The sequence below is a fragment of the Streptomyces sp. SCL15-4 genome, assembly GCF_033366695.1.
GTDB lineage: Bacteria > Actinomycetota > Actinomycetes > Streptomycetales > Streptomycetaceae > Streptomyces.
Window position 1 is genome coordinate 7,166,394 of the sequence record NZ_JAOBTQ010000001.1, and the last position, 223,705, is coordinate 7,390,098.

Sequence of the window (223,705 nt, forward strand, 5' to 3'; positions counted from 1 at the left end):
CGCGGTCAAGGTGCTCACCCACGACGCCTCCGAGTACGCCGAGTACCTGGTCGTGCCGAAGGTGGACGCGCTGCAGGCCGCCTACGAGCAGGTGTCCCCGGCCGCCGTGCTGGTCCCGTCCTCCGCCGAGGGCAAGGAGATCGCCGCCCGCCTGGCGCTGCGCATCGGCTCGGGCATCATCACCGACGCCGTCGACCTGGAGGCCGGCGAGGAGGGCCCGGTGGCCACCCAGTCGGTGTTCGCCGCGTCCTTCACCACCAAGTCCCGTGCCGTCAAGGGCACTCCGGTCATCACGGTCAAGCCGAACTCGGCCGCCGTCGAGGCCGCCCCGGCCGCGGGAGACGTCGAGGCCCTGTCGGTGACCTTCTCCGACAAGGCGACCGGCACGAAGATCACCGGCCGCACGCCGCGTGAGTCGACGGGCCGTCCGGAGCTGACCGAGGCCGCGATCGTGGTCTCCGGCGGCCGGGGTGTCAACGGCGCGGAGAACTTCGGGATCATCGAGGCGCTGGCCGACGAGCTGGGCGCGGCCGTGGGTGCCTCGCGTGCCGCCGTCGACGCCGGCTGGTACCCGCACACCAACCAGGTCGGCCAGACCGGCAAGTCGGTCTCGCCGCAGCTGTACATCGCCAACGGCATCTCCGGCGCCATCCAGCACCGCGCCGGTATGCAGACCTCCAAGACGATCGTGGCCGTCAACAAGGACGCGGAGGCCCCGATCTTCGAGCTGGTCGACTACGGCGTGGTCGGCGACCTGTTCGACGTGGTGCCGCAGCTGACCGAGGAGATCAAGACCCGCAAGGGCTGATCCCCGCGCCCGCGCCGTACGAGGCCCCCGTGACCGCTCAGACGGTCACGGGGGCCTCGCCGTGTCCGGCGGCCGGTGACGCGGGTGCTGTACTGGGCAAGGCGGCCGGCGCCCGCGGCAACCGTGGAGCCGCGGGCGCGCGGTGCGGTGTTGACCAGCGGGAAGGTTGCCGGATAGCTTCACTATACGGATTGTTGATTCCATGAAGCGGAAAGTTGGAGGGTGTGGGATGGGTCAGCAGGAGAAGGTGGCGACCAGCCTCGCGGGTGCCGTCAGCGAGGAGATCAGCGCCTCCCTCGCATCGGTCGACGCGCGGCTGGAGCGCTACTACCCCGGGGACCCGGGCACCCGGCAGCCCGTCCACACCGTCTACGTGCCCGGCGACGCCTTCGCCGCGGACACCATCCGCTCCTGGGGCGAGCGGGCCCTCGCGGCGCTCGACGAACACGCTCCGGACGCCGCCTCCTTCGCGGCCGTCCTCGGCCTGTCGGACGAGCTGGCCGAGCCGGTCTACTCCCGGGTCCGGGCCAAGCTGGAGCGCGAGCCGGTCGAGGACCTCCGCGTCGACTTCGAGGACGGCTACGGCCCCCGTCCCGACGCGGAGGAGGACGCGACGGCCGCCCGTGCCGCCCGGCTGATCGCCGAGGCGTACCGGGACGGCACGGCCGCGCCGTACATGGGCATCCGCATGAAGTGCATGGAGGCCGCCGTACGGGATCGCGGCATCCGCACCCTCGACGTCTTCCTCACCGCTCTGATGGAGGCCGGCGGGCTGCCCGGTGGCCTGGTCCTGACCCTGCCCAAGGTGACCTACCCCGAGCAGGTCGGCGCCTTCGCGCGGCTGCTGGAGGCCTTCGAGAAGGCGCACGGGCTGGACGCCGGCCGGCTGGGCTTCGAGATCCAGATCGAGACCAGCCAGTCCATCCTGGCCACCGACGGCACCGCCACGGTCGCCCGCATGATCCAGGCCGCCGGGGGCCGCGCCACCGGGCTGCACTACGGCACCTTCGACTACAGCGCCTGCCTCGGTGTCTCCGCCGCCTACCAGGCCAGCGACCACCCCGCCGCCGACCACGCCAAGGCGGTCATGCAGGTCGCGGCGGCCGGCACCGGCGTCCGCGTCTCGGACGGCTCCACGAACGTCCTGCCGGTCGGCCCGACGGCGAAGGTCCACGACGCCTGGCGCCTCCACTACGGCCTGACCCGGCGGGCGCTGGCCCGCGCCTACTACCAGGGCTGGGACATGCACCCCGGCCACATCCCCACCCGCTACGCCGCCGTCTTCGCGTTCTACCGCGAGGGCTTCGAGCAGGCCGCGGCCCGCCTCACCCGGTACGCCAACCGCGCCGGCGGCGACGTCATGGACGAGCCCGCCACCGCCAAGGCCCTCAGCGGCTACCTGCTGCGCGGCCTGGACTGCGGCGCCCTGGACATCGCCGAGGTGGCCCGCCTCACCGGCCTGACCCGGGCCGACCTGGAATCCTTCGCGTCCCCTCGCCGCGGCGACCTGACGGCGTCCGCGCAGTAGCCATCGATCCGTCGGCCCCCGGTGTCTCCGGGCGCGGGGGGCCGAGGGCCGAGGGCCGGGAGCGAGAGGGCGAGCGTCCGTACGCCCCCGCGTTCAGTCCGTCGGCGGCAGTTCGCCCGAGCCGCGGGTGATCAGGCGGGTCGGGAGTTCCATGCGCTCCGGGGCGACGGGGGTGCCGTCCAGCCGGCGGAAGAGGCGTTCGGCGGCCGTGCGGCCGAGGGCCGCCGCATCCTGGGCGACGACCGTGACGCCGGGCCGGAGCAGATCGGCCAGCTCGAAGTCGTCGAAGCCGACCAGCGCGACCCGGCGGGAGAGCTCGGCCAGCACCCGGACCACGGTGACCGTCACCCGGTTGTTGCCGGCGAAGACCGCGGTCACCGGATCGGGACCGGCCAGCATCTCCTCCGCCGCCCGGCGCACCCGCTCCGGGTCGGTCGCGCCGAGGGACATCCAGCGCTCCTCGACGGGTATCCCGGCGTCCTCCATGGCCGCCCGGTAACCGCGCAGCCGCTCACCGGCCGTGTGGATCCGCGGCATGTCGCCGATGAACCCGATCCGCCGGTGGCCGTGTGCGACGAGGTGGGCGACGCCGTCGCGGGCACCGCCGTAGTTGTCGGACAGGACCACGTCGGCGTCGATCCGGCCGGCCGGGCGGTCCACGAACACGGTCGCCACGCCCGCCCTGATCTCCGGCTCCAGATACCGGTGGTCGTCCCCGGCCGGGATCACCACCAGCCCGTCCACCCGGCGCGCGCACAGCGCGAGCGCCAGCTCCTGCTCCCGCTCGGGATCCTCCGCGCTGGAGCCGTTGATCAGCAGCGCGCCGTGGGCGCGGGCCACCTCCTCGACCGCGCGGCTGAGCGGTCCGTAGAACGGGTCCGCGAGGTCCTCCAGCACCAGCCCGATGCTCGCGGTCCGGCCCTTGCGCAGCACCCGCGCGCTGTCGTTGCGGCGGAAGCCGAGCGCGTCGATCGCCTCCTGCACCCGGCGCTCGGTGTCCGGGGTGACCCCGGGCTCGCCGTTGACCACGCGGGAGACCGTCTTCAGGCCGACCCCGGCGCGGGCCGCCACGTCCTTCATCGTCGGGCGGTTGCCGTACCGGCTCCCGGGAAGGCGGTCCGCGCTGCGGGTGGTCTCGGGCACGTGCGCTGTCCTGTCTGTCGTCCGGCTGTCGTCACCCTGCTCCACGGTGGTGCCGCATCCGTGGGCTTGTATGAGGATGTGGCGTCGAGCATAGAGCCTGGACAACGTTGTCAGGTGCGAGAGAGACTGTCCACCGCTGTCTCCGGCCTGCGCCCCCACCGCTTGACCGGCCTGCTCTCTTTGGTTCTCAAGCTTTCAACGGGGAGATCTGACTCTCATGCACACCGACCTCGTGGCGGCCCTGGACATCGGCGGCACCAAGATCGCCGGCGCGCTGGTGGACGGCGCCGGACGGCTCCTGGTCCGCGCCCAGCGCCCCACGCCCGCCCGGCAGGACGGCGAAACGGTCATGCGCGCCGTCGAGGAGGTCCTCGGCGAGCTGACCGGATCGCCGCTGTGGGAGCGCGCCGGTGCGGTCGGCATCGGCAGCGCCGGCCCGGTGGACGCCTCGGCGGGCACCGTGAGCCCGGTGAACGTGCCCGGCTGGCGGGAGTACCCGCTGGTCGACCGGGTGCGGGCGGCCACCGGGGGCCTGCCGGTGGAGCTGATCGGCGACGGCGTCGCGATCACGGCGGCCGAGCACTGGCAGGGCGCCGCGCGGGGCCACGACAACGCGCTGTGCATGGTGGTGTCCACCGGCGTCGGCGGCGGCCTGGTGCTCGGCGGACGGCTCCACCCGGGCCCCACGGGCAACGCCGGCCACATCGGCCACATCAGCGTCGACCTCGACGGCGACCCCTGCCCGTGCGGCGCGCGCGGCTGTGTGGAGCGCATCGCCAGCGGGCCCAACATCGCCCGCCGGGCCGTGGAGCAGGGCTGGCGCCCGGGCCCCGACGGCGACACCTCGGCCGCCGCGGTGGCCGCCGCCGCCCGCGCGGGCGACCCGGTCGCCGTCGCCTCCTTCGAGCGCGCGGCGCAGGCGCTGGCCGCCGGGATCGCGGCCACCGCGACCCTGGTCGAGATCGACATCGCGGTGATCGGCGGCGGGGTCGGCAAGGCGGGCGAGATCCTGTTCACCCCGCTGCGCAAGGCCCTCACCGACTACGCGACCCTCTCCTTCGTGCGGCGGCTGACCGTCGTACCGGCCCGGATGGGCACCGACGCCGGCCTGGTCGGCGCCGCCGCGGCGGCCCTGGCCCGCACCCCGGACGCGACCGCGGCGAGCCGCTAGCCACCGCGGTGACCGCGTGATCCGGCCGGCCGGCGGCCGGAACGGAGCGGCGCCTGGCGCTCAGCAGTTCAGGCGCGCGTTCGCCCAGTCCGCGTGGTCGGAGTCGACGCCGTCGCCGCCGTCGGTGACGACGAGCCGGATCACCTGGGCGCCGCTGATGTCGGCGGTGAGCTGCTGGGCGGGCATGGCGTTGGTGAGGACGCCGGTGCCCGCCGCCTTCGTGTCGTCCGCCAGGATCTCGAAGGCGACGGTGCCCTTGGCGTCCTTCTCGTCGTCCACGCCGACGGACGCGGTGACCTGCTCGCAGGCCCCGCCGGTGTAGAAGGCGATGTCGCCGAGCGCGTGGACGCCGAGCCCCTTGGCATAGACCGTGCCACCGATGGTGAGCGGCCGGCCGTCGCCCGCGGCGCTCTCGCCGTTGCTGGTGTCGCGCTCCACCGGCCCCCAGCCGTTGACGGCCGACAGCCACGGCAGATCGCCGAGGTACGACGTCCCGGACGGCGGCGGTACGACCACGGACGCGGTCAGCGGCACCTGAACGGTCTCCGCCGTGCCGGACGGCGAGCGGTAACCCGCCCGCAGCGTCAGGCCGTAGGAGCCCGGCGGGGTGCCGGCCGGGGCGGTCACCCGCCAGCCGGTGCGCAGCGTCCCGCCGGTGGTGAGGACGGCGGCCGAGGCCGGTGAGGTGGCCCGTACGCGCCAGCCGGCCGGGCCGGTCAGCGCGACGGACACCTGGCGTGCGGGCGTGCCTCCGAGGTCGGTGACGGTGCTGGTCAGAGTGGCGGGGGTGGCCGCCGTGAGCAGCAGGCCGCCGTCCAGGCCGAGTTCGACGGCGGGCGGGTGCGCGGCCCAGCGCGGGTCGGCCGCGACGCGGAGCAGGACCGTGCCGTGGGCCGGGACGGTGGCGGCGAGGGTGCCGGCGGTGTTGTACGTGCGGTGCTGCCAGAGGTCGCGCACCGAGTAACCGCGGGCGCCGGGCAGGCCGGCCGCGCGCGCGTCGGTGGCGATCCGCTGGGCGGTGCCCGACTCGTTGAAGAGGGCCACCGCGCGGCTGCCGTCCGCCATCTCCTTGGCGATCACCCAGCGGCCGCCCGCGGAGGAGACCACCGAGCCCTGCCGGCCGAGCGGGTCCTGGTCGACGGCGACGACCTCCTTGTTGCCCAGGATGTCGTAGGTCGACCGGGAGGCCTTGCGCAGGTCGGTGCCGATGAGCAGCGGCGCGGCCATGACCGACCAGAGCGAGAAGTGCGAGCGGTACTCGGTGTCCGTCATGCCGCCGTTGCCGACCTCCAGCATGTCGGGGTCGTTCCAGTGGCCCGGGCCGGCGTACGGGGCGAGGGGGAGGTTCTGCTTCAGGATCGACAGCATCGAGGACCAGTTGTCGCTGATGTCCCCGGTGGTCCGCCACAGGTGCCCGACGTCCGCGGCCCACTCCCAGGGCTTGTTCTCGCCCCATTCGCAGATGCTGTAGACGATCGGCCGGCCGGTCGCCCTGAGCGCGTCCCGCATGGTCCGGTAGCGCTGCCTGGCGTCCACTCCCTGGTTGTTGCAGTTGTCGTACTTCAGGTAGTCCACGCCCCAGTCGGCGAACTGCCGGGCGTCGTCGTACTCGTGGCCGAGAGCGCCCGGAAAGCCGGTGTTGCTGCAGGTCTTGGTGCCGGCGCTGGTGTAGATGCCGAGTTTGAGCCCTTTGGCGTGGACATAGTCCGCGACCGCCTTGATGCCGTCCGGAAAGCGCACGGGGTCGGGTACCAGCCGGCCGTTGGCGTCGCGCTCCGGCAGGGCCCAGCAGTCGTCCAGGTTGACGTACCGGTAGCCGGCGTCCTTCAGGCCCTTCTCCACGAAGAGGTCCGCGATGCCCTGGACCATGGTCGCGTCGAAGTCCGCGCCGCACTGCGTGGAGTTCCAGTTGTTGAAGCCCATCGGCGGCGTGAGGGCGAGGCCGTCGGCCGGGGCGGGCGGATCGGCCGGCGGGGCGGCCGCGGCCGGCGCGGCGAAGCCCGCCGCGCACAGCAGTCCGGCGGCGAGTGCTCCGGCGACTCTGCGGTGGATGGTGCGGGTGTGCGGGTGACGCATCCTGGATGCTCCTCCGACTCGCGAACGCGGATGACGGCATGTACGCGTCATCAATGTGCGCTTACGGTAGGACGTGTCTGAGTCTGTTGGAAAGACGGCGTTCAAGCCGGTCCGCTCGTTCGGATCTGTTCGCTCGGAGGCGGCGGTCCGGCGGGAAATGGCGCTCCGGTCCGCGTGACCTCCGGCCCGCCCGCGCAGTTGATCAGCGCATGAAGAAGCGCAGCATGCTCGCCATCGCCACCCTCGCCGCCGGATTCGTCGTGGCCGCCGTCACTCCGTCCCACGCGGCGCCCGACCGGCCGCTCGACGTCTCGGACACGGTGGACGAGGTCGGTGACCTCATCGCCCAGAACAGCCTGGAGACCGACAACGTCCTCGACCGCGACTGACCCGCGGCGAAGGGCTGTGTGCCGGTGTCCCCGCCACGGGGGACACCGGCACTTGCGTGTGCGCGCGGACAGGCGCCCTCAACGGCGGCGGGTTTCCATGGCAGGGTGGAGCGGGCAGTCCTCAGGGGGCCAACAGAAGAGGGGGAGTCCGTGACCGTCGTCTGGATCAACGGCGCGTTCGGTGCGGGGAAGACCACGACCGCACGTGAACTGATCGAACTGATCCCGAACAGCGCGCTCTTCGACCCCGAGATCATCGGCGGGGCACTCACGCACCTGCTGCCACCCAAGCGCCTCGCCGAGGCCGGCGACTTCCAGGACCTGCCGATCTGGCGCCGGCTCGTGGTCGACACGGCCGCCGCGATGCTCGCCGAGCTGGGCGGCACCCTCGTGGTACCGATGACCCTGCTCCGCCAGGAGTACCGCGACGAGATCTTCGGCGGCCTCGCCGCTCGCCGCATCCGGGTGCACCATCTGCTCCTCGCTCCCACCGAAACGATCCTGCGGGAGCGGATAGCCGGCCGGGAGACGCCGCCCGAGGCGGCACCCGACGGCGAGATACGCGTACGGCAGTGGTCCTACGACCACATCGAGCCCTACCGCGCCGCCCTCGCCGCCTGGCTCACCGCCGACGCCCACCCGCTGGACACCAGCGCCCTCACCCCGTACGAGACCGCCGTCCGCATCGCCGAGGCCGTCGGCAACGGCGCCGTACCCGCCTGTGACATCGTGCAGACGCCCGAGCCGACCGCCGAGACGCTCGCCGCCGGGGTGCTGCTCTTCGACGAGCACGACCGGGTGCTGCTCGTCGACCCCACCTACAAGCCCGGCTGGGAGTTCCCGGGCGGTGTGGTGGAACGGGGCGAGGCACCGGCCCGCGCCGGGATGCGCGAGGTCGCCGAGGAGACCGGGATACAGCTGCGGGAGGTTCCCCGGCTGCTGGTCGTGGACTGGGAACGGCCCACTCCGCCCGGCTACGGCGGGCTGCGGCTGCTCTTCGACGGCGGCCGGCTGGCACCCGGCGAGGCGTCCCGGGTGCTGCTGCCCGGACCGGAGCTGCGCGCCTGGCGGTTCGCCACCGAGCAGGAGGCCGCCGGGATGCTGCCGCCGGTCCGCTACGAGCGGCTGCGCTGGGCGCTGCGCGCCCGGGAGCGGGGCAGCGCGCTCTATCTGGAGGCGGGGGTGCCGGTCGGCTGACCCCGCCACGGCGCTACCCGAGCGAGCGGAGCACGGCACCGGCGCCGGACAGCACCGGATCGCCGTGCCCGAAGCACGCGACCTCCGCGCCGAGATCCGCCAACCGGCCGATGGAGGCGAGAAGTTGCTCCCGGTCCAGGTTCAGCACGCCGGGGATCGGCGTGCCGTCCGGTGCCGCCGCCACCGTGTCCCCGGTGAACAGCACCCCGTGCGCGGGCAGGAACACCGCGATGCTGCCGTCGGTGTGCCCCGGGATGTGCACCACCCGGGCGCCGCCGCCGAAGCCGAGCACGTCCCCGTCGGACAGTTCGGTGAGCGAGGCGGGCGGCCGCGGGGGACCCGGGGGCAACTGCGCGAGGGCCGCCGCGTGCAGTGGCCGCTCCCACTCCTCGGTCCGCGGCGGCGGGCCCGGCCGCTCTCCGCGGACGAACGGGGCGTCCAGGCGGTGCGCCAGCACCTCGGCCCCGCTCAGCGCGGCGAACTCGGCCGCCCCGCCGACGTGGTCCTCGTGGAAGTGGGTGAGTACGACGCGCCGTACGTCCCGGGGCGTGTGCCCGAGCGCGGTGACCGCGTCGGCGATCGGCCGGCCGGCGCCGATCGGGCCCGCGTCGATGAGGGTCAACTCCTCGTCGTCACGCCAGAGATAGGCCTGGCCGACGGGGAAGCGGAGCAGGTGCAGCCGGGGCAGCAGTTCGATGACGTCCATGCGCCGACCGTAGAGAGGGCCCCCGCCCGTGGGCGAGGGCCCTCTGCCGTGGGCAGAAAGGGTCAGCCAGCCGCGTAATTGCGCAGGAACAGCGCCTCGGCGACGGACAGCCGCTCCAACTCCTCGGGCGACACGCTCTCGTTGACCGCGTGGATCTGCGCCTCCGGCTCGCTCAGCCCGATGAGCAGGATCTCCGCCTGCGGGTACAGCCCGGCGAGGGTGTTGCACAGCGGGATGGAGCCGCCCTGACCGGCGTAACTCATGGTCTCGCCCGGGTAGGCCACCGCCATCGCCTCGGCCATCGCCTGGTAGGCGGGGCTGGAGGTGTCGGCGCGGAACGGCTGGCCCTGGCCGATCTGCTCGGTGGTGACCCGGGCACCCCACGGCGTGTGCGCCTCTATGTGCGCCTGGAGCAGCTTGGCGGCCTCCGCCGCGTCCGTGCCCGGCGGCACCCGAAGGCTCACCAGGGCACCGGCACTGGACTGCACCGACGGGGTGGCGCCGACGACCGGCGGGCAGTCGATGCCGAGCACGGTGACCGCCGGACGGGCCCAGATGCGGTCGGCGACCGAGCCGTCGCCGATCAGCCCGACGCCGTCCAGCACCTTGGCGTCCGCGCGGAACTGCTCCTCGGTGTACTCCAGGCCGTCCCAGGCCGCCGTGGCGTCCAGGCCGTCGACGGCGGTGGAGCCGTCCTCGGCGCGCAGCGAGTCCAGCACCCGGATCAGCGCGGCCAGCGCGTCCGGGGCGGCGCCGCCGAACTGGCCCGAGTGCAGATTGCCGGCCAGGGTGTCGATCCGCACCCTCACCAGGGTCATACCGCGCAATGTGGTGGTCACCGTCGGCAGGCCGACCCGAAAGTTGCCCGCGTCGCCGATGACGATCGCGTCCGCCGCCAGCAGCTCGGGGTGCTGCTCGGCGTACCGCTCCAGGCCGCCCGTGCCCTGCTCCTCCGAGCCCTCCACGATCACCTTCACGTGCACCGGCACCCCGCCGTTCGCCTTCAGGGCGCGCAGGGCGAGCAGGTGCAGGACGAAGCCGCCCTTGCAGTCGGCGGTCCCGCGGCCGTACCAGCGGCCGTCGCGCTCGGTCAGCTCGAACGGAGGGGTCGTCCAGCCGGCCTCGTCCAGCGGGGGCTGGACGTCGTAGTGCGCGTAGAGCAGGACCGTCTTGGCGCCCTCCGGGCCCGGCAGGTAGCCGTACACCGACTGCGTGCCGTCCGGGGTGTCCAGCAGCGCCACATCCGTGAATCCCTCGCCCCGCAGCGCGTCGGCGACCCAGCCCGCGGCGGCCTCGCTCTCGCTCTTCGGGAACTGCGAGAAGTCCGCCACCGACCTGAAGGCGACCAGTTCGGCCAGCTCCGCCTTCGCCCGGGGCAGCAGCGAGGCGACGGTCTCGGCGACCGGATTCGACGGCATGGGCACGCTCCTCGTGGGTGCGACGTTGTACGGGGTGAGTACACCGATCCTCCCACAGCGGATCGCGCGGACGGCCGCCGTAGGATGCGACAGGACACTTGGCAGCGGCTTGAGCGGAGCGGTAGACCATCGTGAGCGGCGAGAACTCTTCAGCGGACGACGTGCGACGGGTGTGGGACGTCGTCGTGGTGGGCGCGGGCCCGGCGGGCGCCTCGGCGGCCTACGCGGCGGCGGTCACGGGACGGCGCGTGCTGTTGCTGGAGAAGGCCGAGCTGCCGCGGTACAAAACGTGCGGCGGCGGCATCATCGGCCCCTCGCGCGACGCCCTGCCGCCCGGCTTCGACCTGCCCTTCAGGGACCGGGTGCACGCCGTCACGTTCTCCCACAACGGCCGCTTCACCCGCACCCGCCGCTCCAAGCAGATGCTGTTCGGCCTGATCAACCGTCCCGAGTTCGACCGGCAACTGGTCGAGCACGCGCTGAAGGCGGGCGCCGAACTGCGGACGGGCGTCACCGTCCAACGGGTCGAGCAGCACGGCTCGGCGGTGCCGGACCGGCGCACGGTCGCCGTCGTCCTCCAGGGCGGGGAGACGGTGCTGGCCCGCGCGGTCGTCGGCGCCGACGGCAGCGCCAGCCGGATAGGAGCCCACGTCGGAGTGAAGCTCGACCAGGTCGACCTCGGCCTGGAGGCGGAGATCCCGGTGCCGGAGACCGTCGCCGAGGACTGGAAGGGACGGGTCCTCATCGACTGGGGGCCGCTGCCGGGCAGTTACGGCTGGGTGTTCCCGAAGGGGGACACGCTGACCGTCGGCGTGATCTCCGCGCGCGGTGAAGGCGCCGCCACCAAGCGGTACTTGGAGGACTTCATCGCCCGGCTGGGCCTCGCCGGGTTCGAGCCGTCCCTCTCCTCCGGCCACCTGACCCGCTGCCGCGCCGAGGACTCGCCGCTGTCCCGGGGCCGGGTGCTGGTCTGCGGGGACGCGGCCGGACTGCTGGAGCCCTGGACCCGTGAGGGCATCTCCTTCGCGCTGCGCTCGGGCCGGCTGGCGGGGGAGTGGGCGGTGCGCATCGCCGAGGCGCACGATGCGGTGGACACCCGCCGCCAGGCCCTGAACTACGCGTTCGCGATCAAGGCGGGGCTCGGCGTCGAGATGAGCGTCGGCAAGCGGCTGCTGACCGTGTTCGAGCGGCGCCCGGGCCTGTTCCACGCGGCGCTCACCGGGTTCCGCCCGGCCTGGCGGGCGTTCCGGGACATCACCCAGGGCGCGACCACCTTGGCCGAGATCGTCCGCTCCCGCCCGATCGCCCAGCGCGCCCTGACGGCCCTCGACCGCCGGGCGGCGGTCTCGGCGGAGGCTCCCGCTCAGGAGCCTGCCGCTGCCGACGGGGAGCCGGTCGGTTCCTGACGGGGCGGGCGGAGGGCCGGACGGGAGCGCCTTGGCCGTGGAGGACTCCGGTCCGGTCCGTACCCCCCTGGATGTACGGCGGACCACTCCGCTCGGCTGACGTGGCCGGTCCCGCGCGTACATCGCCCGCCAGCGGGTGGCCGGCCCGCTCGCCGCCACGACCCGTGGGAGCCGGACGGCGGCGCGGCTCGGCGCGCGCGGCCGGGCCCGACCGGTCGTGCCGGCCTACGCATCAGGGCTGGGACGGGGCGGCCACCGGAAGCGCAGCAGCACGCTCACCACCCGGGCCAGGAACACGACCGGCGCGACCACCGCGCCCAGCCGCAGCAGCACCTTCGACAGCGGACCGGGCAGATCGAAGAGCAGCGCCGGCCCGGCCACGGCCCCGAACAGCACCGCCGCCGCGAACAGGGCGCTGACCAGCGCGTAACCGATCTCGACCGTCATCGCGTCCCGTTCCGCCTGGCTGCGGCGGCCCCCCTGTGCCTCCATCCCGTCAGCTTCGCAGAGGTGCGCCCGGCGGGGCAACGACCCCCGCCGGGCGCACCTGTGGAGGCGGTCCCCCTAGTCGCGGACCGGGACCCGGTCCGCGTCCGCCTCCGTCACGGTGGACCTGGCGACCACGACGGAGTGGGCCGGCCGGGGCCGGCGCAGTCCGCTGAGCGAGAGCAGCAGCCCCACGACGGCGACGATCGTGACCACGACCAGTCCGGGCCGGTAGCTGTCCAGGACGGCCTGCGGAGTGGCCTTCTCGGGGGCGTGCGCGGTCACCACCGCCGTCACCACGGCCAGGAAGAGCGCGCCGCCCACCTGCACCGAGGTGTTCAGCAGACCCGAGACCATGCCCTGCTCGTGCTCGTCCACGCCGTTGGTGGCCTGGACGTTGAGGGACGGGTAGGACAGGGCGAAGCCCGCGCCGACCAGCAGCATGGTCGGCAGGATCACGGACGCGTAGACCGGGTTCAGGTCGATGCGCAGGAACAGCGCGTAGCCGGCCGTCATCATGACGAAGCCCAGCACGATCAGCCGTCCCGTGCCGAACCGGTCGATGACGGTGCCGACCTTGGTCGCGGAGAGCGCCACCAGCGCGCCCGCCGGGAGGAACGCCAGCGCCGTGTGCATGGCGGACCAGCCCAGCACCTGCTGCATATAGAGGGTGACCAGGAACTGGAAGCCCGTGTAGCTGCCGACGAAGGTCAGCGCGCCGAGCTGGGCCCGCACCTGCGGGCCCGAGCGCAGCACTCCGAGCCGGATCAGCGGGCTGGGGCTGCGCCGCTCGACGAGGACGAACACCACCAGCATGACGGCCACGGCGGCGAAGGACAGGATCGTGCGGGCCGAGGTCCATCCGGCCTCGGGTGCCTGGACGACGGTGAAGACGAGCAGCAGCATCGAGGCGGTGCCGAGGACGGCGCCCGGGACGTCGTAGCCGCCGTGGCCGCGCTCGCGCTCGCTGCGCGGCAGCAGCTTCATGCCCACGAACAGGGCGACCAGCGCGACCGGCGCCGGCAGCAGCATCGTGAACCGCCAGCTGGCCTCGGTGAGCAGGCCGGAGAAGACCAGGCCCAGGGAGTAGCCGGTGGCGGCGCAGGTGGTGTAGATCGACAGGGCCCGGTTGCGCAGCGGGCCCTCCGGGAACGTGGTGGTGATGATCGACAGGCCGGCCGGTGCCGTGAAGGCCGCGCTGAGGCCCTTGACGAAGCGGCTCGCGATCAGCAGCGGGCCCGAGTCCACGAGACCGCCGAGCAGCGAGGCGAGCGCGAAGACGGCGAGCGCCACCAGGAACACCTGGCGCCGGCCGAGCAGGTCGGCGGTCCGGCCGCCGAGGAGGAGCAGGCCGCCGTAGCCCAGGATGTAGCCGCTGACGATCCACTGAAGGGTCGACGTGGACAGATGGAGATCCGAGCCTATGGACGGGAGGGCGACGCCGACCATCGACACGTCGAGCGCGTCCAGGAACATCGCGGCGCACAGCACCAGAAGGGTGCCCCACAGCCGGGGAGTCCAGCGCACGGCCGGGGACGGGGCCGCGAAGGTGGTGAGCGGAGAGGTCATGGCGACGAGATTACATGCACGCGCATCAGATGCAAGCTCATTTAATTACAGTGCAACGAACATGGATTTCTGCTACCGTGCGGGCATGGCGGCGAAGAATGCCGAGCAGGGGCTCGTGGAGCAGTGGCGGGAGATTCTGACGCTGCACGCCCGCACCCAGTGCGAACTGGACCGGGTGCTGCACGGGCACGGGCTGTGCGCCAGCGACTTCGAGGTCCTCGACCTGCTGGCCGAGGGCATGGCCCCGGACGGCGGCTGTGCCTACCGGGTGCAGGAGATCTCCGACCGGGTCCATCTCAGTCAGAGCGCGCTGTCCCGGCTCATCGCCCGGCTGGAGAAGGACGGCCTCGTGGCGCGCGGCATGTGCGCGGAGGACCGGCGCGCGGTGCGGGTCTCCCTCACGGCGAAGGGGCGCGCGCTGCACGGTGAGGTACGGCCCGTGCAGCGCCAGGTGCTGGCCCGGATGCTGGCCGGCACGGGCTGACCGGACCTCAGACCCCGGACCGCTCCCGCCACAGGGCCGCGAGCGCCGGGTCACCGGTCACCCTCGGGACGTCCGTCCGGTTCCACAGCGCCAGGTACAACCGGTCGGCCGGGCCCGACAGTTCGGCTTCCACCTCACCTTCCGCCGCGCGCACCGTCACCGGCGGCGCCGCCGTGAGCCGTACGGTCCACACGGCGTCCGCACCCGCGTCCACCGCACGCACCCGCAGCACGCGCGGCTCCTCGCTGCGCAGGCGGCTGCGGTCGCGGGCGTGGAAGCCGCGCAGCAGTTCGTCGATGCCGTCCGCCGCGAAGTCCGTGGCGATCGGGGACGGCTCACCGCCGCGCGCTCGTTCGGCGTCGTAGCGGTGCACGGTCGTCTCGTGCGCCTGCCGACGGGTCCAGAACGCGAGCGGCGACGAGACGGGCGCCGGGTGGAAGGTCCAGCACTCCAGCTCGGCGGGCGCGGCGGCCAGCGTGTCCACCAGCAGGCGGTGACCGTCCCGGTACCAGGTCAGCAGCTCGTCGTCGGCCGCCTCCGGCGGATCGGCCAGCGGCCGGGGCGCGGTGGCCCGGTCGGCGACCATGGCGGCGGCCCAGCGGTGTACCGCTCCGGTGTGCCGCAGCAGGTCGCGCACCTGCCACTCGGGGCACGTCGGCACCTTGGCGTCGGGACCCGCGGCAGCGGCGGCCGCGGCCAGCAACCGGCCCTCGCGGTCCAGGGTTTCGAGAAAGTCGGTGATCTTCATGGGGCCAGTCTGCCGGATGTCAGAAGGCGCGGGCCGAGACATGGGCGACCACCCCCGTGCGCTTGTTCTGTGCGAGATGCCGGGCGAGCGTGCCGGTGCCGCCGGGGCACTGGGCGCGCGGGCCGGATGTCTTTCGTAAGGTCATGAGGCGACGATGCTCATGGCGGCACCCGCTCATCCGGGCGGCGGTCCTCTTGCACTCGAACGTGTGACGGGGCGAACGGTGCCGTGCCGGCCGGCGCCAACACCGACGGACGGGCAACCACGGGAGGGCGCTCGTACGATCCCACCGCCGCACGCTCGTTGATCCCGGCCCGGCCGTGCGGCGTGTGTGATCGGCTTGCGGTGTGGAGTCCATCATCGCCAGTGCCATAGCCGTCCTCGGCACGCTGCTCGGGTCGGCGCTGACTCTCGCGTTCCAGCGGCGCACCACCGACCGGAACCATGAGTTCACCCGGCGCGAGAAGCTCCGGCAGGAGCGGCTCGACGCCTACGCGGCCTACGCCGGCGCGTTGATCAACTACCGCCGCTGCCTGATCCATTTGTGGTTCTGCACCTACGAGCAGCCGCCTCCCGAGGACCCCGGCGCGGTGCGCCTGCGCGCCCACGACCTGCGCTCCCAGGCCCAGGAAGCCCTGTTCCGCGCGCAGATGCTCTCGGACGACGACGGCCTCGCCCAGGCCGCGGAAGACGTGCTGGAGGAGCTGGTGAAGCTGCCCAGGGCGGGCAGCAGGACCGAACTGGACGAGCTGAGAGTGCGGACCCGCGACCTCGTCAGCGCGCTGGTCCGGATGGCGAAGCGGGGTCTGTGAAGGAGCGGCGCGTCGCCACGCCGAGGACGGTGGCGACCGCGGCCAGCGCGGCCACGCTGGTGAGCGCGGTGGACAGGGAGAACCAGTCGGCCATGAAGCCGATCGCGGGCGGTCCGAGGAGCATGCCGCCGTAGCCGAGGGTGGAGGCGAGGGCGACACCGGACGGGCCGGCCAGCGCGCCCGCCTGGTCCAGTGCGACGGGGAAGAGGTTGGCGAGGCCGAGACCGGTGACCGCGAAACCCGCCAGCGCCGCCCACACCGAGGGCGCGAGCGCACCGAGCAGCATGCCGGCCGCCGCGACGCTGCCGCCGGCGATCACGGTCCGGGCCCGGCCGAGCCGGGCCAGCAGCGCCGTCCCGGACAGCCGGCCGATGGTCATGGCGAGCGCGAAGCACGCATAGCCCGTGGCCGCGGTGCCGGCGGAGGCCGCGAGGTCCTGCTGGAGGTGGAGCGCCCCCCAGTCGGCCATCGCGCCCTCCCCGTACGCCGTGCACATCGCGACGAGCCCGAAGACGACGACGAGACCGCGCCGGGACTTCCCGCCCGGCTGCGCCGCCGGCGTCCCTGAGTGCTCCGGCGGCGCCGGCGGCTCGCACCGCAGCAGGGTGCGCCCGGCGACGGCCGTCACGAGCAGCCCGACCACGGTGAGGCCCAGCAGGTGGCGAGTGGGGGAGAAGTGCTCGGCCACCAGTCCGCCGAGACCCGCGCCGACCATTCCGCCCAGGCTGAAGGCCGCGTGGAAACTCGGCATGATCGGCCTGCGCAGCGCGGCGACCAGATCGACGGCGGCGCTGTTGAACGCCACGTTCACGCCGCCGTAGCCCGCGCCGAACAGCAGCAGCACGGCCCCCAGCGCGGGCGCCGAATGGGTGAGCGGGGGCAGCGCCACGCTGAGCGCGAGCACCACCATGCAGACCACGGTCACCGGATGGCTGCCGTAGCGACGGCACAGCCGGCCGGTCAGCGTCATGGTGAGCACGGCACCGGCGGACACCCCGAGCAGAGCGAGCCCGAGGGCGCCGGCGGAGGCGTGCGTCTGGTGCTTGATGTCGGGGATGCGGACGACCCAGCCCGCGAAGATGAAACCGTCCAGTGCGAAGAATGCGGTGATCGCCGCGCGCAGTGCCGTGAGGCTGCGGCCCGGCACGACGCTGTGCACTCGGGTTTTGTTTACTATCGGCACAAACTCCAGCGTACGGGTGGCGACGGGGTCGGGCAAGGGAGACTCCGGTGGCGGTGCCCGGACGGCCGGCCGTCGGCCGCGGCCCTCAGGCGGCCGTGATGACGAACCGGCGTCCGGGGCTTCGCCCTTTCGAGGCGCCCCGTGCCGGCCGGTTCCGCCGCGTCGGCCGGCTCCCTTTCCCGTGTGCCCCCTGCCACGGGACCGGACCGGCTCCCTCACCGCGCGCGCCCACCTGCGCTTTCACCGCCCCGCGCGGCGCCGGAACGGGCAACTCGCGGTAGGCGCGAGTCTGTTCGACGGCAGAGCGGACGTGCGCATTCCCGAACGCGCGGGGGATACGGGTCGGTTAATGCTCGCTCACCAACTGGTTGCGGAGGGGTGAGCGCGCCATGATGGGCCCATGACGTTGGCCTCGCGCGCGCTCGCGCAACTGGCGACCTGGCCGGATCTGAGACAGACCGTCCCCAGCTGTGGCCTGGGTCAGGCGGTGAGTTCCGCCCACGGCGAGATCGTCCACTTCCACTCCGAGCGTGATGTCGATCTGCTGCTCACCGACCGGGCCGTCAGGCGCTTCACCAAGGACCTCAAGAACTCGGGCGCGATCAGGATCGTGCGCGGCTCGCCGTGGGTGACGCTGCGCCTGGACGCCGCGAGCGACGTCGACCTGCTGCTGACGCTGGTGAGCGTGGCGCTCCAGGCCCCGCAGACGTGGCCGGACCCGGCCGGCCGGCCGGCGGCGGGCTGCAACGACCAGCGGGGCGCGGGATTCGTGAAGGCCGACCTCGGCCGCATCTGAGGCGGCCGGTCCGGCGGGCCGGCGCCCGGTGGGCGCCGACGCGGCTCGTCAGCGGTGCGGCTGGTGGTGCTCGCCTGCGCGCCTCACACCGCCAGCACCCGCACGCCCGCCTCCTCCAGCCGCCGTACCGTCTCCCGCTCCACCGCCGTGTCCGTCACCAGCGTGTCCACCAGCTCGGCCCCGCAGATCCGGGCGAACGCGCGGCGGCCCAGCTTGCTGGAGTCGGCGGCGACCACCACCCGCTCGGCGCGCTCGCACAGCAGGCGGTTGATGGCGGCCTCCGCCTCGTCGTGCGCCGACGCCCCGTGCGTGACGTCGAAGCCCACGACTCCGAGCACGGCCACGTCCAGCGTGATCTGGCCCAGCACCCCGTCCGCGAGCGGACCGATGAGTTCGTACGACTGCGCGCGCGCCACCCCGCCCGTCACCACGATCTTGAACTGGGGCCGCACGGCAAGCTCGTTGGCGATGTTGAGGGCGTTGGTGACGACGGTCAGCGCCGGCGAGCCGGTGGCCAGATCGCCGCGCACGGCCAGCGCGCGGGCCACCTCCGTGGTGGTCGTACCGCCGGTCAGCCCCACCGCCTCGCCCGGCGCCAGGAGTTCGGCCACCGCCTTGGCGATGCGCTGCTTCTCCGAGGCGCGCCGGGCCGTCTTGTAGCGCAACGGGAGTTCGTACGACACCCCGTGCACCACCGCTCCGCCCCGGGTGCGGACCAGCATCTGCTGCTCGGCGAGCTGGTCGAAGTCCCGGCGGATCGTCGCCGCCGACACCGCCAGCTCGGCCGCCGCCTCCTCGACCTCCAGCCGGCCGCGCTCCACGAGCAGTTCCAGCAGCGCCTTCCAGCGGGCGTCCCGGGACATCCGCGGCCTCCCATCCCATCCTCCGGACGATCTCCCGGCGACCCTAGCGCACCCGACTTCCCACCCGAATGCTTGATTGTGATCGAAATCTCGCTATACCTTGCAAGAACAATCAGCAAGGGGAGGGTGTGGGCCATGACCCATGTCGAGAACGAGCTGAACAGCCAGCCGGAGTGCTGGATACGGGCGGCCGAGCAGGCCGAGCGGCACCGGGACGCGCTGCCGCGGACGGGGGAGCGGGTCGCCGTCGTCGGGTGCGGGACCTCGTACTTCATGGCCCAGGCGGTGGCCGCGCTGCGCGAGGGCGCGGGACAGGGCGAGACCGACGCGTTCGCCGCCTCCGAGTTCCCGCACGGGCGGTCCTACGACCGGGTTCTCGCCCTCACCCGGTCCGGCACCACCACCGAGGTACTGGATCTGCTGCGCGAGGCGGCGGGGCGGACCCGCACCACCGCCGTCACCGCCGACCCGGACACCCCGGTCGGAACGGCCGCGGACGACCTCGTCGTGCTGGACTTCGCCGACGAACGCTCCGTCGTCCAGACCCGGTTCGCCACCACCGCGCTCACCCTGCTGCGCGCCCACCTCGGCCTGCACACCGACGCCGTCGTGGCCGACGCCCGCACCGCCCTCGCCGCTCCGCTGCCCGAAGGCCTCGCAGAGTGCGCGCAGTTCACCTTCCTGGGGCGCGGCTGGACCGTCGGACTCGCCAACGAGGCCGGGCTGAAGATGCGCGAGGCCTCCTTGTCCTGGACCGAGTCCTACCCGGCGATGGAGTACCGGCACGGCCCGATCAGCGTGACCACCGAGGGCACCGCCACCTGGATGCTCGGCACGGCACCCGAGGGCCTCGCCGCACAGGTGCGCGCCACCGGCGGGACGTGGATCGAGAGCGGACTGGACCCGCTCGCCGAACTCGTCCGCGTCCAGCGGCTCGCGGTCGCGGTCGCCGCCGCCCGCGAACTCGACCCCGACCGGCCGCGCCATCTCACCCGCTCGGTGATCCTCGCCCCCTGAACACCGGCCCCGCCCAGGAAGGACACCCCGTGCCCCTCGTGCCCACCGGCGAGCTGGTCACCCGGGCCGCCGCCGCCCGCCGCGCCGTCGCCGCGTTCAACGTCATCACCCTGGAACACATCGAGGCCGTCATCGCCGGCGCCGAGTCGGCCGGTTCACCCGTGGTGCTCCAAGTCAGCGAGAACGCCGTCAAGTTCCGCTACGGACGGCTCCTGCCACTGGCCCGCGCCGCCGTCACCGCCGCCGAACGGGCGGCCGTCCCCGTCGGACTGCACCTGGACCACGTGCAGAGCGACGACCTGCTGCGCCAGGCGCCCGACGCCGGATTCGGCTCGGTCATGTACGACGCGGCCCGCCTGCCGTACGCCGACAACCTCGCCGCGACCCGCGCCGCCGCCGACTGGGCGCACGCCCAAGGGCTGTGGATCGAGGCCGAGTTGGGACAGATCGGAGGCAAGGACGGCCTGCCCCCGCTGGACGCGCACGCGCCCGGCGCGCGCACCGAACCGGGCCGGGCGCGGGACTTCGTCGCCTCCACCGGCGTCGACGCCCTGGCCGTCGCCATCGGCAGCGCGCACGCCATGACCCGCCGCACCGCCGTACTCGACCACGCCCTGCTGGAACGGCTGTCCGCCGCGCTGAGCGTGCCGCTCGTCCTGCACGGCTCCTCCGGCGTGCCGGACGGCGCACTGGTCGCGGCGGTCGGCGGCGGCATCGCCAAGGTCAACGTCGGCACGGCGCTCAACGCGGCCATGACCGGCGCCATCCGGGACTTCCTCGCCGCCCGGCCCGAGGCCGTCGACTCGCGCGCGTACCTCGGCGTGGGGCGGGAGGCGATGGCCCGCGAGGTACGGCGGATCATCGGGGTGCTGCCCACGGCCGGCGGCTGACCGGCACCGGGAGCGGGATGCGCCAGCCGCGCGGCCGGTCCGGCTCCGCGGCTCCCGGCGGACCGGCTAGTCCTTCCTGACCGCCCGCAGCACCACGAACTTCGGGTCCGACGCCACCGTTTCGCTGTTCCCGAACAACCGCTTCAGCTTCACGTGATAGCCGAGGTGCCGGTTGCCGATCACCCACAGCTCGCCGCCCGGCCGCAGCGCGCGCTTCGCCCCGGTGAACATCCGCCAGGCCGTCGCGTCCGTGGTCGCCTGGTGGGAGTGGAAGGGCGGGTTGTTCAGCACCAGGTCCACACTGCCGGAGGCGACCCCGGCCAGCCCGTCCCCGACCCGGAACTCGGCGTGCCCCGGCACCCCGTTCGCCTTGTACGTCGCCTCCGCCGAGGCCACCGCCTGGAAGGACTCGTCCACGAACAGGACCTCGGCCGTCGGATCGGCCAGCGCCACCGCCGTCCCCACCACGCCGTTGCCGCAGCCGAGGTCCACCACGCGCCGCGCGCCCGGGTCCGGCAGGTGCCGCAGCAGGAAACGGGTGCCGACGTCCAGCCGGTCGGCGCAGAAGACGCCCGCGTGGTTGACCACCGGCCGCCCCGACACCGCGCCGACGCCGTCCGGCAGGGCGTAGCCGTACGGCCACGGGTTCGCGGGCCGCTCCAGGGCCGGGTCGGGGGTGCAGAAGATCAGCCGGGCCTTCTGCCGGGCCAGTGAGGTCCGGGTCGGCCCGAGGATCCGCTCGAACAGCCGCAGCGTCGAGGTGTGGATCTCCTTCACCATGCCGGTGCCGACCACGACCGTGCCCGCGTGCACGGCGGGCGCCAGCCGCAGCAACTGGTCCTCCAGCAGCGCCAGGCTCTTGGGCACCCGCACCAGCAGCACGTCCACCCGCTCCGGAGGCGGGTCCTGGGTGGTGAGCAGCCCCACGCCGCCCGGCTCCACACCGGCCCGCGCCAGGTTCGCCCGGGTCGCCTCCTGGCCGAGGAAGGAGTCGGTGATCTGCGTCGGCCGGTGCCGGGCCAGCGCGGTGACCAGCGCGCCCCAGCGGTCCCCGACCACCACGACCGTGCCGGTGAGCGGCACCTCCTCCTCGGCGAGATGGCGCAGCAGGTACGCGTCGGAGGCGTCCCAGGCACGCAGCCGGTCGCGAGGGTCCTCGGGGAAGCGGGTCAGCTCGACCTCGCCCCACGGTGTCGTCATACGGTCGCTCATCGTGCGTCCAGGCTAGCCGAGCCGCAGCTCAGGGCCCGTGGGGCAGGATGGGGGCATGGAGGACGAGCTCTTCCCCAGGGAGCGCGCGCGGGTCGCGCCGGGCGCCGTGCACGTCCCGGACTGGCTGGACCCCGCGCGGCAGCGCGCCCTGCTCGCCGCCTGCCGGGAGTGGGCCCGGCCTCCCGCCGGCCTGCGCACGGTCCGCACGCCCGGCGGCGGCACGATGACCGCGCGCCAGGTCTGCCTGGGCTGGCACTGGTACCCGTACGCCTACACCCGCTACACCCGCACCGCCGTGGACGGCGACGGCGCCCCCGTCAAACCGTTCCCGGACTGGCTCGGCGAACTGGGCCGGCGCGCGGTGACCGACGCCCTCGGCCCGGACGCCGTACCGGCCGCGCCGTACGACATCGCGCTGATCAACTTCTACGACGCCGACGCCCGCATGGGCATGCACCGCGACGCCGACGAGGAGGCCGACGCGCCGGTGGTCTCCCTCAGCCTCGGCGACACCTGCGTGTTCCGCTTCGGCAACACCGCCACGCGCGGCAAGCCGTACACCGACGTCGAGCTGCGCGGCGGCGACCTGTTCGTCTTCGGCGGCCCCTCCCGGCTCGCCTACCACGGCGTGCCGCGCGTCCGCCCGGGCACCGCACCGGACTGGCTGGGCCTGGCCGGGCGGCTGAACATCACCCTGCGGGTGAGCGGCCGGTAGCCGACGCGACCGGTCACCCCGGGCGCCGGCCATGGGAGACTCGCCCTCATGAACGGCAAGGCGGATCCCCGGACAACGGGGGAGAGGACCACCTCGAGGGCGCGGCTGGACCGGGGGCGCGGTGCCCTCGGACCCGCGCTGGAGCTGGTGCACACCGGACGGGCGCCGACCCGGGCCGTGCTCACCGCCGAACTCGGCGTCACCCGGGCGACGGCGGGCGCGGTGGCCGCCGAACTGGAGGCACTGGGCCTGATCCGCGTGGACGCCCGGCCCGGCTCCGCGGCCGGCTCCCAGGGCCGCCCCTCGCACCGGCTGGAGGTCGCCGAGGACGGGCCGGTGGTCCTCGCGGCGCAGATCCACGCCGACGGCTTCCGGGCCGCGCTGGTCGGGCTCGGCGGCCGGATCGTGGCGACCGCGCCCGGCTGCGAGACCGTCGAGGCCGACCCCGCCAAGGTGCTCGGCAGCGTCGTGGAGGCGGGCGCCGAGCTGCTGCGCGCGACCGGCCGACGCTGTGTCGGCGCCGGGCTCGCCGTGCCGTCCGCCGTCGCCGAACCCGACGGCCTGGCCCTCAATCCGCTGCACGTGGCCTGGCCCGTCGGCGCGCCCGTCCGGCGGACCTTCGCGGAGTGCGTGCGCGCCGCCGGCATCACCGGGCCCGCGTTCACGGGCAACGACGTCAACCTCGTCGCGCTCGCCGAGCACCGGCACGGCGCCGGCCGGGGCGCGCGGGACCTGCTGTGCGTGGCCACCGGCCACCGCGGGGTCGGCGGCGCGCTCGTCCTGGACGGCCGGCTGCACACCGGCAGTTCGGGGCTCGCGCTGGAGGTCGGCCATCTCACGGTCAACCCCGAGGGCCGCCCCTGCCACTGCGGCAGCCGCGGCTGCCTGGACGTGGAGGCGGACCCGCTGGCCCTGCTGGTGGAGGCCGGCCGCGAGCCCGGACCCGAGGTGTCGCTGCTGCGGCAGGCCGACGACCTGCTGCGCACCCAGTACGACGATCCGGCCGTCCGCAGGGCGGCCGAAGCCCTCGTCGACCGCCTCGGCCTCGGACTGGCCGGCCTGGTCAACATCCTGAACCCGGACCGCATCATCCTCGGCGGTCTGCACCGCACCCTGCTGGCGGCCGACCCGGGCCGGCTGCGCGCGGTGGTCGCGGACCGCAGCCTGTGGGGTCAGAGCGGCGGCGTCCCCATCCTGCCGTGCACCCTGGACCACAGCAGCCTGGTCGGCGCCGGGGAACTGGCCTGGCAGCCGGTCCTGGACGACCCGCTGACGGCACTGGCCGCGGGCACGGAGTGACCCGGAGAGCGCCGGGCCGTCAGTACGTCACCGTGATCCGGCGCGCCGGGCCGTCCACACGGACCTGCCCGCCGCAGGGGATCACCAGCTGCGGATCGGTGTGTCCGAGATCCACGTCGAAGACGGCCATGGTGTGCGGGGCATACACCTCCAGCGCGCGGAGCACCGCCTCACGCTGCTCGGTGACATAGCGCCGCTTGGCGTCCGCGTCGTTGGGCTGCTCGAAGGTCCAGGCCTTGGCGCGGGCCATCAGCAGCGCGGGGAAGCGCTCCAGCAGGCCGCGCTCCCCCATGTTGCGCAGGATCCGGAAGACCTCGGTGGCACTCGGCAGCTCCTCCGAGGTCTCCAGGAACAGCACGTCGCCGTCGTAGGCCGCCGGATCGCGTGCGATCTCGCGGTCGGCCATCAGCAGCCAGGACAGGATCTCCAGGTTGCCGCCCCAGGCGCGCCCTTCCACGACCCGGTCGGGCCGGTGCCAGATCCAGCCGCCGGCCGGCTCCGAGTCGGGTTCGGCGTCGAAGGTGGCGGGGTCGGCCCAGTCGCGGTCGGTGTCGCGGTAGCGCTCGGCCGGGCGCAGTTCGTACGGGCCCGAGGTGAACAGGGCCGCGCGCAGCGAGTCGGCGGTCATCGGGTGCAGCGCGTACGGGCGGCCCAGCTCGGTCATCACGGCGGCGCCGTGATAGCCGACGATGCCCAGATTGCGCAGGAACAGCAGCAGATTGGTGTTGTCGCTGAAGCCGAAGAACGGCTTGGGGTGGGCGCGGATCAGCTCGCGGTCCAGGTGGGACAGCACGGTGATCTGGTCGTCGCCGCCGATGCTGGCCATCACCGCCTTGACCGTCGGATCGGCGAAGGCGGCGTGGATGTCGGCGGCGCGGTCCCGCGGACTGGCGCCCATGGTGCGGGTGGTGGGATATTCCACCGGTTCCAGGCCGAAGTCCTCCCGCAGCCGCTTGAGCCCCAGCTCGAACGGAAGCGGCAGGATGCCCGCCAGACCGGAACCGGGCGAGAGGACCGCGATACGGTCGCCGGGCACGGGCTTGGGCGGATACACAGGTGTGATCATGCCGGTCAGGCTAGAGGCCCGCTCCCGGCCGATCATCCGTATTTCCCGCCCGGCCCGCTCACTTCCAGTCGGCGCCGAACGCCCGCCCGGGGTGCTCCCCGAGCATCCGCTCCACCAGCTCCGCGCCCACCGCCGCCGCCAGCCGCCGCCGCACCCGGCGCAGCAGATACGGCATCCCGGGCCCGCCGTCGACCGAACGCGCCCCGGCGGTCACCGTGTCCCCGCCGAGCAGCAGCCGGTCCCCGAACCCCGCCTCGGCCAGGGCCCGGACCGCCTCCGGCATCCGCCAGTCGGTGGCGTGGTGGGCGCGGGACGGACCGTCGAAGGCCAGCCAGCAGCCCGCCGCCGCGGCCTCCCGGTGCACCGCCCAATCGGGAAAGCGGTTCAGATGCCCGAGGATCACCCGCTCGCCCGGCACCTCCAGCGCACCGCACAGCAGGTCGAGCACGTCCAGCGCGCCGGTGCCCAGCTCCAGGTGCACGGCGATGGGCGCACCGGTGACGTGGTGTGCCTCGGCCGCCGCCGTCATGGTCCGGCGGGCGTGCGCGTCGAGCCCGTGGAACCCGCCCGCCACCTTGATCAGTCCCGCACGCACCCCGGTCGTCCCGATGCCCTCGGTCAGCTCCGACACGAACAGCCCGGCCAGCCGGCCGCCGCTCAGCCCGTCGAGCGCCTCGGGAGCGTAGTGCGCCGCCTGGTGCAGTCCGGTGGCGCAGACGATCCGCACCCCGGTCGCCCGGGACAGCGCCGGCAGGTCCGCCGCCCGCCGTCCCATGCCGTACGGCGTCCACTGCGCCACGGCCGCTCCGCCCGCCGCCCGGAACGCCGCCAGCTCGGCCCGCGCGGCGGACACGTCGTCCAGCTCCTGTCCCGGCAACCGCGGGCTGCGCAGGAAGAGATGGTCGTGCGCGTCACACACGCCCAGCTCGCCGGGCGGGATGTCACCGAGGACCGTACGGACGCGCCTCACCACTGCCGGCCACGCGGAAGCCGGTCGCGGCCGGGCGCGGACAGGTGCAGCACCTCGAAGAGATCCCCGTCGGCCTCGGGGGCGTCGTGCCGCCAGAGGGAGAAGTGCACGACCTCCCAGGCGCGCGTGTCCACGGCCGCCGCCGCGAGCACCGCGCCGTCCGCCGCCGCCAGCCTCCCGGTCTCGGCCACCGCGTCCGCCATGAAGGACGCCAGCTCCACGCCCTCCGGCACCGGCCGGCGCCGCCGGACGGCGTACGCCGGCACGGACGCGGTCGCCGTGCCCTCCTCGAAGGCCAGACCGGTCCACTGCCGTACCTCCGGCCGCCCGAAGTCGTCGACGGGCCCCTGGAAGGCCCCGTCCCACAGGAACCTGTTCATGCCCTCCAAGGTGTTCCACAGGTAGAACGGCCCGTACTGGTTCACCGGCGAGCCGTTCACTCCGCGCTCGCGCATCACATACGTCTTGATGCCCAGGCCGTCCCAGTCGTCCAGCACATGCCCGACACGGGCGACCCGGGACCGGACGATCCCCATGTCGTAGCCGGCGGGCAGGGTGAACTCGTACTGCATCGCGTGCATGCCGTGCTCTTTCTCAGGCGGGGTAGTCGGACACGTGCGCGTGCCACTCGGTGGTCGTGCCGTCCTCGGCGGCCTCCACGACCGCGAGGTGGGTCATGAAGGTGTGCGGCCCGGCACCGTGCCAGTGCCACTCGCCCGGCTCGATCCACACCGTGTCGCCCGCGCGGATCTCCTCGACCTCGCCGCCCTCGCGCCGCACCAGCCCCTCGCCCTCCAGGACGTGCAGCACCTGCCCGTGCGGATGTGTGTGCCAGGCCGTGTGCGCACCGGGCGCGAAGTGCACGCTGTAGATGCGAAGCCGGGAGGCGGCGGGGGCGGCTGTCTCGTCCAGCCAGACGGTGCCGGTGAAGTTCTCCGCCGGGCCCTGCCGCGTGCCGGGCCGCCGTCGGGTGATGTGCACGTGACTCAGTTCTCCTGTCCGGGAGTCGGGGAGGTTCCGGGAGTTCCGGGGTGCCGCGGGGCGAGCAGCGCGAGCAGACCTCGGACACCGGCGTCGAAGGCGGCGGGGGAGCCGGAGGCGCGGGCGAGCACATAGCCGCCCTGCACGGTCGCGAGGACGGCCGCGCCGACCTCCGCGCCGTCCAGCTCCGGCGCGAACTGGCCCTGCCGCTTGCCCTCTTCGACGATCTCCGCGATCCGCTCCCGGATCGCGGAGATCGTCTCGTCGACCGGCGCGCGCAGCTCGTCGTTCGCGATCACGTCCGGGTCCATGGTCAGCCGGCCGACCGGGCAGCCGCGCAGCACATCACGCTCGCGCAGCAGATACGCCTCGATCCGCTCGTACGGTGTGCCCGGACCGCCGAGCACGGCCTCGGCGGTCGCCCGCAACTCCGCGGCGGTGCGCCGGATCGCGGCGAGGGCCAGGTCCGGCTTGCCCTTGAAGTGGTGGTACATGCTGCCCTGGCCGGCGCTCGCGCGCTCCAGGATCGCCTTGGGGCTGGTGCCCACGTAGCCGCGCTCCCACAGCAGCTCGCGGGTGGACTCGATCAGTCGTTCCGAGGTGCTCATGCGAGCACTTTACATACTAGTAGTTACAGAGCGCCAGTCCGTTCCCGGAGGAAGACGGCCCGACGTGCGCACCTTGGCGCACCGGGACGGCGGACCCGGCCCGTCGGACCTGTTCCTCCGGTCGGTCCCGGCGACGACCGCGGCCGGCCGGGTCACGTTGCGACCGTCCGTCCTTCAGGAGCGGTCCGGCCGCATCGGCCCGGCGGGAGGGGCCTGACCGCGGCTGGGCACGGTGGGGCCCCGGGTGCCTTTGGCGGCGGGGTACTTCCGCTCACGGGGGAGGTCTGGGTGTCTCGGCTTCGGGGAGCTTCGGGGTGTTTCGGTACGCGGGGGCGGTCGGGTGGCGGGGGAGGCTCTGGGCGCCTTGGGCCCGGGTTGTTTTCGTTCGGGAGGGCCGTCGGGTGGCGAGGGAGGCCTGGGCGCCGTGGTCCTGGGGCACTCGCACTCGCACTGCACTCGCGGGAGCGGTCGGGTGGCGGCGGAGTTCCAGGCGTCTGGAGCCCGGGGCACTCTCACTAGCGGGGTCGGCCGGGTGGCGGCGGCAATTCCGGGCGTCTTGGGCGTGGGGCATGGCCGCGGGGGACGGCCGGGTGGCGGCAGGGGAGGGCTCTGGGCGTCTTGACCCCCGGGGGATCGCCACGTAGTCCCACGCGCGGGCCGGCCCGGGGCGCGGCGGGGGCCCGGGGGTTGTTGGGCCCCGAGGTGCCGCCGGGTCATCGTCCGCCGTAGTCCGCCGCCCCGGCCGGGGCCGCGCTGCCGACGGCCACCGCGCTTCCCGCCGCCGTACCCGCGGTCACGGGCGCGCCGGCCGCGGCCACCGTCTCCATCGGGACGGAGGAGCCGCTTCCCACCGCCACCCCGGCCGCCGCCGGCGCCGAGACCGTCGCCGGGCACGGCGTCGGGGCGGGCCGGGACGTGCTCCGTGGCGACCCTGCCGGATGGCCGCGCACCGCCGCCGGGGCCGGCAGCGTGAACCACACGACCTTGCCGTTCTCGCCGTCCGGCCGCGCCCCCCAGCTCTCGCTCACCGCGGCCACCATCGCCAGCCCCCGACCGCAGGTGGCCAGCAACGGGGTGGTGTCCGCCGGGTCCGTGGCGTCGGCCGGTACCGGAAGGCGCGGATCATGGTCGCGCACCGAGACCGTGAGCCGGTCCGGCAGCAACTCCAGTTCCACGGTGCACGACTTGTCGGGCCTGGCATGCCGGTGGACGTTGCTCAGCAGCTCCGTCACACCGAGCGCGGCTCGGTCGATCAACGGGTCGAGATGCCAGTAACGCAACTGCGCAGATACGATTCTGCGGACCTGGCCGATCCGCGACGGCAGGGCTTGGAGCTCCACCGTGCAGTGCCTGCTTGGGTGACTGATCACGGCTGCGACTCCCCGATGTGAGGTCCGGAGGAACCGGAGGAACACGGAGAACAACGGATCCAGCAGGGAGCTTGCGTCCAAACGTCCGCCTGCTGTCGTGGCCGGCGGGCTGGTTCGCAGCGTTATCGCCGGTAAACCCAGAGTGACGTGAGACCAGCGTGACGCAGCGCATGCGCTCCCGCAACTCGCCGCGACCACGCGTCGTATCCGGCGCGCGGCCGCGTTCACTCGTGCGGCCGGGCGTGCTCAGCCGCCGCGTCCCGCCGCCCGGCGGACCGCTTCGACGAACCGCCGGGCCGCGGGCGGACCGGGCCGGCCCGGCGCGGGGTCGTGCTCGCCCAGCGTCAGCAGATACCGCGTGCCGTTCAGGTCGGCCAGCGCCCGGTCGTCCGGGACGAACCACGGCTTGGAGGCGCGCACCGTCTGCACCGGCGCGCTGTCTATCTCGCTGCCGTAGCTGGTGAGCAACTGGAGCCTGCCGTCGCTGATCCGGACCTGTCCGGCCCGGGTGAGCGAACGCAGCCCCTTGCCGATCCGCACGCCTGTGGCCCTGAACTCCGGCTCGGCCATGTCGGCCCCCCTCGCGCTCTTTTTCGTGGTCGCCTGGTTCCCTGATGCGTCGGTTCCTCGTGCGCCCCCGTCCGGGACGAGCCGTCCCGTCGCGTGCAGTCTGCCTCGGCGTGGCCTGGAGCACCAGCCCGCGCGGGGCGCGTACGGGAGCCACCCGGAGCACTGCGCCTCTTGCGCCCCGACCGGCTCGCACGCCTGTGCCCCAGCCTGTCTTTGGGTGGCCCAAAGATGCGTTTATCCAGATGGGAAGGCCTGTGAAAGGTGCCTATGCTCGATCTGCCGGCCCGCGCGAGGCGCCGTCGGCGACGAGTGTGAGGAGCCCCGCCGTGAGCATCCCGTCCCGGACCAGAACCGGCGCGACCCTTGACGTCGACCGCAGCGACCCCGCCTACCGCCACTGGCTCAAGGAGGCCGTTCGCAAGGTCCAGGCCGACGCCAACCGCTCTGCCGACACGCACCTGCTGCGCTTCCCGCTGCCCGAGAGGTGGGGCATCGACCTCTATCTCAAGGACGAGTCCACCCATCCCACCGGCAGCCTCAAGCACCGGCTGGCCCGTTCGCTGTTCCTCTACGGCCTGTGCAACGGCTGGATCCGCCCGGGCCGTCCGGTGATCGAGGCGTCCAGCGGCTCCACGGCGGTGTCGGAGGCCTACTTCGCGAAGCTGATCGGCGTGCCCTTCATCGCCGTCATGCCGCATACGACCAGTGCCGAGAAGTGCCGGCTCATCGAGTTCCACGGCGGGCGGTGCCACTTCGTGGACGACTCCCGGAAGATGTACGAGGAGTCGGCCCGTCTGGCGGCGGAGACCGGCGGCCACTACATGGACCAGTTCACCTACGCCGAGCGGGCCACGGACTGGCGCGGCAACAACAACATCGCCGAATCCATCTTCCGCCAGCTGCGGTTGGAGCGGTTCCCGGAGCCGGCCTGGATCGTGGCCACGGCGGGCACCGGCGGCACCTCCGCGACGCTCGCCCGCTACGTCCACTACATGCAGTACGACACCCGGATCTGTGTCGCCGACCCGGACAACTCCTGTTTCTTCGAGGGCTGGACCACCGGCGACCCGGACGTCACCTGTGACTGCGGCTCCCGGATCGAGGGCATCGGCCGGCCGCGCGTGGAGCCCAGCTTCGTGCCCGGCGCGATCGACCGGATGATGAAGGTGCCGGACGCGGCGAGCGTCGCCGCCGTCCGCGCGCTGGAGGGCGCCATCGGCCGCAAGGCGGGCGGCTCCACGGGCACCGGGCTGTGGAGCGCGCTGAAGATCGTCGCCGAGATGGTGGCCGAGGGCCGTACCGGCAGTGTCGTCACCCTGCTGTGCGACCCGGGGGACCGGTACCTCGACAAGTACTACTCGGACGCGTGGCTCGCGGCGCAGGGGCTGGACATCGCGCCGTACACGGCGGCGATCGACGCGTTCCTGACCACCGGGGCGTGGCCGGCCTGACGGCGGGTGCGCCGCCCGGCGGGCCGGCGGCGCGTCGACAGCCGCCGGTCCAGGGCGAGGAGGAAGCGGAACGGCGCGGTCCCGTCGGCGGCGAAGGTCCACCGGACGCGGGTGCCGGTGCACCGGGGGAGCCGGCCGCCACTCCTCGACCAGGGTCCGGGCGCCCGGCGCGCCGGTGACCTCGACGCGGTAGGCGTACACCTCGGGCTCCTAGGCCACGAGCACCGCCTCCTCGAACCGTCCCGCTCCTGAGCCGCATCCCCCGGCCGGCGCCGCCGCCGGTGACCCGGGCGAGCGTCACCGCGGAGAACCACCGCGGCCAGCCGGGCACGTCCCGGCGAGCGCGTGGAAGACCCGCTCCACAGAGACGCGGACGTCCCGCTCGAACACCAGCCGTACCGGCGCGGTTCCCGGCGAAGACGTCACCCGCCGGGCGCGGACGACGAGCCATGGGCGCGACCCCTCTCGTGCCGCCCCGTGGAGCGCTCGGCCGTGCGGGGTCTCCGGTGCGCGGGTCTCAGGCCTGTGCGGTCTCGTCCTCCGGCTCGCCCGCCACGACCACCCGCAGATGCTCGGAGATCTCCGCGCGTGCCTCGGCGGGCAGGCCCGCGTCCGTGACCAGCGTGTCCACCTGGTCCAGCGCGGCGAAGGAACTCAGGCCCACCGTGCCCCACTTGGTGTGGTCGGCGACCACCACGACCCGGCGCGCGGAGTGCACCAGGCGCCGGTTGGTCTCGGCCTCCGCGAGGTTCGGCGTGGACAGGCCGGCTTCCACCGATATGCCGTGCACCCCGAGGAAGAGCAGATCGAAGTGGAGCGCGGCGATCGCCTGGTCGGCCACCGGACCCACCAGCGAGTCCGACGGCGTGCGCACCCCGCCGGTCAGCACCACCGTGGCCGCCCCCTGGCGCTGCCCCGAGGTGCGCTGCGCCGCGTGGAAGACATCCGCGACCCGCACCGAGTTCGTCACCACGGTCAGGTCGGGCACCTCCAGCAGATGCCGGGCGAGCGCGTACGTCGTCGTACCGCCGGACAGGGCGATCGCCGCCCCCGGGCCGACCAGCCGGGCCGCGGCGCGCGCGATGTCCTCCTTGGCGGTCGGTTCCAGCCCCGACTTCGCCTCGAACCCCGGTTCGTGCGTACTCGCCTCGACCACCGGCACCGCGCCGCCGTGCACCTTCTCCAGCACGCCCTGACGGGCGAGCGCGTCGAGGTCGCGGCGCACGGTCATGTCCGAGACGCCGAGCTTGCGGGTCAGCTCGTTGACCCGCACTCCGCCCCGGCGCCGGACCTCGTCCAGGATCAGGGCGCGGCGCTGCTCCGCGAGGAGGTTCTGATTCTCGCTCACGTACGCTCCGGTCCTTTCTCCGCCAACCGTCCGACCCGTCCGGCACACCGGCTGCGACCTGGACTTCCGTCCGTCCGGGCCGCGCGCGGGCGTTCCATCCTTTCACGGGGCGCCTCCGCTCGCGCCACCACCTCCGGGGCGTCCGTCGTGACCCGGTTCGGGGAGATTCCGTGACGAGAGGTGTACACGGCGGCCGGACCGGCCATCCTGGAGCCCGCACGACACAGACGTCAGGGCGTCACGGGGGATGTGCGAGATGACGGAAAGCGCGCAGGAGCGGGTCGCGAAGCGGTACGACGGCCCGTCGCCGGACCGGTACGACGACCGGGCCCCGGGTGATCCCCTTTTAGGGGACCGCGGGAGCGATCAGGCGGGCGGCGCGGCCGGGCGGGCCGCGCCGCCGGAGACCGATCTGGAACTGCTGGTGCACGGTGTCGGCGGCACCACACCGGAGAAGATGCTCGGCGATCCGCGCACGGTCCGGGTCTCGGGCGACGACACGGCCGCCGTCTTCCGGCGCACCGAGGACGCCTGGACCGAACCGGCCGACGGGACCGCGCCGGCCGGGCGGGAACCGGGCGGCGGGCCGGTGCGGGAGGCGTACGTCTGGTGCAACCTCACCTCCGGCGACGGCAGCCGCGCCCTGTGGCTGTTGCTGCTGCCGTTCATGGTCGTCAACCTCGCCCACTGGATGCGCCCCGCCGCACCCGGCCGGCCGCGCACCGTCCGGCTCTACGGCCTGCTGGTACGGCTGGCCGCGCTCACCCTGACCGTGCTGCTGGTCGCCGCCGTCTGCGAGGTCGCGCTGGACCTGGTGGCCTGGCAGTGCGCGAACGCCCCCGCGTGCGTACGCCGCCACTCCTGGCTGGGCTTCCTGGCCCCGGCGGCCCCCGGCGCGCCCGCCGGGGCCGGCGGCTGGTGGAGCGCGCCGGGCCGCCGACTGGCCGTCGCCGCCCTGCTGCCGACCGCGCTGACCGGCCTGCTCTGGTACCTCTCGCACCGCACCTGGAGCGCCTACGAGTCCCAGCGGCCGCTGACCCCGGACGCCGCCGCGCAGACCACCGGCGCCACCGGAGCGGGCACCCGCGCCGCCGGACCCGGCGCCGGCACCCAGGAGCCGGATCCCGACGACAGCGCGCTGGCCCGGCCCGGTTTCTGGTACGGGCGCCGTCTGGTCGCGCGGCTGCGTGCGGCGCACACCGCGGCCGGGCTGCTCACCGTGGCCGCCGCCGTCACCGTCCCGGCCGCCCGCTTCGACCACCGGCCCGGCGGCCCCGCCGTCCTGGACTTCCTCGGCTGGGCCGTGCCCGCGGCCCTGCTCGCCGCGGCGGTCGCGGTGGCCTGGGTGGTCTGCCGCCGGGGCCGCAGCGAGCGCCGCCTCGACCGGCGTCTGGACCGGCACCTGGTCCGCGGCCTGCCGCTCGGCGCGCTCACCCTGCTCCTGCTCGCCCTGCTGTACACCGGCTGGTCCCGGCCCGGCTGGCAGTCCACCGGGCGGCTGCCCGGCGCCTGGGCCTTCGGCGGCCTGATGCTGGCCCAGGGCCTGTTCGTCGTCGCCCTCGCGGTCGTGGCCCGGGACCTGTACCGGCGCCGTCCCGACCCGCGCACCGGGATGCGGGGCCTCGGCGGGCCCGCCGTCGCGCTGCTCGCCTGCGCCCTGGCCGGAGTGATCTCCGGCGGGGTCGCCCAGCGCGTCGCCGACTGGCTGGACGGCACCCGGTCCCTGCTCGCCGGCCCGCCCGCCCTGCTGACCTGGCAGGCGTCCGTCATCCCGCCGCTCATCGCGGTGCTGCTGCTCCTGGCCGCCGCCCTCGCGGTGCGCACCGCCCGGCTCGCCCGCGCCGAACGCGCCCGGGTGCGCCGCGAGTACGCCGGGGAACCCGAGGACCCGTCCCGCACCCGCGCCATCGCGCACGCCCGCGCCATGGCCACCCTCACCGACCGCGTCCCGCTCGTCGTCGCCGTCCTCACCGCCACCACCCTGCTGCTGGGCACGGTCGCGCTGGCCGGGGCCGCGGCCACCGGCAAGACGCCCGACGGCGCGGCCCGTCACACGCCCCACCTCCTCCAGGCCGTGGCCGAGACCTCCCAGGCGCTCGGCTCCTGGCTGGTCGGACTCGGCTTCGTGCTCTTCGTGACCTGGGGCAGGCGCGCCTACAAGGACGCCTCGGCCCGGCGGACCATCGGCATCCTCTGGGACGTCGGCACCTTCTGGCCGCGCGCCGCCCACCCCTTCGCCCCGCCCTGCTACGCCGAGCGCGCGGTACCGGACCTCACCTGGCGCATGGTCACCTGGACCCGCCGCACCGGGGGCCGGCTGGTGCTGTCCGGCCACTCCCAGGGCAGCGTCCTCGCCGCCGCGGCGGCCTGGCAACTCCCGCCCTCCGTGCGCACCCGGGTCGCGCTGCTCACCTACGGCTCCCCGCTGGAGCGCCTGTACGGCCGCTGGTTCCCGGCCCACTTCGGCCCGCCGGCGCTCGCCGCCCTGCACCGCGACATCGCCTGCTGGCGCAACCTCTACCGCCGCACCGATCCCATCGGCGGCCCGGTCCGGATCCCCGGCGACACGGTCCCGGAAGTCGACCACGAGCCCCTCCCGGACCCCCGCGTCTACGGCCGCACCCCCGACGACCCGCTCCCGGCCCCGATCCTCGGCCACTCCGACTACCCGTCGGACCCCGTCTTCGCCCGCGAACGCGCCACCCTCCTCACCCGCCTCCTCCCCGGCCTCCCGGCCCAGCGCTAATCAAGTTTGATCAGTGACGGAAGGACGTGTACGCTCCCGGCGGTGTAGCTAGTCAAAGTTGATTAGTCGAGTGTTCCGCCACCGCCGAAGGAGCCCGCATGACCTTCCTGCCCGACACCGGATACACCCCGACCGCCGAGGACCGCGCGAGCCTGGACGCCTGGTTCGCGGAGTACGACGCGGCGAGCGGCCGGCGCGACGTGCCGCGCATGGCGGACATGGCGGTGTTCCCGCTCAACCTGGTCAGCGACGACGCCGCGGGCGACGGCCGGTCGGCGCAGTGGGACCGGGACCGCTTCCTCGCCACCATGACCCACGTGATGGGCGAAGGCGACCAGGACATCACCTTCGAGTCCACCCGGACCCCGGTGTTCCTGTCTGCCTCGATGGCCGTCGTCTTCACCGACTCGACCATGACCGCCGACGGCCACTCCCAGCGCCTGAGGTACGCCGACATCCTGCTCAGGCGGGACGGCAGGTGGGCCTTCCAGACCATGATCCAGCCCGGCTGGGGAGACAACCTGTAACCCGGCGGTCCACGACCGGCCGGAAGCCCGTACGCGGCTCAGGGCAGCTCGGGCAGGTCCTCCGCGTACAGCAGGGTCAGGTCGTCGGTGGTCGGGTCGGGGAACTGGGCGACGCGGCTCGCGTGCCGCTCCACCATCGCCTCGAACGTCTGCCGGGCGGTACGGCCGTTGCCGAACGCCGGTCCCTTCGGAAGCGCCGCGAAGTACGTCAGCAGCGCCTCCGAAGCGCCCGGCGCCAGCCGGTACTCGTGCTCGTCCGCCTGCTGCCGCACGATCCGCAGCAGTTCCTCGGGGCCGTAGTCGCCGAAGGTGATGGTGCGGGAGAAGCGGGAGGCCACACCCGGGTTGACGGAGAGGAAGCGCTCCATCTCCGCGGTGTACCCGGCGACGATCACCACCACCTCGTCCCGGTGGTCCTCCATCAGCTTCACCAGCGTGTCGATGGCCTCCTTGCCGAAGTCCCGTCCGGCGTCCTGCGGGGACAGCGCGTACGCCTCGTCGATGAACAGCACGCCGCCGCGCGCCCGTTCGAAGGCCTCCTGGGTGCGCAGCGCCGTGGAGCCGATGTGCTCGCCGACCAGGTCGACCCGGGACACCTCCACCAGGTGGCCCTTCTCCAGCACGTCCAGCGCGGCGAGGATCCCGCCGTACAGCCGGGCGACCGTCGTCTTGCCGGTGCCGGGGGAGCCGGTGAAGACCAGATGCCGCTTGACCGAGGCCGCCTTCAGGCCCGCCCGCTGCCGGCGCTGGCCCACCTCGATCATGTCGGTCAGCGCCCGCACCTCCCGCTTGACGCTCTCCAGCCCCACCAGCGCGTCGAGTTCCCCGAGCACGTCCTTCGGCGTCCGCCGCGATCCGTCCGCCTCCCCGGCGGGGCCGGACGGTGCCGGCTCCGCCGCGCCCTGCCCGGGCAGGGCGCCGAGCAGGCCGGGGGACTGCGGCACCGTCCGTACGGCCGGCTCCGGGGCGGGCGCCCGGGAGGCGGCACTCTCGTCGCTGGTGCAGTCCTCCACGACCGGCCCCGTCCCGGCGCCCGCGTCCGGGCCGGCGTCGGCGAACTCGTACCCGCCGCGCGCGCACCGTTCCGTACGGCACTTGCGCAGCGTCGTGCGGCTGCCGTCGATCACATGGAAGCCGTAGCCCCCGCTGCCGGTGACCCGGCAGTTCAGGAAGCTGCCCCGGCCGCCCGCGGAGACGTAGAAACCGGCCTCGGCGGCCGAGGCGACCGTGCAGCGCTCGACGACCGGGTCGGCGCCCTTGGTGACGATCACTCCCGTCTGGGTGTCCTCCAGGGTGCAGTTGTTCAGCGTGCCGCCGCTGCCGTGGTCGCGGAACCAGGCGCCGGTCGCCGCCTGCCGGACCCGGCAGTCGTCCAGCTGCGCGATCGCCCCGTCGCTCACCGACACGGCCGTGTTGCGCACCTGGGTCAGATCGCTGTCGACGACGTCCGCGCGGGAGCCGCGGTCCAGGACGAACAGCGCGTCCGGCACGTCGTGCACCCGGCAGGAGTCGAGCACCGCGGTGGCCCCGTCGCTCACCCACACCGCCGGATAGTCGCCGGTGCTGTCGGAGATCTCGCACTGGTTGGCGTCCACCCGGGTCCCGGGGTCCCACACCGACAGGCCGTTGCGCCCGAACCGGCGCACCGTCGTGCGGGTCAGCGTGAGCACCGAGCGGGAGCGCAGGTCGACCGCGTTCTCCGGGATGTCGTGCAGCCGGCAGTCGGCGAGCGTGAGCACCGCGTCGGTGTCCAGGGTGATGCCGTCCGCGGTGGTGCGGTGCACCTCGCAGTCGGTCAGCTGCGCGGTGGCCCGCCCGGTGATCTGCACCCCGGCGCCGCGCACCTCGTAGATCTCGCAGCCCACCGCCTCCAGCGCGGTGTTCTCCCCGGTCACGGTGAGCCCGGTGCCCGAGGCGTGGTGCACCCGGCAGCGCTCCAGCCGCGGCCGGGCCCCGCCGCGGACCGCCACGCCCGCCTGTCCGGCCGCGACGACCTCGCAGTCCTCGAACACCCCGCCGCCGTCGTCGAGTACGGCGATGCCGACGCCGGCCGGATTGTCCACCGTGCACCGGCGCACGGTCGGACGGGCGCCGCCGCGCACCTCGATGCCGACGGCGGACCGGGTGACGATCCGCACGTCCGTCAGCTCGGGCGTGCCCTCCTCGACCAGCAGCGCGGGCGCCGCCGCGTCCTGGCCCTCCACGTGCACGTCCCGCACCACCGCCGAGGCCCGCACGGTGAGCGGCACCCCGTCCGCGGGCGCGATCCGCACCGGACCGGCCGAGCCCTCGGACCCGCGCAGCGTCACCGCCCGGTGCACGACGAGGTTCTCCCGGTAGGTGCCGGGGGCGATGGTGAGGACGTCGCCGTCGGCGGCGGCCTCCAGGGCGGCGGCGAGCGACGCGTACTCACCCGTGCGGCGCCGCCACCGCGATGTACCGGTGTGCGTCACCTGGACCGTGCCCTGTGCCATGGCGTTGCTGTGTCCCCACCTCGTCGTCCTGATGGCTCGCTGCCCGTCGGGGCGCTGCCGCCGGTGCCGGGCCGCGACCGGGCCCGCCCGCCCGCGTGAGCGCGCTCCCCGGCCCCCGCCCGCCCCGGAGGTCACGCACCCACGGGGTGTCGCCGACAGCGCTTCGGCCGGTCCACCGTAGCGCGTGCGTGCGCGGCCGGTTGACCAGAGCCGTGGGGCCGTCAGCTGCCGGTGCCCGCCTTGCCCCAGTCCGGGCCGGCCCGGTCCCACGCCTGGTCCCAGCGCGCGTACCGGCGGCGGACCAGGCGCCATACGGTCACGCGCCGGGCGGTCTCGGCCAGGGCCGCGGTCAGCAGGGCCGCGCCGAGCCCCGCGAGCGCGGCGTGCGTCGTCGCCGTGGCGGAGTCCAGCGGGCGGCCCGTCGCCCGGCCGTGCGGATCGGTCCAGAGCCCGAAGCGGTCGCCGCGGTGCGGGGACTTCAGGTCCGCGAGGACCGGACCGTGCCGCCGGCTGCCGTCCGGACCGGTCCAGTACGCCAGGACCCGGCTGCGGCTCTGCCGCGCGGAGGCCGGCTCGGGGTCGGCCTCCGGCAGGGCGCCGCCCAGTTCGCGCACCACGGTGGCCGTGACGAGATGGCGCGCGTGCTGCTGCTGCCTCGCGGAGCGCTGGAGCGCGTCCTCGGCGGCGGTCCCGACCAGCCACCCCGTCACGGGCGCGGCCACGGCCATCAGCAGCAGCGCGACGAGCGCCGCCCACGCCTCGGCCAGATCGGTCGCCCGGCGCAGCGGATTGCGCCGCCAGCGCCACAGTCCGGTGAGTGCCCGCATGTCCCCCCTTCCGGTCCGTCACCACTCCCGGCGCCGGTGCCCGCCCCGGTCCCGACCGGGAGGGAGCGGCATCATCCGTGCCGGGACATCCGACGTACGCGGTCTCTCACGAATTCCCCACGCTCCCTCAACGACCGGCACACGGCCCCCGGTTCCCGGTCCGCGCCGATCACCGCCGGTCGAGCACGCGCACCGGGTCGCCCACGCCGACCGTGCCGGGGCCGAGGGGCACGAGGTTCAGCCCGAACAGCACCTTCCCGCCCGTCCTGCGGTGGCGTGCCAGGGTGTGCAGGGGCTCCCGGCCGCGTGCGGCGGTGTCCTGGTCGGTGGTGGTCACCACGCACCGCGCGCTCGGCTTGGCGACCCGGAAGACCACATCGCCGACGGAGATCCGGCGCCAGCCGTCCTCGGCCCAGGGCTCGGTGCCGGCGACGACGAGATTGGGCCGGAACCGGTCCATGGGCAGCGGGCCCTCGTGGGCGTGCGGCCCCTCGGCTATCAGGGAGTTCAGCGCGTCGAGCGAGGCCGACGTGGTGACCAGCAGGGGGAAGCCGTCGGCGAAGCTCACCGTCTCGCCGGGCAGGGCGTGGTCCGGGGCGACCGCGCGGCGCACGGCCGGGTCGTCCATGTGGACCAGGCGCACGTCGGTCCCCAGATAGGCGCTGCACCAGGCGTGCGCGGCGGCGGCGGCCGGGACCGCCTCCACCTTCGTGCGGAACACGTCCACCGGAATGGTCCCGGCCGGCTTGGGCACCTCGACCGTCAGCGGCGCCCGGCCGGGCGCGGACAGACGAACGCCGCCGCCGGCCAGAGGCTCGGCGGCGGCCAGCGCCAGGCGCGGCGACTCGCGCTGTGTGACGACCTTTCCCCCGTCGTCGATCAACGTCCAGCGCCGGTCACCGGCCAGGCCCCAGGGCTCCACCACGGCCGACCGGGGCGCGACGCCCCGGAACGCCTTGACCGGATGGACGTGGATCGACTGCACTACGGCGTTTCCCATGCCGTCCATCGTGCCAGGCGGCACCGACAGCCGGGTGTGCCGTCAGTAGCCGCGGTACTGCTGGTTGTTGTACGGATCCTGGTAGGGCGCCTGCGCGGGGCGCGGCGCGGCCGGGCGCATGGCCTCGTACCCGTTGCCGCCCTGCGCCATCGGCCGCTGCTGCTGCGGGGCCTGCGGGCCTGGATAGCCGCGCGGGGCGCTCGCCTGCTGCGGGATGTACGCCGTGGGCGCCTGCTGCAGCGGTGCGGGCTGCTGCGTCTGCGGATAGCCGTAGACCGGGGGCTGCGCGGACGGGGCCGCCGGGAGGGCGGGCAGGGCCGAGGGCAGTGCGGGCAGGCTGTTGCCCGTGTCGTAGGCGGCGGGGACCCTGATCGGGGCGATCTGCGGAGTGCCACGCTCGGCGACGAGCGAGTCGTAGATCGGGGTCTCCTTGAAGGAGGCGGAGTAGTAGCCGCCACCATAAGTGGAGCGGGGGGAGGTCATGGCACATAAGTTAAGCCCACGATGTGCTGGTTGGGGAGACCGATAAGAGGGTTGTTTTCCGTGTCGTCGGGAGTCTGCCATCCCCAATACGAGCGAACATGGCAAAAAGGGACACCAATCGACGTTTGGATCGTGTAAAGGCCGAGTTCCTTCGGTGTTACCGGCGGTTGACCGGCGATCTTCCTGTGCCGTTCCGGGGCGCGCGCCGCGGCCCGGAATAGGTTGTGCGGTAGGGATCGCACGGGCCGAAAAGATCCGGACCGACGGGCGAAACGCGCCGAGCCGACACGAGATGGGGGCGGACATGTCAATGCCGAAAGGGTCGAACACGCAGGTGCCGACCGCGGCGCTACGCGTCGAACTGGGCTGGCGCTCCGGCCCCGGGGTGCCGGACGCCGATGCCTCGGCGCTGCTGCTCACCTCCGGAAAGGTCCGCTCCGACGCGGACTTCGTCTTCTACAACCAGCCCGCCCACCCCTCCGGCGCGGTGCGCCACGAGGGCAAGCGGACGACCGGCGGACGGGTCGCCGACACCCTGCTGGCCGACCTCGGGCGCGTGGAGGACGGCATCGAGCGGATCGTCCTCGCCGCCTCCGCCGACGGCGGCACGTTCGGGCAGGTCCCGGACCTCTACATCGAGGTGACCGACGCCGCCTCGGGCCGGGTGGTCGCCCGCTTCGACAGCCCCGGCGCGACGGTGGAGACGGCCTTCGTGCTCGGCGAGTTCTACCGCCGCCAGGGCGGCTGGAAGTTCCGCGCCGTCGGCCAGGGCTACGACAGCGGACTCGAAGGACTGGCCGGGGACTTCGGCATCACCGTGGACGAACCCCAGCGCCCCGCACCCCCCGCCGCGGCCCCCGTCACCCCGCCACCCCCTCCCGTCACGGCCCCCGTCACCCCGCCGTCGCCTCCCGCCGCGGTCCAACCACCGCCGCCCGCCGCCCAGCCGGTCCGGCTGTCCAAGGTGACGCTCACCAAGGCGGCCCCCTCCGTCTCGCTCGCCAAGCAGGGCGGCACCTCCGGCGCCATGCGGGTCAACCTCAACTGGCAGATGAACAAGCAGCCCACGGGCTGGCTCAGCCGGCTGGGCGGCCAGGGCGGCGTCGACCTCGACCTCTGCGCGCTGTACGAACTCGCCGACGGCCGCAAGGGAGTCGTCCAGGCCCTCGGCAACGCCTTCGGCGAACTGCACCGGCCGCCGTACATCCATCTCGACGGCGACGACCGCACCGGAGCCGTCTCCCGCGGCGAGAACCTCACCATCAACCTCGACCACACACACGACTTCCGGCGCATCCTCGTCTTCGTCACCGTCTACGAAGGTGCCCGCTCCTTCGCCGACCTGCACGCCACCGTCACCCTCCAGCCGCAGCACGGCGCCCCCATCGAGTTCTCGCTCGACGAGTGCACCGTCGCCTCCCCGGTGTGCGCGCTGGCCCTGATCACCAACACCGGCGGCGACCTCATCGTCCGGCGCGAGGCGCGGTACCTGGTGCCGGAGCGCGGATCGAGCCCGCAGCGGGCCATAGACCGCGCCTACGGCTGGGGCATGAACTGGACGCCCGGCCGCAAGTGACCCGCGCGCGCCTCCGGCCCGGTTCAGCCCTCCTCGGCAACCGCGTCCGGGCGCGCGTAGGTACGGCCCTTCCAGGCGGCCCCGCGCCCGCGGTAGTGCTGCACGGCCGAATCGACCGTCATCAGCAGGTACAGCGACGCGGTGAACGGCAGCAGCGGCGCGAGCCACAGCGGCTGCCCGTAGTAGCGCAGCATCGGCAGGTACGTCCCCGCCATCACCGCCCACGCCGCCGCACCGACGAGCGCGACCGCCGGGTCGCCGCCGGCCGCGCCCACGACCACGGCGGCCGGCGGCACCAGATACACCAGCGCCAGCCCGGCGACCGTACCGAGGAGCAGCAGCGGATGGTGCCGCAGCTGGGCGTAGGCGCTGCGCGAGACCATCCGCCACAGGTCGCGCAGCCGCGGATAGGGCCGCACGCTGTCCACCCGCTCGGCCAGCCCCAGCCAGACACGGCCGCCCGCGCCCTTCACCGCGCGGGCCAGCGCCACGTCGTCGATCACGGCGTGCCGGATGGCGTCCGGGATGCGCGCCTGCTGCGCCATGTCCGCGCGCAGCAGGACGCACCCGCCCGCCGCCGCGGCCGTACGCGAGCCCTTCCGGCCGATCCACCGGAAGGGATACAGCTGCGCGAAGAAGTACACGAAGGCCGGCACCACCAGCCGCTCCCACAGGCTCGCCACCCGCAGCCGCGCCATCTGCGACACGACGTCGAAGCCGCCCGCCCCCGCCGCCGCCACCAGCTCCCGCAGGCTGTCCGGCGCGTGCGCGATGTCCGCGTCCGTCAGCAGCAGGTACTCCGGGTCACGCGCGCGTGCCAGCCCGATGCCGTACCGCACCGCCCACAGCTTGCCCGTCCAGCCCGCCGGCGGCTCACCGGGCGAGCCCACCGTCAGCGGCAGCCCGCCGTGCCGCCGGGACAGCTCGCGGGCCAGCTCCCCGGTGCCGTCCGTACTGCCGTCGTCCACCAGGAAGACCTCGGCCCGCCCCGGATAGTCCTGCGCCAGCAGCGACGGCAGGCTCTCCGGCAGCACGGCGGCCTCGTCCCGGGCCGGTACGACCACACAGACCGACGGCCACACCTCCGGCTCCCGGCGAGGTGGCAGCCGGACGTCCGTGCGCCAGAAGAAGCCCTGGCCGAGCAGCAGCCAGGCCCAGGCGGCCAGTGATACGACGGTGATCCACAAGTACGCGTCCACGGCGGCAGTCTGCCCCACCGGCACGGGCCCGTGAGAGGGCATCGTCTATCGTGGCCGGGTGAAGATCGCGCTCATGGACTCCGGAATCGGCCTGCTCCCCGCCGCCGCCGCGGTACGCCGGCTGCGCCCCGACGCGGATCTGGTGCTGTCCTGGGACCCGGACGGCATGCCCTGGGGACCGCGCACTCCCGAAGACATCACCGAGCGGGCCATCGCCGTCGCCGGGGCCGCCGCCGCGCACGATCCCGATGTCCTGATCGTCGCGTGCAACACCGCCTCCGTGCACTCCCTGCCGGCGATGCGGGCCCGCTTCGAGCCGCGGCTGCCGATCATCGGCACCGTACCGGCGATCAAGCCGGCCGCCGCGAGCGGCGGACCCGTCGCGATCTGGGCGACCCCGGCCACCACGGGCAGCGCCTACCAGCGCGGCCTGATCGAGCGGTTCGCCGACGGCGTGGCCGTCACCGAGGTGGCCTGTCCCGGCCTCGCGGACGCCGTGCACCACGCCGACGACCAGGCGATCGACGCCGCCATCGCCTCGGCCGCCTCCCGCACGCCGGACGACGTGACCACGCTCGTCCTGGGCTGCACCAACTACGAGCTGGTCGCGGAGCGGATCCGCGCGGCCGTCCAGCGGCCCGACCGCCCGCCGCTCGTGCTGCACGGCACCGCCGGGGCGGTGGCCGCCCAGGCCCTGCGCCGCATCGGAGTGGAACCGGCCCCGCACGCCGTCGCCGACACCACCCTCACCGTGCTGCTGAGCGGCCGCGAGGCGACGCTCCCGGACACCGCGCTGTCCTACGACGAAGGCCGCTTCCTGCGCTCCGTCAGCCCGGTGCGCTGACCGGCGCGGCGGCCGTCCGCCGCGCGCCGCCCGGGCCGGTCACCGTGCGCCACGCCCTCCCCGGGCGGCGAAACCCGGGTAACCTCATACGCATGAGGGACCATCCCGACCCCGACGGAAAGCTCCCCCCGGTCTGGAAGGGACGCGCCACCAACCGGGTCCAGTGGCTGCTCGCGCTCGTCGGCGCCGCCTGCATGGCGCTCGGCATCGAGCTGGCCGTCGACTCGGCCTGGACGTCCGGCATCGCCCCGCTGGTGATGTCCGTCGTCGGCTGCATCGCGGCCGGCCTGCTGGTGCTCTTCGGCACCCTCGCCTTCGTACACGTCGACCTCAAGCTCGACCGTGAGTGCCTCGAGGTGCGCTGCGGCCACATCGGGCTGCCGCGCCGCCGCATCCCGCTCTCCCACGTGGCCGGCGCCGACTTCACCGCCCTCGTCACCCCGCGGCAGTGGGGCGGCTGGGGTTACCGGTGGCGTCCCGAGAAGGGCACCGCCGTCGTCGTACGCCGCGGCGAGGGCATCGTGCTGCGCCTGTGGGACGGCCACACGTTCACCATCACCGTGGACAACGCGGAGTCCGCGGTCCGGCTCATCAGGGACCGCCTCCGCACGATCCGGCCGGGAACGGCGGGCTGAGCCGGCACGCGCGCTTGCGTGCCGGGCGGGAGCGATGGCCTGGTGCGCCGGCGGGCCTCCTGCGCGTCTCACGGTGACCACGGCCGGGCCGTCGCCCAGCCCGCCAGGAGGCCGGCGCCCGCCGTCACCGGCGTGAAGCTCAGCGCGTTGCTCACCGAGGCGAGCGCGGCCAGCGCCGTCAGGGCGGCGCCCGCGGTGAGCGCGACCGGCGTGGGCCGCGCGGTGCGCCACAGCGCGTACAGGACCCAGCAGAACACCGCGGCCAGCAGCAACACGCCGACCAAGCCCTGTTCGGCCGCCTGTTGCAGCGGGGCCGAGTGCGGTCTGCCGTCGGCCGGCGCCGCCGGTGCGCCGAGGCCGCCCAGTTCGCCGAACCGGCCGGGCCCGACGCCGAGGCCGCGGTGGTGGCCCGCCAGCCGCAGCGCGTCCTGCCACTGCGGCACCCGGTGCGCGGGGAACCAGCCGCCGAACGCCCCGGCGAGCCCGCCCGGCAGCGCGCCCGCCGCGACCGCCCAGATCACGGCTGTCACCAGGACCGCCGCCCCCGCGAGCCCCGCCAGCCACCTGCCCCGGCCGTGCGCCGAGCCCGCGGCCAGCGAGCACAGCAGGACGGCCCCGCCGGCCACGCAGCCGGCCGCCGATCCCAGCAGCAGCCCGGCCGGCACGATGGCGCAGGCCAGCGCCGCCAGCCCGATCCGCAGCGCCGGTACGCCCGTCGCCCACGCGGCACAGCACGCGGCCCCGGCGGCCAGCGCCAGCAGCGCGGCCGTGCCGCCGGCGGACCCGAGCGGGCCGGCGTACCAGGGACCGGGAGAGAGCCGAGGCAGCGTCACCGCCAGGACCAGTCCCGCCGCCGCGCCGGCGCACGGCGCGGCCACCGGCAGCAGCGCGCCGGACACCCGGCCCCCGGCATACCCCGCGGCCAGCGCGAGCACCGCGAGCAGCATGCCCTCCGGCCGTCCGCCATGGACCGCCGCGGTGATCAGCGACCACCCGGCGCAGGCCCCCAACAGGATCATGCCCGCCCCGTCGGAAACGTTTCTTCGCGCGCAATAGGCATCCGCACCGCACGTACCGGTCGCGGACTGCGTCCCCGTCGACCCCACCCGTCGCCCCTCGTACCCGGTCCCCCGGCCTTGGCAGGCCCCGGCCGCGGGCCGGTGTCCGGCCGGGCCGCCGAGGCTGGCCACACCGTAACGGCTCAGGACCGGTTCGGGGACGGGATACGAAGGAACGGCACGATTCCGCTGGTCCGGCACCCGCACCGGCCGGACCCGGCGGGCACGCGACCGGCCGGGACGGCGCGCGGCGCGGTTATCCGGCGGGGCGTCGGGGCGGCGATGCGGTCCGGTGCACGGTCCGGGCGCCGGCTCACCGACGGTTGTCGCTGGTGAGCGGCCGGCCGCGGGCGCGGGCCGCCGCTGTCGGCGGTCCCGCCGGCCGCCGTACACTCACCCGGGTGACCGTCACCGCAACCTCCGTGGACCAGCCGGACCAGCTCCGTCCGCGCCCCGCGCCCTCCGGGCGCCGTGGCCGATTGCTGCGCCTGGTCCCGGCCGTCGCCGCCGTGCTCTGCGGAGTGCTGCTCTACGTCAGCTTCCCGCCGCGGACCCTGTGGTGGCTCGCCCTGCCCGCGTTCGCCGGTTTCGGCTGGCTGCTGCGCGGCCGGAGCTGGAAGGCCGCGCTCGGTCTCGGCTATCTGTTCGGACTCGGCTTCCTGCTGCCGTTGCTGGTGTGGACGAGCGTGGAGGTCGGGCCCCTGCCCTGGCTGGCCCTGGTCGCCGCCGAAGCGGTCTTCGTCGCCCTGGTCGGTGTCGGCGTCGCCGCCGTCTCCAGGCTGCCGGCCTGGCCGGTGTGGGCGGCCGCACTGTGGACGGCGGGCGAGGCGGCCCGCGCGCGCGTGCCCTTCGGCGGCTTTCCCTGGGGCAAGATCGCGTTCGGTCAGGCGGACGGTGTCTTCCTGCCGCTCGCCGCGGTGGGCGGCACACCCGTCCTCGGCTTCGCGGTCGTCCTGTGCGGCTTCGGCCTGTACGAGGCCGGGCGGCTGATCGCCGAGCGGCGCCGCACCCGGACCGTACGGCGCGCCGCCGCGACCGCCGCGCTGCTGAGCGTCGCCGTACCGGTGGCGGGCGCCGTCGCGGCCCGCGCGCTGGTGAGCGACCGGGCGGAGAACGGCACCGCGACCGTGGCGCTCGTCCAGGGCAACGTGCCGCGGGCCGGCCTGGAGTTCAACGCCCAGCGGCGGGCCGTGCTGGACTACCACGCGCGCGAGACGCACAAGCTCGCCGCCGACGTCCGGGCGGGCAAGGCCGCCCGCCCGGACTATGTGCTGTGGCCGGAGAACTCCTCCGACATCGACCCCTTCGAGTACCCGGACGCCGCCGCCGTCATCGAGCAGGCGGCCAAGGACATCGGCGTGCCCGTCTCCGTCGGCGGTGTGGTGGAGCGGGACGGCAAGCTGTTCAACGAGCAGATCCTCTGGGACCCGGCCAAGGGTCCGACGCAGACCTACGACAAGCGGCAGATCCAGCCCTTCGGCGAGTTCCTCCCGCTGCGCTCGCTCGTCGGCGCGATCAACAAGAGCTGGACCGAGATGGCCCGCCAGGACTTCACCCCGGGCACCGAGCCGGGCGTGTTCGACCTCGCCGGCAGGAAAGTGGGCCTGGCCACCTGCTACGAGGCCGCCTTCGACTGGGCCGTGCGCGACACGGTGACGCACGGCGCGGAGATGATCTCGGTGCCGAGCAACAACGCCACCTTCGACCGCAGCGAGATGACCTACCAGCAGCTCGCCATGTCCCGCGTCCGCGCCGTCGAGCACAGCCGCACCGTGACCGTGCCGGTGACCAGCGGGGTCAGCGCGGTGATCCTGCCGGACGGCCGGATCACCCGCAAGACCGGCATGTTCGTGCCCGCCTACCTGGTGCAGAAGGTGCCGCTGCGCACCTCCACGACACCCGCCACCGAGCTGGGCATCCTCCCGGAACTGGCGCTGGTGCTGGTCGCCGCGGGCGGGATCGGCTGGGCGATCGGCTCCGGCCTGCGCGCCCGGCGCATCGGCGACGCGTAGCCGCGCGCCTAGCCGCGCGCCCGGTCGTGCGGCCGGCTGCGAGCGCCCGGCAGGCCGGCGTGCGAGCGCCGGTGCGGTCGGTGTGCGAGCGGTGTGCGCCCGCCCGTGCGGCGGCGGGGTGCCTTCGCGCGGGCAGGCGGCGCGGTACGACCGTCGTACGACCCGGGAACCGGCCGGTGTGCCCGGTGCCGGCGGCTAGGGTCGGATCCATGGCTATCCCCGATTTCCTCCGCACGCTCAGGGCCTCCGCCGGGCAGCAGCTGATCTGGCTGCCCGGAATCAGCGCGATCGTCTTCGACGACGACGGCCGGGTGCTGCTCGGCCGGCGGACGGACACGCGCAAGTGGTCGGTGATCGGCGGCATTCCCGAGCCGGGCGAGCAGCCCGCGGCCTGCGCGGTACGCGAGGTCTTCGAGGAGACGGCGGTGCGCTGCGTGGCCGAGCGGGTGGTCCTGGTCCAGGCGCTGCCGCCGGTCACCTATCCCAACGGCGACATCTGCCAGTACATGGACATCACCCTGCGCTGCCGGGCGGTGGGCGGCGAGGCCCGGGTCAACGACGACGAGTCGCTGGAGGTCGGCTGGTTCGCGGTGGACGCGCTGCCCGAGCTGAACGAGTTCGGCCTCTTCCGGATCAAGCAGGCCATGTCCGATGCACCCACATGGTTCGACCCTATGACTGTCGGCTGAAGTATGGGTGGTGACCATATGTGGTGAGGGTGGGCTTCCACTTAGGGTCGGCCCATGACCTCGCCGACCCCTCTGCCCGCCGCCTTCCCGCCTGGTTCCGCCCGCACGCCCGGCTCCGCTCTCGGAGCCGGATCCGCGTCCGTGCCGGGGTCCGCCCCGGTGTCCGGACCCGGCCCCCGGCCCCAGCCCCTCGCCCTCGACCTCGGCGGCCGGACCGCGCTCGTCACCGGGGCCGCCGGCGGCATCGGCCGCGCCTGCGCGCTGCGGCTGGCCGCCGCCGGGGCCGAGGTGCGCGCCGTCGACCGGGACGCGGAAGGCCTGGACGAGCTGGTCCGGGAGGCGGAGCGGACCGGCGACCTGGCGGGCGCCGTCGTACCGCGGGTCGTGGACCTCACCGACCTGGACGCCGCCGAACGCGCCGCCGCCGGCACGGACGTCCTGGTCAACAACGCGGGACTGCAACTGGTACGGCCCATCGAGGAGTTCCCGCCCGAGGTGTTCCACACGGTGCTGACCGTGATGCTGGAGGCACCCTTCCGCCTGATCCGCGGCGCCCTCCCGCACATGTACGCGCAAGGCTGGGGACGGATCGTGAACGTGTCCTCCGTCCATGGGCTGCGCGCCTCGGCCTACAAGGCTGCCTATGTGGCCGCCAAACATGGTCTCGAAGGACTGTCCAAGACGGCCGCGCTGGAGGGCGCCGCCCACGGAGTGACCTCGAACTGTGTGAACCCGGCCTATGTGCGCACCCCGCTGGTCGAGAAGCAGATCGCCGACCAGGCGCGGGCCCACGGCATCCCCGAGGAACGCGTGGTGTCCGAGGTGCTGCTGAAGGACAGCGCGCTGCGGCGGCTCATCGAACCCGAGGAGGTGGCCGAGGCCGTGGCCTATCTGTGCAGCCCGCAGGCGTCCTTCGTCACCGGTACCTCGCTCGTCCTGGACGGCGGGTGGACGGCCCACTGACCGGCCCGGCACCACCGCTCCGGGAGTTTTCCACAGGCCTGCCGGGCCGGTGGCCGATACGGAATCCTGTGACCATGTCCCGCGATCACCTCCAGCCGGCGCCCGCCGGCAGCGCCGAGGTCCCGTACCTCGACCTGCTGGCCCGCGACGCCTCCGTAGAGGCATTCGAGCAGCCCGTCCTGCGCGCCCGGGCCGCCGCCGAGCCGGCCGCCCGGATCGCCGCGCTGGAAGAGGCCAGACTGCTCGCCCTGCGCGTGCGCGCCGAGCTGGAGGGACGGCGACGGCGCGAGGCGGAACTCTCGGCGCTCTTCGAGACCGCCCACGACCTCGCCGGACTGCGTGACGTGGACGCCGTGCTCCAGGCGATCGTGCAGCGCGCCCGCTCCCTGCTCGGCACGGACGTCGCCTACCTCAGCCTCAACGACCCGGCCCGCGGCGACACCTACATGCGGGTCACGGAGGGCTCCGTCTCCGCCCGTTTCCAGCAACTGCGCCTCGGCATGGGCGAAGGGCTCGGCGGACTCGTCGCCCAGACCGCGCGGCCGTACGTCACCGACGACTACTTCGAGGACGGCCGCTTCCAGCACACACACGCCATCGACGCCGGCGTCCGCGACGAGGGCCTGGTCGCCATCCTCGGCGTGCCCCTGATGCTCGGCCCGCACGTGATCGGCGTCCTGTTCGCGGCGGACCGGCGGGCGCGGGTCTTCGAACGCGGGCAGATCGCCCTGCTCGGCTCCTTCGCCGCCCTCGCCGCGGCGGCCATCGACACCGCCAACCTGCTCACCGAGACCCGCTCCGCCCTGGCCGGCCTGGAGCGCGCCAACGAGATCATCCGGGACCGCAGCGCCGTCATCGAGCGGGCCTCGGAGGTCCACGACCGGCTCGCCGAACTCGTCCTGCGCGGCGGCGGGGTGCACGACGTGGCCGCCGCCGTCTCCCAGGTCCTGGACGGCACCGTGACGTTCACCGAGGCCGCGGCGGCACCGGCCGAGGCGCTGGAGGCGTCCCGCGCCGAGGGACACGCCGTACGGCACGGCAAGGACTGGATCGCCGCCGTGGCCGCGGGCGGCGAACTCCTCGGCGCCCTGGTGCTGCGCGGCCACCCCGGCCTGGACCCGGTCGACCAGCGCACCCTGGAGCGGGCGGCGATGGTCACCTCCCTGCTGCTGCTCGCCCGCCGCTCCGCCGCCGAGGCCGAACAGCGGGTGCGCGGCGAGCTGCTGGACGACCTGCTCGACGCGCGCGACCGGGACCCGCGGCTGCTGCGCGAACGCGCCGGCCGTCTCCGGGCCGACCTGGACGCCACCCATGTCGTCCTCGCCGCCCGCCTCGACGGCCCGGCGGCCGACGCCGACGAGGAGGCCGCGGCCCGCCGCCGCCTGTGGTCCGCCGCCTCCCACCTCGCCGCCACCCGGCAGGGCCTGGCCGCGGCCCGCGACGGCGGCACCGTCCTGCTGCTGCCGCTCGACGCCGGGGACACCGCCACCGAGATGGCCCGCCGCACCGCCCGCCACCTGGGCACGGCCGTCCACCAGCCGGTCACCGTCGGCGCCTCCGCACCCGTCACCGACCTCGCCCGGCACCCGGAGACCGTCACCGCCGCCTACGCCGAGGGCCGCCGCTGCCTGGACGCGCTGCGCCTGCTGGGCCGGGCCGGGGACGGCGCGGCGGCCGAGGACTTCGGCTTCCTCGGCCTGCTCCTCGCGGGCGAACGGGACATCGCCGGCTTCGTCGAGCGGACCATCGGCCCGGTGGTGTCGTACGACGAACGGCGCGGCACGGAACTGGTGCGCACCCTCGATGCCTACTTCGAGGGCGGGACGAGCCCGGCGCGCACCAAGGACGCGCTGCACGTCCACGTGAACACGGTGGCCCAGCGGCTGGAGCGGGTGGGCCGCCTGCTGGGCGCGGACTGGCAGACACCGGCCCGCGCCCTGGAGATCCAACTGGCTCTGAGACTGCACCGGTTGGCGACGGCGGCACGCCACTGACCGGCCCCCGTACGGAGAGGCCGGCCGGCGTGCGCGTGGACCGTGTGTCGCGGGTCAGCGCGTCCGGGCCCGGGCGGCCGGACGCGCGCCGGAGGGCTCGCCGTCCTCGTCCGCGATCCGGCCCAGATCCCGGTGCCGCGTCTCGCGCGCGAGCCCTACGGCGACCAGGGTCAGCACCGCGGCGGCGATCACGTACAGCGCGATCGGGGTGGAGCTGTCGTAGTCGGAGAGCAGCGCGGTGGCGATGAGCGGGGCGGGCGCGCCGGCCGCCACGGAGGCGAACTGGGCGCCGATGGACGCACCCGAGTACCGCATGCGGGTCGCGAACATCTCGGCGAAGAACGCGGCCTGCGGTGCGTACATGGCGCCGTGCAGCACCAGCCCGACGGTCACGGCCAGGATCAGGTATCCGAACGAGCCGGTGTCCACGAGCGCGAAGAACGGGAACATCCACAGCCCGACACCGGCCGCGCCCAGCAGGTACACCGGCCGCCGCCCGACCCGGTCGGACAGCGCGCCCCAGGCCGGGATGACGGCGAAGTGCACGGCGGAGCCGATGAGCACGGCGTTGAGCGCGGTCTGCTTGGAGACGCCGGCCGAGGTGGTGGCGTAGACGAGGATGAACGCGGTGATGACGTAGTAGCTGATGTTCTCCGCCATCCGCGCGCCCATCGCCACCAGTACGTCCCGCCAGTGGTGGCGCAGCACGGAGACCAGCGGCGGCTGCTCGTCCGCCTGGGCCCGCCGCGCCTCGGCCCGCTCCAGGGCCTCCTTGAAGACCGGGGATTCGTCGACGGAGAGCCGGATCCACAGACCGACGAGCACGAGCACCCCGGAGAGCAGGAACGGGATCCGCCAGCCCCAGCTGCCGAAGGCGTCGTCGGACAGTACGGCGGTGAGCAGCGACAGCACACCGGTCGCGAGCAACTGCCCGGCCGGCGCGCCGGTCTGCGGCCACGAGGCCCAGAAGCCGCGCCGCCGCGCGTCGCCGTGCTCCGACACCAGCAGGACGGCTCCGCCCCACTCGCCGCCGAGCGCGAACCCCTGCACCAGCCGCAGCGCGGTGAGCAGCACCGGCGCGGCGCTGCCGACGGTGGCGTGCGTGGGCAGCAGCCCGATCGCGAACGTCGCACCGCCCATCAGCACCAGGCTGAGCACCAGCAGCTTCTTCCGCCCCAGCCGGTCACCGTAGTGCCCGAACACCAGCGCTCCCAGCGGCCGGGCGGCGAATCCGACGGCATACGTCAGAAACGACAGCAGCGTCCCGACGAGAGGATCGGAGCCCGGAAAGAACAACTTGTTGAACACCAGCGCGGCGGCGGAGCCGTACAGGAAGAAGTCGTACCACTCGATGGTGGTCCCGATGAGGCTGGCGGCGACGATCCTCGGGAGGCTGGCGGGGGGTGGGGGAGCGGTGGTTCCGGATGCCATGTGCGCCACTTCCTCGTGTGCGGTGGGGACGGGTACCTGTCGGCACACGGTAGGAAGACGCAGGTCAGGGGCACATGTGGTGGGGCACCATAGTTCGGGGAGCGGGTATGCGTGCGGCCACCATGCCGGGGCGGGGAGGGGCGGTTCGAGGGCTCGGAAGCGGGCGAGACCAGCACAGCTCCGAAATCCACCCCGCTCGCGGCGGCGCGGCCGCTCGCTCGGATTCGTTCTCACGGGCGGCAACACCAACGACTGCACTCGGTTCGAGCAGGTCATGACCGAGATCCGCGACGTCGTCGAACGCTGCTTCAACCGCCTCGAGCAATGGCGCGGCCCGGCCACCCGCTACGACAAGACCCGCGAGTCCAAGACGATCTCTAGTCCCGGATCCCCAGGTCTTCCCTCATCAGTGTCCGCATCGCTACCAGCCGGGGCTCCGCCTGCTTTACCTCGACGAGTAGGTGCTCTGCACTCTCGCCGTCACGCGCGAGGCCGCGGTCGATGCGCTTGGCCGCCGCGTCGATCTCGGCGAGCACCTTGTTGAGTTCTCGCGAGGACTCCATGATCCGCAAGGGGACGATCATTTGGGCTGCCGCGTAGCGGTCGCGGTACTCCCTGCGGGAATCCTCAAGACGGGTGCGGTCCTCCTCGGCATAGACGCCGTCACGGATGCGGTGCAGGGCGTCCTTGAGGAGCGTGTGAAATTGCTCAGAGGCACGGTTCATGGCCGTGTATGCCTCTCGCCGCTCCTCGAAGGACCTTCTCCGGTCGGCGATTTCGGCCTCGGCGGCGCGTTCGCGGGCGTTGAGGCGTTGCGGGAGTACCGAGCCGAGAAGCGCTCCACCGAGGCCAGCCGCCGCAGTGATCGCGGTCGCTATCGCGTCTGACATGCCCGGACCCTATCGCCATCCGCACTGACGCGGCTTCGTCGAGCCGTTCACGGCAGGGACGGCAGTGGCGTTCACCGGGTTGCGGGTTGATCAACGCGGCCGGGCTTCGTACCCTCGCTCGGTGGGACCTGACGACCTTCCGGCCCTTGAACTCGCCTTCCCGGGTCCGGAACGTGACCGTGGTGTGGCGGCGATCCTGAGCGGTCAGAAGACCGCGCTCACGGGTCTCCTGGAGATCTACGAGCACGCGGGAGAGGCGGTACCGATGTCCGGTCAGCGATTCTCGGTGCTGGATTCCGAAGGCCGTCCGGCCGTCACGATCGAGCTCGTCGACGTGCGCGTCGTACCCATGAAGGAGATCGACGACGACTTCGCGCGAGCCGAGGGGCGCGGCTACTGTGACGTGGCCGAGTGGCGGGCGGCCCACGAAGAGTTCTTCCGGAGCGATGGCGTGAGCGAGTACCTGGGACGCACCCCGGTCATCGATGACGACACTCTTGTCGTTGCGGAACGCCTCCGAGTGGTCGAGCCCTACGACTCGGATGGTCCGTGACCCGCGTCCGACTCGACGGGGGTCCGGGAGGATCGATCGGACAGGCCCAGGTGGGCTGCCCGGGGTCGCCGCGGGTGACGCGGCGCAGGACCGAACTCGGCGGAATCCCGCGGCCGGTCCAGCGCACGGTGGTGCCCGTCCCGGCCGTGCTGCGATTTTCGGCACTTTACAGGGCCGCCGGCCCGGCGGGTGCTCTCCGTCCGATACCGCCGGGCCCGGGTTTTCTTGGGGGTTGCGGTGGGGCAACCGCGGGGGCGCAACTGTTGTCGGTTGCGGGGCAGCGGCTGCGGTCAGGCTGTGGTGCAGGTCCTGCCGCTGAGGGTGAAGGCGGTCGGGGCAGTGTTCGTGGCGCCCCTGTTGGCGATGAAACCGAGAGTGACGGAACCGCCGGCGGTGATGGTGTCGGTGTAGGAGGCGGGGATCACGCTCACGGAGCCGCCTGTCTGGGCGGGGGTTCCGCCCCACATGTTGTTGATGGTCTGGCCGTTGGCGAAGGTGAAGTCGAGCTTCCAGTTGCTGACGGCGGCGGCGCCGGTGTTGCGGATGGTGATCTCGCTCTGGAAGCCGCTTCCCCAGTCCCCCACCAAGCGGTAGCCGACGGAGCAGGTGCCCGCCGGGGTGCCGGTGGTGGTAACGGTAACGGTGGCCGAGCGGGTGGAGCGGTTGCCGGCCGCGTCCTTGGCGTAGACGGCGAAGGTGTAGGCCGTGTTGCCGGACAGCCCTGTGACCGTGGCCCGGTTGGACGCCGAGTCGGCCACCCGCGTCTCGGTGCCGCCGGTGACAAGGACGACGTCGTAGCCGGTGACACCCACGTTGTCCGTGGAGGCCGCCCAGCTCAAGGTCGCGGAGGTGGCCGTCACCTCGGAGGCGGTGGGAGTCCCCGGAGCGGTGGGCGCAGCGGTGTCACCGCCGGGATCACCGGGGGCCTGGCTGAGCAGGTGCGCCTTGAACCCCTCACCGTAGGTGCTGGTCGGTGTGCCGTTCCAGTCCTCGATGAGCACATTGCCACCGCTGCAACCCCAAGGGTTCCAGGTCCAGGCCGTGTACCCGACCTTGTTGGCGTCCGCCCAGGCCATCACCTGGTCGATGTAGTCATGGGCGCAGGTGTTCTGACCGATCTCGCCGGCCTGGACCGGCACCTGGGCGGCGACCGCTCCGATGCTGCCGTCCCAGCACGCGGTGGTCACGCAGCCGTTGAAGTTGTAGGAGTGCCATGAGGCCATCAGATTGCCGGTGGGGTCGGCCGGTTTGAATTCCAGCCACCGGCTCAGGTTGTTCGTCCACTCCAGACCGCCGGCCATGATCACGTTGGTGGCACCGGTGGCGCGTACCGCGTTGACGAGGGTCTGCATGCCCGCGACCGGGTAGGTGATCCCGGCGCAGGTGCCGCCGTCACGCAGACAGGTCCATGCGGCCGTGGCGTCGGACCAGTTGTTGGCCGCGTCCGGGTACGGCTCGTTGAACAGGTCGAAGACGACCGCTCCGTTCCCCTTGAACATCGTGGCCACCTCGGACCAGAACGTGGGGGCGTAGCGCGCGTCCGGCATCGGCTTCTGACAGGTGGCCGCGACGTCCGGGCAGCCTCCGCCGGGTCCGGCGTACTCGCCCCAAGTCCAGTGCAGGTCGAGGATCACGTTGATGCCGTTGGCCACCAGGAGGTCCGCGTAGGTCTTGACCGCCTGCTGGTACGCCGCCGCGCTGGGCGCTGTCGGAGGTAAGTTCCCGGTGCCCAGCCAGCACTCCTCGTTCAGCGGGATCCGGACAGTGTTGATCTTCCATGCCTTCATCGCGTCGACGGCCGCCTGGTCCGTCGGCCCGTCGAATATCTCCTTGCCCTGGACACAGCCGAACTCCCCGCCGGACCGGTTGACGCCCAGCGGGCGGAACGTGGAATTGGACCCGGTGACCAGGCGGTTGCCCGACACGTGCAGGGCCGGCGCCGCGGCGAGTGCCGATGCCCTGCCGTCTGCGGCGGACCGACCGGCCGCCGGCGAGGCGACCGCCGAGGCCGGGCCGGCGCATACGGCCACCGAACCCGCCATAAGCACTCCGACAACGCCGAAAGCCCGAAGGGCTCTTCGCATGCTCATCGCACTCTCCCTCAACGCACGTATATGACCGATCACTCCCTATGGGACCGTCCGGCGAGAGACCGGCCGCAGAGCGGGTGCCACAGTGGGCAATGCGCCTCTGCCTGGCTGGATGACCTTCGATACCGCGCATGACGCTGCGTCTATGGGAGCGCTCCCATGGACAGTGAGCGTAGACGCGCCGGGCAACCGGACGGAAGCTCCCTGCAGGACTTGTTTCCGATGTCGAACCCTGAGGCTTGCGAAGCGGGCAGAGGAGGGTGGTCGACGAGAGGGGGATGGGGGTGATTCATGCGCGCGACAAAAGTCCGAATGGCTCAGCCTCTGTACAAGTCCAGAGCGGTCGGCGGCTTCTGGACACCACAGGCCCCCGGCACTGCCGTCCGGGTGGAGCTGCCTGGGGCTCGTCCAGCACCTCGCGCTCGATGTCGAGCGGTTCTGGTTCCGTGCCGTCGTCACCGGCGATCCCGCCGTCATCGAAGCCCTCGATGACATCGACGAGGCCTGGCAGGTGGCCCCCGACGTATCGCATACCGAGGTGCTCGACCGATATCGCGCGGAGGCGGACCTCACAAACACCGCCGTCGCCGCTGCCGGCGCGGACACCCCTCTGGCCTGGTGGCCCCTCCACCTCTTCGGCGAACCGCACTTGCACACCGTTCGGGACGTCCTGCTGCACGTCATCGCCGAGACCGCATGCCACGCCGGACGTCTCGACGCCGCACGAGAACGTATCGACGGCCGACACTTGATGGTTCTGACCCGAACCCGACCGCGGCCCCGTGAAAGGGACGACCGCGCGGGTGGCGAAGCCGGCGTATTCCGTTCCGTCGCGGTGGTCCTTGCCGGGGCTGGAGGCCGCCCGGCCGAGAACCTTGTGGCCGCCGTCGGGGATGCGTCCGAGTTTCCTGACGTCGATGTGGACCGGCTCACCGGGCCGGTCGCGTGCGTAGCGGCGTACGGGTGCCGATCCCGACCCGTGGCACGGATTCCGGACCCTGGTCGAGTGGATCTGTGACTCCCCGCGCGCAGCCGGGGCTTCGCCGACGCTTTCATGACGGCGTGCCCCGAGGCCGAGGACTCCGCCGCCGACGGTGAGGACCCTGTGCGCGGTCGGCGAACCGGCCCGCCGCGCCTAGGAGACCGGCCGGCTGCACCCCGGCTTCGTCGTGGACGACCTGATCCTCATGCTCATGGCCCACCGGGGCTCCGAGAACGCCGCACCAGAGACGGGAGCGCCTGCACCGCTGCCGTCGGCACCCCGCCTACGACTCACGCACTCGCCCGGCTCGCTGTGCATCCGTCACCCGTCCGACCTGCTCGGCGCCGACGTGCGTGCCGTGTGCCCGGCGCCGATGCGCTGGGTGAGGAAGAGGGCCGCGCGGTCCAGTGCCTCGTCGGCCTCGTCCAGCATGCCGGCGAACGCCTGGAACACGTGCGGTACGTCGGCGGTGATGTCCAGGATGACGTCCACCCCGGCCGCCCTGGCGCGCGCGGCAAGGCGCGTGGAGTCGTCCAGGAGGATCTCGTTCGTGCCCGCCTGGACCAGCATCGGCGGGAATCCGGTCAGGTCGGCGAGGACGGCGGGGCTGAGCAGGGGCTGGTGGGGATCGGCTCCGGCGAGGTAGAGGGCCCCGGTGCGTTCGACGTCCTTCCGGGTGAAGATCGGGTCGACGCCTTCCTTGGTGGTCATGCTCTCGCCCGTGCGGGTGGCGTCGAGGCCCGGGGAGAACGCCACGATGGCGGCGGGCAGTGGGAGGCCCGCGTCCCGGGCGGCGAGGCAGGTGGTGACGGTGAGGCCGCCGCCGGCGGATTCGCCGGCGAAAGCGATGGTCGAGGGGTCGGTGCCGCTGTCGAGCAGGGCGCGGTAGGCGCTCAGGGAGTCTTCGATCGCGGCGGGAAAAGGGTGCTCGGGGGCGAGCCGGTAGTCCGGCGAGTACGCGCTGAAGCCGGTCTTGGCCACGAGGTGTCCCGTGAGCGATAGGGCGGTCTCGGGGGAGCCGTACACCCAGCCGCCGCCGTGGAAGTACAGGATCGTTCCGGTGCCTGCCCCGTTGTCCGGCTCGACTTGTAGGGCGGGTCGGTTTCCGAGCGTCGTCGGTGTGGTGCGTATGCCGCCGGGCACGATCATCTGGGCCATCAGTGCCTTGAACCCGGCGCGGAGTGCCTCGACCGACCGGGGGCCCTCGGGTCGTTGCTGTCGCAGCATCGCGTCGATCCGGGCCCGTTGTTCCTTGCTCATGGGTGTGCTCCCGCCCTAGGTGGATTCCAGTACACTATATGCCGTGGAATCTAAATTTGGCGATGGCGTGATCGACCTTCCCGGCTTCTTCTCCGATCTGGTCCGATGCGAGACGCGTCTCTACAACGCCCTCAACGACCGTCTCCGCGAGCGGCACGCCATCGTGACCTCGCAGTTCGAGGCCCTGCGCTACCTGCGTGACCATCCCGGATCCCGCGTGGCGGACCTCGCCGCCGAGTTCGCCATCGGCGTCGGCGCGGCCAGCAAGAGCGTCGACCGTCTGGAGAAGCAGGGATGGCTCGTCCGGCAGCCGAACCCCTCCGACCGCCGGTCGTCACTGCTGGCCCTCACCGACGACGGCTCGCAGCTCGTCGACGCGGCCGAGCAGACCTTCGGCGGCGTACTCGCCGAGTTGCTCGGAGACACGCTCCGCGGCCCCTCCGCTGCGGCCGTCGTCCACGTCGTCGCGACGCTGCGCTCCGTGCTCGAACGCGGCCAGATCGGCACACCGACAGGCTGACGGACACCGCCCCGCCCGGGGCGGGCGGCGGCACCCCGCCCGCCCGCGGGTACGACGAACCGCCTTCCCGTCGCCGGCCTTCCGGTCAGCGGAAGGCACCCTGTTCGCCGGCCCGTGACCGCAGCACTCTGGAAATCCACGGCGCCCACTCCGGCCCTCGGGGTAATGGCGCCCGAAACCCACGACCCCGCTCCGCAATCCGTCGATGCGTCGGGTTCGCCCGCACGCCAGGGAGATGACGATGACGACGACGTCATTCGCGCGCAACCAGTGGTACGTGGCCGCCTACGGCAGCGAGATCGGGCGGCAGCTGTTCACCCGGACCGTCTGCGGCGAGCCGATCCTTCTGTGGCGTACGGAAGCGGGCGAGGTCACCGCCATGGCCGACCGCTGCGTACACCGCCGTTTCCCGCTCTCCGAGAAGCCGAGCCGGCTGGACGGCGACACGGTCGTCTGCGGCTACCACGGCTTCACCTACGGAGCCGACGGCGTGTGCGTGCGGGTGCCCGGCCAGAAGCGTGTGCCGCGCACCGCCCGGCTCGCCTCCTACCCCGTCAAGGAGCAGGACTCCTTCGTGTGGGTGTGGATCGGCGACAAGGAAAAGGCCGACGAGGCACTCGTCCCCCGCGCCCCCTGGCTGGACTCGCCCGACTACACCACCGTCAGCGGCATGGAACCGCTGGCGGCCCGTCACGGCCTCCTCGTCGACAACCTGCTCGACCTGTCCCACGAGACGTACCTGCACGGCGGCTACATCGGCACCCCCGAGGTCGCCGAGACCCCCATCACCACCGAGGTCGACGAGAAGGCGGGCGTCGTGCGCGTCAGCCGCCACATGGACGACGCGGACTGCCCGCCGTTCTACGCCAGGTCCACCGGCATCAGCGGCCGTATCACGCGCTGGCAGGACATCGAGTACCACGCTCCCTGCCTGTACCTGCTGCACTCGCGCATCGCTCCCGTCGGCGCACCCGGCCCGGGCGCGGACGGCGGCGACCCGGCCGCCTTCCACGTCGAGGTCGTCTACGCCATCACCCCCGAAACCGAGTCCACCACCCACGACTTCTGGGCCGTGGCCCGCGACTTCGCCCTGGACGACCAGGGGGTCTCCGACTTCCTGTACGAGAACAACCGCACCGTCGTCCTCCAGGACGTCGTCGCCCTGAACAAGCTGGAGCGGGTCGTCGCCTCCGAGCCGGCCGGGACGCAGGAACTCAGTGTCAGCATCGACACCGGTGGCCTGGCCGCCCGCCGCATCCTCAAGCGGCTCGCCGAGGCCGGCGCGACCGAGTCCGCGGCGGCCGTCCGATGAGTCCGCGGCCCACGACGCCGCCCGCCCGCCCGGGCGGGCACCCGGAACACGGGCCCGCCCCCGCCCCGTCCACCGCACCCGAGCCCGAACTCGACCTCGTCGTGACCCGCCGCGCGGACGAGGCCGACGGTGTGGTCTCGCTCGACCTGCGACGGGCCGACGGCGCCCCGCTGCCCGCCTGGACGCCCGGCGCGCACATCGACCTGGTGCTCGCTCCGGATCTCGTACGGCAGTACTCGCTGTGTTCCTCGCCGAAGGACGTGCACGTATGGCGCGTCGCCGTCCTGCGGGAGACGGAAGGCCGCGGCGGTTCCCTGCACGTGCACGGCAAGCTGTCCGAGGGCGCACCGGTCCGGGCGCGCGGCCCGCGCAACCACTTTCCCCTCGAGGACGCCGAGAAGTACCTCTTCATCGCCGGCGGCATCGGCATCACGCCGATCGTCCCGATGCTGGAGCGGGCCGAACGGCAGGGCCGCGCATGGGAGTTGGTCTACGGCGGGCGGACGCTCGGGTCGATGGCCTTCCGCGACGCACTCGTCACGCGGTACGGGGAGCGGGTGCGCGTCCGGCCCGAGGACGTGTACGGGCTCCTCGACCTGGACGCGCTCCTGAGGGCACCGCGTCCCGGAACGCTCGTCTACTGCTGCGGACCCGAACCGCTGCTCAAGGCCGTCGAGGAGCGGTGCGCCGACTGGCCGGCCGGCACTCTCCATGTCGAGCGGTTCACGCCGAAGGAGCTTCAGGTGCCCGTGCGGGACGGGGCGTTCGAGGCGGAGCTGGCGCGGGCCGGCATCACGGTGACCGTCCCGCCGGAAAAGTCCGTGCTCGAGGCGGTCGAGGAGGCCGGTGTGCAGGTCCTCTCCTCCTGCCGGGAGGGAACGTGCGGCACCTGCGAGACGGCCGTGCTCGAAGGCACGGTCGACCACCGTGACTCCCTCCTCACCCCGGCCGAGCAGGAGGCGCACGACACGATGATGATCTGCGTCTCCCGTGCGGCGTGCCCGAGGCTCGTCCTGGATCTCTGACGTCCGGCGCCGCCCGGGATTCGTCCCGGACCTCCGGCGATCGTGTGACGGGCCGGTGTGACGGCCGGGGCATGCCGCCGGGCCGACCCGCACCGAAGGCCCTGCGCGGCGCCGCACCGCGCTGACGCGGCCCGGACACGCCGGTCACGGCCGGCTGCCTCCGGACCGAGGCGGCCGAGGGAAGGCCGGGAGCCGGCTCGCGAGGGCCTGCGCAACCCGCCCGCGCCCCGGGGACCGCCACGTTCGTGGTTGCCGGGGCTTTCCGCTGCCTGGCGGACCGCTCGCCGACCGACCGGCGTCCCGTGGCCCGAATACTCGCCGCAGCATTGACGGCCGTCATGGCTCTGCCTAGCTTTTCGGTGTCGTGCCCGAGTCCGCTGTGGAGCGGCGCGCACCCGAACAAGGAGGTCCGCATGCAGCGCCGAGCCCCGGCCGACAGCTGTTCGGTGACGGCCAGGGCTCTGCAGGTGCTGGAAGCCTTCGCTCCGGACCGGCCCGCCCTGCGGCTCGCCGAGATCTCCCGCCACACCGGCCTGCCCCTCACCACCACCCACCGGCTGGTGAAGGAGCTGGTCGGCTGGGGCGCGCTCGAACGCGAGGCGGACGGCGGCTACCGCATCGGACTGCGGCTGTGGGAAATCGCCTCGCTCGCCCCGCGGGGCCTCGGCCTGCGCGAGGCTGCCCTGCCGTACCTCTCCGACCTCGGGCACCTCACCCGCGAGAACGTGCAGCTCGCCGTCCGCGAGGAGCTGTCCGTCGTCTACGTGGAGCGTCTCGCCGGCCGGGACGCGGTCCGGGTCCTCACCCGCGTCGGCGGGCGATTCGACCTCGCGCCCACCGGCGTCGGTCTCGTCCTGCTCGCCCACGCACCCCGGGAGGTCCAGGAACGGGTGCTCTCCCGGCCGTTCGTCCGGCACACGGAAAAGACCCTGTGCACGCCGGACGAGGTCCGCCGCGCTCTCGCCGAAGTGCGCCGCACCGGGGTCGCCATCAGCGACCGGCAGGTGACGATGGACGCCATGTCGGTCGCCGCGCCCGTGTGCGGGCCGGACAACACCGCCGTCGCGGCCGTCTCCGTCGTCGCCCACGCCGACGCCGTGAACCCGCATGCCCTCGTCCCGCTGGTGCGGGTCGCGGCGCGCGGGATTTCACGCTCCCTCGGGGCACGGCTCAGGTCCTCGGTCGCCTGACGGACACGGTCGGATCATCTGACGGCCGGAGACGGGCCAGGCCGACCGGGCGGCTACGGCGACTCACCTTGCCGGCACGGCACGGCGCGGCGGGACGGGCCCGGCGGACGGGTCCGCGCCGCCTGACCGGTGTGCTCCGACGGCCGGCGCGGCCCCCGGCGACCGGACCACAGGACCACCATCGAACGCAGGGCGTTCAGCGCACGGTCATGAGCCGCCGCCTGGCGACGCCACACCGCGGGCGGGCGGGGACCGGCCCGCGGTCGGCCACTTGTACTTCGTCCGGCGCGGCCACCGGGCGCGACTTGCCCGGCGCCATGTCCGGCGCTGCGTCGTGACCCGGGCACACCCGCGCTCGATGTCGCCGGGCGCCGGCAAGCGGGCAGGTCATGCGGATCGACCGGTCTCCTTCCGGTCCGACGGCCGACTCGCGCGTGTGAGGCGGCGGCTTCCATGGCACTCGCCCGGTGCGGGCCGCATGGCCTGACCGTGCGTCCCGCGCAAAGCCGTGGTGTACCGCCGGACGGAGGATGGTGCCGAGGTGACCGGGAGCAGCCGTCTCACAGCGTGGTCCAGCGCGTGAAACGCGGTAAGCGGTACGCCGTTGCCGCCTCCGGACAGTGGATCGACGAGGAGGACGGCCGCCGCAGGCTGCCCGCCGGCGAGGTGCACGCCTGGGAGCCGGGCCGGAACGAGAGCGTGTGCGGGCTGTCTCTCAGCCGCTCGCGACTCGCGCGCTTCCCGCACGTCGGCTGGTCCGAGACCTTCCCGGAATCCGGCGGCGCGGCCGACCGGGTGCAGCGGGTGTGCCACCGCTGCGCCTCCGTGGCCGGGCGCCGCGGCGGTGACGCGCGGCCACGGTGGCACCGCGTCCGTCCCCGGCCGTGAGCGCCGCGCCGGCGGCCGCGAGGACTCTCGCCGGACGACGCCGGACAGATAGCGCGACGAAGCCGGGGTACTCGCCGACGGGCAGGCGCTCGTCCGGGCAGGAACGCCCGCCCGCCTGCCGCCAACGGCCACACCGGCACGCTCATGTGTGAGGTCGCGCTCTCCGAGGAGCATCCCTGCTTAGCAACGCGCCTGGTGGGAAGTCGGAGGTGCACAGCCCGTCCGGGTGAGGCAGTCGGCGTTCCCCCGTCACCTGAGGAGTACCGTGACCGTTCGCATCGGAGTGGAAGAAGAGTTCCACATCGTCGAGGTGGAGACGGGCCGGCTCGCGCCGCGAGCCAACACCATGCTGGAGAAGCTTCCCGCAGGCACCTTCACGACGGAACTGCAGCAGGCGACCGTCGAGTCGAACAGCGGTGTGCACGAGTCCCTGGCGGGTCTGTACGACGACGTGATCAATACCAGACGCAGGCTCGATGCCACGGCGAGCGAACACGGGCTGGCCGTGGTGGCCGCCGGCACCGTGCCGCTCGCCCGCACGCAGGACACCCGCCCGACCGCCGGGCGCCGCTATCGCCACATGGTCGACGAATACCGCATGATCGCCGACGAGCAGCTGATCTGCGGAACCCACGTCCACGTCGACGTGCCCGACCGCGACCTGGCCGTGCGCCTCATGTGCGAGGTGTCCCCGTGGCTGCACGTCCTGCTGGCCCTGTCCGCCAGTTCTCCCTTCTGGCTGGGCGCCGACACCGGCTATGCCAGCTGGCGGACCATGGTGTGGCAGCGCTGGCCCACCGCGGGCCCGCCGGGATGCTTCGCCGACGCCGCCGAGTACGACGCGGCCGTGCGGTGCCTGATCGACTCGGGTGTCATCAGCGACGCCGGGATGATCTACCACGACATCCGGCCGTCCGCCCACCAGCAGACCCTCGAACTGCGCATCTGCGACGCCTGTCCCCGGCCGGAAACGGTCGTGCTGGTCGCCGGGCTCTACCGCGCCCTGGTGACCGAGGCCCGCGAGCGGCTGGAAGCGGCGGACGCGCCCGCCTGCGCCGGACGGCACGAGTGGCTGCGCGCCGCTTCCTGGCGGGCCGCGCGCTCGGGCCTGGAAGGTGCCCTGATCGATCCCGGGACCCGGCACGAGGCACCCGCGGCCCAGGTCGTACGGCGCCTGCTGGAGCGGGTGCGCCCGGCGCTCGAGGCCGCCGGGGACTGGCCCACGGTCCGGGACCTCGCAAAGCGGGCCCTCGCGGCCGGCAGCGCCGCCCACCGCATGCGCCGCACCGCCGAAGAGGACGACCTGCTCGCCTGCACCGATCTGGCGATCGCGGAGACCCGCGGCGACGACCATCCGCGCCGACGGCCCGCCGCTCCCGCCCGGCACCTCACCTCCCCGGGGCGGCCCGTCGCCCGCCCCGCCAAGGCCGCCCGGGCCAGGACCGCCGGCCGCTGAGCGCGCGCCACATCCCGTACACACCCTCATCGCGAAGGAGAAGCACCACCGTGTCGATCAGTCCCGGCCACATACCGGCGGGCGGCCCGCCGCGCACCTCACCGTCGCGCACCCTGTGCGACCCGTACGCGCAGCAGGGAGGTCGTTCCCGATGTGCGGCCTGAGCGGAGAGATGCGCTTCGACGGCACGCGTCCCGACCTGGCGGCCGTCGAGCGGATGAACGACCGGCTCGCCGGCCGCGGGCCCGACGGGGAGGGGGTGTGGTCGCGGGACGCCGTCGCGCTGGGACACCGCCGACTGAAGATCATCGACCTCTCCGAGCGCGGTGCGCAGCCCCTGACCGACACCGAGCAGCAGATCACCGGCGTCTTCAACGGGTGCATCTACAACTACCAGGAACTGCGCGCGGAGCTGACGGGCCTCGGCCACCGGTTCCGGTCCACCTCCGACACCGAGGTCGTCCTCGCGGCCTACCGGCAATGGGGCACCGCCTGCGTGGACCGCTTCTACGGCATGTTCGCCTTCGCCCTCGTCGAGCACCGGACCGGCCGTCTGATCCTGGGCCGCGACCGGCTCGGCATCAAGCCCCTGTACCTGGCACAGACCCCGGGGCGGCTGCGCTTCGCCTCCTCGCTGCCCGCCCTGCTCGCGGCCGGCGGCGTCGACACCTCGCTCGATCCGGCCGCCGTACACCAGTACCTCAGCTGGCACGCGACCGTGGCCGCCCCCCGGACCGTGCTGGCCGGGGTGCGCAAGCTTCCCCCGGCCACCGTGCGGGTCGTCGAGCCGGACGGCACCTACCGGGAACACCGCTACTGGCAGCCGTCGTACACGCGCCGCCCGGAGCACGCCGGCATGGGCGCCGCCGAGTGGCGGGACGCGGTGCTGGAGGCGCTGCGCACCGCCGTACGGCGGCGGATGGTCGCCGACGTCCCGGTCGGAGTCCTGCTGTCCGGAGGGCTGGACTCCAGCCTGATCGTGGCCCTGCTGGCCGACGAGGGGCAGCGGAACCTGGCGACGTTCAGCGTGGGCTTCGAGGCGGAGGGCGGCGACGAAGGGGACGAGTTCCGCTACTCCGACCTGGTGGCCAAGGAGTTCGCCACCGATCACCAGCAGCTGGTGGTTCCCTCGCAGCGGGTCTCGACGGCTCTGGACGCGGCGGTCGCGGCGATGAGCGAGCCCATGATGAGCCACGACGTGGTCGCCTTCCACCTGCTGTCCGAGGAGGTGTCCAAGAACGTCAAGGTCGTGCAGAGCGGACAGGGCGCCGACGAGGTCTTCGCCGGCTACCACTGGTACCCGCAACTGGCGGCCGCGGCCCGCGAAGAGGAGCCGCAGAGGTATGCCGAGACGTACTTCGACCGGCCGCACGCCGACCTCGCCGCGATGCTGCAACCGGACATGCTGCCGTCCGACGACGTCTCCGGCCGGTTCGTCCGGGAGCACATGGCGGCGCCGGGGGCGGAGACGGCACTCGACGCCGCCCTGCGCCTCGACACCCACGTCATGCTGGTGGACGACCCGGTCAAGCGCGTCGACAACATGACGATGGACTGGGGCCTGGAGGCCCGCGTGCCGTTCCTCGACCACGAACTGGTCGAGCTGGCGGCCGCGTGCCCGCCGGAGCTGAAGCTGGCCGACGGCGGCAAGGGCGTCCTCAAGGAGGCCGGCCGCAAACTGCTGCCCCGCGAGGTCGTCGACCGTCCCAAGGGCTACTTCCCGGTCCCGGCGATCACCCACATGGCCGGACCCGTCCTGGACAGGGTGCGCGAGGCGCTGGGCGCGCCGGAGGCGAAGGGACGCGGCCTCTTCCGGGACTCCTACGTCGCCGAACTCCTGGCGGCCCCCGACCGACACCGCACCAAGCGCGGAGCGAACGCACTGTGGCAAGTGGCTTTGCTGGAGATATGGCTGCAGACGCACGGAATCTGACCGGGGAGCCGCTCGTGGTACGGCCGCCCGACACCGGCCCGGCCGGAGCCGGGCGGCCGTCCACCACCCACCCCAAACGGACCGTTCCCCCGCCCCCACCGCCCCCGGGCGGCCCTGCCGCCGCCTTCGCCGCGCCCGCCCGCGTCCCGCTGCCGAACGCCTCCGGGCCGCGCGAGGCGACGACGCGGCTCATCGCGCACGGCTGCTGGTACCCCTCGGCCGACCCGTCCGGCACACGCGTCGCCGTCATCTGCGACCGCGGCGGTGTGCCACAGCTCTGGACGGGCCCCGTGGACGGCGAGGCCGTGCACCTGCTCGACGACGGACCGGACCCCGTGACGGAGGTGTCCTGGTCGCCCGACGGCCGCTGGATCGCCTACACCACGGCTCCCGGCGGCGGTGAGCACACACGTGTGCTCTGTGTCCGGCCCGACGGCAGCGACCGGCACATCCTCGCCGGAGCCGAGCCGGGCAGCTCGGCCCACCTGGGCTGCTGGGCGCACGACGGGTCGGCGGTCGCGGTCACCGTAGCGGTGCCCACCGCCGTACCCGCCCCGGACGCCACGGCACCGGCCGGTGCGCCCGGTCCCGGCTCGGCCGACGGCCGTCTGCCGGCCCACTGGCAGGGCCGGACGGGCGACACGAAGCTCCTCGGCCCGGCACCCCACACGGACCCCGGGCCCGGGCTGCCGTCATCCGTGCTCACGGTGGGGACGGCGGCGATCGGCGCGCCGGACGGCAGGACCGCACCGGCAGCCGGATTCGGCGACGGACTGTCGGCGTACCTCGTCGACCCCGACGGTGTCGCCGCCCCCGTCCTGCTCGCCCTCGAGAAGGACGCGGCGACGCTCCGCGTGTGCGATCTCAGCCGGGACGGCGCGCTCGCGCTGCTGCGCCGGGGACCGCGCGGCCGGCGCGAGGCCGTCGTACTGCGCACCGCCGACCAGGTGACGACCTGCGTGATGCCGGTGGCCGACGGAGACCCGTGGATCGGCAGCTTCTCACCCCGCGCCGACACCCTCTGGCTGCGCAGCAACGCCCACCGGGAATTCGCGGTCCTCCTCGCCGCAGCGCTCGACCCGGAAGGACGACCGCGCGGCTGGTCGGTCGCCGCCTCGCGGGAGAACAGCGACCTGGAACTGCTGAGCTGTGCCCGCGACGGCGCTTTCGCCGTGCTCGCCTGGAACATCCGGGGCATGAGCGAGGTGGAGGTCCTGGACACCAGCGCGGCCGGCCGGCCGGGGACGGAGGCCGGCGCGGCCGGCCGGCCCGGGCGGGACCGGGAGGCGTCCGCCCGGCGCGGGACGGACTCCGGCCCGCCCCGGTCCGTGTCCCTGCCGCACGAAGTGGTCACCCGCATCACCGGCGCCGGCCCCCGGCTGGTCCTGGCCCTGTCCGGGTCCCGCCGTCGCCCCGGTATCTGGTGGCTGCCCGACGGCGCGACCCCGCTGCGCACCCCGTGGTCGTCGCGCGACGAGGACGCCGTTCCCCCGGGCCGCCCGCCCGTGCGGCCGGTCCCGCTGCGTCCCACCGCCCGGGACGGGCTGCCGCTGAACGGCTGGTACTACCGCGCGCCGGGCCGCGCCCCCGGCGAACCGGCGCCCTGCGTCATCCATCTGCACGGCGGCCCCGAGGACCAGGAGCGCCCCGTCCTCGACCCGCTGTACCACGAGATCCTCGGGCGAGGACTCGACGTCTTCGCACCCGACGTCCGCGGGTCCTCCGGATACGGCCGGTCGTTCGTCGACGCGGACCTGGGAAGGGGACGGTTCGCCGCGATCGACGACGTGGCGGACTGCGCCGCCCACGCCGTGCTGGCCGGTCCGGCCGACCCCGCCCGGCTGGCGGTGATGGGACGCTCGTACGGCGGCTACCTCACCTTCGCCTCCCTGGTCTGGCACCCGGACCTCTTCCGCACCGGGATCGCGGTGTGCGGCATGTCGGACCTCGCGACGTTCTTCGACGGCACCGAACCCTGGATCGCCCAGTCGGCGGCCCACAAGTACGGCCATCCCGAACGCGACCGCGAACTGCTGCGGACGCTGTCACCGATGAGCCGCGTCGACGCGCTGCGGGCACCGGTGCTCGCCGTGCACGGGGAGCACGACACCAATGTGCCGCCCGGGGAGTCGGAGCAGTTCGTACGGGCGGCGCGCGAACGCGGTGTGACCGCCGAACTGCTCACCCTGCCCGACGAAGGACACGAGTTCCTCCGCGCCGACAACCGCCGGCTCTTCCGCCGTGCCGCCGCCGACTGGCTGCAGCGGCACCTGAGCACCTGACCCGTCCCAGGAGTGCGGGCCGTACCCGCCACAGTTCCGGCGGCGGCGCGCGGACGGACACTCGCGGAGCCACCCCCGGACGACCCGTCGCACGAAGGCACTCCCGGTGCGCGATACTCGTCGGATGAGTTCACGCACCTCCCCGCTCAGCCGGTCGGTCACGATCCGGAGGGCCGTCGCGCGGGATGCCAAGCGGCTCACGCGGCTCGTGCGCGGCTCGGGCGCGTACAAGGGCATGTACGCAGCCGCGGTCGCGGGCTACCGGGTCGGTCCCGATTACATCGAGGCCCACCGCGCCTTCGTAGCCGTCGGCGCCGGCGAGCACGAGGGCCGGGTCCTCGGGTTCTACTCGCTCGTCCTCGCTCCACCGGAGCTGGACCTGCTGTTCGTCGCCGACGAGGTGCAAGGACGCGGTATCGGACGCCTGCTCGTCGCGCACATGCGGTCCGAGGCCCGAGCCGCCGGGCTCGACCGCGTCAAGGTCGTGTCGCATCTTCCCGCCGAGGGCTTCTACCACCGCGCCGGCGCGGTGCGGACCGGGACCGCGCGCGCGAACCCGCCCGCCGTGCCGTGGGACCGTCCCGAATTCGAGTTCCGCATTCCCCCGGCGTGACGCGGTGTGCCGCTTCGAGGACGGCGGAGCCGATCACGGCGCCGCCGATCGTTCCTCCCGAGCCGCCTGCCCGGTAGCCGGCCGTCCGCTCCGGCGGTTCGAGCCCTCGCCGCCACGGGCGTGAGCGGTCAGTGCCCGCCGGTCCGCCCGGCGCCCCGGCGGGGACGCAGCAAGGTCGCCGCCATGAGCGCGGTGCCGGCCAGGCCCACCGCCGCGATCACCGACACCGCGGTGAAGCCCCGGTCGTAGGCGTGCCGTGCCGAGCGCAGCACCTCGCGGGCGGTCTCGGACGGCACCTGTGCCATGACGTCCTGCGCCGCGGCGAACGACTCCCGCGCCCGGGCCCGCTGGTCTGCGGACAGGCCCGGCACCTGCGGCAGGCCCGTGCGGTACACGGCGGTCAGGACGGTGCCGAGGACGGCGACACCGAGTCCCGCGCCGAGCTCGAAGGACGTCTCCTGGATGGCCGCCGCCTCCCCGGACCGCTCGGGCTGCGCGGCGCCCATGATGGAATCGGCGCCCAGCGTCATGACGATGCCGGCGCCGTACCCCGCGGCGAGCAGCGGGACGAGCAGGACGCCGTAGTGCGCGGTGTCGCCGACGGCCGCGATGGCGGCGTACGCGACGGCGAACAAGGAGAGCGCGCCGGTCAGCGCCCAGCGGTTGCCCCACCGGCTCGCCGTCCAGGGGGCCGTGACCGCGCCGAGGGCGTTGGCGCCCGCCAGCGGCATCAGCGCGAGCCCGGCGCGCAGCGGCGAGTACGCACCCACCTGCTGGAGCCACTGGGTGAGGAAGAACAGCAGGGCGACATAGCTGCCGAAGCAGCCGATGACACACAGCGTGGCGGTGGTGAAGCGGCGATCGCGGAAGAGGGTGAAGTCCAGCAGCGGCTCGGACAGGCGTCGTTGCCGCCGGACGAAGGCAAGGATCAGGGCGCCTCCGACGAGCCCGGTGACGACGATCACGGTGTTCAGCCCGGCGTGTTCGCCGGCCTGCTTGAGCGCGTAGACGACGCCCGCCAGACCGGTCACCGACAGCGCGACGCTGGCCACGTCCCAGCGGCGGGGTACGGGGTTGCGCGACTCGGGGATGACGCGGGCGCCGACGGCCAGGATGACGACGATGATGGGGACGTTGATGAGGAACACCGCTCCCCAGCCCCACCTCTCGGTCACCAGACCGCCCGCCAGCGGACCGATGGTGGCCCCGACGCTGTGCGCGGAGGTCCAGATGCCGAGGGCGACGGCGCGCTCGCGGTCGTCGGGGAAGACCACCCGGATGATGGCCACCGTGGACGCCATGATCATCGCCGCGCCGACACCGAGCGCGGCCCGGGCCGCGATGAGCTGTGCGGTCGAGGTCGCGAAGGCGGCCGCGGCGGAGGCGAGGCCGAAGGTGAAGAAGCCGCTGAGCACCATGCGGCGCCGGCCGATGCGATCACCGAGGGTGCCGCAGGTCACCAGGAGGGCGGCGAGCGTCAGGGAGTAGACGTCGACGATCCACAGCAGCTGGGCGGGGCTCGGTTCCAGGTCCCGGCTCAGGCTCGGCACCGCGACGTGCAGGACGGTGAGGTCGATGCCGCACAGGAAGAGGCTGCCCGACACCACCGCCAGTACCAGCCACCGCTGCCGCGCGGGAAGGTCCGGCCGCGCGGGCCCCCCGGTGTCGGCCGATGGGTCCGCGCTCTTCTTCCCGTCGGCTGATCCGGCCGCGGCGGGAGCCTTGCTCTCTGTCATAGTCTCAGCTTCCGTAAGTACCAACGCGGCCTGCAAGTACGGTCATTCGTGTCACCTAGTACCACGCTGTATACCAATGGAGGTCAGGGATGCGTTCCAAGGTGGAGGAAGCCTCCGACCACTGTGCGGTCGAGTTCGCCATGGAACTGCTCGGCGGTCGCTGGAAACTGGCCATTCTCAAACAGCTGGTCGCGGGCACACACCGGTTCGGCGAGTTGCGGCGTGCGCTGCCGGGTGTCACCCAGCGCATGCTGACCCGCCAGCTGAGGGAGCTGGAGGCGGACGGGCTGGTGGAGCGGACGGTGTACCGGGAGGTGCCGCCGCGGGTCGAGTACGCCCTCACCGACGTCGGCCACACGCTGGACTCCATCACGGAGCAGCTGGACGCGTGGGGCCGCTGGTACCGCGACACGGTGCGCCGCGAGGCGCCGTCCGGTCCCGGCGCGTCCGCCTGACCAGGGCTTGGCGGGCGGCTGCGCCGGGACCGGACGGCCGGCTGTCGCGGGGCTCAGAACTCGGCGAGGTTCTGCCGCAAGGTGTGGCCGGGGGTGTACGCGGCCCGGGTCAGTCCGCGGCGCTGGAGCGCGGGCACGAGTCCGTCGGTGACATCGGCGACCCAGCGGCGGTTCAGCCGGAGCACCGGGGTGGTGAGCATGAACCCGTCGCCGCCGACCTCTTCCATCACCTCCCCCATCCGCTCCGCCACCTGGTCGGGTGTGCCGATGAGTTCCACCGAGGAGACCAGTCCTCCGGCGGCGTCCAGCACCAGTTCCCGCAGTGTCTTGCCGCTGCCCCACTGCTGGAGCTGGTCCAGCGACCCCTGCTCCCCGTTGGTCTCCAGCCGGTACGGCAGTGGCTCGTCCAGGTCGAACCGGGCGAAGTCGATCTCCGTGAGCGCGGAGGTCTCGGCGAGGATGTCGTGGATGAACTGCGGTGACGAGATCATCCGCTGGTGCTTGTCCCGTGCCTCCTGTTCGGTCTCGCCGAGCGTGGGCGTGACGCAGAACAGCACCTTGACGTCGTCGGGGTCGCGACCGGCCGCCTCGGCGTGTTTGCGCACGTCGTCGCGGAATTCCCGCATTCCCGCGACACCGTTGGCGATGGCGATGACCGAGTCGGCGTTGCGCGCGGCGAAGACCCGGCCGCGGGGGGAGGCGCCGGCCTGCACGAAGGCGGGCCGGTGCTGCGGGGAGGGCACGGTGTTCAACGGGCCGCGCACGCTGTAGTGCTCGCCCTTGAAGTGGATCGGGCGGACCTTGGTGTGGTCGGCGTAGACGCCGTTCTCCCGGTCGAGCACGACGGCGTCCTCGTCCCAGGACGCGAAGAGCTGCCGTACGACGTCGACGTACTCGTCCGCCATGGCGTACCGCACGTCGCGCGGCGGCAGCTTCTCCAGGCCGAAGTTCTGCGCGGCCAGGTCCTCGGCGCTGGTGACGATGTTCCAGCCGAAGCGCCCGCCGAGCATGCTGTCCATCGTCGAGGCGAGCCGCGCTGTCATGAACGGCGGGTAGGCCAGAGTGGACAGGGTGGCGACGATGCCCAGGTGGGAGGTGTTCAGGCCCATCGCGACGGCCAGCGGGACCGGGTCGTGTTTGGGGACGACCATGCCTTGCCGCAGGGCCCGCTCGGCGGAGCCGCCGTAGCTCTCCGGGACCATCAGCTTGTCCTCGATGATCACGTAGTCGAAGCAGGCGCGTTCGAGTGCCTGGGCCACCTCCGTGTGGAACCTGCCGTCCCACGGGGAGCCTCCGCTGCCGAAGGGGCCCTGCCAGTCGTCCGGCGTGAAGTTGAAGATACAGGCGAGGTGGAACTTGCGGGTCACGGCTGGTGTCCCCCTTCGGGACGTGCGGCGGTCCGGTGCTGTGCGTCCGCGCGGCGGTCCGGACGGGTCTGGGCGAAGAGCAGTCCCGAGCCCTCGCGCACCATGGCCGTCGTCTCGTCCACGACATGGCGCAGCAGCTTCTCCCCGAGGCCGGCGTCGGCGCCGGTGGTGGAGGAGAGGACTCCGCGGTGGGTGGTCTGCGCCACGTCGACCGGGTGCAGATAGACGCCCGCCCGGGGCGGGTTGTCGTGGTCGGGACGTTCGTCGGTGACGAGGTCGGGCCGCAGGTGGAGCATGAGGCTCGTCTCGGTGACTCCCGCGTGCTCGGCGTGCCAGCCGGGGAACTCCGGGATCTCCGCGTCCGTCCAGGTGTCGCGGACCAGGCTCCACCAGCTGAAGGCGAAGACCTCCGTGCTGTCCAGCAGGCCTCGCTCGCGCACCTGGTCCAGCGCCTCGAAGAGAAACGGTTCGTTCTCGTAGTGCCCGTTGACCACGATCAGCCGGGCCATGGGCAGGGCCACCAGGGCCGTGAGCGTCTCGCGCAGGAAGCGGACGAGGGTGTCACCGGCCATGTACACCGTGCCGGGGAAGTGGAGTCCGCCGCCGCTCTGCGGCAGGGAGCGCGCGCCGATGGCCTGTGCGGGCAGGACGAAGGCGTCGAGTTCCCTGGCGATCTCGCCGGCGAAGGCCTCCGCCAGGATCAGGTCGACGGACAGGGGCAGGTGCGGGCCGTGCTGTTCTATCGCGCCGATGGGCCATACGACGGTGCGTCCGCGCACGGTGTCGGCGACCTGGGCGCTGGTCAGGTCGGTGAGGAGCGGGGCGCCCGGCTGACGGCCGCTCACAGTGCCGCTCCCTCGGGTGCGTGCGCGCCGCTTCGGGCAGTGGCGCCGGCGCCGACCAGGTCCCTGGTCTCGGCCACGATGCGTTCGAGCGTCTCGTACATGTCGGTGTGCAGCGCCGTGTACACCTGGGCCACGTTCGCGCCGACGCTGAGGTAGTCGGCCACGTCGCGACCGCTGGTGACTCCGCCGCAGCCCATGATCGGCAACTCGACTCCCTTCTTGCGCAGTTGCCAGACGGCGGCGAGGACGAGCGGCTTGAGACCGGGGCCCGAGTAGCCGAAGACACCGCCGAGTTCGAGGCCTCCGGTGGCGGGGGACACGGCCGCGCCGCCGATGGTGTCGCTGAGGGTGATGGCATCCGCTCCCCCCGCGATGGCGGCACGTACCCGGTCCTGGAGCCCTTCGCCGACGGCGAGCTTGACGGAGAGGGGCAGCGCCGTTCTGCCGCGGGTCTCGGAGGTGTAGGCGTAGACCCGGTCGGGATTGTCGTCCTCCAGGCCCTCCTCCTCGTTGAGGCAGGAGATGCCGAGTTCCAGGGCCTGACACCCGGTCGCCTCGACGTCCTTGGCCAGAGCGGCGAGTTCGGCCGGGCTGTCGGCGTGGAGCGAGGCGATGACCGGCAGCCGGTCGTCGGCGAACGAACGCAGCACGCCCAGCCAGTGGTTGACCGGTCGCTTGGAGTAGGTGGTGCTGTTGAGCATGCCGACGGGCAGACGGATGATCCGCTCGTCGAGGCCTTGCGGCGGGTTCGGGTGGATGGTCTTGGTGACGACCGCTCCGGCGCCCCGCTCGATGAGCCGGCGGATGTTGCGTTCCTGGTCCGTCAGCAGTCCGGAACCGACTATCACGGGACTGGCCGGCGACAGGCCTAATATCGACACGTCAGGCACTCGATGACTCCGTCCGGTGGATGAAACGGGTGGCGATGAGGCGGGTGCCTGCTAGGCGACGAGGCTCGCGCCGACGGCCTCACGCTGCCGCTCGGTGGCGGCGAGCACGGCGTCGATGAGCAGCGTCGGCTTCTCGGTGAACTCGTCGAAGTCGATGGCCTGGACGGACCCCACGCGGTGGAGGCCCTTGAGGAGGTGGCTCGCGGAGTCGACGAACGGCTGCTTGGTGATCAGGACGATGGGGCGCCCGAGGGCCGTGGCCCAGCCGAGTTCGACGTGGGTGCCGTCCGTGCGTCGCAGGGTACCGTCCTCCAGCACCGGCAGGACGGGCACGAAGACGTCGCACTTCCTCATCCAGCGGAAGTCGCGCACGGAGACCTGCTCCGGGGTGAAGGACGCCGTCTCGGCCCCGAACTTCTCCACGACGTGCGCCGAGAAGACGTTGGCTCCGTTGTCCCGGGCGATGCCGATCGCCGTCGTGATCGCGTCCTGGAGGTGACCGACGAACCCGTCCGCCAGGATGGCGTGCTGGATCGGTCCGCCCACGAAGACGTCGAGTCCTTGGAGCAGGCCGCCGCGCTGTGCGGACGTCTCCTCGGCACGGGTTCCCTGCTTCGATTCCATGACGTTGTCACTCCTTCTTGTTCGGGGGGTGATGACTTACGCCGGGCTGACGATCGCGGTGCACGGGCCCGGACACGGGCAGCGTGGTGCGCGGTACGGCGGCCGTGCGGACACGCGCAGCCGTACCGGTGGCGCGGGGAGGGAAGAGGGCGGCAGGGGGACGCGCGCGCCGTGCGGAGGGTCTGCCGCCCGGCGCGCGCCGGTTCAGCAGGCGTCGGCCAGGCGCGCGTACCGGCCGCGGTAGTACAACAGGGGCTGCGGCGTGTCGGCCGGTGCCTCGAGCCGGCGCACATCACCGATCACCACGAGGTGATCGCCTCCGTCGTGCTCGGTGTGCACACGGCAGTCGATCCACGCCGTCGCGCCCTTCAGGCGGGGCGCGCCGTCCGGTGACGCGGTCCAGGCCACGCCGTCGAACTTCTCACCGCCGGAGCGCGCGAACCGCTCGCACAGCGAACGCTGCTCCTCCGCCAGCACGTTGACGCAGAAGGCCGCGCTGCTCCTGATCACCGGCCAGCTGGTCGAGGCACGGCTGACGCAGAGGATGACGCGCGGCGGGTCGAGGGAGAGCGACGAGAACGCCTGGCAGGTGAATCCGGCGGGGCCCGTGGGTCCCATGGCGGTGACGACGGTGACGCCGGAACAGAAGCGCCCCAGCACAGAGCGGAACGCACCTGAGGTCACGGGGTCCTGGACTGCTGCGGTGGTGCTCTCGCCTAACAAGCCCTGTCCTTTCGGCCCGTACAGGCAGGTCACACAGGACAAGCCCGCCAGGCGCCGGTTCGGCGATGGGTCCCCAAGTGTGCCCCAGGTGATTGAAGCCGACAAGATCTGTAGGTTTTCTGATAAAGATCCTGCCATCATTGCCGCGTGATGAACGATCCAGACATCTGTGACGACCTTGACCAGCGCATCGTGGCAGCACTCCAGATCAATCCCCGGGCCGGAGTGGCAGAGGTCGGACGCATATTCGGGGAGCATGAGCGCTCGGTGGCACGGCGCGTCCAGCGGCTCCTGGACGCGGGCCTCATCCGCTGCACGGCCGATCTCGACCCCGTGCGCAGCGGATTCGGGTACTCCGTCCACATGAGGATGCGGACCACAAGCAATTGTCTGGAAAATGTCTGCCAAGGATTGGCAAGGCATCCCGAAGTGCTTAACGTCGCCGCTGTGAGCGGAGGGGCGGGCCTCCTGTGGTGCCACCTGCTCGTACGGGGACGGCCGCGCCTGCCCTCGCCGTTGAAGGAAACGCCCGGCATGCCCGACGCCGCGGTGCTCGGGACACACATCACCCTGCGCCCGTTTCGCACCGAGGCCGACTGGCACGCCCCCGTCCTGACCGCAGAGGAGGAGAAGCGCTTGCGGGCAAGCCTGGTCCGGCCCCTGCCCGGACCCGCACGCCGGCACGACCTCACGCCGACCGAACGGCGGGTGGCCGAGGTCCTGACGAGGAACGCCCGTATCAGCCTCACCGACCTCGGCAAAGAGCTGGGGTTCTCCACCGCCACGGCGGGACGGCGGGTGGCCTCCCTGCTGGAGCGCCGGGTGCTGCGCCTGCGTACCGCCGCCGATCCGGCCGTCCTGGGCCGTCCCGTGACGGCACGCGTGCGGCTGAAGGTCCACCCGGCGGGTCTCGAGACCGTCGGCACCGCCCTGTCCGCCTGCGAGGACGTGCGCTTCTGCGCGGCGGTGACAGGGCGTCACAACATCCTCGCGGACGTGTGTGCCGAGGACGAGAGCGGCCTCTACGGCTTCGTCGTCGGCACGCTCGGAGCACTACCGCACATCCTCGACTGCGACACGGAGATCCTCACGCACGTCTCCGCACACGGCTCCGCCGCGAGCGACCAGCCCGGATGAGCCGCCCCGCATCACCGCCAGCGACCACGGGAGCCCCCTCTTGGCCATGCCGCCCAAATCCACGACGACCAAGCACATCTTCGTCACCGGGGGTGTCGCCTCCTCGCTCGGCAAGGGTCTGACGGCCTCCAGTCTGGGCATGCTGCTCAAGGCCCGCGGTCTGCGTGTCGTGATGCAGAAGCTCGACCCGTATCTGAACGTCGACCCGGGCACGATGAACCCCTTCCAGCACGGTGAGGTGTTCGTCACCAACGACGGTGCGGAGACCGACCTGGACATCGGTCACTACGAGCGTTTCCTGGACCGTGATCTGGACGGTTCGGCCAACGTGACCACCGGCCAGGTGTACTCCACCGTGATCGCCAAGGAGCGGCGCGGGGAGTATCTGGGTGACACGGTGCAGGTCATCCCGCACATCACCAACGAGATCAAGCACCGTATCCGGCGTATGGCCACCGACGAGGTCGACGTGGTGATCACCGAGGTCGGGGGCACGGTCGGTGACATCGAGTCGCTGCCGTTTCTGGAGACCGTGCGCCAGGTGCGTCACGAGGTGGGCCGGGACAACGTGTTCGTGGTGCACATCTCGCTGCTGCCCTACATCGGCCCGTCCGGTGAGCTGAAGACCAAGCCGACCCAGCACTCGGTGGCGGCGCTGCGCAACATCGGCATCCAGCCCGACGCGATCGTGCTGCGCTGCGACCGTGAGGTGCCCACCGCGATCAAGCGGAAGATCTCGCTGATGTGCGACGTGGACGAGGCCGCGGTGGTGGCCTGTCCCGACGCCCGCTCGATCTACGACATTCCCAAGGTCGTGCACACCGAGGGCCTGGACGCCTATGTGGTGCGCAAGCTGGACCTGCCGTTCCGGGACGTGGACTGGAGCACCTGGGACGACCTGCTCGACCGTGTCCACAATCCCGCGCACGAGGTCACCCTGGCGCTGGTGGGCAAGTACATCGACCTGCCTGATGCGTATCTGTCGGTCACCGAGGCGCTGCGCGCGGGCGGGTTCGCCAACCGTGCCCGGGTGAAGATCAAGTGGGTGACCTCCGACGACTGCAAGACCCCGGCCGGTGCCCAGGCCCAGCTCGCGGACGTGGACGGCATCTGCATCCCCGGCGGGTTCGGCGAGCGCGGTGTCAACGGCAAGGTCGGCGCGATCCGCTATGCCCGGGAGAACGGGATCCCGTTGCTGGGGCTGTGCCTGGGCCTGCAGTGCATCGTCGTGGAGGCCGCGCGGAACCTGGCCGGCATCCCGGACGCCAACTCCACCGAGTTCGACCCGGGCACCGCTCACCCGGTGATCTCCACCATGGCCGAGCAGATGGACATCGTGGCGGGCGAGGGCGACCTGGGCGGCACGATGCGGCTGGGCATGTATCCGGCGAAGCTCGCCGAGGGCTCCATCGTCCGTGAGGTCTACGACGGCAAGGAGTACGTCGAGGAGCGCCACCGCCACCGCTACGAGGTCAACAACGCCTACCGCGCGGAACTGGAGAAGAAGGCCGGCATCGTCTTCTCCGGCACCTCTCCCGACGGCAAGCTCGTGGAATACGTGGAGTACCCGCGCGGCGTCCACCCCTACCTCGTCGCCACCCAGGCCCACCCCGAGCTGCGCTCCCGGCCCACCCGCCCGCACCCGCTCTTCGCCGGCCTCGTCAAGGCCGCCGTCGAACACCACACCGGCCGCGGGTCCCGCTGATCGCCACAGCGTCGTGCCGCACCGGCTTCAGCCCTCGGGCGAAGGGTCCTCGCGGGCGTTCCACAGCTCGCGGAGTTCCGCCCAGTCCGGTGCCGGGCCGTGCAGCGCGGTGGGCCCGCCGGTGACCGGGGTGCGCAGTCCGGCGAGGACCAGGTCCAGGTACCGCAGGTGGAGCGCGGTGGCGCGCTCGTCGGTGACGGGCATCCGCGCGGTGAGGTGTTCGAGCAGCAGGGGGATGTCGGCGGAGCCGAAGTCGGCGCGCAGCACGCCTGCGCGGTGGGCGCCGTCCACCAGGTCGTCGAGCGCGGTCCGCAGCCGGGCCGCGGCGGCCGCGATCTCGTCCGTGGCCGGCAGCCGTCCGCCGACCAGGGGGAGCAGCGGACCGCTCGCGCCCTGGGACGAGAGCGCGTCCCGCAGGAACCGGGTGAAGGCCGCCCAGGGGTCGGGCTCCTCGGCGAGAGCCGCGCGCGCCTGGGCGATCAGCTGCTCCATCCCGACGATGCGCATCCGCTGGGCCAGCAGGTCCTTGCTGGGATAACGGCGGTAGAGACTGCCCATGCCGACACCGGCCCGCCGGGCGATCTCCGAGACGGGGGCGTCCCAGCCGAGTTCGGCGAAGACCTCGCGCGCGGCCCGCAGGAGACGGGCGTCGTTGCGGTCCGCCTCCCGCCGGCGGCCGCGCGGCCTGCCGGTCTGCGTGTCATCCATGACCAGGCATTCTTCCCTACCGGCGGGCCACCCCGTGCCCGCCGTCGACGGTGAGCACCTCGCCGGTGACGAAGCCCGCGTCCTCGCCGACGAGCATGGCGATCGCCCGGGCCACGTCGTCCGGTTCCGCGACCCGTCCGAGGGGCGTGTTCTCCGCCAGCCGCCGCCGGAACTCCGGCGGCATGCCCGCGCTGCTCTCCGTGCGGACGTAGCCCGGCGCCACGACGTTGACGGTGATGCCGAGCGGACCGGCCTCGTGGGCGACGAAGCGGGCGAAGGTGTTCAGGGCGGCCTTGGCGGTGCCGTGGGCGGCCATGCCCGGGGCGGGCGGGCCGTCGGCCACCGCGCTGGAGACGTACACGATCCGGCCCTGTCCCCGGTGGCCCATGAGCGCCAGCGCGCGCTGGGTGAGGGTGTAGACGGACGCCAGCTCGTCCGTCACCTTCGTCCTGAAGTCGTCCCAGGCGAGGGCGCGCACCGGAGTGGGGGTGAAGCGGGCGCCGGCGTTGCACACCAGGACGTCCAGGCGCCCGTCGGCCGCCGAGCGTTCCAGCAGCCCGGCCGCCTGGCCGGGGTCGTACACATCGGCCCGGACCGCGAAGGCCTCGCCGCCGTCGGCCTCGATGAGCCCGACCACCTCCTGGGCCGCCGCACGGTTCGAGAAGTAGTTGACGGCTACGCGGTAGCCACGGGCCGCGAGTTCCCGCGAGGTTGCCGCGCCGATTCCCCGGCTGCCGCCGGTCACCAGGGCCGTGGGCTTGGTCGTGGCGTGCATGTGTCCTCCGCGTCGGTGTGATCGGTCCGCTCGACTCTATCGGAGCGGAGCGCTCCGTTCAAAAAACTTCTCCACGAGGAGGAATCAGCCCGTCCGGCGCCGTGTTGTCCGCCGACATGAGCGAAGCAGTGGTAGCGCGTGCCTATGGCGGTCCCGAAGTGCTGTCGGTGGTCGATGTCGCCGTACCGGAGCCCGGGCCGGGCCAGGTGCGCATCGAGGTCCGTGCCGTCGGTGTCAACCCGGTCGATCACAAGCTGTACAGCGGCGCCTTCGGCACCGATCCGGCGAACCTGCCGATGCGGCTCGGCGCCGAGGCGGCCGGTGTGGTGACCGCGGTGGGCGCCGGCGCGACCGGTCCCGCCGGCCGGATCGAGGTCGGCGACGAGGTGATCGCCTATCGGGCGCCCGGCGCGTACGCCGCCGCGTTCCTCGCCCCGGCTTCGTCCGTGGTGCCCAAACCGGCCGGTCTCTCCTGGGAGGAGGCCGGCGGTCTGATGGTCGCCGGCGCGACGGCGACGCATGTGCTCGAGGCGACCGGCGTGCGCGAGCACGACACGGTGCTGGTCCACGGCGCCGCGGGAGGCGTCGGCCTGATGGCCGTGCAACTGGCCGTCGAACGGGGCGCCACGGTGCTGGGGACGGCGAGCCCGGCCAAGCACGACCTGCTGCGCGACCTCGGCGCGATTCCGGTCGCGTACGGGCCGGGCCTGGCCGACCGGGTACGCGCGGCAGCGCCGGACGGCGTCCACGCGGCGGCCGACCTGGTCGGCACCGACGAGGCGGTGGACGTCTCGGTGGAACTCGTGGCGGACCGGTCCCGCGTCGCGACCATCGCGGCGTTCGAACGCGGGGTCCGGGCCGGCATCAGGCTCCTGGGCGGTGGGCCCGGCGCGGACCCCGGCACGGACATCCGCGCCGCCGCGCGCCTGCCGCTCGCCGAAGCCGCCGGAGCCGGACGGCTGCGCGTCCTGATCGCCGGCAGCCACCCGCTCCGCGAAGCCGCCGCCGCCCACCGGCGGATCATGACCGGTCACACGACAGGCAAGATCGTCCTCGTCCCGTGACCCGGTCGCCGGATGGGAGGACCCCGGACCCGGCCGCTGCCCGAGAGAGGGCGCGGCAGTGGAACACCCGCAGGGGACCTCTTCGCGATCGCGGTGCCCGCCTCGGCCCGCCACGCGAGGCGTGCGCCGGTCCGCACGGCCGAGCACACCGTCCGCACCCTCGCCGAGTCCCTCGGCGGACGCCCCGCCGCCTGGTCCGCACCGGGCGGCGGGGCGTCTTCGCGCCGGGCACGGTACGGGCTCGCACCGGGCTCGCGACGGTCCGCGCCGCATTTCCGGAGGCGAAAAGGCGCTGCACGACCCTATTGACCGACCGGACGGTATGCCATCCTTCGGGGCGGGACCAGACGGGCGGCAGCCACCGCGCGGACCCGGCGGCCCGCGACGAGCCGCCGAGGAGTCCGCGAACGCGCCGCCGTCGCCGAGCCGACTCCGGGGGGACGACCGCGATGCACCAGGCTTCGAGGACACCGACGGCGCTCCGCCCCGGCCCGGCGGTCGTACCCCCGCCCCGGCCGCCACGGACGCGCTCACTGATCGACGCCGACGCGGTCGGTGTGCTGCACCGCGCGGCCCGGGCGCTCCTGGACGATCTGGCGGGTCTCACCGACCGCCTGCTCATGGTGCTCCGGGAACAGGAACCGGCGTATCGGTCGGCGCTCCGGACCGACTCCCACGGCACCTGGCAGGAGGCGCACCGCTCGCTGCGGCACAGCGTGACGTCGCTGATCGACCCGCGTGGCACCCGGGACGCGGCCCGGCAGTGCTCCTGGCGGATCGGTGCCGCCCGTGCCGAACAGGGCCTGCCCCTGGACGCGTTGCTGCACGCCTTCAGGCTCGGCGGGTCGATGGTGTGGCAGGCGTTGGTGGAGGAGACCGCCCGCACGGCACCGGAGGACGTCCGGCTGCTCGTGCACGTGGCGGCCGATGTGTGGAACTTCGTCGACGAACACTGCACCCTCGTGGCCGACGCCTACCGGCAGGCGGAGAGACGGATGACGTGGCAGCGCGAGAACCGGGTCAGGCTGCTGGCCGCCGCGCTGCTGGACGGCACCAGCCGCATCGCCGACCTGCCGGAGGCGGCCGAGGCACTGCGACTGCCCGAGCAGGGGCGCTACGTGGTGGTCGCGGTCGCCGGCGGGCGGCCTCCCGGCTCGGCCGGCCCGCGCGCCGCGCTGCCGCAGCGGTCACCGCGGGTCCACTGGCACACCGGTGTCGACGTGGACTACGGCATCCTGCTCACCGAGGACGGCGGACTCCCCGATCCGGTGGCGCCGCCCGTGCCGGGCGCCCGGGTCGGCATGGGCAACGCGGTCGACGGTCTCGCGGCCGTCGGCGACGCCCGGGCCCAGGCCGACCTGGCGCTGGGCCTGTGTCCCGCCGAGGGCGGCACCGTCCGGCTGGCGGACCAACTGCCGGCCGCGATGGTGGTGTCGGCGCCGGAACTCGCCGCGTGCCTCACCGAGCGGGTCCTCGGGCCGCTGGCCCGACTCGAACCGGCCGACGCGGACGTGCTGGTGGAGACCCTGGCCACCTGGCTGGCCTGCGACGGCTCGGCGCAGCGGGCCGGGGAACGCCTCTACTGCCATCGCAACACCGTCCTCAACCGGCTGCGCCGCTACGAACAGCTCACCGGGCGCTCGCTGTCCCGGCCGTCCGACGTGGTGGAGATCAGCCTCGCCCTCGCCGCGCGCCGGCTCCCCCCGCGCTGACCACCGGCGCGCGGCGCCCATGACGCCGTAGCCGAAGGGCCGCGACCAGATCCTCGGCAGCCCGCCGCCGGGCCCTCCCGCAACCGGTTCCCGCCTCCTTCTCCGCCCGCGCCCCGCCCTGTCCGGCCGGGCCCCCGCCCGTCCCCGGACCACTTCGGCTGGGCCCGCGCACAGGCCCGTGCCGCCCTTACTGGGCCGGCGCACCGAGCGGACCGGGACGCCTGTACCGCTGATCGCCAAGTGTGCTGTCGTGAGTGCCCCCTGACCCGCAGCCCCCGTGCCCTCCGCACGGACCCGAGGAGCCGCGATGCCCGCACCACTCTTGGACGACCGGCCGGCTCTGACCGTGGAGCACCTTGACGTGGCCTACGGACGCGCCGTGTCGGCCCTGCGCGCCGTGTCCCTGACCGTGCCGCCCGGCGAGGTGGTGGCCCTGCTCGGCGCCAACGGAGCCGGCAAGTCGACCCTGCTGCGGGCGGTGTCCGGCACCCTGCGGCTGCACCGGGGTGCCGTCACCGCGGGCCGCATCGCCTACGGGGACACCGTCCTGGACGGCCGCGACCCGGTCACGGCGGTCCGCGCCGGTGTCGTGCAAGTCCCGGAGGGAAGGCGGGTGTTCGCGAATCTCACGGTGGACGAGAATCTGCGCAGCGGTGGTCTGGGCCCCGGCCGGCGCACTCCGGACCGGCGACGGCAGGCGAGGGAGCGGGTGTTCGCACTCTTTCCCCGGCTGGCCGAACGCCGTCGGCAGGCGGCCGGGCTGCTCTCCGGCGGCGAGCAGCAGATGCTCGCCATGGGCCGCGCCCTGATGGCCGCGCCGCGCCTGCTCCTGCTCGACGAACCCTCCCTCGGGCTCGCCCCGTTGATGGTCGAGCGGATCACCGAGGTGATCCGGGAGATCAACCACCAGGGCACCGGCGTGCTGCTGGTCGAGCAGAACGCCGGGATGGCCCTGTCGCTGGCCGGCCACGCGCATGTCCTCGACGTCGGCGAAGTACGGCTGTCCGGCCCGGCCGCCGAACTGGCCCGCACCGACGCGGTCCGCCGCCTCTATCTGGGCGAGGAAGCCGACACGTCCGGGCAGGGGGCCGCGTGAACACTCACCGGATCCCGCCGGACGCCGAAGGCACCCCACCGCTCGCTCCCCGCACCGCGCCGGCCACCCACGGCACGGCGCCGACCGGCCAAGGCGTCCCGCCCCTCCACGTCCACGGCGTCACCGTCCGCTTCGCCGGCCTCACCGCCCTGGACGGCGTCTCCCTCACCGTCGCCCCCGGCACCGTGCACGCCCTCATCGGGCCCAACGGTGCCGGGAAGTCCACCTTCTTCAACGTCCTGTCCGGGCTCTGCCGGCCCTCCTGCGGCACCGTCCGCCTCGGCGACACCGACCTCACCCGGCTCGCCCCGCACCGCATCGCGGCCCTGGGAGTGGCCCGCACCTTCCAGAACATCGTGACCACCGAGGGCACCGTCGCCGACAACCTGATGGTCGGCCGCCACGCGCTGACCCGCGCCGGATTCGCCGCCGGGGCGCTGCGCCTGCCGCACGCCGTACGCGAGCAGCGCGAACACCTGGAGAAGGTCCGGGAGATCGCCGAACTCACCGGTCTCGGGCCCCACTTCGACCGGCCGGTGGCGCTGCTGCCGTACGGTGACCGCAAGCGCGTCGAACTCGCCCGCGCGCTCTGCCTGGAGCCCCGGGTGCTGCTGCTGGACGAACCGGTGGCCGGCATGAACGCGGGGGAGCGGGCCCGGACCGCCGAGGTCGTCACCGAGGTCCGCGCCCGGCTCGGCCTGTCCGTACTCCTGGTCGAACACGACATGGGCCTGGTGATGCGCCTCGCCGACGAGGTCACCGTGCTCGACTTCGGCCGTCTCGTCGCCCAGGGCACGCCCGACGAGGTCCGCGCCCACCCGGAGGTGCTGCGCGCCTACCTCGGCACCGCGAGCGACCGGGAGGACGCCGCGTGAACGCCTTCCTCACCAGCCTCCTCAACGGTCTGTCCCTGGGCGCCGTACACGCCCTGGTCGCGCTCGGCTTCGTCGTCATCTTCAAAGCCTCCGGCGTGCTCAACTTCTCCCACGGCTCCCTGCTGCTGCTCGGCGGGTACCTCACCGCCGTCTGGCACACCCACCTCGGCTTCGCCGCCGCCCTCGCCGCGGCGGCGGCGGTCACCGCGGCGGTCGCGGGAGCCGTCGACCGGCTCCTGCTCCAGCGCGGCGGCGCCGGCCCGCACGCCGCCCATGCGCAGACCATCGTGACCATCGGCGTGGACGTGCTGCTGCTCACCGACCTGTCCCGCCGGATCGGCGGCGACCTGCTGCCGCTCGGCGACCCCTGGGCCGACTCGGTCACCCGGATCGGCCCGGTCACCGTCGCCGACAGCAGGCTCGCCGCGATCGTGGTCTCCTGCCTGGTCATCGGCGCCGTCTTCGCCGCCTTCCGGTACAGCGCCTGGGGGCTGTCCCTGCGCGCCGCCGCCGAGGACGCCGAAGCGGCCGCCCTGATGGGCATCCGGCTCTCCCGGGTGCGCACCGGCGCCTGGTGCCTCGCGGGCGCCCTGGCCGCGTCGGCCGCCGTGTTCCTCGCCGCGTTCCCCGCCCCCGGCCTGGAGCGCACCACCGGCCAGGTGGCGCTGGCCGCGTTCCCCGCCGCGATCCTCGGCGGTCTCGCCTCACCCGCCGGCGCCCTCGCCGGCAGCCTCCTGATCGGGCTCACCGAGGCGTTCGCCGCCGGCTACCAGTCCGAACTGCGCGTGCTCGGCGACGGGTTCGGCGACGTGGCGCCGTACGCGGTGATGGTCGTCGTCCTGATCGTCCGGCCAGAGGGACTCTTCGGCGCGAAGGGTGCCGCCCGTGTCTGATCTCCCCGCGCGCCGCGCCCGCCGGCCCCTCACGCTCCTCCTGGCGGCCCTGCTGTGCGCGCCGCCGTTCTACCTCGACGTGTTCTGGCTGCGCGTGGGCCTGTTCGCGATGGCAGCCGCGATCGGCGCCGTCGGACTGGGCCTGCTCGCCGGCACCGCCGGCCAACTCTCCCTCGGCCACTCCTTCTTCCTCGCGATCGGCGCGTACGGCTACACCTGGCTGGCCGGCGAGGAACCGGGCGCCGGACTGCCCACCGCCGTCGCCCTGGTCGCGTCGGTCCTGCTGGCCGGACTGGCCGGCGGACTGTTCAGCCCGGTCGCCGGCCGGGTGCGCGGCGTCTACCTGGGCGTCGCCACGCTCGCCCTGGTCTTCCTCGGCCACCACATCCTGGTCAGCGCCGAACCGGTCACCGGAGGCTTCAACGGCCTCTCCGTACCGCCGCTTTCGGTCGGGTCCTTCGCCTTCGGCGCGAGCGAGTCCGAACTCGTCGTCCTGTGCGTGCCGTTCGGCGCCGAAGAACGCCTGTGGTACCTGAGCCTGGCCCTGTTCGCGTTCACCTGGTTCACCGCGCGCGGCCTGCTGCGCTCCCGGGCCGGCCGCGCCCTGAAGGCACTGCGCGACAGCGAGACCGCCGCCGCCGTCATGGGCATACCGGTGGCCCGGTACCGGGCCGGGGCGTTCGTCATGTCCTCCATGTACGCGGGCCTGGCCGGCGCCCTGCTGGCACTCGCCTTCCGCCGGGTCGTCCCGGACTACTTCGGGCCCGCCCTGTCCGTCGACTACCTCGCGATGATCGTCGTCGGCGGCCTCGGCTCGGTGGCCGGCGCCACCGCCGGCGCGGTCCTCGTCACCGCGCTGCCCCTGCTGATGACCCGGTACGCCGACCGGCTCCCGCTCGTCGCCACGCCCGGCTCGGCCGACGGCGGCCTCGGCCCCACCGAGGCCTCCCGCTACCTCTACGGCGCCGCCATCGTCCTCATCCTGCTCTTCGCCCCCGACGGCCTGAGCGGACTCCCGCGCCGGCTGCGCGCCCGGGTCCGGAGCCGGCACCGCCCGGCCGCAGGCCCCACGTCCACCGCGACCGCCGTACGAACCAAGGAGCCCACCCCGTGAACCCCAGGAACCGCACCACCCGGGCCGTACTCGCCGTGTCCCTGGCCCTGCTCGTCGCGGCCACCGGCTGCAGCTCCAAGGCGAAGAGCGGCGACGGCGGCGGCACGAGAGCCGGCGGTGTGCGCACCGGGCCCGGCGTCACCGCCGACACCATCAGACTCGGTGCCCTCACCGACCTGACGGGCCCGTACGCCACGCTCGGCAAAAGCATCGTGCAGGCGCAGCAGCTGTGGGCCGACCAGACCAACGCCCGGGGCGGGATCTGCCACCGGAAGATCGAGATCGTGGTCAAGGACCATGGCTACGACGTCCAGAAGGCCGTCACCGCCTACGCCGACATCGCCCCCGACGTCGTCGCCCTGCCCCAGGTCATCGGCTCACCCGTGGTCGCCGCCCTCCTCGACGACATCGAACGGGACGAGCTACTCACCTTCCCGCAGGCCTGGTCCGCCTCCCTGCTCGGCAAGGACGCCGTACAGGTCCTCGGCACCACCTACGACGTCGACGCACTCGCCGCCGTCGACTACCTCACCCGCACCAAGAACATCAGGAAGGGCGACAAGATCGGCCACGTCTACTTCGAGGGGGACTACGGCGACAACGCGCTGGAAGGCTCCACCTGGGCGGCGGAGCGGGCCGGGATCACGGTCGTCGGCCAGAAGATCCAGGCCACCGACACCGACCTGTCCGCGCAGGTCGCCGCGCTCGCCAAGGCCGGCGTCAAGGCCGTCCTGATCAGCGCCGGCCCCGCCCAGACCGCCTCCCTGGCCGGCGTCGCCGCCGCGAGCGGACTGAAGGTCCCGGTGGTCACCAGCGCGCCGGGCTACGCCCCGCAGCTGCTGAAGACCCAGGCCGCGCCCGCCCTGGTCGCGATGCTCAGCATCGTCAGCGCCGCCCCGGCCGTGAGTTCCCACCTGCCCGGCGTCAAGAAGATGGTCGCCGCCTACCAGGACGAGTACCCGGACTCCGCCGTCGACTCCGGTGTGCTCTCCGGCTACAACGCGGCCCAGCTCATGGGCGAGGACCTGAAGAAGGCGTGTGCGGCCGGCAGCCTGGCCCGCGCCGACGTCGTCAAGGCGCACCGTTCGCAGACCGGTCTGGACACCGGTCTCGGCACCCCGCAGGACTTCTCCGACCCCTCCCGCCCGGCCAGCCTGTCGACCTACGTCCTCAAGCCGGACGCGAAGGCGCTCGGCGGAACGGCCGGCGTCGAGGACGCGCACCGGGCGCCGGGCGTCGAGGACTACCTCGGACAGCGTTCCTGACCCGAGGACCCGAGGACCCGAGGGCCCGAAGACACGAGGACCCGGAGACACGAGGAGCGGCGGCCTCGACGAGGACGAGACCGGGCCGCCCGCCGCCGCTCAGGACGCGGCCCGGCGGCGGTTCACGGCGGCGACGGCGCCCAGGGCCACGCCGACCGCGATGACGATCAGCCCGCGGGTCCAGACCGCGGCCTCGACACGCGTGGCGAGCACCACGCAGGAGATCGCTCCGAGGACGGGGACGGCGGTGTGGGCCCGGAAGTGGGGACGCGCCGAGCGATCGCGCCGCAGAACGAGGACGGCGGTGTTGACGAGGAAGAACACCACGAGGAGCAGCAGCACGAGGGTGGAGGCGAGGGTCGCCACGTCTCCTGTGAGCGCCAGCAGGAAGGACAGCGCGGTCGTGGCCGCGATCGAGGCCCACGGTGTGCGGCGCCGGGGAAGCACCCGGGTCAGGAAGCGGGGGAGGAGTCCGTCCCGCGCCATGCCGTAGGCCAGACGGGAACTCATGATGCCGGTGAGCAGCGCGCCGTTGGCGACGGCGACGAGGGCGACGGCGCTGAACAGCTTCGGCGGCACTCCGCCCGCCTCCTTCACCACCTCCAGCAGCGGCCCGCTGGAACGGGCCAGCGTGGCGGTGGGGACGGCGGCCGAGGCGACGATTCCGACGAGGACGTAGACGGCTCCCGCCGTCACCAGAGCGCCGAAGAGGGCCCGGGGATACGAGCGACGCGGGTCGCGGGTCTCCTCGGCGACGTTGACGGAGGTCTCGAAGCCGACGAAGGAGTAGTACGCGAGCACGGTCGCGCCGAGGACACCGGCGGCGGCCCCCTTGTCGGCGGTGCCGAGACGGACGAGTCTGCCGGGGTCGCCGTCGCCGCGCAGGAACAGCCAGGCCCCGAGGCCGACGATGAGGAGGAGACCGCCCACCTCGATGACCGTCGCCGCCACGTTGGCGCGGGTGGATTCGCTGATGCCACGGGCGTTCAGCAGGGCCAGCGCGCACAGGAAGACGGCCGCCACCACCACGACGGGCAGGCTGACGAACGCGGTCAGGTAGTCGCCGGCGAAACCCCGCGCCAGCGCGGCGACGGACACGATGCCCGCGGCGAGCATGCAGAACCCGGCAAGGAAGCCGGTGAACGGCCCGTAGGCGAGGGTCGTGTAGTGGGAGGCGCCGCCCGCCCTCGGGTACTTCGTGGCGAGTTCCGCGTACGAGGCGGCCGTCAGGAGCGACAGCAGCAGGGCGAGGAGCAGGGGCACCCACACGGCGCCGCCCGATTCCGCGGCGATCTGGCCGACGAGGACGTAGACGCCGGCGCCCAGCACGTCACCGAGGATGAAGAAGTAGAGCAGAGGGGTCGTCAGCGCCTTCTTGAGCGCGGAGGTCTCGCCCTGCGGCGAGCCGTCCGTCGTCGATGTGGAGGGAGTGGTCACCACTGCCGCCTACCCCCTGCGGCACCACCGCAGACGGAACGGATCCGACGTGCGCTGAACGGCCCATCGACGCTGCCACCTGCGGTGACGCCGCCGCGGCCAAGCGCTCCGCCGGGTCAGCGCCTGCTCTCGATGAGTTCGGTGATGACGCCGTCGATGTCCAGGTGGACGCTTTCGGTCCCGGCGGGCACCAGGGCGAAGGTCCGCCGGAGGAACGCGGCCACCTCACGGGCCGCCAGTTCGACCACCGCCGTGCCGGCGGAATTGCTCAGAACGACGCGCAGGGAGCCCGGTTGGCGGCCGTATCCGGGGATCACCCGCACGTCGCCCCGGCCGGTAGCGCGGCCCAGTCCGCCGGAGAGCAGGTCACGCGCGAAGAACCAGGTCACGGGCCGGCACGTCGAGGAGCCGAGGGAAAGCCGGACGGCATAGGGGTCGGTGATCCCGTAACGCAATTCCGCCGGCAACGGCACCGGCGACCCCTTCGCGACGGTGACGTGTGCCGTCACTTCGCAGGTGACCGTGCTGACACGCTGATCCATGGTGGCCCCCGAACGAGCACAGAAGTGAGATGTCTTGCCGTGACCCTAAGACTCCGGCGGCCGCAGACCTTGCCGGAGAACGCACGGAGCTTTGCCCGGGAAAGCACTGCCGCCCGGCCGTGCCGATGCCGCTGCGTCCGGGGGCAAGGAGTGGTGCACCGCGCGGCAACCGGGCAAGCGGTGCCCGGCCTAGCGTGGCCCGGTTCCCCGACCCTCTTCTTCCGGAAACGCCGACCACACCCGGCGGATGGTCGAGCTGTACCGGGAGCGCTACGCCCACTACGGGCACGGCACCGCGGAGCAGGCCGTCGTCGGCCTCGGCGGTCAGGTGTTCATGCGGAAGAACTCCCAGGACGCGGTACGGGAGTTCCGGCCGTACTTCGACAACGCGCCGGTCTACGGACACGGGCCGTCGCTGGAGGACTTCACCGAGCAGACCCCGCTGACCGTGGGCTCCCCGCAGCAGGTCATCGACAAGACGCTCTCCTTCCGCGAGTACGCGGGCGACTACCAGCGCCAGCTGTTCCTGATGGACCACGCGGGACTGCCGCTGAAGACCGTGCTGGAACAGCTCGACCTGCTCGGCGGGGAAGTCGTCCCCGTCCTGCGCGAGGAGTTCGCCAGGAACCGCCCGGCAAACGTGCCGGACGCCCCCACCCACCAGTCACTGACCGCCGCCGCGCGGAAGGAGGCCACCGCATGAAACTCGTCGCCGTGTCCGCGGGGTTGAGCACCCCGTCCTCCACCCGGCTGCTCGCCGACCGTCTCGCCGCCGCCGTCCGCGACGGACTCGCCGCACGGGACCTCGAGGCGGAGACGGAGGTCGTCGAGCTGAGGGAACTGGCCGTCGCCGTCGCCAACCACCTCGTGACGGGGTTTCCGCAGCCTCGACTGGCCGCCGCCATCGACGCGGTGACGAGCGCGGACGGTCTGATCGCCGTGACACCCGTGTTCACCGCCTCCTACAGCGGTCTGTTCAAGTCCTTCTTCGACCTGATCGACCCGGACGCGCTCACCGGCAGGCCGGTCCTCGTCGCGGCGACCGGGGGAACGGCCCGCCACTCCCTGGTCCTGGACCACGCCCTGCGCCCCCTCTTCGCCTATCTGCGGGCCGCCGTCGTCCCCACGGCGGTGTACGCGGCGTCCGAGGACTGGGGGTCCGGCGGTGACGAGTACACCGACGGCCTGCCCGCGCGCATACGGCGGGCGGCCGGTGAGCTCGCCGCGCTGATGGCCGCCCGGCCGGCCGGGAAGAGGCCCGCGGACGACGCCGCCGCGCTCGACCGGCACCTCGCCGACCTGCGGTTCGACTGAACCGGTGCGGTCCCGCGACCGGGCGCGGACGTGCTCCGTCCACGTCATGGGCGGCCGGCCCGGGCGGCGGTGTGTACGGCCCGGTGGACGGCGCGGGCCACGCGGGCGCCCCACAGCGAGCGGGGACCGGCGAAGGCGTGGACCTCGTCGTCGGCGGCCGGGGACCGGGCGGCCACGCACACGGCGTCCGTGGGGGTGCCCGAGCAGTCGTAACCGGCGGCGAGCAGGGCCTGCACCTTCGCTTCCGTGGCGGTGGCCACGGCGTTGACCAGCGCCGCGTCGGTCAGCGCCACCGGCAGCGCGACGACGATGTTGACCGTGCCCGGCCGCGCCGCCGTGGCCGTGCCCTCTGCCGGGGAAGCCGCCCAGCCGCGCACCCCGAGCCCCGCGGTGGCGACCGCCTCCACACCGCCGTCGCGGGCGTGACCGTACGCCCGGACATCGGCGGCCGTCATCAGCCCGACCCCCGGGCCCCGGACACCGGCGTCCAGCGCCAGCTCGGCGAGGTGCCGGTCCGGGTCGGTGCGCGTATAGCCGTGGGACACCTGTGCGTTGAGCACCCAGGAACGTTCCCCGATCCCTCCGCCGAGGACCGCGCTGCTGATCATCCGCCAGCCGTCGCCCGCCCGCCACAGCAGGCCGTGCAGCCACTCCTCCCCTTCGGCGCGGGAGAGCCGCCGTACGTCCAGCAGGCCGGGGGCGGAGCGGGGCGGCGGAACGGCGGCGGTCATCGGACGGGTACTCCTCGCGGGCGGGAACCAGGCGATCGTACGTCGCGCCGTCCGGCCTGGTTCGCGGGTGCGAGGACGGGGAACCCCGGACAAAACCCCCTCGGCCGGGACGGACCGGTGAGTGACGGGCGCGGCGAAGGAGAAGGTTCATGTGCCGCCTGTTCGGTCTCAGCAGTGCGCCGCGGCGCACCCGTGCGACATTCTGGCTGCTGGACGCCCCCGACAGTCTCAGCAGACAGAGCCACCGGGAACCCGACGGCACCGGCCTCGGCTACTTCGCGGCGGACGGCACGCCCCGCGTGGACAAGGCCCCGATCGCCGCGTACGAGGACCGTGCCTTCGCCGAGGAGGCCCGCCGGGTGGAGTCGGCCACCTTCGTCGCCCATGTGCGCTACGCCTCCACCGGCAGCCTGGACGCCCGTAACACCCACCCGTTCGAACAGGACGGCCGGCTGTTCGCGCACAACGGCGTCATCGAGGGCCTCGACCGGCTCGACGAGCACCTGGGCGAGGACCGGTCACGGGTGCGCGGCGACACGGACTCCGAGCGCTTCTTCGCGCTGATCACCCGGGAGGCGAGGGAGAACGGCGGCGACCTCGGCGCCGGGATCCGGCACGCCGCCGGGTGGATCGCCCGGCACCTGCCCGTCTACGCCCTGAACCTCGTCCTCGTCACTCCGGGCCGGCTGTGGGCCCTGCGCTACCCCGGCACCCACGAGCTGTACGTCCTGAAGCGCCCGGCGGGCGGGCAGCACGGCGCTCGCCACCTGGACCACAGCGGCAGCCACGGCCGCATGCGCGTCCGCTCGGCCCACCTGGCCGGTCGGCCGGCCGTGATCGTGGCCAGCGAGCGCATGGACGACCACCCCGACTGGCGCCTGATGGAGCCGGGCGAGCTGCTCCACGTCGGAACCGGCCTGCGCACCACCCACCAGGTGGTCCTGCCGGAGCCCCCGGCGCACCAGATGACCCTGGCGGACCTGCGCCCCGACGCCGCCGCCTCCCAGAAGGCACCGTGATCCCGGCCGGGTCCGGGCCTTGCCGGAGTTCCCGGGCCGGGTCCGGCGCGGCCGTTCCGTACTCTGGCCGTATGCGTATGCGCCCCACTCTGAGCTGGACGCCCACCGAGGACCTGCCGCCGGGTACCACGGACCCGGGGCCGGTCGTCGAGGCGCTGGGCAGGGGAGGGGTGCTGGTGCTCAGCGGGGCGGGCATCTCCACGGAGTCGGGCATTCCCGACTACCGGGGCGAGGGCGGGAGCCTGAGCCGGCACACCCCGATGACCTACCAGGAGTTCACCGCCGGCGCGCGGGCCCGGCGCCGGTACTGGGCGCGCAGCCACCTCGGCTGGCGCACCTTCGGGCGCGCCGAGCCCAACGCCGGGCACCGGGCCGTCGCCGCGTTCGGACGGCACGGCCTGCTCACGGGGGTCATCACCCAGAACGTCGACGGCCTGCACCAGGCCGCCGGCAGCGAGGACGTCGTGGAACTCCACGGGAGTCTGGAGCGGGTCGTCTGTCTTTCCTGCGGCGCCCGCAGCGCGCGCCGGGAACTCGCCCGGCGACTTCAGGAGGCCAACGCGGACTTCGCGCCGGTGGCCGCCGGCATCAACCCGGACGGCGACGCCGATCTCACCGACGAACAGGTCCGCGACTTCCGTGTGCTGCCTTGCGTACGCTGCGGCGGCATCCTCAAGCCGGATGTGGTGTTCTTCGGCGAAGCCGTGCCGCCGGAGCGGGTCGAGCACTGTCGCGAGCTGGTTCATGCGGCCCGTTCGCTGCTCGTCCTCGGCTCCTCGCTGACGGTGATGTCCGGGCTCCGGTTCGTGCGGCAGGCGGCCCGGGACGGAAAGCCGGTGCTGATCGTCAACCGCGACGTCACCCGCGGCGACCGGCACGCCGTCACCCGCGTCGCGCTTCCGCTGGGAAGTTCCCTCACCGCCGTGGCCCATCGGCTGGGCCTGACCCTGCCGTCGACCGGCTGAGCACACAACGAACCACCGGGACGGGGCACTGGGGCCCGTCCCGGTGGTTCATCGCGGTTGAGGATGCCTGAGGCGTCCGCGGGTCATGCGTGACGGTGGGAGTGGGAGTGGCGGCTGCCGGTGACGAGGCGGTAGAGGGCGAGCAGGATGACGGAGCCGGCGATGGCGGCGATCCACGTGGAGAGCTCGAAGAACCCGTCGACGGAGTCGACGCCGAAGATCACCTTGCCGAGCCAGCCGCCGAGCAGACCACCGGCCACGCCGATGAGCATGGTGACGATGATGCCGCCGGGGTCCTTGCCCGGCATGAGGGCCTTGGCAATGGCGCCGGCGAGCAGGCCGAGGATGATCCACGCGATGATGCCCATGGTGGTCTCCGTTTCGTCGTTCCGTCGTATGTCGAATAAAGGCTTGCTCATCGTGTGTACCGTCTGCGCTCGTACAAACGTCCTCTTTTGAAAGCGGTCCCGGAAAGCGTGGTGACGGGCTTACAGCCGGGTGTGCCACTTCTCGATCAGGGAGCGTGCCGCGTCCTGGGTCGCACCCTGGTCGAAGCCGTCGGTTCGCCAGGTCGCCGAGCGCACGGCGCCCCGGTCGCGGTACGTCCGCATGACGCGTACGTGATCGGGCCGGGCGACGAAGCCCCGCAGATGTTCCTCGTCGCGCCAGACGGAGACCGAACCGGAGTGCGGGCGCAGCAGGCCCGGGACGCTCCACAGCCACAGCCCGACCGCGCCCTCGGTGACGTCCCAGGTCCGGCGCAGGGCGAGGCCGGTGACGTGGACACCGAGCGAGGTCCACGGGCGGTACGGGGCGAAGCCGGTGACGCTCACGACGGCCGCGCCCCCCGGCTCCCCGTCAGCGCCCGCCGGTCCGGGCTTCCACGGGGCGAACCAGACGGGCACCGGCATCGGCGACTCACTCCTCGCGGCACCCGGACCCGGAGGAAACGTCCGGCCGGAAACCCTATAAAACTGTACGGTCGTGCGTGCTAATGTATCAGGCTCCTGATGCCTGACCGAGGAGCAGCGAGCATGAAACCCACCGAGGCCCTTGCGAGCACCGTCCTCAACACCGCCTCCCTCGTCCCGGGACGGCTGGCGGGCAAGGGTGCCTTCGCGCTGTTCCACATGCCGCTCGTGCGCAGCCGTCCGCGGTCCGCCGAGCGCGAGGTGTCCGGCACGGCGCACATCGGCCGCGTCGAACTCGGCGGCGGCAGACACGCGGTGACGTACCGCTGGGGCGACGGCGCCCGGCCCGTGCTGCTGGTGCACGGCTGGCAGTCGCGCGCCTCCCGGCTCTCCGCCTTCGTCCCCGGACTGCTGGAGCGCGGCTACAGCGTCGTCGCCTTCGACGCCCCGGGTCACGGCGACGCCGGCGGCCGCAGCGCCACGATCCTGGACTACCGCGACATCGTCTCCGCGCTGCACGACCAGTACGGCACGTTCGAGTGCCTGATCGCCCACTCGATGGGTGCGCTGGGCTCGTTCTTCGGGCTCAAGCACGGGGTGAAGGCCCAGAGAGTCGTCACCATCAGCGGGGTCTGCGACTTCGACTACCTGATCCGGGAGTTCTGCGCCGAGCTGAAGGTGCGCGACCGGCTTCAGGCGCGTCTGCGCGACGAGATCCGCGAGCGGCTCTTCCCCGGCATGCCCGCGCGGGAGGTGCCGTTCTCGCTCACGGACATGCCGCGGAGCGTGCGCGCGCCGCTGCTGGTGATCCACGACGAGGACGACACCAGGATCGGGGTGGCCCAGGGCCGCCGGCTGGCCGCGGCCTTCGGCGACCAGGCCCGGCTCGTCGTCACCAGCGGCCTCGGACACCGGCGCATCCTCGGCGACGCGGACGTCCTGCGCACCGTTGTCGACTTCGCCGGCCAGGGCGCGCCCGGCGCCGGCGAGCCGGACCCGCGTACGCTCTCCCTGGACTGAGCGCCTCCGCTTCGGCGGATACTAACCGAACGAACGTCCGCTCATTGGTTACACTGTGGACACCTCAACGGCGCCGAGAACGTCCGGTCCAGGAGAGTGGTGCACATGGGTGTGGCAGGAACGCAGGCCGACGGCCGGATCGCACGCGGAAACCAGACCCGCCAGCTGATTCTCCGAAGAGCCGTGGAGATCGCCTCCGTGGAAGGGCTCGCGGCCCTGTCCATGGGGCAGCTCGCGAGCGAGCTGAAGCTGAGCAAGAGCGGTGTGTTCGCGCTGTTCGGCTCCAAGGAGGACCTCCAGCTCGCGACCATCCGCACGGCGATCACCGTGTACCTGGAGCACGTGGTGCAGCCGGCCCGGGACCTGCCGGCCGGCATCGGCCGTCTGTGGCGCCTGTGCACGGGCTGGCTCACGTACTCCCGGGAGCGGGTCTTCCCGGGCGGCTGCTTCTTCTACTCGGTCTCCGCCGAGTACGACGCGCGCGAAGGCAAGGTCCACGACACGCTCGCCGCGGCCCGCACCAACTGGTTCTCCTACCTGGAGCAGACCGCGCGCGAGGCACAGCTCGCCGGAGAACTCGCGCCGGACGCCGACGTGCCCCAGCTCGTCTTCGAACTCGTGGCGTTCCTGGAGATGGCGAACGCCGAGTCCGTCCTGCACGACGACTTCACGTGCTACGACAAGGCGGCCAAGGCCGTCCTCAACCGCCTGCGCTCCGAGGCCGCCGACCCCTCGCTGCTGCCCGCCACACCCTGACGCCCCGGCGGCGGCCCCGCCCACCCGGACGGGCCCGCCGCCGCGCTCCGTGCCTCCCCTCACGCCCCGATGGCGTGCACACCGCCGTCCACGTGCACGATCTCGCCCGTCGTGCGGGGGAACCAGTCGGACAGCAGGGCGACCACCGCGCGGGCCGCCGGTTCCGGGTCCGAGAGGTCCCAGCCGATCGGGGCGCGGGTGTCCCACACCTCGCGGAAGGTCTCGAACCCCGGGATGTGCCGGGCCGCCATGGTCTTCACGGGCCCGGCCGCCACCAGGTTGCAGCGGATGCCGCGCGGCCCGAGGTCCCGGGCGACATAGCGCGAGGTGGCCTCCAGGGCCGCCTTGGCCACGCCCATCCAGTCGTACGCGGGCCAGGCCACGCCCGCGTCGAAGTCCAGGCCCACGATCGACCCGCCGCGCTCCTGAAGCAGCGGCAGGCACGCCACCGCGAGCGCCTTCAGCGAGTAGGCGGACACCTCGACCGCGGTCGCCACCGAATCCCAGCCGGTGGCGAGGAAGTTGCCGCCCATCGCGTCCTGCGGCGCGAAGGCGATGGAGTGCACGACGCCGTCCAGGCGCGCGTCGCGGCCCACCCGCTCCCGGATCCGCCCGGCCAGGCTCTCCAGGTGTCCCTTGTCCTGGACGTCGAGTTCGAGCAGGACGGCGGGCTCGGGCAGCCGCCGCGCGATCCGCTCCACCAGGGCGAGCCGGCCGTACCCCGTGAGGACGACCTCGGCTCCCTGCTGCTGGGCGAGCCGGGCGGTGTGGAAGGCGATCGAGGACTCCATCAGGACGCCCGTCACCAGGATCCGCTTGCCCGCGAGAAGGCCGGTCACCGTGCCGCCACCCCCGTCCTGTCGCCGAGGTCCGCGCCGGTTCCGGTGAGGAACCCGGCGATGGTGTCGACGACCAGGGGAGAGCCGAGGACGCGCCGGTGCCCGAGCCGGCGGGTGAGGACCAGCCGGGCCCGGTCCGCGAAGCCCCCGGCGAGGCGCTCCGCCTGCTCCGCGCCCACCGCCTCGTCGTTCTCGTCGTGGATCAGGAGCACGGGGACGCGTACGTGCGGGGCGTGGTGGAGGACGGAGAAACGGGTCCACATGTCCTCGCCCGGGTACAGGTCCCGGTCCAGGCGGTGGCGCAGTTCCGCGTCCGTCCGCGCGTCCAGTGCCCGGTGGGCGCTGAAGGAGTCGACCAGGTAGGAGAAGTCGGGGACCGTGCTGACGGCCACGATCCGGCCGGCGCGCAGCCCTTCGGGCAGCGACAGGAACAGCGCCAGCGCCCCGAAGGAGTGGCCGACCACGGCCGCGAAGTCCCCGTGCGCGCGGTGCAGTGCGCCGATGAGGGCGCGGTACTCGGCCAGGGTGGTGGTGTCGCCCCCGGACTCGCCGTGCCCCGGAGCGTCGAAGGACACCGGGCTGTAGCCGAGTGCGAGGAGCCGGGTGATGAGCTTGGCGTAGCGCGAGGCGCGCGATTCCCAGCCGTGCACCAGCAGCACCGGGCGCTCGCCGTCGCCCCAGGCGTAGGTGACGACCCCGCCGCCCCGGGCGGTCAGCTCGCCGGTCCGCGCGCTCTCGATGACCGCCCGCTCGTCGGGCCGGGGTCTGCTGCGCCCCTGCGGCTTGCGGAACAGGTCGAACATGGCCTCCCCCTGCGCGCTCAGGGCCGGGCCGGCCGCCGTCGCGAGATCCATGACAAACCCTCCAGTTGTTCGGTGCTGCGCGAGGTGTCCGGCGCAGCTATTAGCACGATCGTTCGCGCATATTCATGATGAACCAGTACTTCAGGAAAGTAAACGGACGATCGTGCTAATATGTTGAACCGTCAGCACTCCCCGTTGGAGGACGACATGACGATCCCGCACCCCGCTCCCCGTCCCGTGCAACCCGGCCCCAATCAATGGATCAAGGACCACCTGGACTCGGTGATCGACGCCGAGCTGCTGGACGACCGGCCCGACCGGAGCGCCCCGGCGACCGGGCCGCGCGGCCCCGTGCGCGCGCCGCGGCCCTGACCGGGCGCACCGGGCGGGGAGAGGGGGTGGCCGCGATCCGGGGCCGCCCCCCGTCCCGTACCGCCGTCCGGGTCAGGCCGCTTGCGACTCCCGCTTGGCGCGGGCCGCGCGGATGCCCTCGCGGCGGGTCGTGAACGACGTCGCCTTCTTGTCCAGCTGATCCAGGAAGGCGGCGAGTTCCTCGCGTGCGCGCTCACCGTCCGGGCCGAGGCCCGCGCGTTCGAAGACGCCGAGCCTGCGCAGGACGGGCGTGAGGACGCTGTCGTGGTGGAGGCGGAGGTCGTAGATGCCGGCGATGGCGATCTCCGCCGACTTGCGGCCGAAGTCCTTGATGGTGGAGCCCGGCATCTCGAAGCCGACGACGACGTCCCGCACGACCCGCATCGCGGTGTCCGGCACCAGCTCGAACGCCGCCTCGACCAGGTTGCGGTAGAAGACCATGTGCAGGTTCTCGTCCGCGGCGATCCGCGCGAGCAGCGCCTCGCACCGGGGATCGGTGCTCGCCTGGCCGGTGTTGCGGTGCGAGATGCGGGTGGCAAGCTCCTGGAACGCGGCGTACGCGATCGCGTGCAGCGCGCTGAAGCCGTCGGGCCGGTGGTATCCGCCCGACATGTGCGCCATCCGGGCGCGCTCCAGGGCCCGGGGGTCGACGGCCCGGGTGACCAGGAGGTAGTCGCGCAACGCGGTGCCGTGCCGGGCCTCCTCGGCGGTCCAGCGGTCCACCCAGGTACCCCACGCGCCGTCCTTGCCGAACTCGGCCACCGCGAAGTGGTAGCCGGGCAGGTTGTCCTCCGTGAGCAGGTTGACCACCAGGGAGGTGCGGGCCACCTCCGGCAGCGTGGCCTCGTCGTCGGTCCACGGCTGTCCGCCGAGCGGGCCGTCGAACGTACGGCCCTCGCTCCACGGGACGTACTCGTGCGGGAACCACTCCTTGGCGACGTCCAGATGACGGTGGAGGTTCTCCTCCACCACCGGCTGGAGCTGTGCCAGCAGGGCGTGCTCGGCTCGCGCGACGGAGCGGTCGGATCGGTCGATGGGTGGCATGCGCTCTCTTCTTCACATCGTCGCGGGAGCCGGTGGCCCCGCCGGGAGCGGACGGTTACGCGTTCTGGACGGGCCGGGAGCGGATCGCGAAGGCCGCCGCGGCGGCGGCCCCGGCCCCGATGGCACAGGCGAGGAACACCCGCAGATAGCCCTCGTCGTCGAGGACGTCATGGCGCTCCAGGATGGCCGCGAGCGCGGCGATGCCGAGGGCGCCGCCGATCTGGCGGGTGGTCATCAGCAGGCCGGTGCCGGAGGCGAAGCGCTGCGGCGGCAGCGACGCCGTGGCCGCGTTGGAGATGGCGGTCAGCGCCGCGCCGATGCCGACGCCGGCGAGGACGCCGAGGGGCAGCCACACCGCCGCGTAACTCCTCTCGGTGCCCAGCAGCAGGTACATCCCCGCGCACGAGGCGCCGAAGAGCACGGAGCCGACGGCGACCGCCGCCCACTGGCCGGCCGGCCCGACCCGGCGTCCGACGACCATGGCGCCGAGCGCGGAGGCGAAGGCGCCCGGCGTGACCGCCAGTCCGGCCTTCAGCTCCGAGTAGCCCCACACCGCGTTCAGGAACAGCAGGGAACTGAGGAGGTAGGAGTACATCGCCGCGCCGAACAGCAGCGAGGTGACATTGGTGGCCGCGAAGGCGCGGCTGCGCCAGAGGTCCAGCTCGATGGCGGGCGCGGCGTGCCGCCGGGACAGCAGCAGGGCCGCGGCGAGCAGCACCGCACCGCCGCCGAGCAGGCCGAGCACGCGTCCGCCGGCCCAGCCCCACTCCGTGCCCTGGGTCACGCCGAAGACGACACCGCCGACACCGAGCGCCAGGGCCAGCGTGCCGGTGGGGTCGGGCAGCTTGCGGCCGGTCGGCCGGTCGCCGGTGAGCCGGACCGCGCCGGCCAGGATGACGAGACCGATCGGCAGGTTGATCAGGAAGACGCTGCGCCAGCCCCAGGCGTCCACCAGGAGTCCGCCGAGGCTCGGGCCGACGGCGGCGGCCATGCTGCCCACCGCTCCCCAGATGCCGATGGCGACCTGACGGCGGGCCGCGGGAGTGTGCTGGAGCACCAGGCCGAGCGCCGAGGGGATCAGCCCCGCCGCGCCCACTCCTTGCAGGGCCCGGGCCGCGATGAGCATCGGCACCCCGGTGGCGAGCCCGCTGAGCAGAGAGGCCACCAGGAACACGGCCGCGGACCACACGAACAGCTTCTTGCGCCCGATGGTGTCGGCGACGCGGCCGGCGACGGCCAGCAGCGCCGCGAACACGACGGTGTAGGCGGTCACGATCCAGGTGAGCTGGGAGAGCGAGGCGTCGCGGAAGTCGGCGCGCAGATCCGCGAAGGCGATGTTCACCACCGTGGTGTCGAGCACGGCGAGGAACGTGGCGCCGGACGCGACGAGCAGGGCGAGCTTGGCGGCGGCCGCCGCCGTCGCGGAGGTCCCCGGCGCGCCGGCGTCGTCCGGCTGTGCTGCCCGGGCCGGACCGGTGTCCGGCGAGTGGGGTGAGGCGGTCGTCATGCGAGGGGGTCCCTTCGTCCGGTGCGCCGCCGTCACCCGGTCCGCAGCGGCCGCGCTCACTCGCGTAAAAGTAGACGACCGTGCGTTCATTTAAAAGGGACTTCCCGGGTTCCCGTGGATTCCGGCGCGATGAAACCCATCGCGCCGTCGATCACCGCCGCCTCGCCCAGCACCTTGCGGTGCCCCAGCCCGCGGGTCAGGACCAGCTCCGCCCGATCGCCGTACGCGGACTTCAGCGCGTGCGCGTGCGCGACCGGGACCATGTCGTCGTCCGTGTCGTGGATGATCCGCATCCGTACCCCGATCCGTTCGGGGCGCGCGGTGGCGTCGAACTCCTCCCAAGGGTCGCGGACCTGCCCGAAGAGCCGGTGCTCGATCCGGAGGCGGAGGTCCTGCCGCAGGCCGGGCCCGAGCCGCAGGATGCGGGCGAACTCGTCGGGAAAATGGCCGAAATCCTTCACGGCGGCGACCGTGACGAGCCGCTCGGCCCGCAGCCCGCCGCGCAGCGCCAGGAAGGCGGCGGTGGCGCCGAGGGAGTGGGCGACCACCGTGTGGAAGACCCCGTACCGCTCCTGGAGCAGCCGGGTGATCTCGCGGTACTCCAGGATGGTGGTGGTCCCGCCCTCCGAGTCGCCGTGCCCGGGCGCGTCGAACGCGAGCCCGGTCAGCCCCAGCGCCTCCAGCCGCGGCACGAAACCCGCGTACCGCGAGGCCCGGGACTGCCAGCCGTGCAGCATCAGCACCGGCCGCGCGCCGTCACCCCACCGGTAGACCCGCACCCGTCTGCCGCCGAGGACCACCTCCTCGACCGCGGCCCGCTCGTGGACGGCCCGCTCCCCGGGCAGCACCCCGCCCCTGCGCAGCGGATGACGGAACAGCGCGTAGGCGGCCCGTCCCGCCAGGCCCGGAGCGGGCCGGGCCAGCGCGTTGAGGGCCGTACCGACCAGCGCGGCACCCCGGGTCACCGCCCGGCCCCCGAAGCCCGGTCCCGCGGGGCCGGAGCCTTGGCCGCCCGCAGCGCCCGATCGGTCAGCTCCCCGGCCGCCCCCGTGTACGCGGCCGGGTCGAGGAGCGCGCCGAGGACGCCGGCGTCGAAGCGGCCGGCGAGTTCGGGTACGGCGGCGAGGACCTCGGCAAGGGGGCGGCCGGTGGCGGCGCTCTCGGCGGCGGCCCGGCTCACCACCTCCTTGGCCGTCGCCTTGCCGAGCACGGACGCCAGCGCCGCCGCGAGCCGCTCGGAGACGATCAGACCGCCGCTCAGGCCGAGGTTGGCGCGCATCCTCCCGGGATCCACCACCAGCCCGGCCACCAGCTCCCGTGCGGTGTGCGCCGCCCCGCCCGCCAGCCGCAGACACTCGCGCAGCGGCAGCCACTCCGCGTGCCAGGCACCGGCCGACCGCTCGTCCTCCGAGAGCATCGCCTGCGTCAGCACGCCCGCGTACGCGGGCACCTGGAGGGCGGCGGAGCGGATCAGCGTGGCCAGCGCCGGATTGCGCTTGTGCGGCATCGCCGAGGAGACACCCCGTCCGGCCGCCGCCGGCTCCGCCACCTCGGCGGTCTCGGTGCGCGCCAGCGACTGCACATCCACCGCGATCTTGCCCAGCACCCCGGTGGCCAGGGCCAGTTCGGCGGCCAGCGCGGCGACCGGCGCACGGTGGCTGTGCCACGGCAGGAGCGGGGCACCGAGGCCGGTCTCCGCGGCGAACCGCTCCGTCAGCCGGCGCGCGTACTCCGGTTCCGGGGGCTCGCCCCGCGCCTCGCGGTGCAGCCGCTCGTACTCGACGTAGCCCGCCAGCGTGCCCGCCGCGCCGCCGAGCTGGACGACCAGCTCCTCCGTGCGCAGCCGGCGCAGCCGGTCCGCCGCCCGCGCCACGGCCACCAGCCAGCCGGCGGCCTTGAGGCCGAAGGTGGTCGGTACCGCGTGCAGCCCGAGCGTCCGCCCCGCCATCGGCGTCCCCGTGTGCGCGCCGGCCAGCATCCGCAGCGAGCCGGCCATGTCGTCCAGGTCGGCCAGCAGCACGTCCAGGGTGCGGGCGGCCACCAGCATCGCGGCGGTGTCCAGGATGTCCTGACTGGTCGAGCCCCGGTGCACCTGGTCCGCGGCGGCCGGGTCGACGGCCGCCACCAGGTCGGTGAACGCCCGCACCACGGCCACCACCGGATTGGCCGCGCCCCGGCCGAGCACGGCCAGCGCGCGCAGGTCCAGGCGGTCGGCGCGGGCCAGCGCGGTGATGGTCCGCGCCGCCTCCTCGGGCACGTTGCCCAGCGCCGCCTGGGCCCGCACCAGCGCCGCCTCCGCGTCCAGCATCGCCTGGAGCCACGCCCGGTCGGAGGTGGTCTCCTCGGCGGGGCTGCCGGCGCGCACCGGGCTCAGCAGCCCGGCGTCGACGAGGGCCGCGCCCGTGTCGGGGGCGCCCGTGTCGGGGGTGTTCACCGCGTCAGCTCTCCGATCATCTCGTCGTCCGGCCGCCGGTCCGCCGCCGCGAGGACGGCACGTGCGATGGCGTCCGAGTCCTGGAGCGTCACCGAGTTCACCCCGGGACGGATGCCGGCCGCCGTCGCCCAGTGCACGGACTCCGTGGGCACCCCGAAGGCGAAGCGGCGCGGATGCGCCCGGCCCTCGGCGTCGATCACCCGGAACGGCGCGCCGGTCACGGCGAGGCCGCCCGTCTCGTACGACGTCCCCTCCGGGTCGCCGATCCGGTGCGGACGGCACCGTCCGGAGGCCAGGAGCCGGCGCAGCAGCGGATCGGCGGTCGTGCGCAGGTCGGTCTCCGGCAGGCGCGCCTCGACGAGGGTGCCGGCCGGGACCCGGGAGCCGGGCACCGCCGGGGACTCGATCACGAACGTGCCCCGTGCCCGGTCCGCCCCGGCCCGCGCGTCCGGGCCGAGCACGTCCAGCACGCCGGCCTCGATCAGCGCGATCGCCTCCTCGATCCGCCCGGCGGGCGGCCCGATGGACAGGTACGCGTTCAACGGCGTGTACCAGCCGTCCAGGTCACGCCGGTGCGAGCGGCCGGTGAGGCCGCCGTGGTCGATCACGAGCCGCAGTTCGTTGCGCAGGTCGCGCAGCACGTCGAGCGCCGACTTCAGCGGCCCGTCGACATTGCCGGCCCGCGCCGACGCCAGATCCGCGCGCAGGTGCGCGACCAGCCAGCCGCGGAAGTCGGCCGGCGAGACGAAGTCGCGTCCCGCGTACGGGCGGGCGATCCGGTCCCAGTCCCAGCGGTCGGCCGGCGCCACGCCGAACTCGTCGAGGATGTCCTGCTCGCGCCGGCTCCCCGGCGGCACCGCGAGATAGGCCGCGCGCAGCCGGCGCGCGTCCGCCGTCCGGTCGGCGGCCGTGAGCAGCGCGGTGTAGTAGACGGTCTCGGCCTCCTTGGCGACCAGCGGCCACACCGTCTCGCGGAAGTCGATCCCGCCCCGGCGCCGGGCCCGCTGCCGCAGCTCCTCGATCACCTCCGCGGTCAGCAGGGCCGGTTCGTGCCGCCCGTGCGGGCCCTTCTGGTTCTCGCCCCGCGCGTGGAAGGGCAGGCCCCGGCGGGAGCCGGCCACCAGCCGGGGCTCCCGTCCGGACGGCAGATAGACCAGCCGGCCGCCCCGCCGCTCGAACCGCCCGCCCCGGCCGAGCGTCAACAGGGCCGTGTGGTCGAAGAAGTTGAGCCCCAGCCCGAGCAGGGCCACCGTCTCGCCGGGGCGCACCGCCGACAGGTCCGCGTCCGCCGGGTTGGCGGGTGCGACGTAGCCGAGCCCGTGCGCCCCGGCGAACTCGGCCAGCTCCCGCTGGCGGCGGGAGCGCCGTACCGGCAGATGGCCCTGGGCGAGGACCACGGCGGCCAGGCCCGCCACGCTCCGGCCGTCGTCGAGCCGCACCCGCTGGGTGCCGTCCGGCTCGTCGGTCAGGCCGACCGCGCGGGCCCGGTGCACCACGGTCGTCAGGCCGCCCGGCGCGGTCCGGGTGACCCGCTGGAAGACCCACTCCAGGTAGTGGCCGTAGAAGGCGCGGGTGGGATACGAGTCGGGGCCGAGCGCGCGGGCCTCGGCCAGCACCCGCTCGTCGTGGCGCGCACCGTCCATGGGGCCGATCAGGGTGAGGAAGCGCGCCCACTCGTACAGGCTCGGCCCCGGGACGAGCGCCCCCTCGATCCGCACGCTGTCGTCGGTGAACATCGTGACCTGGGAGGCCACCGTGTTCATCAGCAGGTGCTCGGACTGGTCGGTGCGCCACACCCGCCCGGCGCCCGGCGGATACGGGTCGACCATGTGCACGGTGAGCGGGCGGCGGTCCGCTTCCGCCGCGGCGTTCGCACACAGCCGTTCGAGGACCGAGAGGCCGCGGGGCCCGGCACCGATCACGCAGACGTCGAGCCGTCGGCTGGTCATAGTCACTTGCTCCACTGGGTCGAAGGTCGTCGTGGGCCGGGCCGTCGGCCCGGGACGGGGCGGCGCCTCATGTCCCGGCGGCGGCACCGCTCAGCCGCAGGCCGCCCGGCGCCCGCCCCTGGATCAGGCCGCGCCCGCGCACCCCGCGGGCCAGGGCCGCGGTGAGCCGGTCCCGGCCGCCGGCGTCCCGGGCCGCAGGGGCCTCCGCCAGCTCCCGCAGGGCGCCCAGGGCCGTCTCCAGCTCCCCGGCCAGCTCCGTCAGCACCTCCACGACGGCCGCCGCGTTGGAACTGAGGATGTCCGTCCACAGGCCGGCGTCGCCCGCGGCGATCCGCGTGGCGTCGCGCAGGCCCTGGCCGGCGAGCTGGAGCTGGGACTCCTCGCCGTCCAGCAGCCGGCCCGCGAGCAGGCTCGCGACCAGGTGCGGGGTGTGCGAGACGAGGGCCACCGCCCGGTCGTGCTGGGCGGGCTCCATCACCACCGGGCGCGCCCCGCACAGCCGGGCCAGCTCCGTCGCCCGGCCGACCGCCCGCTCGCCGGCCCGGCCCGCCGGGGTCAGCACCCAGGGCCGGCCGTGGAACAGGTCGGGCAGCGCCGCGAGCGGCCCCGACCGCTCCCGGCCCGCCATGGGGTGCCCGCCCACGAAACGGGCCAGGTCGCAGCCCAGCTCCGCGGCCTCCCGCTGCGGCCGCACCTTCACGCTGGAGACGTCGGTGAAGTCGTGGGCCAGCCCCCGTGTCTGCTGCCGGCGCAGACACGTGGCGACATGCTGCGGGGGTACGGCGAGGACGGCCAGGTCCACGGGGGTGCGCGGTACTTCCGCCACCCCCGCGCCGAGGCCGGCGGCGGTGCGCGCGGCCTCGGGGTCGTCGTCGAGGAGGTAGGGGGTGATGCCCCGGGCGCGCAGCGCCAGGGCGATCGACGTGCCGATCAGGCCCGTGCCGACCACCGCGACGGTGCGCATCAGCGGGTGCGCCACAGCACCGGCAGGAACTCGGGGTCCGCGTAGTCCGGGGTCCCCTCGGCGGTCCTGCGCACCAGCACGTCGTGGTTGTACGCCACCGCGGTGCCGTCGGAGCGGCGGAAGGGCCGGTAGCGGTTCTCGCCGTCCTGGAGGTGGAAGGAGATGGCGCGGCGGGGCCGGTCGCCGACGTTGGCGCCGCTGCCGTGGTAGGTGCGGCAGTGGTGGAAGCTGACGTGGCCCCTGGGGATCACCATCGGGACCTTGCGGACCTCCGTGTTGTTGTACGCCGCGTTCTCCTCCAGCATCTGGTCGAGTTCGCCCCGGTCGCGCTCGGCGAAGTGCAGGGACGTCGCGTCGTTGGCGGCGGTCTCCTTCCAGTGGTGACTGCCGTCCACCATCGTGATGGTGCCCAGTTCCTCGTCACAGTCGTGGAAGGGGATGAACGCGGTCAGCATCCGCTCGGAGGTGGAGGTGGCCCAGTAGTGCCGGTCGAAGTGCCAGGGCACGATGTTCGACGGCTCCCCGGCCACCGGCGGTTTGTAGATCAGGGTGGACTGGAACACCCGGATCTCCGCGGCCTCGGCGAGCCGCGCGGCCACCGCGCCGAGCAGCGGCTTGCGCAGGACGGCGCCGATCGTGTCGTCCTCGTAGTGGATGTAGTCGTTGTGCCGCTGCACGGGACCGTGCTCCGGCTCCCAGTACGCCAGCTTCGACGGGCGGACCGGCAGCGTACGGTCGCGGTGGCCGGCGTAGAAACGCTCGCTGGCGGCCTCGAGCCGTGCGGTCTCCTCGTCGGTGAAGATCTTCTCGGACAGGTACCAGCCGTGCTCGGCGTAGAAGGCCACGTCCTCGTCGGTGGGCAGGAGCGCGCGCTCCTCCTCGGTCAGGGTGAAAGCGGTGGGGTCCTGAACAGTCACGGTCTTCCTCGTGTGCCTTGAAGGGGGTGGTGGGCGTCGGCCGGTGTCAGGCCATCGCCTTCTCGCGGGCCACGGCCTCGTAGAGCGCCTTGATGTTGCCGCTGCCGAACGTGCGGGCCCCGTGCCGGTCGATGACCTCCCAGAAGAAGGTCTTCCGTACGTGCATGGACTGGGTGAAGATCTGGAAGACCTGGCCCCAGTGGTCCCGGTCGACCAGGACGTTGGTGCGCCGCAGGTCCTCGATGCGCAGCTCGGGCTCGCCCAGCCGCTCGGCCAGCTCGTCGTAGTAGGTGCCCGGGGTGTCCAGGAAGCCGACACCGCGGGCCTCCATGGCCGGCACCGCGGTGACGATGTCGTCGGTGAGCAGCGCGAGATGCTGCACTCCGGCGCCGCCGTGGCGGGCCAGGAACGCGTCGATCTGGCCGGGCCGACGGTCCGTCACCGGCTCGATGAGGGTGAAGGTGACCTCGCCGGACGGGCTCTGCACCACCTTGGAGTCCATGGCCTGCTCGCCGACCTCGATGAACTCCTCGAAGATCTGGCGGAACCCGAAGACCTCCTCGTAGAAGGCGACCGTCGGCCGCAGGGTGCCCGCCGGCAGGCAGATCGCCGCGTGGTCGACGGTGTGCAGCAGCCGTTCGCTCTCGTCGGGGTCGTCGGCGATGATGTCCATCGTGCCGGGCAGGAAGTCGGCCCGGTCCCCGGTCCGCTGCGTGAAGCGGTGCGCCACGTCGCCGAAGCCGAGCACGGACGCCGTGACGACCTCGGTGCCGCACCGGCCGTGCGTGACGGGCTCCTCCACCGGTGTCGCCCCCCGCGCCACGGCGGTCGCGAACGCCTCGGCGGCGTCCGGGACTTCGAAGGCGATGTTGGCCACGCCGTCGCCGTGCCGGGAGACGTAGTGCGCCGCCGGATGGCCGGGGGTCAGCGCGGAGGTGAGCACCAGGTCGATGCCGCCCTGGCTCAGCAGCAGCGACCGGCTGTCCGCGCGGCCCGTCTCGGGACCCGCCTGGCCGCGCACCCGGAAGCCGAACGCGGTGCACAGGTAGAACGCCGACTGCCGGGCGTCGCCGACGTAGAACTCGACGTGGTCCACGGCTCCGATGTTCACGTGCTCTCTCCCTCTTCGCGGCGCCGGGCGCGGGTGCCGGCGGTGCCGAACAGCAGGCTGACGTTGTGACCGCCGAAGGCGAACGAGTTGGACAGCACGGCCTGGACGGGGACGCGCCGGGCCTCGCCCCGTACGTGGTCCAGGTCGCAGGCCGGGTCGACCTCGTCCAGGTTGTGCGTGGGCGGCAGCGTGCCGCGCGCGACGGCGAGGGCGCAGATCGCGGCCTCCACCGCACCGGAGCCGCCGAGCAGGTGCCCGGTCATGGACTTGGTGCTGCTCACGGCCGGCGAACGGTCTTCGAACACGGCCCGTACGGCCCTGGTCTCGGCGATGTCGCCCAGCTTGGTGGCGGTGCCGTGCGCGTTGATGTAGCCGATGTCGCCGGGCGTCAGACCGCCCGTGCGCAGCGCCCCGCGCATCGCCTGCGCGGCCCCCTCGCCGTCGGGGCGCGGCGCGGTGGGCTTGAAGGCGTCGGTGGTGGCGCCCCAGCCGAGCAGGTCGGCGTAGCCCGCGGCGCCCCGGGCGTCGGCGTGCTCGACGCGCTCCACGACCAGCACCCCGGCGCCCTCCGCCAGCACGAACCCGTTGCGGCGGCGGTCGAAGGGCCGGCTGGCCGCCTCCGGGTCGTCGTCCCAGCCGCTGGCCAGGGCCCGGGCGTGGGCGAACGCCAGGGCGGAGGTCGGGTTGAGCGGCGCCTCGGCGCCGCCGCAGACCACCACGTCGGCCTCGCCGTAGCGGATCAGCCGGGCGGCCTCCGCCACGGCGTGGGCACCGGCCGCGCAGGCGGTGGCGACGGCCGAACTCCAGCCGCGGATACCGTGCTTGATGGCGATCCGGGCCGCCGCCATGTTGGGCAGCATGCCGGGCAGCAGATAGGGGCTGACCGCCGTCGGGCCGCGCCGGACCCGCTCGTGGGCCTGTGCCTCGTACGTGGTCAGGCCGCCCGCGCCGCTGGAGACGACCACCGCGACGCGCTCGGGGTCCACGTCCCGGCCCACCACGATCCCCGCGTCGGCGAGGGCGTCGTCGGCGGCGGCCAGGGCCATCAGGGCGTAGCGGTCGACCAGCCGGCCCTCGCTGGGCGGCAGCACCTCGCGCGCCTCGATGTCCGGCGCGATGCCGGCGCTGCCCACGGTGCCGTCGAGCAGGTGCCCCTCCGGCGGCCTGCGCAGACCGGACTTGCCGTGGCACAGCGCGTCGAACGTGCCGGCGGCGCCCCGGCCGAGCGGAGTGAAGGTGCCGAGCCCGGTGATCACGGCACCCGGGAGCGCGGCGGTCATACGGCGACCTGCTTCGCGGAGGTCTCCCGGCCCAGCAGCTCGCCGTCCAGGAAGCGCCGGCGCAGCAGGAACTTGCGGACCTTGCCGGTCGCGCCGAGCGGGATGCGGTCCGGTTCGACCACGACGACGCGCTCGACGGTGCGGGCCACCCACGGCTCCAGCGCGGCGAGCACCTCGGCGGTGCGGTCGGCCTCCTGGTCCGCCGCCGGGTCCAGCACGAGCAGCACCGAGGTCGCGACCCGGCCGTCCGTGGACACGGCGACGACCGTGCACTCCAGCACGCCGGCGCAGTCGGCGAGGACCCGCTCCTCGCACAGCATGGTGTACAGGCGGTGGCCGTCGCCGAGGTCGACGGCGTCCACCAGGCGGTCCACGTGGTAGTAGTAGCCCTCCTCGTCGCGGTAGACGAGGTCGCCGGTGAGGAAGTAGCCGTCCCGGCGGGTGCGGTAGGTGGTCACCGAGTCGTTCCAGTAACCGAGCGACAGCGTCGGCGCCTTGACGGCGAGCTGGCCCACCTCGCCGGTGCCCAGCCGCTCGCCGTCGTCGTCGACGACCGCGATGTCGGAGAAGGCGTGCGGCCTGCCGATGCAGCGGCCGTAGCGCCCGGTGTCGGGGGTGTGCGTGATGTGGAACTGGGAGTGGCCCATCTCCGAGGAGCCGAGGCCGTCCACGAAGAACGAGCCGGGGCGCGTCACCCGCCCCCGCGCGGTGACCGACTCGCGCGTACCGTGCGCGATGAGCTTGCGGATGTGCGCCTCGTGCGCGCAGTCCCCGGTGTTCCACCAGGTGCGCACGGAGGCGAGGTCGCGCCGGGACAGGTCCTCGCCCGCCAGCTCCGACCAGGTGGCGGCGAAGCCGAGGACGCTGGCCGGCTGCCAGGACTCGATGGCGTCGAGCACCAGCGTGCCGGTCTGCCGGGAGACGACGGCCAGCTGGGCGCGGTTGGTCAGGGCGAGGTTCACGGCGATGACGGTGGCCGCGTGCGCGGAGGGCAGCGCGCCCAGCATCCGGTCCAGACCCTGGCCCTTGGGCAGGGACAGCCGGTGCCGGATGGCGGCGAACAGGCTGTGGTGGGAGTGGACGACCGCCTTGGGCAGGCCGGTCGTGCCGGAGGAGTGGGTGATGACCACGGGCTCGTCGCCGTGGTGCCGGTAGGCCGCGGGAGCCGCGCCGGGATCGCCGGTGCCCAGGTCGGCGGGGTCCGCGAGCAGCGCGGTGGTGCTGCCGGCCGAGGACAGCGCGTCCCGGTGCGGACGGTCGGCGATGACGCCGACGGCGCCCAGCCGCCGGATGTACTCGGCCGCCTGCTCGGCGGGCACCCTGCCGTTGACGAGCGCGGGGATCGCGCCCAGGCGGGCCAGTGCCAGATAGCCGAGCACCTGGTCGGCGCCGTCGGTCACCCAGACGGCGACCGGGTCGCGGGGCCTGACGCCGAGGGCGTGCAGGACGGCGGCCCGGGCGGCGACGCGCTCGCCGAGGTGCGCCAGGGTGAGGGGCTGCCAGGCCGGGTGGCCGTCCACCTCGGTGTCGAAGGTCAGGGTCGGTCGGTCGAGGCCGGTGCCCCGCTCGATCAGTGTGGTCAGCACGTTGCCCACGCCCAGCCGCTGATCGGCCGCGAGTTCCGCGCGCTCGTTCTTCGGGTTCATTTCCCGTCGGTCCCTACTGTCGGGCCTTTGTCTGTCTCGGTCTTCGCGTACGTGCACGGCCGTCCGGCGGGGCCGGCCGCCGCCCCTCCCGTCCGCCGCCGTGGCGGGCGGGACGGGAGGGTGGGTGCGGGCCGGGCCGTCGCCGGCCGTGGGGTCACTTGGCCGCGGCGGCGGCGGAGGCCCGGTCGACGATCTCCTTGACGAGACCCGAGACGGTCAGCAGCGCGACGGTCTCCATCTCGTCCTCCTCGAACTTCACCCCGTACGTGTCCTCGACCTGGATGGCTATCTCGGCGACCGAGAGGGACTCCAGGTCCAGGCCGGCCGGGCCGAGCGGGGTGTCGCCGGTGACCTCGGACACGTCGTAGTTCATGTTCTGCAGCGCCTCGATGATGAACTTCTCGACCTCAGCGGACATTTGATTGACTCCTGCTTCATGGACGGGCACCCGGGAATGGACCCGGACACGGTGACGGTGCTGTGGTGCACCACGGACGGGGACGAGCGCCGTAGGGCACGCGCCCTGCTGTTGCGGGGCGCGGCCGGGATGCTCGGCGTCCCGGAGTCCGAGGTATGGGTGGGCCACGAACCCGGCGGCCGGCCGTTCCTCGGCGGGGCCGGCGAGGGTGTGCGCGTGAGCGTGGCCCATACGCGCACGGCGGTGGCCATCGCCCTGGCCCGCGGGGCCGCGGTGGGTGTCGATGTGGAAGCGGTACGGCCGCTGCGCGCCGAGCCGATGGCCCGGGCGTGGCTCCACCCCGTGGAGGCAGCCTGGATCGGCGGGCTGCCCGAGGCGGAACGCTCGGTGGCCTTCCTGTGGTTGTGGACGCAGAAGGAAGCCGTCGGCAAGGCACTCGGCCGGGGACTGCGCGGCGGTGGCATGAGCCGTCGTATGCCGTTGCCGCGGAACTGGCCGCCGGCCCTGGACGCCCGGTCGGTGCCGAGCCCGTTGCCCGGTGCCGACGCGCTGGCGTCCGCCGCCGTCCTCGTCGACGGCGGCCGTCATGTCCTCGGTGTCGCGCTGTGCGGGGACACCGGAGGGATCGGGGGTGGTTCAGGCGAGGGCGGTGTCCACGTCCAGGTGCGCCGGATCGCCTCCGGCACCCGGAGCTGACCCGCCCGCCGGGGCCGCGGCGCGCGCGGCGGCGCGCAGCACCTCGGCGTTGCGCACCGGCTTGCCGGTGACGGTGCGCGGGATGCCGGGCAGGGCGTGCAGCGTGCGGGGCCGCTTGTACGGCGCGAGCCGTGCGGCGAGCGCGGCGGCGAGGCCGTCGAAGACCTCCCGGTCCCGCACGGTGACGAAGGCCTCGATGCCGGTGCCCTGGACGACCACGGCGTCGGCGACTCCCGGCAGGGCGCCGAGCACCTCCTCGACCTCGGCGAGGTCGACCTTCAGCCCGCCGACGGAGACCTGCGAGTCCAGCCGTCCGTGGACGGTGAGCAGGCCGGTGTCCTCGTCCAGGCTGCCCGCGTCCTTGGTGCGCAGCCAGCCGTCGACGAACCGGGCCGGGTCGGCCGGTCCCACGTACGGGCTGGCGGGCAGTCCCAGCAGGATCTGCCCGTCCTCGACGCGCACGCTCATCCCGGGTGCCGGGGTGAGGCCGGGACGGTGGGCGCCGGTGAGGTCGGTGGCGATGACCCCGGCCTCCGTCATGCCGTACATGGCGCCGAGGTCGGCGCGGTAGGTGCGGGTGAACCGCTCCCAGACGTCCGCGCGCACCAGTTCGCCGCCGACGATCATCCGGCGCAGCTGGGGGAGGCGGGGCGGGGTCCGGGCCGCGGTGAGGAGCGCGGCCTGCGAGGGGACGCCGAGGAGGGTGGTCGGCGCGTCGCCCGCGGCGACGGCCCTGAGGATGCCGTCGACCGTCTGGGTGCCGGGCAGCACGACCTCCGAGCCGGCGGCGAGTCCGTGCAGCAGCCCGCCGACGAGTCCGAGGACGTGGACGACCGAGGCCAGGACGACGGTGCGTTCGCCCCTGCGGGGAAAGCCGTCCAGCCGGGCGTACCGGTCGAGTTCCGCCAGGAGGCTTCCGACCGTGCGGCCGATGACCTTGGACGGGCCGGTGGAGCCGGAGCTGAGCTGGAGCAGCGCGTGCGGTGTGGCGGCCGGCCGGCCGCCGTGCAGCGGGGTGACGCGGGTGGCGAGGTCGAAGTGGCCGCGCAGCCGGCCGGTGACGTCCCCGACCGGCTCGACGACCAGTTGCGGAGTGAGCCGCGCGATCGCCTTGCCCACCTCATAAGGGGTCAGCCGGTGGTCCAGCAGGGCCACTTGGGCCCCCGTGCGCCACCCGGCGAGCATGGCGACGATACAGGCGAGCGAAGGCGGCACCCGCACCGCGAGCGTGCCCCCGGCCGCCAGGCCGGCGGCCCGCAGGCGCTCCTGTTCCGTTGCGACGAGCCGGCGCAGTTCCCCCCTGCCGACCGGCCCGGACAGATGGAGAACGGTCGTACGGCCGTCCCCCGCGAGTAAAAGGTCGTCTATCCAGGCACCTTCACTGCAAACGGCCCTTTTCGGCACCGCTTCCCCCACGAAAATCCCCACCAATCAAAACTTTACAAACGGGTTGCGGCCCGCCTCGTATCCCCCGGGGCCGCACATTCATCGTTGCCTACTACTTTCGAGTAATCAAGCGAAACTTCGGCGAGTTTGCCCGCACATCCGACAGATGTAGAAGGCAGCTTTTTGTGCATGCCGAAGTCCCATTCATCCGGAGTGGAAAAAGATGAATGGGAGGCGACCCCGAGGGGTGGGGTCAATTCACCGACGAGTAACCCCGGAGGGCCCGAAAAGATGGACGCGAGGGGCTCCCATCAGGGCCATGACCTCGTCGAATTCCTCGGTCAACGTGCGCAGGACGGCGGCGGCGCCGGCGGTTCCGGAATGCGTCAGTCCCCACAGGACGGGACGCCCCACAAAAACGGAATGCGCGCCGAGACAGAGCGCCTTCGCGATATCGGCGCCATGCCGGACCGAGCCGTCCAGGATCACCGGACAACGCCCGGACACGGCCTCGGCGACCTCCGGAAGCGCCTCCACGGCGGGCTGGGCGAAATCGAGCTGCCGTCCTCCGTGATTCGACACCACAATGGCGTCCACCCCGTGTTTCACGGCGAGTTCGGCATCCTCCGCGGTGAGCAGGCCCTTCAATACCAGCGGCAGCGGGGTGCGCTCGCGCAGCCAGGCCAGGTCGGACCAGGTGAGGGAGGCGTCGAACTGCTCCCGGGAATGCCGGGCGATGGCGGACGCGCCGGGCGCGCCGGTGTGCGAGGCGGACATGAGGGAGGGATCGAGGTTGACGGCGCGGATGTCCTCGGGGACGGCGAAGCCGTTGCGGGCGTCCCGCGGCCGGTGGGCGACTCTCGGCGCGTCGACGGTCAGGACGAGCGCGCGGTAGCCCGCGTCCTCGGCCCTGCGGACCAGCGCGAGCATCGGTTCCCGGCGCCTGAGCCAGTAGAGCTGGAGCCACAGCGGGCCGGTGGCCGCCGCCGCGATGTCCTCCAGGGTGCGGCTCGCGAACATGCTGACCGTGAGGAGCGTGCCGGTCTCGCCGGCGGCCCGCGCCGTCGCCACCTCGCCCTCGGGATGGACGAGCCGGTGGTAGGCCATGGGTGCGATGCCCAGCGGTGCCGCGAGGTCCGCCCCCAGCAGGGAGGTGCGGGAGTCGCAGTCCGAGACGTCGACGAGACAGCGTGGCCGCAGCCGGATCCGGTCGAGGGCGGCGCGGCCGGCCGTCACCATCGACTCGGTGCCGCTCCCGCCCGCCAGGAAGTCCCAGACCGGGCCGGACAGCCGCTCCCGTGCCGCGGCCTCGTACTCGTGCAGCGCCAACGCCACCGCGCCCACCCCATGTTCCTCGCGCGCTTCCGCGCCGCCGACCGTGTCCCGAACTAACCGCACGGCCGTACACTAACCGAACTCTCCCACATGTCCGCACGGTCGTCCACATAATGTGGGCCGGTATGTGGTCACGGAGCGGACGTCCCCCTGGCGGGAGACGGCGAGGAGGTGTGCCTTGGCAAGGACAGCGACGGACAGGCGGATCGAGCGTGGCAACCAGACCCGGCGGGCGATCCTCCAGCGGGCCGTCAGGATCGCGTCGGTCGAGGGCCTGGAGGGACTGTCCCTCGGCCGTCTCGCGGGCGAACTGCACCTCAGCAAGAGCGGAGTGTTCGCCCTGTTCGGATCGAAGGAGGAGCTACAGCTCGCCACCGTGCGGGCCGCCATCAAGGTCTTCATCGAACACGTCGTGCAGCCGGCCCGTGCCCTGCCCGCCGGTCTCGGCCGGCTGCGGTGCCTGTGCGGCAACTGGCTCTCCTACTCCGCGCGGCGCGTCTTCCCGGGCGGCTGCTTCTTCTACTCGGTCTCGGCGGAGTACGACGCCCGCCGGGGCAAGGTGCACGATGCCGTGGCGAGCGCGCACGGCAACTGGTTCACTCTCGTCGAGCAGATGATCGACGAGGCCAAGAAGGCGGGGGAGATCCGCGCCGGCGCCGACACCGCCCAGCTCGCCTTCGAACTCGTCGCCCTGCTGGAGATGGCCAACGCCGAATCCGTCCTGCACGCCAACTTCACCAGCTACGGCCGGGCCGCCGACGGCATCGTCAGCCGGCTGCGCGACGCCGCCACGGACCCGGCGCTCATCCCCGACACCCTGTGAACCGCCCGCGGGCACACGCCCCGCGGGCCCTGGACCTCCGGAGGCACCATGCCCTTGGACCCGCAGCTGCGGACCCTCTACGACCGGCGCGCGGCCGAGGGCGCCCGCCCGCTGTACACGATGACGCTCCACGAGGCCCGGGCCGCCGACCTCGCGGCCATCCGGGCGGCGTCCGGCACTCCCGAACCGGTGCGCGAGGTCCACGACCTCACCGTCCCCGGCCCCGGCGGGCCCCTGCCGGTCCGGGTCTACCGGCCGGCGGGCGAGGGCCCGCTGCCGGTGCTCGTCTACTTCTTCGGCGGCGGCTGGACCCTGGGCTCGCTGGACACCAGCGACGCGCTCTGCCGCGCCCTGGCCAACTCCGCCGGCTGCCTCACCGTCTCCGTCGGCTACCGGCTGGCCCCCGAGCACAAGTTCCCCGCCGCGCCCGAGGACTGCTTCGCCGGGCTCCGGTGGGCCGCCGGGCACGCCGGGCGGTTCGGCGGGGACGCGAGCCGGCTGGCCGTGGCCGGTGACAGCGCCGGCGGAAACCTCGCCGCGGCCGTCACGCTCATGGCCCGGGACGCGGGCGGCCCAAAGCTGCTGACCCAGCTGCTCGTCTACCCGAACACCGACTACCTGGCGGACACCCCGTCCCGCCGCGAGAACACCGACCCGCTGCTCTTCAACGACAAGTCGGTGCACTGGTACTGGGACAACTACCTGGCCACACCCGAAGACGGGGCCCACCCCCTCGCCTCACCGCTGCGCGCCGCCGACCACACGGGCCTGCCGCCCGCGCTGGTGATCACCGCCGAGTACGACCCGCTGCGCGACGAGGCCGAGGGCTACGCGCGGCGGCTGCGCGCGTGCGGGGTGCCCGCCGAGACCACCCGCTACCCGGGGACGACCCACGGCTTCTTCACCATGTCCGGCACCCTCGACGCGGCCCGCCGCGCCGTGGAACAGGCCGCGCGCCATCTGCGCACCGCCTTCGCCGCCGCCGGCAAGGACCGGCCGTGACCGCCTCCGCCACCAGTAAGGGCCGACCATGACGGACACCACCGCCACCACCGCCGCCGCACCGGTCACGACGGACGCCGTCGCCGCCCCGGCGCTCGCGCTCCAGGACCTGCACGCCTCGCTCACCGATCCCGTGCTGGACGCGATGAACTTCCTCAACGAGGTCGTCGCCCGCTTCCCCGACGCCCTCTCCTTCGCCCCCGGCAGGCCCGCCGAGGGCACGTTCGAGACCGACGACCTCGCCCGCCATCTGCGCTCCTACACCGACCACCTGGAACACACCCTCGGCTGGCCGAGGGACCGGGTGCGCACCCACCTCTTCCAGTACGGGCGCACCAACGGCCTCATCCACGACCTCATCGCCCGCACCCTGGCCAACGACGAGCACATCCACGTCGCCCCGGAGGCGATCGTCGTGACGACCGGCTGCCAGGAGGCGATGCTGCTCACCCTGCGGGCCCTGTTCGCCGGACCCGAGGACACGCTCCTGGTCAGCTCGCCCTGCTACGTCGGCGTCACCGGCGCCGCCCGGCTGCTCGACATCCGGACCCACCCCGTCCCGGAGGGCGCCGACGGCCCCGACCCCGAGGCCTTCCGGGACGCGGCCCGCAAGGTGCGCGCGGCGGGCGGACGGCCCCGGGCCCTGTACGTGGTGCCGGACTTCGCCAACCCGTCGGGCACCAGCATGACCGTCGCCGCGCGCGAACGGCTGCTGCGCGTCGCGGCGGAGGAGGACCTGCTGATCCTGGAGGACGACCCCTACGGGTTCTTCGTCCGGGCCGGCTCCGCCCGCCCCACCCTGAAGTCCATGGACCGCGCCCGCAGGGTGCTGCACCTGGGGTCCTTCGCCAAGACCGCGCTGCCCGGCGCCCGCGTCGGATACGTCGTCGCCGACCAGGAGGTCATCGGCCCCGGCGGCCGGCGTTCGCTGCTGGCCGACGAGCTGTCCAAGATCAAGAGCATGACGACGGTCAACACCTCGGCCGTCGGCCAGGCCGTCATCGGCGGACTCCTCGTCGAGTGCGGCTGCCGGCTCCGCGAGGCCAACGCCGAGGCCATCGCCTCCTACGGCGCCAACCTGGCCACCCTGCTCGGCGAACTGGAGCGGCACTTCCCCGAGGAGCGCCGCCGCGAGCTGGGCGTGCGCTGGAACGAGCCGGCGGGCGGCTTCTTCCTCGTCGTCGACGTCCCGTTCGTCGTCGGCACCAAGGCCCTCGAACACTCCGCGCGCGCCTTCGGAGTGCTGTGGACACCCATGAGCGACTTCTACGCGGACGGCGGCGGGGACCACCGGCTCAGGCTCTCGTGCAGCTCCCTGACGCCCGAGGAGATCGTGGAGGGCGCGCGCAGGCTGGCCCTGTTCATCGAGTCGGCGGCGCGCGAGGCGGCCGGGCGGGACTGAGACGGCCGTACGGGGGCCGGGGCCCGGCCGGACGCCCCGGCGGATCCCGGTCCCGGTCCGCGCTTTCCTAAAACTGAACGCACGGTCGTGCTAATGTCTGCCCAGCCCGGACACCCCCCTCGCGAAAGGGCCCGCATGGATATCCGGAAGCTCGACCGGAAGGCTGTGCTCGAGACCGTCCGCCTGGTGCGGCAGGCCCACCCGCAGGACTGGGATCTGCCCACGCCCTGTGCCGGCTGGACGCTCCATCAGCTCGTGTCCCACATGGCGGGCCAGCACCGCGGTTTCGCCGCGGCGGCCTCGGGGGGCGGCGCGGACCTCGCCGTATGGCAGCCGGGCGCGCTCGGTGACGACCCGTCGGCGGCGTACCGGGACGCGGCCTGGGCGGCCATCGACGGCTTCGCCCGACCCGACGTGCTCGCCCGTGAGTTCGTCCTCCCCGAGATCAGCACCAGCCGGCGCTTTCCCGCCTCGACCGCCATCGGCTTCCACCTCCTGGACTACGTCGTCCACGGCTGGGACGTGGCCCGCACGCTCGGCCTGCCCCTGGACCTGGACGAGGAGGTGGTCGAGGCCGCCCTCGCGGTCGCGCTGCGGGTGCCGAACGACGAACGCAGGCTCGGCCCCGCCCCGTTGTTCCGGCCCGCCCTGCCCACCGCGCCCGGCGCGGGCCCCCTCGACCTCGTCCTGACGGCGCTCGGCAGGTCCCCCGACTGGTCCGCGGCGGCGGCCGGCCCGGTCTGAACGGACGTATCCGCAGGCGGACGTCCCTCCGCACGGAAGGCGAGACACATGACGATCACGACCGACATCGCCGGAGAACTCCGCTCGGGGGTCACCGTCGCCGATCTGCTGTGCGCCCAGCGCGGCGACCACGAGCGGCACCACTGGTCGCCCGGCACGCTCTTCGCCGGCCGCCGCCTGTCCGGCCCGGGCGAGCGCGCGCGGGCCGACCTGCTCCGGCACACGGCGCTCACGGCCGGGCCGCGCGGCCCTCGCCCGGCGCCGGACGGCGCGCGGCTCGCCGACGAGATCCGCGAGACCAATCCGCTCGGCGCCGACGTCCTGCGCGTCGCCGCCGCCTGGACGGCCCGCCACTGGCCGCGGGAGGAGGCCCGGCACGCAGCCGCCCTCGGCCGCCTGAGGGAGCTGGCCGGCCTCGGCCGGCCCGGCGCCGACGAGCGCCGCGGCACCTTCCCCACCGGCAACTACGCCCGGTTCTGCGCCCTTCGGGCCTGCGCGGAGGCCGACGCCTGCGGGGCGTACGAGGACGCGGCCCGTACGAGCGAGGACCCCCTGGTCCGCGACGTCTTCCTCGCCATCGCGCGGGACGAGGCGCGGCACCGGCGCTACTTCGCCGCCTTCGCCAGGGCCCTGGTGGACTCGGGGGCCCACCCCGTCAAGGACGTGCTGTCGGTGGCGTACACCTGGATCCGCCGCACCGGCGACGACGCGCCGCCCGCACAGGACCCGAGCGGTGTGCTGTCCCTGGTCCGGGACGCCACGGGCATCGAGACCCGGTCCTACGACGCCCTGAGGCGCGCCTGCTTCACCAGCCTCCGGACGAACGACGCGGACCGGATCCGCGCCGCGGTCCACCGGGAACCGGCCGCGTAGCGCGGCCGGTTCCCGGCCCGGGCGGAAGCGGCCCGGCGGTGCCGTCCGGGACGCCGTGCCTCAGTCCTGTTCCACGCCGGACAGGGCCTTGCCGATGAGGCGGGTGGCGAAGTCGCGGTCGCCGGCGAGCTGGTTGATGTGCTCGGCTAGCAGGAAGGCGGTGGCCTCCAGCGGGTGCATCTCGGCCTTGGTCCACTCGCCGTACTGCCCGCGCCACAGGCTGGGGCTCAGGCCCGTCCCCGCCGCGACGACCAGACCGGCCATGGTCGGGACGGCCTCCGGACGGACGCTCCTCGGCATCATGCGCATCGAGGCCACGAGGCTCGGCACCACGTACTCGATGACGTCCTTGTCGTGTTCCTCGTACGTCATCCGCAGCCAGGTCATGAACATGTAGATGATCGTGCACGTGCCGTCCAGCAGATCGCGCATCCCTCTCGGCCCCAGCGACGCGGTGTACTGGTCGGTCAGCCGCCGCTGTTCGGGGTCGGTGCCGCTTTCGCCGTCGTAGATGGCCTTGAGCCGGGAGTCGATCACCATGAGTGCTCCGCTCACATCGCCGGCGGGGGCGTACCGGGGGTCGCAGACCGATGACACAGGGAGTCCCTCCTCGGGTGACCGCGCCGTGGACGGACACGGCGGACGGCGCGGCGTACGCGTACCGTAGACGGGTGGTGACACGGCGTCCGCGCAACGCCGAGGGAGCGCCCGATGGGGTGAGGTCCCGGCTCACAGCAGGTCTTCCCGTCGGATCGGCAGCCTGCGCAGGCGCCGTCCCGTGGCGTGGTGGACCGCGTTGCCGAGGGCCGCGGCCACGCCGACGAACGCCACCTCGCCCAGACCCTTGACGCCCGGCGCGTTCAGCCGGAAGTCCGGCTCGTCCACGAAGTCGACGTCGATCCGGCCGATGTCGGCGCTGACCGGGACGACGTACTCGGCGAGATCGGTGTGGACGAACCCGCCGAACCCCGGGTCGGGCTCGTTGCCCTCCCGCAGGGCCGCGCCGACTCCCCACACCACGCCGCCGCGCACCTGACCGGCCGCGGTCACCGGACTGGCCACCCGGCCGCAGTCGACGACGCTCACCACCCGGGGCACCCGGACCCGCCCGGTGGCCGTCTCCACCCGGACCTCGGCGAAATGGGCGGCGAAACTGAACGCGGAGAACCCGGGATACCCGGGCCCGGCCGGCGCGGACGCGCCGGCGCGCATCCGCTCGTCGGCCTCGGCCGACTGCCCCGGCGCCCGGGTGCGGGCCTCGGCCTCCACCACGGACCGGCCCGTCGCCGCGACCGCCGCCGCCACGTCCAACGGGCCCCGCTCCGGCGCCCCGAGGCGGGCGCGCAGCGCGCGCAGGGCGGCGTGCACAGCGGTCAGCGCGGTGGCGGTGCCCCAGGACCCGGCGGTCAGATGCTGCGGAACGCCACGGGTGTCGCCCAGCACCGCCCGGACCCGGTCCGCCGGCACGCCGAGGCCGTCGGCCACGGCGCGCGTCACCGCCGTACGCAGGCCCTGTCCCATCTCGTGGCCCGTCACGTCCACGGTGACCCGGCCGCCCGCGTCCGCGGTCAGCCGGGCGACGGCCGGTGCCATCGAGGCCCGGTAGGCACCGGCCGCGACTCCCCAGCCGACGAGGGACCCGTCGGCGGCCCGCATCGACCCCGGCCGGGCGGAGCGGGCCGCCCAGCCGAACCGCGCCGCGCCCCGCCGCAGGCACGCGGCCAGATGGCGGGAGGAGAACGGCAGCCCGGTCACGGGATCGGTCGCCGTGTCGTTCGCCAGCCGCAGCGCGACCGGGTCGCGGCCGGTGGCGCAGGCGATCTCGTCCACCGCCGTCTCCAGCGCGAACACCGCGACATGCTCGAACGGGGCGCGCATGAACCCGGGTGTCTGCACGTCCGTCCGCGTCAGCCGCTGGATTCCGCGGAAGTGCCGGACGCCGTACAGGCGCGAGGTGACCGTGAGGAAGTCGGCGGGGAACAGGTCGTGCCGGGAGGTCTGCTGACGGGCCTCGTGGACGACGGCCGTCAGCCGCCCCGACCGGTCGGCGCCCACCCTCAGCCGGTGCCGGCTGGCCGGACGGAACGTCATCGCGTGGAACGTCTGCGACCGGGACATGACGAACTTCACCGGCCGGCCCAGCCGGCGGGCGGCCACCGCCAGCGGCGCCAGATGCGACGGGAGCCAGGTCTTCTGCCCGAAGCTGCCTCCCACGTGCGGCGAGACGACGTCGATCCGGGACGGCTCGATGCCCAGCTGGCGGGCCAGGCCGTGCCGTACCGCCCCGGTGTTCTGCGTGCTCTCGTGCACGATCAGCCGGTCGCCGCGCCACTCGGCCACGGTGGCCGGCAGCTCCATCGGCACATGGTGCTGCGGAGCGAAGTCGAACACCGCGTCGACGCGGACCGGGCTGCGGGCGAAGACCGCCTCCGCGTCGCCCGTCGAGACGTCCGCGAACCGGGGCTGTGGCAGCGCCTCGGCCTGCGACACCGTCTCGGCGCCGTCGGCGCCGAGGGTCACCGCCACGGGCTCCGTCGCGTAGCCGGCGCGGACCAGGCCGGCGGCCTCGGCCGCGGCGGCCGGGGTGTCCGCGACCACCAGCGCGAGGGGCTGGCCGCGGTAGGCCACCCGGTCGTCCAGGAGGGGCTGCAGGCTCTGGAACCCGTACCCCCCGTCGCCGGCCGGGTAGCCGGGGGAGCGCACCTCGTCGCCGTCCAGCCGGGTCAGCACCAGCCGTACGCCGGGCACCGCGCGGGCGGCCGACGCGTCGACCTCCACGACCCGTCCCCGGCCGGCCGTCGCGGTGGACAGCGCTGCGTGCAGCAGGCCGGGCCGGGTGAGATCGGCGGTGTAGCGGGCCCGCCCGGTCACCTTGTCGTAGGCGTCGACGCGCCCCGGGGACGCCGGCGGTCCGGTCACCGGGTCCACCGGCCGGCGGCGACGCGCAGGGCCTCGGCGACGGTGCGCACGCCCAGTTCCGTCTTGAAGCCGTTGTGCGTCCCGGGACGTGCCCCGGTCAGCGCGATCTCGCCCGCGCGCCGGGCCGACTCCCCGGTCAGCGCGGAGCCGAGCAGGGACCGTTCGGCGGCCGGCACCCGCCACGGCCGGGTGGCCAGTCCGCCGAGCGCGATCCGGCAGTCCACGACGGTGCCGCGGTCGTCGAGGGCGACGGCCGCCGCGGCGGAGGCGAGCGCGAAGGCGAACGACTCCCGGTCCCTGACCTTGTGGTACGTGGAGCCGCGCCCGGCCGCGGTGACGGGAACACGGATCCGGACGATCAGTTCGCCGTCCGCGAGCGTGTGTTCGTACTGCGGTGTGCTCCCCGGGACCCGGTGCAGGCCGGACAGCGCGATGGTCCGCGGACCGGCGGGGCCCAGCAGGTCCAGACGGGCGTCGAAGGCGAGCAGCGCGACGGCCCAGTCACCGGGGTAGGCGGCCGTGCAGGACGCGCTCGTGCCCAGGACCGCCTGGCTCCGGTCCGGTCCGTGCCGGGCGGCGCACCCGCTGCCCGGCACGCGTTTGCCGCACGGGTACGGCGGGCCGGCCCGGAAGTACGGGCACCGGGTCCGTTGCAGCAGGTTGCCGCCCAGCGTGGCCATGTGGCGCAACTGCGGTGAGGCCGCCTTGGCCAGGGACTCGGCCAGCGCGGGGTAATCCCGCAGCAGTACGGGGTCCTCGGCGACGTCGGCCATCCGGGCCCCGGCGCCGAACACCAGCTCGTCGGGGCCCGAGGTGTCGAACCCCGCCAGCTCGGGCAGGGCACGGACGTCGACCAGCGCGCGGGGCCGCTCGACGCCCAGCTTCATCAGGTCGTACAGGGTCGTCCCGCCGGCCAGCACCCTCGTCCCGGAGCCGCCGTGCGCCAACGCCTCGACGGCCTGGCCGAGGGTGGCGGGCGCCGTGTACGCGAACTCACGCATCCGCGCGGCCCCCGGGGCGGGCGGCCTGGCGGACCGCGGCCACGATGTGCGGATAGGCCCCGCACCGGCACAGGTTGCCGCTCATGTACTCCCGGATCTCGTCGTCGTCACCGGCGTGCCCCTCGGCCAGGCAGGCGACCGCCGACATGATCTGTCCCGGTGTGCAGTAGCCGCACTGCAGGGCGTCCTGCTCGAGGAACGCCTGCTGCACCGGGTGCGGGGTGCCGTCCGGCTCCGCGAGGCCCTCGACCGTGGTCACCTCGGCGCCCCGCGCCTGCACCGCCGGCATCAGGCAGGCGAGGATCCGCCGCCCGTCGACATGGACGGTGCAGGCGCCGCACTGCCCGTGGTCACAGCCCTTCTTGGCGCCGGTCAGGTCCAGCCGTTCGCGCAGCACGTCCAGCAGCGACTCGCGGGGATCGACGGCGCACCGGGCCGGTGCCGCGTTCACCGTGAAGGCGACGTCGACGGCCGGCGCGGCGCGGCCTGCCGCCGGCGTGTCCGACTCCTGCGCCCGGTGCGTCATGGCGCCAGCGCCTCGATCAGAGCGGAGGCGATGCGGTCGAGGATCTGCCGGGACGTGGCGAAGTTGAGGCGGACGAACCCCCGCCCGGCCGCCCCGAAGAACCTCCCGTCGCTCAGGCGGACGCGGGCCTCGCGCAGCAGGAACCCGGCCGGATCGTCCAGGCCGGTGAAGGAGCAGTCCAGCCACGCCAGATACGTCGCCTCCGGCATCGAGTAGCGCGCCTGCGGAAGCCGGTCGCCCAGCACCCGCGCGAGGAAACGCCGGTTGCCGTCCAGATAGCGGACCGCCTCGCGGCGCCACGGGTCGCCGGCGCGGTAGGCGGCGATGTTCGCCGCGATGCCCAGCGTGGCGGCCCCGTGCCGGGAGTGGAACGGCAGGGCGCGCCACCGCCGCACGTCGCGGTCGCTGGTCAGCACGGCCTGCGCGCACTTCAGCCCGGCGATGTTCCAGCCCTTGGCGGCGGACACCAGGGTGAGGGTGTGGTCGGCCGCCTCCGGCGAGACGGAGGCGTACGGGACGTGGGCGTGCCCGGGATAGGTGAGCGGGGCGTGGATCTCGTCGGCGACGACCCGCGCGCCGTGCGCGGCCACGCAGCGGCTGAGCGCGCGCAGTTCGGCCCGTGTGAACACCCTGCCCAGCGGATTGTGCGGATTGCACAGCAGCACGGTTCCCGCGCCGGCGGCCAGCGCGGCGCCGATCGCGTCGATGTCCAGCGCCGGCCGGGCACCGTCCGGGACCAGCGGCACCTCGACGGCACGCCGGCCCTGCGCCGCCACGACCTCTAGGAACGGCGGATAGGCGGGGGTGGGGATCACCACGGCACTGTCCGGACGGCTGTACGCGCCGATGCCGATGCCGACCCCGGTCAGCACGTCGGGGATCAGGAAGATGCGCTCGGCCGGGACCGTCCAGCCCGAGGTGCGCGCCAGCCAGTCGGCGCAGGCGGACGGCAGCCCGGTGCGGATGTCGCGCAGCGGATAGCCGGTCTCGCCGCGCTCCACCGCCTCGTGCACGGCCTGCCGTACGACGGGTGCCACGGGAAAGTCCATCTCCGCGACCCAGGCGCCCAGCACCTCCCGGCCGTGCCGCCCCCATTTGAGTGTCCGGCGCGCCACCAGCGTGTCGATGGCGAGGTCGTCGAATCCGGGCGCCGCCGGCCGGTCCGCCGCCGGCGGAGCGAGCCGTGTGCCGTCCGGTGCCTCCGCTTCCACAGGGCCTCCGCGGTTCAGTGGCAGAACAGCCTCAGTCCGGTGCGGACCAAGGCGATGGAGTGCTCCTCGCAGGCCGCCGCGACCTCCTTGCCGCGGCTCGACCCGCCGCCCTCGACGATGCAGCGCACCCCGTGCCCGGCCGCGACGTCCACGTTGTCCCGGAAGGGCAGATAGGCGTCGGAGACCAGCGTGCACGGCGTGTGCCCGGCCAGCCAGGCGCTCTTCTCAAAGGCGTCCAGCGGCTCGGCCGGCAGACCGGGGACCCGTCCGGCCGCACCGGTCCCGGCCGCCGCGCCCGGTTCCGCCTCGATCAGCCGCAGCACGCCGTTCACACGGTCCTGGATCGACAGGGCGGCGGGAAAGCGGGCTTCCGCGAGCAGCGGGTGGCGCCGCAGCCGCCAGCGGTCGGCCTTCTCCCCGGCCAGCCGCACACAGTCCACCCGCGACTGCTGGCCCGCTCCGATGCCGATCGTGCGCCCGTCGTGGACGCAGGCCACCGAGTTGGACTGCGTGTACCGGACGGTGACCAGCCCGAGTACGGCGTCCCGCAGCTGCCGTGCGGTGGGCGGTGTGCCGCCCTCGGCGCCCCGGGCCAGCACGCCGGGGCCGATCACGAGCGGATCGGCGTCCTGGGTGATCCGTATCCCGAACACGTCCCTGACCTGCTCGGCGGGCGGCTCGTAGCCGGGGTCGACCCGCAGCACCAGGAAGGCGCCCCGCTTCTTGCGCGACAGCACCTCCAGCACGCCCGGTTCGTAGTCCGGCGCGATGACACCGTCGGACACCACCCTGGCCAGCAGGGACGCGGTGTCCCTGTCGACGGGATGGGACAGCGCGACCAGGTCGCCGTAGGAGGAGCGCGGGTCGCAGTCCCGGGCCCGGGCGTAGGCCGAGGCCAGGGCGGACACCTCACCGCCCAGCCGGAAGGCGGCCCGGGCGACCGGGTCGACCTCGCCTGCGACGGCCGCGCCGGCGGGGGAGACGTGCTTCATGGAGGCCGCCGCGGGCAGGCCCAGCGCCCGGCTCGCCTCCCGTACCAGCTGCCAGCCCTGCAAGGCGTCCAGCAGGTTCACGACGGAAGGGGTGCCGCACAGGACGGACAGGGGCAGGGGACCGCCGCCGGACGTCTCCGCCACCGCGCCGCGCTGCTGTGGGTTGAGGCCGTACTTCAGACGCAGACGCGTCGGGTCACCGACCATTGCCGCCTCTCGGAGGAAATACCGACGCCGGGCGCGCGGCGTCTTTCGCGTGAGCCGTGCCGGGAGTTCGGCCCGCCGGCCGGTGAAGCCGTCCCGCGCCTTTTCGCCGAGCGCTGCCGCCCGGGACTGTCCGCGGGTCCCCGGCCGTGTCCACTTTCCAGGAAACCGGGCCCGCGCACCAGCCGTCAACCCCGCCCGGCGCGCGGGTATTTCGGCGAGGTGATCGAAATACGGCTCCCGGAGCGCCGGAATTCGAGGGACCGTTGTCCGGAACTTTTCGGTCGGGGAATTCACGGCCCGACCGTGCGTCAACTCGCGTCCTCGCGGCCACTCGTGTGGCGCCTTGCCGCGCGCCGGCACCCCGGATAGGCTCCGGATTCCGTGTATCTCCGATCAAACAGGTGACCGGCGTGTGACCAGCGACGCAGACGGTGCCGTCCGGACCGGACGGCCGGAGACCGCCGAGTCCCCCGGGTCATCGGCGTACTGGCCGCGCTTCGCGCTGCTCTACGGCTGCGGGACGCTGGCCGCCACCGGCCTCGGCAAGTTCGCCCCGATCGCGGTGGACCTGCGCGCCGCGCTGGCCCTCTCCCTGGACCAGGTCGCGCTGATCACCTCCTCTCTCACGGCGGTCGCCGCGGTCCTCGGGCTGCCGGTGAGCTACCTCGTCGCCCGCACGGCACCTCGCAAGGCCCTGTTCGCCGGCTGCGCCGTCATGGCGGCGGCGGGACTGCTGGAGGCCCGGGCCGGGCACTTCTGGCCGCTGCTGGGCGCACGGCTGGTGGAAGGGATCGGATACGTCGCCGTCGTCGTGGCCGCCCCCGCGCTCATCATCTCCATGGGCGGCGGACCCCGGCGGACCACCGCGCTCGCCGTGTGGGGCACGTACTTCCCGGTGGGCCTGGCGCTGGGGCTGTTCCTCGGCGGTGTGCTGTCGGCGTTCCTCGGCTGGCGCACCTGGCTGGTCGTGCAGGCGTGCACCCTGCTCGCCGTCGGGACGACCGCCGTCCTCGCGCTCGGCGGGCGGGCCCCGGCCGCCGGCGGGCCGGACCCCGCCGAAGCCGCCCCGGCCCCCGACCGGCGTACGGCGCGCCGCCTGCTGCGGCCCTTCCTGCTGTCCCTGGGCTTCGCCACCGCCAGCGGCACCATCGTCGCGGTGGTGTCCCTGTTCCCCACCTATCTGCACGAGGTGCTCCACGTGCCCACGTCGGCGGCCGGCACCCTCACCGGGGCCGTCTCGCTGACCGGCACCGTCGGCGGATTCCTCAGCGGCTGGCTGCTGCGCCGCGGGGTGCCGGTGCGCCGGCTGTTCACCGGGGCGCTCCTGATGCCGCTGGGCACGGCCGTCGCCTTCCTGCACTGGGGCGGGACCGGCCTCGCCGCCGCCGGCGCGGTCCTCGTCGCGCTGGCCAACGAACTCGTCGTCGCCGCCGCCTTCGCGATGATCCCCGCCGTCGTCGCGGACCCCGCCGACATCGACCTCGCCAACGGACTGCTGGCCCAGGTCGGCAGCCTCGGCTCGCTGCTCGGCCCACCGCTGGCCGGCTTCGCGGTGCTGGCCGCCGGCGGCTGGTGGGCCGTCGCGCCCACCGTGCTGGCCGTCTGCGTCCCCGGGACCCTGCTGCTGCGCGCCTCGGTGCGGCGCGCGGCCGGATGAGTCCGCGACCGGCCGGAAACACACCCCGACCGGCATGGCGGAAAAAGGCCCGGCGCGGAGCGGGTGAACGCGCCACTGAACGATATGAGCCAAACAAAACGATCAATTGGATTCCGTATCGGCACGAGCCCGCGGTGACCCTAGACTGACCGCACCGGGAAACCGTGTGATCCTCTTTCACCCGGTCCTGGTTTTCACTGCGTTCGCACGCCCGATACACGTGCGCGAGGGCCCTTCCCGTACACGGGCCCGGCTTCTCCACATCCGATCATGCGGTTTCCGCGGCGCGACGAGCGGCGGACATGACGACCGAGTTCTCGGAGGTATCCGGCAGTTGGCAGGAAATCGGGAATCCGGGCAGACGGCGGAACTACGGCAGGAGACACGGGACTGGCTCCGGGAGAACTGGAGCGAGGAACTCCCGGTCGGCGACTGGTGGCGCATGCTCGCCGAGGCCGGATACGCCTTTCCCACCTGGCCCGCCGGAATGGGCGGCCGCGGCCTGGACCGCGGGTCGGCCCGGGCGGTGTCCGAGGAGATCGCGAGAGCCGGCGCGCTCGGCCCGCCCGGCGGTGTCGGGCAGATGGTGGGCGGGCCCGTCCTGCTCGAACACGGCACGCCCGAGCAGCAGCGCCGCTGGGTGCCCGCGCTGGCCGCCGGCACGGAGTCCTGGTGCCAGCTGTTCAGCGAGCCCGGCGCCGGCTCGGACCTGGCGAGCCTGCAACTGCGGGCCGACCGCGACGGCGACCGCTGGGTCCTGAACGGCCAGAAGGTGTGGTCCCGGGAGGCCGAGGACGCCGACCGCGGACTGGCCCTCGCCCGCACGGACTCCTCCGTCCCCAAACGCAAGGGCATCACCTTCTTCGTCGTCGACCTGGACCAGCCCGGCGTCGACGTCCGGCCGATCCGGCAGATGAACGGCCGCGCCACCTTCAACGAGGTCTTCCTCACCGACGTGGTGGTGCCGGCCGGGCGGGTCATCGGCGCCGTCGGGCGGGGCTGGCCGCTGGCCGTGGCCAGCCTGGCCCACGAACGCCAGGAAGTGGGCGGCGGCGGCGTGCTCCGGCCCGCGCGGATCGCCCGGCCCGGCCGGCGCGGCGGAATGCTGCACCGTCCCATCGCGGAACTCGCCGAGGAACACCGCCGGGCGGAACGGGCCGCCGGGGTCCGCCGGGGAGTGCGCACCCCGGAGGCGCTGATCGGCCTGGCCCGCGAAGTGGGCCGGTCCGAGGACCCCGTCGTCCGCCAGCGGCTCATGGCCCTGTACACGACGGCGCGGACCAACCGCCTGCGCAACCAGCGGGCCCGCTCCGCGCGCCGCCCGGGGCCCGATGCGTCCCTGGGCAAGCTCGCCGGGTCCGCCACCGGACGGCAGGCCCGCGACCTCGGCCTGTCCCTGCTGGGCGCCGAAGGCATGCTGACCGGCCCGGAGACCACCGGTGAGGGCGCGTTCCAGCAGATGGCGCTGTCGGTGCAGTCGCTGTCCATCGCGGGCGGCACGGACGAGATCCAGCGCACCCTCATAGGAGAACGCGTGCTCGGACTGCCCCGGGAGCCGGAGGCCGACCGTGACGTGCCCTTCCGCGAGCTGCGCGTGGGGACGCAGCGCGAGTAGCCCGACGACCGCAGCAGCCGACCGAAGGGGCAGGCGTGGACCCGAACGGTTACCGGAACCCCCGGCACGAGGCCGCGCCGGCCCCCGCACCCGGGCCGGCCGGTCCCCGGCGGATCGAGGGGGAGGGCGGCGAACTCGCCGTCGCCGCCCTGCGGGCCCACGGGGTGGACACCTTGTTCACCCTGTCGGGCGGTCACATCTTCTCCGTCCTGCACGCCGCGGCCCGTGCCGGGATGCGCGTCGTCGACGTCCGCCACGAACAGACCGCGGTGTTCGCCGCGGAAGGCTACGCCCGGCTCGGCCGCCGTCCCGCGGTGGCGCTGCTCACCGCCGGCCCCGGCGTCACCAACGGCATCAGCGGCCTGGCGACCGCCCAGGCCAACGGCGCGCCCGTCATGGTGCTGGCCGGGCGCGCCGCGCAGCGCCGCCGGGGCTCGGGGGCCCTCCAGGAGTTCGACCACCTCCCCGTGGTGGCACCCGTGACCAAGGACGCCCGGACCGCCACCCGCACCGACGCCGTCCCCGGCGCGCTGCGGGCGCTCCTGGCCACGGCCGCCACCCCGCACCGCGGCCCGGTGTTCCTCGACATCCCCCTCGACGTGATGCACCGCCGGGCAACCGCCGCACTCGACCCGCCGCTCCCGGCCGTCCCCCCGGACCCCGACCCCGACGAGATCGCCCGGGCCGCCGGACTCCTGGCCACCGCTCGCCGCCCGGTCCTCGTGGCCGGAAGCGACGTCTGGTGGGGCGGGGCCTGGGAGGCGCTGCGCCACTGCGCCGAGTCGCTGCGCGTGCCGACGTTCGCCAACGGGCAGGGCCGGGGCTGTCTGCCCGCCGGCCACGAGCTGGCGTTCGGCCGGTCCCGCGACGCGCTGAAGGAGGCCGACGTCGTCGTGGTGGCGGGCACCCCCTTGGACTTCCGGCTCTCCTTCGGCCGGTTCGGGGACGCGCGCGTCGTGCACGCCGTGGACCACCCCGCGCTGCGCGCCACCCACGTGCCCACCGCCGCCGCACCGGCCGGGGACCTCGGCCGGATCCTCGACGGCATGGCCGCCTGGTCCGGGCCCCGGGCCGACCACGAGGAGTGGACGCGGCGGCTGCGCGCACGCGAACGGGCCCTGCGCGCGGCCGAACGGCCGGAGCTGGAGCACCCCGGCACACCGATCCACCCGGCCCGCGTCCTCGGCGAACTCATCGCCCAGCTCGACCACGACGCCGTCGTCGTCGTGGACGGCGGCGACTTCGCCTCGTACGCGGGCCGGCTCCTCGACTCCCACCGGCCCGGCCACTGGCTCGACCCCGGCCCGTTCGGCTGTCTCGGCAACGGCCTCGGCTACGCGATCGCCGCCCGGCTGCTGCACCCGGACCGGCAGGTGGTGCTGCTCCTCGGGGACGGCGCCTTCGGCTTCTCGGCCGGCGACGTCGACACACTGGTCCGGCACCGGCTGCCGGTGGTGATGGTCGTCGGCAACAACGGCGTCTGGGGGCTGGAGAAGCACCCGATGCGCGCACTCTACGGCTCGGACGTCGCGGCGGACCTCCGGCCGGGCAGCCGCTACGACCAGGTGGCCGCGGCGCTCGGCGGGGCCGGCGAGACCGTCACCGACCCGCGAGGCATCGCCCCGGCGCTGCGCCGGGCCTTCGCGGCGCATGTGCCGTACCTCGTCAACGTACTCACCGACCCCGAGGTGGCCTACCGGCGCTCGGCGAAACTGGGGTGACTGGCATGACGGCAGCGGACCACGGCCGACTCGGCTTCGGCGTCCTGCAGTTCTTCTCCTGGCCCGGCCGCAGGGTGCCGCCGGAAACCGTCTACAGCCGCTCGCTGGAGCGGATCGACCTCATGGAACGGTCGGGCGTCTACGACGCGGTGTGGCTCGCCGAGCACCACTTCACCACCTACTCGGTCTCCCCGTCGGTGAGCATGATGGGGACGATGGTCGCCGCCCGCACCGAGCGGCTGCGCATCGGCACCGCCGTCTCGCTGGCCGCGATGCAGCACCCGCTGCGGCTCGCCGAGGAGATCGCGCTGCTCGACGTGCTGTCCGGCGGGCGGGTGAACTGGGGCGCGGGCCGCGGCAACGACCCGACCGAGTTCCGGGTGTTCGGGCTCGACCTGGAACGCAGCTACGCGCTGTTCCGCGAGAACGTGGAGGTCGTCCTCCAGGCATGGCGGCAGGAACGCCTCACGCACCGAGGCCGGTTCCACACCTTCGAGGACATCGAGGTGCTGCCCAAGCCGCTGCAACGGCCGCACCCGCCGGTGTGGATGGCCGCCTCCTCACCGGAGGCGGTCGCCTGGGCGGCCTCGGCCGGCTACTCGATCCTGATGGACCCGCACTCCAGCCACGCGGCCATCGGCGTCAAGTACCGGGCGTACCGGCAGGGCCTGGCGGACGCCGGCCATCCCGTCGACGGCCGCGTCATCCCCATGGCACGGCTGATCGCGGTCGCCCCGACCGACGAGGAGGCCCGGCGGATCGCGCTGCGCGGCACCCGCTGGACCCTCGGCTCGCTGAGCGACCCCTCCCGGCGCGACTACTCCCGCAGCATCCGCCCGGCCGGTGACCGCGGGGCACGGCACGACGGCCGGGACCGGGCCGAGGCCTACGCGGACGACGTCGTGATCCACGGCAGCCCCGCCCGGGTCGCCGAACGGATCAAAGCCCTCCAGGAGGAGATCGGACTGCATTATCTGCTGTGCGCGCCATTGAGTCACGAATCCTTCCTGCTGCTGACCCGGGAGGTCATCCCGAAACTGCTGTGATGGGATGGTTCCGGGACTTTCGAACGAGGCGGCCGGGAGGTCTTCTTGAGCATCGATCACTGTATTTCCTCCGACCGGTACGACACCGCGGGCCCGAGCGATATCGGCTTCCGGCAGGCGGCCGGAGAATTATCCGGCCGGCCCGCCGGGAAGACGGCCGGGACGCACGCGACGGCGGAGCACTTCTGATGGCGCCCGCGAGCCTCGTCGCGCTCGGGGACGCCCTCGCCGACCTGGTGGTCGCCGTCCGGCCACAGGTGTGCGCCCGGCTCGGCGTGGAGCCGGGCGCCGCCGACTTCCTGGAGTTCGACGCGCTGGCCGAGGTGCTCGCCCGGCTGGAGCGGGAGGGCGCGCGGGCCGCGGTGTCGGCGGGCGGCAGCGCCGCCAACACCTGCGTCGCCTTCGCGGCCGACGGCGGCCGGGCGGCACTCGCCACGGCGTCCATGGACGACCCGCTCGCCCGGGCCGTCCGGGACGACCTGGCCGCGCGCGGGGTGACGGTGCCGGTCCGCGCGCCCGGCCGGGGCCGGACCGGGCGCTGCCTGGTGCTGCTGCTTCCCGACGGCGAGCGGGCCTTCCTCATCTGGCAGGGCGAGCGCTGGCGGCTGCGGATGCTGCCGGACGCGGTGGAGGCGTGCCTGGCCGACGCCGGGTCCTGTCAGGGGATGCTGGTGGAGGGCTATCTGCTGGCCTCCGAGGAGGGCTGTGCGGCGGCCCGTGACGCCCTGCGGGGCGCCGTCGCGCTCGGCGCGCTGCGCATCCTCGCCCTCTCCGACCCCGCCCTCGTGCGCACCCGGCGCTGGCGCTTCGCCGAACTGCTGGCCGCCGGGGTCGACGTCGTCCTCGGCAACGAGGCCGAGGCCACGGCCCTCACCGGCACCGACGACGCCGAGGCGGCGGCCGCGGTGCTGGCCCGGCACGGCATGCTCGGCGTGGTCACACTGGGCGCCCGCGGCGCGCTCGCGCACGGGCCGGGCGGCCGGCACCGCGTCAGCGCGCCCGGCTCCCCGGTCACCAGCGCGGTCGGCGCCGGCGACGCCTTCGCCGGCGGCTTCCTCAACGGCCTGCTGTCGGACCTGAGCCACCCCGAGTGCCTCGCGCTGGGCGTCGCCAGGGCGCGGACGGTCCTCACCGTACGGCAGGCGCGGGCCCCCGTGCCGCCCGAGCCGGCCCGAAGACCCTGAATTCCGAGCGCGAGGAAAAAACGGTCGACCACGTTTTTTCGACGGGAAATCCGTCGGGACGGTGCGACGATTTCTCCTGCCCGAATTCCACGGAATTCAGGCAGGGTTGGCAGTCCGCTCTTGGTGTGGTAATTCTTCATCGGGCGGAACATGGTTTCGGGAGAGGGGTCGTTCTCATGACGGTTACCGTGCGCACCGAAGGTATCGGCCCGTCCGCCGTCTTCGCGCTGCCGTGGCTGGTCGCCGACGAACTCGGCTATTTCGCCGAGGAGGACGTCGCGGTGGAATTCGTCCGGAACCGCGCGGAGCAGAAGCTGACCGAACCGGTGGCGGACCACGAACTGGTCGACTCGATCCGCAACCACGTGCCCTTCGAGGAGGGCCGCGTCGACCTGTACCGCGCCTGCGAGTGGGGACAGATCCGGCGCGCCCACGACAGCCGCCGGGGAGCGAAGATCATCGGGAAGCGCTCGTCGGTCGCCGTGATGGCCCTGATGGCGGCGCCCGGCTCGGCGTACCTCTACCCGCAGACCCTGGCGAACGCGCCCGTGGCGGTCAGCTTCCACAACGGCAACCACTACGCGGCGATCCAGATGCTGGAGGGCTTCCTGGAGGCCGACGAGATCAAGACGGTGGGCTACCACACCATCGACGGCTACCGCGCCGTCCAGTCCGGCGAGGCGGCGGCCGTCGCCCTGTCGGAGCCGTGGATCACCCTGGCCGAGAAGCAGGGCTTCCAGAAGGTCATCGAGACGCACTACGCGGGACTGGAGCTGGTGGCGCCGGACTTCGACCGCGCCGTCTACGCGGCCTGCAACCGGGCGATCGACCGGGCGGTCACCGCGCTCGACCGGGACAAGCGCCCCTACCTGCACTATCTGATCGACTCGCTGCCCGAGGACTTCGCGGGCGAGATCACCCCGGACGACTTCCACCTGCCGCGGCTGCGCTACGTGCCTCCACAGCCGTACACCCGCCTGGAGTTCGAGAAGGCCTACGCCTGGATGCGGCGCTGGGGCCTGATCGAGCCGGGGGCCCGGTACGAGGACCTGGTCGTCCAGGACCCGGAGACGGACCCGGTCCGCTGAGCGGGACGGACGCAGACCGAGGCCGTCCGAGGAGACCGAGGGAGACGCCATGTCCGAGCCCCTGTCGCAGGAATGGGGCGTGCGCGTCCGTACCGGATGCCGCGTCAGCTTCACACTGATCGACCTGAACGGCGAGACCGGCCGCCGCAACGGCATGGCGTCCATGGCGCTGCGCTCGCCCGGCCTGGAGGCCGTCGTCCTGCCGCACCACGAGAACGCCGTCGAGGCGGACGAGAACGGCTCGGCCCACCTGCGCGCCGTCGGCGCCCTGCTGGACCGCCTCAGGGAGGCGTGGGACGGACCGCCGGCGAAGGTGGTGATCCGCAAGGGGCTGCCGCCGCACACGGGCTTCGGCTCGGGCACCACCACGGCCGTCGCCGTGGGCCGCGCCTACGCCCAGTTCGCCGGGCTCTGTGTCCCCACCGCGGAGATCGCCCGGACCGCGGGCCGGGCCGGCACCTCGGGCGCCAGCCCCAACCTCATAGAACGCGGCGGCTTCCTCGTCGACGGCGGCCATCTCAACCCCGACGACTTCGCCGAGGACCCGAAGCGCTATCTGGTCCCCACCCGGTTCGCGGGCGGCGGCAAACGGCCCCCCGTGCTGATCTCCGCGCCGTTCCCCACCTGGCCGGTCCTGGTGATCATCCCGAACGGCCACCAGATGCACGGCGAGACCGAACGGCAGTTCTTCGCCCGGACGCTGCCCATCCCGGCCGAGGAGGCCCGCCGCACCGCCCACGCGGTCCTGATGAACCTGGCCACCTCGGTCCTGGAGGCGGACTACCCCTCCTTCTGCCGCGCGGTGAACTTCCTGACGTACGAGAGCCACTTCAAGCAGAAGCAGATCGACATGCAGTCCTCCCAGGTGAAGTACCTGCTGGAGGAGGCGCGCCGGGGTCAGGAGATCGACGCCGTCGCGATGAGCTCCGAGGGGCCGATGTGCTACGCCTTCACCCGGCGTCCGCGGGCCGCCCTGCGGTGGCTGTCCGGGCTGCGGGAATCCGGCGTCGTCCGCGAGTTCTGGTTCAGCGGTGCCCGCAACGTCCCCGCCGACGTCGACTGGGTCCCGGTGCTCGACGACGACGGCCGGACCACCGTCGCCTGACCCGCCGGGAACGAGCACGCGAGGAGGCAGCAGTGCCGAAGAGGTTCTCGACCAAGGATCTGCACGTCCGGCGGGAGCCGTCCGACGGGCGCGGCGGAGTGGGCAGTTTCCGGTTCACCGACGACTACTCGGTCTTCCACTACGGCAAGATGCCCGACTCCGTCCCGGGCAAGGGCGAGGCCTGCTGCCGCATCGCGGTCTTCAACTTCGGCCTGCTGGCCGAGGCGGGCGTGCCCAGCCACTTCCGCGCCTTCCATCCGCCCGACCGGATGGAGTTCGACCTGCTGAGGGTCCTCGACCCGCGCGAGCGGCCGCTCGGGCCGGCGGACGTCAACCACCTCGTCCCGCTCCAGGTCATCTTCCGCACCATGCTCCCCGAGGGCTCCTCGGTGCTGCGCCGCCTGCGGCTGGGACGCCTGCAACCGGCCGACCTCGGTCTCACCCGGCCGCCCGCTCCCGGCACCGTGCTGGACCGCCCGGTCATCGAGTACACCACCAAGCTGGAGGAGATCGACCGCTTCGTGGGCCGGGACGAGGCCGCGGCGATCGGCGGGCTGGACACGGAGCAGCAGGCGGAACTGGAGGACCGCACCCGGCTGGTGGCCGAGGTGGTGGCCGAACACGCCCGCCGCGTCGGACTGGTGCTCGCCGACGGCAAGGTCGAGTACGGCCGGGACGCGCGGGGCCGGCTGATCCTGGTCGACCACGCGGGCACCCCCGACGAGGCCCGGCTCCTGCTGGACGGCGCCCACGCCGACAAGCAGGTACTGCGCGACCACTACGCGGTCACCGGGCTGCAGTCCCGCGTGGAGGAGTGGGTCCGGGAGGGCCGGCCCCGCTCGGCCTGGCCCGCGCCCGACCCGCTGCCGCGCGAGGTGGTGGCACTGGTCGGCGAGATGTACCGGTCGCTGTGCGAGCTGTGGACCGGCACCCGGGTGTGGGGCGCCGACGACCTGGACCGGGTGCTGGACCGGCTGGCGGCCCTCGCGCCCGGCGCCCGCCGTACCGAGCCCGGGGCGGGTGCGGCATGGACCTGATCATCGTCGGATGCCAGGCGGGCGACGAGGGCAAGGGCAAGTTCACCGACATCGCGTGCGCGTCCGCGTACGCCGTCGTCCGCTACCAGGCGGGCCCCAACACCGGTCACACCGTCGTGGCGGACGGCGCCGAGCACCGGTTCGTGCAGGTGCCCGCCGGGGTGCTGCGCGGCGCCGTCGCCGTGCTCGGCAACGGCTGCGTCATCGAACCGGTGGCCCTGCTGGCCGAACTGTCCGCGCTGCGCGCGGCCGGACTGCGGGTGGACCTGCGGATCAGCGAACTGGCGCACGTCATCTTCCCCTACCACGTAGAACAGGACGCGGCCGAGGAGGACTGGCGCGGCACCGAACTCGCCACCACCGCGGCGACCGGCTTCGCGCACGGCACCGGCCGGCTCGGCACCACCGTGCGCGGCGTCGGCCCCTGCCGGGAGGACAAGGCGGCGCGGATCGGCCTGCGGATGGCCGACCTGCTGGACGAAAACCTGCTGCGCGCCCGGCTGTCCCGGCTGGTGCCGCTCAAACGCGGGCTGCTGGAACGCGTCCTCGGCCGTCCGGCGGCCCCGGAGCCGGCCGGCGAGGAGATCGACCGGCTCGTGGCGCGGTACGGCGCGGCCGGCCGGCGGCTGGAACCCCACCTGTGCGACGTGTCGCGGTTCCTGCGGCAGGCCCGCGCCGACGGACGGCACATCGTCTACGAGGGCGCCCAGAGCTTCGGCCTGGACCTGGAGCACGGCACCTACCCGTATGTGACCAGCGGCTACAGCGGCGCCGGCGGCGTCACCGTGGGCACCGGCACCTCCCCGGCCCAGGACTTCAGCGTGCTCGGCGTCGCCAAGGCGTACACCGTGCAGGTCGGCGGCGGCCCGCTGCTGGCGGAGGTGGACGGCGCGGTCGCCGACCACCTCGTCACCCGGGGCCGGGAGTGGGGCACCGTCACCGGCCGCAGGCGCCGCGTGGGCTGGTTCGACCTCCCGATGGTCCGGCGCGCCGTCGAGGTCGAGGGCATCCGGCGGCTGTGCCTGACCAACATCGACGTCCTGGCCGGCCTGGCCGAGGTCAGCGTGGTCACCGGGTACCGGATCGGCGGCCGGGTCACCGACACCTTCCCGTCACGGCTGCCCGACCTGGCGGCGGCCACCCCGGTGCTGCGGCGCTTCGACGGCTGGGCGGACACGGACTGGCCCAGCGTGGCGCGCCGGGGCCCGGCGGCGCTGCCCGGCGCCGCCCGGCACTACATCGACCACCTCGCCGACGCGCTCGGCGTGGAGATCGCCGCCGTCGGCGTGGGCCCCCGCCGCGAGGACACCGTCCTCCTCGGCGACACACCCCTCCTGGCGCCCGCGGCGACACCGCCGCGCCACGGCACGACCACCGGCCCGGAGGCGACCCGTGCCCGTTGAGCACCCGGCGGCCGGCGGTGTGACCGCCGCACCCGAACGGCTCCCGGCCCGCGCCGCACCGGACGCCCTCGCCGCCGCGCCGGACGGGCGGCCCGGCACGGTCCCGGCCTCCCGCACGCAGTGCCGCGCCCGCCCGGCGCCGGACCCGTGGGCCGCCGTACCCGACGAGGAGGGGCGAGTGTGAACGGACAGGAGAGCACCGGCCGCTGTCTCATCACGGCCGGCCGGGTCTGGGACGGGGTTGCCGCCGAATCCGTCCGGCACGGCTTCGTCCTCGTGGACGGCGACCGCATCGCCGCCGTCGGCCGGCAGGCGGACCTCGGCGACGGCGACGTCACGGCCGGCTCCCGGCTGGACCTGCCCGGCGCCACCCTCATGCCCGGGCTCATCGACGCCCATGTGCACCTGACCTTCAGCGGATCGGACGTGCCCGTCCGCGACTACAAACGGGAGGCCCGGGCCGGCGCCGCGGCCCTCGCCGTACGCGCCGTCGTCAATCTGCGGGCCGCCGTGGAGGCCGGCGTGACCACCGTCCGCGACCTGGGCACCCTGAACGAGGTCGCCTTCCCGCTGCGCGCCGCGGTCGCCGACGGCCGCATCCCCGGACCCCGGGTGCTGACCAGCGGGCAGCCGATCACCGTCACCGGCGGCCACTGCCACTGGTTCAGCCACGAGTGCGACTCGCCCACCGACATCCGGGTCGCCGTCAGAACGCAGGTGCGCGACGGCGCGGACTGGATCAAACTCATGGTCAGCGGCGGCAATCTGACACCCCGGACCAACCCGGTGCGCCCGCAGTTCAGCGAGGAGGAGGTCCGGGCCTGCGTGGACGAGAGCGACCGGCTGGGCCGCCCGGTCGCGACCCACGCCTACGACCCGCTCAGCATCCGCCGGGCCGCCGCCGCGGGCGCCCGCACCATCGAGCACTGCCTCTTCGAGACGGCCGACGGCATCGCGTACGACCCGGCCACCGCCGACCTGATGGCCGCCCGCTCCATCGCCTTCGTCCCCACGATCAGCGGCGCCCTGCACCGGATGCGAGACGGCACCGAGCTGATCGCGCCCCGCTTCCGGGACCGGCACCGGCGCCTGCGCGAGGTCTTCGGGCTGCTGCTCGCCGCCGGGGTGCCCCTGGTCGCGGGCTCGGACGCGGGCGTCCCGCACCGCGCCTTCGACGGGTTCCCGGCGGACCTGGCGGCCCTGGTCGGGGAGGACGGCATCGGACTGACCCGCCACCAGGCGCTGGTCGCCGCCACCTCCGGCGCCGCGGCCGGGCTCGGCCTCGACGACGCCGGCGTGCTGGCCCCCGGACACCGCGCCGACCTGCTCGCGGTGGACGGCGACCCGCTGCGCGACATCGGGGCCCTGCTGCGAGCGCGGCTGGTCGTCGCCGCCGGACGCCGGGTGCGCGGGCCCGAGGCACCGGCCGGCTGACGCAAGACGGCGGCATCGCACGCAGCCGGCCTCGGCACGAGCCTGACGGGAGCACGCATGAAATTCGGCATCTTCTTCGAACTGTCGGTACCACAGCCGTTGGGCCGCGCCGACGAGATACAGGCCTACCAGGACGCCCTGGAACAGAGCAGGCTGGCCGACGAACTGGGGTTCACCACGGCCTGGGCGGTCGAGCACCACTTCCTCCAGGAGTACTCGCACTGCTCGGCCCCCGAGGTGTTCCTCACCGCGGTCGCCATGTCGACGTCACGGCTGCGCGTCGGCCACGGCGGCGTGGTGTGCGTGCCCCAGATCAACCATCCGGTGCGTGTCGCCGAACGGGCCGCCGCCCTCGACATCCTCTCCGGCGGCCGGCTGGACGTCGGCACCGCACGCGCCTCGACCATCACCGAACTGGGCGGCTTCATGGCCGACCCGGACAGCACCAAGATGTCCTGGGACGAGTACATCGACGTACTGCCCCGCATGTGGACCGAGGAACACGTCCGCTACGACGGCACCACCTTCACCCTGCCCGAGCGTCCCGTGGTGCCCAAACCGGTGCAGGACCCCCACCCGCCGCTGTGGGTGACGGTGACCTCTCCCGGCACCGAGCGCGACGCGGCCGACCGGGGCATCGGCTGCCTCGGGGTCGCCGCGGCGAGCTTCAAGGAACAGGAACGGCGCACCGGCGAGTATCGCAAGCGCATCCAGCAGTGCGACCCGGCCGGACGCGCGGTCAACGACCAGGTGGCCACCATGAACTACCTCTTCTGCCACGAGGACGACGCCACCGCGGCCCGGATCGGCGGCGCCATGTTCGACGCCTTCGGCATGCTCAACAGCCAGCTGCTGTGGGCGCGGGAGGTCTATCCCACCCCGGCGTACCGGTCGCTCGGCAATCTCGCGCCGGGCGGGGTCGACCGGGTCCGCGACGACAGCCCGGCGGCCCGGCGGCCCGTTCCCGAGGGCGTCGCCATCGGCGACCCGGACCGCATCGTCAAGGCCGTCAAGATCTGGGAGAGCATGGGCGTGGACGCGATCAACTTCCTGCTGAACACGGCGAATCTGGTGCCCCAGGACCAAGTGCTGGCCAGCATGCGGCTGTTCGCCGCCGAGGTCATGCCGCACTTCGCGGAGGGCGGCAGCTGATGCTCAGCGGAACCGCCGACCCCGAGACCCTGGCCGTGGGCGCCCCCTACGTCGCCGCCCCCGCCACCGAGCCGCTGGTCTGCCACGGCGCGGAACTCCTCCAGATCGTCTACCAGATAGACGGCCGCGCCCGGCAGGAGATCCTGCCCCCGGCCCTGCACCCGGTCAACCCGCCGGTGATCACCGTGTCCGTGCTGCGGGCCGCCGAGAGCGACGCCGGACCGTTCACCCTGGCCGAGACCCGCGTCGTGTGCCGCAGCGGCGCGCGCAGCAGGGGCTTCCACGTGTCGTGCTTCGTCGACGGCGAGGAGGCGGCCCGGCTGCTCGCCCGAAGGTGGGGACACCGGGTCCGCCCGGCCGCCGTCGGGCTGCGGCTGCGTTACCACGGAGCCACCGCCGAGGTCCGCGCCGACGGCCGCCTCCTGCTCGACGCGCGCCTGCTCGACCCCGTCCCGCTGGCCCCCGCCGACCTGCAGTTCACCGACTCCATGCACCTGGCCCGCACGCCGCGCGGCCACCGGCTCGTCCAGGTCGAGCGCGGCTACGACGTCACGGCCGCCCAGCGCGGCCGGCCGGTGCTGGCCGCCTTCGAGGCCGCCGGCTGGGGCGAGCCCCGGCTGCGGCCCGCGTACCCGATATCGGCCGTCTCGCTCACCGGTGACGTGGTGTTCCGGCCGGTCCGGTACCTCTGCCGCGCCGATGTGAGCGCCTCCGAAGGGACGGAACGCATTGACCACGCCTAGCCCCGAGCACGCGCCGGACGGCCCGAGCGCCCACCTCACCGGCCACCGGAACGCCGCGCCGATGCGGCCCGGGCCCACCGGCCCGCTGAAGGGTGTCCGGGTCGTCGACCTCACCCGCGCCGTGTCCGGCCCGTTCTGCACGATGCTGCTGGGCGACCTCGGCGCCGACGTCGTCAAGATCGAGCCGCCCGCCGGGGACCTGCCCCGGTTCGCGGGCCCGTTCACCAAGGACGACACCGGCCGGCACTACGGCGGGCTGTTCGCCAGCATCAACCGCAACAAGCGGGGCATCGTCCTGGACCTCGGCGCCCCCGCCGACCGGGAGCGGCTGCTGAAGCTCGTCGACACCGCGGACGTGCTGGTGGAGAACTACCGGTCGGGCGTGATGGAGCGCTGGGGACTGCAGTACGAGGCGCTGCACGCCCGCAACCCCCGGCTGGTGTACGCGGCGATCCGCGGCTTCGGCGACCCGCGCACCGGCACCAGCCCCTACGGGGACTGGCCCGCCTACGACATCGTCGCCCAGGCCATGGGCGGGCTGGTCAGCATGACCGGGCCGGCCGGGCACGAGGGCGTCCGCGTCGGCCCGACCATCGGCGACCTGTACCCCGCCACGCTGGCGGCCGTCGGCATCCTCTCCGCCCTGCACCACGCGCGGGCCACGGGGGAGGGCCAGATGGTCGACGTGGCCATGGTCGACTCGATCGTCTCCCTGTGCGAGACCGCCGTCTACCGGTACTCCTACACCGGAGTGGTCAGCGCTCCCACCGGCAACAGCCATCCGCAACTGGTGCCCTTCGACATCTTCCCCACCAAGGACGGCCAGTGCGCCATCGCCGCCCCCACGGACAACCACTGGAAGGTGCTGTGCGAGACGATGGGCCGCCCCGACCTCGTCGCCGACGAGCGGACCCGCACCAACGGCGACCGGGTCGCCAACGCCGCGCTCGTGCACCGGGCGATCGCCGGCTGGACGCTGCGGCGGACCACCGCCGAGATCGCCGCGGAACTCGGCGGCCGGGTCCCGCTGGGTCCGGTGAACGACGCCGCCGACCTGTTCACCGACCCCCACGTCCGGGCCCGGGACATGCTCGTCGCCGTGGACCAGCCGGGCGACGCCCGACCGGTGGTGTTCCCCAACTGCCCGATCCGCTTCACCGCGACCCCCTCCGGCGTGTACCGGCGGCCGCCGCTGCTCGGCGAGCACACCGCGGAGGTCCTGGCGGCGCTGGACGACGACGGACCGGCGCGGGGGTAGGCGACGGGCGCGGGCCCGGCCCGGAGCGCACCGGGTCCCGGCGTGACCGCCGGCGGGTCAGGGGCGGCGGCCGGCCAGGGCGAGCAGCCGGGCCTGCGGGTCCGCGCCCGGCTCCACCGCCACCTCGGCGAAGCCCCACTGGGCGAACATCCGCGGGCGGCTGTCGAAGAGTTCCAGGCAGGCGTCGACCAGACCGGCCGGCAGCCGGGGGTCCGGCTCCAGCGCCCGGCCGATGTCCCAGCCGTGGATCAGCACGTCCACGAACCGCTGCCGGGCGTACACCCGGCCCGGCCGCTCGCCGTAGGAGAGCGGCCACAGCCGTTCCATGGCGTCCTCGGCCGCGAACGCCCCGGTCGCCGCCGCGACGGACGCCGCGTGCGCGGCGGCCGGGTCGTCGCCGAGCAGGTCGCCGTCGAGTTCCGTGCCGACGTCCCGGATCGTCCGGCCGCCGCCCAGCTCGCGCACCCACAGGTTCCCGGCCACGAGATGGTTCACGACCTGCCGTACGTTCCACTTCTCGCACGGGGTCGGCGCCTCCCACCGGCCGGCGCCGACGGCGGCGACGAACCGGTCCGTCGAGAGCAGGGCTTGCGCGTGCAGGGCCCGGATGTCCATGGCAGAGACCACCGTTCTCGATGTCGTGGGCGTGAGGTCGCGCGGGGTTCAGGGCCGGGGCCGTTCCGCCTCGGGCTCGGCGAGGCGGGCGAGGGCCCGGTGGATCGACGCGTCGTAGGCCGCCGTACGGGCGAACGCCTTCACGGCCAGCCGGCGCCGGAACGCGGGGTCGGTGGCGCCGGCCCGGCCGCCGGCGGCGGTCAGGGCGTCGACGACGGCGCCGTAGTCCGCCGGGTCCACGACGGGCAGCACATCGGTGTGGTTCTTGGCGGCGGCCCGCACCATGGCGGGGCCGCCCACGTCGATGGAGTCCGCTACGCCGGCGCGGACGTCCCCGGGCGGCAGGTCGCGGAAGTTGCACACCAGCACGTCGATGCGGGGGACGTGGTGGCGCCGGACGTCCGCCTCGTCGGCCGGGTGCCCACGGCGGTACAGCAGTCCGCCGAAGACCGACGGGTGGAACGCCCGGACCCGGCCGCCCATCAGCTCGGGCACCCCGGACAGCTCGCCGATGACCGTGGCGTCCAGCCCGGCCTCCCGCAGTAGTCCGGCGGTGCCGGCGGTGGCCACCAGGCGCAGGCCCAGCCGGCTCAGAGCGGTTCCCAGCTCGGTGATGCCCGTCTTGTCCGTCACTGACAGTACCGCGTACATCTGGGCCCCTCAGGCCGGGTCAGCCCGCGAGCAGTGGCTCCACGCGGGACAGCGTCTCCTGGATGTTCTCCTCGGTGATCACACCGCGCGCCTCCCGCGGCGTCAGCCAGCGCAGCGGGGCCTGCGGGTTCTCGGGGCGGGCCGTCTCGGGGGCACGGGTGGCCAGCACGAAGCGGATGTCGGCGTGTTCGTGCGCCGCCTCCCGGGCGCCTGCCGGCACCGGCACGATCACCAGGTGCCGGACCTCGGCGTCCGGCCAGGGCGCGAGGTCGGCGAGGCCCGTCTCCTCCCGGCCCTCGCGCAGGGCGATGGCGAGCGGGTCCGTCTCGTCCGGGTCGGCGTGCCCGCCGACCAGCAGCCAGGACCGGTGCCGCTGGTGCCAGCGCAGCAGGACCCGGCCGCTCTCCTCGTGCACGATCAGCGCGGACCCGGTGACGTGCAGCGGATTCGACCGCCGCCACGGGTCGCCCGACGCGACGAGGGCGCGCACCCGCTCCACGTCCGCGCGTTCGGCGGCGCTCTTCGGCTCGTAGCGGGCAAGGAGATCGAGGACTGCGTGATGGGCTGTGACCATGCGCGGCATCCTAGTGACGACTCGTCAGCCCGGTGGCGCGCACGGGCCGGACCGCTCACCTTCGGCCACCCGTGACGTCCCCGCCGCTCCCGGCGGCCGAGGGCTCCTTCGGCAGTCCCAGGAGGCGTTCCGCGACGACGTCCCGCAGGACCTCGCTCGTACCGTCGCCGATCGTGTCCCCCCGGCCCGACAGGAACAGCCGCTGCCAGCGGCCCGCCGGGTCGCCGGCCTCTTCTCCGGGGTCCGGGCCGAGCAGCGCGGCCGTGCCGGTCACCGCGAGGGCGATCTCGCCGAACCGGCGGCGGTACTCGGCCCGCATCAGCCCCACCACGGCCGCCCCGGCACCCGGCGTCCCGGGCGCCGGTGGATCGGCGACCGCCCAGCGCAGCAGCACCATCCGCGTGTACGCCTCCGCCAGCTGGTCCCTGACCAGAGGATCCTGTGTCCGTCCGGCCTTCTGCGCCTCCCTGACGAGGTCCCGGAACCCGGCCTCGAAACCGGTGAGGGACGCCGCCGCGCGGCCGGTGCGCCGGTGCGCCAGCGCGGTCATCACCACCGGCCAGCCGCCCCCCGGACCGCCGACGACATCGCGCAGCGGAGCGCGGGCGCCGTCGAAGACCACCTCGCACAGATCCTGTGACCCGTCCGCCGAGCGGACCGGGCGCACCCGGGTGCCGTTGCCGTCGTCCAGCCGTACCACGACGCACGACAGGCCCCGGTGCCGGTCCGCGTCCGGAGCCGTCCGGCACAGCACGAGGGCCCAGCCGGCCCGGTGGGCACCGTCGACCCACGCCTTGCGGCCGGTGACCACGATCTCGTCGCCGTCGATCGTGCCCCGGGTCTCCACGGACGCCGGATCGGACCCGTGGGACGGCTCCGCGTACGCCTCGCAGTACGTGTCCCGGCCCGACAGGATGCCGGGCAGCAGCCGGGCGCGCTGCTCCTCGGTGCCGTGGGCCAGCAGCACCGGCCCGACGACCAGTTCACCGGCTCCGCGGCCGATCCTCGGCACACCGGCGCGCGCGCACTCCTCCTCCAGCACCAGCACCTCGGACACACCGAGGCCCGCCCCGCCGTACCGCCGCGGCCACGCGGGGCACACCAGCCCCGCGCCGAGCAGCCGGCGCTCCCAGGCGGCGTACGCCGCGCGGCCGTCGTCGGGCGCCGCCGGGAGGCCGTCGGCCCGGAGGCCGGGCGGGACCCCGGCCGCCAGCCAGGCCCGCACCCGGCGGCGGAACGGCCCGGTGCGGGGCAGGTGCGAGAACGCGGGCGTGCCCGGGGCTGCTTCCAACGTCTCCTCCGGTCCGTCGGTGCTCAGACTCCGATCCGCCGAGCCAGCAGCTCGCGGTGGTGGGCGGCGTCACCGAAGAGCAGCTCGCTGCTCTTGGCCCGCCGGAAGTAGAGGTGCGCGGGATGCTCCCAGGTGTAGCCGATGCCCCCGTGGATCTGGATGTTCTCCGCGGCGGCGTGGAAGTAGGCCTCGGAGCAGCAGGCCTTGGCCAGGCTCGCCAGGACGGGCACCTCGTCGTCGTCCTCGGCCACCGCCCAGCCGGCGTGATAGGCCGCGGCCCGCGCCGACTCCACCTGAAGCAGCATGTCGGCGCACTTGTGCTTGATGGCCTGGAAGCTGCCGATGGGCCGCCCGAACTGCACCCTGAGTCCGGCGTAGCCGACGGCCATCTCCAGCACCCGCTGCGCCCCGCCGACCTGTTCGGCGGCCAGCGCCACGGCCGCCAGGTCGAGCATCCGGGCCACGGCGGGCCAGCCCTCGCCGTCGGCGCCGACCGGGCGGGCCCGCACCCGGTCGAAGGAGAGCCGGGCGAGCCTGCGGGTCGGGTCCAGGGCGGCGACCGGGACGGCGGCGAGACCGGCGGCGTCCTTCTCCACGGCGAACAGCGAGATCCCGGCCCTCGTCCTGGCGGCCACGAGCACCAGATCGGCGACATGGCCGTCCAGGACGTAGTGCTTCTCCCCGGACAGCCGCCAGGACCCGTCCGGCGCCCCGGTGGCCTCCAGGGCGATGCCGCTCTCGCTCCACAGTCCTTGCCGTTCGGCGAGCGCGACCGTGGCGATGGTACGGCCGCTCGCGATGCCGGGCAGATAGTCCGCCCTGGCCGACTCGTCCGGTGAGGCGAGCAGCAGATTGGCCGCCAGCGCCACGGTCGCGAAGTACGGCGCGCACAGCAGCGCCCGGCCCATCTCGTCGAGTACGACGCTCAATTCCGCGTACGAGTAACCGGCCCCGCCGTATTTCCCCGGGACGGTCAGTGCCATCAGCTCCAGTTGTTCCGCCATCTGCCGCCACACCGCGCGGTCGAAGCCCTCCGGCTCCTCCATCAGGCGCCGGACCTCGGTTTCGGGTGATTTCTCGGCGAGAAAACGGCGTACTGTTTCGCGCAATCGCTCGTGATCGTCACTGAAGGGGTGGGCCACGGCAACCACTCCCGCCGTCCGCAGCAATTCGTGCCAGCAACGTAATCGATGGCCGTTCGGGGCGGAAGTGCGCGGTGGCATCAGGCCGGTTGTCGCCGCCCGCACCCCCCGCCGACGGTGCCGATCCGGCCACCGGCGCACCCGCGGTGATCGGCCCGGACGACTCCTTGACGGGTGCACCGGCCTCGGTAGACTGTTTTGCCCTGTGCGAGGCCATCGGCGTGTTCCGCGAAACGCTCGTCTGGAGTGCCAGTGGGTGTTCCCCCCATGAAGCTCAGCGGCCGTATCCCTTCGATAAGCACCGGAAATGCGGAAGCGGACATGCGGTCCGCGGCCGGGGAAATCAGCACCCAGCTCACCGACTGGGGTTTCATGGCCGTCGAGGTGCCGGGTATCGGCGCCCGCGTCGAAGAGCTGACCCGCGGTTTCTCCGAAGCCTGCGACTCGGACCGGCCCCGCCTGTCCGACTACGCCTATGAGCGGGTGCCCCAGATCTCCAGCGGCGGCACCCACGGGTTCTTCCCCCATCTCTCGGAGGTGCCGCGCCTGGCGGGCGGCGTGGCCGATCCGAAGGAGTTCATCCATGTGAGCGGTGCCATGATCGCCGACCGGCCGCCGGGCGCCGCGCACGTCCTGCGCGCCTTCCCGCGGTTCGGGGAGGCGGCCACCGGCGTCTTCGACACCGCCTTCACCCTGGTCCGGCTGTTCGCCGAGGTGATCCACGGCATGCTGCCGCCGAACGCGCCCCCGCTGGAGCTGTCACGGGACGCGGCCAACCTCCGGGTCATCCGCTACCGCGACACCGGCGGGCGCGAGATCCTCGCGCACGAACACTCGGGTATTCAGATGCTGGGCCTGCAACTGCCGCCCAGCGACCAGGGATTGCAGTACGTCCTGCACGACGGCACCTGGGTCGAGCCGGTGATCGCGAAGACGGACGTCGTGCTGTGCAACATCGGCAGGATGCTCGCCGGCGCCTCCGACGGCCGGTTCCGTCCCTCCACCCACCGGGTGCACCGCGCGGACACCCGGGCGGGCTACGAACGGCTGTCGTCCGTGCTGTTCGCCTACCCGCCGCACGACGCGCGCCAGTGGCGGATCACCGCGGACGGCCGGCTGACCGTCCTGGACGCCACCTGGGCCGACTTCATCGCCGACAGGTTCGCCGGGCTGGGGAGCACCGCCACCTAGCCGCCCGCACAGCGCACCGGCGCCGTCCCGGCGTCCCCGACAGACCCGCGAGCGGGAGGCAACGACATGACCACCGGCCCCCTCGGCCCGTACGACACCGAGCAGTTGACACGGCTGGCGCAGACGAGGCCGCCCGACATCACCGGCCGCAGCAAGCAGCTGTGGCTGCTGCCCGACGACCTCTGCCTGGTCCGGCTCGTCCCGAGCCTGCGCAGCTTCACCTACGCGCGGGACGAAATGGTGGACGAGACCGGCCCGTTGCGGCTGGACTTCTACGAACGCGCCGCCGCCCGCCTCACCGAGGCCGGTGTGCGCTGCGCCTTCCGCGGCCGGGTCTCCGCGACCATGTACCTGGCGGAGTACCGGCCCGCCCCGCCGTTCGAGGTCATCGTCAAGAACGTGGCCACCGGCTCCACGACCCGCAAGTACCCCGGGCTGTTCCCGGACGGACAGCCCCTGCCGCGCCCGGTCGTGAAGTTCGACTACCGCGTCGACCCGGAGGACCAGCCCATCGGCGAGGACTATCTGCGGGCGCTCGGCCTGCCGGTCGGCGCCATGCGGGACCAGGCTCTCGTCGTCAACGACGTGCTGCGCGACTGGCTCGCGCCGCTGGAGGTCTGGGACTTCTGCCTCATCTTCGGCACCGGCGCGGACGGCGGGCTGTGGCTGATCTCGGAGGTCTCCCAGGACTGCATGCGGCTGCGGCACGCGGACGGCTCGCCCCTCGACAAGGACCTGTTCCGCGACGGCGTGCCGGGCGCCGAGATCGTGCACCAGTGGAAGCGAGCCTTCGATGCCCTGTGAGGCGGAGCGTCCCGTGGCGCTCGTGACCGGCACCAACCGGGGCACCGGCAGAGCCATCGCCGCCGCGCTGGACCGGCGCGGCTACCGGATCCGGTCGCTGAACCGCACGCTGTGCGGCGAGGACTGGCTCGGGGAGCTGCGCTGCGACCTGAGCGACCCGGAGCGGATCGCCGAGTGCGCCGCCGAGGCCGTCGCCGGCACCGGACGGCTCGACGTGTGCGTCGCCAACGCCGTCGACCGGGCCTTCCTGCCGCTGGCCGACCTGCCGGCCCGGGACTGGGACCGGCTCGTCGCGATCAACCTGACGTCGGTGTTCCACCTGATCCGGCACACCCTGCCGGCCCTGCGTGCGAGCCAGGGCCTGTTCGTCGCGATGGGCAGCCACGCGGCGACCCGCTGCTTCGAGGGCGGGGCCGCCTACAGCGCGACCAAGGCGGCCCTGAAGGCGCTGGTGGAGACGCTGCTGCTGGAGGAGCGCGGGAACGGCGTCCGCGCCTGCCTGATCTCGCCGGGCGCCATCTCCAATCTCGACGGGGACGACACGCCGTACAAGATGAGCACGGAGTCGGTCGGCGACTGCGTCGCGGCCGTGATCGACGGCTGGCCGCGCGACGTGGTCGTCGGGGAACTGGAGATCCGCCCGGCCAGGCTCCCCGCGCCCCCGGTGACCGGGATCGACCGGCTGCTGCACGTCTGAGGCCGCGGGCGGCCGACCGCCCCGCACCCGGCCGGCGGCCGGGCGCGGGCACGGCGCCGCCGCGTCTCCCGGAACGCCCGCCCGCAGACCGCTTACCACGCTCGGGGTGAAGACATGGTCTCTCTCGCGCTCCCCACCGGTTCCCTGGAAGCGCCGACACTCGAACTGCTCGCCGCCGCGGACCTGCCCGTGAGCAGACACGCGCCGCGCGCCTACCGCGCGACCGTCGGCCACCCGGCCGTCGACCGGGTCGTCTTCTACAAGCCCCGGGAGATCCCCGTCGTCGTGGCGAACGGCACCTGCGACATCGGGCTCACCGGCGCCGACTGGGTGGCGGAGACGGGCGCCAAGGTCGAGGTGGTGGACACCCTCGACTACTCCAAGTCCACGCGCTCGGGCTGGCGGGTGGTCCTGGCCGTGCCCGAGGACCACCCGGCGCGCACGGTGGCCGACCTGGCCGACGGCGTACGGGTCGCCACGGAGTACCCGGCCATGGCGGGGGAGTACTTCCGGCGCTCGGGCGTACGGGCCACGGTCCTGCACTCGCACGGCACCACGGAGGCCAAGATCCCCGATCTCGCCGACGCCGTCGTGGAGGTCGTCGAGACCGGTTCCTCGCTGCGGCAGAACAACCTCCGGGTGCTCGACACGGTCAGACGGTGCGGGGTGAACCTCGTCGCCAACCCGGCCGTCTGGGCCGACCGGACCACCCGGGCGACGATCCGCACCCTCTCGGTCCTGCTGCGCGCCGCGTACGCCGGCCCCCTGCACCGGCTGCTGACCATCGTCCTGCCCGCCGACCGCTGGTCCCACGCCGAACCCCTCCTGCCACCGCGCTGGTGGCGCCTGGACAGCGGCACCGGCCCCGGCCTGATGGTCGTCCAAGTGGTCTGCGCCGGCCACGAGGTCGCCGACGTGGTGACCTCGCTGGTCGAGCGGGCCGGCGCGATCGAGATCGTGGAGATGCCGATCCGGAAACTGATCCGCGACGACGCGTCCTGGTACGGCCGGGACACGAGCGTTGACCGCTGAACCCGCTGTCGATAGCCTCGCCGGGACGACATTCGAACATAACAGCGAAACTTTCGCTCCACGCCGTAGGCGCGGGACCTCCCGAAAGGACTCGATGTGCCGAGCGCGCCCGACAGCGCCAGCATCCCCGTGATCCCGGGCTTCCACCCCGATCCGAGCGTCTGCCGGGCCGGCGAGGACTACTACCTGGTCTGCTCCAGCTTCGAGTACTACCCCGGCATCCCGGTCTTCCACAGCCGCGACCTGGTGCACTGGACCCAGATCGGCAACGCGCTGGATCGGCCGGACCAGCTGCGGCTGCCGCCCGACGCGCACTCCTCCGGTGGCCTCTACGCCCCGACGCTGCGGTACCACGACGGCCGCTTCTGGCTGATCGTGACGAACGTGAACGGCGACGGCAACCTCCTCTTCACCGCCACCGACCCGGCCGGTCCCTGGTCCGATCCGGTCCGGCTGCCCGGAGTGCACGGCATCGACCCGGACCTGGCCTGGGACGAGCACGGCACCTGCTGGTGCACCGTCGCGGGCATCAGCCAGGTCCGCATCGACCCCCGCACCGGAGAGACCCTCGGCGAGCCGCGGCGGCTGTGGTCCGGGGCGCCCGGCGCCAAGACCCCGGAGGCGCCGCACCTGTACCGCATCGGCGCGTACTGGTACCTGCTCATCGCCGAGGGCGGCACCGAGCGCTGCCACGGTGTGTCGATCGCCCGGGCCCGCACGCCCGACGGCCCGTTCGAGCCCTGCCCGGCCAACCCGGTGCTGACCCATCGCGGCACCGACCACCCCGTCCAGAACACCGGCCACGCAGACCTGGTCCAAGGGCCCGACGGTTCCTGGTGGATGGTGTTCCTCGGCGTCCGGCCGCGCGGCGGCTCGCCGGACTGGCACGTCCTCGGCCGGGAGACCTTCCTGGCCCCGGTGACCTGGGTCGACGACTGGCCGGTCGTCGGCGAGCTGACGTCCGCCCGCACCCCGCCGCCCTGGCCGCTGCGGCCGCCCGCCGAGGCGCCGGTCCGGGACGACTTCGACGGCGGCGGCCTCGCCCCGGGCTGGATCTCGCCCCGCATCCGGCGCGAGGAGGACTGCACCACCGGGGAGCGCGCCGGCTGGCTGACTCTGCGCGCCCGCGGGCAGTCGCTGGACGACACCGACGTCACCTTCGTCGGCCGCCGCCAGCAGCACCTGTCCTGCCGGGCGTGGACCCTGCTCGACCCGGCGGAGGGCAGCGGCGGGCTGGCCGTCCGCCTGGACGAGCGGCACCACTACGAGATCGAGGCCACGGCGAGCGAGGTGCGGGTCGTCGCGCGGATCGGCCCGCTGCGCTCGGTCGTGGCGTCCCGCCCGTCGGCCGGCGGCCCGGTGGTGCTCGGCGTCGGGACGACCCCCGTCCAGGAGATCACCGACCCGCGCGACGGGCCCGACACGGTCGCGTTCTACGTGCGGGAGGCGGACGGCACCCGCACCGAACTCGTCCGGCTGGACGGCCGCTACCTCTCCACCGAGGTCGCCGGCGGCTTCACCGGCCGCGTGATCGGCCTGTACGCCTCGGCGGGCACGGTCCGCTTCGACTGGTTCGACTACGAGCCGTACGAGGACTGAGGCACGGCCGGGGAGCCGGGCGGCCGTCCGGAGGAATAGCGGCGGACCGGCGGCGGTTGGCGACGCTGGTTGATGCGTCAACAGAAGCGTCGCCCGCTCACACAGGGAGGACCCATGAACGACACCTTCCACGACTACCCGGCGACGGGCGGGGTCGCGCCGGACCGCTGGGCGAGCGCCCTGCACCTGTTCGACGAGGGACCCGGCGTCCCGCACGAGGAGACCGTGGCGGAGCGCTGGGAGCGGGCCCGGCTGCTGTTCGACGCCAAGGACTACATCGGGGCGGCCAAGCTGCTCCCCGCCGTGGTCGAGGAGGCCCCCGAGCAGACCGCGCCCCGGCTGCTGCTGGCCCGCGCCTACTACCACTCGGCACAGCTGCGGCGGGCCGAGGAGCAGCTGCGGCAGGTCGTCGACCGCGACCCGGTGGAGCACTACGCCCACCTGATGCTGGGCCGCACCCTGGAACGCCAGGGCCGCCACCAGGAGGCCGCACCCTGGCTGCGCCTGGCCGCGGCCTTCGCCGGCGAGACACCGGCCGGCGTCTGACGGCGGCCGTGCCAGGAGGTCTCCTCACCGGTGTCCGGCACCACGAGCCATACCTCCGCTCCGGCGGACACGGCAGGAACCCCGCGGGCAGGACGCGCCATCTCCTGACGCCCGTTGCGCACCATCGTCACCCGCGGGACGTCCCGTCGGCCGGCGCGCCGGAGGAGAGCCGGCCGGCGAGCAGCCGGGACGCGGCCGGCCTCCCGCAGGGGTTCACTCGCGGCCCGCGTACTCCGTGCCGCCGAGCGGGTTCCGTCACGTGCCGAGCGCGTCGATCGCGGCCGGGCCGTGGCCGGCCGCCAGCAGGGGCGCGCGGATGTCGGTGTCGAGGTCGGGGAGGTAGCCGAGCAGGACGTCGGCCGGGCCCTCGATCCGCAGCCGGCCCAGCGCGGCGGGCAGCAGCAGGCTCTCGGCCCGGCCCAGCCGCTCCCGGCCTCCGGGGGTGGTCACGGTGACGGGCGCTCCGGCGTTGCTGAGGACCGTCGCGGTGGCGAACGTGTGCACCAGGGGTGCCGCGGTGCCGGCCCGCCACCGCTCCAGCGCGAAGTGGCGTCCGGCGCACAGCACGGTGCGTTCCACCCCGTCGTCCACCGGCACGCTCAGCCCGGAGTGGAAGTCCGGGCGCGGCTCGGGCCGCCACTCCTGAAGGAGCCGTTCGAGGTTGGCGTGCCACTCGTGGTCCGGGACGGGGGCGCCGTCCTCCATCCGGTGGCGCATGGCGTGCTGCTGGATGTCGGAGGTCTGCTCGATCTCGTAGACCAGCGTGCCGGGGCCGAAACTGTGCAGGGTGCCGCCGGGCACGTACAGGGTCTGCCCGGCGCGCACCGGCAGCCGGCGCAGGACGGCGTCGAAGTCCTGGGCCAGCAGCGCCCGGTGCAGCCGGTCGCGGTCGACGCCGCGCCGGACACCGGCCAGGGCGGTGGCCCCGGGGGCCGCTTCCAGGATGTGCCACGCCTCGGTCTTGCCGTTGGGTTCGCCCTCGAGCCGGCGGGCGGTCTCGTCGTCGGCGTGCAGATGGACCGGGAGCGGCCCGGTGGCGTCGATGAACTTCGTCAGCACGGGGAAACGGTCACCGCGCCGGCCGCGTCCGAGCAGGCCCCCGGCGTGCTCCCGCACCAGCGTGCGCAGCCCGACCCCGGCGAGCGGCCCCTCGGTCACCACCGCGCCCTCGCCGTCCACGTCGCTGACCTCCCAGGTCTCGGCGACCGGACCCGGCGGCAGCCCCGCGCGGCCCCACCGTCCGGCGAGGACGTGCCCGCCGAAGACGTGCTGCTTGACCGGCGTCGTCAGGCGCAACGGATACCAGTCCACCGGCTCCCCTTCCGCGCGTCGGCCGGGCGTACTCCGCTGCGGGGTTCCCGCCGGTCCGGACGGCAAACCGGGGCGAAGGTGCGCGGGAGGCCGACGGGGCCCGGTGCGCCGGGACACGGACGCTTCCCGGCCGGCTACGCCTTCCCCGCTCCCGGCGCGGCCGGTACGACACGGGTGCCGGGCGCGGTGGTCCGGCCGGGCAGGGTGAGAAAGGCGGTCAGTCCGGCGCTCGCCAGATACAGCCCGGCGAAGACCCACATCACGCCCTCGACGCCGAGCGGCCCGAGGAAGAGACCGACCACGGCCGGGCCGACGAACGTGCTGGCGCCCGCGCCGAGATTGAGCGCCGACATCGCCTGGCCCTTGTGGTCCGGCGCCAGCGAGGGCATGAGCGCGGACAGCGGCACGTAGCCCGCGAGCGTGGCACCGAAGAGGCCCACGAGCACCACGGCGAGCGGGAAGTCGTCGCCGGCGGCCGAGGTGCCGTAGTAGAGCAGGAGCGTGGTCACCGCGCAGCCCACACCGCCGAACCAGGCGACGGTGCGCTGCCAGCCGATGCGGTCGCCGACGAGGCCGAAGAGCAGGTTGAAGAAGATGTTGGTGGCGAACATCGCCGCCAGCAGCCGCAGCCACTCGGTCAGGGAGAAGCCGAGCGTGTCGGTGAAGAACACCGGCAGGAAGACCAGGAAGCCGAACTGCGCGGCGGTGTTGACGGTGCGTACCACCGCGCCGGCGCCGATGCGCGGCTCGCGCCAGACGATGGAGAGCGAGCCGAGCAGCGTGGCCACCGGACGCTCGCCGGGCGGCGCCAGCCGCTGCCCGCCCGTCGGCTCGCGCACCAGGAGCAGCGCGACCAGACCGCCCGCGACGACCAGCGCCAGCGCGAACCACAGCGTGCGGTAGGTGCCGAGCCACGGCACCGTGAAGCTGGCGACGAGGGAGCCGAGCGTGGGCAGCCCGCCGGTGAACGCGAACCAGAACCAGCCCACGGCCGAGCCCAGCCGGTGCCGGGGCGTCACCGCCGTCACCCACACCAGGAAGCCGTAGGCGAACAGCGGATAGCCGAAGCCGCGCAGGCCGTAGGTGACGACCAGCAGGACGTAGTGGTGCGTGGGAACGGCGAGACCGAGGAAGGCCACCTGGAGCGCGGCCCAGATCCCGAGGCCCAGCAGCATCACCCGGCGCGGCCCCCACAGGTCGGACAGGGCCCCGGAGAACCACGCCGAGACGCTGGCCGTGACGCCGTAGACGGTGAACAGCAGCGCCACGCGGTCCTTGGAGAGGCCCTCGTCCAGCAGATAGGGCGAGAGGAAACCCGATTCGACCCCGTCACCGATCATGAAGATCAGGACACCGAGAAATCCCCAGGAAAGGGCCTTCGGAATGCCGGCGCGGTCCAGGATGTTCCGGGAAGCGTTTTTCCCGGGAGCGGCGGGAGGATTCGGGGGGACGGTCACGGACGCCACCTTCTTGGGGAAAAGGGGGAGAGCGGAGTGCCGTACGGCGTGGCACCGATGAAAGGTCCGCTCGAAGGCGGGGTCAATCCGTCGCGGAGAACACCACGCGGGCCGTGTGAGGGCCGGTGTGAGGTCGGGGAGCGGACGGCCCGGTGACGGCAGTTCCGGCGCAGGTCAGCGGCGCGTGCGTGATCCGGCAGGCCGACGGGTGCCGAGTGAGGTCCGTGTGAACTTCACGTGGCGTCGTGCGGGCCGGGCGGTTCGGGCGCCCGGCCGACCGTGCGGACCCGCACTCCGTTCTCCCGCAGCCACCGGATCTCCGCCGCCGGGGCCGCGTCGTCGACGAGCACCAGGTCGAAGTCGGTGAGCGGAGCGAGCGCGTACAGCCCCTGATGGGTGAACTTGGTGTGGTCGATGATCAGGACGCGGCGCGCGGCGACCGCCATCATCGCCTGCTTGACCTGCACCGTCTCGGGCGACATGTGATAGCAGCGGCCTCCGGTGACCGCCGTGGTGGACATGAACAGCACATCCGCGCGGAACGCCTGCACGCTCCGCGCCGTGTGCGCGCCCATGAACGCGTCGTACGCCGGGAAGTAGGTGCCGCCCAGGGCGATCAGGGCCACGCCGGGCTCGTGGGCCAGCGCGGAGACCACCGGCAGCGAGTTGCTGATCACCGTGACGGGGGTGTGGTCCGGCAGGTGCCGCACCAGGTGCAGACAGGTCGTGGAGTCGTCGATCATCACGACCTGCCCGGGCGCCAGTTCCCCGGCGGCGGCCCGCGCCAGCGACTGCTTCGCCCGCACCATCGTCGTCAGGCGCTCCCCGGTGCTGCCGTGGAACTGCGCCGAGGGCAGACAGCTCGCCCCGCCGCGCACCTTGCGCAGCCAGCCCTGCGCCTGGAGGGCGTCCAGGTCGCGGTGGACGGTCATCACGCTGACCCCGAACTCGGCCGCGAGATCCGCGGTCCGCACGAACCCCCGGTCCGTGACGAGTGCGCGCAGCCGGCCGCGGCGCTCCTCCCGGGCGTCCGTACGGGCGTCCGCACCGGCCATGGCGGCGTCTCCTCACCGGGGCCCGGGCCGCCCGCCGGCGGCGTGAACGCGAAGGGGCTCATGAGAATCCCACACGAACGTAACACGGTGCGGGCGGCCGGCGACCCGGCCGGTGTCCGCGCGAGCGGCGCACCGGCGCGGCCCCGCGCCGAAACCGGCCGGGAATGTCACACGGCGCCCGCGCCCGGCCGCGGGATAAAGCCCGGGGCCGATTGACGGCCGTTCCGAGGCCGCGTTTACCTGTTTTCCGCGAGCCGCACACGGCCGGACCTCCTGGTCCGGCGAACCTGGTCCGTGGGCGCGGCCTTTTGTGAAAGGGCGGGTATTCGCGGTCATGGCGGTTCTCACCATCGACGTCGGAACCTCGGTCATCAAATCCGTCGTGTTCGACGACCAGGGCCGGGAGCTGGCGGTCTCCCGCGTCGGCAGCGAGGTGCTGCGGCCCCGGCCCGGCTGGGCGGAGCAGGACATGGACGCCGTGTGGGACGGCGTCGTGCGCTCCGCGCGCGACGCCCTGTCCCGGCCCCGCTCCGGCCGGGGCCCCGTGCGGCTGGTGAGCTTCACCGCCCAGGGCGACGGCTGCTGGCTGGTGGACGGCGCGGGCCGTCCCACCGGACCGGCGATCCTGTGGTCCGACGGACGCGCCGGCGACCTGCTCACCCGCTGGCAGGCCGACGGCGTCCTCGACCGCGCCTTCCGCCGCAACGGCTCGCTCACGTGCAGCGGCATGCCCAACGCGGTGCTCGGCTGGCTCGCCCGGCACGACCCGGACCGGCTGCGGCGCTCCCGCACCGCGCTGACGGCGGCCGGCTGGCTGTTCCTGAGGTTGACCGGCGTCACCGCCGTGGACGCCTCCGACGCCTCCGCGCCCTTCCTCGACCACACCACCGGCGCCTACGACCCGGCGCTCCTCGACCTGTTCGGCCTGGCCTGGGCCGAGCCGCTGCTGCCGCGCGTCCTCGGCGAACACGAGCGGGTCGCCGCGCTCACCTCCCGCGCCGCCGCCGAACTCGGCCTGCCCGCGGACCTGCCCGTCGTCATGGCCCCCTACGACATCGCCGCCACCGCGCGCGGCGCCGGGGCCGTCGACCCCGGCCAGGCGTGCGCCATCCTCGGCACCACCCTGTGCACCGAGATCGTCACCCGCGAACCCGACACCGGCGGCGAACCGTGCGGCATCAACATCGCCTACGACGGCGAGCGGATCCTGCGCGCCTTCCCCACCCTCGCCGGCACCGAGGTCCTGGACTGGGCCTGCCGCACCCTGGCCGTCGCCGGCCCCGCCCACCTCGGCCGGCTCGCCTTCGGCGGCGAACCCGGCGCGGGCGGACTGGCGTTCCTGCCGTACCTCTCGCCCGCCGGCGAACGCGCCCCCTTCCTCGACCCCCGGGCCCGCGGCGTGTTCTTCGGCCTGTCCCTCGACCACACGCCCGCCCACGTCGCCCGCGCCGTCTTCGAGGGCCTCTCCCTCGTCGTCCGTGACTGCCTCGCCGCCTCCGGGACCGACGTGCGGGAACTGCGCCTGTGCGGCGGCGGATCCGCCAGCGACGGCTGGTGCCGGCTCATCGCGGACGTCACCGGGGTGCCGACGGCCCGCTCCACCGACACCGAACCCGGCGCCAAGGGCGCGTTCCTGACCGGGCTGGTCCGCACCGGGGCGGAGAGCGGTATCCGCGAGGCCGCCGCCAAGTACGTCCGCATGGGCGCGAGGTGGGAACCCGATCCGGCCCGCGCCGCCTTCTACGACGGCCTCCACGACACCTGCCTCACCTGGCGCGCCGCCGCCCGCTCCCTCGGCTGGGCCCCCGCACCCGCACCCGCGTCCGCCGCCGTCCCCGCCCCGGAGCTGCCGCATGTCTGACGCACTGTCCCCCGACGCCGTCCACCTGGGACTCGACCTCGGCACCCAGAGCGCCCGCGCGGTCGCCGTGGACGGCACCGGCCGGCTGCTGGGCGCCGCCTCCCGCCCGCTGACCGGCCACCGCGCCGGCGTACGCCACGAGCAGGACCCCGAGTCGTGGTGGTCCGCGCTCGCCGCCGCCTGCCGCGAGGCGCTCACCGGGACCGACCCGCGCCGGGTACGGGACCTGGCCGTGGACGCCACCTCCGGCACCGTGCTCCTGACCGACCCGGCGGGCGTCCCGCTCACCCCCGGGCTGATGTACGACGACCGCCGGGCCGACGCGTACACCGGCCGCGTCAACACCCTCGGCGCGCCCGTGTGGGACCGGCTCGGCTACCGCGCCATGCAGCCCTCCTGGGCGCTGCCCAAACTGCTGTGGCTGCTGGACCACACGGACCCGCCGGCGGGCGCGCGGCTGCTGCACCAGGCCGACCTGATCACCTGGCGGCTGGCCGGGCACCAGGTCCCGAGCGACACCGGCCACGCCCTGAAGACCGGCTACGACCTGATCGCCGAGCGCTGGCCCGAGGCGGAACTCGACGCCCTCGGCGTCCCGGCCGGGCTGCTGCCCGGCGTCGTACGGCCCGGCACCGTCCTCGGCACCGTGTGCGCCGCCGCGGCCGAGGCCACCGGCATCCCCGCCGGCACGCTGATCACCGCGGGCACGACCGACGGCTGCGCGGCGCAGATCGGCGCCGGCGCGCTCGCCCCCGGCGCCTGGAACTCCGTACTGGGCACCACCCTGGTCCTCAAAGGGGCCAGCCCGCACCTCGTCCGCGACCCCGGCGGCGTGGTCTACTGCCACCGCGGCCCCGGCGGCACCTGGCTGCCCGGCGGCGCCTCCAGCAGCGGCGCCGGCGTCCTCGCCCGGCGCTTTCCCGGCGCCCGTCCCGCCGACCTCGACGCGCTCACCGCACGGGCCGCCGCGACCGGCTCCACCGCCGTCGTCTACCCCCTGGCCGGCCCGGGAGGCGAACGCTTCCCCTTCCGCGCCCCTGACGCCGTCCCCTTCACCCTCGGCGAACCCTCCGGCGAAGCCGAGGAGTTCCACGCCTGCCTGCTCGGCACGGCCCTGGTCGAACGGCTCTGCCTCGACTACCTCGACCACCTCGGCGCCCCCGTCGCCGGCCCGCTCACCTTCACCGGCGGCGGCGCCCGCAACCGCTACTGGACACAGCTGCGCGCCGACGTCCTCGGCCGTCCCGCCCGCCTCCCCGAGCAGACCGAGAGCGCTCTCGGCATGGCGGTGCTCGCCGCCACCGCCTCCGGTGCCACGCTCCAGGACGCCGCCGGCAGCATGGTGCGGCCGGGCGCGGAGGTCCGCCCCGACCCCGACCGCACCGCCCGTCTGCTCCCCGTCTACCTCGATTTCGTGGACGCGCTGGCCCGCCGCGGCTGGCTGCCACCGGCCGTGGCCGGCCACGCGCGCGGAAAGGCCCGGCCGTGACCGACTTCCTGCTCGTACGCCACGGGGAGACCGTGTGGCACGCCGCCAACCGCTACGCCGGCCGCACCGACGTCCCGCTCACCGAGCTGGGCCGCCGGCAGGCCGCCGAACTGGGCGCCTGGGCCGCCGGGCAGCACCTGGACGCCGTACTGTGCTCACCGCTCACCCGGGCCCGGCTCACCGCCGAACCCGCCGCGGCCGCCCTCGGCCTCACCCCGTGGGTGGACGAGCGTCTGTGCGAGGTGGACTTCGGCCGCGGCGACGGACTCACCCGCGCGGAGATGGCGGAGGCGTTCCCCGAGGAACTCGCCGCCTTCCTCACCGACCCGGTCGCCCACCACCTGCCCGGCGGAGAGGACCCCGCCGCCGCGGCCGGCCGCGCGATCGACTGCCTGGAGGAGACCGCGCACAAACTCCCCGACGGCCGCGTCCTCGTCGTGGCCCACTCCACCCTGCTGCGCCTGGTGCTGTGCGCGCTCCTCGGCATCCCCCTCGACCGCTACCGCCGGGTCTTCCCCGTCCTGCGCAACGGCGCGCTCACCGAACTGCGGCTGCGCGACGGCCAGGCCGCGCTGCTCCGCCTCAACGCACCCGTCCGCTGAACCCCCGCCCCCTTCCGGGAGAACCACCGTGCCCACCACCGTCCTCGCCGCCGGCGACCACTTCGTCCTGCCCCACCTGCTGGAACGGGAACTGCGCGCCGCCGCGCCGCCCGGCACCGAGCTGGACGTCCGCCGGCTCTTGCTGCCGTGGCCGCACACGCCGTTCGGCAAGGTCGCCGAGGTCGACGAGGCGTCGGGCGGCGAGGAGGAGATGATCGAGGCGCTGCGCGGTGCCCGGATCTGCCTCACCCAGATGGGCCCGCTCACCGCACGCGTCCTGGCGGCCTGCCCCGACCTGGAGCTGTTCTGCGTCAGCCGGGGCGGGCCGGTCAACGCCGACCTGGAGGCCGCCACCCGGCACGGCGTCGCCGTCTGCCACGCCCCCGGCCGCAACGCCGTCGCCACCGCCGAGCACGCCCTCGCGCTGATCCTCGCCGCCGCCCGCGGCATCGCCGACGTGCACACCGACCTCAAGCGGGGCGTGTGGCGCGGCGACTACTACGACTACACGCGCTGCGGCGTCGAGATCGACGGCTCGGTCGTCGGCCTGGTCGGCTTCGGCGCCATCGGCTCGCGCGTCGCCCGGATCCTGCACGCCATGGGCGCCACGGTCCTCGTCCACGACCCCTATGTGCGGCCGGAGGCGGTGGGGGACATCGCCCGGCTGGTCTCGCTGGACGAACTGCTGAGCCGCTCCCGGATCGTCTCCCTGCACGCCCGCGTGACCGACGAGACCCGCGGCATGATCGACCGGGCCCGGATCGGGGCCATGCCGCGCGGCGCGGTCCTCGTCAACTGCGCCCGCGGCGCCCTGGCCGACTACGACGCGGTGTGCGACGCGCTCGACTCCGGACACCTCGCCGCCGCCGGGTTCGACGTGTTCCCCGTCGAACCGGTACCGGCCGGCTCCCGCCTGCTGTCCACCCCGGGCATCGTCCTCACCCCGCACATCGCCGGCGCCAGCCGCGAGGTCGCCCACAAGGCCGCCCGGATCGTCGCCGCCGAGGCCGCCCGCTTCCTGCGCGGCGAACCGCCGGCCCACTGCGCCAACCCGGAGGCCCTGGCCGGCCGTCACCGCCGGTAGGACACGCTCGGTCCGATGAGGTACCGCTTGGTCACCCGGCCGCCGTACCGCCCGTCGATCAGTGCCGCGACACAGCCGAGCAGCCCGGCGCGGCACCTTGTCGAACAGGTGTTCCTTGCCGCCGAGGCAGGCGTGGATCAGCCGGGCTTCGGCCGGCTTGTCGCCCCCTGTCCGGGCCCGGAGCGGACGGCCCGGGCCGGAGCGCCGGCGGCATGCCGGGGTAGCAGGGGAGTACGGGCCGTACCCCGCGCCACGGCGCCCGTCCCGGCCCGCCGCCGTGGCCGTCTCCGGCCCCGTGCCGCATCGTGGAGGGGGCTGGTGATCTGCAGGGAAGACCGGCTCGCCCGACCCGCGGGGCGAGCCGGCCGCGCCGGCGGTACCGGTGGCGCCGGCCGAGGGAAGGAGCGCGGTTCGATGAGACGAGACACACGGCGTCCGGAGCCGGCCGACCATCTGGCGGGCGCCGCGGCCGACCCCAGCGGACTGCTGGACCTGCTGGGCGTCGCCGCGGTGCTGCTGGAGGCCGACGGCAAGATCGACATGTGGAGCCCCCAGGCCGAGGAACTCTTCGGCTACACCCGCGGCGAGGCGGTCGGACAGTACGCCGCACCGCTGCTCCTCCAGCCCGAACACCAGGACGCGGCGATCACCCTGTTCGCCCGGGTCATGGAGACCGGCCGGCGCTGGGCCGGCGCCTTCCCCGTCCGGCACAAGGACGGCACCATCCGGATGGTCGAGTTCCGCAACGTCCGGCTGACGGACAGCCTCGGGGACCACTACGCCCTCGGGCTGGCCGTCGACCGAGTCGCCCTGCGCCAGATGGAACGCAAACTGGCCCTGTCCAACCGGCTGGTCAGCCAGGCGCCGATCGGGCTGGCCGTCCTGGACACCGACCTGCGCTACCTGGCCGTCAACCCCGCCCTCGCCGCCATGCACGGCGTCGCCGAGGCCGACCACGTCGGCCGCGGATTCCGCGAGATCCTGTCCGACCCGACCTTCGAGGGCGCCGAGGCCCTGATGCGGGGCGTCCTGGAGACCGGCACCCCCCTGGTGGAGCAGCAGGTGGTGGGCCGTACGTCCGCCGACCCCGAGGAGGACCACGCCTGGGCGGTGTCCGTCTACCGGCTGGAGGACCACCGCGGCCGGGTCCTCGGCATCGCCAACGTGGTGGTCGACGTCACCGATCGCTACCGGGCGGCCAAGAAGGCCGACGAGGCCCAGCGGCGGCTGCGCCTGATCGCCGACGGCTCGGCCCGGATCGGCACCACCCTGGAGGTGGAGCGCACCGCGCGGGAACTGGCCGACGTCCTGGTGCCCGGCCTCGCCGACATGGTCGCCGTGGACCTCCTCGACTCGGTCCTGCAGACGGGCCGTACCGACCCGGGCGAGGGCCCCGCGCTGTTCCGCGCCGTGGCGGTGAAGACCGCCTACCCCACCGACGCCGGCCGGGCCATGGTGCCGCCCGGACGGCTCACCACGTACCACGCCGACCACCCCGCGTCGCAGTGCCTCCGCACCCGCCGGCCCCTGCTGATCACCCATGTGCGCGGCGGCGACCACTCCCGCATCGCCGCCGACTCCGAGGCCGCCGACCTGCTCGCCCGGGCCGGCGTCCACACCGACATGGCCGTCCCGCTCATCGCCCGGGAGAAGATCCTCGGCGTCATGGGCCTGGCCCGGGCACGCAACCCGCTGCCGTTCGACGAGGACGACCTCACCCTCGCCTGCGAACTGGCCTCCTCCGCCGCGCTGAGCATCGACAACGCGGTCCTGCACCAGCACATCCGCAGCGCCGCCGAGACCCTCCAGCGCAGCCTCCTGCCGCAGCCCCCGCCCCGCCGCCCCGGCCTGGAGGTCGCCGTCCGCTACCGCCCCGCGCAGGCCCGCGACGAGGTCGGCGGCGACTGGTACGACGTGATCCCGCTCGACGGCGACCGCACCGCCCTGGCCGTGGGCGACGTCATGGGCAGCGGCATCCCGGCCGCCACCACCATGGGCCGGCTGCGCACCGCGACCGCCACCCTCGCCGACCTCGACCTCGAACCGGCCCGCATCCTCACCCACCTCGACAAGATCACCCGCGAGCTGGACCCCTACATCGCCACCTGCCTGTACGCCGTCTACGACCCCCACCACGCCCGGCTGCACATGGCGTCCGCCGGCCATCTGCCCCCGGCCCTGGTGCGCACCGGCGAGCGGCCGCGGCTGCTGGACCTGCCCACCGGCACCCCGCTCGGGGTCGGCGGGGTGCCCTTCGAGACCACCACCGTCGACCTGAGGCCCGGCGACCGCCTCGTGCTGTACACCGACGGGCTGGTGGAGACCCGCGACGACCCCATCGACGAGCGCCTGGAGGCGCTGCTGCGCCTGCTGGAGCCGCCGGACCGGTCCACGGAGGAGACCTGCGACCGGCTGCTGCGCCTGCTGCGGGACCCGGCCGACCACGACGACGTCGCCCTCCTCATCGCCCGCGCGCTGCCCCTCGGGCCCGGCTGAGACCCCGGCCCGGCCGGGTGGGCACGGCCGGGACGGCAAGGACGGCCACGGCGGCGAGGAACCCGCGCGTCGACATGGTGAGGTACGCCGGTTCGTCGGAGCCCGGGTCGCCGGAGTACGCGCGTTGGCCGCCCGGGCCCCGACGCGCCTATCCGGCGGGGTCCAGGACGACCGGGAGTTCCGCCAGGCCGCGGAAGGCCGGGAACGGCACCTCCAGCCACCGTGGCCCGGCGGCCGGGTCGGCCAGGGCCATCCTGGGGAACCGGTCGAACAGCAGCGTCAGGGCCAGCTGGGTCTCCAGCCGGGCCAGCGGTGCGCCCAGGCAGTAGTGGCTGCCGTGCCCGAAGCCCAGATGGGCGTCCTGCGCGTTGCCCGGCCGGGTCACGTTCAGCTCGTCCGGGGAGTCGAACTTCTCCGGGTCGCGGTTGGCCGAGCTGAGCGCGATCTGCACCAGGGCACCCTTGGGGATCAGGGTCCCGCCGTACTCCACGTCCTCGGTCGCGTAGCGGAACGTCGCGGTCTCCACCGAGCCGTCGTAGCGCACCAGTTCCTCGACCGCCGCGCGGATCAGCTCCGGGTTCTCCCGTACGGCGGCCAGCTGCGCGGGCTGCGTCAGCAGATGGTGCACGGCGTTGCCGATCAGGTACGCGGTCGTCTTGTGCCCGGCGAACATCAGCAGGAAGGCGGTGGAGATCAGCTCGTTCTGGGTGAGCGAGCCGTCCTCGCCGTCCCGCACCGCGATGAGCGCGCTCAGCAGGTCGTCACCCGGGCGGTCCCGCTTGGCGGCGATCAGCTCGGTGAAGTACGCGTGCAGCTCCTCCTCCGCCCGCTGCTGGGCCCGCTTGAACTCCTCGCCGAACCCGGTCTGCGCCACCGTGGTGGACAGCCGCTGCATCCTCGACCGGTCCTCGGCCGGCACGCCGAGCAGATCGCAGATCACGATGATCGGCAGCGGGAACGCGAACACCGGCAGCAGGTCGACGGGTTCCCGGGCCGGACACGCGTCGAGCAGCTCGCGGACGACCTCCTCGATGCGCGGCCGCAGCGCCTGCACCCGCCGCGGCGTGAAAGCCGAGTTGACCAGCCTGCGCAGCCGGGTGTGCTTGGGCGCGTCGGAGTTGAGCATGTTGTCGTCCAGCGCGATGGAGGAGTCGCCGAAGATCCTCCGGTAGGCGTCCATCGCCCCGTACATGTCCTTGCTCAGCCGCGGGTCCGACAGCGCGGCCCGGGCGTCCTCGTACCGGGTGATCAGATACGTCTCGTTGCCGTGCGGCGGTCTCACGGCGCAGACCGGCGCCTGCGCGCGCAGCCGGGCGTAGACGGCGTGCGGGTCGCGGCGGAACCCGGGGGTGCAGCGCTCGGCCGCGGCGACGGCCTCCTGCGTGGTGGTCACGGACGGCTCCTGAGGTCGAAGACGGCTTGGGCGTTTCCGCCGAGGATGAGCTGCTGGGACGCCTTGTCGAGCGGAAGCTTCTCGATCATGCGGACGAAGTCCTCCAACGGCGCGGCCATCGGCGGCGAGTCGGTGCCGAACAGCATCCGTTCCGGGCCCAGCACCTCCGCGTTCAGACTCAGATGCGCCGTGCTGAACGGGCTGGTGTCGACGTACATGCGGCGCAGGGCGGCGGCCGGGTCGGGGGACGGGGGGAGGGCGGAGGCGGAGGCCGGGGGAGCGGTGGGTGCTTGGCGCGCGCCGGGCGTATCCGGTGTAGCGGTGGCGCCGCCGGGGGCTCGGGGGGCTCGCGGCCGGCCGGCGGGAGGCGCGCCCCCGGCCCAGTGCCGGGGGCGCGCCGCGGTCTGCAGGCGCTCCGGCAGCAGCGCGATCGCGCCGCCGCCGGTCGCGCCGATCAACCGCAGACCGGGATACTTGTCCAGCCACCCCGCGAACGCGATCATCGCCATGCCCAGGGTGACGTCGCCGAAGCGGCCGATCTGCTCCACGAACCCGGTCTGCCCGACCCGCTCGGTGCCGGCCGGCTCCGCCGGCGCGTGCACCAGGACCGGCACCCCCGCCTCCGCGGCCAGCGCGAAGAACGCGTCGGCACGGGGCGAGCCGAGCAGCTCCCCGTGGACGCTGGAGGTGGTGATCAGGCCCACGAAGGCGGGGTCCGCCAGCGTCTCCCGCACCCCTTCCAGGTGATCGTCGTCCCCGAACGGGTTGGCGTACACGTAACCGCGCAACTGGTCCGGGAACCGGCGGATCAGGCCCGACATCCAGGCGTGGAAGGCGCGCAGCCGGTCACGTGGCTGCGCGTAGTTGTCCACGCCCGGCACCCGCGCCATCGCCCCGGCCCCGACCGGGCTGCCGATGATGGTCAGGTCGATGCCGGCCTCGGCGCGGGCGGCGAGCATGCCGTCCACGTCGGTCAGGCTCGGGGGCATGGGGAAGCGCTGGGCGGCTTCCGGTGGGGACAGGTGCCCGTGGATGTCGATGATCACGTGTCGGTTCCCGGTTTCGGTCTCAGTGCGCGGGTGATCGCGGCACAGTCCTGGTCGCCCAGTCCCTGCTCGGTGGCGCGGACGTGGGTCTCCGCCGCGGCGGTCGCCAGCGGCAGGCTCAGGCCGGCGGCTGCCGCCTGCTTGGTAGCGAGCATGAGGTCTTTCGCCATCAGCCGCAGCCGGAAGTCCGGCTCGTCGAAGCGGCCCGCCGCCAGCCGCCGCGACTTGAACGCCATGACCGGCGAGGCGAAACCGCTGCCCGCGACGGTCTTCAGGACCTGCTGCCGGTCCAGTCCGAAGGCCTCCGCCAGCTCGGTGGCCTCGGCCAGCGCCTGCACCTCGATGCCCATCAGCAGGTTGAGGAGCAGTTTCATCCGCATGCCGGAACCGAGCGCGCCCAGATGGACGACGTCCTTGCCCAGCGCGTCCAGCAGCGGGCGGGCCGCCTCGAAGGCCTCCTCCGTGCCGCCGACGAACAACCGGAGTTCCCCGTCGCGGGCGTGGTCGCGGTTGCCGAGCATGCCCACGTCCAGCGCGGCGGGCAGGTCCCCGGCGATCTGGACGACCTCCTCGGGAGCGACGGTGCTGGCGCACAGCAGCGTGCCCGGGTAGGGGCCGTGGGCCAGCGCGCCGTCCGGTCCGCGCAGTACGGTGCCGAGCGCCTGGCCGTCGGCGACGACGCAGATGGCGGCGCTCGTCCCGGCGACGGCCTCGGCCGGGTGCGCGGCGAGGTGCGCGCCGGCCCGGGCGAGCGGTGCGGCGCGGTCCGGCGTACGGTTCCAGACCCGGACCTGTATGCCCTGGTCGAGCAGGCGGTGGGCCAGTCCGGCGCCCATCGCGCCGAGACCGAGTACGGCGACGGGGCCGTGGGCGGTGCGCGTCACGACGTCACCCCCCTCGTCTCCTTGATGACCCGGTAGCGCAGCGACTGCCGCTGGTCGACGAACTCGCGCAACGGCGCGACCAGCTCGCGGTGTTCCTCGCTCTGCTGCCAGGCGAAGAACCGCTCGGCCGACTGCCACTCGCTGGTGATCACCCACTGACGGGAGTCGTCGGCGGGTCGGCCGAGCCGTTCCACGATGTGACCGGGGGTGCCGGCCACGGACATCCGGAGCTGTTCGTACAGATCCAGGAAGCCCTGCTCGCGGCCCTCGATGACGCGGACCGCGAAGACGACGCCCAGCTTGTCGGCCGTTCGGCCCTGGTGGTTGGTGCCCATGTCTCCTCCTGAGTGAGATCCGGTGGGACACGACACCCACGGACTCATGTCGCCCGTACGGCCGCAACTCCGAACGAGGCGGGGCCCAGTGGGGACAAGGGGTGCACGCTGCGTCATTGGTCGGTTCGGGTGAGTGGGAGCGATGTCCGGGGCCCGGCGGCCGGGGCGTCGGCGGAGGGCGTCGGCCGGGGTGCCGCGGGGGCTCGCCGCGTGACCCTTTCGAGTGTCCGCCGGCCCGGCTCCGGGACCCGGCGGGGCCGCCTCCGGGTGCCGGGCAGGCGGGGCGGGAAAACCGGGTGCGCGTGCGGCACCGGCCGTGTCAGGCTCCGCCGGTGGATCGTGAGGAGATGTCCCGGCGCGCTCACGCGGATCATCCGATAGCCGCGCCGCTCGACGACGACGCGGTGCGCGGGCTGCTGGAGCGGGCCCTGCCGCCCGGCGACGGCCGCGTGCTCGACCTCGGCTGCGGCGGCGGGGAGTGGCTCCTGCGGGCCCTGACCGCGCGTCCGCGCCTGCGCGCCGAGGGCGTCGACCTCTCCGAGCGCGCGCTGGCGGACGCGCGCCGGGCCGCACACCGGCTCGGCGTCCAGGACCGCCTGGTCCTCCACACCGGGGACGCCGCCCGATTCACCGCCCCGGACGCCTTCGACCTCGTACTGTGCGTGGGGGCGACGCACGCGTTCGGCGGCCTGCCGTCCACCCTGGCGGCGGCCCGCCGGCACCTCGCGCCCGGCGGACGCGTCCTGGTCGGGGAGGGGTTCTGGGAGCGCGAGCCGTCGGCCGAGGCCGTCGCCCTGCTCGGCGATCTCGACGACCTGCCGGCCACCCTGGACCGGGTCGTCGCGGACGGCTGGACACCGGTCCACGGACACGTCAGCACACGCCGGGAACTGGACGACTACGAGTGGGCCTGGACGGGCGCGCTGGCCTCCTGGGCGCTGGACCACCCCGGCCACCCGGACAGCCGCGAGGCACTGGAGACGGCCACGGCCCACCGCGACGAGTGGCTGCGCGCCTACCGCGACAGCTTCGGTTTCGTCTGCCTCGTACTGCGACCGGCACCGGACCGAGCGGGGACGGACGGGGCCGCCGCCCGCGACTGACGGGACACCAGGCCGCGGACGGAGGGCGCCGGCCGACACGGCGGTCGGTCCGCTTCGCCAGCCGCCGGTTCGGCGAGCTGCCGCGCGCCCCGCACGAGACGGGGGGCTGCCGTCACCGCGCCGGGCGCCGCACTGAGAAGATCGTTCGCGACCGTGGGCGCACCCGACCCGGAAGGAAGCGACGAGATCATGCGTGTCACCGTGGACCGTGGCCGGACGGAGGCGTCCGGATGACCGGCAGCGCGCGGAGCGACGCGCACGACACCGCCGCACCCGTCCTGCTGCGCACGCGGGGACGGGCCGCGTACCTCACGCTCAACCGGCCCCGGGCCCTCAACGCCCTGAACCACGTCATGGTCCGCCGGATCGACGAGGCCCTGACCGCGTGGGAGCACGACCCGGCCGTGGAGACCGTCGTCCTCACCGGCGCGGGGGAGCGCGGCTTGTGCGCGGGCGGCGACATCCGCGCCGTCCACGACGACGCCCGCGACGGCGACGGCACCGCCTCCGCCGCGTTCTGGCGCGACGAGTACCACCTCAACGCCCGCATCGCCCGCTACCCCAAGCCCTACGTCGCCGTGATGGACGGCATCGTGATGGGCGGCGGGGTCGGCGTCTCCGCGCACGGCGCTGTCCGTGTCGTCACCGAACGCTCGCGGATCGCCATGCCCGAGACCGGCATCGGTTTCGTCCCCGACGTCGGCGGCACCCATCTGCTCGGCCGCGCCCCCGGCGAACTGGGCACCCACCTCGCGCTGACGGGCGCCCAGATCGGCGCCGGGGACGCACTGCTGTGCGGGCTCGCCGACCACTACATCCCGTCCGAGGCCCTCGGCTCCTTCGTGGCCGACCTCGCCGCCCGGCCCGTGACCGACGCCGTGGCCCGCCACGAACGGCCCGCGCCCCAGGGGCTGTTGGCCGGCCGGCGGGACTGGATCGACGACTGCTACGCCGCCGGCACGGTCGAGGAGATCGTCGGGCGGCTGTCCGCCCACGGCGGTCCGGAGGCGAAGGAGGCGGCCGAGACCCTGCTCGCCAAGTCGCCCACCTCGCTCAAGGTCACCCTGGCCGCCATCCGCCGCGCCCGGCGCCTCGGCTCGCTGGAGCGGGTCCTCGACCAGGAGTACCGCGTCTCCTGCGCCGCCCTGAGCAGCCCCGACCTGGTCGAGGGCATCCGGGCTCAGATCATCGACAAGGACCGCGCGCCGCGCTGGTCCCCGGCGAGCCTCGCCGAGGTCGGCGACACCGCCGTGGAACGCTTCTTCGCCCCGCTCGGCGACCGCGAACTGGGACTCGGCGGGGACGGAGCCGTACCGGACCCGCGCTGAGCCGCCATGACCCGAGAACGCGCGCCGGACGGTGGACCAGGCCACGCGGAGCCGTCCGCGCCGCCCGGGTCACGCCGGCGGACGAGGGCGGCCCCGCGAGACGGTCCGCCACCGCCGCTCCGCCACGCCCGCGAGGGACAGCCGGCCGAAGAGGACACCCACGCCCGCACCCCGCACCCCGCCACCGGGAACTCCGGTGGTGGGGCCACCGTCCTCCCCAACCGGTGGCGGAAGCCCGCGTGTTGCGCGTGCCGCCCGGCGTCCGCCGGCGTTGTACCGGGTGTACGACGCTCCGCACCCGCCGAACGGCACCGCCCCGGAAGGACCCTCACGCACGTGATCCACAAGCCCCTCGGCGCACACCTGGTCACCTCCCGCGCCTTCGGTCCCGGGCGGGTGACGCCGTGACCCGCGTCTGGCTGCCGCCCGAGGAGTACGCCGAGCAGCTCATGAAGGCGACCGGGTTCGCCTGCGTGCACTTCACCGACGAGCAGGACCGGCCCGTCCAGCTGCACGCCCCGTACAGTCCCGCGCACCCGTGGCAGATGGCCGGCGGCACGATGGAACCCGGCGAGCGGCCGTGGGAGACGGCCGTGCGGGAGTGCCGTGAGGAGACCGGCATCACGGTCACCGGCCCGCCCCGGCTGCTGGCCGCGGTCTACGGCCTGCCCGGCGACGAGTGGCCGTACAGCAGCATGGGCCTGGTCTTCGACGGGGGCCGCCTCGGCGAGGCGGAGATCCGGGGCATCACCCTCGACCCGGACGAGCACGACGAGGTGCGCGTGCTGTCCCTGGCCGAGTGGCGTCCGTTGATGCCGGACCGGGACTTCGCCCGGCTGGCGGCCGTGGCCCAGGCGCGCCGTACCGGTGTGGCCGGGTACTTCGACACCTGGGACTGGGAGGAGAGGTGAGGAGCGGCCCGGTCCCGGAACGGAGGCCGGCCGGGCCTGGCCTCCGGTCCGGATCGTCAGCTCGTGGTCAGGGCGCGGCGGAGGAGGGGCAGCAGGCGGTCCCAGTGAAGCCGCAGTGCGGCGGGGTCGAAGGCATCGGTGTCGGCCATGGTGAAGCCGTGGACGGTGCCCGGGTAGATCTCGGAGGTGTAGCCGACACCCGCCGCGTCCAGGGCCTGGTTCAGCTCGCCGAGGGCCTCGGGCGTCAAGTCGCTCTCGGCGTGGCCGAAGTGGACCTCGGCGGTGAGCCCGGAAAGGCCGTCGGGTCCGTCGGCTCCCACCGGGCCGTGGAACGCGGCGAGGGCCGCCACCCGGCCGGGGTGGGCCGCGGCGGTGCGCGTCGCCAGCAGGCCGCCGATGCAGTAGCCGGTCACCGCGACCGGTCCGGCGCCGACCTCGGGCTGAGCGGTGAGGAACCCGAGGTAGGCGTCGGCGTCGCTCAGGGCACGTTCTGTGGTGTGCGCCTCGATCATGGGCATCAGCTGGGCGAAGACCGCGGGCCGGACCTCTTCTCCGATGTGCCCGGGAAGTTCGATCACCGGTGCCGGGCCGTGCCGGTAGAAGAGGTTGGGGACGAGCACGTAGTACCCGTGCCCGGCCAGTTCGCGGGCCATCTCCCGCAGGACGGGCCGGATTCCGAAGCCGTCCGGGTACATCAGTACTCCCGGGTGCCGTCCGCCATCCTCGGGGAAAGCGGCGAACGCGTCGGCCCGGCCGTCGGCGGTGGGAATCCGCAGCGTCTTGGTGGGCATGAACTCTCCTGTCGTGGTTGATGTGTCGAGCCTGTGATCAACACGACGGAGGCGGAGCCCGCGCGGCGGCGCGGGATCTCCGGTCCAACAGCGGGCCGGCATCGGCCCGTACGGCGCTCAGAGGAGCACCGGGTCACCGATCCGTGTGTGGCGCGATGCCGTCCCGGTAGTCATGGCTCCACAACCTAGCCCACCGGACGAAGCCGATGCCAGCCGCCGTCACGGCCTAGATGAGCCGGGCCGTGGGGCTGTTCCGCATCGCTGCCGACGCCGTGCACGGACCTCGGGTCGCGTACGACGGACTCCCGCTGACCGGGAGGGACCTGCCGGAGCCGGAGAGCGACGTCGTCGCGTATGCCGAGGCGATGGACTGATCCTGAGCCCTGAGCCCTGAGCCCTGAGCGCCGGGCCCGTCCCGTTCTCAGAGGGACACCCGTGCCCTTCTGCCGGCGGCAGAACACCGGCCGGACCGGGCTCGGCGATCACTACAGTCCAGTCCCATGACGACGATTACGACGCGCACGGTCGAGTACCCGGCCGACGGTTTGACGATGACCGGGCACCTCGCGCTCCCTGCCGGTGTCGACCGCCGGCCGGCGGTGCTGCTCGGACCGGAGGGCATGGGGCTCAGCGACGTCGAGCGCCGCCGGGCCGACGCTCTCGCCGAACTCGGATACGTAGCGCTGGCCTTCGACCTGCACGGCGGGCGCTATCTCGGTGACCCCGAGGAGATGCTGGCCCGTTGCCTGCCGCTGCTCGACGATCCCGACCGGATGCGGGGCATCGGCCACGCGGCGCTCGACGTGTTGCGCGCCGAACCGCGGACCGACCCCGACCGGATCGCCGCCATCGGCTACGGCACCGGGGGCGCCATCGCGCTGGAACTCGGGCGGGACGGCGTCGACCTGCGCGCGATCGGGACAGTCAACGCGACCACCACGGGCCGGCCGGGCGAGGCGGCGCGCATTCGCTGCCCGGTGTGGGCCGGGGTCGGCTCGGAAGACCCGATCATGCCGCCCGGGCAACGGGACGCGTTCACCGCCGAGATGCAGGCCGCGGGCGTCGACTGGCGCCTCGCGGTCTACGGCGGCGCCCTGCACGCCTTCCACCACCCGCCGGTCGACCACCCCACGGTGCCCGGCGTCGGCTACCACCCACGGCACGCGCGGCGAGCCTGGCGCGACGTCGTCGGCCTGCTCGCCGAGTGCCTGCCCGTGACGGAGGCCCTGGAGGCATGACCCGGGCGAACACGCCGGCGCCAGGCCTGGCCGGCGTCGCACACCGGCCGACGGCCCGGCCCGCGGGCATCCGGCGGTTCAGCCGCCGACGAGGGCGGTGAAGCGGTCGGCGTCGATGTTGCCGCCGGAGGCGATGACACCGATCCGGCGCGGGAGGGCGCCGACGCGTCCGGCCAGCAGCGCGGCCAGCGGTGTGGCGCCGCTCGGCTCCAGGACGATCTTCAGGCGTTCGAAGGCGAACCGCATCGCGGTGACGATCTCCGTGTCACTGACCAGGGCGATCGAGTCGACCAGGCGCTGGTTGACGGGGAAGGTGAGTTCGCCGGGGGTGGGCAGTGCCTGCCCGTCGGCGATGGTGCGGGGCACCGGGACGGTGACGCGCGCACCGGCCTCCAGGGAGCGCCTGGTGTCGTCGCTTCCCTCCGGTTCGACGCCGACGACCCGGATGCCGGGGTGCAGCGCGGTGGCGGCGGTGGCGCTGCCGGCGATGAGGCCGCCGCCGCCCACCGGCACCACCAGGGCGTCCAACGGGCCGGTCTCCTCCAGCAGTTCCAGTGCGGCGGTGCCCTGGCCGGCGATCACGTGCGGATGGTCGTAGGGCGGGATCAGGGTCAGACCGCGGTCCTCGGCCAGGGCGTGGCCGAGCGCGACGCGGTCCTCGGTGTAGCGGTCGTAGGTGACGATCTCCGCTCCGTACCCGGCGGTCGCCTCCCGCTTGGAGCGGGGCGCGTCCTCGGGCATCAGGATGACGGCGCGCGTGCCCAGTTCGCGGGCGGCCAGCGCGGTGGCCTGGGCGTGGTTGCCGGAGGAGTAGGCGGCGATGCCCTTCGCCAGCTGCTCCGGAGACAGTTGGGCGGCGGCGTTGTAGGCGCCGCGGAACTTGAAGGCACCGATCCGCTGGAAGTTCTCCGCCTTGATGAACACCTCGGCGCCGACCAGGGAGTTCAGGGTGCGGGAGGTGAGGACGGGCGTGCGGTGCGCGATGCCCCGGAGGCGGGCGGCGGCCTCGCGGACGTCGGCGAACGTGACGGACGGTGCGGTGGGCATGGGCGGGTCCTTCGGGCGACGGGACGGGTCGGGAAAGCGGGGCGGGACGGTCACCAGCCGCGGACGCGGGGCCAGTACGCCTCGACCGCGGGACACGCCGTCGTGCCACGGGAGCTGTCGACGACGTGGTAGCCGTGGTGCTGGGCCGCCGTGGCGCAGGCGTGGTTGGGCAGGACGCGCAGCCGGGTGCCGATGGGCAGCTCGGGCAGGGCGGCGCCGTCCCGGGCGGTCAGCGTGCCGTGCTCCTGGCTGGCGGCGGTCATGACCAGGCCCGGGATCAGGGTGCCGGACAGGTCGGTGACCAGGCCGTAGCCCTGGTCCTGCGGCTGGGCGGCGGTGCCGCGGTCGCGGGAGAGGGCCATCCATCCGCCGTCGGTCACGATCCAGCCGTACTCCGGGCGGTGCCCGATGACGGTGACCACGACCGACAGGGCGAGGTCGGCCGGCGCGCAGACACCGAGGCCCGCCATCACCAGATCGAAGAACACGTAGTTCCCGGCGCGCAGTTCGGTGACCCCGGTGAGGTCCTCGGCGGCGTGCGCGGTGGGCGTGGAGCCCACGCTGACGGTGCGCACCGGCAGGCCCGCCGCGCGCAGCCGCCGTGCCGCCGTGACCGCCGCGTCGCGTTCGTTCCGCGCCGCCGCGCGCCGCTCCTCGGTGGTGAAGGCGGAGTACGACTCGCCCGCGTGCGTCAGCACGCCGTCCAGGCAGCCCGCCTCGTGCAGGATCCGGCCGATTCCGGTCAGCCCGGGGGCGTCGGGCCTGAGGCCGCCGCGGTGGCCGTCGCAGTCGATCTCGATCAGCGCCGGCAGGGCCACGCCGGCCTCCCGGGCCGCCCCGGCGACGAACCGCGCCTGCTCGGTGCTGTCCAGCAGGACGCGCAGGGTGACGCCACGGCGCACCAGGGCGGTGACGCGCGGGAGTTTGCGCGGTTCGATGCCGACGGCGTAGGTGAGGTCGCGGTAGCCCGCACCGGCGAACGCCTCGGCCTCGGCGAGGGTGGAGACGGTGAGCGGGCCGGGCGCGCCGTCGTGCAGGAGGGCGGCGGCGTCCAGGCTCTTCGCCGTCTTCACATGGGGGCGCAGGGCGACTCCGAGGCGGTCCGCCCGGGCCCGCAGCCGGGCGATGTTGCGCCGGGACCGGTGCGCGTCCACGACGGCGAACGGGGTGTCGGGGTCGGCCAGGGTCCGGGCGGCGGCAGGGGAGAAGGCGGTGCTCATGGGCGGGTGGCCCCTCACTTCGCGTAGTTGTAGACCGTCGCCCGGGACACGCCGAGCAGGTCCGCGATGGCCTGCGCGGCGTCGCGCGAGGCGAAGTAGCCGTCGTGCTGCAACTGCCGTACGAGCGCCTTCTTCTCCTCCCGGCTCAGCGAGCGCGGGGTGGCGCCGCGTTCGGCGGCGCGGGCCTCCACCGCCTCCCGCAGCTCGCGCGCGGTGCGGTCCCGCAGGGTCTCCAGGGGCCGCTCGCGGTGCGCGCCGTCCGTGGCCACGAGGTTCGACAGGGCCAGGGTGACCGGGGACAGGACGGACACGTCGAGGTTCAGGCACAGCGCGGCGACGTACTCGCCCGCCGCGTTCTTGATGCCGATGGACGTGCTCTTGGCCGGGCGGCCGTCGGGAAACCGGTTGGGGTAGTTCTGTACGACGCCGGGGTAGTCCGGGTCGGCGACGCGGGCGAGGCCCAGCTCCGTGGCGGGGTCGCCGACCCGGCGGCCGGAGAGGTTGTTCTCGATGGCGCGGACGGCGTGGTCCGGATCGCGCAGATCGTGCAGCACGACCTCGCACAGGCCGGGGAACATGCGGCCCAGCGCGACGGCGATCTTCTCCGCCTCCCTCAGGAGGTGCTCGTCCGCGCCGTCCCCGTGCCCGGCGTCCGCCCGCTGCTCCACGCGGCCTCCCCACCGGCCTCGACACGCGATCCACTTCTGGACGCGGAGTCTAAATCGTGCGGTCCGCCGCTGTCCAGGTGATCCGGCCCGCACCGCCGCCGGGCGTCAACTACCCTCCGTACCAGCGCGTTCCGCGCACGGCACAGACCGACGAGGGGGATTCATGGCAGACCGGTCCAGCGCGGGGCATCCGAAGTGGCTGCGCCGCTTCCACGAACCGGACCCGGGTGCGCCGCGGCTGATCTGCCTGCCGCACGCCGGCGGCTCCGCGAGCTTCTACTTCCCCGTCTCCCGGGCGCTGTCGCCCGCGGTGGACGTGCGCGCCGCGCAGTACCCCGGCCGCCAGGACCGCGCCGCGGAACCCTTCGCGCGCTCGCTCCAGGAACTCGCCCAAGGGGTGTTCCACGCGCTGGACGAGCGGGACGAAACACCGCTCGCGCTGTTCGGGCACAGCATGGGCGCCCTGGTCGGATTCGAGCTGGCCCGGCTGCTGGAGAACGCGGGCCGGCCCCCCGCGGTGCTCTTCCTCTCCGGCCGCCGCGGCCCGTCCGCCGAGCGGACCGAGACCGTCCACCTGGGCGACGACGCCCGGCTGATCGAGGAGGTCATGCGGCTGGACGGCACCGACTCCGCCGTCCTGAAGGACGAGGACCTGCTCCAGCTGGTCCTGCCCGCGCTACGGGCCGACTACCACGCCGTAGGGACCTACCGGCCCGTCCCCGGACCACCGCTCGGCTGCCCCCTCGTCGTCCTGACGGGCGACGCCGATCCGCGGGTGACCCCGGACGAGGCCCGGACCTGGGAAAAGGAGACCGACGGCCCCTTCGAGTTCCACGTCCACCCCGGAGGCCACTTCTACCTGGTCGCCGAGCAGCAGGCCGTCCTCGACCGCGTCCGGGCCGCGCTGCGGCGGTTCGGGCCCGGCACCGGCGCGGCGGTCTGAACCCGGGGACGGGAACCGCGGCACCGGCCGGGAACACGGCACGGGCGGCACCGGTCGAGACGGTGCCGCCCGGAAGGTGTCAGCCCAGGATCTTGGCGGACTCGATGACCACCTGCTCCTTGGGGACGTCCTGGTGGCCCTGGTAGTTGCCCGTCTTCACGGCCTTGATCGCGTCGACGACGTTCTGGCCCTCGACGACCCGCCCGAACACGGCGTAGCCCCAGCCGTTCGGGGTCTTCGAGGAGTAGTTGAGGAACGCGTTGTCCGAAACGTTGATGAAGAACTGGGCCGTCGCCGAGTGCGGGTCGTTCGTCCGCGCCATCGCCACGGTGTAGTTGTCGTTCTTCAGGCCGTTGTCGGCCTCGTTCTGGATCGGCGCCTGGGTGGGCTTCTGCCGCATGTCCGGCGTGAAACCGCCGCCCTGGACCATGAAGCCGTTGATCACCCGGTGGAAAATCGTGCCGTCGTAGTGGCCGCTGCGCACATACGCCAGGAAGTTCTCGACCGTCTTGGGCGCCTCGGCGTCGTTCAGCTCCAGCACGATCCGGCCGGCGCTGGTGTTCAGCTCGACTGTCGACATCAAAAATCTCCTCATTCCGGTGGGACTCGCCCACGCTACAGGTACGGCCCGGCCGGCCGTTCTCCGGTGCGACCGACGGGCACGCCGGTCCGACGGCCCGAGATCACCATGGAATATACGACCACAGGGCACGCGTACGACGCTGCGCCGCCCCGGGCCTCGAACGGCCATCCGGGTCATGGCGAGGCCCCGGCGTCAGGACGGCCGGGACCCGTCGCCGGGCGCCGGGGGCAGCGCGAGATGGGCCAGATCGCCCGGCGGCGGCGTGGTCACCGGCCACAGCGGGGCGGCCACGCCGTCGGCGAGCGCGGCCGGTGCGTCGGTCAGGTTCATCCGCTCGCGCAGCCGGCCGTAGAAGTCCGTCGGACCCAGCCGCACCGCCCGCAGCCGGCGCGGAGCGGCGTACACCCCGATCCAGTCCCCGGGGTCGAGCACCCCGCGCAGCTGGCCGTCGATGCTGACCGCGGCCCGTCCCGACCGCTGGAGCACCCGCAGCGCGATCGGCTCGTCCGGCGCGGCCACCACCGACCGGTTGAACACCATGTGCGGCGCGACCGGCGTGAACACCAGGCCCTCCGCGCGGGGCGAGACCACCGGGCCGCCGGCGGCGAAGCTGTACGCCGTCGATCCCGTGGGCGTGGCCACCAGCAGCGCGTCCGCCGAGTACGAGGCCAGCAGCCGGCCCGCCAGATACACCCCGACCGACACCTGCCGATCCCGGGACAGCTTCTCCAGCACCACGTCGTTCAGCGCGGTCACGTCCAGGGCCACCCCCCAGTCCCCGCCCGACTCGCACTCCGTGCGCACCGGGGGCGGCGGCAGCAGCGGGCCGCGCCCGTACGCCAGCAGCGCCTCCATCTGCGCCGGCACCTGAAGCCGGCAGGACGCGCGCAGCGTGAGCAGCATCCGGCTCTCCACGTGGATCCGGTCCTCCCGTACGGCGTCCAGCGCGGTCCGTACCGCCGGGGCGGGCACCTCCGTCAGGAAGCCGACCCGGCCCAGGTCGACACCGAGCACCAGGGCGTCGTTCTCGGCCGCGAGCCGGGCACCGCGCAGGAACGTGCCGTCACCGCCCAGGGTGACGACGAGGTCCGGATCGCCCGCGTCGGCCAGCTCCTCGCGGGCGCTGCGCCGCGCGCCGTCCCGCCACACGTCGATGTCCGCGCACCCCACCCCGTGCTCGGCGCACCACGCGCGCACCTCCCGCGCGGCGTCCACCGCCTCGGCGCGTCCGCCGTGCACGACCAGGCCGACACGGTTCACCGTCATACCCGCACACCCGCCTCCCAGCCGGTTTCCTGCCCGGCGTCATCCTCGCCGCGGACGGCACCGGCGACGTGCGCGCCACGCCGCCGCATCGCGTCCGCGTGGGCGGAACCCGTCATTCCCGGCCGGCGTCCGCCGCGAGGAACGGCTCCAGCAGGGCCAGCAGCGCGTCCGGCCGGTGCAGCGGGATGATGTGGCCGCAGTCCGGGATCACCCGGCCCGTCAACCGGTCGGCGTACGGCCGCAGTTGCCGTTCCAGCGAGCGGCCCACCGGGTGGGCGCCGATGGTGAGGACGGGCACGGTGAGGCGGGCGCCCGCCACCGCCTCCCGGATCTGCCGGGCACCGGCGGGCAGCGCCCGGTAGGGGCCGAACGCCGCGCGCAGCGCGCCGCCGCCGGTGTAGGCACGGACGAACGCGGCGCGCACGTCCGGCCGTACGCCCCGGCCCAGCGTGCCGCGCTCCAGGAACCAGTCGACGTACGCCTCCTCGTGTCCCGTCAGCACCGACTCCGCCAGCCCGGGCGCCGCGTGGAACCCGAACCACCACGGCGGCCCGGCCGCGAGGAACTCCTCGGCGCCCGGCAGATCGCCCAGCAGGGACTCCATCAGCACCAGCCGCCGTACCAGGCCGGGCCGCCGCATGGCCAGCAGGAACGCGGGCGGGGTGCCGAGGTCGATGCCGACCACGGCCGCCGGGCCCGCGTCCAGCGCCTCCAGCAGGCCCGCCGCGTCGGCGGCGAGCGTTCCGGCGTCGTACCCGTCCGCCGGCCGGTCGCTGTCGCCGAACCCGCGCAGATCCGGCGCGATCACCCGGTAGCGGCGGGCCAGCGGTGCGATGACCTCGCTCCACAGCCGCCAGGTGTGCGGGAAGCCGTGCAGCAGCAGCACCGCCGGGCCCGTGCCGGCCGTGGCGACGTTGAGTCCGGTCCCGTCGACGGTGACCCGGCGCAGCCGCACACCGGGCACGGAGGTGACAGTCATGAGCGATCCCTCGCCATCTTTGAGTAACCAATGGTGACAAGGGAACGCTAGGTAACTAGGGTCGGCGCCAACAGACCGCACTTTCCCGTCAGTTGGTGAGCTACAGGTGACTTCCCAGGCCAAGGACGCGTCCGCCGTGCGCGGCGACCTGTTCGACCCCGCGTGCCCGACCCGCCGGCTGCTGGACCGGATCGGCACCAAGTGGACGTCGATGGCGGTGAAGGTGCTGGCACAGGCCGCGCCGGGAGAGGTGCGCTTCGCCGAACTGCTGCGCCGGATGCCGGGCGTCTCGCAGAAGATGCTCTCGGTGACCCTGCGGAACCTGGTCCGCGACGGCCTGGCCGAGCGCCGGGTGGAGCCGTCCGTACCGCCCGGCGTGTACTACCGGCTCACCGCGCTCGGCCTGTCGCTCGACACCGTTCTCGCCGCCGTACGGGACTGGGCCGAGGAGCACATGGCCGAGGTCGACCGGGCCAACGAACGGAGCGACCGGCAGGCACAGCCGTGAGCGGCGACGCCCCGGGCCGCCCGGTGTGATCTCCCTCCTTGCGGCCGGCGCACCGCCTCTGTGAGCCTCCCTTCGAACGATTCTCCGAAGAACTGTCATCCGAAACTGTTATCGGCGCCGCACCGGACGGTCTCCCAGGTGACGCACATCGTTCGGCGCCGAGGACAGGAAAGCTCTGATGAGGACACAGCACACGGTGGACACGGCGGCACTGGTGGACGCCGCCCGAGCGGGAGATCCGGCGGCCCAGGACGCCTTGGTCGGCGCTTTCCTCCCGTTGGTGTACAACATCGTGGGGCGCGCCCTGAACGGGTCGGTCGACGTCGACGACGTGGTCCAGGAGACCATGCTCCGGGCCCTCGGCTCACTCGGCGACCTGCGCACCCCGGAGAACTTCCGCTCCTGGCTGGTGGCCATCGCGATGAACCGGGTCCGCGCGCACTGGCGGGACCGCCAACTCGCCCCGGGTGCCGTGGAGGAGGCCGCCGATGTCGCCGACCCGGGCGCCGACTTCGTCGACCTGACCATCGTCCGGCTCCAGTTGTCCGGCCAGCGCCAGGAGACCGCGCGCGCCACGCGCTGGCTGGAGCCGGACGACCGCGAGGTGCTCTCGCTGTGGTGGCTGGAGTGCGCCGGCGAACTGACCCGCGCCGAGGTCGCCTCCGCCCTCGGCGTGCCGCCGCAGCACACGGCGGTACGGGTGCAGCGGATGAAGGCGCGGCTGGAGTCGGCCCGCGTGGTGGTCCGCGCGCTCGACACCGGGCCGGCTTGCGTGGAACTGCGCGCGGTGCTGGCCTCCTGGGACGGCCTGCCCTCCGCCCTCTGGCGCAAGCGCATAGCCCGGCACGCCCGCGACTGCGCGCGCTGCGGCGGCCTGTGGAGCGGCCTGCTCCCGGCCGAGGGCCTGCTCGCCGGGCTCGCGCTCGTCGCGGCGTCCTCCACCCTGCTCGCCACGATCCGCTCCGCCGTGACACCCGGCCTCCACCTGACCGCCCACTCGGCCTCCGCGACATCGCACACGGGCTTCGCGACCCCGCACACGGGCTTCGCCGGGGCGGACGCGGGGCAGGCGGGGTTGCCTGGGCCGGACGTCGTGCATGCGGGTGTTGCCGGGTCCGATGCGGGCTTCGGCGGGCCGGACGCGGCGCATGCGGGTGTTGCCGGGCCGGGCGGGACGCAGGCGGGTTCTGCCGGGCCGGACGGTGGGCGTATGGGCTTCGCCGGGCCGGACGCGGAGCTTACGGGTCTCGCCGGGCCGGGCGCGGGGCAGGCGGGCTTCGCCGGGCCGGGTGGTGGTTCCCGCCCGGGAGCCGGCCGAGTCGGCGGCGAGCCGGCCGGCTCCGTCGGCGTACGGGCCTCCCGGCGGCGTGCGACCGCGCGCGACGAGGCACGGCGTCGGCGGCGCGGCCGGCGCCGGGCCGTCGGTGGCGCCGTGGTCGCGGTCTGCGTGGCGGGCGGCGGCCTGTGGTACCTCGGCACCGGCTCCGAACCCGAGCCCGAACGGACGGCCGCCGCGCCCACCGCCGACGCCCCCGTGGCGGACCTCTCCGCGTCCGGCCCCGTCCGGACCCCGGCGCCGCCCTCGGCCTCCCCGTCGCCGTCCCCCTCGCGGCCGGAGAAGCAGAAGACGAAGAAGCCGAGCCCCGCCAAAAGCCCCCGTCCCCCGCGCAGGACCGGCACCCCGAAGGCCCAGCCGCCCGCACCCCCGGCCCCCCGCGCCACCCCGACGACACCGCAGGCACGGCCGGCGCCCGCCGGCACCGTGGCGCAGGTGGTCGCGCTGGTGAACAAGGAGCGGGCCGCCGCCGGGTGCGGACCGGTCACCGAGGACCCGCAGCTGGAGCGCGCCGCCCAGGGACACTCCGACGACATGGCCGCGCGCGGCTTCTTCGACCACGCGAACCCGGACGGCGCCGGCCCCGGCGAGCGCGTCACCGCCGCCGGCTACCGCTGGTCCACCTACGGCGAGAACATAGCCCGCGGCCAGCAGAGTCCGCAGGCGGTGATGGACTCCTGGATGAACAGCCCCGGCCACCGCGCCAACATCCTCAACTGCTCGTTCAGGAACATCGGCGTAGGCGTCCACAACGGCTCGGGCGGCCCCTGGTGGACCCAGGACTTCGGCGCGAAGCTCTGAGCAGCCGGCCCGCCCCGGCCGTCACCCGTTCCCAGGCCGGGCCGCCGCAGGACCACTGCCCGGCGTGTGCCCGAAGGCGCGCCGGAAGACGTCGATGAACGCACTGGCCGAGGACCAGCCGCACCGGTGCGCCACCGCGGTCACCGGCGTCCCCTCGGCCAGCAGGACCAGCGCGTGGTGCAGCCGCAGCTGGGTGCGCCACTGCGGGAACGTCATGCCGAGGTCGCGGCGGAACAGCCGGGACAGGGTACGGTCGCTCGCTCCGACCTCGCGGCCCAGCTCCGCCAGCGTCCGGCGGTCGGCCGGATCGGCGCGCAGCAGGTCGCACAGCGCGCGCAGCACGGGTGACGCGGGCGCCGGCAGATGCAGCGGCCGTTGCGGCGAGGCACGCACCTGGTCCAGCAACACCGCCCGCAGCCGCGCCCGTTCGGGGCTGCCGTCCTGCGGGCCACGGGTGTAGGCGACGATCAGCTCGCGCAGCAGCGGGCCGACGGCGAGCACCGTCGGCGCGTCCAGACCGAGCGGGTTCTCGGCCGCGGGCAGCCCCAGCAGATGCAACTCCAGCGCGCCGTGCGCCTGATGGGCGTGCACGGTGCCGGCCGGTATCCACAGGGCGCGGGTGGCCGGCGCGATCCAGGACCCCGCGTCGGTGGTGACGGCCAGCACGCCCCGGCCCGCGTAGACGATCTGGTGGTCGTCGTGCCGGTGGGCGTCTATCGCCGCGCCGGAGTCCAGCCACTGGGTACGGGTGGGCGCCACCGGCTGATGGCGGATCTGCGTCATCACGTGGCAGTTTATCGAAAGCGCGACAGACGGCCGGGGCCGCAGCATGGCCGGGTGCGAAGCAAAGCATCGATCACCCTGCTGTCCGTGGGGCACGCCTGCGTCGACGTCTACCAGGGCGCCGTCGCGTCGCTGATCCCCTTCCTCGTCGCCGAGCGCGGCTACGGCTACGCCGCGGCCTCGGGCGTCGTCCTCGCCGCCGCCCTGCTGTCCTCGGTGGCGCAGCCGCTGTTCGGCGCGCTGACCGACCGCCGTCCCGTGCCCTGGCTGCTGCCCGCCAGCACCCTGCTGGCCGGCCTGGGCATCGCCCTGAGCGGCAGCGGCGGTTCGTACGCGCTGACGCTGGCGTGCGTGGCGGTCTCCGGACTCGGCGTCGCCGCCTACCACCCGGAGTCCGCCCGGGTCGCCCGGCTGGCAGGCGGAGGCGGACACAGCGCCATGGGCTGGTTCTCCCTGGGCGGCAATCTGGGCTTCGCCCTGGCCCCGCCGCTCGTCACGGTCGTCGTCGGCACCGGCGGACTGCGCTGGACCCCGCTGCTGGCACTGCCGGCGCTCGCCGGGGCCGCGCTGAGCCTGGCCGTACTGCGCGCCCCAGGGCGGCGCCGGCGCCTGTTCGCCCCGGCGCCGCCGGCCGGCCCCGACGACCGGACGTCCTTCCTGCGGCTGTCGCTGGCCGTGGTGTGCCGCTCGGTCGTGTTCACCGGCCTGAGCAGCTTCCTGGCCCTGTACGCGGCCCGGCGCCTGGGCGGCAGTGTGCCGGCCGGGACGGCCGCGCTGTTCGTCCTCTACCTCGGCGGCGCGGCCGGGTCCGTGCTGGGCGGCCGGCTGGCCGGGCGCTTCGACCGGGTGACGGTGTGCCGGTGGTCGTACCTGCTCTCGGCCGCCGCGGTCGCGGGCGTCGTGTTCGTCCCCGGCCCCGCGCTGTACCTGTGCGTGGCGCTGACCTCCGCCGGCCTGTACGTCCCCTTCTCGCTCCAGGTGACGCTCGGTCAGGACTACCTGCCCTCACGCGTCGGCACCGCGAGCGGCATCACGCTGGGGCTGACCGTCAGCGTCGGCGGACTGGTGAGCCCCCTCATCGGCCGGGCCGCCGACGCCACGTCGCTGCGGACCGCGCTGGCTCCGCTGATACTGATGCCGGTGCTGAGCTGGCTGCTGCTGCGCGGCCTCCCCGAGCCCGCGGGCCCCGGCCGGCGGGCGGACCCGCCGGCCGGCCCGGCTCAGCGGGCCGTGCCGAAGTCCTGGGTCCAGTAGCTGCCGGGCTGTGCCAGACCGACACCGATCTCCCGGAACCCGCAGTTGAGAATGTTGGCCCGGTGGCCGGGGCTGGCCATCCAGCCCGCCATGACCTGCTCCGCTGTGGCGTAGCCGTAGGCGACGTTCTCGCCGTAGCTGCTCCAGGTGTAGCCGGCGGCCGTGATGCGCAGGCCCGGGTCGGAGCCGTCGGACCCGGTGTGCGACATGTTCCGGTGCGCGGCCATGTCCTCGCTGTGCGCCTGCGCGGCCTTGGTCAGCGCCGGGTTCGGGGTCAGCGCAGGACAACCTACCTTGCCGCGCTCGGCGTTCACCAGCCGCAGGATCTCGGCGGAGACCCCGGACGCCGTGGCGGCGGGCTGCGGTGCGCTCGGCGCGGCGGTCGTGGTGGTGCCGGGCACGGAGGTGGCCGCGGGGGTGGCGGGGGACTGGGTCCGCCGGGCGGTGGGCCGGGCCGTCGCGGCCGGACGCGTCTTCGGCGCCGTCACGACCGGACGGGTCTTCGGCCGTGCGCTCCTGTGCGTGTGCGAAGGACTCGCGGCCGGTGGCGTGACCGGCGCGGAGGCGGACGGCGCGGTGGCCGGTGCCGTGGTGACCGGCGCCGCGGCCGGTGCCGTGGTGGCCGGCGCGGCGGTCCGTCCCGCGGCCGCGTCGACACCCTCGCGGTGGTGACGCCCGTGAAGGTGCTGCCCGCGCACCACGGGCGCGCCCGTCACATCGGCCCGGGGCCGCGGGTCCGGGCCGTACGGCCAGTCCGTGCAGGCCAGGGCGACGGATGGCACGCCCACGGCGGCGACGGCGACGGCGGTGACGGCTATGCGCCGGTAGTGCTTGGTCTTGCGGTGCTGTCCCATACGTCAACCTCACTCGGTGATCGCGGAGCGCCCATTCTCGGGACGGCCTCACACGAGACGCAAAGGGACCCTCTACTACCGCCTTACGTAGATCGTCCCGGCCCTTGCCAGCCGGACCGGGAGATGCAGATCTCCGCGAACGCGATGTTCGCCTTGTGCTGTCGGCTCCTCAGATGCCCCTTGCCGACGAGGGATAGGACGAGGCGCCCGCGGGCTGTCCAACCGTCAGGCGCACCACGGGCCACACCCACGGCAAGACGGACAAATCCCCTATGTCATGGGAGTGGCGTCTACTATCCGGCCCCCTTAGTCGTCGGCCGGCGTGTGACGGTTGTCACCTCCGGCCAAGGCATCGTGAACGTGTGCGCGGCGGCCGGAAACTCGCCGGCCGCCGCGCACCCGCGTCCCCGCCCCCTGTCAGTCGAGTGCCGTCACTCGTTCCGGAAGACGGCCTTGCTGACCTCGGCGGGGTTCTCGAACTTCTTCTTCCCGAGGTGGGAGATGCGCTCGGTGATCTCCTTGGGCGCGTGGTTCTTCTCGGCGACCTTCCGGAGCTGGTCGGTGTCGGCCGGGTAGTCCACGCCGGACAGGGCCTTCTGCAGATCAGGTGGGGTGATGCCCGCCATGGTTCCTCCAGGCAGTGCGTTGGTGATCGGACCGGCGCGGCAGGCCGCGCCGCGACTGCACAGGTACCCACACGACGAAAGCGGATTCCGACATTCCGGTAGGTGATGGGGCGCGCGGCGCACGGGTACCCGACGGCCTGACCGGCAGGGGACCGCGTAGGAGAGGACCCGATGAGCGAGAACACCCCATCGCAGGCCGAGGGCGAGCGGGACCCGGACGCCCTCGACGCCGAGCAGCCACCCCGCACCACTCCCTCCCAGGCGGAGGGAGAGGACACCGCCGAAGAGAACCCGGACCGGGAGGACGACGCCTAGGAGACTCATGAGCACGGAACACACCAGCGTCCCCGAGGTGCTGGACGCGCTGAGAGACGTGACCTATCCGGCCGGCAGGGAACGGCTGGTCTCGGCCGCCCGGCGGGCCGGAGCCTCCCAGGAGGTCGTCAAGGCCCTGCGCGGCCTGCCCGCCGAGGAGTACTCCGGCCGCGCCGAGGTCGCGAGGTCGGTCCGCGCGGACCCGGACTCCGGTCCCGGTATCGACGCCGGCCGGCGGGCGCGGCAGGCACGGCGCGGCGGCAGGCCGGGGCTCTCCCGGCATCTGTGGGAAGAGCCGAAGAACCCGATCCAGGAGGAGTTCGACCGCTGAACCCCGGCCATGGGCCGCCGGGCGGCAAACAGGCTGCCGGGCAGAACAGCGGCCGCCGGCCAGGGCGCGGCGCCGTCCGCCCCTGTCCGGCGGCGCGCCGTGTTCTCAGGCGACCGGCGCGGGACGGACCGTGGCGAGGAAATCCTCCAGGGCCCCGGCAACCGCCTCCGGAGCCTCCAGCGGCAGCAGGTGACCGGCGCCCGGAACGGTGGCCAGAGTCGCGTGCGGCACATGCGGCAGCAGGTGCTCGCGCAGCACGGCGGGCGGTTCCACCTTGTCGTGCTCGCCCGCCAGCACCGCCACCGGCACCCCGATACGACGGGCCTGCTCGGTGATGTCCCGGGCGATGCCGTGCAACGGCCACTGCGCACGGGCGTCCTCCCGGGCGGCCAGACTGTCCCGCACGACCGCCTCCCGCACCGGCCGGGGCAGGGGCACGGCCGTCAGGACGTGGTCCAGTGCCCGGCCGACGGACCCGGGCGAGTCGTAGGCGTGGGACAGGGCCTGCCGGTACTCCTCTGTCACCGTCGGCGGCGGCGACGGGGGAGCGGGCGCGACCAGGACGACACCGGCCAGCCCGGCGGGACGCCGGGCCGCCACCAGCTGACCGACCTTGCCGCCCATCGAATGGCCCACGAGGACGAAGGGGCCCGCGACGCATTCCTCGGCGACGCGCACGAGGTCGTCGGCGAGCCGGTCGAGGTGGTACGGCCCCGGCAGCCCGCGCGAGGTGCCCCAGCCCCGCTGATCGAACCGGACCGTCGCCCGCCCGGGCGGCAGGCGCCGGACGACCTCGTCCCATGTCCCGGCGGAACCGCCCCAGTAGTGCGCGAACACCAGCGCCGCCCCGCCGCGCCCGTCCCCGGCCCGGACCCGGGCCTGAAGAGATCCGCCCACGACGGTCACCGTCCTTGTACTCTCCGGCACTTCCACGTCTCCTCCAGATCACGGCGGGCGGCGGCGGCCCGTGACACACTCACCGGAACACGCCGTCCACCCGCCTCCTCGCACGGAAGAGACGCTAGGCCGGTGAAGCCCGACGCCCCGGTGGAAAGAGACCGACCTCTTGTGGAAAACGGACACGCCGCCGTGCGGCAGCTGCGCTACCTCCCTCCGGTCGGGGCCGCCTACGGAGTGGAGGTCCTGAGCTTCGCCGCGCTGCGCGAGAGCGACACCGAACGGCGCCGCACCCGGCTCCAGCGACCCGACTTCCACGTCCTCGCGCTGATCACCGGGGGAAGCGGCGCGCACGAAGCGGACTTCCACCACCACGAGCTGCGCGAAGGCGACGTCGTATGGATCAGGCCCGGCACGGTGCACCGCTGGAGCGACACCGAGCGCCTCGACGGCCCCCTCGTCCTCTTCCAGCCCGGCTTCCTGCCCGACCCCGGCCTCGAAACCCGGAACGCCACCGCATTCGCCTGCCGGCACCTGCCGCCCGAGGCCCTCCGGCTCGCGGCACTGGCCGCCGACCACCTCGGCCACGAGCACCGGGCGGCGGTCCGCTCCCCGCGCCTGGCCTCCTCCGCGCTGCTCGCCCACCTGCTCGCGGCCCTGCTCCTGCGCGTCCTGCACGGCACGTCCGCACCGCCCGTCCCCGGCGCGACCGGCAGCCCGCAGCCGGAGGTCTTCCACGCCTACCGCACCGAGGTCGAGGAACACTTCCGCCACCGGCACCGCGTGGCCGACTACGCGCGGGCACTCGGCTACGACGCACGGACCCTGACCCGCGCCACCCGCTCCGCCACCGGGCAGGGCGCCAAGACCTTCCTCGACCAGCGCATCCTGCTGGAGGCGAAACGGCTGCTCGGCCACGCCGGCCTGCCGGCCGGCACCTGCGCACACCGCCTCGGCTTCTCCGACGCCGCCAACTTCACCACCTTCTTCCGCCGCCTGACCGGCCTCACCCCCACCGCCTGGACGGCCGCGCTCCACCGGACTCCTTGACCGCCTCCCGGGCGCGACCTAGCGTGTCGCACACATCCGGACAGGCAGGCCAGGAGGCTCGGTGACGGCGGATCATCCGCACGGCGCTCCCGACGGGGCGTCCGCCGGCCGCCTCCCGCGGGTGGAGACACACGGCCTCGACGTCATCGAGGACGCCGAACGCAAGGGCACCCCGCGCACCCTGTTCTGGCCCTGGTTCGGCGCCAACGTCTCCGTCCTCGGACTCGGCTACGGCGCGTTCGCGTTCGGCTTCGGCATCTCCTTCCGGCAGGCCCTCGCCGCCGGTGTGCTCGGCATCGTCGCCTCCTTCCTGCTGTGCGGCTTCGTCGCGGTCGCCGGCAAGCGCGGCTCGGCACCGACCATGGTCCTCAGCCGCGCCGCGTACGGCGTGCGCGGCAACCGGCTGCCGTCCGCCGTCTCCTGGATGCTCACCGTCGGCTGGGAGACCGTCCTCACGGCGCTCGCCACGATGGCCACCGCGACCGTCTTCAGCAGCCTCGGCCGGGGCGGCGGCACCGGGACGAAGATCGTCGCCCTCGTCGTGGTGGCCGCGCTGACCGTCGTCGGCGGAGTCATGGGCTTCGAGACGATCATGCGGTTGCAGACCTGGATCACCCTGGTCACGGGCGTCCTCACGATCGTCTACGTCGCCCTCGTCGCCGACCGCATCCACTGGAGCACGGTCGACGCGCTCCCGGCCGGCTCCGCTCAGCGGTTCATCGGCGCGCTGGTGTTCATGATGACCGGCTTCGGCCTCGGCTGGGTCAACGCCGCCGCCGACTACTCCCGCTACCTGCCCAGGAACTCCTCCGGCCGGGGCGTCATCGGCTGGACCACGTTCGGCGCGTCCCTCGCCCCGCTGGTGCTGCTGGTCTTCGGTCTGCTGCTGGCCGGTTCCTCCGCCGAGCTGAGCCAGGCGATCGCCGCCGACCCGATCGGCGCGCTGGCCACGCTCCTGCCGGCCTGGTTCCTGGTGCCGTTCGCCGTGGTCGCGGTCCTCGGCCTGGTCGGCGGCGCCGTCCTCGACATCTACTCCTCCGGCCTGGCCCTGCTCTCGGCCGGCCTGCGAGCACCCCGCTATCTGGCCGCCCTCCTCGACGGCGTCCTGATGATCGCCGGCTCGGTCTACATCGTGTTCTTCGCCGACGACTTCCTCGGCCAGTTCACGGGCTTCCTCACCACACTCGGCGTGCCCGTCGCGGCCTGGGCCGGCGTCATGCTCGCCGACCTGGCGCTGCGCCGCCGCGACTACGACGAAGACGACCTGTACCGCCCGCACGGCCGCTACGGCGACGTCCCCCTCCTCCCGCTGTGCCTCACCCTCGCCGCCACCGCCGTCGGCTGGGGTCTGGTCACCAACACCGCCGCGCACTGGCTGACCTGGCAGGGCTATCTGCTGGCGCCGCTCGGCCTGGGCGGCCGGGCCGGGCCCTGGGCGTACGCCAACCTCGGCGTCCTCGTCGCCCTGGCGCTCGCCTTCCTCGGCACACTGCTGCCGGCCCGGGGCCGGGTACGGCGCCAGGAGGCGCGGGCACCCGGTCCGGGCCTCCACGAGGAGGCGGCGCGCCGCCGATGAGCCCAGGGCCGTGACCGGCGTCCACGCCCCGGGCACGCTCAGGATGTGTGTACGCGGGCCCCCGTGTGCTCCCGGCCCATGTGCTCTCGACCCATGTGTTTCGCACACGCATGCCCCGCACCCCACCGGGTACGCGAGGCGGGAGCACGCCCGGAGCGCCGAAGCCGTCCGGGCAGCCGTACTACCGCCGACCCTGGGGACCAGCCATGGAGACACCCGCACACGCCGACCCGCCCACGCCGGCCCAGCAGGCACTGGACGCGCTGACCGTCAACGCCGAGGACCAGGTCGCCCTGGACACCCTCGCCCACAGTGACGTACTCGTCCCGGTGCCGGACGACGCGTTGGACGGAGAGGGCGCCGACGCCACGACGGTGGCCCTGCCCGTCCTGGAACAGCCCGGCGGCGACACGGTCGTCCCGGTGTTCACCACGGAGGGCGAGATGACCGATCTGCTGCCCTTCGTGTCGCGCTACCGTCTGATACCGCTCGGCGCGCTCGCCGCGCAGTGGCCGGACGAGAACCTCTCCCTCGCCATCGACGGCAGCTCCTCCCACGCGCTGACCCTCACCTCGCAGGGAGTCCGCACGCTGCTGGCCCGCTGAAGCCGCACGGACCCGTCCCCGCGGGCGCCGCCGGAGCACGAGCCCCGAGCGGCGCCCGCGGCCGTCCCGTCCCGACGTCCCGCGGCCCGGCACCGCGCGGGCCGCGCCGGGCCGCGCGGGGCCCTCTGCCGGTCACCGGCGCGGACGGCTCCCTGGCCGCGCCGGCCCGCCATCCCGGAACCCGCCGGATCACACGCGTCCGGGCAACGCCTGCCGCTGCTCGACCCCGGCGCGCGCGCGTGAGCGAACACGGTGCCGAACTGCTGCGGACGGCGCGGAACCGGTGCCCTAGGACTCCTGCCCGGCCAGCAGGCGCCGCAGCACCGCCCGCTGGAGCGGCAGCACCTCGGCGTGCAGCGCACGGCCCTTGGCAGTGAGCGCCACCCACACCCCGCGCCGGTCCTCCGCGCACACCGAGCGCTCCACCAGGCCGTCCTTCTCCAGCCGGCCGATCAGCCGGGACAGCGCGCTCTGGCTGAGGTGGACCCGGCCGACCAGGTTCTGCACCCGGCACTGCTCGCCCTGCTCGGGCGGCTCCGTGGCCAGCAGATCCAGCACCTCGAAGTCGCTGGCGCCCAGCCCGTGCGGGTGCAGGACACGGTCGATCTCGCACATCGTGCGCGCGTGCACGGCGAGGATGTCCCGCCAGCGTTCCTCCAGCCGGGTCTCGGCCGTCTTGACTGCCATAACCGCACGGTAGCACCGAACCGGGCACTCGTTGAGTGTGCAACTAGTGCCGGGACGCGCGGTCGTCCCGGCCTCAGGCCGCCGGGTCCTGGAGCAGGCCCAGGTGGTTGCCGTCGGCGTCCTTCACGAAGGCGATCAGCCGCCCGCCGCCGACGTCCTGCGCGTCCTGCAGCAGCTCGGCGCCCGCCGCCAGCAGCGCCGCGAGCCGCTCCCGCAGATCCGTCACGTGCCAGTACGGCACCGGCCCGGTCATTCCCTTGGCGTGCCCGTTCGGGTCGAGGCCGACGTCCTGGCCGGCGGCCTTGTAGCCGACGTAGTACGCCTCGTCCGCGTACGGCTCGACGCCCAGCAGCGCGCCGAACACGGACTTGGCGCGCTCCAGGTCCTTCACCGGGTAGATGATCGTCTGCAGGCCGGCGGCCATGATGCTCACTCCTTCGCACAGCGGTGCCCGACAGCGCGGGCGGGGCACCGACGGCTTCCCGCCGGTGCCTCCACGCTAGGACCGGGCGGCCCGCGGCGGCTTCTCCGATCCTGACCGGTTGCCCGCCACCCGTCGCGCGGCACCCCGGCGAAGGTGAGCCGGGCCGCCCGGCGGGCCGGCACCAGCGCCCTCATGACGGCGATCACCACACCGGCGAGCGCCGGAAGATCCGGGAGCGGCGGATGCCGGCCGTCCACCACGGAACCGGCCGCCGGACCGACGCCCGGCGAGGCCACGGCGACAGGCCTTTCGAAGGGGCGCGGGAAACCGCGCGACCGGCCACGACGAAGCGGCAGCCGCCCGACGGCGGTTCCCGGCACCCACCGTCGGCGGCCCGCACCCACCGCTCACGCGGATTCGCGCCGCACCAGCTCCGTGGGCAGGATCACCGCCGCCGGCTCCTCACCGCCGAGCTGGGCGAGCAGCACCCGGACCATCTCGCTGCTGATCCGGTCCCACGGCTGCCGGATGGTGGTGAGCGCCGGGGCGGCGGCGGTCGCCGCCGGGGAGTCGTCGAAACCGCCGACGGCGATGTCCTGCGGCACCCGCTTCCCGGCCCGGCGCAGGGCCGCCAGCACACCTTGCGCCATCAGGTCGGAGGCGACGAACACGGCGTCCATGTCCGGCGCCCGCTCCAGCAGCCGCTCCGCGCCCGCCTCGCCGCTCGCGCGGCTGTAGTCACCGGAGACGACCAGCCGCTCGTCGGCCGCGAGGCCCGCCTCGGCCAGCACCTCCCGGTACCCGGCGAGCCGCTCCACGCCTCCGGGAGTGTCCAGCGGACCGGTGACCACGCCGATCCGGCGCCGCCCCAGCGACAGCAGATGCCGGACCATGTCCCGGGCGCCGTCCCGGTCGTCGGCGGCGACGTAACTCACCTTCGAGCCCAGGCCGATGGGCTTGCCGCAGGCGACCAGGGGCACCCCCGCCGCCCGCAGCTCCTCGGCGACCGGGTCGCCGGAGCGGCTGGAGACCAGCAGCACCCCGTCGACGTGCCCGGCGGTGATGTACCGCGTGATCCGGCGCCGTTCGTCCCGCGTACCCGCCAGCATCAGCAGCAACGGGATGTCGTGCGCGGCCAGCGCCTGGGTGCAGCCGCGCAGCAGGACGTTGAAGTTCGGGTCCTCGAAGAACCGCTCCTGCGGCTCGGTCAGCAGGAAGCCGACCGAGTCCGAGCGCCCCGTGATCAGCGAACGGGCGTGCCGGTTCACGACGTAACCGGTCCTGCGGATGGCGGCGTTGACCGCCTCCTGGGCCGCGGGGCTGACGTAGTGGCCGCCGTTGAGCACGCGCGAGACGGTGCCGCGCGAGACACCGGCCTCGCGCGCCACGTCGTGGATCGTCGGTGCCCTGCGCCGGCCCCCCGTGTTGCTCATGGTCATGACTTTACGGCCCCGGACAGCAGATCCAGGCTCCAGAACCGCTGGATGACCAGGAACAGGGCGATCAGCGGAAGCACCGCGAGGAACGCTCCGGTGATCACCAGGGTGTACAGCGCGGGCGTGTTCGCGCCCTGCTCCAGCAGCGTGTAAAGGCCCAGCGTCAGCGGGAACTTCTCGTCGTCGCTGAGCATGATGTACGGCAGCAGGAAGTTGTTCCAGACCGCGACGAACTGGAACAGGAACACCGTCACCATGCCGGGGATCATCATCGGCAGCGCGATCCGGGTGAAGATCCGCCACTCGCTGGCCCCGTCCATCCGCCCGGCCTCCACCACGTCGGCCGGCACGGCGGCGGACGCGTAGATCCGGGCCAGGTAGACCCCGTACGGCGAGAGGATCTGCGGCAGCAGCACGGACAGGTAGGAGTCGGTGAGGTCGGCCTTCGCCAGCAGCAGGTACTGCGGGATCGCGAGGATCACCGGCGGCATCAGCACGCCGGCGAGCAGCACGTTGAACATCGTCTCGCGGCCCTTGAAGCGGTACGTGGCGAGCGCGTAGCCGCTGAACGCCGACACGGCGGTGGACAGCAGGGCGCCGAGACCGGCGTACAGCGCGGAGTTGCCCATCCACTTCCAGTAGACCCCGCCCCGGTAGGCATTGAGGTCCCTGATGTTGTCGGTGAAGCCGGTGCCGGGCAGGAAGGTGAACGTGGAGAACAGCTCGTGCCCGGACTTGGTCGACGCGATCACCACCCAGGCCACCGGCAGCAGCGTGTAGACCGCGCCGAGCAGCAGGGTGACCGTCGGCACCAGCGCGATCCGGCGGCGCAGCGGCGGACGCCGCGCCGCACCGGGAGTGGTGCCGGCGGCCGGGGCCGCCTTGTGGACGGCGAGAGCACTCATCGCGCTGCCTCCTGCTTGTTGCGGCGGTTCGCGGCCCGCAGGAACCCGAACGACAGCAGCAGCGTGACGACGGCGATCAGCGTCGCCTCGGCCGCCGCCGAGTACATGTCGTTGCGGCCGAAGGCGTCCTGGTACACCTTCATCAGCGGACTCCAGGTCGTGTTGACCGAGTTGGTGAGCGGCTTCAGGGTGGTCGGCTCGTTGAACACCTGGAGCGTCGCGATGATCGAGAAGAAGAAGGTCAGCACCAGCGAGGGCGCCACCATCGGGATCTTGATCCGCAGCGCGATCTGCAGCGGGGTGGCGCCGTCCAGCCTCGCCGCCTCGTACACCTCGGCCGGGATCGACCGGAGCGAGGTGTAGATGACGATCATGTTGAAGCCGGTGCCGCCCCAGACCGCGATGTTCGACAGGGCGAGGTAGAGCGGGCCGCCGTCCAGCAGGTCCGGCTGCGGCAGGCCCAGCTTGTCGAGCACGAAGTAGAACGGGCTGACGTCCGGCAGGTACAGAAAGCCCCACAGCAGCGCGGCCACCACGCCGGGGATGGCGTACGGCAGGAAGATCGCGAGCCGGGTGAACGGGGCGAGCCGCACCTTCTCGGAGTCCAGCATCAGCGCGAACAGCAGCGCGAGGCCCAGCATCAGCGGGACGACGACGCAGCCGTAGCCGAGCACGCGCAGCGCGCCGTGCAGCAGCTCGCTGTCCTGGAAGGCCGCGCTGTAGTTCTCGAAGCCGGCCCAGACCTCGTGCCGCGCGCCCGAGCCCAGGCCGAGCCCGGAGACGCGCACCTTGCGGAAGCTGAGCCAGACCGCGTACCCGATGGGCAGCGCGAAGAAGAGGGCGAACAGAATCGTGGCGGGGAGGAGGAAGGTGTACGGGGCCGCCTTGACCCCGTACCCCCTCCGGCTGGTCGAGCTGCTCACTGAGAAACCTCGAAGCCCTGCTTCTTCATGTCGGCGACCGTGTCGGCCTGCATCTTCCGCAGGGCGGCGGCGAAGTCCGACTCGTTCTTGGCGGCGGCGCCGAAGGCGTCCTTGAAGGAGGTGTAGGCGACGTTCACGTTCGGGCCCCACGAGGCCGGCGCGGTGGTCTTCGCGATGTCGGCGGCCTTGGTGTAGAAGTCCGGCTGGTTGGAGAAGTACGCCGGCGGGTTGGAGAAGGCGCCGCTGAGCTGGGCGGAGGTGGACGCCGGGTAGATGCCCCCCTCCTTCGCCAGCGCGTTCAGGGCGTCGTGGTCGGTGTTCAGCCAGACCGCGAACTCGGCGGCGGCCTCCTGGTGCGCGGAGTCGGTGGTGACCGCCGTGGAGGAGCCGCCCCAGCTGCCGGTGACGTCCTGCTCCGCCGACCACTGGGGGAGCGGGGCCATGGCCCACTTGCCCTTGGTGTCCGGCGCGGCCGTGTTCAGCGTGCCGGGCGCCCACACCGCGCTCACCCAGGCGATCTGCTTGCCGGTGTCCAGCGCCTTGTTCCACGACGGGGTGTACATCGGCTGGTTGTCGATGACGCCCTCCTTGACCAGGCCGCCCCAGAACTCGGCGACCTTGCGGGTGGCCGCGTCGTCGATGCCGACCTTCCACTTGTCGCCGGAGGTGGTCCACCACTTGGCGCCGGCCTGCTGGGCGAGGCCCGCGAAGAGGCCGGAGTCGTTGGCGGAGAAGGTGGTCAGGTCCTTGTCCGGTGCCTTCTTCTTCAGCAGGCGGGCGGTCTCGGCGAACTGCTCCCAGGTGGTGGGGACCTTCAGGCCATACCTTTTGAACAGGTCCTCGCGGTAGTAGAACATCATCGGGCCGATGTCCTGCGGCACCGCGTAGACGGCGTCCGTGCCGAGCGTGGTCTGCTGCCAGACGCCCTCGGCGAACTTGTCCTTGACGCCGTCGACGTGCTCGGACACATCGGCCAGGGCGTCGTTGCTGACCAGCGTCGGCAGCGCCTGGTACTCGGCCTGCACCAGGTCGGGGGCCTTCTTCGCCTTGTGCGCGGTGAGGATCTTGGTGACCAGCGTGTCGCCGGACGCCTGCTTCTTCACCGTGACGGTGATCCGGTCCTTCTTCCCCGGCCCCTTGTTCCACAGGTCGACGACCTTGTCCATGCCGGGCGTCCAGGTCCAGTACGTCAGCGACACGGGACCCGACTCGGCCTTGCTGTCGTCCCCGGAGCCACAGGCGGCGAGGGCGGTGGCGCCGAGCGACACGGCGACGGCGGTTGTCACGAGGCGACGGCGCTTCGTGTGCGGCATGGTTTCTCCCCTGACCCGGGTCCCCGCCCGCTGCGGGGACCTGTGACGCAGTTGTGCACGCTCACATGACCCGGGCACTCGCCTGCCGGGAGCCCCTGCCATGCTTCTGTGAGCGTTCACAGTAGAGAAACATCCCGGACACTTGTCAATGGTTGTTGCTGTGCGGTTATGTTGGCCCCGCACCGCCGCCGTTGTGTGTGCACGTTCCCATCTGATCGATTTCCGGGAGAGATCCATGCCGGACACCGCCCCCAGGGGCCTCACGAGGCTCGCCTTCGGCGGGGACTACAACCCCGAGCAGTGGCCGGAATCCGTCTGGCGGGAAGACATCCGGCTGATGCGGGAGGCCGGTGTCACGATGGTGAGCGTCGGCATCTTCTCCTGGGCCCTGCTGGAACCGGCGCCCGGGGAGTACGACTTCGGCTGGCTCGACCGGGTCCTCGGCCTGCTGCACGAGGGCGGCATCCGCGTCGACCTCGGCACGCCCACCGTGGTGCCGCCCGTCTGGTTCTACCGGGCCCACCCCGAGGCCCTGCCGGTCACGGCCGACGGGGTGCGCTACGAATTCGGCTCGCGCGGCGCGATCTGCCATGGCAACGCCGACTACCGCGCCGCCGCCGCGAACATCACCACCCGGCTCGCCGAGCGCTACGGCGACCATCCCGCGCTCGCGATGTGGCACGTCCACAACGAGTACGGCGTCCCCGTCTCCGCCTGCTACTGCGACACCTGCGCGGCCCGCTTCCGCCACTGGCTCGCGGACACCTACGGCACGGTGGAAGGGGTCAACGAGGCCTGGGGGACGGCCTTCTGGGGCCAGCGGTACACGGATCTCGCGCAGATCAACCCGCCCCGCACCACGCCGACCGTGGGCAACCCCGGCCAGGCGCTGGACTACCGGCGGTTCACCGACGCCACCATCCGGGAGAACTTCCGCGCCGAACGCGACATCCTGCACCGCCTCTCACCCGGCGTCCCGGTCACCACCAACTTCATGACCGCCCTCAGCCAGTGCGACTCCATGGACTACTGGGCCTGGGGCCGCGAGGTCGACCTCGTCACCAACGACCACTACCTGATCACCGACGGCCGCCGCACCCACGTCAACCTCGCGATGGCCGCCGACCTGACCCGCTCGGTCGCCGGCGGCGCCCCCTGGCTGCTGCTGGAACACTCCACCTCCGGCGTCAACTGGCAGCCCCGCAACCCCGCGAAGACACCGGGCCAGATGGCCCGCAACTCCCTCGCGCACGTCGCCCGCGGCTCCGAGGGCGCGATGTTCTTCCAGTGGCGCCAGTCCCGGCGCGGCGCCGAGAAGTTCCACTCCGCGATGGTCCCGCACGGCGGCACCGACACCCGCGTCTGGCGCGAGGTGGTCGAACTGGGCTCCGCCGTCGAGGCGCTGAGCGAGATCCGGGGCACCCGCACCGAGGCCGACGCGGCCATGCTGTGGGACTGGCAGTCCTGGTGGGCGCAGAACCTCGACTGGCGCCCCAGCGAGGACCACGACCCGCGCGAGCGCGCCGACTCCTTCTACGAGGCCCTCTACGACCGCCACCTCACGGTCGACTTCGCCCACCCGGAAGCCGACCTGTCCGCCTATCCCCTGGTCGTCGTGCCGGCCCTGTACCTGATGACCGAGGCCGCCGGCCGCAACGTCCGACACTACGTCGAGAACGGCGGCACGCTCGTCGTGTCGTACTTCTCCGGGATCGTGGACGAGCACGACGCCGTCCACGAGGGCGCCTATCCGGGCGCGCTGCGCGACGTCCTCGGCCTGACCGTGGAGGAGTTCTCGCCGCTGCTGAAGGACCAGCGGGTGCGGCTGACCGGCCCGGACGGAACCGGGCCGGCCGGCGACGTGTGGACCGAGTTCGTCGTCCCGCGCGGCGCCGAGACCGTGTGGCGCTACGCCGACGGGCCGGCCGCCGGCCGCCCGGCCGTCACCCGGCACCGGTCCGGCCGAGGCACCGCCTGGTACGTCTCCACCCGCCTCGACGTCCAGGGCCTGGACGCGCTGCTCGCCCGGGCGGCCGACGACGCCGGGCTCGCCCCGCGCGCCGAACTGCCGCGCGACGTCGAGGTCGTGCGCCGCAGCGGTGAGACGGGCACCTTCCTCTTCGTCATCAACCACACCGCCGGCGACACCAAGGTGCCGCTGGCGGCGCCCGGCACCGAGCTGCTGACGGGCGAGCGCGCCGCGGGCCGCCTCGCGGTCCCGGCCGGGGCCGTCCGGGTCGTGCGACTCGACGGCTGAGCCGACTCCCCTCCGCCCGCGCGAGCCGTGCGAGCCGCGGGCGGAGGGGTCCTCCTGCGGCACCACCGCGGGAGCCTCTCCCCCCTTACGTCGAAGGGACGACGGACGATGAAGTTCCATCCCAGACGCACCATCACCGCCCTGCTGCCGCCGCTCGCGGCCGCTCTCGCCCTCACCGCCCTGCCCGCCCAGACCGCCCACGCCGCGAGCACGCTCGCCAACGGCGGCTTCGAGTCCGACGGCGCGGGCGTGGCCGCACCCGCCGGCTGGTCCGAGTACGGCGACACCGGGGCCTCCTACACCGAGGCCGGCGGCCACGGCGGCGGCTACCGACTCAGCCACTACTCGGCGTCCGCCTACAAGACGGAGACCTACCAGTACCTGTCCGGGCTGGCCAACGGGAACTACACGCTGACCGCGTGGGTGCGGTCCGGCGGCGGACAGAAGGCCGCGTACATAGCGCTCAAGAACTGCGGCGGTGCCGAACAGCGCACCGATCTGCCGGTCTCCTCCAGCGGATGGATCCGGATCGTCACGCCGGTCAACGTGACCAACAACCAGTGCACCATCAGCGTCAACAGCGACGCGAACGCGGGCAACTGGATCAACGTCGACGACCTGACCTTCACGTCCGGCACCACGGGCACCTCCATCCACGGCGCCGACATCTCCTCCCTCGCCAAGAGCGAGGCCAAGGGCGGCGTCTACAGGACGAGTTCCGGCACCACCGGCGACGCCCTGCCCATCCTCAAGTCGTACGGCATGAACTACGCGCGCCTGAAGGTCTGGGTGAACCCCGCCGACGGCTTCAACGACAAGGCGCACGTCCTGGCGACGGCCAAGCGCGTCAAGGCCCAGGGCATGAAGCTGCTGGTCGACTTCCACTACTCGGACACCTGGGCCGACCCGGGCGCCCAGACGAAGCCGGCCGCCTGGGCGGGACATACGTACAGTCAGCTCAAGACGGACGTGTACAACCACACGTACGACGTGCTGAACGCCTTGAAGGCGCAAGGCACCACCGCCGACATGGTCCAGGTGGGCAACGAGATCAACGGCGGCATGCTGTGGTCCGAGGGATCGACGGACAACTGGACCCAGCTCGCCGGACTGATCAACTCCGGCTACAGCGCCGTCAAGGCGGTCAACTCCGCCACCCCCGTCGCGCTGCACCTGGCCAAGGGCGGGGACAAGGCCGGCACCGAGTGGTGGTTCGACAACGCGGTCGCCAACGGAGTCAGGTTCGACGTGATCGGCCTGTCGTACTACGGCTACTGGCACGGCGCGCTCTCCGACTTCCAGACCACCCTGGACGACGCGGCCGCCCGCTACGGCAAGCCGGTGTTCGTCGCCGAGACGGCCTACCCCTTCCGTCTCGACAGCGACGACGCGCTCACCAACCAGATCGACACCACCGGCGAGCTGGTCTCCGGCTACCCGGCGACCGTGGCCGGCCAGACCAAGTGGATGAACGACGTGGCGAGCATCGTGGAGGCCGTCCCCAACGGCCGCGGCCTCGGCGTCTTCTACTGGGAGGCCACCTGGACCGCCGTCACCGGCAACGGCTGGGACCCCGCGGACGCCGGCTCCGGCAACGGCTGGGAGAACCAGGCCCTCTTCGGCTACGACGACAAGGCGCTCAACTCCCTGACGTGGTTCAGCCACCGCTGAACCACGGCGACGGAGCCCGGCCGCCACGCGGCGGCCGGGCGCCCGCCACGGGCCTGGGGCGTTACACGCCGCCCCGGGCCCGCGGCCGTCCGGTACCGGACAACGGCCGCGGAGTCCCGGACGCGGTGGCGTCGCCCGGGCCATTGTGGGAACACTGCGTACGAGGAGGCCGGGGACGGGAGGCGGACGGATGACGGTGACCTCGCCGGGGACTCCCACGGGCCGGATACGGCACACCGTCCTGGAGTGGCTCAAGGACCCGGCGGCCCACTTCCCCGCCGGACGCCACCGCGACCTCGCCGCCACCGGCGTCACCGCGCGCGCCGTCGCCGCCAAGCTGGACCTGCCCCCGCGCACCGTGCGCGCCCACCTCGACTTCCTCGCCCGCCTCGGCGTCCTGCGCACCCGCCGGATCCGCTGCCGCGTCCACTACCGGCGCGACGAGATCCGCATCGCCGAGGTGGCCAGGCTGTTCGAGAAGGGCTGGTGACGGAGGTGTACGCCCGTGACGACCGCGCGGCACGGTGAGAAGGTGGCGCCGATGGACGAACCCGCGGACCTCGTGCCGCTGCACTACGTCTCCCTGGGCGGCCGCGGTCCCGAGGACGTCGTCCCCGACCCGCACGGGCGCGTGCTGACCGGAGTGGCCGACGGGCGCATCCTCCGCGTCCACCACCTCGGCGATCCGCGCACGGCCCGCGCCGAGGTGGTGGCCCGCACCGGCGGCCGCCCCCTCGGCCTGGAACTCCTCCCGGACGGCGACCTGGTGGTGTGCGACGCCGAACGCGGCCTGTTGCGCGTACGCCCGGACGACGGCACGGTCCGCGTCCTCGCCGACTCGGTGGCGGGGGAGCGGCTCCGCTTCTGCAGCAACGCCGTCGCCCTCCCCGACGGCACCCTGTACTTCACCGTCTCCAGCCGCCGCTACCCGCACGAGCGGTGGATCGGCGACATCGTCGAGCACACCGGCACCGGACGCCTCCTGCGGCTGCCCCCGCAGGGCGGCGAGCCCGAGGTGCTGCTGGAGGGTCTCGCGTTCGCCAACGGCCTCGCCCTCGCGGCCGACGGCTCCTTCCTGATCGTCGCCGAGACCGGCGCCTGCCGGCTCCTGCGCTACCGGCTCACCGGCCCCCGCGCCGGCCACGCCGAACCCCTGGCCGACCTCCCCGGCATGCCGGACAACCTCTGGCGCGAGGGCCCCGACGGCCCCGTCTGGGCCGCCCTGGCCAGCCCCCGCGTCCCCGCGCTGCGCCTGCTGCACCGCACCGCGCCGGCCGTCCGCCGCGCCGCCGCCCGGGCCGCCGTGCACCTGCCGTACCGCCCGAGCGGGACCGCCGGTGTCGTCGCCGTGGACGACGAGGGCCGCGTCGTCCACCACCTCGCCCGCCGCCGCTCCGGCTTCCGCATGGTCACCAGCGTCTGCGCCACCGGCGACCACCTGGTGCTGGGCAGCTTCCTGGCGCCCGGGGTCGCGGTCTGCGCCCGGCCCGCCGCCCGCTGACCCGGCGGTAGGCTGGGTTGCGGCCTTGATCGCCCGACGGGGCACGGGCCGGCGAAGGAGACGCGAATCCATGACAGCCCCGGAGACGGAGACCCGCGGCGTCCGCCCCGCACCACCCCGGCGGCCCGAGTGGCGTACGCAGGCGCCCGTCGTCGCGGCCGTGGCGGCCGGCGGCGCGCTCGGCGCGACGGCCCGCTACGCGCTCACGCTCGCCTGGCCCACACCTTTCGGCCACTTCCCCTGGGCGACCTTCTGGACCAACGTCTCCGGCTGCGCCGCCATGGGCGTCCTCATGGTGCTCGTCACCGACGTGTGGGCCGCCCACCGCCTGCTGCGGCCGTTCCTCGGCACCGGTGTGCTCGGCGGCTACACCACCTTCTCCACCTACGCGGTCGACATCCGCCAGCTGACCGGCGCCGGCCGCCCGGGCCCGGCACTGGCCTATCTCGCCGCGACGCTGTGCGCGGCCCTCGCGGCGGTGTGGCTGGCCTCGGCCGCCACCCGCCGGGTCCTCGCCGGGAGGCAGCGATGATCCCATCGACCGGCCGCGCGCTGCGGCTGACCGTCTACGCCGGCGAGAACGCCACCTGGCACCACCGGCCCCTCTACGCCGAGATCGTGCACCGCGCGCACGCCGCCGGACTCGCCGGCGCCAGCGTCTTCCGCGGCATCGAGGGCTACGGCGCCTCCTTGCGCATCCACACCTGCCGCCTGCTCTCGCTGAGCGAGGACCTGCCGGTCGCGGTGGTCGTGGTGGACACCGAGGAGCGGATCCGGGCCTTCCTGCCCCGGCTCGGCGAACTGGTGGACGGCCGCCTGGTGACCCTGGACACGTGCGAGACCGTCCGGTGGACGGAGCCCTCCCGCAGCCCGGACGAAGCGGACCCGGAGGGTAAGAAGTCGTTGTGAACTGGCTGCTGGTCGTCGCGGGCGCCATGGTCGGCGCCCCCTTGCGCTATCTCACCGACCGCGCCGTGCAGGCCCGGCACGACTCGGTCTTCCCGTGGGGCACCTTCGTGGTGAACGTCGTCGGCTGCCTGGTCCTCGGCCTGGTCACGGGCGCCGCCTCCGCCGGCGCGGCCGGTCCCCACCTGCGGCTCCTGCTGGGCACCGGGCTGTGCGGCGCGCTGACGACGTACTCGACGTTCTCCTACGAGACCCTCAGGCTGACCGAGGCCGGCTCCGGGCTCTACGCTGCCGGGAACGTCGTGGCGAGTGTGGCGGCGGGGCTCGCCGCGGCTTTCACCGGAGTCTCACTCGCCGGGCTCCTGTGGGCCTAGGCGCTTGCCGCGCGGCCCGGAACAGTGAGTACTGTCTACAGCACTGTCGACCAACCCTTCCCCAGAACTGGATCCCATGAGCGCCATCTCCGTCGGTCAGGCCGTCGTCCTCGGAGTAGTCGAGGGGGTGACCGAGTTCCTCCCGGTGTCCTCCACCGGTCACCTCAAGATCGCCGAAGGGCTCATGGACATCCCCGTCGACGACAAGTCCGTCGTCGGATTCTCCGCCGTCATCCAGGTCGGCGCCATCGCCGCCGTGCTCGTGTACTTCCTCAAGGACATCCGGCGGATCGTCACCGCCTGGTTCCGCGGCCTGGCCCACCGCGAGGAGCGCTACCACCACGACTACAAGTTCGCCTGGTGGGTGATCGCCGCCACCATCCCCATCGTGGTGGTGGGCCTCGCCGCCAAGCCGCTGATCGACGGCCCGCTCGCCTCCCTGTGGGTGGTCGCCGGCTCCCTGATCATCGGTTCCGGCGTGATGTGGGCCGCCGACCAGATGGGCCGGCACAAGCGCGGCGAGGACGACACGTCGTTCAAGGACGCGATGTGGGTCGGCTGCTCGCAGATCCTCGCCCTGCTCTTCCCCGGCTTCTCCCGCTCCGGCGCCACCATGTCCACCGCGCTCATCCTGGACCTGGACCGCGTCGCCGCCACCCGGCTGTCCTTCTTCCTCGGCATCCCCGCCCTGACCGGCGCCGGCCTGTACGAGCTGAAGGACGCCCTCGGCGCGGGGGTCGGCGCCGCCCCGCTCGCCGTCGGCACGATCGTGTCGTTCCTCGTCGCCTACGCCTCCATCGCCTGGCTGCTGAAGTTCGTCGCCAAGCACTCCTTCAACGCCTTCGTGATCTACCGGATCGTCATCGGCGTGCTCCTGCTCGGCCTGCTCGGCACCGGCACGCTGGCCGGCTGAACCGACACCGCTGATCACGCACGGGGTGCGGATGCCCGTATTCAGGCGCCGCACCCCGTGAATCGTCTCTTGCCCGACGCCTTGACAGGGTCCGCCCGCACCCCGCAGGATCGCTCCCGTGAACCTGTCAGACAGCCAGACAGGTGGTCCCGTCCCCCGGCGTGTCAGCGCCATGGAAGCGGTGCTCGACCACCTCCGCCGCGCCATCGAGGGCGGCCGGTACGCCATCGGCGACAAGCTCCCCTCCGAAGCCGAGCTGTGCCGCACCCTGGAGGTGTCCCGGCCGGTGCTCCGCGAGGCGCTGCGCGCTCTGCAGACCATGGGGCTCACGGTCTCCCGCACCGGCAAGGGCACCTTCGTCGTGGCGAACACCGTGGAGGACCCCACCTTCGGCGACTACGCGGCCAGCGACCTGCTGGAGGTGCGCCGCCACATCGAGATCCCGGTCGCCGGCTACGCGGCGCTGCGCCGCACCCCGGAGAACCTGGACCACCTGGCCCATCTGCTCGACCGCATGGAGCGGGAGACGGACACCACCGCCTGGGTCGCGATGGACACCCTCTTCCACCTCGCCGTGGCCGAGGCCGCCCAGAACCCGGTCTTCCGCCGGGTCATCGAGGAGATCCGCGACGCACTGGCGCGTCAGTCGGCCTTCCTCAACGAGCTGGGCGGACGCCGCGAGCAGTCCAACCGGGAGCACCGGGCGATCGTCGAGGCGCTGGCCGACGGCAGCGAGCACGACGCGGTGGCGGCCATGAGCCACCACCTGGACCGCGTCGAGACGACCCTCACCGACATCGTGCGTCCCCAGCGGACGGACGACCCCCCGACGGAAGGCGGAGCCGAGGCGTGAGCGAACAGCATCTCGAGGACGACACGCGCCCCTCGTCCGGTCATGTCGACGCCGGAGACGCCGGCTACAGCAAGGGCCTGAAGCACCGGCACGTCAACATGATCGCCATCGGCGGGGCCATCGGCACCGGCCTGTTCCTCGGCGCCGGCGGCCGGCTCGCCGACGCCGGACCCTCCCTCTTCCTCGCCTACGCGGTCTGCGGCGTCTTCGCCTTCCTGGTCGTGCGCGCCCTCGGCGAACTCGTGCTGTACCGCCCGTCCTCCGGTGCCTTCGTGTCCTACGCCCGGGAGTTCCTGGGCGAGAAGGGCGCCTACACCGCGGGCTGGATGTACTTCCTCAACTGGGCGACGACCGGTATCGCCGACATCACGGCGGTCGCCACCTACACCCACTACTGGGGCATGTTCTCCGACATCCCGCAGTGGTTGATCGCGTTGATCGCCCTCGCGGTCGTGCTGACCGGCAACCTCATATCGGTCAAGATCTTCGGCGAACTGGAGTTCTGGTTCGCGATCGTCAAGGTCGGCGCGCTCCTCGTGTTCATGTGCATCGGCATCTACCTGCTCATCACCCGGCACCCGGTCGACGGCCACCATCCCGGCCCCGCCCTGATCACCGACAACGGCGGTCTCTTCCCGCACGGCCTGCTGCCCATGCTGCTGATCATCCAGGGCGTCGTCTTCGCCTACGCCTCCGTCGAACTGGTCGGCGTCGCCGCCGGCGAGACCGAGAACCCCGAGAAGATCATGCCGAAGGCGATCAACTCGATCATGTGGCGGGTGGGCCTGTTCTACGTCGGCTCGGTCGTCCTGCTGTCGATGCTGCTGCCGTGGAGCAAGTACTCCGCCGGCGAGAGCCCCTTCGTCACGGTCCTGTCGAACATCGGCGTCCCGGCGGCCGGCGGCGTGATGAACCTGGTCGTCCTCACCGCGGCCCTGTCGTCGCTGAACTCCGGCCTGTACTCCACCGGCCGCATCCTGCGCTCCATGGCGATGAGCGGCTCCGCCCCGGCGTTCACCGCCCGCATGAGCCGCAGCCAGGTCCCGTACGGCGGCATCCTGCTCACCAGCGGCATGTGCGTGCTCGGCGTCGGCCTGAACTACGTGGTCCCCGCCGACGCGTTCGAGATCGTGCTCAACTTCGCGGCGATCGCCATCCTCGCCACCTGGGCCATGATCATGGTCTGCCACCTGCTCTTCTGGCGGAAGACGCGAGCGGGCGACCTGTCCCGGCCGGCCTACCGGCTGCCGGGCTCCCCCTGGACCGAACTCGTGACGCTGGCGTTCCTCGCCTCCGTCGTGGTCCTCATGTACGCCGACGGCGGCGCCAGTCGCACCACCGTGCTCTGTCTGCCGCTGATCGTCGCGGCGCTGGTCGCGGGCTGGTACGCCGTCCGCCCCCGCGTGAACCGCACCTCCACCGGCGCCGGCGCGTGACCCGCGTCCGGCCGACCCCGACCCCATGATGCAGGCAAAGATGTACAGCAGTCCCCCCACCGAGGCACCCCTCGTCCGCGAACCCCTCCACGCCCCCGTCGCGCACCTCGTGCGCGGCGGGATCGTCGAGGGCGTCCACTACGGCTCCGTCGTCGTCCTCGGCCCCGACGGCCGGGTCCGGTTCCGGCTCGGCGACACCGAGGCGGCCTTCTACCCGCGCTCGGCCCTCAAGCCCCTCCAGGCCGTGGCCATGCTGCGGGCCGGGCTGCCGCTCGACGGCGAACTGCTGTCACTGGCCGCCGCCAGCCACTCCGGCGAGGAGCGGCACCTCGCCGGCACCCGGCGCCTGCTGGAACTCGCCGGCCTCGCCGAGGACGACCTGCGCAACGTGCCCGACATGCCGTTCGACCCGGTCGTCCGGGACGCCTGGGTGCGGGAGGGCCGCATGCCCTCGCGGCTCGCCCAGAACTGCTCCGGCAAGCACGCCGCCATGCTGTGGACGGCCAAGCTCAACGGCTGGTCCCTGGAGGACTACCTGGACCCGGCGCACCCGCTCCAGCGGAAGATCGCCGCCACCGTCGAGGAGCTGACCGGCCAGCGGATCGCCCGGGTCACCGTGGACGGCTGCGGCGCCCCGCTGTTCGCCGTCTCCCTGCACGGCCTCGCCCGCGCCCTCGCCCGGATCACCTCCGCCGCCCCCGGCACCCCCGAGGCCAAGGTCGCCGACGCCATGCGCGAGCACGCCGAGATGGCCTCCGGCTCCGGCCGGGACGTCGCCGCGCTCATGCGGGCCGTGCCCGGACTGCTCGCCAAGGACGGCTTCGAGGGCGTACAGGCCGCCGCGCTGCCCGACGGCACGGCCGTCGCCGTGAAGATCGCCGACGGGGCGAACCGGGCGCGGATACCGGTCGCCGCGGCCGCGCTCGCGCGCGCGGGCGTCGATGCCGGGCTGCTGACCGAGTTCGCCGGGGAGCCGCTGCTCGGCGGCGGGGAGCCGGTGGGGTGCGTGCGGCCGGTGCGGGCGCTGGACCCGGTTCCGGTCACCGCGTAGCGCTCCGTCCCGCCCGGCGCCCCGGCCAGGGGCGCCCTCACCTCCGTACCCCAGAAAGAGACCTCATGACCGCCGCCACCCGCAGCGAACACGACCTGCTCGGCGACCGCGACGTGCCCGCCGACGCGTACTGGGGCATCCACACCCTGCGCGCGACGGAGAACTTCCCCATCACCGGCACCCCGATCTCCGCCTACCCGCACCTCATCGACGCCTTGGCCGCCGTCAAGGAGGCCGCCGCCCTCGCCAACGAGGAACTCGGCCTGCTGGCGCCCGCGAAGGCCGCCGCGATCGTCGCCGCCTGCCGCGAGATCCGCGCCGGGAAGCTGCACGACCAGTTCGTCGTGGACGTCGTCCAGGGCGGCGCCGGCACCTCCACGAACATGAACGCCAACGAGGTCGTGGCCAACCGCGCGCTGGAGCTGATGGGCCACGCCAAGGGGCAGTACGCGTATCTGCATCCCAACGAGGACGTCAACCTGAGCCAGTCGACCAACGACGTCTACCCGACAGCCGTCAAGATCGCGACGGTCTTCGCGGTACACGGACTGCTCAAGTCGATGTCCGTACTGCAGGACGCCTTCGCCCGGAAGGCCGTCGAGTTCCGTGACGTGCTCAAGATGGGCCGCACACAGTTGCAGGACGCGGTCCCCATGACGCTCGGCCAGGAGTTCTCCGCGTTCGCCGTCATGATCGAGGAGGACCGCAGCCGTCTCGCCGAGGCCGTCGAGCTGATCCATGAGATCAACCTCGGCGCCACGGCCATCGGCACCGGCCTCAACGCACCGGCCGGCTACGCCGAGGCCGCCCGCCGCCACCTGTCCGCCCTCACCGGCCTGCCGCTGGTGACGGCCGCCAACCTGGTCGAGGCCACGCAGGACTGCGGCGCCTTCGTCCAGATGTCGGGCGTCCTGAAGCGGGTCGCGGTCAAGCTCTCCAAGAGCTGCAACGACCTGCGCCTGCTGTCCTCCGGTCCGCGCGCGGGCCTCGGCGAGATCAACCTGCCGCCGGTGCAGGCCGGCTCCTCGATCATGCCGGGCAAGGTCAACCCGGTCATCCCCGAGGTGGTCAACCAGGTCGCGTTCGAGGTGATCGGCAACGACGTCGCCATCACCATGGCCGCCGAGGCCGGGCAGCTCCAGCTCAACGCCTTCGAGCCGATCATCCTGCACTCCCTGTCGGAGTCCATCACCCACCTGCAGAGCGCCTGCCGCACGCTGGCCGAGCGCTGCGTGCAGGGCATCACCGCCAACACCGAGCGGCTGCGCGCGACCGTCGAGAACTCCATCGGCCTGGTCACCGCGCTCAACCCGCACATCGGCTACACGGCCGCCACCGACATCGCCAAGGAGGCCCTCGCCACCGGCCGCGGCGTGGCCGAACTGGTGCTGGAGAAGGGCCTGCTGCCGGCCGGCCGGCTGGCCGAGCTGCTGCGCCCGGAGGTCGTCGCGGGCAGCGGCGCACCGGCCGCCTGACCTGCGGCGAGGACACCACGACACGGCCCCGGGACCGGCCGGGAGGCACAATGGTGATCATGACAACGACGTCGTCCGCCACCTTCCTGCCGGTCCTGGAGCGCATCGCCGAGGAGATCAGCCACACGCCCGGGCGCGGCCGTCCCGCCGACTACATCCCGGCCCTCGCGGCCCGCGACCCGCGCAGCTTCGGCATGGCCGTCGCCGAGCCGGACGGCACGGTGTACGGGGTGGGGGACTGGCGGCAGCCGTTCTCCGCGCAGTCGATCACCAAGGTGTTCACGCTCGCCCTGGACCTGGCCCGGGAAGGCGACGAACTCTGGGAGCACGTGGGCCGCGAACCCTCCGGCAACCCGTTCAACTCCCTGGTCCAGCTCGAGTACGAGAACGGCATCCCGCGCAATCCCTTCATCAACGCGGGCGCCCTCGTCGTCACCGACCGCCTGCAGACCCGTACCGGGGACGCCGCCGGCGAGCTGCTCGCCTTCCTGCGCGCCGAGAGCGGCAACCCGGCGCTCGACTTCGACACCGAGGTCGCCGCCTCCGAGACCGCGCACGGCGACCGCAACGCCGCCCTCGCCCACTTCATGGCGTCCTACGGCAACATCGACAACGACGTCCCCGCTCTGCTCGACCAGTACTTCCGCCAGTGCTCCGTCGCCGCCTCCTGCGCCGACCTGGCCCTGGCCACCGGCTTCCTCGCCCGGCACGGCATCCGCGCCGACGGCAGCCGGCTGCTCAGCCGCAGCCAGGCCAAGCAGGTCAACGCGATCATGCTGACCTGCGGCACCTACGACGCGGCGGGAGACTTCGCCTACCGGGTGGGCCTGCCCGGCAAGAGCGGCGTCGGCGGCGGGATCATCGCCGTCGTACCGGGCCGGTGCACGCTGTGCGTGTGGAGCCCGGGCCTGGACGAACGCGGCAACTCGGTCGCCGGGGTCGCGGCCCTGGACCGCTTCACCACACTCACGGGCCTGTCGGTGTTCTGAACCCCGGGAAGGCATGCGCGGACCGCGCCCGGCCGGCAACGGTTTCCCTCCATCTCCTGCCGGTCGCTGACGACCGGCCGGTACCGCTGGGCGGGCGCCGCCGAGACCGGGCCGGCCGCCTCGACTGTGTGTCGAACCAGTCGCTGCAAGGGGTGCTGGCCCGGCTCGGCGAGCCCGGCCGCCCGCTGTGGGCGTCGGCGGTGCTGCCGACACCGTGCGTGGGGGCCTGGCGCGTCCGCCGGGCGGCCACCGGCACGGCGGCCTGCCCGGTCAGGCCGGTCTCCTGGGCGCACCACCTGGTGCGGCTGTGAGCCGGCGACGCCTCCGGCCCCGCCGGATTCGTCGGCGCCAACGCCTGCGTCCGGGTCTCGCCGGACCTGCTGTCCGGCCTGCCGGCGGGTCAGCCCCGGGCCGCCCTGCCGCCTTTGGCCCGCAACGCCAGCGCCACCGCTCCCGCGCCGAGCCCTGAGAGCCCCGCGACGACGGCGGCGGGGGACCACCCGGAGTCGTCGTCCGAGGCCGGTGGTCCCGCCGCCGCGACCGGCAGGGCCGGCGGCTCGGCACGGGAGGGCGGGCGCAGCCCGTCCAGCGAACCCACCGGGTCCACCTCGCCGGCGGCCGCGAAGCCCCAGTCGAGCAGCGCGCGGGCCTCCTCGTACACGGTGAGGCCGCCGTCGGCCTGCGGGTTCAGCACGCTCACCACGAGGGTGTGCCCGTCCCGGCGTGCCGCGGCGACCAGGGTGTTGCCCGCGTTGCTGGTGTAGCCGTTCTTGATCCCGATCAGCCCCGGGTACGGCGTCACGCCGTCCTCGCCGGTCAGCAGCCGGTTGGTGTTCTCGATGGGGTACGACGAGCCGTCACCGGGGAAGTCGGCCTCGGCGGTGGCGCAGTACCGGGCGAAGTCGGGGTTGCGCAGGCCCGCCCGGCCGAACACCGCCAGGTCGAAGGCGGAGGAGACCTGGCCGGGGGCGTCGTAGCCGTCCGGGGAGACCACATGGGTGTCCAGCGCGCCGAGCGAGCGGGCCTTGTCCTGCATGCGGGCGGCCGTGGCGGCCCAGCCGCCGCCGAGCCGCGCGAGGACGTGCACGGCGTCGTTGCCGGAGCTGAGGAACACGCCGCGCCACAGGTCGGCCACCCGGTAGGTGTGCCCCTCCTCGACTCCGACCAGGCTGCTGCCCTCGCCGACATCGGCCAGTTCGTCGTAGCGCACGGTGTGCCGGAGTCCGCCGGGCAGCACCGGCAGCACGGTGAGGGCGAACAGGGTCTTCAGGGTGCTGGCGGGAGGCAGTTCGCGGTGCGCGTCGTGGGCGGCCAGCACCTCGCCGCTGCTCGCGTCGGCGATGAGCCAGGAGAGCGCCGAGAGGCCGGGCGGTTCCGGTGCGTCCCGGTGCGGCCGGACCTGGGTGCCGGACCGGTACAGCAGGGACGGCCCGGGCATCGCCGCCGGCGGGCGGGGCGGCGCGGGCTCCCCGGCCGGGGGTCCGGCGGCGGCAGCGGCCGGTGTGAGCACCAGCAGGCCCGCCACACAGAGGGAGCAGGCCGACATTGCCGCACGATACGAGAATCCGGTGACCATACGATCAACCTACGAACAGGGTGGAGGTCCCTCACCCTGTCGGGGCCGTTCGGGGCGCCGGGCAACCCAGATGCCGCACCGGACCGTCCCGGCGCGGCCGTCAGCCGGCCGGGAGGGTGGGCCGGATCTGCCGCAGGAACGTGGCGTTGTCGGGGGTGGCGCGCAGCCGTTCGAGCAGGGTCTCCATGGCGGACGGACCGCTCTCGCGGGAGCGCAGGGCGCGGCGCAGTCCGCGGGTCGCGGCCAACTCGGCCGGTTCGAGCAGGAGTTCCTCGCGGCGGGTGCCGCTGGCGTCGAGGTCCACGGCGGGAAAGACGCGCCGGGCGGCCAGCTCCCGGTCCAGGCACAGTTCCATGTTGCCGGTACCCTTCAGCTCCTCGAAGAAGTAGCCGTCGGCGCGGGAACCGGTGTCCACCAGCGCCGTGGCGAGGATGGTGAGGGAGCCGCCCTCCTCGGCCTGGCGCGCGGCGCCGAAGAACCGCTTGGGACCGATCAGCGCGCCCGCGTCCACACCGCCGCTCAGGGTGCGGCCGCCGGCGGCGGAGGCGTTGTTGTACGCCCGGCACAGCCGGGTCAGCGAGTCCAGCAGCACGACGACGTCCTCGCCGGCCTCGACCAGCCGCTTGGCCCGCTCCACGACCAGTTCGGCGAGGGCGATGTGGTCCTTCGGCGAGCGGTCGAAGGTGGAGGCGAACACCTCCCCGCGCACCGAGCGGCGCATCTCGGTGACCTCCTCGGGCCGTTCGTCGAGCAGCAGGACCATCAGCCGGCACTCGGGGTGGTTGCCGGCCACGGCGGCGGCGAGCTGCTGGAGCAGCACGGTCTTGCCGCTCTTGGGCGGGGCCACGACCAGGCCGCGCTGGCCCTTGCCGACCGGTGCGAGCAGATCGGCGACGCGCCCGGTCAGTCCGGCGCCGGGGTGTTCCAGGCGCAGCCGCCGGTGCGGGTGGAGCGGGGTGAGGTCGTGGAAGTGGCGCCTGGCACGGGGCTCTCCGGGAGCGCGTCCGTTGACACGCGCGATCTCGGTCAGGGCCCGCTGGGCGCCCCGGACGCCTTCGACCAGGTCGCCCTTGCGCAGTCCGTGGCGGCGCACGAGCGCCGCCGTGAGCTGCGGATCGGCGGGGGAGGGCAGCAGGTTCGCGGCCCTCAGGTGCCCCTTCCCGTGCGCGTCGATGTCCAGGACGCCGGTGACGAGCGGGGCGGACGGCGCCTGCGAGGCCTCGGGGCGGGGTGCGAGTGCGGTGGTCATGCGGATGTCCTTTCGCGGACGGAACAGGAAGGAGAAGCGGGGGCGGGGCCGCGAGCGGGAGGCGTCTGCGACTGCCTCCGGGCGGCGGGAGGGACGCCCCGGGTACGGCGGAGAAGGCCGTCACGAGGCGGTACCGGGAAGCTGACGCGCCGGGGACCGGGGGATCCCGGGACGGCGGCGAACCGATCAGCTGAGAGAGACTGGCACCGGCGCCCACCTTGGGCGTGCACGAGTGCTGACAGCACGCTACCACTGCTTGGGGCGCGGTGTCCGTGATTCCGTCAACACAGCACCGGAACGTGGCATTCCCGCGGGACCGCACGTCCTCTCCGGACCTGCCGGCCGTGGCACGCGCAACGGCAAGGCGGCGCGGGAGAGTTGGTGGCGTCCGGCGCGGACGCCGGCCGGACCGCGGCGGAGGCGCGTCGTCCCGGCCGGTCGCTCGTGGGAGTGGTCGTCCGGCGTGGAGCGGGCCGCGGCACCCGGGGGTGCGGCACAGTGGGCGGGTGCCTCGCCGACTTCTTCCGCTGGTGGTGGCGGCGCTGGTGAGCGTCGCCGGCTGCACCACCGTCACTCCTGGTCCCGACCCCGCTCCCGCCGGCTCCCGGCGCACCCTCCCGCCGAACGCCCCGGCCGTACCGTCGGTCCTGCGGGCGCCGGCCGGCGATCCTGCCGACCGGGCCGCGCTCGTGCGCACCGGCAAGGGACACCCGGACCGTCCCGGCCCGGCGGCGCGGACCCGCGGCCCCGCGTCCGGCGCACCGGCCTCCGCCGCCCCGTCCCCGGCCACCGCCTCGCCGGCCCGCGCTCCGCGCGCGGAGCACCGGCCGTCCGGCCGGCACCCGGTTCCCCGTCCCCGTACGGTCTCCCGGCCGCCCGCCGCCGTGATGCGCGACCTGTGCCGCCGGGCGGACGGCGTGGCCGCCCCCGAGGTCGTCCGCCTCTGCCGCAAGACCTACGGCTGACGGGCGGGGCGGCGGCCCGCGGCGCCGTCGTAGGCTGCCGCCATGTTCGGTCCCGGAGGTCCCACGCTGCGCGAACTCGCCGTGCAGGCGCTGTCGTCCGTCGAGCACGGATACGACCTGCTCGCGCCGAAGTTCGACCACACCCCCTTCCGCACCCCCGACGACGTGCTGGACGCCGTGGCCGGGGCGCTCGCGCCGCTCGGGCCGTTCACGGACGGACTCGACCTGTGCTGCGGCACCGGCGCCGGGATCCGTCCGCTGGCCCGGCTGTGCCAAGGGAGCGTCACCGGGCTCGACTTCAGCGCCGGCATGCTCGACGTCGCCCGGCACCGGGTGCGCCCCGCCGCCCCGCCCCGGGTCGCCTGGGTACGCGGCGACGCCCGGGCCCTGCCGTTCACCGCCGCCTTCGATCTCGTCGTCTCCTTCGGGGCGTTCGGCCACTTCCTGCCGGCGGAACTGCCGGCGCTCTTCGCCGGGGTCCGCTCGGCGCTGCGGCCCGGCGGCCGCTTCGCCTTCCCGGTGTTCGCCCCGCCCCGCCCCACGCAACCCGGCTACTGGCTGCTGTGGGGCTTCGACACGGTGATGCGGGTGCGCAACGCGCTGTGGCGGCCACCGTTCGTCATGTACTACCGGGCGCTGCGGCCCGGCGCCGTCCTCGGGGAGCTGGAGCGGGCGGGGTTCGCGGTCGAGACGCGCGTCCTGCCCGGGTTCGGCCGGCTGGCCGGCGGCGGCCCGCGCGGCCGGCTGGTGGTGGCCCGGACCGCCGGCGCGCCGGGCCCGGCGGGTCACACCGCGGCGGGCAGGGTGAACTCGTAGACCAGCGCGTCCTGTTCGGCGTGCACCACCAGATCGGTGATCTCCAGCGGGCGCGCGTACTGGTCGTGCACGTGCCGGGTCACCCGGACCGAGGAGGCCTGTGACACGTGGGTGATGCAGTCCCGGTGGTGCAGGCACAGTCCGGCCTTGCGCATCCAGTCGTAGGCCCGTCCCAACTGCGCGGGCGTGGCGCCGTCGGCCCGGTCCCGGTACCGGGCCAGCTCCGCCACCTCGGCCAGGGCCACCGCCGAGAACGAGGTCACCGCCGTCCGCAGCGACCGGCCGTCCGGCGTGACCGACCGGTAGCGGTGCACCAGCGTCGGCCGGTGCGGCGCCAGGTCCAGTTCCCGCGCGTGCTCCGGCGGCGGCACCTCCCAGGTCACCGTCGCCCGGTCGACCGCGCACGGATCCGCCGGCCGGGCGCCCACCGGGAAGGCGAGCGAATCCGGCGACTCCACCGGCCGGCCGGGCAGCATGGCGTGGCTGCCCCGCCGGTCGGTGGCGACCACACCGCCGCGGCGCAGCACCTCCAGCGCCTGGCGGACGGTCTCCCGGCTGACCCCGAAGTGCGCGGCCAGGTGCCGTTCGCCCGGCAGCCGCTCGCCCGGCGGAATCGTGCCGTCGCGCAGCTCGCCGAGCAGCAGTGCCGCTATGCGTCCGTACAGGGGCCGGCCGTCGTCGGGCGGTGGATCGTGCGGGGTGGTGCGGGCCATGCCGCGCCCTCCTGTCGGTGACAAGACGTAGTCGTACGGGTTCGGTGCGCGACCACAATTAGCATTGGTCTAAACCACGAGGGAAGGGTGATCGGTGGTTTCGACCGAAATCCGCCCGCGTCCCACGGCGGTCACCGAGGCGCCGCGACGCGCGCTCACAAGGCGCGGTAGAGGGCGTCGACCAGCGCTGTCTTCCGCGGATCATCGGCCAAGCGGGACCCCATGCGGTTCATCACATAGCCCAGCGACACCCCGGCCTCCGGGTCGGCGAGCCCGCAGGAACCACCGAAGCCGTCATGGCCGAAAGCGCGCGGGTTCGGCCCGTACAGACCTCGGGGCCCGCTCAGCCACAGACCGAGCCCGATCTCGGTGTCCTCCTCCAAGGCCGCGCCCAGCACCAGGTCGCGGCCCGAGCCCTCGCTCTCGCGCACCCGCTCCGCGGCCCCGGCCGGCAGGAACCGCCGGCCGCCGAACGCGCCGCGCCCGGCGAGGACGCCGTACAGCGCCGCCACGGCCCGCGCGGTGCCGTGCCCGTTGGCCGCCGGTAGCTCCGCCGCCCGCCAGCCGGCGCTGTTCGCCTGCGCGGGACCGGCGGCCGGGTTGGTCAGTGCGGCCCGCGCGACCGGCGTCAACTTGCCGAAGAACGCGGCCTGTTCGGCCGGCGGCCGGGCCGGCGCGGGCACCAGCTCGGCCGCCCGGCCGGCCTGCCGGGCCGGCAGCCCCACCGTGAAGCCGCCCCCGAGCGGCCCGGTCAGCTCCCGCTCCAGGAAGGCCCCCAGGCGCAGCCCCGAGACCCGCCGCACCACCTCCCCGACCAGGAAGCCGTAGGTCAGCACGTGGTACCCCGACCGGGTGCCCGGCTCCCACCAGGGCGCCGTGGCGGCGAGCCGGCCGGTGGTCAGCTCCCAGTCGTACAGCTGCTCCAGGGTGTGCGGCCTGCGCAGCCCGGGCAGCCCTGCGCGGTGCGACAGCAGGTGCCGTACCAGCACCCGCTCCTTGCCCTCGGCGGCGAATTCCGGCCAGTACGCGGCCACCGGCGCGTCCAGGTCGAGCAATCCCCGGCCGGCCAGGAGGTGGGCGCACAGGGCCACGACGCCCTTGGTGGTCGACCACACGTTCACCACCGTGTCCCGCTCCCAGGGCCGGGTCCGCGCCGGGTCCGCCCAGCCGCCCCACAGGTCCACCACCGTCTTCCCGCCGACCGTGACCGCCACCGCGGCGCCCAGTTCCCCGCGTTCGCGGAAGTTGTCCTCGAAGGCCTGCCGTACCCCGGCGAACCGCGGGTCGCAGTGCCCGTGGACCGCCGCGGCCGTCCGCGCCGTCCGCCGTGTCTCCTGTGTGGACATGAGGCCTCCGTCGTCGCCGGTGGCCCCGGTCCGCGCCGGCCGCGGCCCGGGGGCGTTCCAGAACGTACGGACTGCCCCGTCCGGAGGGAAGGGCGGGCCCCGGCCCGTCGGCGGGGCTCAGGCGTACGAGCGCAGCCAGCGCACCTTCGCCGCCTCGTGGAACGGGCCGCCGCCCTCGTGGTCGTTGAAGTCGTACACCTCGATGGTCTTGTCCTCGTGGCCCCAGGCGTTGAACGCCGCGAACACGGTCGACGGCGGGCACGTCTGGTCCTCCAGGGCCGCCGAGAACAGCGCGGGCGCCCGGCCCCGGGCCGCGAAGTGCACCCCGTCGAAGTAGGACAGCGTGCGCCGCACCTCGGCGGTGCGCCCGCGGTACGTCTTGAGGAAGAGGCCGATCTCCCGGTACGGGTGGCGGTCGGTCAGGGTCACCGCGCGCGGGAAGTCGCACAGGAACGGCACGTCCGGCGCGACCGCGACCAGGTCGGGGACCAGGGCGCCGACCGCGATCGTGAGGCCGCCGCCCTGGCTGGCACCGAGGACCGCGGTCCGCGTCGCGTCGGCCAGCGGGTGCGAGCGGGCCGCCTCCACCGCGCGCACCGCGTCCGTGATCACCCGGCGGTAGTAGTAGTTCTCGGGCGCCTCGATGCCCCGCGTCATGTATCCGGGGTAGGCCGGTGCCGCGCCCACCGGGTCCGCGGTGGCGCCCCCGCCGCCCCAGGCACTGCCCTGTCCGCGGGTGTCCATCAGGAAGTGCGCCCGGCCCGTCGACGCCCAGAGCAGGCTCTCGTGCGGCAGGCCGCGCCCGCCGCCGTAGCCGAGGAACTCCACCACCACGGGCAGCGGTCCGGTGGCCCCGGCGGGCAGCCGCAGCCAGCCCTTGACGGGATGGCCGCCGAACCCGGCGAACGTCACGTCGTAGACCTCGACCGTGGTCAGACCGGTCTCCACCGGCTCGAAGCGCGCGTCCAGGTCGTGCTCACGGGCCTGTTCGAGCGTCTTCTCCCAGAAGGCGTCGAAGTCCTCCGGCTCGGTGGACTCGCTGCGGTACGCGCGGAGTTCGTCCAGGGGCAGATCGAACAGGGCCATCAACAACCGCCTTTGTGAAGGAAGACTGTGCGGTCTCACCGTACGTGGGTGGTCGGATCACTCGCCAGGGACATAACAGGTCCTGTCACCCCGCCGGAGATTCAACGCTCCAGGTCCGGGATTGAGCAAGCGTTTGCTCCCGGTGGGCGCGCACAGCGGCGGCAGACGCGCAGTGATCGGGTCACTCGCCGGTCACATCCGTGGCTGGGTCCACCGCGGCCCCGTCCGCTCCCACTCCCGCTCCCACTCGGCGAGCCGGTGCCGCAGGGCGATCCGGCGCTCGATCACCCGGGCCAGGAACACCGCCGCCGCCGTGCCGCCCGCCGCGCACAGGCCGACGGTCACCGCGTGCTGCCACACCGCCATGTCGTCCGGCGGCGCCGCCACATTGCGGCCCCGGGAGTCGAACCACACCGAGACCGGCTCCCCGGGGCGGGCCCCGGCGGGCACCCGGACCCACGCCGTCCGGACGACCTGGCCCGGCTCGGTCCAGCGCACCTGGGCGCGGTAGGGCTGCCGGCGCTCGCCCTGGGCCGCGGCGGGCCGCCCGGCCGGGTCGCTCACCACGACGGCCCGCACCTCGTGGCGCTCGGCCCGCTGCACCGCGGCCAGTGCCCGGGCCTGGTCATGGGCGTGCAGCCCGGTGAACACCCCCACCAGCGGCGCGGCCACGCACAGCAGGACGGTGACCACCAGCACCGTCCACGCCTCCACGACGTCCGACCGGCGCCGCAGCGGATTGCGCCGCCAGCGCCAGCCACGCACCCGGGTACGCATGACCACCTCCTCGTCACCGCCGGAGCCGGTGAGCCGGCCGGGCCTGACCGCCGTCCCGCCGCTCCCGCGCACGAGCCTCCACATCCGTCTCGTACCCCGTTCGGCGCACCTCGCGCATGCCGCGAACCGCGAGTTCCGGCCCAAATGGCGCACGGCGGCCACCACGCGCCCCACGATCGCGCGCCGGGCGCCGCCGCGCGACCCGGGCGCCGGTGCGGCCCGCGGGACGAACCGCCTGCGGCCCGAAGGGGTGACAGCGGGTCCCCGTCGGCCTCAGCCGAAGCGCTCGATGCGGATGCGATCCACCGGCTGGCCCGCCGCGACCAGCAGCCGGGAGACGTGCTCGGCGAAGGCGTTGGAACCGCACACATAGGCCTCCCACCCACCGGCCGGCTGCTCGGCCAGGAGCGGCGCCACATGTGCGGCCGTCATACGTCCCACCGGCACACCGGGCGGCGCGCTGCGGGTGAACACGGGGGTCGTCTCCGCGCCCAGTTCGGGCGCGTAGATCAGGTCCTCGGGGCCGCGCGCCGACACCAGCATCCGCAGCGGGACGGTCAGGCCGCGCGCCCGGTGGTGCCGCACCATCGACATCAGCGGAACGACTCCCGAACCGGCCCCGAGCAGCAGCGCGGGCCGGTCGCCCGGCCAGGCGAAGAAACCGCTGAGCGGGCCGCGCACCTCCACCGTGTCGCCGGGCCGGGCCACCGTGTGGAACCAGCCGGAGACCTCGCCGTCCGGCACCCGGTCCAGGGTCAGCTCGATGTGCCCGGACGCGTCCGGCGCCGACGCGATCGAATAGTGGCGCTGCGCCGCGTAACCGTCCGCCGCGGTCAGCCGCAGCATCAGGTGCTGGCCCGGCAGATGCCCCGCCCACGCCGGCACCGCCAGCCGGAACGTGCTCGCGCGCGGCGTCTCGCGGCGGATCTCCGTCAGCGTGGCCGTCTGCCAGCGTGACGCCGCCGGGCCGCTCACGGCGATCCGCCCGGGCACCGCGAACCGCGTCACGGGAGTCGTCGTCTCAGTCACCGGAGTACCGCTGCTCCTCCCACGGATTGCCGCGCGCGTGGTAGCCGTTGCGCTCCCAGAAGCCCGGCTCGTCGTGGTCGAGGAGCGTGATGCCCGCGATCCACTTGACGCTCTTCCAGAAGTACAGGTGCGGCACCACCAGCCGCGCCGGGCCGCCGTGCTCGGGCGGCAGCGGCGCCCCGTCGTACTCCCGGACGATCCAGGCCCGCCCGCCGGTGAGGTCGGCGAGCGGCAGGTTGGCGGTGTAACCGGTGTGGGAGTAGGCGAGGGCATGTGTGGCGGACCCCTGTGGCCGCACCACACCGAAGAAGGCGTCCAGCGAGACGCCGCCGAAGCGCACGCCGAACTTCGACCAGCCGGTCACACAGTGGATGTCGCCCTCGTACGCCGACGCCGGCAACGCGTGCGCCGCGTCCCAGTCCCAGGTGTGCGGGCGCTCGACCAGGCCGTCGACGCGGAAGGACCAGTCGGCGGGGGAGAGGTCCGGGGTGACCTCGGCGGACAGGACGGGCCAGTCCTCGCGCGCGTCGTACTGCCCGGGCGGCAGCCCCGGGTTCTCGACGCGCGGGCGGCCCGTGAAGCCTCGCGTGACGTTCATGGTTCAACCGTACGCTGTCGTTCCGGATGCTCCGCGCCCGGCCGGCGGCCCCATCGTTGCGGCCGTATGAACACTGCCGGGAGGCGGGAATACCGCCCCGGCGCCGCTCCTTGCCGATCGGTGCCGGCCCCGGTGGGCCGGTGACACAGCGAGCGAACGCCGAGAGAAGCGAGGAAACGAGGATGCCCCAGGCCCATGTGACCAGGACCGCGACCGAGGGGGCCGGATGAGCGCCGTGAGCGGCCCGGGCGGCCCCGGCCGGAGCGCCGCCGGCGTCCCGCACGTCCTCGACAACCCGGCCCTCGCCTCCCTGACCGGCCCGCACGCCCGCTTCGCCGAGCGGCGCGGCCGGGTGCTGCGCTACCCCGCCGACGTCTCGCCGTGGCTGGCGCTGCCGGACGACCCCGACGAGCGGGACTGGGCGGACCTCGCCGCGCTGGCCGGTCCCGGCGCCGAGGTCCCGCTGCCCGGCTTCCGCGGCCGGGTCCCGGACGGGTGGGAGATCACCTTCCGGGTCGAGGGCGTGCAGCTGGTGGACGACGGGCTGGCCGCCGCGCCGGACCCGGAGGCGGTGCGCCTCGGCCCGGCGGACGTGCCGGAGATGCTGGACCTGGTGGCGCGCACCCGGCCCGGACCGTTCCTGCCGCGCACCGTGGAACTCGGCACCTACCTCGGCATCCGCCGCGACGGCGCGCTGGTCGCCATGGCGGGGGAGCGGCTGCACCCGCCGGGCTGGACCGAGATCAGCGCGGTCTGCACCGATCCCGCCTTCCGCGGCCAGGGCCTGGCCACCCGGCTGGTCCTCGCGGTGGCGCACGGCATCCGGGAGCGCGGGGAGACACCTTTCCTGCACACCGGCGCCGGGAACACCGGCGCCATCCGGCTGTACGAGTCCCTCGGCTTCCGGCTGCGCCGCCGCACGACGTTCCTGGAGGCGCGGGCACCGCAGCGCCAGACCGACGACGACCGCGAGCCGGTGCCGGTGGCCTAAAGGGCGTTGCAGAACGGCGATCACGACAGGACCCGGCCACCCACGGCAAGATCAACTGCCCGATTGTGCGGCGGTTTCCACCGTCCCGGCGGCGCCTTCGGACCCCCTTTTGCAGGATCGGTCTGCCTTCTGCAACGCCCTTCAGGGTCCCTCGTTCACGGCCGGGACGCCCGCGCGGCCGGCGCCGGGCCGTCCCGGCCGGCGGCCGCGTGGGACGCCGGCGAGGCGGGCCGGGGCGCGCTTCCCGGCTCGGCCGGGCGCTCCGCCGGCGGGCGTCACGGTGTCCTCGGCCGGTGTCGGGGTGCTCCACGGCCGGCGTCCGTGCGTGCCTCGCGCGGTGTCCGGCTGCCGCTCACTCCGCGTCGGCGCCGGCCGGCCCGGCGTTGTAGCGCTCCAGGTACGCCGCGAACCGCACCAGGTCCTCCTGTGGCCACTCGGCGAGCCGTTCCCGGAAGGCCGCCCGGCGGCTGCGGGTGACCTGGGCCAGGATCTCCCGGCCCGCCTCCGTCAGGTGCAGCACCTGGACCCGGTGGTCCTCCGGGTCCAGCCGGCGCTCGATCAGCGCCGCCCGCTCCAGCGCCGCCACCTGCCGGCTCACCGTGGACTTGTCCAGGGCGTAATGGGCCGCCAGGTCCGTCGCCCGGCAGCCGTCGCGTTCCTCCAGGTGCCCGAGCAGGGTGTACGACACCAGCGACAGCTCGGGGTGCATGCGGCCCGCCGAGGCGCGGGCCCGGCGGGCGAAGATGGTCATCTCACGCTGGATCGTCTCGACGGCCGACTCCGCTGCGCTCACGGAAATACCTCCTCCGGGGTTCTAGTTGTATAGTACAACTTGAGATGACAGTTGTATAAGCCAACCTTTGGAGGTTCGCGCGCGATGAGGTCACCGGCACTGCGCCATGTGCTCACGCACCTGATCACCCCGCTGCTGATGTGCATAGGCATGGGGCTCGCCTACATGGGGGCGTTCGTCACGCCCGAGCCGCACCACCTGCCGGTCGCCGTCGTCGGCACCACCCCAC

213 protein-coding genes and 7 pseudogenes (2 of these 220 only partly in view) are annotated in these 223,705 nt (G+C 73.7%); 116 read left to right on the forward strand and 104 right to left on the reverse strand.

Features of this window, described 5'->3' with window-relative positions:
• Positions 1-808, forward strand: partial view of an electron transfer flavoprotein subunit alpha/FixB family protein gene (locus SCK26_RS32280; protein ID WP_318204878.1) — the 3' portion only. Its footprint begins 155 nt before the window's first position; the window shows 808 of its 963 coding nt (coding positions 156-963); its start codon lies beyond the left edge, outside the window; the stop codon is at positions 806-808.
• A 229-nt stretch (positions 809-1,037) separates the two neighbouring features.
• On the forward strand, positions 1,038-2,336 hold the full coding sequence (locus SCK26_RS32285; RefSeq protein WP_318204879.1) for a DUF6986 family protein: 1,299 nt from the start codon (positions 1,038-1,040) through the stop codon (positions 2,334-2,336).
• Positions 2,337-2,429: 93 nt separating this feature from the next.
• Here SCK26_RS32285 and SCK26_RS32290 read toward each other — a convergent pair whose 3' ends face one another.
• Positions 2,430-3,479 carry a LacI family DNA-binding transcriptional regulator gene (locus SCK26_RS32290; RefSeq protein ID WP_318204880.1) on the reverse strand — a complete coding sequence of 350 codons (1,050 nt, stop codon included), beginning with the start codon at positions 3,477-3,479 and terminating at the stop codon, positions 2,430-2,432.
• Positions 3,480-3,696: 217 nt separating this feature from the next.
• On the opposite strand from SCK26_RS32290, the gene SCK26_RS32295 reads away from it, so the two are divergent.
• Complete coding sequence (locus tag SCK26_RS32295) at positions 3,697-4,650, forward strand: ROK family protein (protein WP_318204881.1); 954 nt, start codon at positions 3,697-3,699, stop codon at positions 4,648-4,650.
• A gap of 60 nt (positions 4,651-4,710) precedes the next feature.
• Here SCK26_RS32295 and SCK26_RS32300 read toward each other — a convergent pair whose 3' ends face one another.
• Complete coding sequence (locus tag SCK26_RS32300) at positions 4,711-6,726, reverse strand: NPCBM/NEW2 domain-containing protein (protein ID WP_318204882.1); 2,016 nt, start codon at positions 6,724-6,726, stop codon at positions 4,711-4,713.
• A gap of 209 nt (positions 6,727-6,935) precedes the next feature.
• Between SCK26_RS32300 and SCK26_RS32305 the strand changes: the two genes are divergently transcribed.
• Positions 6,936-7,115: a hypothetical protein gene (locus SCK26_RS32305; protein WP_318204883.1), complete on the forward strand. Its 180-nt coding sequence runs from the start codon at positions 6,936-6,938 to the stop codon at positions 7,113-7,115.
• Positions 7,116-7,265: 150 nt separating this feature from the next.
• Positions 7,266-8,312: an NUDIX hydrolase gene (locus tag SCK26_RS32310; protein ID WP_318204884.1), complete on the forward strand. Its 1,047-nt coding sequence runs from the start codon at positions 7,266-7,268 to the stop codon at positions 8,310-8,312.
• Between the two features lie 13 nt (positions 8,313-8,325).
• Here SCK26_RS32310 and SCK26_RS32315 read toward each other — a convergent pair whose 3' ends face one another.
• The gene (locus SCK26_RS32315) at positions 8,326-9,018 is read right to left on the reverse strand and encodes an MBL fold metallo-hydrolase (RefSeq protein WP_318204885.1); all 693 of its coding nucleotides are present in this window, start codon (positions 9,016-9,018) and stop codon (positions 8,326-8,328) included.
• 62 nt (positions 9,019-9,080) lie between these two features.
• Positions 9,081-10,436, reverse strand: a complete 1,356-nt coding sequence (locus SCK26_RS32320) for a dipeptidase (RefSeq protein ID WP_318204886.1) — start codon at positions 10,434-10,436, stop codon at positions 9,081-9,083.
• 131 nt (positions 10,437-10,567) lie between these two features.
• On the opposite strand from SCK26_RS32320, the gene SCK26_RS32325 reads away from it, so the two are divergent.
• Complete coding sequence (locus tag SCK26_RS32325; protein WP_318204887.1) at positions 10,568-11,842, forward strand: geranylgeranyl reductase family protein; 1,275 nt, start codon at positions 10,568-10,570, stop codon at positions 11,840-11,842.
• Between the two features lie 225 nt (positions 11,843-12,067).
• Here SCK26_RS32325 and SCK26_RS32330 read toward each other — a convergent pair whose 3' ends face one another.
• Together SCK26_RS32330 and SCK26_RS32335 are read right to left on the reverse strand one after the other, a co-directional pair.
• Complete coding sequence (locus SCK26_RS32330; RefSeq protein WP_318204888.1) at positions 12,068-12,334, reverse strand: DUF6332 family protein; 267 nt, start codon at positions 12,332-12,334, stop codon at positions 12,068-12,070.
• Between the two features lie 72 nt (positions 12,335-12,406).
• Positions 12,407-13,897, reverse strand: coding sequence for an MFS transporter (locus SCK26_RS32335; RefSeq protein ID WP_318204889.1), 1,491 nt, complete (start codon positions 13,895-13,897; stop codon positions 12,407-12,409).
• Between the two features lie 85 nt (positions 13,898-13,982).
• Between SCK26_RS32335 and SCK26_RS32340 the strand changes: the two genes are divergently transcribed.
• Positions 13,983-14,381 carry a MarR family transcriptional regulator gene (locus SCK26_RS32340; protein WP_318204890.1) on the forward strand — a complete coding sequence of 133 codons (399 nt, stop codon included), beginning with the start codon at positions 13,983-13,985 and terminating at the stop codon, positions 14,379-14,381.
• Between the two features lie 7 nt (positions 14,382-14,388).
• On the opposite strand, the gene SCK26_RS32345 is transcribed toward SCK26_RS32340, so the two are convergent.
• Complete coding sequence (locus SCK26_RS32345; RefSeq protein ID WP_318204891.1) at positions 14,389-15,129, reverse strand: maleylpyruvate isomerase family mycothiol-dependent enzyme; 741 nt, start codon at positions 15,127-15,129, stop codon at positions 14,389-14,391.
• 19 nt (positions 15,130-15,148) lie between these two features.
• The gene (locus SCK26_RS32350) at positions 15,149-15,274 is read right to left on the reverse strand and encodes a hypothetical protein (RefSeq protein WP_318204892.1); all 126 of its coding nucleotides are present in this window, start codon (positions 15,272-15,274) and stop codon (positions 15,149-15,151) included.
• Positions 15,275-15,476: 202 nt separating this feature from the next.
• Here SCK26_RS32350 and SCK26_RS32355 point away from each other — a divergent pair, with 202 nt between their 5' ends.
• Entirely contained in the window at positions 15,477-15,941 is a 465-nt protein-coding gene (locus SCK26_RS32355; protein WP_318204893.1) for a hypothetical protein, read from the forward strand.
• Here SCK26_RS32355 and SCK26_RS32360 read toward each other — a convergent pair.
• Positions 15,904-17,088, reverse strand: a complete 1,185-nt coding sequence (locus SCK26_RS32360; RefSeq protein ID WP_318206139.1) for an MFS transporter — start codon at positions 17,086-17,088, stop codon at positions 15,904-15,906. The genes SCK26_RS32355 and SCK26_RS32360 overlap by 38 nt on opposite strands.
• Before the next feature lie 436 nt (positions 17,089-17,524).
• Between SCK26_RS32360 and SCK26_RS32365 the strand changes: the two genes are divergently transcribed.
• Positions 17,525-17,920 (forward strand): luciferase family protein, encoded by a 396-nt coding sequence (locus SCK26_RS32365; protein ID WP_318204894.1) that lies wholly within the window; start codon positions 17,525-17,527, stop codon positions 17,918-17,920.
• A gap of 83 nt (positions 17,921-18,003) precedes the next feature.
• On the opposite strand, the gene SCK26_RS32370 is transcribed toward SCK26_RS32365, so the two are convergent.
• Complete coding sequence (locus SCK26_RS32370) at positions 18,004-18,783, reverse strand: DeoR/GlpR family DNA-binding transcription regulator (RefSeq protein WP_318204895.1); 780 nt, start codon at positions 18,781-18,783, stop codon at positions 18,004-18,006.
• 135 nt (positions 18,784-18,918) lie between these two features.
• On the opposite strand from SCK26_RS32370, the gene SCK26_RS32375 reads away from it, so the two are divergent.
• Complete coding sequence (locus tag SCK26_RS32375) at positions 18,919-19,800, forward strand: SIS domain-containing protein (protein WP_318204896.1); 882 nt, start codon at positions 18,919-18,921, stop codon at positions 19,798-19,800.
• A 29-nt stretch (positions 19,801-19,829) separates the two neighbouring features.
• Positions 19,830-20,690, forward strand: coding sequence for a class II fructose-bisphosphate aldolase (locus SCK26_RS32380; protein ID WP_318204897.1), 861 nt, complete (start codon positions 19,830-19,832; stop codon positions 20,688-20,690).
• 66 nt (positions 20,691-20,756) lie between these two features.
• On the opposite strand, the gene SCK26_RS32385 is transcribed toward SCK26_RS32380, so the two are convergent.
• Positions 20,757-21,890: a methyltransferase gene (locus SCK26_RS32385; RefSeq protein WP_318206140.1), complete on the reverse strand. Its 1,134-nt coding sequence runs from the start codon at positions 21,888-21,890 to the stop codon at positions 20,757-20,759.
• Positions 21,891-21,957: 67 nt separating this feature from the next.
• On the opposite strand from SCK26_RS32385, the gene SCK26_RS32390 reads away from it, so the two are divergent.
• Positions 21,958-22,617, forward strand: a complete 660-nt coding sequence (locus SCK26_RS32390; protein WP_318204898.1) for an alpha-ketoglutarate-dependent dioxygenase AlkB — start codon at positions 21,958-21,960, stop codon at positions 22,615-22,617.
• 48 nt (positions 22,618-22,665) lie between these two features.
• Positions 22,666-23,916: an ROK family protein gene (locus tag SCK26_RS32395; RefSeq protein WP_318204899.1), complete on the forward strand. Its 1,251-nt coding sequence runs from the start codon at positions 22,666-22,668 to the stop codon at positions 23,914-23,916.
• 19 nt (positions 23,917-23,935) lie between these two features.
• On the opposite strand, the gene SCK26_RS32400 is transcribed toward SCK26_RS32395, so the two are convergent.
• The 7 genes from SCK26_RS32400 to SCK26_RS32430 all read right to left on the reverse strand — a co-directional run bounded on the left by SCK26_RS32400 (position 23,936) and on the right by SCK26_RS32430 (position 29,481).
• On the reverse strand, positions 23,936-24,982 hold the full coding sequence (locus SCK26_RS32400) for an LD-carboxypeptidase (RefSeq protein ID WP_318204900.1): 1,047 nt from the start codon (positions 24,980-24,982) through the stop codon (positions 23,936-23,938).
• Positions 24,983-25,040: 58 nt separating this feature from the next.
• A complete protein-coding gene (locus SCK26_RS32405) occupies positions 25,041-25,952 on the reverse strand; it encodes a phosphotriesterase (protein WP_318204901.1) in 912 nt (303 codons plus the stop codon).
• A complete protein-coding gene (locus tag SCK26_RS32410) occupies positions 25,949-26,533 on the reverse strand; it encodes a DUF4865 family protein (RefSeq protein WP_318204902.1) in 585 nt (194 codons plus the stop codon). Before SCK26_RS32410 ends, SCK26_RS32405 begins: the two co-directional genes overlap by 4 nt.
• 13 nt (positions 26,534-26,546) lie before the next feature.
• Positions 26,547-26,933: a cupin domain-containing protein gene (locus tag SCK26_RS32415; protein WP_318204903.1), complete on the reverse strand. Its 387-nt coding sequence runs from the start codon at positions 26,931-26,933 to the stop codon at positions 26,547-26,549.
• Between the two features lie 5 nt (positions 26,934-26,938).
• Positions 26,939-27,541: a TetR/AcrR family transcriptional regulator gene (locus SCK26_RS32420; RefSeq protein WP_318204904.1), complete on the reverse strand. Its 603-nt coding sequence runs from the start codon at positions 27,539-27,541 to the stop codon at positions 26,939-26,941.
• 713 nt (positions 27,542-28,254) lie between these two features.
• Positions 28,255-28,911, reverse strand: a complete 657-nt coding sequence (locus tag SCK26_RS32425) for an ATP-binding protein (RefSeq protein WP_318204905.1) — start codon at positions 28,909-28,911, stop codon at positions 28,255-28,257.
• Positions 28,912-29,157: 246 nt separating this feature from the next.
• Positions 29,158-29,481, reverse strand: a complete 324-nt coding sequence (locus SCK26_RS32430) for a hypothetical protein (RefSeq protein ID WP_318204906.1) — start codon at positions 29,479-29,481, stop codon at positions 29,158-29,160.
• A gap of 326 nt (positions 29,482-29,807) precedes the next feature.
• Here SCK26_RS32430 and SCK26_RS32435 point away from each other — a divergent pair, with 326 nt between their 5' ends.
• Positions 29,808-30,932 (forward strand): PLP-dependent cysteine synthase family protein, encoded by a 1,125-nt coding sequence (locus tag SCK26_RS32435; protein WP_318204907.1) that lies wholly within the window; start codon positions 29,808-29,810, stop codon positions 30,930-30,932.
• A 44-nt stretch (positions 30,933-30,976) separates the two neighbouring features.
• Here the strand turns inward: SCK26_RS32435 and SCK26_RS32440 are convergent.
• Together SCK26_RS32440 and SCK26_RS32445 are read right to left on the reverse strand one after the other, a co-directional pair.
• Positions 30,977-31,383 (reverse strand): annotated as a pseudogene (locus tag SCK26_RS32440) (SRPBCC family protein); the annotation flags it as partial.
• Positions 31,384-31,449: 66 nt separating this feature from the next.
• Entirely contained in the window at positions 31,450-32,280 is an 831-nt protein-coding gene (locus SCK26_RS32445; protein ID WP_318204908.1) for a DeoR/GlpR family DNA-binding transcription regulator, read from the reverse strand.
• A 256-nt stretch (positions 32,281-32,536) separates the two neighbouring features.
• Here SCK26_RS32445 and SCK26_RS32450 point away from each other — a divergent pair, with 256 nt between their 5' ends.
• Both SCK26_RS32450 and SCK26_RS32455 read left to right on the forward strand, forming a co-directional pair.
• Positions 32,537-35,026, forward strand: a complete 2,490-nt coding sequence (locus SCK26_RS32450; RefSeq protein ID WP_318204909.1) for a hypothetical protein — start codon at positions 32,537-32,539, stop codon at positions 35,024-35,026.
• Positions 35,027-35,124: 98 nt separating this feature from the next.
• On the forward strand, positions 35,125-35,553 hold the full coding sequence (locus tag SCK26_RS32455; RefSeq protein WP_318204910.1) for a DUF4440 domain-containing protein: 429 nt from the start codon (positions 35,125-35,127) through the stop codon (positions 35,551-35,553).
• Between the two features lie 38 nt (positions 35,554-35,591).
• On the opposite strand, the gene SCK26_RS32460 is transcribed toward SCK26_RS32455, so the two are convergent.
• The 4 genes from SCK26_RS32460 to SCK26_RS32475 all read right to left on the reverse strand — a co-directional run bounded on the left by SCK26_RS32460 (position 35,592) and on the right by SCK26_RS32475 (position 40,337).
• Positions 35,592-38,027 carry a right-handed parallel beta-helix repeat-containing protein gene (locus SCK26_RS32460; RefSeq protein ID WP_318204911.1) on the reverse strand — a complete coding sequence of 812 codons (2,436 nt, stop codon included), beginning with the start codon at positions 38,025-38,027 and terminating at the stop codon, positions 35,592-35,594.
• Positions 38,028-38,248: 221 nt separating this feature from the next.
• A complete protein-coding gene (locus SCK26_RS32465; RefSeq protein WP_318204912.1) occupies positions 38,249-38,854 on the reverse strand; it encodes a hypothetical protein in 606 nt (201 codons plus the stop codon).
• 169 nt (positions 38,855-39,023) lie between these two features.
• On the reverse strand, positions 39,024-39,854 hold the full coding sequence (locus tag SCK26_RS32470; RefSeq protein ID WP_318204913.1) for an MOSC domain-containing protein: 831 nt from the start codon (positions 39,852-39,854) through the stop codon (positions 39,024-39,026).
• A gap of 42 nt (positions 39,855-39,896) precedes the next feature.
• Positions 39,897-40,337 carry a DUF6643 family protein gene (locus SCK26_RS32475; protein WP_318204914.1) on the reverse strand — a complete coding sequence of 147 codons (441 nt, stop codon included), beginning with the start codon at positions 40,335-40,337 and terminating at the stop codon, positions 39,897-39,899.
• Between the two features lie 310 nt (positions 40,338-40,647).
• Between SCK26_RS32475 and SCK26_RS32480 the strand changes: the two genes are divergently transcribed.
• Complete coding sequence (locus SCK26_RS32480) at positions 40,648-41,913, forward strand: TerD family protein (protein WP_318206141.1); 1,266 nt, start codon at positions 40,648-40,650, stop codon at positions 41,911-41,913.
• A 23-nt stretch (positions 41,914-41,936) separates the two neighbouring features.
• Here SCK26_RS32480 and SCK26_RS32485 read toward each other — a convergent pair whose 3' ends face one another.
• Entirely contained in the window at positions 41,937-43,130 is a 1,194-nt protein-coding gene (locus tag SCK26_RS32485; protein ID WP_318204915.1) for a glycosyltransferase, read from the reverse strand.
• A 40-nt stretch (positions 43,131-43,170) separates the two neighbouring features.
• Between SCK26_RS32485 and SCK26_RS32490 the strand changes: the two genes are divergently transcribed.
• Both SCK26_RS32490 and SCK26_RS32495 read left to right on the forward strand, forming a co-directional pair.
• Positions 43,171-43,956: a glutamate racemase gene (locus SCK26_RS32490; protein WP_318204916.1), complete on the forward strand. Its 786-nt coding sequence runs from the start codon at positions 43,171-43,173 to the stop codon at positions 43,954-43,956.
• A gap of 92 nt (positions 43,957-44,048) precedes the next feature.
• Entirely contained in the window at positions 44,049-44,591 is a 543-nt protein-coding gene (locus SCK26_RS32495; protein WP_318204917.1) for a hypothetical protein, read from the forward strand.
• 68 nt (positions 44,592-44,659) lie between these two features.
• Here the strand turns inward: SCK26_RS32495 and SCK26_RS32500 are convergent, their stop codons facing one another.
• A complete protein-coding gene (locus tag SCK26_RS32500) occupies positions 44,660-45,610 on the reverse strand; it encodes an O-antigen polymerase (RefSeq protein ID WP_318204918.1) in 951 nt (316 codons plus the stop codon).
• Between the two features lie 440 nt (positions 45,611-46,050).
• Here SCK26_RS32500 and lnt point away from each other — a divergent pair, with 440 nt between their 5' ends.
• From lnt to SCK26_RS32520, 4 genes are all read left to right on the forward strand, one after another.
• Positions 46,051-47,661: an apolipoprotein N-acyltransferase gene (lnt, locus tag SCK26_RS32505; RefSeq protein WP_318204919.1), complete on the forward strand. Its 1,611-nt coding sequence runs from the start codon at positions 46,051-46,053 to the stop codon at positions 47,659-47,661.
• A gap of 209 nt (positions 47,662-47,870) precedes the next feature.
• Complete coding sequence (locus SCK26_RS32510) at positions 47,871-48,350, forward strand: NUDIX hydrolase (protein ID WP_318204920.1); 480 nt, start codon at positions 47,871-47,873, stop codon at positions 48,348-48,350.
• A 54-nt stretch (positions 48,351-48,404) separates the two neighbouring features.
• A complete protein-coding gene (locus SCK26_RS32515; RefSeq protein WP_318204921.1) occupies positions 48,405-49,313 on the forward strand; it encodes a 3-hydroxybutyrate dehydrogenase in 909 nt (302 codons plus the stop codon).
• A 74-nt stretch (positions 49,314-49,387) separates the two neighbouring features.
• Entirely contained in the window at positions 49,388-51,307 is a 1,920-nt protein-coding gene (locus SCK26_RS32520; protein ID WP_318204922.1) for a helix-turn-helix domain-containing protein, read from the forward strand.
• A gap of 54 nt (positions 51,308-51,361) precedes the next feature.
• Here SCK26_RS32520 and SCK26_RS32525 read toward each other — a convergent pair whose 3' ends face one another.
• Entirely contained in the window at positions 51,362-52,738 is a 1,377-nt protein-coding gene (locus SCK26_RS32525; protein ID WP_318204923.1) for an MFS transporter, read from the reverse strand.
• Between the two features lie 377 nt (positions 52,739-53,115).
• Positions 53,116-53,628 carry a hypothetical protein gene (locus tag SCK26_RS32530; RefSeq protein WP_318204924.1) on the reverse strand — a complete coding sequence of 171 codons (513 nt, stop codon included), beginning with the start codon at positions 53,626-53,628 and terminating at the stop codon, positions 53,116-53,118.
• 121 nt (positions 53,629-53,749) lie between these two features.
• Here SCK26_RS32530 and SCK26_RS32535 point away from each other — a divergent pair, with 121 nt between their 5' ends.
• Positions 53,750-54,181, forward strand: a complete 432-nt coding sequence (locus SCK26_RS32535; protein WP_318204925.1) for an ASCH domain-containing protein — start codon at positions 53,750-53,752, stop codon at positions 54,179-54,181.
• 290 nt (positions 54,182-54,471) lie between these two features.
• On the opposite strand, the gene SCK26_RS32540 is transcribed toward SCK26_RS32535, so the two are convergent.
• Entirely contained in the window at positions 54,472-56,211 is a 1,740-nt protein-coding gene (locus SCK26_RS32540; RefSeq protein WP_318204926.1) for a cellulase family glycosylhydrolase, read from the reverse strand.
• 205 nt (positions 56,212-56,416) lie between these two features.
• Here SCK26_RS32540 and SCK26_RS32545 point away from each other — a divergent pair.
• Positions 56,417-57,001, forward strand: a pseudogene (locus SCK26_RS32545) (DUF664 domain-containing protein); the annotation flags it as partial.
• 126 nt (positions 57,002-57,127) lie between these two features.
• Here the strand turns inward: SCK26_RS32545 and SCK26_RS32550 are convergent.
• A pseudogene (locus tag SCK26_RS32550) lies at positions 57,128-57,232 on the reverse strand (IS481 family transposase); the annotation flags it as partial.
• Between the two features lie 4 nt (positions 57,233-57,236).
• Between SCK26_RS32550 and SCK26_RS32555 the strand changes: the two are divergent.
• Positions 57,237-57,539: pseudogene (locus SCK26_RS32555) on the forward strand (TetR/AcrR family transcriptional regulator); the annotation flags it as partial.
• A 35-nt stretch (positions 57,540-57,574) separates the two neighbouring features.
• Here SCK26_RS32555 and SCK26_RS32560 read toward each other — a convergent pair.
• Positions 57,575-58,513, reverse strand: coding sequence for an alpha/beta hydrolase (locus SCK26_RS32560; RefSeq protein ID WP_318204927.1), 939 nt, complete (start codon positions 58,511-58,513; stop codon positions 57,575-57,577).
• Positions 58,514-58,580: 67 nt separating this feature from the next.
• On the opposite strand from SCK26_RS32560, the gene SCK26_RS32565 reads away from it, so the two are divergent.
• The 9 genes from SCK26_RS32565 to SCK26_RS32605 all read left to right on the forward strand — a co-directional run bounded on the left by SCK26_RS32565 (position 58,581) and on the right by SCK26_RS32605 (position 69,732).
• Positions 58,581-59,033 (forward strand): MarR family winged helix-turn-helix transcriptional regulator, encoded by a 453-nt coding sequence (locus tag SCK26_RS32565; RefSeq protein WP_318204928.1) that lies wholly within the window; start codon positions 58,581-58,583, stop codon positions 59,031-59,033.
• A gap of 241 nt (positions 59,034-59,274) precedes the next feature.
• Positions 59,275-60,345 carry an aromatic ring-hydroxylating dioxygenase subunit alpha gene (locus SCK26_RS32570; RefSeq protein ID WP_318204929.1) on the forward strand — a complete coding sequence of 357 codons (1,071 nt, stop codon included), beginning with the start codon at positions 59,275-59,277 and terminating at the stop codon, positions 60,343-60,345.
• A complete protein-coding gene (locus tag SCK26_RS32575; protein WP_318204930.1) occupies positions 60,342-61,370 on the forward strand; it encodes a PDR/VanB family oxidoreductase in 1,029 nt (342 codons plus the stop codon). The genes SCK26_RS32570 and SCK26_RS32575 overlap by 4 nt, the downstream gene beginning before the upstream one ends.
• Before the next feature lie 413 nt (positions 61,371-61,783).
• The gene (locus tag SCK26_RS32580; RefSeq protein WP_318204931.1) at positions 61,784-62,560 is read left to right on the forward strand and encodes an IclR family transcriptional regulator; all 777 of its coding nucleotides are present in this window, start codon (positions 61,784-61,786) and stop codon (positions 62,558-62,560) included.
• Between the two features lie 579 nt (positions 62,561-63,139).
• Positions 63,140-63,448, forward strand: coding sequence for a hypothetical protein (locus SCK26_RS32585; protein ID WP_318204932.1), 309 nt, complete (start codon positions 63,140-63,142; stop codon positions 63,446-63,448).
• A gap of 265 nt (positions 63,449-63,713) precedes the next feature.
• Positions 63,714-64,904: a glutamate--cysteine ligase gene (locus SCK26_RS32590; protein WP_318204933.1), complete on the forward strand. Its 1,191-nt coding sequence runs from the start codon at positions 63,714-63,716 to the stop codon at positions 64,902-64,904.
• 151 nt (positions 64,905-65,055) lie between these two features.
• Positions 65,056-66,837, forward strand: a complete 1,782-nt coding sequence (locus tag SCK26_RS32595) for an N-acetylglutaminylglutamine amidotransferase (RefSeq protein ID WP_318204934.1) — start codon at positions 65,056-65,058, stop codon at positions 66,835-66,837.
• Positions 66,813-69,119: a prolyl oligopeptidase family serine peptidase gene (locus tag SCK26_RS32600; protein ID WP_318204935.1), complete on the forward strand. Its 2,307-nt coding sequence runs from the start codon at positions 66,813-66,815 to the stop codon at positions 69,117-69,119. Before SCK26_RS32595 ends, SCK26_RS32600 begins: the two co-directional genes overlap by 25 nt.
• A gap of 124 nt (positions 69,120-69,243) precedes the next feature.
• Complete coding sequence (locus tag SCK26_RS32605; RefSeq protein WP_318204936.1) at positions 69,244-69,732, forward strand: GNAT family N-acetyltransferase; 489 nt, start codon at positions 69,244-69,246, stop codon at positions 69,730-69,732.
• Positions 69,733-69,860: 128 nt separating this feature from the next.
• Here SCK26_RS32605 and SCK26_RS32610 read toward each other — a convergent pair whose 3' ends face one another.
• The gene (locus SCK26_RS32610) at positions 69,861-71,468 is read right to left on the reverse strand and encodes an MFS transporter (RefSeq protein ID WP_318204937.1); all 1,608 of its coding nucleotides are present in this window, start codon (positions 71,466-71,468) and stop codon (positions 69,861-69,863) included.
• 89 nt (positions 71,469-71,557) lie between these two features.
• Here SCK26_RS32610 and SCK26_RS32615 point away from each other — a divergent pair, with 89 nt between their 5' ends.
• A complete protein-coding gene (locus tag SCK26_RS32615) occupies positions 71,558-71,923 on the forward strand; it encodes a winged helix-turn-helix transcriptional regulator (protein WP_318204938.1) in 366 nt (121 codons plus the stop codon).
• Positions 71,924-71,976: 53 nt separating this feature from the next.
• Here SCK26_RS32615 and SCK26_RS32620 read toward each other — a convergent pair whose 3' ends face one another.
• The 5 genes from SCK26_RS32620 to SCK26_RS32640 all read right to left on the reverse strand — a co-directional run bounded on the left by SCK26_RS32620 (position 71,977) and on the right by SCK26_RS32640 (position 76,513).
• The gene (locus SCK26_RS32620; RefSeq protein ID WP_318204939.1) at positions 71,977-73,290 is read right to left on the reverse strand and encodes an NtaA/DmoA family FMN-dependent monooxygenase; all 1,314 of its coding nucleotides are present in this window, start codon (positions 73,288-73,290) and stop codon (positions 71,977-71,979) included.
• Positions 73,287-74,135 carry a creatininase family protein gene (locus tag SCK26_RS32625; protein WP_318204940.1) on the reverse strand — a complete coding sequence of 283 codons (849 nt, stop codon included), beginning with the start codon at positions 74,133-74,135 and terminating at the stop codon, positions 73,287-73,289. Before SCK26_RS32625 ends, SCK26_RS32620 begins: the two co-directional genes overlap by 4 nt.
• On the reverse strand, positions 74,132-75,025 hold the full coding sequence (locus SCK26_RS32630) for a dihydroorotate dehydrogenase (protein ID WP_318204941.1): 894 nt from the start codon (positions 75,023-75,025) through the stop codon (positions 74,132-74,134). The genes SCK26_RS32625 and SCK26_RS32630 overlap by 4 nt, the downstream gene beginning before the upstream one ends.
• 51 nt (positions 75,026-75,076) lie before the next feature.
• On the reverse strand, positions 75,077-75,649 hold the full coding sequence (locus SCK26_RS32635; RefSeq protein ID WP_318204942.1) for a nucleoside 2-deoxyribosyltransferase: 573 nt from the start codon (positions 75,647-75,649) through the stop codon (positions 75,077-75,079).
• A gap of 204 nt (positions 75,650-75,853) precedes the next feature.
• Positions 75,854-76,513: a flavin reductase family protein gene (locus SCK26_RS32640; RefSeq protein ID WP_412080805.1), complete on the reverse strand. Its 660-nt coding sequence runs from the start codon at positions 76,511-76,513 to the stop codon at positions 75,854-75,856.
• A gap of 9 nt (positions 76,514-76,522) precedes the next feature.
• Between SCK26_RS32640 and SCK26_RS38055 the strand changes: the two are divergent.
• From SCK26_RS38055 to SCK26_RS32650, 3 genes and pseudogenes are all read left to right on the forward strand, one after another.
• Positions 76,523-76,606: pseudogene (locus SCK26_RS38055) on the forward strand (hypothetical protein); the annotation flags it as partial.
• Positions 76,607-76,906: 300 nt separating this feature from the next.
• On the forward strand, positions 76,907-77,509 hold the full coding sequence (locus SCK26_RS32645) for an Lrp/AsnC family transcriptional regulator (protein ID WP_318204944.1): 603 nt from the start codon (positions 76,907-76,909) through the stop codon (positions 77,507-77,509).
• A 46-nt stretch (positions 77,510-77,555) separates the two neighbouring features.
• Positions 77,556-79,214, forward strand: coding sequence for a CTP synthase (locus tag SCK26_RS32650; RefSeq protein ID WP_318204945.1), 1,659 nt, complete (start codon positions 77,556-77,558; stop codon positions 79,212-79,214).
• 27 nt (positions 79,215-79,241) lie between these two features.
• On the opposite strand, the gene SCK26_RS32655 is transcribed toward SCK26_RS32650, so the two are convergent.
• Together SCK26_RS32655 and SCK26_RS32660 are read right to left on the reverse strand one after the other, a co-directional pair.
• Positions 79,242-79,922: a helix-turn-helix domain-containing protein gene (locus SCK26_RS32655; protein ID WP_318204946.1), complete on the reverse strand. Its 681-nt coding sequence runs from the start codon at positions 79,920-79,922 to the stop codon at positions 79,242-79,244.
• A gap of 16 nt (positions 79,923-79,938) precedes the next feature.
• Positions 79,939-80,697, reverse strand: coding sequence for an SDR family oxidoreductase (locus SCK26_RS32660; protein WP_318204947.1), 759 nt, complete (start codon positions 80,695-80,697; stop codon positions 79,939-79,941).
• Positions 80,698-80,813: 116 nt separating this feature from the next.
• Between SCK26_RS32660 and SCK26_RS32665 the strand changes: the two genes are divergently transcribed.
• The 7 genes from SCK26_RS32665 to SCK26_RS32695 all read left to right on the forward strand — a co-directional run bounded on the left by SCK26_RS32665 (position 80,814) and on the right by SCK26_RS32695 (position 88,716).
• On the forward strand, positions 80,814-81,761 hold the full coding sequence (locus tag SCK26_RS32665; RefSeq protein ID WP_318204948.1) for an NADP-dependent oxidoreductase: 948 nt from the start codon (positions 80,814-80,816) through the stop codon (positions 81,759-81,761).
• A 449-nt stretch (positions 81,762-82,210) separates the two neighbouring features.
• Positions 82,211-83,473 (forward strand): helix-turn-helix domain-containing protein, encoded by a 1,263-nt coding sequence (locus SCK26_RS32670; RefSeq protein ID WP_318204949.1) that lies wholly within the window; start codon positions 82,211-82,213, stop codon positions 83,471-83,473.
• Positions 83,474-83,780: 307 nt separating this feature from the next.
• Positions 83,781-84,569: an ABC transporter ATP-binding protein gene (locus tag SCK26_RS32675; protein WP_318204950.1), complete on the forward strand. Its 789-nt coding sequence runs from the start codon at positions 83,781-83,783 to the stop codon at positions 84,567-84,569.
• Complete coding sequence (locus SCK26_RS32680; RefSeq protein ID WP_318204951.1) at positions 84,566-85,444, forward strand: ABC transporter ATP-binding protein; 879 nt, start codon at positions 84,566-84,568, stop codon at positions 85,442-85,444. Before SCK26_RS32675 ends, SCK26_RS32680 begins: the two co-directional genes overlap by 4 nt.
• Positions 85,441-86,337, forward strand: a complete 897-nt coding sequence (locus SCK26_RS32685) for a branched-chain amino acid ABC transporter permease (protein WP_318204952.1) — start codon at positions 85,441-85,443, stop codon at positions 86,335-86,337. Before SCK26_RS32680 ends, SCK26_RS32685 begins: the two co-directional genes overlap by 4 nt.
• Entirely contained in the window at positions 86,330-87,451 is a 1,122-nt protein-coding gene (locus SCK26_RS32690; RefSeq protein ID WP_318204953.1) for a branched-chain amino acid ABC transporter permease, read from the forward strand. Before SCK26_RS32685 ends, SCK26_RS32690 begins: the two co-directional genes overlap by 8 nt.
• A complete protein-coding gene (locus SCK26_RS32695) occupies positions 87,448-88,716 on the forward strand; it encodes an ABC transporter substrate-binding protein (RefSeq protein WP_318204954.1) in 1,269 nt (422 codons plus the stop codon). The genes SCK26_RS32690 and SCK26_RS32695 overlap by 4 nt, the downstream gene beginning before the upstream one ends.
• 99 nt (positions 88,717-88,815) lie before the next feature.
• Here SCK26_RS32695 and SCK26_RS32700 read toward each other — a convergent pair whose 3' ends face one another.
• Both SCK26_RS32700 and SCK26_RS32705 read right to left on the reverse strand, forming a co-directional pair.
• A complete protein-coding gene (locus SCK26_RS32700) occupies positions 88,816-90,153 on the reverse strand; it encodes an APC family permease (RefSeq protein WP_318204955.1) in 1,338 nt (445 codons plus the stop codon).
• Between the two features lie 116 nt (positions 90,154-90,269).
• Positions 90,270-90,695, reverse strand: a complete 426-nt coding sequence (locus SCK26_RS32705; RefSeq protein WP_318204956.1) for an SsgA family sporulation/cell division regulator — start codon at positions 90,693-90,695, stop codon at positions 90,270-90,272.
• Positions 90,696-90,924: 229 nt separating this feature from the next.
• On the opposite strand from SCK26_RS32705, the pseudogene SCK26_RS32710 reads away from it, so the two are divergent.
• Both SCK26_RS32710 and SCK26_RS32715 read left to right on the forward strand, forming a co-directional pair.
• Positions 90,925-91,398 (forward strand): annotated as a pseudogene (locus tag SCK26_RS32710) (LLM class flavin-dependent oxidoreductase); the annotation flags it as partial.
• The gene (locus SCK26_RS32715; RefSeq protein ID WP_318204957.1) at positions 91,395-92,009 is read left to right on the forward strand and encodes an FMN reductase; all 615 of its coding nucleotides are present in this window, start codon (positions 91,395-91,397) and stop codon (positions 92,007-92,009) included. The pseudogene SCK26_RS32710 and the gene SCK26_RS32715, both read left to right, overlap by 4 nt.
• Before the next feature lie 44 nt (positions 92,010-92,053).
• Here the strand turns inward: SCK26_RS32715 and SCK26_RS32720 are convergent, their stop codons facing one another.
• Positions 92,054-92,740 (reverse strand): adenosylcobinamide amidohydrolase, encoded by a 687-nt coding sequence (locus SCK26_RS32720; RefSeq protein ID WP_318204958.1) that lies wholly within the window; start codon positions 92,738-92,740, stop codon positions 92,054-92,056.
• Between the two features lie 149 nt (positions 92,741-92,889).
• Here SCK26_RS32720 and SCK26_RS32725 point away from each other — a divergent pair, with 149 nt between their 5' ends.
• Positions 92,890-93,759: a class II glutamine amidotransferase gene (locus SCK26_RS32725; protein ID WP_318204959.1), complete on the forward strand. Its 870-nt coding sequence runs from the start codon at positions 92,890-92,892 to the stop codon at positions 93,757-93,759.
• Between the two features lie 71 nt (positions 93,760-93,830).
• Positions 93,831-94,724, forward strand: a complete 894-nt coding sequence (locus SCK26_RS32730; RefSeq protein WP_318204960.1) for an NAD-dependent protein deacetylase — start codon at positions 93,831-93,833, stop codon at positions 94,722-94,724.
• Positions 94,725-94,807: 83 nt separating this feature from the next.
• On the opposite strand, the gene SCK26_RS32735 is transcribed toward SCK26_RS32730, so the two are convergent.
• Both SCK26_RS32735 and SCK26_RS32740 read right to left on the reverse strand, forming a co-directional pair.
• Positions 94,808-95,092: a GlsB/YeaQ/YmgE family stress response membrane protein gene (locus SCK26_RS32735; protein ID WP_318206142.1), complete on the reverse strand. Its 285-nt coding sequence runs from the start codon at positions 95,090-95,092 to the stop codon at positions 94,808-94,810.
• A 120-nt stretch (positions 95,093-95,212) separates the two neighbouring features.
• The gene (locus SCK26_RS32740) at positions 95,213-95,635 is read right to left on the reverse strand and encodes a hypothetical protein (protein ID WP_318204961.1); all 423 of its coding nucleotides are present in this window, start codon (positions 95,633-95,635) and stop codon (positions 95,213-95,215) included.
• Between the two features lie 123 nt (positions 95,636-95,758).
• On the opposite strand from SCK26_RS32740, the gene SCK26_RS32745 reads away from it, so the two are divergent.
• Together SCK26_RS32745 and SCK26_RS32750 are read left to right on the forward strand one after the other, a co-directional pair.
• Positions 95,759-96,655 (forward strand): alpha/beta hydrolase, encoded by an 897-nt coding sequence (locus SCK26_RS32745; RefSeq protein ID WP_318204962.1) that lies wholly within the window; start codon positions 95,759-95,761, stop codon positions 96,653-96,655.
• A 111-nt stretch (positions 96,656-96,766) separates the two neighbouring features.
• On the forward strand, positions 96,767-97,411 hold the full coding sequence (locus tag SCK26_RS32750; RefSeq protein WP_318206143.1) for a TetR/AcrR family transcriptional regulator: 645 nt from the start codon (positions 96,767-96,769) through the stop codon (positions 97,409-97,411).
• 59 nt (positions 97,412-97,470) lie between these two features.
• Here the strand turns inward: SCK26_RS32750 and fabI are convergent, their stop codons facing one another.
• The gene (gene fabI, locus SCK26_RS32755) at positions 97,471-98,250 is read right to left on the reverse strand and encodes an enoyl-ACP reductase FabI (RefSeq protein WP_318204963.1); all 780 of its coding nucleotides are present in this window, start codon (positions 98,248-98,250) and stop codon (positions 97,471-97,473) included.
• Positions 98,247-99,104: an alpha/beta hydrolase gene (locus tag SCK26_RS32760; protein ID WP_318204964.1), complete on the reverse strand. Its 858-nt coding sequence runs from the start codon at positions 99,102-99,104 to the stop codon at positions 98,247-98,249. Before SCK26_RS32760 ends, fabI begins: the two co-directional genes overlap by 4 nt.
• Positions 99,105-99,224: 120 nt before the next feature.
• On the opposite strand from SCK26_RS32760, the gene SCK26_RS32765 reads away from it, so the two are divergent.
• A complete protein-coding gene (locus SCK26_RS32765; RefSeq protein ID WP_318204965.1) occupies positions 99,225-99,425 on the forward strand; it encodes a hypothetical protein in 201 nt (66 codons plus the stop codon).
• A gap of 72 nt (positions 99,426-99,497) precedes the next feature.
• On the opposite strand, the gene SCK26_RS32770 is transcribed toward SCK26_RS32765, so the two are convergent.
• The 11 genes from SCK26_RS32770 to SCK26_RS32820 form a co-directional block, all read right to left on the reverse strand.
• The gene (locus SCK26_RS32770; protein WP_318204966.1) at positions 99,498-100,469 is read right to left on the reverse strand and encodes an acyl-ACP desaturase; all 972 of its coding nucleotides are present in this window, start codon (positions 100,467-100,469) and stop codon (positions 99,498-99,500) included.
• A 55-nt stretch (positions 100,470-100,524) separates the two neighbouring features.
• Positions 100,525-101,976 carry an MFS transporter gene (locus SCK26_RS32775; protein WP_318204967.1) on the reverse strand — a complete coding sequence of 484 codons (1,452 nt, stop codon included), beginning with the start codon at positions 101,974-101,976 and terminating at the stop codon, positions 100,525-100,527.
• A gap of 86 nt (positions 101,977-102,062) precedes the next feature.
• Positions 102,063-102,941, reverse strand: coding sequence for an alpha/beta hydrolase (locus SCK26_RS32780; protein WP_318204968.1), 879 nt, complete (start codon positions 102,939-102,941; stop codon positions 102,063-102,065).
• Complete coding sequence (locus SCK26_RS32785; RefSeq protein ID WP_318204969.1) at positions 102,938-104,410, reverse strand: lyase family protein; 1,473 nt, start codon at positions 104,408-104,410, stop codon at positions 102,938-102,940. The genes SCK26_RS32780 and SCK26_RS32785 overlap by 4 nt, the downstream gene beginning before the upstream one ends.
• Positions 104,407-106,359, reverse strand: a complete 1,953-nt coding sequence (locus SCK26_RS32790; protein ID WP_318204970.1) for an FAD/NAD(P)-binding protein — start codon at positions 106,357-106,359, stop codon at positions 104,407-104,409. Before SCK26_RS32790 ends, SCK26_RS32785 begins: the two co-directional genes overlap by 4 nt.
• 67 nt (positions 106,360-106,426) lie before the next feature.
• On the reverse strand, positions 106,427-107,323 hold the full coding sequence (locus SCK26_RS32795; protein WP_318204971.1) for a prephenate dehydrogenase: 897 nt from the start codon (positions 107,321-107,323) through the stop codon (positions 106,427-106,429).
• Positions 107,323-108,240 (reverse strand): phytanoyl-CoA dioxygenase family protein, encoded by a 918-nt coding sequence (locus SCK26_RS32800; RefSeq protein ID WP_318204972.1) that lies wholly within the window; start codon positions 108,238-108,240, stop codon positions 107,323-107,325. The genes SCK26_RS32795 and SCK26_RS32800 overlap by 1 nt, the downstream gene beginning before the upstream one ends.
• A 46-nt stretch (positions 108,241-108,286) precedes the next feature.
• Positions 108,287-109,351: a 4-hydroxyphenylpyruvate dioxygenase gene (gene hppD / locus SCK26_RS32805; RefSeq protein WP_318204973.1), complete on the reverse strand. Its 1,065-nt coding sequence runs from the start codon at positions 109,349-109,351 to the stop codon at positions 108,287-108,289.
• A complete protein-coding gene (locus tag SCK26_RS32810) occupies positions 109,348-110,631 on the reverse strand; it encodes a beta-ketoacyl-[acyl-carrier-protein] synthase family protein (RefSeq protein ID WP_318204974.1) in 1,284 nt (427 codons plus the stop codon). The genes hppD and SCK26_RS32810 overlap by 4 nt, the downstream gene beginning before the upstream one ends.
• Positions 110,628-112,277 (reverse strand): class I adenylate-forming enzyme family protein, encoded by a 1,650-nt coding sequence (locus SCK26_RS32815; protein WP_318204975.1) that lies wholly within the window; start codon positions 112,275-112,277, stop codon positions 110,628-110,630. The genes SCK26_RS32810 and SCK26_RS32815 overlap by 4 nt, the downstream gene beginning before the upstream one ends.
• Before the next feature lie 154 nt (positions 112,278-112,431).
• Positions 112,432-112,695, reverse strand: a complete 264-nt coding sequence (locus SCK26_RS32820) for a phosphopantetheine-binding protein (protein ID WP_318204976.1) — start codon at positions 112,693-112,695, stop codon at positions 112,432-112,434.
• A gap of 18 nt (positions 112,696-112,713) precedes the next feature.
• Here SCK26_RS32820 and SCK26_RS32825 point away from each other — a divergent pair, with 18 nt between their 5' ends.
• Positions 112,714-113,391 carry a 4'-phosphopantetheinyl transferase family protein gene (locus SCK26_RS32825; RefSeq protein ID WP_318204977.1) on the forward strand — a complete coding sequence of 226 codons (678 nt, stop codon included), beginning with the start codon at positions 112,714-112,716 and terminating at the stop codon, positions 113,389-113,391.
• Here SCK26_RS32825 and SCK26_RS32830 read toward each other — a convergent pair.
• A complete protein-coding gene (locus SCK26_RS32830) occupies positions 113,332-114,819 on the reverse strand; it encodes a class I adenylate-forming enzyme family protein (RefSeq protein ID WP_318204978.1) in 1,488 nt (495 codons plus the stop codon). The two genes, SCK26_RS32825 and SCK26_RS32830, sit on opposite strands and share 60 nt — an antisense overlap.
• Before the next feature lie 216 nt (positions 114,820-115,035).
• Complete coding sequence (locus tag SCK26_RS32835; RefSeq protein ID WP_318204979.1) at positions 115,036-116,175, reverse strand: alpha-hydroxy acid oxidase; 1,140 nt, start codon at positions 116,173-116,175, stop codon at positions 115,036-115,038.
• Between the two features lie 115 nt (positions 116,176-116,290).
• On the opposite strand from SCK26_RS32835, the gene SCK26_RS32840 reads away from it, so the two are divergent.
• From SCK26_RS32840 to SCK26_RS32860, 5 genes are all read left to right on the forward strand, one after another.
• Positions 116,291-116,935: a TetR/AcrR family transcriptional regulator gene (locus SCK26_RS32840; protein WP_318204980.1), complete on the forward strand. Its 645-nt coding sequence runs from the start codon at positions 116,291-116,293 to the stop codon at positions 116,933-116,935.
• 48 nt (positions 116,936-116,983) lie between these two features.
• Positions 116,984-117,937, forward strand: coding sequence for an alpha/beta hydrolase (locus SCK26_RS32845; protein ID WP_318204981.1), 954 nt, complete (start codon positions 116,984-116,986; stop codon positions 117,935-117,937).
• A 28-nt stretch (positions 117,938-117,965) separates the two neighbouring features.
• Entirely contained in the window at positions 117,966-119,339 is a 1,374-nt protein-coding gene (locus SCK26_RS32850; RefSeq protein WP_318204982.1) for a PLP-dependent aminotransferase family protein, read from the forward strand.
• A 135-nt stretch (positions 119,340-119,474) separates the two neighbouring features.
• On the forward strand, positions 119,475-120,083 hold the full coding sequence (locus SCK26_RS32855) for a TIGR03086 family metal-binding protein (RefSeq protein ID WP_318204983.1): 609 nt from the start codon (positions 119,475-119,477) through the stop codon (positions 120,081-120,083).
• A gap of 48 nt (positions 120,084-120,131) precedes the next feature.
• On the forward strand, positions 120,132-120,956 hold the full coding sequence (locus SCK26_RS32860) for a hypothetical protein (RefSeq protein WP_318204984.1): 825 nt from the start codon (positions 120,132-120,134) through the stop codon (positions 120,954-120,956).
• 60 nt (positions 120,957-121,016) lie between these two features.
• Here the strand turns inward: SCK26_RS32860 and SCK26_RS32865 are convergent, their stop codons facing one another.
• From SCK26_RS32865 to SCK26_RS32890, 6 genes are all read right to left on the reverse strand, one after another.
• Positions 121,017-121,553, reverse strand: coding sequence for a hypothetical protein (locus SCK26_RS32865; protein ID WP_318204985.1), 537 nt, complete (start codon positions 121,551-121,553; stop codon positions 121,017-121,019).
• A 132-nt stretch (positions 121,554-121,685) separates the two neighbouring features.
• Positions 121,686-123,875, reverse strand: a complete 2,190-nt coding sequence (locus SCK26_RS32870; protein ID WP_318204986.1) for a xanthine dehydrogenase family protein molybdopterin-binding subunit — start codon at positions 123,873-123,875, stop codon at positions 121,686-121,688.
• Entirely contained in the window at positions 123,872-124,876 is a 1,005-nt protein-coding gene (locus SCK26_RS32875) for a xanthine dehydrogenase family protein subunit M (RefSeq protein WP_318204987.1), read from the reverse strand. Before SCK26_RS32875 ends, SCK26_RS32870 begins: the two co-directional genes overlap by 4 nt.
• A complete protein-coding gene (locus tag SCK26_RS32880) occupies positions 124,869-125,402 on the reverse strand; it encodes a (2Fe-2S)-binding protein (RefSeq protein ID WP_318204988.1) in 534 nt (177 codons plus the stop codon). Before SCK26_RS32880 ends, SCK26_RS32875 begins: the two co-directional genes overlap by 8 nt.
• Positions 125,399-126,613: a MalY/PatB family protein gene (locus SCK26_RS32885; protein WP_318204989.1), complete on the reverse strand. Its 1,215-nt coding sequence runs from the start codon at positions 126,611-126,613 to the stop codon at positions 125,399-125,401. The genes SCK26_RS32880 and SCK26_RS32885 overlap by 4 nt, the downstream gene beginning before the upstream one ends.
• Before the next feature lie 14 nt (positions 126,614-126,627).
• Complete coding sequence (locus SCK26_RS32890) at positions 126,628-127,812, reverse strand: hypothetical protein (RefSeq protein WP_318204990.1); 1,185 nt, start codon at positions 127,810-127,812, stop codon at positions 126,628-126,630.
• 412 nt (positions 127,813-128,224) lie between these two features.
• Between SCK26_RS32890 and SCK26_RS32895 the strand changes: the two genes are divergently transcribed.
• The 14 genes from SCK26_RS32895 to SCK26_RS32960 all read left to right on the forward strand — a co-directional run bounded on the left by SCK26_RS32895 (position 128,225) and on the right by SCK26_RS32960 (position 144,255).
• Positions 128,225-129,469 (forward strand): MFS transporter, encoded by a 1,245-nt coding sequence (locus tag SCK26_RS32895; RefSeq protein WP_318204991.1) that lies wholly within the window; start codon positions 128,225-128,227, stop codon positions 129,467-129,469.
• A 334-nt stretch (positions 129,470-129,803) separates the two neighbouring features.
• The gene (locus tag SCK26_RS32900; protein WP_318204992.1) at positions 129,804-131,084 is read left to right on the forward strand and encodes an acyl-CoA dehydrogenase family protein; all 1,281 of its coding nucleotides are present in this window, start codon (positions 129,804-129,806) and stop codon (positions 131,082-131,084) included.
• 35 nt (positions 131,085-131,119) lie between these two features.
• On the forward strand, positions 131,120-132,805 hold the full coding sequence (locus SCK26_RS32905) for an acetolactate synthase (RefSeq protein WP_318204993.1): 1,686 nt from the start codon (positions 131,120-131,122) through the stop codon (positions 132,803-132,805).
• A gap of 5 nt (positions 132,806-132,810) precedes the next feature.
• On the forward strand, positions 132,811-133,851 hold the full coding sequence (locus SCK26_RS32910) for an LLM class flavin-dependent oxidoreductase (RefSeq protein ID WP_318204994.1): 1,041 nt from the start codon (positions 132,811-132,813) through the stop codon (positions 133,849-133,851).
• Positions 133,852-134,039: 188 nt separating this feature from the next.
• Positions 134,040-135,035, forward strand: a complete 996-nt coding sequence (locus SCK26_RS32915) for a carbohydrate kinase family protein (RefSeq protein ID WP_318204995.1) — start codon at positions 134,040-134,042, stop codon at positions 135,033-135,035.
• A 176-nt stretch (positions 135,036-135,211) separates the two neighbouring features.
• Positions 135,212-136,123 (forward strand): ABC transporter substrate-binding protein, encoded by a 912-nt coding sequence (locus SCK26_RS32920; RefSeq protein ID WP_318204996.1) that lies wholly within the window; start codon positions 135,212-135,214, stop codon positions 136,121-136,123.
• Between the two features lie 49 nt (positions 136,124-136,172).
• Positions 136,173-137,228 carry a beta-ribofuranosylaminobenzene 5'-phosphate synthase family protein gene (locus SCK26_RS32925; protein WP_318204997.1) on the forward strand — a complete coding sequence of 352 codons (1,056 nt, stop codon included), beginning with the start codon at positions 136,173-136,175 and terminating at the stop codon, positions 137,226-137,228.
• Positions 137,229-137,260: 32 nt separating this feature from the next.
• On the forward strand, positions 137,261-138,265 hold the full coding sequence (locus SCK26_RS32930) for a phosphoribosylaminoimidazolesuccinocarboxamide synthase (RefSeq protein ID WP_318204998.1): 1,005 nt from the start codon (positions 137,261-137,263) through the stop codon (positions 138,263-138,265).
• Entirely contained in the window at positions 138,256-139,668 is a 1,413-nt protein-coding gene (locus SCK26_RS32935; RefSeq protein WP_318204999.1) for an adenylosuccinate synthase, read from the forward strand. Before SCK26_RS32930 ends, SCK26_RS32935 begins: the two co-directional genes overlap by 10 nt.
• Positions 139,658-139,852: a hypothetical protein gene (locus SCK26_RS32940; RefSeq protein ID WP_318205000.1), complete on the forward strand. Its 195-nt coding sequence runs from the start codon at positions 139,658-139,660 to the stop codon at positions 139,850-139,852. Before SCK26_RS32935 ends, SCK26_RS32940 begins: the two co-directional genes overlap by 11 nt.
• Positions 139,849-141,102, forward strand: a complete 1,254-nt coding sequence (locus SCK26_RS32945; protein WP_318205001.1) for an amidohydrolase family protein — start codon at positions 139,849-139,851, stop codon at positions 141,100-141,102. Before SCK26_RS32940 ends, SCK26_RS32945 begins: the two co-directional genes overlap by 4 nt.
• 57 nt (positions 141,103-141,159) lie before the next feature.
• Positions 141,160-142,254 (forward strand): LLM class flavin-dependent oxidoreductase, encoded by a 1,095-nt coding sequence (locus SCK26_RS32950; RefSeq protein ID WP_318205002.1) that lies wholly within the window; start codon positions 141,160-141,162, stop codon positions 142,252-142,254.
• Complete coding sequence (locus SCK26_RS32955) at positions 142,254-142,997, forward strand: acetoacetate decarboxylase family protein (protein WP_318205003.1); 744 nt, start codon at positions 142,254-142,256, stop codon at positions 142,995-142,997. Before SCK26_RS32950 ends, SCK26_RS32955 begins: the two co-directional genes overlap by 1 nt.
• On the forward strand, positions 142,984-144,255 hold the full coding sequence (locus tag SCK26_RS32960) for a CoA transferase (RefSeq protein ID WP_318205004.1): 1,272 nt from the start codon (positions 142,984-142,986) through the stop codon (positions 144,253-144,255). The genes SCK26_RS32955 and SCK26_RS32960 overlap by 14 nt, the downstream gene beginning before the upstream one ends.
• A gap of 57 nt (positions 144,256-144,312) precedes the next feature.
• On the opposite strand, the gene SCK26_RS32965 is transcribed toward SCK26_RS32960, so the two are convergent.
• From SCK26_RS32965 to SCK26_RS32985, 5 genes are read right to left on the reverse strand one after another with little or no spacing between them, the layout of a single operon-like run.
• Positions 144,313-144,870 (reverse strand): TIGR03086 family metal-binding protein, encoded by a 558-nt coding sequence (locus tag SCK26_RS32965; protein ID WP_318205005.1) that lies wholly within the window; start codon positions 144,868-144,870, stop codon positions 144,313-144,315.
• Between the two features lie 48 nt (positions 144,871-144,918).
• Positions 144,919-145,521: a hypothetical protein gene (locus SCK26_RS32970; RefSeq protein ID WP_318205006.1), complete on the reverse strand. Its 603-nt coding sequence runs from the start codon at positions 145,519-145,521 to the stop codon at positions 144,919-144,921.
• Positions 145,522-145,540: 19 nt separating this feature from the next.
• Positions 145,541-146,095 carry an NUDIX hydrolase gene (locus SCK26_RS32975; protein ID WP_318205007.1) on the reverse strand — a complete coding sequence of 185 codons (555 nt, stop codon included), beginning with the start codon at positions 146,093-146,095 and terminating at the stop codon, positions 145,541-145,543.
• 55 nt (positions 146,096-146,150) lie between these two features.
• Complete coding sequence (locus SCK26_RS32980) at positions 146,151-147,386, reverse strand: acyl-CoA dehydrogenase family protein (RefSeq protein ID WP_318205008.1); 1,236 nt, start codon at positions 147,384-147,386, stop codon at positions 146,151-146,153.
• A 23-nt stretch (positions 147,387-147,409) separates the two neighbouring features.
• Entirely contained in the window at positions 147,410-148,528 is a 1,119-nt protein-coding gene (locus SCK26_RS32985; protein ID WP_318205009.1) for an acyl-CoA dehydrogenase family protein, read from the reverse strand.
• A 321-nt stretch (positions 148,529-148,849) separates the two neighbouring features.
• Between SCK26_RS32985 and SCK26_RS32990 the strand changes: the two genes are divergently transcribed.
• From SCK26_RS32990 to SCK26_RS33015, 6 genes are all read left to right on the forward strand, one after another.
• Positions 148,850-149,719: a hypothetical protein gene (locus SCK26_RS32990; protein WP_318205010.1), complete on the forward strand. Its 870-nt coding sequence runs from the start codon at positions 148,850-148,852 to the stop codon at positions 149,717-149,719.
• Between the two features lie 66 nt (positions 149,720-149,785).
• Positions 149,786-150,523 (forward strand): phosphoribosylaminoimidazolesuccinocarboxamide synthase, encoded by a 738-nt coding sequence (locus SCK26_RS32995; protein WP_318205011.1) that lies wholly within the window; start codon positions 149,786-149,788, stop codon positions 150,521-150,523.
• Between the two features lie 13 nt (positions 150,524-150,536).
• Positions 150,537-151,220 carry an SDR family oxidoreductase gene (locus SCK26_RS33000; RefSeq protein ID WP_318205012.1) on the forward strand — a complete coding sequence of 228 codons (684 nt, stop codon included), beginning with the start codon at positions 150,537-150,539 and terminating at the stop codon, positions 151,218-151,220.
• Positions 151,221-151,334: 114 nt separating this feature from the next.
• Positions 151,335-152,252 carry an ATP phosphoribosyltransferase gene (gene hisG, locus SCK26_RS33005; RefSeq protein ID WP_318205013.1) on the forward strand — a complete coding sequence of 306 codons (918 nt, stop codon included), beginning with the start codon at positions 151,335-151,337 and terminating at the stop codon, positions 152,250-152,252.
• Between the two features lie 96 nt (positions 152,253-152,348).
• Entirely contained in the window at positions 152,349-153,851 is a 1,503-nt protein-coding gene (locus SCK26_RS33010) for a glycoside hydrolase family 43 protein (RefSeq protein ID WP_318205014.1), read from the forward strand.
• Positions 153,852-153,965: 114 nt separating this feature from the next.
• Positions 153,966-154,397 carry a tetratricopeptide repeat protein gene (locus SCK26_RS33015; RefSeq protein ID WP_318205015.1) on the forward strand — a complete coding sequence of 144 codons (432 nt, stop codon included), beginning with the start codon at positions 153,966-153,968 and terminating at the stop codon, positions 154,395-154,397.
• A gap of 255 nt (positions 154,398-154,652) precedes the next feature.
• Here SCK26_RS33015 and SCK26_RS33020 read toward each other — a convergent pair whose 3' ends face one another.
• The 3 genes from SCK26_RS33020 to SCK26_RS33030 form a co-directional block, all read right to left on the reverse strand.
• Positions 154,653-155,708, reverse strand: a complete 1,056-nt coding sequence (locus SCK26_RS33020; protein ID WP_318205016.1) for a mannose-6-phosphate isomerase — start codon at positions 155,706-155,708, stop codon at positions 154,653-154,655.
• A 134-nt stretch (positions 155,709-155,842) separates the two neighbouring features.
• A complete protein-coding gene (locus SCK26_RS33025; RefSeq protein ID WP_318205017.1) occupies positions 155,843-157,174 on the reverse strand; it encodes an MFS transporter in 1,332 nt (443 codons plus the stop codon).
• Positions 157,175-157,398: 224 nt separating this feature from the next.
• Positions 157,399-158,220 carry a DeoR/GlpR family DNA-binding transcription regulator gene (locus SCK26_RS33030; RefSeq protein WP_318205018.1) on the reverse strand — a complete coding sequence of 274 codons (822 nt, stop codon included), beginning with the start codon at positions 158,218-158,220 and terminating at the stop codon, positions 157,399-157,401.
• A gap of 334 nt (positions 158,221-158,554) precedes the next feature.
• Between SCK26_RS33030 and SCK26_RS33035 the strand changes: the two genes are divergently transcribed.
• From SCK26_RS33035 to SCK26_RS33050, 4 genes are read left to right on the forward strand one after another with little or no spacing between them, the layout of a single operon-like run.
• Positions 158,555-160,081 carry an FGGY-family carbohydrate kinase gene (locus SCK26_RS33035; protein WP_318205019.1) on the forward strand — a complete coding sequence of 509 codons (1,527 nt, stop codon included), beginning with the start codon at positions 158,555-158,557 and terminating at the stop codon, positions 160,079-160,081.
• A complete protein-coding gene (locus SCK26_RS33040) occupies positions 160,074-161,570 on the forward strand; it encodes an FGGY-family carbohydrate kinase (RefSeq protein WP_318205020.1) in 1,497 nt (498 codons plus the stop codon). The genes SCK26_RS33035 and SCK26_RS33040 overlap by 8 nt, the downstream gene beginning before the upstream one ends.
• On the forward strand, positions 161,567-162,172 hold the full coding sequence (locus tag SCK26_RS33045) for a histidine phosphatase family protein (protein ID WP_318205021.1): 606 nt from the start codon (positions 161,567-161,569) through the stop codon (positions 162,170-162,172). The genes SCK26_RS33040 and SCK26_RS33045 overlap by 4 nt, the downstream gene beginning before the upstream one ends.
• A gap of 28 nt (positions 162,173-162,200) precedes the next feature.
• On the forward strand, positions 162,201-163,256 hold the full coding sequence (locus tag SCK26_RS33050; protein WP_318205022.1) for a 2-hydroxyacid dehydrogenase: 1,056 nt from the start codon (positions 162,201-162,203) through the stop codon (positions 163,254-163,256).
• Here the strand turns inward: SCK26_RS33050 and SCK26_RS33055 are convergent.
• Positions 163,244-163,348, reverse strand: a pseudogene (locus SCK26_RS33055) (SAM-dependent methyltransferase); the annotation flags it as partial. The gene SCK26_RS33050 and the pseudogene SCK26_RS33055 overlap by 13 nt on opposite strands.
• A 322-nt stretch (positions 163,349-163,670) precedes the next feature.
• Here SCK26_RS33055 and SCK26_RS33060 point away from each other — a divergent pair.
• Entirely contained in the window at positions 163,671-165,752 is a 2,082-nt protein-coding gene (locus SCK26_RS33060) for a SpoIIE family protein phosphatase (RefSeq protein WP_318205023.1), read from the forward strand.
• A 148-nt stretch (positions 165,753-165,900) separates the two neighbouring features.
• On the opposite strand, the gene SCK26_RS33065 is transcribed toward SCK26_RS33060, so the two are convergent.
• From SCK26_RS33065 to SCK26_RS33080, 4 genes are read right to left on the reverse strand one after another with little or no spacing between them, the layout of a single operon-like run.
• The gene (locus SCK26_RS33065) at positions 165,901-167,145 is read right to left on the reverse strand and encodes a cytochrome P450 (protein WP_318205024.1); all 1,245 of its coding nucleotides are present in this window, start codon (positions 167,143-167,145) and stop codon (positions 165,901-165,903) included.
• Positions 167,142-168,191, reverse strand: coding sequence for an amidohydrolase family protein (locus SCK26_RS33070; RefSeq protein ID WP_318205025.1), 1,050 nt, complete (start codon positions 168,189-168,191; stop codon positions 167,142-167,144). The genes SCK26_RS33065 and SCK26_RS33070 overlap by 4 nt, the downstream gene beginning before the upstream one ends.
• Entirely contained in the window at positions 168,188-169,075 is an 888-nt protein-coding gene (locus SCK26_RS33075; RefSeq protein ID WP_318205026.1) for an NAD(P)-dependent oxidoreductase, read from the reverse strand. Before SCK26_RS33075 ends, SCK26_RS33070 begins: the two co-directional genes overlap by 4 nt.
• Positions 169,072-169,410, reverse strand: coding sequence for an antibiotic biosynthesis monooxygenase family protein (locus SCK26_RS33080; protein ID WP_318205027.1), 339 nt, complete (start codon positions 169,408-169,410; stop codon positions 169,072-169,074). The genes SCK26_RS33075 and SCK26_RS33080 overlap by 4 nt, the downstream gene beginning before the upstream one ends.
• Positions 169,411-169,742: 332 nt before the next feature.
• Between SCK26_RS33080 and SCK26_RS33085 the strand changes: the two genes are divergently transcribed.
• The 3 genes from SCK26_RS33085 (at position 169,743) to SCK26_RS33095 (ending at position 172,752) form a co-directional block, all read left to right on the forward strand.
• A complete protein-coding gene (locus SCK26_RS33085) occupies positions 169,743-170,513 on the forward strand; it encodes a class I SAM-dependent methyltransferase (RefSeq protein ID WP_318205028.1) in 771 nt (256 codons plus the stop codon).
• A 230-nt stretch (positions 170,514-170,743) separates the two neighbouring features.
• A complete protein-coding gene (locus tag SCK26_RS33090) occupies positions 170,744-171,841 on the forward strand; it encodes an enoyl-CoA hydratase/isomerase family protein (protein ID WP_318205029.1) in 1,098 nt (365 codons plus the stop codon).
• Between the two features lie 404 nt (positions 171,842-172,245).
• Positions 172,246-172,752 carry an NUDIX hydrolase gene (locus SCK26_RS33095; RefSeq protein WP_318205030.1) on the forward strand — a complete coding sequence of 169 codons (507 nt, stop codon included), beginning with the start codon at positions 172,246-172,248 and terminating at the stop codon, positions 172,750-172,752.
• Positions 172,753-172,808: 56 nt separating this feature from the next.
• Here the strand turns inward: SCK26_RS33095 and SCK26_RS33100 are convergent, their stop codons facing one another.
• Positions 172,809-173,543, reverse strand: a complete 735-nt coding sequence (locus SCK26_RS33100) for a dienelactone hydrolase family protein (protein ID WP_318205031.1) — start codon at positions 173,541-173,543, stop codon at positions 172,809-172,811.
• A 230-nt stretch (positions 173,544-173,773) separates the two neighbouring features.
• On the opposite strand from SCK26_RS33100, the gene SCK26_RS33105 reads away from it, so the two are divergent.
• Positions 173,774-173,917 (forward strand): hypothetical protein, encoded by a 144-nt coding sequence (locus SCK26_RS33105; RefSeq protein WP_318205032.1) that lies wholly within the window; start codon positions 173,774-173,776, stop codon positions 173,915-173,917.
• A 126-nt stretch (positions 173,918-174,043) separates the two neighbouring features.
• Positions 174,044-174,781, forward strand: a complete 738-nt coding sequence (locus tag SCK26_RS33110; RefSeq protein WP_318205033.1) for a dienelactone hydrolase family protein — start codon at positions 174,044-174,046, stop codon at positions 174,779-174,781.
• A 78-nt stretch (positions 174,782-174,859) separates the two neighbouring features.
• Here the strand turns inward: SCK26_RS33110 and SCK26_RS33115 are convergent, their stop codons facing one another.
• From SCK26_RS33115 to SCK26_RS33125, 3 genes are read right to left on the reverse strand one after another with little or no spacing between them, the layout of a single operon-like run.
• Entirely contained in the window at positions 174,860-175,828 is a 969-nt protein-coding gene (locus tag SCK26_RS33115; protein WP_318205034.1) for a threo-3-hydroxy-L-aspartate ammonia-lyase, read from the reverse strand.
• A gap of 50 nt (positions 175,829-175,878) precedes the next feature.
• The gene (locus tag SCK26_RS33120) at positions 175,879-177,048 is read right to left on the reverse strand and encodes an alanine racemase (RefSeq protein ID WP_318205035.1); all 1,170 of its coding nucleotides are present in this window, start codon (positions 177,046-177,048) and stop codon (positions 175,879-175,881) included.
• Positions 177,049-177,062: 14 nt separating this feature from the next.
• On the reverse strand, positions 177,063-177,716 hold the full coding sequence (locus SCK26_RS33125; RefSeq protein WP_318205036.1) for a transcriptional regulator: 654 nt from the start codon (positions 177,714-177,716) through the stop codon (positions 177,063-177,065).
• A 163-nt stretch (positions 177,717-177,879) separates the two neighbouring features.
• On the opposite strand from SCK26_RS33125, the gene SCK26_RS33130 reads away from it, so the two are divergent.
• Entirely contained in the window at positions 177,880-178,659 is a 780-nt protein-coding gene (locus SCK26_RS33130; RefSeq protein WP_318205037.1) for a thioesterase II family protein, read from the forward strand.
• 79 nt (positions 178,660-178,738) lie between these two features.
• Here SCK26_RS33130 and SCK26_RS33135 read toward each other — a convergent pair whose 3' ends face one another.
• The 3 genes from SCK26_RS33135 to SCK26_RS33145 all read right to left on the reverse strand — a co-directional run bounded on the left by SCK26_RS33135 (position 178,739) and on the right by SCK26_RS33145 (position 181,487).
• On the reverse strand, positions 178,739-179,239 hold the full coding sequence (locus tag SCK26_RS33135) for a peptidylprolyl isomerase (protein ID WP_318205038.1): 501 nt from the start codon (positions 179,237-179,239) through the stop codon (positions 178,739-178,741).
• A 195-nt stretch (positions 179,240-179,434) separates the two neighbouring features.
• On the reverse strand, positions 179,435-180,508 hold the full coding sequence (locus tag SCK26_RS33140; RefSeq protein WP_318205039.1) for an NAD(+)/NADH kinase: 1,074 nt from the start codon (positions 180,506-180,508) through the stop codon (positions 179,435-179,437).
• 112 nt (positions 180,509-180,620) lie between these two features.
• Entirely contained in the window at positions 180,621-181,487 is an 867-nt protein-coding gene (locus tag SCK26_RS33145) for an alpha/beta hydrolase (RefSeq protein WP_318205040.1), read from the reverse strand.
• Positions 181,488-181,593: 106 nt separating this feature from the next.
• Between SCK26_RS33145 and SCK26_RS33150 the strand changes: the two genes are divergently transcribed.
• On the forward strand, positions 181,594-181,995 hold the full coding sequence (locus SCK26_RS33150) for a helix-turn-helix domain-containing protein (RefSeq protein WP_318205041.1): 402 nt from the start codon (positions 181,594-181,596) through the stop codon (positions 181,993-181,995).
• Positions 181,996-182,173: 178 nt separating this feature from the next.
• The gene (locus SCK26_RS33155) at positions 182,174-184,132 is read left to right on the forward strand and encodes a sigma-70 family RNA polymerase sigma factor (RefSeq protein ID WP_318205042.1); all 1,959 of its coding nucleotides are present in this window, start codon (positions 182,174-182,176) and stop codon (positions 184,130-184,132) included.
• A 21-nt stretch (positions 184,133-184,153) separates the two neighbouring features.
• On the opposite strand, the gene SCK26_RS33160 is transcribed toward SCK26_RS33155, so the two are convergent.
• Complete coding sequence (locus SCK26_RS33160; protein WP_318205043.1) at positions 184,154-184,915, reverse strand: helix-turn-helix transcriptional regulator; 762 nt, start codon at positions 184,913-184,915, stop codon at positions 184,154-184,156.
• 54 nt (positions 184,916-184,969) lie between these two features.
• Between SCK26_RS33160 and SCK26_RS33165 the strand changes: the two genes are divergently transcribed.
• Positions 184,970-186,169 carry an MFS transporter gene (locus SCK26_RS33165; protein WP_318205044.1) on the forward strand — a complete coding sequence of 400 codons (1,200 nt, stop codon included), beginning with the start codon at positions 184,970-184,972 and terminating at the stop codon, positions 186,167-186,169.
• On the opposite strand, the gene SCK26_RS33170 is transcribed toward SCK26_RS33165, so the two are convergent.
• Together SCK26_RS33170 and SCK26_RS33175 are read right to left on the reverse strand one after the other, a co-directional pair.
• Entirely contained in the window at positions 186,136-187,023 is an 888-nt protein-coding gene (locus SCK26_RS33170) for a CAP domain-containing protein (protein WP_318205045.1), read from the reverse strand. The genes SCK26_RS33165 and SCK26_RS33170 overlap by 34 nt on opposite strands.
• Before the next feature lie 431 nt (positions 187,024-187,454).
• Positions 187,455-187,649 carry a DUF2795 domain-containing protein gene (locus SCK26_RS33175; protein ID WP_318205046.1) on the reverse strand — a complete coding sequence of 65 codons (195 nt, stop codon included), beginning with the start codon at positions 187,647-187,649 and terminating at the stop codon, positions 187,455-187,457.
• Between the two features lie 171 nt (positions 187,650-187,820).
• Between SCK26_RS33175 and SCK26_RS33180 the strand changes: the two genes are divergently transcribed.
• Together SCK26_RS33180 and SCK26_RS33185 are read left to right on the forward strand one after the other, a co-directional pair.
• Positions 187,821-187,964, forward strand: coding sequence for a hypothetical protein (locus SCK26_RS33180; protein WP_318205047.1), 144 nt, complete (start codon positions 187,821-187,823; stop codon positions 187,962-187,964).
• A gap of 7 nt (positions 187,965-187,971) precedes the next feature.
• The gene (locus SCK26_RS33185) at positions 187,972-188,295 is read left to right on the forward strand and encodes a DUF2795 domain-containing protein (protein WP_318205048.1); all 324 of its coding nucleotides are present in this window, start codon (positions 187,972-187,974) and stop codon (positions 188,293-188,295) included.
• 105 nt (positions 188,296-188,400) lie between these two features.
• On the opposite strand, the gene SCK26_RS33190 is transcribed toward SCK26_RS33185, so the two are convergent.
• Complete coding sequence (locus SCK26_RS33190) at positions 188,401-189,222, reverse strand: alpha/beta hydrolase (RefSeq protein WP_318205049.1); 822 nt, start codon at positions 189,220-189,222, stop codon at positions 188,401-188,403.
• A 141-nt stretch (positions 189,223-189,363) separates the two neighbouring features.
• On the opposite strand from SCK26_RS33190, the gene SCK26_RS33195 reads away from it, so the two are divergent.
• From SCK26_RS33195 to SCK26_RS33205, 3 genes are all read left to right on the forward strand, one after another.
• Positions 189,364-190,242, forward strand: a complete 879-nt coding sequence (locus tag SCK26_RS33195) for an AraC family transcriptional regulator (protein ID WP_318205050.1) — start codon at positions 189,364-189,366, stop codon at positions 190,240-190,242.
• A gap of 61 nt (positions 190,243-190,303) precedes the next feature.
• Positions 190,304-191,818 carry a purine-cytosine permease family protein gene (locus tag SCK26_RS33200; RefSeq protein WP_318205051.1) on the forward strand — a complete coding sequence of 505 codons (1,515 nt, stop codon included), beginning with the start codon at positions 190,304-190,306 and terminating at the stop codon, positions 191,816-191,818.
• A gap of 206 nt (positions 191,819-192,024) precedes the next feature.
• Positions 192,025-192,423, forward strand: a complete 399-nt coding sequence (locus tag SCK26_RS33205) for an SseB family protein (protein WP_318205052.1) — start codon at positions 192,025-192,027, stop codon at positions 192,421-192,423.
• 288 nt (positions 192,424-192,711) lie between these two features.
• Here SCK26_RS33205 and SCK26_RS33210 read toward each other — a convergent pair whose 3' ends face one another.
• From SCK26_RS33210 to SCK26_RS33235, 6 genes are all read right to left on the reverse strand, one after another.
• The gene (locus tag SCK26_RS33210; RefSeq protein ID WP_318205053.1) at positions 192,712-193,110 is read right to left on the reverse strand and encodes a MarR family winged helix-turn-helix transcriptional regulator; all 399 of its coding nucleotides are present in this window, start codon (positions 193,108-193,110) and stop codon (positions 192,712-192,714) included.
• Between the two features lie 73 nt (positions 193,111-193,183).
• Positions 193,184-193,534 carry a VOC family protein gene (locus SCK26_RS33215; RefSeq protein WP_318205054.1) on the reverse strand — a complete coding sequence of 117 codons (351 nt, stop codon included), beginning with the start codon at positions 193,532-193,534 and terminating at the stop codon, positions 193,184-193,186.
• A gap of 407 nt (positions 193,535-193,941) precedes the next feature.
• On the reverse strand, positions 193,942-194,973 hold the full coding sequence (locus SCK26_RS33220) for a LacI family DNA-binding transcriptional regulator (protein WP_318205055.1): 1,032 nt from the start codon (positions 194,971-194,973) through the stop codon (positions 193,942-193,944).
• The gene (locus SCK26_RS33225) at positions 194,970-195,875 is read right to left on the reverse strand and encodes a carbohydrate ABC transporter permease (protein ID WP_318205056.1); all 906 of its coding nucleotides are present in this window, start codon (positions 195,873-195,875) and stop codon (positions 194,970-194,972) included. Before SCK26_RS33225 ends, SCK26_RS33220 begins: the two co-directional genes overlap by 4 nt.
• A complete protein-coding gene (locus SCK26_RS33230) occupies positions 195,872-196,798 on the reverse strand; it encodes a sugar ABC transporter permease (protein ID WP_318205057.1) in 927 nt (308 codons plus the stop codon). Before SCK26_RS33230 ends, SCK26_RS33225 begins: the two co-directional genes overlap by 4 nt.
• Positions 196,795-198,111: an extracellular solute-binding protein gene (locus SCK26_RS33235; RefSeq protein WP_318205058.1), complete on the reverse strand. Its 1,317-nt coding sequence runs from the start codon at positions 198,109-198,111 to the stop codon at positions 196,795-196,797. The genes SCK26_RS33230 and SCK26_RS33235 overlap by 4 nt, the downstream gene beginning before the upstream one ends.
• 235 nt (positions 198,112-198,346) lie before the next feature.
• Between SCK26_RS33235 and SCK26_RS33240 the strand changes: the two genes are divergently transcribed.
• From SCK26_RS33240 to SCK26_RS33305, 14 genes are all read left to right on the forward strand, one after another.
• Positions 198,347-200,368 carry a beta-galactosidase gene (locus SCK26_RS33240; protein WP_318205059.1) on the forward strand — a complete coding sequence of 674 codons (2,022 nt, stop codon included), beginning with the start codon at positions 198,347-198,349 and terminating at the stop codon, positions 200,366-200,368.
• Between the two features lie 108 nt (positions 200,369-200,476).
• Positions 200,477-202,039, forward strand: coding sequence for an arabinogalactan endo-1,4-beta-galactosidase (locus SCK26_RS33245; protein WP_318205060.1), 1,563 nt, complete (start codon positions 200,477-200,479; stop codon positions 202,037-202,039).
• Positions 202,040-202,229: 190 nt separating this feature from the next.
• Complete coding sequence (locus SCK26_RS33250) at positions 202,230-202,529, forward strand: helix-turn-helix domain-containing protein (protein WP_318205061.1); 300 nt, start codon at positions 202,230-202,232, stop codon at positions 202,527-202,529.
• 51 nt (positions 202,530-202,580) lie between these two features.
• Complete coding sequence (locus SCK26_RS33255) at positions 202,581-203,540, forward strand: SMP-30/gluconolactonase/LRE family protein (protein ID WP_318205062.1); 960 nt, start codon at positions 202,581-202,583, stop codon at positions 203,538-203,540.
• A gap of 70 nt (positions 203,541-203,610) precedes the next feature.
• Positions 203,611-204,072, forward strand: a complete 462-nt coding sequence (gene crcB, locus SCK26_RS33260) for a fluoride efflux transporter CrcB (RefSeq protein ID WP_318205063.1) — start codon at positions 203,611-203,613, stop codon at positions 204,070-204,072.
• A complete protein-coding gene (locus SCK26_RS33265; RefSeq protein WP_318205064.1) occupies positions 204,069-204,449 on the forward strand; it encodes a DUF190 domain-containing protein in 381 nt (126 codons plus the stop codon). The genes crcB (SCK26_RS33260) and SCK26_RS33265 overlap by 4 nt, the downstream gene beginning before the upstream one ends.
• Entirely contained in the window at positions 204,446-204,820 is a 375-nt protein-coding gene (crcB, locus tag SCK26_RS33270) for a fluoride efflux transporter CrcB (RefSeq protein ID WP_318205065.1), read from the forward strand. Before SCK26_RS33265 ends, crcB (SCK26_RS33270) begins: the two co-directional genes overlap by 4 nt.
• 76 nt (positions 204,821-204,896) lie before the next feature.
• Complete coding sequence (locus SCK26_RS33275; protein WP_318205066.1) at positions 204,897-205,733, forward strand: undecaprenyl-diphosphate phosphatase; 837 nt, start codon at positions 204,897-204,899, stop codon at positions 205,731-205,733.
• A 118-nt stretch (positions 205,734-205,851) separates the two neighbouring features.
• Positions 205,852-206,586: a FadR/GntR family transcriptional regulator gene (locus SCK26_RS33280; protein ID WP_318205067.1), complete on the forward strand. Its 735-nt coding sequence runs from the start codon at positions 205,852-205,854 to the stop codon at positions 206,584-206,586.
• Positions 206,583-208,022: an amino acid permease gene (locus SCK26_RS33285; protein WP_318205068.1), complete on the forward strand. Its 1,440-nt coding sequence runs from the start codon at positions 206,583-206,585 to the stop codon at positions 208,020-208,022. Before SCK26_RS33280 ends, SCK26_RS33285 begins: the two co-directional genes overlap by 4 nt.
• A 40-nt stretch (positions 208,023-208,062) precedes the next feature.
• Complete coding sequence (locus SCK26_RS33290) at positions 208,063-209,073, forward strand: asparaginase (RefSeq protein ID WP_318205069.1); 1,011 nt, start codon at positions 208,063-208,065, stop codon at positions 209,071-209,073.
• A 65-nt stretch (positions 209,074-209,138) separates the two neighbouring features.
• On the forward strand, positions 209,139-210,548 hold the full coding sequence (gene aspA, locus SCK26_RS33295; RefSeq protein WP_318205070.1) for an aspartate ammonia-lyase: 1,410 nt from the start codon (positions 209,139-209,141) through the stop codon (positions 210,546-210,548).
• 50 nt (positions 210,549-210,598) lie between these two features.
• Positions 210,599-211,537 carry a glutaminase gene (locus tag SCK26_RS33300; protein WP_318205071.1) on the forward strand — a complete coding sequence of 313 codons (939 nt, stop codon included), beginning with the start codon at positions 210,599-210,601 and terminating at the stop codon, positions 211,535-211,537.
• Between the two features lie 128 nt (positions 211,538-211,665).
• A complete protein-coding gene (locus SCK26_RS33305; RefSeq protein ID WP_318205072.1) occupies positions 211,666-211,848 on the forward strand; it encodes a hypothetical protein in 183 nt (60 codons plus the stop codon).
• Between the two features lie 89 nt (positions 211,849-211,937).
• On the opposite strand, the gene SCK26_RS33310 is transcribed toward SCK26_RS33305, so the two are convergent.
• Positions 211,938-213,113 carry a D-alanyl-D-alanine carboxypeptidase family protein gene (locus SCK26_RS33310; RefSeq protein WP_318205073.1) on the reverse strand — a complete coding sequence of 392 codons (1,176 nt, stop codon included), beginning with the start codon at positions 213,111-213,113 and terminating at the stop codon, positions 211,938-211,940.
• Positions 213,114-213,213: 100 nt separating this feature from the next.
• Positions 213,214-214,362 carry a transcription termination factor Rho gene (gene rho / locus SCK26_RS33315; protein WP_318205074.1) on the reverse strand — a complete coding sequence of 383 codons (1,149 nt, stop codon included), beginning with the start codon at positions 214,360-214,362 and terminating at the stop codon, positions 213,214-213,216.
• Positions 214,363-214,868: 506 nt separating this feature from the next.
• Between rho and SCK26_RS33320 the strand changes: the two genes are divergently transcribed.
• Together SCK26_RS33320 and SCK26_RS33325 are read left to right on the forward strand one after the other, a co-directional pair.
• Positions 214,869-215,327 carry a hypothetical protein gene (locus SCK26_RS33320; RefSeq protein WP_318205075.1) on the forward strand — a complete coding sequence of 153 codons (459 nt, stop codon included), beginning with the start codon at positions 214,869-214,871 and terminating at the stop codon, positions 215,325-215,327.
• A gap of 42 nt (positions 215,328-215,369) precedes the next feature.
• Positions 215,370-216,143, forward strand: a complete 774-nt coding sequence (locus SCK26_RS33325; RefSeq protein WP_318205076.1) for a class I SAM-dependent methyltransferase — start codon at positions 215,370-215,372, stop codon at positions 216,141-216,143.
• Here the strand turns inward: SCK26_RS33325 and SCK26_RS33330 are convergent.
• The 6 genes from SCK26_RS33330 to SCK26_RS33355 all read right to left on the reverse strand — a co-directional run bounded on the left by SCK26_RS33330 (position 216,113) and on the right by SCK26_RS33355 (position 221,692).
• Positions 216,113-216,856 carry a GntR family transcriptional regulator gene (locus SCK26_RS33330; RefSeq protein WP_318205077.1) on the reverse strand — a complete coding sequence of 248 codons (744 nt, stop codon included), beginning with the start codon at positions 216,854-216,856 and terminating at the stop codon, positions 216,113-216,115. The two genes, SCK26_RS33325 and SCK26_RS33330, sit on opposite strands and share 31 nt — an antisense overlap.
• A 155-nt stretch (positions 216,857-217,011) precedes the next feature.
• The gene (locus SCK26_RS33335) at positions 217,012-218,202 is read right to left on the reverse strand and encodes a serine hydrolase domain-containing protein (protein ID WP_318205078.1); all 1,191 of its coding nucleotides are present in this window, start codon (positions 218,200-218,202) and stop codon (positions 217,012-217,014) included.
• Positions 218,203-218,319: 117 nt separating this feature from the next.
• Entirely contained in the window at positions 218,320-219,288 is a 969-nt protein-coding gene (locus SCK26_RS33340; protein WP_318205079.1) for an acetylxylan esterase, read from the reverse strand.
• A gap of 192 nt (positions 219,289-219,480) precedes the next feature.
• The gene (locus SCK26_RS33345; protein WP_318205080.1) at positions 219,481-220,065 is read right to left on the reverse strand and encodes a DUF3592 domain-containing protein; all 585 of its coding nucleotides are present in this window, start codon (positions 220,063-220,065) and stop codon (positions 219,481-219,483) included.
• Between the two features lie 273 nt (positions 220,066-220,338).
• Positions 220,339-221,094, reverse strand: coding sequence for a ferredoxin reductase (locus SCK26_RS33350; protein WP_318205081.1), 756 nt, complete (start codon positions 221,092-221,094; stop codon positions 220,339-220,341).
• Positions 221,087-221,692: a sulfite oxidase-like oxidoreductase gene (locus tag SCK26_RS33355; RefSeq protein ID WP_318205082.1), complete on the reverse strand. Its 606-nt coding sequence runs from the start codon at positions 221,690-221,692 to the stop codon at positions 221,087-221,089. The genes SCK26_RS33350 and SCK26_RS33355 overlap by 8 nt, the downstream gene beginning before the upstream one ends.
• A gap of 226 nt (positions 221,693-221,918) precedes the next feature.
• On the opposite strand from SCK26_RS33355, the gene SCK26_RS33360 reads away from it, so the two are divergent.
• Positions 221,919-222,683 (forward strand): GNAT family N-acetyltransferase, encoded by a 765-nt coding sequence (locus SCK26_RS33360; RefSeq protein ID WP_318205083.1) that lies wholly within the window; start codon positions 221,919-221,921, stop codon positions 222,681-222,683.
• Positions 222,684-223,035: 352 nt separating this feature from the next.
• Here SCK26_RS33360 and SCK26_RS33365 read toward each other — a convergent pair whose 3' ends face one another.
• A complete protein-coding gene (locus tag SCK26_RS33365; RefSeq protein ID WP_318206144.1) occupies positions 223,036-223,434 on the reverse strand; it encodes a MarR family winged helix-turn-helix transcriptional regulator in 399 nt (132 codons plus the stop codon).
• Positions 223,435-223,560: 126 nt separating this feature from the next.
• Here SCK26_RS33365 and SCK26_RS33370 point away from each other — a divergent pair, with 126 nt between their 5' ends.
• On the forward strand, positions 223,561-223,705 hold the 5' end (the start) of the coding sequence (locus SCK26_RS33370) for a hypothetical protein (RefSeq protein WP_318205084.1). It continues 962 nt past the right edge of the window; only the first 145 of its 1,107 coding nucleotides appear in the window; it begins with the start codon at positions 223,561-223,563; the stop codon falls past the right edge of the window.

What these genes read in the sequence shown, in the direction of transcription:
- SCK26_RS32285 (WP_318204879.1), top strand. Translation starts at nt 1,038, where the DNA reads ATGGGTCAGCAGGAGAAGGTGGCGACCAGCCTCGCGGGTGCCGTCAGC.
- SCK26_RS32295 (WP_318204881.1), top strand. Translation starts at nt 3,697, where the DNA reads ATGCACACCGACCTCGTGGCGGCCCTGGACATCGGCGGCACCAAGATC.
- SCK26_RS32300 (WP_318204882.1), bottom strand. Translation starts at nt 6,726, where the DNA reads ATGCGTCACCCGCACACCCGCACCATCCACCGCAGAGTCGCCGGAGCA.
- SCK26_RS32305 (WP_318204883.1), top strand. Translation starts at nt 6,936, where the DNA reads ATGAAGAAGCGCAGCATGCTCGCCATCGCCACCCTCGCCGCCGGATTC.
- SCK26_RS32315 (WP_318204885.1), bottom strand. Translation starts at nt 9,018, where the DNA reads ATGGACGTCATCGAACTGCTGCCCCGGCTGCACCTGCTCCGCTTCCCC.
- SCK26_RS32320 (WP_318204886.1), bottom strand. Translation starts at nt 10,436, where the DNA reads ATGCCGTCGAATCCGGTCGCCGAGACCGTCGCCTCGCTGCTGCCCCGG.
- SCK26_RS32330 (WP_318204888.1), bottom strand. Translation starts at nt 12,334, where the DNA reads ATGGAGGCACAGGGGGGCCGCCGCAGCCAGGCGGAACGGGACGCGATG.
- SCK26_RS32335 (WP_318204889.1), bottom strand. Translation starts at nt 13,897, where the DNA reads ATGACCTCTCCGCTCACCACCTTCGCGGCCCCGTCCCCGGCCGTGCGC.
- SCK26_RS32340 (WP_318204890.1), top strand. Translation starts at nt 13,983, where the DNA reads ATGGCGGCGAAGAATGCCGAGCAGGGGCTCGTGGAGCAGTGGCGGGAG.
- SCK26_RS32345 (WP_318204891.1), bottom strand. Translation starts at nt 15,129, where the DNA reads ATGAAGATCACCGACTTTCTCGAAACCCTGGACCGCGAGGGCCGGTTG.
- SCK26_RS32350 (WP_318204892.1), bottom strand. Translation starts at nt 15,274, where the DNA reads ATGACCTTACGAAAGACATCCGGCCCGCGCGCCCAGTGCCCCGGCGGC.
- SCK26_RS32365 (WP_318204894.1), top strand. Translation starts at nt 17,525, where the DNA reads ATGACGTTGGCCTCGCGCGCGCTCGCGCAACTGGCGACCTGGCCGGAT.
- SCK26_RS32370 (WP_318204895.1), bottom strand. Translation starts at nt 18,783, where the DNA reads ATGTCCCGGGACGCCCGCTGGAAGGCGCTGCTGGAACTGCTCGTGGAG.
- SCK26_RS32375 (WP_318204896.1), top strand. Translation starts at nt 18,919, where the DNA reads ATGACCCATGTCGAGAACGAGCTGAACAGCCAGCCGGAGTGCTGGATA.
- SCK26_RS32385 (WP_318206140.1), bottom strand. Translation starts at nt 21,890, where the DNA reads ATGACGACACCGTGGGGCGAGGTCGAGCTGACCCGCTTCCCCGAGGAC.
- SCK26_RS32390 (WP_318204898.1), top strand. Translation starts at nt 21,958, where the DNA reads ATGGAGGACGAGCTCTTCCCCAGGGAGCGCGCGCGGGTCGCGCCGGGC.
- SCK26_RS32395 (WP_318204899.1), top strand. Translation starts at nt 22,666, where the DNA reads ATGAACGGCAAGGCGGATCCCCGGACAACGGGGGAGAGGACCACCTCG.
- SCK26_RS32400 (WP_318204900.1), bottom strand. Translation starts at nt 24,982, where the DNA reads ATGATCACACCTGTGTATCCGCCCAAGCCCGTGCCCGGCGACCGTATC.
- SCK26_RS32410 (WP_318204902.1), bottom strand. Translation starts at nt 26,533, where the DNA reads ATGCACGCGATGCAGTACGAGTTCACCCTGCCCGCCGGCTACGACATG.
- SCK26_RS32420 (WP_318204904.1), bottom strand. Translation starts at nt 27,541, where the DNA reads ATGAGCACCTCGGAACGACTGATCGAGTCCACCCGCGAGCTGCTGTGG.
- SCK26_RS32430 (WP_318204906.1), bottom strand. Translation starts at nt 29,481, where the DNA reads ATGGCCGAGCCGGAGTTCAGGGCCACAGGCGTGCGGATCGGCAAGGGG.
- SCK26_RS32450 (WP_318204909.1), top strand. Translation starts at nt 32,537, where the DNA reads ATGACGGAAAGCGCGCAGGAGCGGGTCGCGAAGCGGTACGACGGCCCG.
- SCK26_RS32455 (WP_318204910.1), top strand. Translation starts at nt 35,125, where the DNA reads ATGACCTTCCTGCCCGACACCGGATACACCCCGACCGCCGAGGACCGC.
- SCK26_RS32460 (WP_318204911.1), bottom strand. Translation starts at nt 38,027, where the DNA reads ATGGCACAGGGCACGGTCCAGGTGACGCACACCGGTACATCGCGGTGG.
- SCK26_RS32465 (WP_318204912.1), bottom strand. Translation starts at nt 38,854, where the DNA reads ATGCGGGCACTCACCGGACTGTGGCGCTGGCGGCGCAATCCGCTGCGC.
- SCK26_RS32470 (WP_318204913.1), bottom strand. Translation starts at nt 39,854, where the DNA reads ATGGGAAACGCCGTAGTGCAGTCGATCCACGTCCATCCGGTCAAGGCG.
- SCK26_RS32475 (WP_318204914.1), bottom strand. Translation starts at nt 40,337, where the DNA reads ATGACCTCCCCCCGCTCCACTTATGGTGGCGGCTACTACTCCGCCTCC.
- SCK26_RS32480 (WP_318206141.1), top strand. Translation starts at nt 40,648, where the DNA reads ATGCCGAAAGGGTCGAACACGCAGGTGCCGACCGCGGCGCTACGCGTC.
- SCK26_RS32495 (WP_318204917.1), top strand. Translation starts at nt 44,049, where the DNA reads ATGAGGGACCATCCCGACCCCGACGGAAAGCTCCCCCCGGTCTGGAAG.
- SCK26_RS32500 (WP_318204918.1), bottom strand. Translation starts at nt 45,610, where the DNA reads ATGATCCTGTTGGGGGCCTGCGCCGGGTGGTCGCTGATCACCGCGGCG.
- SCK26_RS32510 (WP_318204920.1), top strand. Translation starts at nt 47,871, where the DNA reads ATGGCTATCCCCGATTTCCTCCGCACGCTCAGGGCCTCCGCCGGGCAG.
- SCK26_RS32515 (WP_318204921.1), top strand. Translation starts at nt 48,405, where the DNA reads ATGACCTCGCCGACCCCTCTGCCCGCCGCCTTCCCGCCTGGTTCCGCC.
- SCK26_RS32520 (WP_318204922.1), top strand. Translation starts at nt 49,388, where the DNA reads ATGTCCCGCGATCACCTCCAGCCGGCGCCCGCCGGCAGCGCCGAGGTC.
- SCK26_RS32525 (WP_318204923.1), bottom strand. Translation starts at nt 52,738, where the DNA reads ATGGCATCCGGAACCACCGCTCCCCCACCCCCCGCCAGCCTCCCGAGG.
- SCK26_RS32530 (WP_318204924.1), bottom strand. Translation starts at nt 53,628, where the DNA reads ATGTCAGACGCGATAGCGACCGCGATCACTGCGGCGGCTGGCCTCGGT.
- SCK26_RS32560 (WP_318204927.1), bottom strand. Translation starts at nt 58,513, where the DNA reads ATGAGCAAGGAACAACGGGCCCGGATCGACGCGATGCTGCGACAGCAA.
- SCK26_RS32570 (WP_318204929.1), top strand. Translation starts at nt 59,275, where the DNA reads ATGACGACGACGTCATTCGCGCGCAACCAGTGGTACGTGGCCGCCTAC.
- SCK26_RS32575 (WP_318204930.1), top strand. Translation starts at nt 60,342, where the DNA reads ATGAGTCCGCGGCCCACGACGCCGCCCGCCCGCCCGGGCGGGCACCCG.
- SCK26_RS32580 (WP_318204931.1), top strand. Translation starts at nt 61,784, where the DNA reads ATGCAGCGCCGAGCCCCGGCCGACAGCTGTTCGGTGACGGCCAGGGCT.
- SCK26_RS32595 (WP_318204934.1), top strand. Translation starts at nt 65,056, where the DNA reads ATGTGCGGCCTGAGCGGAGAGATGCGCTTCGACGGCACGCGTCCCGAC.
- SCK26_RS32600 (WP_318204935.1), top strand. Translation starts at nt 66,813, where the DNA reads ATGGCTGCAGACGCACGGAATCTGACCGGGGAGCCGCTCGTGGTACGG.
- SCK26_RS32605 (WP_318204936.1), top strand. Translation starts at nt 69,244, where the DNA reads ATGAGTTCACGCACCTCCCCGCTCAGCCGGTCGGTCACGATCCGGAGG.
- SCK26_RS32610 (WP_318204937.1), bottom strand. Translation starts at nt 71,468, where the DNA reads ATGACAGAGAGCAAGGCTCCCGCCGCGGCCGGATCAGCCGACGGGAAG.
- SCK26_RS32615 (WP_318204938.1), top strand. Translation starts at nt 71,558, where the DNA reads ATGCGTTCCAAGGTGGAGGAAGCCTCCGACCACTGTGCGGTCGAGTTC.
- SCK26_RS32635 (WP_318204942.1), bottom strand. Translation starts at nt 75,649, where the DNA reads ATGGAATCGAAGCAGGGAACCCGTGCCGAGGAGACGTCCGCACAGCGC.
- SCK26_RS32640 (WP_412080805.1), bottom strand. Translation starts at nt 76,513, where the DNA reads ATGATGGCAGGATCTTTATCAGAAAACCTACAGATCTTGTCGGCTTCA.
- SCK26_RS32645 (WP_318204944.1), top strand. Translation starts at nt 76,907, where the DNA reads ATGCCCGACGCCGCGGTGCTCGGGACACACATCACCCTGCGCCCGTTT.
- SCK26_RS32650 (WP_318204945.1), top strand. Translation starts at nt 77,556, where the DNA reads ATGCCGCCCAAATCCACGACGACCAAGCACATCTTCGTCACCGGGGGT.
- SCK26_RS32655 (WP_318204946.1), bottom strand. Translation starts at nt 79,922, where the DNA reads ATGGATGACACGCAGACCGGCAGGCCGCGCGGCCGCCGGCGGGAGGCG.
- SCK26_RS32660 (WP_318204947.1), bottom strand. Translation starts at nt 80,697, where the DNA reads ATGCACGCCACGACCAAGCCCACGGCCCTGGTGACCGGCGGCAGCCGG.
- SCK26_RS32665 (WP_318204948.1), top strand. Translation starts at nt 80,814, where the DNA reads ATGAGCGAAGCAGTGGTAGCGCGTGCCTATGGCGGTCCCGAAGTGCTG.
- SCK26_RS32670 (WP_318204949.1), top strand. Translation starts at nt 82,211, where the DNA reads ATGCACCAGGCTTCGAGGACACCGACGGCGCTCCGCCCCGGCCCGGCG.
- SCK26_RS32675 (WP_318204950.1), top strand. Translation starts at nt 83,781, where the DNA reads ATGCCCGCACCACTCTTGGACGACCGGCCGGCTCTGACCGTGGAGCAC.
- SCK26_RS32705 (WP_318204956.1), bottom strand. Translation starts at nt 90,695, where the DNA reads ATGGATCAGCGTGTCAGCACGGTCACCTGCGAAGTGACGGCACACGTC.
- SCK26_RS32715 (WP_318204957.1), top strand. Translation starts at nt 91,395, where the DNA reads ATGAAACTCGTCGCCGTGTCCGCGGGGTTGAGCACCCCGTCCTCCACC.
- SCK26_RS32720 (WP_318204958.1), bottom strand. Translation starts at nt 92,740, where the DNA reads ATGACCGCCGCCGTTCCGCCGCCCCGCTCCGCCCCCGGCCTGCTGGAC.
- SCK26_RS32725 (WP_318204959.1), top strand. Translation starts at nt 92,890, where the DNA reads ATGTGCCGCCTGTTCGGTCTCAGCAGTGCGCCGCGGCGCACCCGTGCG.
- SCK26_RS32730 (WP_318204960.1), top strand. Translation starts at nt 93,831, where the DNA reads ATGCGTATGCGCCCCACTCTGAGCTGGACGCCCACCGAGGACCTGCCG.
- SCK26_RS32735 (WP_318206142.1), bottom strand. Translation starts at nt 95,092, where the DNA reads ATGGGCATCATCGCGTGGATCATCCTCGGCCTGCTCGCCGGCGCCATT.
- SCK26_RS32740 (WP_318204961.1), bottom strand. Translation starts at nt 95,635, where the DNA reads ATGCCGGTGCCCGTCTGGTTCGCCCCGTGGAAGCCCGGACCGGCGGGC.
- SCK26_RS32745 (WP_318204962.1), top strand. Translation starts at nt 95,759, where the DNA reads ATGAAACCCACCGAGGCCCTTGCGAGCACCGTCCTCAACACCGCCTCC.
- SCK26_RS32760 (WP_318204964.1), bottom strand. Translation starts at nt 99,104, where the DNA reads ATGGATCTCGCGACGGCGGCCGGCCCGGCCCTGAGCGCGCAGGGGGAG.
- SCK26_RS32765 (WP_318204965.1), top strand. Translation starts at nt 99,225, where the DNA reads ATGTTGAACCGTCAGCACTCCCCGTTGGAGGACGACATGACGATCCCG.
- SCK26_RS32770 (WP_318204966.1), bottom strand. Translation starts at nt 100,469, where the DNA reads ATGCCACCCATCGACCGATCCGACCGCTCCGTCGCGCGAGCCGAGCAC.
- SCK26_RS32775 (WP_318204967.1), bottom strand. Translation starts at nt 101,976, where the DNA reads ATGACGACCGCCTCACCCCACTCGCCGGACACCGGTCCGGCCCGGGCA.
- SCK26_RS32790 (WP_318204970.1), bottom strand. Translation starts at nt 106,359, where the DNA reads ATGACCAGCCGACGGCTCGACGTCTGCGTGATCGGTGCCGGGCCCCGC.
- SCK26_RS32795 (WP_318204971.1), bottom strand. Translation starts at nt 107,323, where the DNA reads ATGCGCACCGTCGCGGTGGTCGGCACGGGCCTGATCGGCACGTCGATC.
- SCK26_RS32810 (WP_318204974.1), bottom strand. Translation starts at nt 110,631, where the DNA reads ATGACCGCCGCGCTCCCGGGTGCCGTGATCACCGGGCTCGGCACCTTC.
- SCK26_RS32815 (WP_318204975.1), bottom strand. Translation starts at nt 112,277, where the DNA reads ATGAACCCGAAGAACGAGCGCGCGGAACTCGCGGCCGATCAGCGGCTG.
- SCK26_RS32820 (WP_318204976.1), bottom strand. Translation starts at nt 112,695, where the DNA reads ATGTCCGCTGAGGTCGAGAAGTTCATCATCGAGGCGCTGCAGAACATG.
- SCK26_RS32825 (WP_318204977.1), top strand. Translation starts at nt 112,714, where the DNA reads ATGGACGGGCACCCGGGAATGGACCCGGACACGGTGACGGTGCTGTGG.
- SCK26_RS32845 (WP_318204981.1), top strand. Translation starts at nt 116,984, where the DNA reads ATGCCCTTGGACCCGCAGCTGCGGACCCTCTACGACCGGCGCGCGGCC.
- SCK26_RS32850 (WP_318204982.1), top strand. Translation starts at nt 117,966, where the DNA reads ATGACGGACACCACCGCCACCACCGCCGCCGCACCGGTCACGACGGAC.
- SCK26_RS32855 (WP_318204983.1), top strand. Translation starts at nt 119,475, where the DNA reads ATGGATATCCGGAAGCTCGACCGGAAGGCTGTGCTCGAGACCGTCCGC.
- SCK26_RS32860 (WP_318204984.1), top strand. Translation starts at nt 120,132, where the DNA reads ATGACGATCACGACCGACATCGCCGGAGAACTCCGCTCGGGGGTCACC.
- SCK26_RS32875 (WP_318204987.1), bottom strand. Translation starts at nt 124,876, where the DNA reads ATGCGTGAGTTCGCGTACACGGCGCCCGCCACCCTCGGCCAGGCCGTC.
- SCK26_RS32880 (WP_318204988.1), bottom strand. Translation starts at nt 125,402, where the DNA reads ATGACGCACCGGGCGCAGGAGTCGGACACGCCGGCGGCAGGCCGCGCC.
- SCK26_RS32890 (WP_318204990.1), bottom strand. Translation starts at nt 127,812, where the DNA reads ATGGTCGGTGACCCGACGCGTCTGCGTCTGAAGTACGGCCTCAACCCA.
- SCK26_RS32910 (WP_318204994.1), top strand. Translation starts at nt 132,811, where the DNA reads ATGACGGCAGCGGACCACGGCCGACTCGGCTTCGGCGTCCTGCAGTTC.
- SCK26_RS32915 (WP_318204995.1), top strand. Translation starts at nt 134,040, where the DNA reads ATGGCGCCCGCGAGCCTCGTCGCGCTCGGGGACGCCCTCGCCGACCTG.
- SCK26_RS32920 (WP_318204996.1), top strand. Translation starts at nt 135,212, where the DNA reads ATGACGGTTACCGTGCGCACCGAAGGTATCGGCCCGTCCGCCGTCTTC.
- SCK26_RS32925 (WP_318204997.1), top strand. Translation starts at nt 136,173, where the DNA reads ATGTCCGAGCCCCTGTCGCAGGAATGGGGCGTGCGCGTCCGTACCGGA.
- SCK26_RS32935 (WP_318204999.1), top strand. Translation starts at nt 138,256, where the DNA reads ATGGACCTGATCATCGTCGGATGCCAGGCGGGCGACGAGGGCAAGGGC.
- SCK26_RS32950 (WP_318205002.1), top strand. Translation starts at nt 141,160, where the DNA reads ATGAAATTCGGCATCTTCTTCGAACTGTCGGTACCACAGCCGTTGGGC.
- SCK26_RS32955 (WP_318205003.1), top strand. Translation starts at nt 142,254, where the DNA reads ATGCTCAGCGGAACCGCCGACCCCGAGACCCTGGCCGTGGGCGCCCCC.
- SCK26_RS32965 (WP_318205005.1), bottom strand. Translation starts at nt 144,870, where the DNA reads ATGGACATCCGGGCCCTGCACGCGCAAGCCCTGCTCTCGACGGACCGG.
- SCK26_RS32970 (WP_318205006.1), bottom strand. Translation starts at nt 145,521, where the DNA reads ATGTACGCGGTACTGTCAGTGACGGACAAGACGGGCATCACCGAGCTG.
- SCK26_RS32975 (WP_318205007.1), bottom strand. Translation starts at nt 146,095, where the DNA reads ATGGTCACAGCCCATCACGCAGTCCTCGATCTCCTTGCCCGCTACGAG.
- SCK26_RS32990 (WP_318205010.1), top strand. Translation starts at nt 148,850, where the DNA reads ATGCGGTCCGCGGCCGGGGAAATCAGCACCCAGCTCACCGACTGGGGT.
- SCK26_RS32995 (WP_318205011.1), top strand. Translation starts at nt 149,786, where the DNA reads ATGACCACCGGCCCCCTCGGCCCGTACGACACCGAGCAGTTGACACGG.
- hisG (WP_318205013.1), top strand. Translation starts at nt 151,335, where the DNA reads ATGGTCTCTCTCGCGCTCCCCACCGGTTCCCTGGAAGCGCCGACACTC.
- SCK26_RS33015 (WP_318205015.1), top strand. Translation starts at nt 153,966, where the DNA reads ATGAACGACACCTTCCACGACTACCCGGCGACGGGCGGGGTCGCGCCG.
- SCK26_RS33030 (WP_318205018.1), bottom strand. Translation starts at nt 158,220, where the DNA reads ATGGCCGGTGCGGACGCCCGTACGGACGCCCGGGAGGAGCGCCGCGGC.
- SCK26_RS33035 (WP_318205019.1), top strand. Translation starts at nt 158,555, where the DNA reads ATGGCGGTTCTCACCATCGACGTCGGAACCTCGGTCATCAAATCCGTC.
- SCK26_RS33040 (WP_318205020.1), top strand. Translation starts at nt 160,074, where the DNA reads ATGTCTGACGCACTGTCCCCCGACGCCGTCCACCTGGGACTCGACCTC.
- SCK26_RS33060 (WP_318205023.1), top strand. Translation starts at nt 163,671, where the DNA reads ATGAGACGAGACACACGGCGTCCGGAGCCGGCCGACCATCTGGCGGGC.
- SCK26_RS33080 (WP_318205027.1), bottom strand. Translation starts at nt 169,410, where the DNA reads ATGGGCACCAACCACCAGGGCCGAACGGCCGACAAGCTGGGCGTCGTC.
- SCK26_RS33090 (WP_318205029.1), top strand. Translation starts at nt 170,744, where the DNA reads ATGACCGGCAGCGCGCGGAGCGACGCGCACGACACCGCCGCACCCGTC.
- SCK26_RS33100 (WP_318205031.1), bottom strand. Translation starts at nt 173,543, where the DNA reads ATGCCCACCAAGACGCTGCGGATTCCCACCGCCGACGGCCGGGCCGAC.
- SCK26_RS33105 (WP_318205032.1), top strand. Translation starts at nt 173,774, where the DNA reads ATGAGCCGGGCCGTGGGGCTGTTCCGCATCGCTGCCGACGCCGTGCAC.
- SCK26_RS33110 (WP_318205033.1), top strand. Translation starts at nt 174,044, where the DNA reads ATGACGACGATTACGACGCGCACGGTCGAGTACCCGGCCGACGGTTTG.
- SCK26_RS33115 (WP_318205034.1), bottom strand. Translation starts at nt 175,828, where the DNA reads ATGCCCACCGCACCGTCCGTCACGTTCGCCGACGTCCGCGAGGCCGCC.
- SCK26_RS33120 (WP_318205035.1), bottom strand. Translation starts at nt 177,048, where the DNA reads ATGAGCACCGCCTTCTCCCCTGCCGCCGCCCGGACCCTGGCCGACCCC.
- SCK26_RS33130 (WP_318205037.1), top strand. Translation starts at nt 177,880, where the DNA reads ATGGCAGACCGGTCCAGCGCGGGGCATCCGAAGTGGCTGCGCCGCTTC.
- SCK26_RS33135 (WP_318205038.1), bottom strand. Translation starts at nt 179,239, where the DNA reads ATGTCGACAGTCGAGCTGAACACCAGCGCCGGCCGGATCGTGCTGGAG.
- SCK26_RS33140 (WP_318205039.1), bottom strand. Translation starts at nt 180,508, where the DNA reads ATGACGGTGAACCGTGTCGGCCTGGTCGTGCACGGCGGACGCGCCGAG.
- SCK26_RS33145 (WP_318205040.1), bottom strand. Translation starts at nt 181,487, where the DNA reads ATGACTGTCACCTCCGTGCCCGGTGTGCGGCTGCGCCGGGTCACCGTC.
- SCK26_RS33155 (WP_318205042.1), top strand. Translation starts at nt 182,174, where the DNA reads ATGAGGACACAGCACACGGTGGACACGGCGGCACTGGTGGACGCCGCC.
- SCK26_RS33160 (WP_318205043.1), bottom strand. Translation starts at nt 184,915, where the DNA reads ATGACGCAGATCCGCCATCAGCCGGTGGCGCCCACCCGTACCCAGTGG.
- SCK26_RS33170 (WP_318205045.1), bottom strand. Translation starts at nt 187,023, where the DNA reads ATGGGACAGCACCGCAAGACCAAGCACTACCGGCGCATAGCCGTCACC.
- SCK26_RS33175 (WP_318205046.1), bottom strand. Translation starts at nt 187,649, where the DNA reads ATGGCGGGCATCACCCCACCTGATCTGCAGAAGGCCCTGTCCGGCGTG.
- SCK26_RS33180 (WP_318205047.1), top strand. Translation starts at nt 187,821, where the DNA reads ATGAGCGAGAACACCCCATCGCAGGCCGAGGGCGAGCGGGACCCGGAC.
- SCK26_RS33185 (WP_318205048.1), top strand. Translation starts at nt 187,972, where the DNA reads ATGAGCACGGAACACACCAGCGTCCCCGAGGTGCTGGACGCGCTGAGA.
- SCK26_RS33205 (WP_318205052.1), top strand. Translation starts at nt 192,025, where the DNA reads ATGGAGACACCCGCACACGCCGACCCGCCCACGCCGGCCCAGCAGGCA.
- SCK26_RS33210 (WP_318205053.1), bottom strand. Translation starts at nt 193,110, where the DNA reads ATGGCAGTCAAGACGGCCGAGACCCGGCTGGAGGAACGCTGGCGGGAC.
- SCK26_RS33215 (WP_318205054.1), bottom strand. Translation starts at nt 193,534, where the DNA reads ATGGCCGCCGGCCTGCAGACGATCATCTACCCGGTGAAGGACCTGGAG.
- SCK26_RS33220 (WP_318205055.1), bottom strand. Translation starts at nt 194,973, where the DNA reads ATGACCATGAGCAACACGGGGGGCCGGCGCAGGGCACCGACGATCCAC.
- SCK26_RS33225 (WP_318205056.1), bottom strand. Translation starts at nt 195,875, where the DNA reads ATGAGTGCTCTCGCCGTCCACAAGGCGGCCCCGGCCGCCGGCACCACT.
- SCK26_RS33235 (WP_318205058.1), bottom strand. Translation starts at nt 198,111, where the DNA reads ATGCCGCACACGAAGCGCCGTCGCCTCGTGACAACCGCCGTCGCCGTG.
- SCK26_RS33240 (WP_318205059.1), top strand. Translation starts at nt 198,347, where the DNA reads ATGCCGGACACCGCCCCCAGGGGCCTCACGAGGCTCGCCTTCGGCGGG.
- SCK26_RS33245 (WP_318205060.1), top strand. Translation starts at nt 200,477, where the DNA reads ATGAAGTTCCATCCCAGACGCACCATCACCGCCCTGCTGCCGCCGCTC.
- SCK26_RS33250 (WP_318205061.1), top strand. Translation starts at nt 202,230, where the DNA reads ATGACGGTGACCTCGCCGGGGACTCCCACGGGCCGGATACGGCACACC.
- SCK26_RS33255 (WP_318205062.1), top strand. Translation starts at nt 202,581, where the DNA reads ATGGACGAACCCGCGGACCTCGTGCCGCTGCACTACGTCTCCCTGGGC.
- crcB (WP_318205063.1), top strand. Translation starts at nt 203,611, where the DNA reads ATGACAGCCCCGGAGACGGAGACCCGCGGCGTCCGCCCCGCACCACCC.
- SCK26_RS33265 (WP_318205064.1), top strand. Translation starts at nt 204,069, where the DNA reads ATGATCCCATCGACCGGCCGCGCGCTGCGGCTGACCGTCTACGCCGGC.
- SCK26_RS33275 (WP_318205066.1), top strand. Translation starts at nt 204,897, where the DNA reads ATGAGCGCCATCTCCGTCGGTCAGGCCGTCGTCCTCGGAGTAGTCGAG.
- SCK26_RS33290 (WP_318205069.1), top strand. Translation starts at nt 208,063, where the DNA reads ATGTACAGCAGTCCCCCCACCGAGGCACCCCTCGTCCGCGAACCCCTC.
- aspA (WP_318205070.1), top strand. Translation starts at nt 209,139, where the DNA reads ATGACCGCCGCCACCCGCAGCGAACACGACCTGCTCGGCGACCGCGAC.
- SCK26_RS33300 (WP_318205071.1), top strand. Translation starts at nt 210,599, where the DNA reads ATGGTGATCATGACAACGACGTCGTCCGCCACCTTCCTGCCGGTCCTG.
- SCK26_RS33310 (WP_318205073.1), bottom strand. Translation starts at nt 213,113, where the DNA reads ATGGTCACCGGATTCTCGTATCGTGCGGCAATGTCGGCCTGCTCCCTC.
- rho (WP_318205074.1), bottom strand. Translation starts at nt 214,362, where the DNA reads ATGACCACCGCACTCGCACCCCGCCCCGAGGCCTCGCAGGCGCCGTCC.
- SCK26_RS33325 (WP_318205076.1), top strand. Translation starts at nt 215,370, where the DNA reads ATGTTCGGTCCCGGAGGTCCCACGCTGCGCGAACTCGCCGTGCAGGCG.
- SCK26_RS33330 (WP_318205077.1), bottom strand. Translation starts at nt 216,856, where the DNA reads ATGGCCCGCACCACCCCGCACGATCCACCGCCCGACGACGGCCGGCCC.
- SCK26_RS33335 (WP_318205078.1), bottom strand. Translation starts at nt 218,202, where the DNA reads ATGTCCACACAGGAGACACGGCGGACGGCGCGGACGGCCGCGGCGGTC.
- SCK26_RS33340 (WP_318205079.1), bottom strand. Translation starts at nt 219,288, where the DNA reads ATGGCCCTGTTCGATCTGCCCCTGGACGAACTCCGCGCGTACCGCAGC.
- SCK26_RS33345 (WP_318205080.1), bottom strand. Translation starts at nt 220,065, where the DNA reads ATGCGTACCCGGGTGCGTGGCTGGCGCTGGCGGCGCAATCCGCTGCGG.
- SCK26_RS33355 (WP_318205082.1), bottom strand. Translation starts at nt 221,692, where the DNA reads ATGAACGTCACGCGAGGCTTCACGGGCCGCCCGCGCGTCGAGAACCCG.
- SCK26_RS33360 (WP_318205083.1), top strand. Translation starts at nt 221,919, where the DNA reads ATGAGCGCCGTGAGCGGCCCGGGCGGCCCCGGCCGGAGCGCCGCCGGC.
- SCK26_RS33365 (WP_318206144.1), bottom strand. Translation starts at nt 223,434, where the DNA reads ATGACCATCTTCGCCCGCCGGGCCCGCGCCTCGGCGGGCCGCATGCAC.